Origin of the sequence: Sphaerisporangium album (assembly GCF_003323745.1) — a bacterium.
Classification (GTDB): domain Bacteria; phylum Actinomycetota; class Actinomycetes; order Streptosporangiales; family Streptosporangiaceae; genus Sphaerisporangium; species Sphaerisporangium album.
In genome coordinates, this window is record NZ_QOIL01000013.1 from 106794 (window position 1) to 286968 (window position 180175).

Annotated in this window: 147 protein-coding genes and 5 pseudogenes; 82 read left to right on the plus strand and 70 right to left on the minus strand. The window is 70.5% G+C overall.

Annotated features, from left to right (window positions below; genetic code table 11):
• Positions 1–273: 273 nt before the first annotated feature.
• Positions 274–741 carry a universal stress protein gene (locus tag DQ384_RS22955; RefSeq protein WP_181871351.1) on the minus strand — a complete coding sequence of 156 codons (468 nt, stop codon included), beginning with the start codon at positions 739–741 and terminating at the stop codon, positions 274–276.
• A 408-nt stretch (positions 742–1149) separates the two neighbouring features.
• On the opposite strand from DQ384_RS22955, the gene DQ384_RS22960 reads away from it, so the two are divergent.
• Entirely contained in the window at positions 1150–1947 is a 798-nt protein-coding gene (locus tag DQ384_RS22960; protein WP_220183092.1) for a pentapeptide repeat-containing protein, read from the plus strand.
• A 215-nt stretch (positions 1948–2162) separates the two neighbouring features.
• Here DQ384_RS22960 and DQ384_RS22965 read toward each other — a convergent pair whose 3' ends face one another.
• Complete coding sequence (locus tag DQ384_RS22965) at positions 2163–2474, minus strand: hypothetical protein (RefSeq protein ID WP_114030941.1); 312 nt, start codon at positions 2472–2474, stop codon at positions 2163–2165.
• A gap of 321 nt (positions 2475–2795) precedes the next feature.
• Here DQ384_RS22965 and DQ384_RS22970 point away from each other — a divergent pair, with 321 nt between their 5' ends.
• Positions 2796–3584 (plus strand): methyltransferase domain-containing protein, encoded by a 789-nt coding sequence (locus DQ384_RS22970; protein WP_114030942.1) that lies wholly within the window; start codon positions 2796–2798, stop codon positions 3582–3584.
• Between the two features lie 61 nt (positions 3585–3645).
• Here the strand turns inward: DQ384_RS22970 and DQ384_RS22975 are convergent, their stop codons facing one another.
• From DQ384_RS22975 to DQ384_RS22995, 5 genes are all read right to left on the minus strand, one after another.
• Positions 3646–4089 carry a cupin domain-containing protein gene (locus DQ384_RS22975; protein WP_114030943.1) on the minus strand — a complete coding sequence of 148 codons (444 nt, stop codon included), beginning with the start codon at positions 4087–4089 and terminating at the stop codon, positions 3646–3648.
• 85 nt (positions 4090–4174) lie between these two features.
• Positions 4175–5323, minus strand: coding sequence for an oxalate decarboxylase family bicupin (locus DQ384_RS22980; RefSeq protein WP_114030944.1), 1149 nt, complete (start codon positions 5321–5323; stop codon positions 4175–4177).
• A 76-nt stretch (positions 5324–5399) separates the two neighbouring features.
• Positions 5400–6689 carry an Nramp family divalent metal transporter gene (locus DQ384_RS22985; RefSeq protein WP_220183076.1) on the minus strand — a complete coding sequence of 430 codons (1290 nt, stop codon included), beginning with the start codon at positions 6687–6689 and terminating at the stop codon, positions 5400–5402.
• Between the two features lie 237 nt (positions 6690–6926).
• Positions 6927–7934 (minus strand): sensor histidine kinase, encoded by a 1008-nt coding sequence (locus DQ384_RS22990; protein WP_181871352.1) that lies wholly within the window; start codon positions 7932–7934, stop codon positions 6927–6929.
• Positions 7921–8586, minus strand: coding sequence for a response regulator transcription factor (locus DQ384_RS22995; RefSeq protein WP_114030947.1), 666 nt, complete (start codon positions 8584–8586; stop codon positions 7921–7923). Before DQ384_RS22995 ends, DQ384_RS22990 begins: the two co-directional genes overlap by 14 nt.
• A gap of 244 nt (positions 8587–8830) precedes the next feature.
• Here DQ384_RS22995 and DQ384_RS23000 point away from each other — a divergent pair, with 244 nt between their 5' ends.
• The 8 genes from DQ384_RS23000 to DQ384_RS41425 all read left to right on the plus strand — a co-directional run bounded on the left by DQ384_RS23000 (position 8831) and on the right by DQ384_RS41425 (position 21778).
• Positions 8831–13993, plus strand: coding sequence for an IPT/TIG domain-containing protein (locus DQ384_RS23000; RefSeq protein ID WP_114030948.1), 5163 nt, complete (start codon positions 8831–8833; stop codon positions 13991–13993).
• A 6-nt stretch (positions 13994–13999) separates the two neighbouring features.
• Entirely contained in the window at positions 14000–15268 is a 1269-nt protein-coding gene (locus tag DQ384_RS23005) for a multicopper oxidase domain-containing protein (RefSeq protein ID WP_114030949.1), read from the plus strand.
• A gap of 15 nt (positions 15269–15283) precedes the next feature.
• Complete coding sequence (locus DQ384_RS23010) at positions 15284–16534, plus strand: multicopper oxidase domain-containing protein (protein WP_114030950.1); 1251 nt, start codon at positions 15284–15286, stop codon at positions 16532–16534.
• The gene (locus DQ384_RS23015; RefSeq protein WP_147268868.1) at positions 16534–17634 is read left to right on the plus strand and encodes a multicopper oxidase domain-containing protein; all 1101 of its coding nucleotides are present in this window, start codon (positions 16534–16536) and stop codon (positions 17632–17634) included. The genes DQ384_RS23010 and DQ384_RS23015 overlap by 1 nt, the downstream gene beginning before the upstream one ends.
• A gap of 212 nt (positions 17635–17846) precedes the next feature.
• Positions 17847–18278, plus strand: coding sequence for a hypothetical protein (locus DQ384_RS23020; protein WP_147268869.1), 432 nt, complete (start codon positions 17847–17849; stop codon positions 18276–18278).
• A 76-nt stretch (positions 18279–18354) separates the two neighbouring features.
• Positions 18355–20244: a copper resistance CopC/CopD family protein gene (locus tag DQ384_RS41420; protein ID WP_181871353.1), complete on the plus strand. Its 1890-nt coding sequence runs from the start codon at positions 18355–18357 to the stop codon at positions 20242–20244.
• Positions 20162–21577, plus strand: coding sequence for a S8 family serine peptidase (locus tag DQ384_RS23040; protein WP_114030953.1), 1416 nt, complete (start codon positions 20162–20164; stop codon positions 21575–21577). Before DQ384_RS41420 ends, DQ384_RS23040 begins: the two co-directional genes overlap by 83 nt.
• A gap of 36 nt (positions 21578–21613) precedes the next feature.
• Positions 21614–21778 carry a hypothetical protein gene (locus DQ384_RS41425; protein WP_181871354.1) on the plus strand — a complete coding sequence of 55 codons (165 nt, stop codon included), beginning with the start codon at positions 21614–21616 and terminating at the stop codon, positions 21776–21778.
• A 101-nt stretch (positions 21779–21879) separates the two neighbouring features.
• Here DQ384_RS41425 and DQ384_RS23045 read toward each other — a convergent pair whose 3' ends face one another.
• From DQ384_RS23045 to DQ384_RS23060, 4 genes are read right to left on the minus strand one after another with little or no spacing between them, the layout of a single operon-like run.
• On the minus strand, positions 21880–24645 hold the full coding sequence (locus DQ384_RS23045) for a glycosyl hydrolase family 95 catalytic domain-containing protein (RefSeq protein ID WP_114030954.1): 2766 nt from the start codon (positions 24643–24645) through the stop codon (positions 21880–21882).
• Positions 24646–24675: 30 nt separating this feature from the next.
• Positions 24676–25509, minus strand: a complete 834-nt coding sequence (locus tag DQ384_RS23050) for a carbohydrate ABC transporter permease (protein WP_220183077.1) — start codon at positions 25507–25509, stop codon at positions 24676–24678.
• The gene (locus DQ384_RS23055; protein ID WP_220183078.1) at positions 25506–26582 is read right to left on the minus strand and encodes a carbohydrate ABC transporter permease; all 1077 of its coding nucleotides are present in this window, start codon (positions 26580–26582) and stop codon (positions 25506–25508) included. The genes DQ384_RS23050 and DQ384_RS23055 overlap by 4 nt, the downstream gene beginning before the upstream one ends.
• 16 nt (positions 26583–26598) lie before the next feature.
• Positions 26599–27888, minus strand: coding sequence for an ABC transporter substrate-binding protein (locus DQ384_RS23060; RefSeq protein WP_220183079.1), 1290 nt, complete (start codon positions 27886–27888; stop codon positions 26599–26601).
• 172 nt (positions 27889–28060) lie between these two features.
• Between DQ384_RS23060 and DQ384_RS23065 the strand changes: the two genes are divergently transcribed.
• From DQ384_RS23065 to DQ384_RS23095, 7 genes are all read left to right on the plus strand, one after another.
• On the plus strand, positions 28061–29092 hold the full coding sequence (locus tag DQ384_RS23065; protein WP_220183080.1) for a LacI family DNA-binding transcriptional regulator: 1032 nt from the start codon (positions 28061–28063) through the stop codon (positions 29090–29092).
• Between the two features lie 445 nt (positions 29093–29537).
• Entirely contained in the window at positions 29538–30377 is an 840-nt protein-coding gene (locus DQ384_RS23070; RefSeq protein WP_114030956.1) for an IclR family transcriptional regulator, read from the plus strand.
• Positions 30378–30443: 66 nt separating this feature from the next.
• The gene (locus tag DQ384_RS23075; RefSeq protein WP_114030957.1) at positions 30444–31865 is read left to right on the plus strand and encodes an aldehyde dehydrogenase family protein; all 1422 of its coding nucleotides are present in this window, start codon (positions 30444–30446) and stop codon (positions 31863–31865) included.
• On the plus strand, positions 31862–33352 hold the full coding sequence (locus tag DQ384_RS23080; protein ID WP_114030958.1) for a sugar ABC transporter ATP-binding protein: 1491 nt from the start codon (positions 31862–31864) through the stop codon (positions 33350–33352). The genes DQ384_RS23075 and DQ384_RS23080 overlap by 4 nt, the downstream gene beginning before the upstream one ends.
• Complete coding sequence (locus DQ384_RS23085; protein WP_114030959.1) at positions 33349–34350, plus strand: ABC transporter permease; 1002 nt, start codon at positions 33349–33351, stop codon at positions 34348–34350. Before DQ384_RS23080 ends, DQ384_RS23085 begins: the two co-directional genes overlap by 4 nt.
• Before the next feature lie 52 nt (positions 34351–34402).
• Positions 34403–35395, plus strand: coding sequence for a substrate-binding domain-containing protein (locus tag DQ384_RS23090; protein WP_114030960.1), 993 nt, complete (start codon positions 34403–34405; stop codon positions 35393–35395).
• 105 nt (positions 35396–35500) lie between these two features.
• A complete protein-coding gene (locus DQ384_RS23095) occupies positions 35501–37390 on the plus strand; it encodes a discoidin domain-containing protein (RefSeq protein WP_114030961.1) in 1890 nt (629 codons plus the stop codon).
• 82 nt (positions 37391–37472) lie between these two features.
• Here the strand turns inward: DQ384_RS23095 and DQ384_RS23100 are convergent, their stop codons facing one another.
• From DQ384_RS23100 to DQ384_RS23130, 7 genes are all read right to left on the minus strand, one after another.
• Positions 37473–38822 carry an MFS transporter gene (locus tag DQ384_RS23100; RefSeq protein WP_114030962.1) on the minus strand — a complete coding sequence of 450 codons (1350 nt, stop codon included), beginning with the start codon at positions 38820–38822 and terminating at the stop codon, positions 37473–37475.
• Positions 38823–39019: 197 nt separating this feature from the next.
• Positions 39020–39859, minus strand: coding sequence for an NAD-dependent protein deacetylase (locus DQ384_RS23105; RefSeq protein ID WP_114031068.1), 840 nt, complete (start codon positions 39857–39859; stop codon positions 39020–39022).
• Positions 39860–39960: 101 nt separating this feature from the next.
• On the minus strand, positions 39961–41727 hold the full coding sequence (locus tag DQ384_RS23110; protein WP_114030963.1) for a thiamine pyrophosphate-dependent enzyme: 1767 nt from the start codon (positions 41725–41727) through the stop codon (positions 39961–39963).
• Positions 41724–41981 carry a hypothetical protein gene (locus DQ384_RS23115; RefSeq protein ID WP_114030964.1) on the minus strand — a complete coding sequence of 86 codons (258 nt, stop codon included), beginning with the start codon at positions 41979–41981 and terminating at the stop codon, positions 41724–41726. Before DQ384_RS23115 ends, DQ384_RS23110 begins: the two co-directional genes overlap by 4 nt.
• Positions 41982–42233: 252 nt before the next feature.
• Positions 42234–43445 (minus strand): ROK family protein, encoded by a 1212-nt coding sequence (locus DQ384_RS23120; protein ID WP_114030965.1) that lies wholly within the window; start codon positions 43443–43445, stop codon positions 42234–42236.
• Positions 43446–43668: 223 nt separating this feature from the next.
• Positions 43669–45030, minus strand: coding sequence for a chitinase (locus DQ384_RS43030; RefSeq protein WP_114030966.1), 1362 nt, complete (start codon positions 45028–45030; stop codon positions 43669–43671).
• Between the two features lie 197 nt (positions 45031–45227).
• Positions 45228–47069, minus strand: a complete 1842-nt coding sequence (locus DQ384_RS23130) for a ricin-type beta-trefoil lectin domain protein (protein WP_114030967.1) — start codon at positions 47067–47069, stop codon at positions 45228–45230.
• A 220-nt stretch (positions 47070–47289) separates the two neighbouring features.
• Here DQ384_RS23130 and DQ384_RS41430 point away from each other — a divergent pair, with 220 nt between their 5' ends.
• Positions 47290–47442 carry a hypothetical protein gene (locus tag DQ384_RS41430; RefSeq protein WP_181871355.1) on the plus strand — a complete coding sequence of 51 codons (153 nt, stop codon included), beginning with the start codon at positions 47290–47292 and terminating at the stop codon, positions 47440–47442.
• A gap of 134 nt (positions 47443–47576) precedes the next feature.
• Here the strand turns inward: DQ384_RS41430 and DQ384_RS23135 are convergent, their stop codons facing one another.
• Both DQ384_RS23135 and DQ384_RS23140 read right to left on the minus strand, forming a co-directional pair.
• Positions 47577–48113: an NUDIX hydrolase family protein gene (locus DQ384_RS23135; protein WP_114030968.1), complete on the minus strand. Its 537-nt coding sequence runs from the start codon at positions 48111–48113 to the stop codon at positions 47577–47579.
• A 23-nt stretch (positions 48114–48136) separates the two neighbouring features.
• Positions 48137–49261, minus strand: coding sequence for a TetR/AcrR family transcriptional regulator (locus DQ384_RS23140; RefSeq protein WP_114030969.1), 1125 nt, complete (start codon positions 49259–49261; stop codon positions 48137–48139).
• Between the two features lie 145 nt (positions 49262–49406).
• On the opposite strand from DQ384_RS23140, the gene clpX reads away from it, so the two are divergent.
• The 3 genes from clpX (at position 49407) to DQ384_RS23155 (ending at position 55422) form a co-directional block, all read left to right on the plus strand.
• Positions 49407–50699: an ATP-dependent Clp protease ATP-binding subunit ClpX gene (gene clpX / locus DQ384_RS23145; protein WP_114030970.1), complete on the plus strand. Its 1293-nt coding sequence runs from the start codon at positions 49407–49409 to the stop codon at positions 50697–50699.
• A 733-nt stretch (positions 50700–51432) separates the two neighbouring features.
• Complete coding sequence (locus DQ384_RS23150; protein WP_147268870.1) at positions 51433–53880, plus strand: M14 family zinc carboxypeptidase; 2448 nt, start codon at positions 51433–51435, stop codon at positions 53878–53880.
• 333 nt (positions 53881–54213) lie between these two features.
• On the plus strand, positions 54214–55422 hold the full coding sequence (locus tag DQ384_RS23155; RefSeq protein WP_114030972.1) for a beta-ketoacyl-[acyl-carrier-protein] synthase family protein: 1209 nt from the start codon (positions 54214–54216) through the stop codon (positions 55420–55422).
• Between the two features lie 31 nt (positions 55423–55453).
• Here DQ384_RS23155 and DQ384_RS23160 read toward each other — a convergent pair whose 3' ends face one another.
• Positions 55454–56032: a TetR/AcrR family transcriptional regulator gene (locus tag DQ384_RS23160; RefSeq protein ID WP_114030973.1), complete on the minus strand. Its 579-nt coding sequence runs from the start codon at positions 56030–56032 to the stop codon at positions 55454–55456.
• Between the two features lie 78 nt (positions 56033–56110).
• On the opposite strand from DQ384_RS23160, the gene DQ384_RS23165 reads away from it, so the two are divergent.
• The 5 genes from DQ384_RS23165 to DQ384_RS41435 all read left to right on the plus strand — a co-directional run bounded on the left by DQ384_RS23165 (position 56111) and on the right by DQ384_RS41435 (position 59207).
• The gene (locus DQ384_RS23165; protein ID WP_114030974.1) at positions 56111–56950 is read left to right on the plus strand and encodes an NAD(P)H-binding protein; all 840 of its coding nucleotides are present in this window, start codon (positions 56111–56113) and stop codon (positions 56948–56950) included.
• A 172-nt stretch (positions 56951–57122) separates the two neighbouring features.
• Positions 57123–57392 carry a hypothetical protein gene (locus tag DQ384_RS43035; RefSeq protein WP_245966707.1) on the plus strand — a complete coding sequence of 90 codons (270 nt, stop codon included), beginning with the start codon at positions 57123–57125 and terminating at the stop codon, positions 57390–57392.
• Entirely contained in the window at positions 57392–57661 is a 270-nt protein-coding gene (locus DQ384_RS43040; protein ID WP_245966708.1) for a tryptophan synthase subunit alpha, read from the plus strand. Before DQ384_RS43035 ends, DQ384_RS43040 begins: the two co-directional genes overlap by 1 nt.
• Positions 57658–58413, plus strand: a complete 756-nt coding sequence (locus tag DQ384_RS23175; RefSeq protein ID WP_114030976.1) for a GntR family transcriptional regulator — start codon at positions 57658–57660, stop codon at positions 58411–58413. The genes DQ384_RS43040 and DQ384_RS23175 overlap by 4 nt, the downstream gene beginning before the upstream one ends.
• Before the next feature lie 641 nt (positions 58414–59054).
• The gene (locus tag DQ384_RS41435) at positions 59055–59207 is read left to right on the plus strand and encodes a hypothetical protein (RefSeq protein ID WP_181871356.1); all 153 of its coding nucleotides are present in this window, start codon (positions 59055–59057) and stop codon (positions 59205–59207) included.
• 124 nt (positions 59208–59331) lie between these two features.
• Here DQ384_RS41435 and DQ384_RS23185 read toward each other — a convergent pair whose 3' ends face one another.
• Positions 59332–59922 (minus strand): helix-turn-helix domain-containing protein, encoded by a 591-nt coding sequence (locus DQ384_RS23185; RefSeq protein ID WP_114030977.1) that lies wholly within the window; start codon positions 59920–59922, stop codon positions 59332–59334.
• Between the two features lie 121 nt (positions 59923–60043).
• Here DQ384_RS23185 and DQ384_RS43685 point away from each other — a divergent pair, with 121 nt between their 5' ends.
• Together DQ384_RS43685 and DQ384_RS40510 are read left to right on the plus strand one after the other, a co-directional pair.
• Complete coding sequence (locus tag DQ384_RS43685) at positions 60044–60679, plus strand: class I SAM-dependent methyltransferase (protein ID WP_114030978.1); 636 nt, start codon at positions 60044–60046, stop codon at positions 60677–60679.
• 153 nt (positions 60680–60832) lie between these two features.
• On the plus strand, positions 60833–61138 hold the full coding sequence (locus DQ384_RS40510; protein WP_147268871.1) for a hypothetical protein: 306 nt from the start codon (positions 60833–60835) through the stop codon (positions 61136–61138).
• 14 nt (positions 61139–61152) lie between these two features.
• On the opposite strand, the gene DQ384_RS23195 is transcribed toward DQ384_RS40510, so the two are convergent.
• The 3 genes from DQ384_RS23195 to DQ384_RS42285 all read right to left on the minus strand — a co-directional run bounded on the left by DQ384_RS23195 (position 61153) and on the right by DQ384_RS42285 (position 65788).
• Positions 61153–63129, minus strand: a complete 1977-nt coding sequence (locus DQ384_RS23195; RefSeq protein ID WP_114030979.1) for an elongation factor G — start codon at positions 63127–63129, stop codon at positions 61153–61155.
• 316 nt (positions 63130–63445) lie between these two features.
• Positions 63446–65119: a carbohydrate-binding protein gene (locus DQ384_RS43690; RefSeq protein WP_114030980.1), complete on the minus strand. Its 1674-nt coding sequence runs from the start codon at positions 65117–65119 to the stop codon at positions 63446–63448.
• Between the two features lie 345 nt (positions 65120–65464).
• Positions 65465–65788: a helix-turn-helix domain-containing protein gene (locus DQ384_RS42285; RefSeq protein WP_114030981.1), complete on the minus strand. Its 324-nt coding sequence runs from the start codon at positions 65786–65788 to the stop codon at positions 65465–65467.
• 26 nt (positions 65789–65814) lie between these two features.
• On the opposite strand from DQ384_RS42285, the gene DQ384_RS23210 reads away from it, so the two are divergent.
• Complete coding sequence (locus DQ384_RS23210; protein ID WP_245966709.1) at positions 65815–66375, plus strand: GNAT family N-acetyltransferase; 561 nt, start codon at positions 65815–65817, stop codon at positions 66373–66375.
• A gap of 81 nt (positions 66376–66456) precedes the next feature.
• Here the strand turns inward: DQ384_RS23210 and DQ384_RS23215 are convergent, their stop codons facing one another.
• Positions 66457–67470 carry a tyrosine-type recombinase/integrase gene (locus DQ384_RS23215; protein ID WP_114030982.1) on the minus strand — a complete coding sequence of 338 codons (1014 nt, stop codon included), beginning with the start codon at positions 67468–67470 and terminating at the stop codon, positions 66457–66459.
• A 154-nt stretch (positions 67471–67624) separates the two neighbouring features.
• Here DQ384_RS23215 and DQ384_RS23220 point away from each other — a divergent pair, with 154 nt between their 5' ends.
• Positions 67625–68299 carry a DUF5994 family protein gene (locus tag DQ384_RS23220; RefSeq protein ID WP_114030983.1) on the plus strand — a complete coding sequence of 225 codons (675 nt, stop codon included), beginning with the start codon at positions 67625–67627 and terminating at the stop codon, positions 68297–68299.
• Complete coding sequence (locus DQ384_RS23225) at positions 68286–68609, plus strand: STAS domain-containing protein (RefSeq protein WP_114030984.1); 324 nt, start codon at positions 68286–68288, stop codon at positions 68607–68609. The genes DQ384_RS23220 and DQ384_RS23225 overlap by 14 nt, the downstream gene beginning before the upstream one ends.
• 199 nt (positions 68610–68808) lie before the next feature.
• On the opposite strand, the gene DQ384_RS23230 is transcribed toward DQ384_RS23225, so the two are convergent.
• The 4 genes from DQ384_RS23230 to DQ384_RS23250 form a co-directional block, all read right to left on the minus strand.
• Positions 68809–70122 carry an MFS transporter gene (locus DQ384_RS23230; RefSeq protein ID WP_114030985.1) on the minus strand — a complete coding sequence of 438 codons (1314 nt, stop codon included), beginning with the start codon at positions 70120–70122 and terminating at the stop codon, positions 68809–68811.
• On the minus strand, positions 70119–70727 hold the full coding sequence (locus tag DQ384_RS23235) for an ArsR/SmtB family transcription factor (RefSeq protein WP_114030986.1): 609 nt from the start codon (positions 70725–70727) through the stop codon (positions 70119–70121). The genes DQ384_RS23230 and DQ384_RS23235 overlap by 4 nt, the downstream gene beginning before the upstream one ends.
• Before the next feature lie 313 nt (positions 70728–71040).
• Positions 71041–72525 carry an Ig-like domain-containing protein gene (locus DQ384_RS23240; protein WP_114030987.1) on the minus strand — a complete coding sequence of 495 codons (1485 nt, stop codon included), beginning with the start codon at positions 72523–72525 and terminating at the stop codon, positions 71041–71043.
• Between the two features lie 1007 nt (positions 72526–73532).
• Positions 73533–74333 (minus strand): SAM-dependent methyltransferase, encoded by an 801-nt coding sequence (locus tag DQ384_RS23250; RefSeq protein WP_114030988.1) that lies wholly within the window; start codon positions 74331–74333, stop codon positions 73533–73535.
• Between the two features lie 337 nt (positions 74334–74670).
• On the opposite strand from DQ384_RS23250, the gene DQ384_RS23255 reads away from it, so the two are divergent.
• From DQ384_RS23255 to DQ384_RS23275, 5 genes are all read left to right on the plus strand, one after another.
• Positions 74671–75312 (plus strand): GOLPH3/VPS74 family protein, encoded by a 642-nt coding sequence (locus tag DQ384_RS23255; protein WP_114030989.1) that lies wholly within the window; start codon positions 74671–74673, stop codon positions 75310–75312.
• Between the two features lie 30 nt (positions 75313–75342).
• Positions 75343–76815, plus strand: coding sequence for an APC family permease (locus DQ384_RS23260; RefSeq protein WP_114030990.1), 1473 nt, complete (start codon positions 75343–75345; stop codon positions 76813–76815).
• A complete protein-coding gene (locus tag DQ384_RS23265) occupies positions 76812–77396 on the plus strand; it encodes a GNAT family N-acetyltransferase (protein WP_114030991.1) in 585 nt (194 codons plus the stop codon). Before DQ384_RS23260 ends, DQ384_RS23265 begins: the two co-directional genes overlap by 4 nt.
• Before the next feature lie 738 nt (positions 77397–78134).
• On the plus strand, positions 78135–80681 hold the full coding sequence (locus DQ384_RS23270; RefSeq protein ID WP_114030992.1) for a discoidin domain-containing protein: 2547 nt from the start codon (positions 78135–78137) through the stop codon (positions 80679–80681).
• A 450-nt stretch (positions 80682–81131) separates the two neighbouring features.
• A complete protein-coding gene (locus DQ384_RS23275) occupies positions 81132–81554 on the plus strand; it encodes a hypothetical protein (RefSeq protein ID WP_114030993.1) in 423 nt (140 codons plus the stop codon).
• On the opposite strand, the gene DQ384_RS23280 is transcribed toward DQ384_RS23275, so the two are convergent.
• From DQ384_RS23280 to DQ384_RS23295, 4 genes are all read right to left on the minus strand, one after another.
• Entirely contained in the window at positions 81539–82888 is a 1350-nt protein-coding gene (locus tag DQ384_RS23280; protein WP_114030994.1) for a DUF1996 domain-containing protein, read from the minus strand. The two genes, DQ384_RS23275 and DQ384_RS23280, sit on opposite strands and share 16 nt — an antisense overlap.
• Before the next feature lie 517 nt (positions 82889–83405).
• A complete protein-coding gene (locus DQ384_RS23285) occupies positions 83406–84122 on the minus strand; it encodes a hypothetical protein (protein ID WP_114030995.1) in 717 nt (238 codons plus the stop codon).
• Positions 84123–84236: 114 nt separating this feature from the next.
• Entirely contained in the window at positions 84237–85838 is a 1602-nt protein-coding gene (locus DQ384_RS23290; RefSeq protein ID WP_220183081.1) for a cupredoxin domain-containing protein, read from the minus strand.
• A gap of 213 nt (positions 85839–86051) precedes the next feature.
• On the minus strand, positions 86052–90038 hold the full coding sequence (locus tag DQ384_RS23295; protein WP_114030996.1) for a ThuA domain-containing protein: 3987 nt from the start codon (positions 90036–90038) through the stop codon (positions 86052–86054).
• Positions 90039–90798: 760 nt separating this feature from the next.
• Between DQ384_RS23295 and DQ384_RS23300 the strand changes: the two genes are divergently transcribed.
• From DQ384_RS23300 to DQ384_RS23310, 3 genes are all read left to right on the plus strand, one after another.
• Positions 90799–91803, plus strand: coding sequence for a multicopper oxidase domain-containing protein (locus tag DQ384_RS23300; protein WP_114030997.1), 1005 nt, complete (start codon positions 90799–90801; stop codon positions 91801–91803).
• Positions 91804–92260: 457 nt separating this feature from the next.
• Positions 92261–94129: a glycoside hydrolase family 76 protein gene (locus tag DQ384_RS23305; protein WP_220183082.1), complete on the plus strand. Its 1869-nt coding sequence runs from the start codon at positions 92261–92263 to the stop codon at positions 94127–94129.
• Between the two features lie 79 nt (positions 94130–94208).
• Positions 94209–95117, plus strand: a complete 909-nt coding sequence (locus tag DQ384_RS23310; RefSeq protein WP_114030999.1) for an SPFH domain-containing protein — start codon at positions 94209–94211, stop codon at positions 95115–95117.
• A gap of 90 nt (positions 95118–95207) precedes the next feature.
• Here the strand turns inward: DQ384_RS23310 and aceE are convergent, their stop codons facing one another.
• Entirely contained in the window at positions 95208–97877 is a 2670-nt protein-coding gene (gene aceE / locus DQ384_RS23315; RefSeq protein ID WP_114031000.1) for a pyruvate dehydrogenase (acetyl-transferring), homodimeric type, read from the minus strand.
• Positions 97878–98106: 229 nt separating this feature from the next.
• Positions 98107–98745, minus strand: coding sequence for a GntR family transcriptional regulator (locus DQ384_RS23320; protein ID WP_114031071.1), 639 nt, complete (start codon positions 98743–98745; stop codon positions 98107–98109).
• A 369-nt stretch (positions 98746–99114) separates the two neighbouring features.
• On the opposite strand from DQ384_RS23320, the gene DQ384_RS23325 reads away from it, so the two are divergent.
• The gene (locus DQ384_RS23325) at positions 99115–100416 is read left to right on the plus strand and encodes a serine hydrolase domain-containing protein (RefSeq protein ID WP_114031072.1); all 1302 of its coding nucleotides are present in this window, start codon (positions 99115–99117) and stop codon (positions 100414–100416) included.
• Positions 100417–100519: 103 nt separating this feature from the next.
• Here DQ384_RS23325 and DQ384_RS23330 read toward each other — a convergent pair whose 3' ends face one another.
• Positions 100520–100855: an SCO4225 family membrane protein gene (locus DQ384_RS23330; RefSeq protein WP_114031001.1), complete on the minus strand. Its 336-nt coding sequence runs from the start codon at positions 100853–100855 to the stop codon at positions 100520–100522.
• Positions 100856–101869: 1014 nt separating this feature from the next.
• Between DQ384_RS23330 and DQ384_RS23335 the strand changes: the two genes are divergently transcribed.
• The 5 genes from DQ384_RS23335 (at position 101870) to DQ384_RS43695 (ending at position 105324) form a co-directional block, all read left to right on the plus strand.
• Positions 101870–102403 carry a YlcI/YnfO family protein gene (locus DQ384_RS23335; RefSeq protein WP_114031002.1) on the plus strand — a complete coding sequence of 178 codons (534 nt, stop codon included), beginning with the start codon at positions 101870–101872 and terminating at the stop codon, positions 102401–102403.
• Positions 102404–102479: 76 nt separating this feature from the next.
• Positions 102480–103325: a DUF4097 family beta strand repeat-containing protein gene (locus DQ384_RS23340; RefSeq protein ID WP_114031003.1), complete on the plus strand. Its 846-nt coding sequence runs from the start codon at positions 102480–102482 to the stop codon at positions 103323–103325.
• Between the two features lie 30 nt (positions 103326–103355).
• Positions 103356–104315, plus strand: coding sequence for an ATP-binding cassette domain-containing protein (locus DQ384_RS23345; RefSeq protein WP_114031004.1), 960 nt, complete (start codon positions 103356–103358; stop codon positions 104313–104315).
• Positions 104312–105151, plus strand: a complete 840-nt coding sequence (locus DQ384_RS23350) for an ABC transporter permease (RefSeq protein WP_114031005.1) — start codon at positions 104312–104314, stop codon at positions 105149–105151. Before DQ384_RS23345 ends, DQ384_RS23350 begins: the two co-directional genes overlap by 4 nt.
• A gap of 47 nt (positions 105152–105198) precedes the next feature.
• Positions 105199–105324, plus strand: coding sequence for a hypothetical protein (locus DQ384_RS43695; RefSeq protein WP_281274089.1), 126 nt, complete (start codon positions 105199–105201; stop codon positions 105322–105324).
• Here the strand turns inward: DQ384_RS43695 and DQ384_RS23355 are convergent.
• The 6 genes from DQ384_RS23355 to DQ384_RS23375 form a co-directional block, all read right to left on the minus strand.
• Complete coding sequence (locus tag DQ384_RS23355) at positions 105321–107591, minus strand: ATP-binding protein (protein ID WP_181871357.1); 2271 nt, start codon at positions 107589–107591, stop codon at positions 105321–105323. The two genes, DQ384_RS43695 and DQ384_RS23355, sit on opposite strands and share 4 nt — an antisense overlap.
• A 7-nt stretch (positions 107592–107598) precedes the next feature.
• Positions 107599–107742 carry a hypothetical protein gene (locus DQ384_RS41445; RefSeq protein WP_181871358.1) on the minus strand — a complete coding sequence of 48 codons (144 nt, stop codon included), beginning with the start codon at positions 107740–107742 and terminating at the stop codon, positions 107599–107601.
• A 91-nt stretch (positions 107743–107833) separates the two neighbouring features.
• Positions 107834–110548 (minus strand): helix-turn-helix transcriptional regulator, encoded by a 2715-nt coding sequence (locus tag DQ384_RS23360; protein WP_220183083.1) that lies wholly within the window; start codon positions 110546–110548, stop codon positions 107834–107836.
• A gap of 109 nt (positions 110549–110657) precedes the next feature.
• Positions 110658–112208: an acyl-CoA synthetase gene (locus DQ384_RS23365; protein WP_114031008.1), complete on the minus strand. Its 1551-nt coding sequence runs from the start codon at positions 112206–112208 to the stop codon at positions 110658–110660.
• A gap of 302 nt (positions 112209–112510) precedes the next feature.
• Positions 112511–113335, minus strand: a complete 825-nt coding sequence (locus DQ384_RS23370; protein ID WP_114031009.1) for an alpha/beta fold hydrolase — start codon at positions 113333–113335, stop codon at positions 112511–112513.
• Positions 113336–113513: 178 nt separating this feature from the next.
• Positions 113514–114194: an alpha/beta fold hydrolase gene (locus DQ384_RS23375; RefSeq protein ID WP_114031010.1), complete on the minus strand. Its 681-nt coding sequence runs from the start codon at positions 114192–114194 to the stop codon at positions 113514–113516.
• 275 nt (positions 114195–114469) lie between these two features.
• Between DQ384_RS23375 and DQ384_RS23380 the strand changes: the two are divergent.
• Positions 114470–115033 (plus strand): annotated as a pseudogene (locus DQ384_RS23380) (transposase).
• A gap of 67 nt (positions 115034–115100) precedes the next feature.
• Here the strand turns inward: DQ384_RS23380 and DQ384_RS23385 are convergent.
• On the minus strand, positions 115101–115868 hold the full coding sequence (locus DQ384_RS23385) for an ArsR/SmtB family transcription factor (protein ID WP_245966710.1): 768 nt from the start codon (positions 115866–115868) through the stop codon (positions 115101–115103).
• Between the two features lie 213 nt (positions 115869–116081).
• On the opposite strand from DQ384_RS23385, the gene DQ384_RS23390 reads away from it, so the two are divergent.
• The 3 genes from DQ384_RS23390 to DQ384_RS23400 all read left to right on the plus strand — a co-directional run bounded on the left by DQ384_RS23390 (position 116082) and on the right by DQ384_RS23400 (position 118016).
• On the plus strand, positions 116082–116723 hold the full coding sequence (locus DQ384_RS23390; RefSeq protein WP_114031011.1) for a protoglobin domain-containing protein: 642 nt from the start codon (positions 116082–116084) through the stop codon (positions 116721–116723).
• A gap of 53 nt (positions 116724–116776) precedes the next feature.
• Positions 116777–117520, plus strand: a complete 744-nt coding sequence (locus DQ384_RS23395; protein WP_220183084.1) for a haloacid dehalogenase type II — start codon at positions 116777–116779, stop codon at positions 117518–117520.
• A 100-nt stretch (positions 117521–117620) separates the two neighbouring features.
• Positions 117621–118016, plus strand: coding sequence for a RidA family protein (locus tag DQ384_RS23400; RefSeq protein ID WP_114031012.1), 396 nt, complete (start codon positions 117621–117623; stop codon positions 118014–118016).
• Here DQ384_RS23400 and DQ384_RS23405 read toward each other — a convergent pair.
• Together DQ384_RS23405 and DQ384_RS23410 are read right to left on the minus strand one after the other, a co-directional pair.
• On the minus strand, positions 117920–118621 hold the full coding sequence (locus DQ384_RS23405) for a DUF4158 domain-containing protein (protein WP_147268872.1): 702 nt from the start codon (positions 118619–118621) through the stop codon (positions 117920–117922). The genes DQ384_RS23400 and DQ384_RS23405 overlap by 97 nt on opposite strands.
• Positions 118622–118912: 291 nt before the next feature.
• Positions 118913–120040 (minus strand): FAD-dependent oxidoreductase, encoded by a 1128-nt coding sequence (locus DQ384_RS23410; RefSeq protein WP_114031014.1) that lies wholly within the window; start codon positions 120038–120040, stop codon positions 118913–118915.
• Positions 120041–120177: 137 nt separating this feature from the next.
• On the opposite strand from DQ384_RS23410, the gene DQ384_RS23415 reads away from it, so the two are divergent.
• From DQ384_RS23415 to DQ384_RS23445, 6 genes are all read left to right on the plus strand, one after another.
• Positions 120178–120921 (plus strand): TetR/AcrR family transcriptional regulator, encoded by a 744-nt coding sequence (locus DQ384_RS23415; RefSeq protein ID WP_114031015.1) that lies wholly within the window; start codon positions 120178–120180, stop codon positions 120919–120921.
• 365 nt (positions 120922–121286) lie between these two features.
• Positions 121287–121616: a PadR family transcriptional regulator gene (locus tag DQ384_RS23420; RefSeq protein WP_114031016.1), complete on the plus strand. Its 330-nt coding sequence runs from the start codon at positions 121287–121289 to the stop codon at positions 121614–121616.
• Positions 121613–122008, plus strand: a complete 396-nt coding sequence (locus DQ384_RS23425) for a DUF1048 domain-containing protein (RefSeq protein ID WP_245966711.1) — start codon at positions 121613–121615, stop codon at positions 122006–122008. Before DQ384_RS23420 ends, DQ384_RS23425 begins: the two co-directional genes overlap by 4 nt.
• Positions 122008–122802 carry an ABC transporter ATP-binding protein gene (locus tag DQ384_RS23430; RefSeq protein WP_114031018.1) on the plus strand — a complete coding sequence of 265 codons (795 nt, stop codon included), beginning with the start codon at positions 122008–122010 and terminating at the stop codon, positions 122800–122802. The genes DQ384_RS23425 and DQ384_RS23430 overlap by 1 nt, the downstream gene beginning before the upstream one ends.
• Before the next feature lie 9 nt (positions 122803–122811).
• Complete coding sequence (locus DQ384_RS23435) at positions 122812–123573, plus strand: ABC transporter permease (RefSeq protein WP_114031019.1); 762 nt, start codon at positions 122812–122814, stop codon at positions 123571–123573.
• A 282-nt stretch (positions 123574–123855) separates the two neighbouring features.
• Positions 123856–125055: a cytochrome P450 gene (locus DQ384_RS23445; RefSeq protein ID WP_181871359.1), complete on the plus strand. Its 1200-nt coding sequence runs from the start codon at positions 123856–123858 to the stop codon at positions 125053–125055.
• 223 nt (positions 125056–125278) lie between these two features.
• On the opposite strand, the gene DQ384_RS23455 is transcribed toward DQ384_RS23445, so the two are convergent.
• Both DQ384_RS23455 and DQ384_RS23460 read right to left on the minus strand, forming a co-directional pair.
• Entirely contained in the window at positions 125279–127678 is a 2400-nt protein-coding gene (locus tag DQ384_RS23455; RefSeq protein WP_114031022.1) for an ATP-binding cassette domain-containing protein, read from the minus strand.
• 224 nt (positions 127679–127902) lie between these two features.
• The gene (locus tag DQ384_RS23460) at positions 127903–128256 is read right to left on the minus strand and encodes a VOC family protein (RefSeq protein WP_114031023.1); all 354 of its coding nucleotides are present in this window, start codon (positions 128254–128256) and stop codon (positions 127903–127905) included.
• Between DQ384_RS23460 and DQ384_RS44225 the strand changes: the two genes are divergently transcribed.
• Entirely contained in the window at positions 128243–128548 is a 306-nt protein-coding gene (locus DQ384_RS44225; RefSeq protein ID WP_181871360.1) for a hypothetical protein, read from the plus strand. The two genes, DQ384_RS23460 and DQ384_RS44225, sit on opposite strands and share 14 nt — an antisense overlap.
• Before the next feature lie 231 nt (positions 128549–128779).
• On the opposite strand, the gene DQ384_RS23475 is transcribed toward DQ384_RS44225, so the two are convergent.
• Positions 128780–129406: a TetR/AcrR family transcriptional regulator gene (locus DQ384_RS23475; RefSeq protein ID WP_114031024.1), complete on the minus strand. Its 627-nt coding sequence runs from the start codon at positions 129404–129406 to the stop codon at positions 128780–128782.
• Between the two features lie 87 nt (positions 129407–129493).
• On the opposite strand from DQ384_RS23475, the gene DQ384_RS23480 reads away from it, so the two are divergent.
• Positions 129494–130669 carry an FAD-dependent monooxygenase gene (locus DQ384_RS23480; RefSeq protein ID WP_114031025.1) on the plus strand — a complete coding sequence of 392 codons (1176 nt, stop codon included), beginning with the start codon at positions 129494–129496 and terminating at the stop codon, positions 130667–130669.
• Between the two features lie 404 nt (positions 130670–131073).
• On the opposite strand, the gene DQ384_RS23485 is transcribed toward DQ384_RS23480, so the two are convergent.
• From DQ384_RS23485 to DQ384_RS23495, 3 genes are read right to left on the minus strand one after another with little or no spacing between them, the layout of a single operon-like run.
• Positions 131074–131739, minus strand: a complete 666-nt coding sequence (locus tag DQ384_RS23485; RefSeq protein WP_114031026.1) for a dihydrofolate reductase family protein — start codon at positions 131737–131739, stop codon at positions 131074–131076.
• A complete protein-coding gene (locus DQ384_RS23490) occupies positions 131739–132260 on the minus strand; it encodes an SRPBCC family protein (RefSeq protein ID WP_114031027.1) in 522 nt (173 codons plus the stop codon). Before DQ384_RS23490 ends, DQ384_RS23485 begins: the two co-directional genes overlap by 1 nt.
• Positions 132244–132606 (minus strand): ArsR/SmtB family transcription factor, encoded by a 363-nt coding sequence (locus DQ384_RS23495; RefSeq protein ID WP_114031028.1) that lies wholly within the window; start codon positions 132604–132606, stop codon positions 132244–132246. The genes DQ384_RS23490 and DQ384_RS23495 overlap by 17 nt, the downstream gene beginning before the upstream one ends.
• Before the next feature lie 41 nt (positions 132607–132647).
• Here DQ384_RS23495 and DQ384_RS40515 point away from each other — a divergent pair, with 41 nt between their 5' ends.
• The 3 genes from DQ384_RS40515 (at position 132648) to DQ384_RS23505 (ending at position 134739) form a co-directional block, all read left to right on the plus strand.
• A complete protein-coding gene (locus DQ384_RS40515; protein WP_147268873.1) occupies positions 132648–132923 on the plus strand; it encodes a hypothetical protein in 276 nt (91 codons plus the stop codon).
• On the plus strand, positions 132920–133240 hold the full coding sequence (locus DQ384_RS23500) for a MarR family winged helix-turn-helix transcriptional regulator (RefSeq protein ID WP_114031029.1): 321 nt from the start codon (positions 132920–132922) through the stop codon (positions 133238–133240). Before DQ384_RS40515 ends, DQ384_RS23500 begins: the two co-directional genes overlap by 4 nt.
• A gap of 203 nt (positions 133241–133443) precedes the next feature.
• Entirely contained in the window at positions 133444–134739 is a 1296-nt protein-coding gene (locus DQ384_RS23505) for an epoxide hydrolase family protein (protein WP_114031030.1), read from the plus strand.
• Positions 134740–135185: 446 nt separating this feature from the next.
• Here DQ384_RS23505 and DQ384_RS23515 read toward each other — a convergent pair whose 3' ends face one another.
• A complete protein-coding gene (locus tag DQ384_RS23515; RefSeq protein ID WP_114031031.1) occupies positions 135186–135842 on the minus strand; it encodes an alpha/beta fold hydrolase in 657 nt (218 codons plus the stop codon).
• A gap of 246 nt (positions 135843–136088) precedes the next feature.
• Between DQ384_RS23515 and DQ384_RS23520 the strand changes: the two genes are divergently transcribed.
• From DQ384_RS23520 to DQ384_RS23535, 4 genes are all read left to right on the plus strand, one after another.
• Positions 136089–137006, plus strand: coding sequence for an alpha/beta hydrolase (locus tag DQ384_RS23520; protein WP_114031032.1), 918 nt, complete (start codon positions 136089–136091; stop codon positions 137004–137006).
• Between the two features lie 770 nt (positions 137007–137776).
• A complete protein-coding gene (locus DQ384_RS23525; protein WP_220183096.1) occupies positions 137777–138202 on the plus strand; it encodes a VOC family protein in 426 nt (141 codons plus the stop codon).
• Positions 138203–138420: 218 nt separating this feature from the next.
• Positions 138421–138828 (plus strand): YciI family protein, encoded by a 408-nt coding sequence (locus DQ384_RS23530; protein ID WP_114031034.1) that lies wholly within the window; start codon positions 138421–138423, stop codon positions 138826–138828.
• Complete coding sequence (locus tag DQ384_RS23535) at positions 138825–139970, plus strand: RNA polymerase sigma factor (RefSeq protein WP_114031035.1); 1146 nt, start codon at positions 138825–138827, stop codon at positions 139968–139970. The genes DQ384_RS23530 and DQ384_RS23535 overlap by 4 nt, the downstream gene beginning before the upstream one ends.
• Here the strand turns inward: DQ384_RS23535 and DQ384_RS23540 are convergent.
• Together DQ384_RS23540 and DQ384_RS23545 are read right to left on the minus strand one after the other, a co-directional pair.
• A complete protein-coding gene (locus DQ384_RS23540; RefSeq protein ID WP_147268874.1) occupies positions 139948–140184 on the minus strand; it encodes a hypothetical protein in 237 nt (78 codons plus the stop codon). The two genes, DQ384_RS23535 and DQ384_RS23540, sit on opposite strands and share 23 nt — an antisense overlap.
• Positions 140185–140210: 26 nt before the next feature.
• On the minus strand, positions 140211–141530 hold the full coding sequence (locus DQ384_RS23545) for an alpha/beta hydrolase family protein (protein WP_245966712.1): 1320 nt from the start codon (positions 141528–141530) through the stop codon (positions 140211–140213).
• A 159-nt stretch (positions 141531–141689) separates the two neighbouring features.
• On the opposite strand from DQ384_RS23545, the gene DQ384_RS23550 reads away from it, so the two are divergent.
• From DQ384_RS23550 to DQ384_RS23565, 3 genes are all read left to right on the plus strand, one after another.
• On the plus strand, positions 141690–142901 hold the full coding sequence (locus tag DQ384_RS23550) for a sensor histidine kinase (RefSeq protein ID WP_245966713.1): 1212 nt from the start codon (positions 141690–141692) through the stop codon (positions 142899–142901).
• Positions 142898–143617, plus strand: a complete 720-nt coding sequence (locus DQ384_RS23555; RefSeq protein ID WP_114031038.1) for a response regulator transcription factor — start codon at positions 142898–142900, stop codon at positions 143615–143617. The genes DQ384_RS23550 and DQ384_RS23555 overlap by 4 nt, the downstream gene beginning before the upstream one ends.
• Before the next feature lie 372 nt (positions 143618–143989).
• Positions 143990–144700: a VOC family protein gene (locus DQ384_RS23565; protein ID WP_220183085.1), complete on the plus strand. Its 711-nt coding sequence runs from the start codon at positions 143990–143992 to the stop codon at positions 144698–144700.
• 55 nt (positions 144701–144755) lie between these two features.
• Here the strand turns inward: DQ384_RS23565 and DQ384_RS23570 are convergent, their stop codons facing one another.
• A complete protein-coding gene (locus tag DQ384_RS23570) occupies positions 144756–145295 on the minus strand; it encodes a DUF1062 domain-containing protein (protein WP_245966714.1) in 540 nt (179 codons plus the stop codon).
• Between the two features lie 552 nt (positions 145296–145847).
• Here DQ384_RS23570 and DQ384_RS23575 point away from each other — a divergent pair.
• The 3 genes from DQ384_RS23575 to DQ384_RS23585 all read left to right on the plus strand — a co-directional run bounded on the left by DQ384_RS23575 (position 145848) and on the right by DQ384_RS23585 (position 149403).
• Positions 145848–146771: a tyrosine-type recombinase/integrase gene (locus DQ384_RS23575; protein ID WP_114031041.1), complete on the plus strand. Its 924-nt coding sequence runs from the start codon at positions 145848–145850 to the stop codon at positions 146769–146771.
• 174 nt (positions 146772–146945) lie between these two features.
• Positions 146946–148019: a MerR family transcriptional regulator gene (locus DQ384_RS23580; protein WP_114031042.1), complete on the plus strand. Its 1074-nt coding sequence runs from the start codon at positions 146946–146948 to the stop codon at positions 148017–148019.
• A 49-nt stretch (positions 148020–148068) separates the two neighbouring features.
• Positions 148069–149403, plus strand: coding sequence for an MFS transporter (locus tag DQ384_RS23585; protein WP_114031043.1), 1335 nt, complete (start codon positions 148069–148071; stop codon positions 149401–149403).
• Between the two features lie 79 nt (positions 149404–149482).
• Here the strand turns inward: DQ384_RS23585 and DQ384_RS43700 are convergent, their stop codons facing one another.
• A complete protein-coding gene (locus DQ384_RS43700) occupies positions 149483–149617 on the minus strand; it encodes a hypothetical protein (protein ID WP_281274090.1) in 135 nt (44 codons plus the stop codon).
• On the opposite strand from DQ384_RS43700, the gene DQ384_RS23590 reads away from it, so the two are divergent.
• The 4 genes from DQ384_RS23590 to DQ384_RS23605 all read left to right on the plus strand — a co-directional run bounded on the left by DQ384_RS23590 (position 149616) and on the right by DQ384_RS23605 (position 152737).
• Positions 149616–149993: a hypothetical protein gene (locus tag DQ384_RS23590; RefSeq protein ID WP_147268875.1), complete on the plus strand. Its 378-nt coding sequence runs from the start codon at positions 149616–149618 to the stop codon at positions 149991–149993. The two genes, DQ384_RS43700 and DQ384_RS23590, sit on opposite strands and share 2 nt — an antisense overlap.
• Complete coding sequence (locus DQ384_RS43705; protein WP_281274091.1) at positions 149990–150112, plus strand: hypothetical protein; 123 nt, start codon at positions 149990–149992, stop codon at positions 150110–150112. Before DQ384_RS23590 ends, DQ384_RS43705 begins: the two co-directional genes overlap by 4 nt.
• Positions 150113–150262: 150 nt before the next feature.
• The gene (locus DQ384_RS23595; protein WP_114031045.1) at positions 150263–151141 is read left to right on the plus strand and encodes an alpha/beta hydrolase; all 879 of its coding nucleotides are present in this window, start codon (positions 150263–150265) and stop codon (positions 151139–151141) included.
• A 588-nt stretch (positions 151142–151729) separates the two neighbouring features.
• Positions 151730–152737 carry an RNA polymerase subunit sigma-70 gene (locus tag DQ384_RS23605; protein ID WP_114031046.1) on the plus strand — a complete coding sequence of 336 codons (1008 nt, stop codon included), beginning with the start codon at positions 151730–151732 and terminating at the stop codon, positions 152735–152737.
• A gap of 251 nt (positions 152738–152988) precedes the next feature.
• On the opposite strand, the gene DQ384_RS23610 is transcribed toward DQ384_RS23605, so the two are convergent.
• Positions 152989–153498 (minus strand): dihydrofolate reductase family protein, encoded by a 510-nt coding sequence (locus DQ384_RS23610; RefSeq protein ID WP_114031076.1) that lies wholly within the window; start codon positions 153496–153498, stop codon positions 152989–152991.
• Between the two features lie 931 nt (positions 153499–154429).
• Here DQ384_RS23610 and DQ384_RS23615 point away from each other — a divergent pair.
• A complete protein-coding gene (locus DQ384_RS23615) occupies positions 154430–161068 on the plus strand; it encodes a LamG-like jellyroll fold domain-containing protein (protein WP_114031047.1) in 6639 nt (2212 codons plus the stop codon).
• Positions 161069–161260: 192 nt separating this feature from the next.
• Positions 161261–161455 (plus strand): Tn3 family transposase, encoded by a 195-nt coding sequence (locus DQ384_RS23620; RefSeq protein WP_181871361.1) that lies wholly within the window; start codon positions 161261–161263, stop codon positions 161453–161455.
• Positions 161456–161630: 175 nt separating this feature from the next.
• Here the strand turns inward: DQ384_RS23620 and DQ384_RS23625 are convergent, their stop codons facing one another.
• The 4 genes and pseudogenes from DQ384_RS23625 to DQ384_RS23635 all read right to left on the minus strand — a co-directional run bounded on the left by DQ384_RS23625 (position 161631) and on the right by DQ384_RS23635 (position 165297).
• Positions 161631–163661, minus strand: a complete 2031-nt coding sequence (locus DQ384_RS23625) for a pentapeptide repeat-containing protein (RefSeq protein WP_181871362.1) — start codon at positions 163659–163661, stop codon at positions 161631–161633.
• 157 nt (positions 163662–163818) lie between these two features.
• Positions 163819–164595 (minus strand): pentapeptide repeat-containing protein, encoded by a 777-nt coding sequence (locus tag DQ384_RS23630; RefSeq protein WP_181871363.1) that lies wholly within the window; start codon positions 164593–164595, stop codon positions 163819–163821.
• Between the two features lie 33 nt (positions 164596–164628).
• Positions 164629–164808 (minus strand): annotated as a pseudogene (locus DQ384_RS44230) (pentapeptide repeat-containing protein); the annotation flags it as partial.
• A 150-nt stretch (positions 164809–164958) separates the two neighbouring features.
• A complete protein-coding gene (locus DQ384_RS23635; RefSeq protein WP_114031051.1) occupies positions 164959–165297 on the minus strand; it encodes a hypothetical protein in 339 nt (112 codons plus the stop codon).
• A gap of 563 nt (positions 165298–165860) precedes the next feature.
• On the opposite strand from DQ384_RS23635, the pseudogene DQ384_RS23640 reads away from it, so the two are divergent.
• Positions 165861–166615, plus strand: a pseudogene (locus DQ384_RS23640) (Tn3 family transposase); the annotation flags it as partial.
• A 32-nt stretch (positions 166616–166647) separates the two neighbouring features.
• Here DQ384_RS23640 and DQ384_RS23650 read toward each other — a convergent pair.
• The 5 genes and pseudogenes from DQ384_RS23650 to DQ384_RS23670 all read right to left on the minus strand — a co-directional run.
• Positions 166648–167196 carry a GNAT family N-acetyltransferase gene (locus DQ384_RS23650; protein WP_114031077.1) on the minus strand — a complete coding sequence of 183 codons (549 nt, stop codon included), beginning with the start codon at positions 167194–167196 and terminating at the stop codon, positions 166648–166650.
• A gap of 293 nt (positions 167197–167489) precedes the next feature.
• A complete protein-coding gene (locus tag DQ384_RS23655) occupies positions 167490–167864 on the minus strand; it encodes a hypothetical protein (RefSeq protein WP_114031052.1) in 375 nt (124 codons plus the stop codon).
• Between the two features lie 469 nt (positions 167865–168333).
• Positions 168334–168915: a dihydrofolate reductase family protein gene (locus tag DQ384_RS23660; RefSeq protein WP_114031053.1), complete on the minus strand. Its 582-nt coding sequence runs from the start codon at positions 168913–168915 to the stop codon at positions 168334–168336.
• Positions 168916–168980: 65 nt separating this feature from the next.
• Complete coding sequence (locus DQ384_RS23665; protein WP_220183087.1) at positions 168981–169820, minus strand: helix-turn-helix domain-containing protein; 840 nt, start codon at positions 169818–169820, stop codon at positions 168981–168983.
• A gap of 79 nt (positions 169821–169899) precedes the next feature.
• Positions 169900–170304 (minus strand): annotated as a pseudogene (locus tag DQ384_RS23670) (Tn3 family transposase); the annotation flags it as partial.
• Positions 170305–170430: 126 nt separating this feature from the next.
• On the opposite strand from DQ384_RS23670, the gene DQ384_RS23675 reads away from it, so the two are divergent.
• Positions 170431–171319 (plus strand): IS5 family transposase gene (locus tag DQ384_RS23675; protein ID WP_220183098.1). Its coding sequence is split into 2 segments (ribosomal slippage): positions 170431–171009 and positions 171011–171319, totalling 888 coding nucleotides; the frame shifts between segments, so codons are not numbered across the junction.
• Between the two features lie 11 nt (positions 171320–171330).
• Here the strand turns inward: DQ384_RS23675 and DQ384_RS23680 are convergent.
• Positions 171331–172086 (minus strand): annotated as a pseudogene (locus DQ384_RS23680) (Tn3 family transposase); the annotation flags it as partial.
• Positions 172087–172643: 557 nt separating this feature from the next.
• Positions 172644–173411, minus strand: coding sequence for an SDR family oxidoreductase (locus tag DQ384_RS23685; RefSeq protein WP_114031054.1), 768 nt, complete (start codon positions 173409–173411; stop codon positions 172644–172646).
• A 67-nt stretch (positions 173412–173478) separates the two neighbouring features.
• Between DQ384_RS23685 and DQ384_RS23690 the strand changes: the two genes are divergently transcribed.
• Both DQ384_RS23690 and DQ384_RS23695 read left to right on the plus strand, forming a co-directional pair.
• Positions 173479–173811: an ArsR/SmtB family transcription factor gene (locus DQ384_RS23690; RefSeq protein ID WP_114031055.1), complete on the plus strand. Its 333-nt coding sequence runs from the start codon at positions 173479–173481 to the stop codon at positions 173809–173811.
• Between the two features lie 250 nt (positions 173812–174061).
• Positions 174062–174403, plus strand: coding sequence for a transposase (locus DQ384_RS23695; RefSeq protein WP_245966723.1), 342 nt, complete (start codon positions 174062–174064; stop codon positions 174401–174403).
• On the opposite strand, the gene DQ384_RS23700 is transcribed toward DQ384_RS23695, so the two are convergent.
• A complete protein-coding gene (locus tag DQ384_RS23700) occupies positions 174393–175901 on the minus strand; it encodes a hypothetical protein (protein WP_114031056.1) in 1509 nt (502 codons plus the stop codon). The genes DQ384_RS23695 and DQ384_RS23700 overlap by 11 nt on opposite strands.
• Before the next feature lie 344 nt (positions 175902–176245).
• Here DQ384_RS23700 and DQ384_RS23705 point away from each other — a divergent pair, with 344 nt between their 5' ends.
• Positions 176246–177526, plus strand: a complete 1281-nt coding sequence (locus DQ384_RS23705; RefSeq protein ID WP_245966716.1) for a coiled-coil domain-containing protein — start codon at positions 176246–176248, stop codon at positions 177524–177526.
• 503 nt (positions 177527–178029) lie between these two features.
• On the plus strand, positions 178030–180175 hold a 2146-nt coding region (rpoB, locus tag DQ384_RS23710; RefSeq protein WP_114031079.1), incomplete at its 3' end, for a DNA-directed RNA polymerase subunit beta.

The following is a 180175-nucleotide window of genomic DNA, read 5'->3' on the forward strand; positions in this document are numbered from 1 at the left end:
TCTGGGCACGCGGAACGGGATTCACAGCACCTGCCTTCGGGGTCGTGGGACGTGAGGAAGGGCACGGCGAACGCCGGTGGTGCGGTGCGGTGCGGTGGGACGGGCTCGCGGGCGTGGGGGAGTCCGGGACAGCCATCCGAGTGGCTTACACGCTTTGTTGTACTGCGTCGATTCATCACCGTAACTAGTCGGCTACGCTACGTTCTGCTAACCGTCGCCCCTTTCATGAGGCGAGGACGGGCCGCATGACCCGTCCTCGGCGAACGAAAATGCTCACCCGCGGGCGGCCGAAAGCGTCCGACGCGGAGGGACGCCCGCGCCGCCGTTCACCACGACCACCGGGCACCGGGCGTGGCGCAGGCAGGCCAGCAGCAGCGGGCCGAGATGCGCCTCGGCGCCGGGAGCCGACGACCCCAGGACGAGCAGGTCGGCGGCCTCGGTATGGCGCAGCAGGTCCTTGACCGGGCTTTCCAGGCTCGTGTACCGGCGGACGGCGAGGTCCGGATACTCCTCCTCGACGACCGAGATCGCCCGGTCCAGCGCCGCGCGCTCGCTCAGGCGCCGCCGCTCGGCCTCGGCTCGCCGGAAGACCGGCGCGTACGGCGCGGGGCTCGGCGTGTCCGAGGCGTGGACGACCACCAGGTCCGCCCCCCGCCGGTTCGCCTCCGCGGCGGCCCAGCCCAGGGCGACACGGGACTCCGACCGGTGGTCCATTCCGACGACGATCCGCTCTGTGCTCATCTCCGCGCTCATCTCCGCCTTCTCCGCTCGTCACGGCGCCACGCGCCTCCGCCGGGCCACCGGCGAGGTCCTGTTCTCGGTGTCCGGGCCCCCTTGGGTGCCTACCCGAGCCGGCCGCGTTCGTTCCTCGTCCACCCCATCCTGAATCGCGGACGGTCCGATCGTCGCCCGACGGGGTTCCGGTCAGGAAGCGAGCGGGGAAAGCTCAGGTGTTCTTCGTCAGTCGTTCACCTGGACGCGGTCGTGTCGCGGGTGGCCCGCGTCCGCCCGTACCCTTCGGAGTGCCGCGCGGGATACGCACGGCCGCCGTGCGAGAGGAGATCGAAGGCGTTGTCGGAGAAGCCGTCCAGCGGGACCTCCTCGGGGGCGCCGGCGAAGGGCACGCGGCCGGGCGCCGGCCGTCCCGGCCTGCGGGCCGACTGCGGAAGCTGTTTCGCGCTGTGCTGCGTCGCGCTGCCCTTCTCGGCCTCGGCGGACTTCGCCATCGACAAGGAGGCCGGGCGGCCCTGCCCCAACCTGGGCGCGGACCTCCGCTGCGGCATCCACGCGCGCCTGCGTAACGAGGGCTTCGCCGGCTGCACGGTCTACGACTGCTTCGGCGCGGGTCAGAAGGTCTCCCAGGTCACCTTCGGCGGACGGGACTGGCGGGGCGACCCACAAAGCGCGAAGCGGATGTTCGCGGTCTTCCCGGTCATGCGGCAGCTCCACGAACTGCTCTGGTACCTCGACGACGCGTTGTCGCTGCCACGGGCCCGTCCCCTCCACGACGAGATCCGCGCCGCGTTCGCCGCGATCGAGCGCCTCACCCTGGGCGACCCCGGCGCCCTCGTGCGGCTGGACGTGGGGGCGCACCGGCGTGAGGCCGGCGACCTGCTGGCGCGCGTGAGCGAGCTGGTCCGCGCGGGAACCCGGAAGCCCGACCGCAGGGGAGCCGACCTCATCGGCGCCCGCCTGGCAAAGGCCGGCCTGCGGGGGGCGAGCCTGCGCGGGGCCCGCCTGATCGGCGCCGACCTCAAGGGGGCGGACCTGAGGTCGGCGGACCTGCTCGGCGCGGACCTGCGCGGCGCGGACCTCGGCGGCGCCGACCTCACCGGGGCCTTCTTCCTCACCCAGGCCCAGCTCGACGCGGCCAAGGGCGACGCCGCCACCAGGCTGCCGCCGTCCTTCACCCGCCCGGCGCACTGGCGCGCCGCGCCGGGCCGCTGACGGGACGTGACCATGGCCGGACGCCGGACCCGCTCAGCGGCCGGCGAGGCGGTCAGCGGTGCGGGACCCGCCGCGGCGCGAACCGCGGGTCGAACTTCTCGGCGGGCGGGCGGAAGAGCCGCGCCGTACGCCGTACGGCCGCGCCCGTCCGATGACGAGCGCGGCCGCAGGTTCTCGGGACCGCCGGGGAGCGCCTGGGCGCCGCGAACGCGGCCTCAGCGCGTCTCGACCCGGATGTCGACGATCGTGTGCGGAGGGATGCGGGTGTAGGAGGTCTCCCCGGCGGGGACCCACGGGCCGTAGACCGGGATGTATCCGACCTCGGCCAGGAAGTGCTTCTCCAGCACCCAGATGCGGTGCTCGCCGGTGCCGCCGGAGCAGTAGCTGCTGGCCCAGCGCTCCACGGTGTCGAGCTGGTAGCTGCACCCGGTCGGGGCGGCGTAGGCGCCGGACGCGGTCGCGGTGACCAGCCCGGCGGTCGCCAGGACGGTGGCGCAGGCGGTCGCGGCCCATCTCTTCGCGTTCATGCATGACTCCTGGGGGTGTCGGCGGTGTCGTGCGTGTCGTCCGCCGTGGAGCTCAGAGCCGCGGCGGCGAGGTCTGTGCGGCAGGCCAGCGCTTTTTGGGATAGGAAAGTTTCTTAAAAGAAAGATAGTGTGGGCTCGCGGGGGCCGTCAATATCCCCCCGCGGCCCCCCGATGTCCATTTCCGGACACCCGGGAGACCCGGAAAAACCTACGCCCATATATCCATCTTTAGCCTGATATTTCCGGGCAAACGTCGCGCAGCCGGGCCGCCCGGCCGGGCCAATTTGACGCCGGACCGGCGCGACCGCACATGCTGGAGACATGTCCCTCCATGCCCCGGGCGCGAGCAGCGACCCCGACAAGAACCCCCACCCCGTCGAGACCCTCATCAAGCGCCTCGACGTCCTCGACGAACTGCCCTCGGCGGTCGAGGTGCGCCGGCGCTCGTACGAGCTTCTGGGCCTCGCCCCGGGCTCCCGCGTGGTCGACGTCGGCTGCGGGCCCGGACGGGCGGTGGCCGAGATGACCGAAGCCGGCCTCAAGGCGATCGGAGTCGACGTGAGCGAGCGGATGGTGGACGTCGCCCGGTGGCGCCGCCCGGACGTCGACGTCCGCCTCGGTGACGCCTGCGACCTCCCGCTCGGCGACGGGGAGGTGGCCGGGTACCGGGCCGAGAAGGTGTTCCACGAGCTGGCCGACCCGGCGCGGGCGCTCCGCGAGGCCGCGCGCGTGCTCGCGCCCGGCGGGCGCATCGTCCTGGTCGGCCAGGACTGGGACACCTTCGTCATCGACTCCGACGAGCCCGCGCTCACCCGCGTCATCGTCCACACCAGGGCCGACGCGGTGACCAGCCCGCGCGCCGCCCGTGCCTACCGCAACCTGCTGCTCGACGCGGGATTCACGTCACCCTCGGTGGAGGTGCGCACCGCCGTGTTCACCGACGGGCTGATGCTGCCGATGCTGTCCGGCATCGCCGCGCACGCCCGCGAGACCGGCGCGATCGGCGAGGAGGAGGCCGGGCGCTGGATCGCCGAGCAGGAGGCACGTGGCAGGGCCGGGCGGATGTTCCTCGCCCTGCCGCTGTTCCTGGCCTCGGCGCGCCGGCCCTGAACGCCCGCGCGCACGGTGCCCCCGGCGCCTTCGGCCACACGCGCGGTCCCACGTGTGGCCGTCACGTCCAGCGCAGCGCGTCGAGGTTGACGACGATCGCCTCCTGGGTGCTGCGGGCGATCACGACCACCGCCTCGGCCTCCGGGTCCGGGTTCTCCTCGCGGTGCGGCACGAACGGCGGCACGAAGATGTAGTCCCCGGGCTTGGCGTCGATGCGCACCTCGCGTGGCTCGTCGCCCTCCACGTCGAGGAACACGAACGACGGGTTGCCGCTGACCACGTAGATCGCCGTCTCGGAGTCGCCGTGGTGGTGGTTGGCCGAGACGGTCGCGGGCGCGACGTGCGTCTGCCCCATCCACAGCCGCTCCGCCCCGACGCTCGCCCCGCTGACGGCCGCGCGCCGCCGCATGCCGCCGGTCTGCGCGGTCTCGGAAGTGAGGCCCGAGGGGGCGATGTGGTGGAGCCGGCGATGGAACGGGTCGCCGGGGATGTCGCTCGCCGTCATGCTTCAGCCTCGTCTCGGGTGCGGTGATCGGACGGCGACCATCATGGCGCATCGGCGGCCGCGGGCCGTGGCGTGTGCGGGGCCGTCAGCGGACGACGCTGTGCTTGTCCTTGGGCAGCGCCTCGACCCACTCCCGGGGCACGTTCAGCGTGTCCGCGCTGACCTGCGGCGGGAGGTTGGCCATCCACTGCATCGCCGAGACGTCCTCGAAGCGCGGGTCACGGAACATCTCCAGGAACACCAGCGGCTCGTTGCCGAGGTTCTCGATGTAGTGGCCGTAGGCGAAGGGCACGTACCCGACATCGCCCGCGTGGAAGTCGAACGTCCGGGCCAGCCCGGATCCCGCGAACACGCCCATGCGCCCGAAACCGGAGATGTAGTACTGCCACTCGTCATTGGTCGGATGCCAGTGCAGCTCACGCAGGCCGCCCGGCTCCAGCTCCACGAGCGCGGCGGAGATCGTGGTGGCCGCGGCGAAGTTCGTGGAGTCGGTGACGCGGACACTGCCGCCCTCGAACCGCACGGGCTCCTGGGCCAGCATCCGGTGCTTGAACGAGCGCGGCACGTCGCCCGTGGGGCTGACGACCTGGTCGGGCTCCAGCGGGGGAGGCACCTGCCCCGGGAAGATGTACTTCTCCTTCTCGGGCAGCATGCCGAGCTGCTCGGGCCGCCAGCCCAAGTTCTTGGCGAGGACGCTCTTCGGCGTGTGCGCGAAGAAGTCGCTGAGCATGAAGGTCGAGTTCTCCGAGAAGTTCCCGTCGTCGAAGACCAGCAGGAACTCCACGCCCTCCTCCAGCGCCTGGATGTAGTGGGGAATCCCCTTGGGGAAGAACCACAGGTCGCCCCGGCGCACGTCGTCCAGGAAATTGCGTCCCTCCTGGTCGACCGCGCCGATGCGGCAGCTCCCCTCCAGGACGTAGGCCCACTCCGCCTCCTTGTGCCAGTGCAGCTCGCGGTAGGCGCCGGGGTTGAGGTGCATGTCCACCCCGGCCAGCGTGGTGGCGACCGGCAGCTCCCTGGCGGTCACCTCCCGCGTCCAGCCGCCGTCCTCGATGCGGGTGTGCGCCATGGAGAAGGGGAATTTCATGTTCGGCAGCGTGCCGTGGTCGGTCTCGGGCGGGGTGAGCAGGTCGGGATTCTGGCGGTCCAGCTCGATGTTCCTCGGCCCGGTGTCGATTCCGCCCTTTCCGTCGCGCTGCGGCTGGGGAATGGCCTGGGACGCCGAACGGTCCATGGCATTGTCCTTCCTATGTGTACGGCCCTATGTGTACGGCGGGCGGGCGCGAATTCCGCCGCGTCCGGGAAATGATTCACGACAGCATGGTGAACGGCAGGACGCAGCCGAGCAGGGCGACGACGGCCCCGGCGGCGCCCGCGACGCGGGTGGTGAGCGGCGCGTTGACGAGCGGCCCCATCACCGACCGGTCACGGCAGAACAGCACCAGCAGGAACAGCGCGACCGGCACCCCGAGCGAGATGACCACCTGGCTGACGATGAGCAGGCCGGTCAGCGAGACGCCGAGCAGCAGGGCGGCCACCGCCGGGATCATCGTGACGAGCCTTCGCAGGTGGACCGGCACCCGCCGGCCGAGGAAGCCGTGCATGACGACGTCTCCGGCGAGCGTGCCGACCCCGGCGGAGGACACCCCCGAGGAGAGCAGGGCGACGGCGAACGCCAGGGCCGCGCCGCCCCCGATCCGGCTCGCCAGCTCCGCGTGCGCCTCCAGCAGGTCGCCCGCCCAGGCGCCGCCCGTCGCGGCGCCGAGGCCCGCGCCGAGCGCGACCATGGAGATGTTGACGACGGTGGCGACGCCGAGGGCGAGCGCGCAGTCCAGGCGCAGCGCCCGGCGGATGAGCGCGGGCTGCCGCCAGGCGATGTCGGCCGAGCCGCCGTGTCCCGGCGCCAGCGCGGAGTGCAGGTAGACGGCGTGGGGCATGACCGTGGCGCCGACGATTCCCATGGCCAGGACCAGCGAGGACTGCCCGTGCAGCGCGGGGACGAGCCCCGCGGCCAGTCCGGACGCGGACTGGTGCCCGGTGACCAGGATGTCGTATCCGACCCCCGTGCCCACCAGCAGCAGCGCGGCGGCGCTCATGAGCTCGAACGGGCGCGTACGGCCCCGCCGCCGAAGTTCGAGCAGCAGCATGGACGCCAGCGCGGTCAGCGCGGCCGACAGGGCGACGGGCACGCCGAACAGCAGGCGCATCCCGATCGCGGCGCCGACGAACTCCGCCAGGTCGGTGGCCAGCACCACCACCTCGGCCTGGAGCCACAGCAGCCGGGCGCCCCAGCGCGGGAAGCGCTCCCGGCACAGCCGGGGCAGGCTCTTGCCGGTGGCCATGCCGAGCTTGGCGGCCTGGAACTGGACGAGCATCGCCACGAGGCTGGCCGCGACGACCACCCACACGAGCAGGTAGCCGAAGGTCGCGCCGGCGGTGAGGTTGGTGGCGACGTTCCCGGGGTCGACGTAGGCGATCGCGGCCACGAACGCCGGTCCGATGATCTGGCCGGCACGTGAGACGCCGGGTGCCGGGCGCGCGGCGCGGGCCTTCCTCCCGGCCGGCCGGAGTGGATCTGTCGTTCTGCTGGGGATCGTCACGGTTTGCCTCATATCGCTTTGCATGCGTGGCTCGCGATTTCCGCGGCACATCTCGACGATGTCAACGCGAACGAGGAATACCCGCACACGGCATGCGCGATACGCGGGAGATCCCACAATAATGCAAATGAAGGACGGTGCCCGGGAAAAAGGTCCGAATCAGCGCATCCTAAAGCGGAGTAAATTCGCTTAATCCCGCCGATGTGGAATTCGCCGGACGAGTCCGGATTCACATCGCTATTCCGGCCGAAGGCGGGGCAGGTGGATGGTGGCCTTGAGGCCGCCGGAAGGGGCGCGGGTCAGGGCGATGCGCCCGGAGTGGGCCTCCACGATGCCCTGGGCGATCATCAGTCCCAGGCCGGACCGGGGCGAGTAGGGAGAGTCGGATCCGCGCAGGAGCTCCCGGGCGCGGGCGGGCGCGATGCCCGGCCCGTGGTCCTCCACCTCGACGACCGCGGCCGAGGCGTCCTGCCTCACCCGGAGGGCGATCGGGGCCCGGCCGTGCCGTATCGCGTTCTCCACGAGGCAGTCGAGCGCGGTCTCCATCCGCTCCTCGTCGCCCGCGACCGGCGTCGGGGCCGACTCGACGCGGATCGTCCCGTCCACCACGGGGGCCCACCGCCGGGCGACCCTCTGCACCAGGGCTCCGAGGTCGAGGACCAGGGCGCCGTCCCGGGCGTCCTGGTGCGCCCAGGCCAGCGCGGCCAGGCGCCCGGTGATGCGGGACAGCTTGCCGAGCTCGTCCACGACGACGCTCACGTCGGACGCCTGTCCGGGATCGGAGCTGTCGAGCTGGAGCATCTCGGCGTAGCCCCGGGCGACGGTGATCGGCGTGCGCAGCTCGTGGGTCGCGATCCGGACGAACCTCTCGGTCATCTCGTGCGCCACGCGCTCGCGCGAGGCGGCCAGCCGCGCCTCCGCCACCGCCGCCGTGCGCCGGCGCACGTGCCAGACCATCACGAGGAAGAGCAGGCACATGAGCGGGATCTCGGCCGTCTCCTCGAACGCGATCACCTTGGAGTGGGCGTGCTGCCAGAGGGGCGCGCCGGTGGCCACGGCCACGCCCAGGCACACCGCGAGGGTGGCGGGCACCGGCCACGGCCGCACGCCGTACACGAGGGCGAGCGAGATCCAGACGAGGTGGAACGGGATGGTCTCGGCTCCGGGCACCACCCACATGAGCGCCGAGTTCCCGATGGCGAACACCGCCCACAGCGGGACCGCCCAGCGCTCAGCCGGTGACAAAGCTGTAGCCCACGTTGCGGATCGTCTCGATGGAGTCGGCGCCGAGCTTGGTGCGCAGTCGCCGCACGTACACATCGACCACGTTGCTGGCCGCGTCGAAGGCGTGCCCCCACACGTCGGTGAGCAACTCCTCGCGCCCGCACACCTGGTCGGCGCGCCGCATGAGATGGCTGAGCAGCACGAACTCCCGCTGGGTGAGCTGGACGCTTCGGCCGTCCAGGTCCGCCGTGCGGCGGTGCAGGTCGAGCGCCACGTGCCCGGCGCGGATCCAGCGCCGGGACGGCGGCCGCGCCGGCTCCGCCGCCCTGATGCGCACCCGGGCCACCAGTTCGGCCAGCGCGAACGGCTTGGACAGGTAGTCGACGGCCCCGGAGGCGAAGCACTCGACCTTGGCCGCGACGTCCCCGATGGCGGACAGGACGAGCACGCGCTGGCCGGGACGTCGTTCGAGCATCTGGCGCAGCACGTCGATGCCGCTGAGCTGGGGGAGCATCAGGTCGAGGACGACCAGCGCGAACTCCTCCGTGTCGGCGAGGCGCAGTGCCTGCTCACCGGTGCCCACCCATTGGACGACGTGACCGTCGCGTTCCAGGGCACGCGAGACGAACCGGCAGATCCTCGGTTCGTCGTCCACGACCATGATCCGGGGCATGAGGGCGCTCCACGCGGCTAAGCGGCGCCCCACCCGACGACGCCCATCTGTGCCTACCTCTCGTGTGTACCTGCCGAGATCACGACCGGCAAGCGCCCCGCTATGCCGGAAATGGACATCGTGTGATGATCTGCGGCGATGTGACGCCGATCTGACAGTCACATGACGGACTCGTCATCTACGGCGTCCGCCGGGCGCGGCTCGCGCACCGTTGCCGGGACGGATCACGGCAGGAAGGGCAGCCATGCGCGCTCGTCGTATGCTCACCGCTCTCACGCTGTTGACGGCGGCGCTGACGGCCTTGGCGACGGGCATCGTGCCCGCCACCGTGGTGACGGCCCAGGGCCAGGCCGGCGCGGAGGTGAGGCTCCGCGTCGTGTCGGCGCGTACCGGGGATCCGGTCACGTCGTACAAGTTCCTCGTCACCAAGGACGACACGGGCGACCCCGCGCACCCGCGCGACGCCGCGTGCCTGCCGGGGAGCGGCGCCCCGGAGACGTCCTATCCCAAGACCTGCGACTGGCCTTCCACGCACACCTTCACCGGCGGCGCCGGCGGGGCGGGCAACCTGGTCACCCAGGGCACCGAGGCGGAGTTCTCGGAGACCACGGGGCTGAACCTGCCCGAGGGCAAGTACATGGTCTCGGTGGTCGCCGACGGCTTCAAGATCGACGGCGGGTGGGTCACCGTCCCCTCGCCCGAGCGGGGCCCACTGACGGTGCGGCTCCAGCCCGACCCCCTGCCTCTGGCGCAGATCAGGGTCACGGTGTTCGAGGACAACGCCACCAACGGCCAGTTCGACCCCGCGGTCGAGCACGGCCTGGAAGGCTGGGTCGCGCACATCTCCGACGTGGTCGGCGAGGTCACCACCGACTGGTACGGCAACCCGCTGTGCACGCGGTACGACGCCGCCCACGAGCCGATCGAGGGCACGGGCGGCGAGTGCGTCAGCGACGCGAGCGGCGCCATCGTGATCCCGAACCTGGGCTCCAACCGCTACAGCCTTCAGGTGGTCCCGCCGGACGGCCAGGAGTGGATCCAGACCTCCTCCCTCGAAGGCGGCCACGACTGGGACACGTGGGTGGAGGAGGGGCACAAGGGCTTCGACACCGAGCTGATCGTCAACGGCGCGCCGATCCCCGAGGCCCAGTTCGGCTACGTCAAGCCCACCTCCCTGGACTCCGCCCACTCGGGAAACGCCACGGTCAAGGGCCGTGTCGTCAGCGTGAAGTCCTACCTCCCGCCCGCCGGTGGCGACACCGTGGAGGGGCCCGTCGCCAAGCCGTGGATCGCCGTCACCGACCTGCTCGACAACGACACGCTGGTGTACGCCGCCCCCGGCAACGCCGACGGCACCTTCTCGGTGCCGGACCTCAAGCCGGGCGACTACCAGGTCGCCTACTGGGACTACGACCAGAACCTGCTGCTCCAGCTGATCAACGTCACGGTCGCGGACGGGCAGACGGCCGACCTCGGCGACCTGACGCTGTCGCACTGGTTCAGCCAGTTGCATGGCTCGGTGTTCCTGGACACCGACAAGGACGGCAGGCGCGACCCCGGGGAGCCGGGGCTGCGCTCGCAGCCGGTGGTGCTCAAGTCACGGGACAACTCGGTCGTCGACGCGGGCAGCAAGTCCGCCACGACCGACGTCCAGGGGAACTGGACGCTGCGGCAGGTCTACCCGTACGGCTACTGGACCGTGCTCGAGGTCTACAACGACCGCTTCTACACCACCGGCTTCACCTACCAGACCGACAACCAGCCGGACGAGACGACGGTCCTCGGCAGCGGGGTCGACGTCGCGACGCTCAACCAGGACGGCCTCAACACGCGCGTCGACATCGGCGTGCAGCCGTACGCCCGCGGCACCAACGGTGGCATCGTCGGCACGGCGGTCTACAACCTGACCCGCAACGAGCTCGACCCCCGCCTGGCGGCGACCGAGGACTACGAGCCCGGCGTCCCCGGCCTCACCGTGGACCTGTACGCCCCCGTGACCGGCCCCGACGGCGAGTACGTCACCGAGGCCGACGGGTCGTACAAGCTGGGCCGCAAGCTGAACACCTACCTCACCGAGACCTTCGAACGCCCCACCGACTGCCAGGCGCGCGACGCCGGCGGTTCGCCGCTGAACCTGCGGTTCGCGCCCCCGGCGTCCGGCGGCTACGAGTGCGTCGAGTCGCCGCTGATGGGCAACCAGGTGCAGAGGGGCTTCTCCACGGTCAACGGCAACTACGGCTTCACGACCGTGTGGCGGTACGGCCCCGACGGCGAGGTGGTCAAGGACGCCGACGGCGACGCGGTCGAGGACCCCATGCCCAAGGGCGACTACCTCGTCAAGGTCGTGATCCCCGAGGACGCCTTCGGCAGGCCGAAGTACACGGTGACGCGGGAGGAGGACGTCAACGTCTTCGACGGGGACGACTACCAGCCGCAGGTGCCCCCGCCGCCGTGCGCGGGCGCCCTGCACACCGTGGACGTCAAGGGGATCGCCCCCGACGGGCCGGACGCCGTGGACAATCCGACCTTCGCGGACGCGGGCGGCAGCCCGTACGAGGGCGAGCAGCGGCCGCTGTGCGACGTCAAGCTCGTCACCGTCAACGACCAGCGGTCCATCGCGCCGCCGTTCCACCTGTTCACCGACGTGCCGCAGCCGGGCAGGCTGTTCGGCGCGGTCGTCGAGGACCTGGCGCTCGGCACCGACCCCAACGAGTTCTACTACGGCGAGAAGGCCGGCCTCCCCAACGTCCCCGTCGGCATCTACGACTTCACCGGCCGGCTGGTCCACACGATCACCAGCGACCCCAACGGCTTCTTCGAGGTGCTGCTGCCCTCCACGAAGACGATGAACTGCCCGCTCCCCGCGGGCCCCTGCCCGAACGTCTACCGCCTGGTCGGCAACGACCCGGGGGCGCCGGGCCATCCGAACCCGAACTACAACCCCGCCTACCGCACGCTCGCCTCCCAGTGGCAGATCTGGCCGGGCCTCACCCTGCTCGCCGACGTGGCGCTGTTGCCGACGACCCCGGCCATGGAGTTCCCCGGCTCGCAGACCCCGCACCCGCCGAGGTGCCTGCTCCCCGACGGGACCCCGGAACTGTTCGCGGTGTCGAGGCCCTACGTGAACGGCACCGGTTCGTTCACCATCTCCGGGCAGGGCTTCGGCGCCACCACGGGCAAGGTCCTCCTCGACGGCACGCAGCTCCCGGCGACCGGCTGGACCGACCGGGCGATCACGGCGACCGTGCCGCTGCTGACGCCGCCGGGGCCGCACCGCCTGCGCATCGTGCGGTCCGACGGCAGGGAGGCGCGCAACACGCTCACCTTCCACGTCCTCGGCGGGACCTACACGCCGGCCGTGATCGAGGTCGGCCCCGGGAAGGCGCACGCGAAGATCCAGGACGGCCTGGAGGCCGCCGCCGGGGTGCCCCGCGCGCTCGTGGTCGTCTACCCCGGCACGCCGTCCCCGTTCGCCCCGCTCGGTGACTACTTCGAGAGCGTCGTCGTCCACTCGCCCGTGAAGCTCCAGGGCGTCGGACCCGGCGGCGTCCGCGCGGACGGCAGCTCGGTGCCCGGCTCGATCATCAACGGCCTCGGGTTCTCGGCCGAAGGCGCGGCGCGGTGGAGCACCCTGGTCGAGGGGATCAAGGCGTCGCCCGGCTGGAGCGGCAACCAGCAGATCTCCGAGGGACAGGTCGTCTACGTCGTCGCCAGGGACGGGACGTTCACCCCGCAGTACAAGGCCGGGATCGACGGCTTCACGATCCAGGGCGGAGACGAGTTCGGCCTGGAGGGCACGTTCGTCACGCCCTTCTACCCGGTCCAGGGCGGCGGCGTCTACGTCAACGGCTACGCCCGCGACCTGCAGATCACCAACAACGTGATCAGGAGCAACGGCGGCGCGTACGGCGGCGGCATCCGGCTCGGCACCCCGGACATCGGCAGCAACCACAACGACCGCGTCCACGTCGGCTACAACCGGATCCTGCACAACGGCGGCTCCAACCTGGCGGGCGGCGTCGCGGTGTTCAACGGCGCCGACGGCTACGAGATCGACCACAACGAGATCTGCGGCAACTTCTCCGCCGAGTACGGCGGCGGCATCACCCACTACGGCCTGTCGGGCGCGTCGGGCGGCCCCAACTCGATCCACCACAACCTGATCTGGGCGAACGGCTCCTACGACGAGGGCGGCGGGGTCATGTTGGCCGGTGAGGCGCCGCCCGCGGTGCCCGGCGGCCCGCCCTCGCCCGGGTCCGGCCCGGTCGCCGTCCACGCCAACATCATCCAGTCCAACCTGGCCTCCGACGACGGCGGCGGCGTCCGCCTGCTCCAGGCGGGGAACTGGCCGATCGACATCTACAACGACATGATCGTCAACAATGTCTCCGCCCACGAGGGCGGCGGTATCGCCATCGACGACGCCACCCGCGTGCGCGTCTACAACACCACCGTCATGAAGAACATCACCACCGCGACCGCCGCGACCGGCAACGGCGACCCGGCCCCCGCGGGCCTGTCCACGGCGGCCAACAGCGCGCCGCTCCAGGCGACGCTGCCCCCGGGGTCGCCCACGTTCAGCGACCCGCTGCTGTTCAACGACGTCTTCCACGACAACAGGGCGGGCGCGTGGGACGGTACGAACGCCCGGCTCACCGGCCTCGGGCAGCCCGGAGACGCCACGCCCGTGAACGTGTGGGACCTCGGCGCGGCGGACCTCAGCGGCAGGCTCTCTCCGACCAACACCTTACTCACCAAGGACCATCCGGCCTATGTCAACGCGGCGCCGTCCAACGTGGTGGGCAGGGACCCGAAGGTGCTGCGGCCCTACGACACGGTCGTGCAGGCCCTGGCCTGGCGCGGCGCGCCGCAGTTCGTCCAGAGCGTCATCATCTCGATGGACCAGCCCGCCCAGCTCGCAGGGGACTACCACCTGCAGCCGAGGGCGAACGGATCGCCCGCGCTGGACGTGGGGGCCATCGGCAAGGCGGGCGTCCTCGCGCCGCTCGTCGACATCGACGACCAGCTCCGGCAACTGCTCCGGTACGACCTCGGCGCCGACGAGGAGCGGTCGGACGCGCCGCTGCCCCTGATGACCGGCCTGACGGCCCTGCCCGGCGCGGTGAGGGCGGGGACCAAGGTCGCGCTAGGCGCGCTCACGAGCCACACGCTCACCGGAAGTTCCCCCATCGCGGCGGCGGAGTGGTTCACCGGCGCCGACCCCGGGGCGGGCCGCGGCACGGCGATGCGCGCCGTGGACGGCAGGTTCGACGCCGCCACCGAACTGGTCAGCGCCTCGGTGGACACCACCGGCTGGCCGAAGGGCCCGCGGACGGTGTCCGCGCGCGCCAGGGACGGCAACGGTAACTGGACCCTGCTCAAGACCACGACCATCACGATCAGGTAGGACGGGATGAGCGGAAACCAGATCAGCCGGCGCGGCCTGCTGCGGGCCGCCACCACGGCGGCCGCCGGCGCCGCCACGGGCGGATGGCTGCTGCGCGACGCGACGGCGGGCGCGGCCGCCGTCCGGGGGACGGCCCTGCCCCCGACCGTCCACCTCGCCGCGACCGACGGGTGGATCTCCCTGCCCGGGCAGGTGGCGGGCGTCCACCCCGACCCGATGGCCCCGGCGCCGTTCACCACGTGGGGCTTCGGGTTCCGCGACGTGACCACGCTCACCGCGACCCAGGTGAAGGCGCAGAAGGGCAGGTTCCAGGCGCCCGCGCCGATGTGGTGGGTGGACGAGCTGCAGGACACGCGCGTGCAGCTCACCAACCTCGGCATGGTCGTCAGGCCCGACCTGAGCGACTCGCACACCGTTCACTGGCACGGCTTCCGGAACGCCGTCCCGCTGTTCGACGGGGTGCCGGAGCTGTCCGTCGCGGTGCCGATCGGCCGGGCGTTCACCTACTTCTACCGGCCGCGCGACCCGGGCACGTACATGTACCACTGCCACTTCGAGGACGTCGAGCACGTCTCGATGGGCATGACCGGCATCGTCTTCGTGCGCCCGCGCCAGAACGCGGGCGCGCCGGGGATCCCGCCCGGCAAGTACGTCTACAACGACGGCGACCGGTCGACCGCCTACGACCGCGAGTGGGGCATGTTCCTGTCCGAGGCCTGGACGCGGGAGCGCTTCGAGGGCGCGCACATCCAGGAGCACGACTGGAGCGAGTACGACGCCGACGTGTGGATGCTCAACGGCCGTTCGTACCCGGACACGCTCGCTCCCGGCGGGGGAGGTACCGGGGCCGGCGGGGACCTCATCGCTCCCGCCGGATATCCGAAGCTGAAATATCAGCCCATCTCATCTCTTGTCCGCTGCATGTCCGGCGAGAAGGTCCTGCTGCGCCTGGTCAACCTCGGGTTCCAGCAGCACACGATGACGCTCGCCGGCATCCCGATGCGCGTGGTGGGCAGGGACGCCACCCTGTCGCGCGGCCGCGACGGCACCGACCGGTCCTTCCTCACCAACGCCGTCCACATCGGCCCGGGCGAGAGCGTCGACGCGATCTTCACGGCCCCGGCCGTGAGCGCCCCGGCCGTCCACCTGCTCTACAACCGCGCGTACGCCACGCTCGGCAATCCGGGCGTCGCCGGGCTCGGAGGCCAGGTGACCGAGGTGCGCGTGCTGCCCGCGGGAAGCGGCCTGCCGCCGCAGACCGCGCCCAACACCTGAACGGCGGAGGACCTCATGCTCGTACGCAAGGCACTGCGCGCGGTCACGGCCGCCGCGGCGCTCGTGCTCCTGCCGGCCCCGCAGGCGCACGCCGCACCGCCCGAATCGGGTGTCTCCTGCACGACCGGCCCGTCCTTCGACCTGGCCGCCGCCGACGGCGCCGCCGGGTTCCCGGACGGCAACACGGTCCACATGTGGAGCTACACCGTCGACGGGAACGCGTTCCAGCTCCCCGGGCCGGTGCTGTGCGTCACCGAGGGCGACGTCGTCACCGTCACCCTCCGCAACACCCTCCCCGAGCCCGTCTCGCTGTTCGTCCCGGGAATGACCGGCGTGACCGCCGACGGGTCGCCCGCGCAGCCGCAGTTCACCGGCGGCACGCTCACCTCGCTCGTGCAGGCCGCGCCGCCCGGCGGCACCGTGACCTACCGGTTCACGGCCTCGGCCCCCGGCACCTACCTGTACGCCAGCGGCACCGACCCCGCCAAACAGGTGCAGATGGGCCTCTACGGCGCGCTGATCGTGCGCCCGGCGGGCCACCCCGACCGCGCGTACGGCACGGACGCGAGCCGCTTCAACCCGGCGGCCGAGTACATCTCGCTGCTGTCGGAGGTCGACCCCGACCTGCACGCCGCGGTCGAGAACGGCAGGCCCTACGACGTGACCAAGCTCCACCCGCGGTACTGGCTGATCAACGGCCGGAGCTTCCCCGACACGATCGCGCCCAACGGGGCCGGGTGGCTGCCGAGCCAGCCCTACGGGTCGCTGATCCACATCCGGCCGAAGGACCCGGTGACCAACCCGCACCCGGCGCTCGTGCGCTACCTCAACGCCGGAGACCGCATCCACCCCTTCCACCCCCACGGCAACCACGGCCGGGTGATCGGACGGGACGCCCACACGCTCGTGGACGGCGCCGACCTGTCGGCCGAGAACTTCCTCGCCGACATCGGGCCCGGCCAGACCTGGGACGTCACCTACGACTGGACCGACGTGGAGAAATGGCGGCCCGGCACCAACCCGATCCCGGTGCCGCTGCCCCAGCAGCAGAACCTCGTCTACAAGGACGACGCCACCTGGTACGGCGGCAGCCCGTACCTCGGCGTCACCGACGGCCTGCCCGTCGGCGTCACGTCCTACAACGAGTGCGGCGAGTACTACCAGATGTGGCACAGCCACGCGCTCAACGAGGCCGCCAACTACGAGGCGGGCTTCGGCGGCATGATGACGCTCGAGCGCGTCGACCCCCCGGGAGGGTGTTCCTGATGCGCGCGCCCCACGCGTCCGCCCGCCGATTCGCCCTCGCCTGCGGTGCCCTCACGACGGCCACCGTCCTCCTGACCCAGCCCCCCGCCACGGCCCAGCCGTCCCTCACCACCCGGTCGTCCGCCACGGCCAAGTCGGCGGTGACCGCCCTACCGGCCGCGACCGCCGGGTCCGGCGCCGCGGCCGAGCGCACCCGCGCTTCCACGGCCGCCGCCCTGCCGTCCTCGCCGTGCACGCCGAACGCGGGCGTGCGCGCATGCGAGCTCTGGGCCAAGACGGGCACGCTCGCGCTGCCCGGCGGGGTCACCGTGCCGATCTGGGGCTACGCGGCCGCCGCCGGCGACCCGCCGTCGCTGCCGGGGCCGCTGCTGCTGGCCACCGCGGGCGAGACCGTGCGGGTCACGGTGCACAACATGCTCGGCGAGGCGACGAGCCTCGGCCTGCCCGAACAGGACGTGCCCCCCGACACGACGGGCGCCGCCCCCGGGGCGTCGAGGACCTACGAGTTCACGGCGACCCGGCCCGGGACGTTCCGGTACGAGGCCGGGCTGACCGGCGGCGGGCCCCGGCAGGTCGCCATGGGCCTGGCCGGCGCGCTCGTCGTCCGGCCGGCCTCCGGAGGCGGCGCCTACGGCACGCCCACGACGGCCTTCGACGACGAGGCGCTGGTGGTGCTGCAGGGGATCGACCCGGCGTTCAACGCCGCGCCGTCCACCTACCCCATGTCCCGCTACCGTCCCCGGTACTGGCTCATCAACGGGGCGGCGTACCCGGACACGGCGCCGATCCCCACCGCCCAGGGGCACCGGCTGCTCCTGCGGTACGTCAACGCGGGACTCGAAGACCACCCGATGTCGCTGGCAGGGGCGTACCAGAGCGTCGTCGGCGCGGACGGCCGGGAGGCCGGGCATCCGTACACGGTGTTGTCGGAGACCGTGATCGCGGGCGGGACGATGGACGCCGTCGTCGCCGTCCCCCCGGGGGCGCCGCCGCTCATCCCGCTCTTCGAGGCCGCCCGCCACATCGACAACGCCGGCCACGTCACCGCCGGGACCGTCGACCTCGGCGGCATGCTCACCTTCATCGCGGTGACCCCATGACCGACCCGCCCCACGACGAGCCCACGACCGATTCACCTGACCACGGGCTCGCGAACGGCTCGGCCGGCGACGGGGTCGTGGCCGGTTCACCTCACGAAGGGTTCGTGGCCGGTTCGGCTCACGAGGGGACTGCGACCGCCTCCCCCCAGGACCGGACCGTCACCGGCTCACCCCACCACGGGACCGCGACGGGGTCGCCTCGCCGTCGGATCGTGGCATGGTGGCTGACGGCCGGGGCGGTGGCGGCCGTGGCGGCGCTGGTCGTCGTGCTCGCCCTGCCCCACGGCGGCGGGACCGCGCGGGCCGGGATGCCCGCCGCCCCCGACGTCGAGCAGCGGTACGGCGTGCGCTTCACGATGGTCGGCGTGACGGCCGACCACGGCCTGCTCGACGTGCGGTTCATCGTCCTGGACCCGGACCGGGCGGCGGCCATGCTCTCCGACGCGCGACGGCTGCCGCGCGTCATCGTGGACACCGCGGGCAGGGCCCTTCCGTCGCCCGCGCTCATGCCGATGATCCACGATCCGGTCGCAGGGCGGACGTACTACGTGCTCTACCGCAACTCCGGCGGGGTGATCCGCCGGGGCGACACCGTGACCCTGGCCTTCGACCAGGCGAGCGTGCCCCATGTCCCGGTTCTCTAGGCCCGCGTCGGCCACCCGGCGCGGGCCGGCGGCTGTCTCGCCCAGGGCGGCCATTCCGTCCAAGGTGGCGGGCCTCATGCCCAGAGTGGCCGGCCTCAGGCCCAGAGTGGCGTCCATCCTGCTCAGGCTCGCGGCGGCCACCCTGCTGTGGGTCGTGGTCATGGCCGGGACGGCCTCGGCGCATCCGATCCTGGTCGGTTCCGAGCCGGCCGACGGGCAGGTGCTGTCCAGCGCTCCCGCACGGCTGCGGCTGGAGTTCACCGAACCGGTCCTGCTCTCCTCCGTCCGCCTGTCGTTGCACCCATCGGCCGGCACGGTGCGTTCCCTCACCCCGTCGGCGGAGGCGGCGGGCCGCGTGGTGGCCTCGCTCCCTCCACTGGCCGAGGACATCTACGCGGTCCGCTGGGCGGCGACGTCCAGCGAGGACGGCCACCGCCTCGGCGGAAGCCTCGTGTTCGGCGTCCGGCGCGCGGTGACCGCGGCGGGGCAGGCGGTCCGCGAGGGCCCGCGACCCTGGGACTCCGTGCTCGCCGCGATCCGCACCGTCGGCCTCTCGACGGCCGTTGGCGGCTTCCTCACGGCGGCGCTCCTCGTGCCGCTCGCACGCCGCCGTCACCCCGTCGGCCCGTGGGCGCGCGTCACCCGGCACGCCCTGCGTGCCGGGTCGGCGGGGACCGGTGCGGCACTCGCGGCGGTGACCGTCGTCGCCGCCCAGTCCGTCTGGCTGATCATCGACACGGCCCACGGCCGCCGGATGATCGAACAACTCGTGCTCCTGCTCGCCGCGTTCTTCCTCGCACGCCGCGCGACGATGCGGGACGACCGCCCAGCCGCGCTCGGGGCCGTGTGCGCCGGGCTCGCGGTCGTGGTGGGGGCGCTCGACGGGCACGCCGCCGCGGCGGGGGAGGCGTTGCCCGCCGCCGTGCACGCGCTCGGCGCCGCCGTCTGGATCGGCGGGGTGATCGCGCTCGCGGTCGCCGGCCTGCCGATGCTCGCCGACCGTGCCCAGCGCGCGGCCGTCCGCGCCCTGCTCCGCGGGTTCGCGTGGCCCGCCGCGGCGGCCGTCGTGGCCCTCGGCGTGACCGGGCCGCTGCTCGCCGGAGGTCAGATCGCCACACCGTACGCCGGCCTGGTCACCCCCTACGGGCTCATCCTCGCGATCAAGCTGGTGTTCCTGCTCGGGGTGGCGGCCGTCGCGATCCGCGTCGCGCGGGGCCGGACGGGAGGCAGGCTGCTGGTCGTGGAGGCGGTGCTGCTCGCCGAGGTCGCCTGCTGCGCGGCGGTGCTGACCGTCACGCCGCCCGCCAGAGGGCCGGGCCTGGACCCGGTGCCCGCCGCCGCGCCGCTCCAGCGCAGCGTGAGGCTGGACGACCTGGTGCTGGCCGTCTCGGTCCGGCCGGGCACGCCGGGCAGGAACCTCGTCACCGTCGACGTGTACGACACGCGCCGCCCGGCGCCCGGACGCCTGAGCGCGGTGCGGCTCGGCGTGGGGAACGCCCCGCTGGCGGCCGTGGCGGTGGCCGAGCGGCGGTGGGAGGCCGTCGCCGACCTTCCCCCGGCGGGACAGGTGCCCGTCCAGGTCGGCGTCCAGCGGGACGGCCTTCCGGACGCGGGGGTGAGGCTGGACTGGGCCGTCCGGGGAGACGCTCCCCGGGGCTTCCTGGCCGAGCGGTCCCTGGCGTCCGTCACCGGCGTCATGGCGTGGACGATCGCCGCCCTCGGAGCGGTGGCGGCGGCCGTGGCCCTCCTGAGCTCTGTGAGGAGGCGCCGAGAAGAGGGCTCTGTGCCGAAGCGCCGTGAAGACGGCTCTGTGAGGGTGGGCCGTGAAGACGGCTCTGTGAGGGTGGGCCGTGAAGACGGCTCTGTGAGAAGGAAGCGCCGCCATGACGATCCGAGCCCTCGCCCTGATATTGCTGGTGAGCCTGACGACCGTGCCCACGTATCCCGCGAGCGTGCCGGAGCCTGAGCGGACCGCCGTCGTCGTCTACCTCAAGGACCGGGCGGACCTCGGCCGTCTGCCGCCGGAGGCCCTGCCCGCGCACCGGCGCAGGGTCGTGGAGGAGCTTCGCCGGGTCGCGGACCGCGCTCAGGCGCCGCTGCTGCGCGCCATCGAGGCCGAACGGCGACGGGGCGCCGTCACCGGCGTTCACCGGCTCTGGAACGTCAACGCGATCGCGCTGACGGCGACACCGGACTTCGCCGCGTCGATGGCCCGGCGTCCGGAGGTGGCGTCCGTGGTCCCCGACACCACCGCTTTCGCCCTCGCGACGGGCACCGGCCGGGTGACGGGGGCCACCGCCACGACCGCACCCCACGCCGCGGCCATGGTCGCCGCCGCCTCGCAGGGCGTCGTTCCCCGGACGGGCACTCGCGAGATCGGCGCGCGACTGGCGGGGGTCGAGGCGAACCTGGCGCAGTCGGGTGCGCCCTCGCTCTGGTCGCTCGGGCTTCTCGGCGAGGGGGTCGTCGTGGCGAGCGTCGACACCGGGGCGGACGTGACGCATCCCGACCTGGCGCCCCGGTGGCGGGGCGGTCCGGGCTCGTGGTTCGACCCGTACGGCGAGCACGCGACGCCCTTCGACGCCTCCGGGCACGGCACCTGGACCATGGGCGTCATGGTCGGCGGCGACGCGGGCGGCACGGCCATCGGCGTCGCGCCCGGCGCCCGGTGGATCGCGGCCAAGGCCTTCGACGACGGCGGCGTCGCGACGACCTCCGGGCTGCACGCGATCTTCCAGTGGCTGCTCGACCCCGACGGCGACCCGGCCACCGACGACGCCCCTGACGTGGTCAACAACTCCTGGACCTTCGCCGCCAAGGGGTGCAACCTGGCCTTCGAGCCCGACCTGGCCGCGTTGCGGGCGATCGGCGTGCTACCGGTCTTCGCGGCGGGCAACGGCGGGCCGTACGCGAGCAGTTCCTACAGCCCGTCCAACAACCCGTCCGCGTTCTCCGCCGGGGTGGTGAACGGCTCCGACGTGATCCTCTCCATGTCCAGCAGGGGCCCGTCGGCGTGCGGCGGGCGTACGGGCGTGTTCCCGGACGTGGTCGCACCCGGCAAGGACACCTGGACCAGCGACCTGTACGGCATGTGGACCAGCGCGACGGGCACGTCGATGGCCGCGCCGCACGTCAGCGGTCTGCTGGCGCTGGTGCTATCCGGCCGGCCGGGACTGACGGCGGCCCAGCAGGCGGCGGCGGTCACCACGGGCGCCCGCGACCTCGGCGTCCCCGGCCCCGACAACACCTACGGCAAGGGCCGCCTCGACGCCCTCGCGACATGGAACGCCCTGCCCTGACCGGACCCCTGACTGACCGGCCCTGATCGACCGGCCATGACCGGACCGCCGTCACCGGACGGGCCTGACCTGCGGCCGTTCCTGCGGGCACGGCGCCTTCAGGGCGCGCTGTGGATGCTCGCCAAGCTGCGGGACTTCCCCGGCGAGTCCGCCCGCGTGGAGGCCGCCCTCGCCGAATGGCGCGAGGGCAGGAACGACTGACCGCGCCGGGGCCGTGTGCGGGCGGCTCCGCGGTTCCCTGGGGGGCCGCGGAGCCGTCCGCTACCCGTTCGTCACGTGGCCTCGCCGGAGGCCGCGCGACGTCAGGACGGGGTGATGGTGTAGGTCGCTCCCGCCTGGGTCGGGAAGGTGACGACGTCGTTGGCCACGGTGTGGCCGACCGTGCCGCCGCCTGCCCGTGTCACCACGACCGCGCGGCCGGGCCACGGGTTGCCGACGCTCGCGGTGCGGCCCGCGTCGCTGGTGATGTCGACGTACGAGACCGTGCCGCCGACGCGGGCGCTGGAGACGAGGAACCCGTTCTTGGCCCGGAGCTTGACGAAGGAGGCGTTCCTGCCCGCGGGCCACACCGGGTACAGGCGCATGACGCCGCCGTCGCTCTGGAGCAGCACGTCGTTGACGGCCTCGATCGCGCCCGCCTTCTCCAGCCCGTGGTTGGGGTCGGTGATCCGCAGGTTGGGGGCGATCTTGGAGGTGATCTGGCCCTTGAGCTTGTCGATCAGGCTCTGGGCCGGGTAGCCGACGCGGGCGGCCTGGGTGAACACCTTGGGGAAGCTGTTCTCCTGGCCCCAGGAGTTCATCACGTCGATCGTGGCGATGGCGACCTGCCTGTCGGCGGCGGGGGAGTTGATGCCGAGCGCGTCGCCCGGGTGGATGAACTCCAGGTTGACGGTGTTGTCGCCCGGCCGGATGGGCCGGTTGTCGGACAGCGTGCCGGGGTCGGCCAGCGCGTACACCGTCTGCCCGTTGTAGGTCGTCCTCGGGATGTCCGGCAGGCGCGAGGCGATGTTCTGCCAGGTGGCCCGGTCGCCGGCGTCCACGTTGAGCTCGGTGCTCGCACTGACCAGCGAGGAGAACAGCCGCTTGAGCATGCCCCCGTCGGGGCTTGAGTTGCGCCCCCACGTGCCCTCGTGCGGCCCGCTCCACAGCCGGTAGCGCCCTGCGGCCGAGTCGTACTCCAGGTAGCTCTGGAAGAACGCCGCGACCTCCTTCATGAAGGGGTAGGCCGTGCCGGACAGGAAGGCGCGGTCCTGGGTGTACTCCCAGTACGAGATGTACTGCGTGACCGTGAACAGCGAGTTGGCCACCTGCTGGTGGTAGACGTCGCCGACGGTGGAGCCGAACGGGCCGATCCCGACCGGGAACAGCACGCCCGCGGGCACGCCGCCGCTCGGGAAGCGCGCGCTGACGTAGTCGGGCTTGACCCGGTTCAGGTCCTGCCGTGCGCGCCGCCTGGCCTCGGGCAGGTAGGCCTGCACCAGGTCGTACAGCGGCAGGGCCAGCTCCGGCCGGTTGCTGGAGTAGACGCCGTAGAAGTTGGCCACCCAGTTGTAGTTGAGGTGCATGTCGCCACCCCACTGCGGGAAGTCGGAGGTGGCCCAGATGCCGTACAGCCCGGGCGCCGTCTTGCCGGCGCGGATCGACGAGCCGAGCAGGTACAGCGAGCCGTAGTAGAACCTCTCCAGCGTGTCGTCGTCGAGGTCCACGTACGACTTGAGCCAGTACTGCTTCCACCAGTCGAGGTGCGCGTTGTAGAGCGCGTCGATCGAGCCGGCGTTCTGCCCGTCGGCGAGGCCGCGGGCGGCCGGGGCCGGGTCGGCGGGGTTGGGCCCGCCCCCGGCGACGCCGGTGACGACGGTCACGGTCTGGCCCGGTGGCAGGTCGAAGACGATGTTCCCGGCGGCTCCGCCCGCCGTCGGCGCGCCGACCTGCGTCCCTCCGATGACGCGGGTGGCGAGGGACGCGCGGGAGACCCAGCGTGAACCGGACGGCGTCTGGCGCGTCGCCCACACGGTGTTGCCCGAGACCCCCGAGGTGCTGGTGAAGCCGCCGCGCGCGTCCGGCGACCCCGTGGCGGTCTGCGCCTGGAGGCGTACGGTGGACGACCCGGTGGAGCGGATCCGCGTCACCACGAGGTCGCTGGAGGCCGCCGTCCAGGTCTTCATGACCACGGGGGTGCCGCCGATGGTCATCGTGGTGTCCACGTCGCCCTGGAGGATGTTCTGCTCCTCGGTGAACGGGCCGGACGGCGGCTGCGGCCCTCCTCCCGCGCCGTACAGCTCGAACTGGCCGATGCGCGCCCGCGGGTTGGCTGTCGAGTCGGGCGTGGTGCTCTGTGTGGGTTCGGTGATGGTGAGGCGCAGGTAGCGGGCGGTGGTCGAGGCGAACGTCCGGTCGGTGACGTTGGCCGTGTTGCCCGTGACCGTGTCGGCCGTCGTCCAGGTGGAGTTGTTCGTGCTGGTGGCCAGGGTCCAGTTCCTGGTGTTGTTGGCGGTCTCGGCGGGGCGGGCCGCGGCGTCGTGGCGGAGGATGTAGCGGTTGAAGGTCTTGGCCGTGCCGAGGTCCAGGGTGAGGGTTTGCGGTTTGCCGATGTCGGAGACCCAGCCCTCGTACCCCGCGCCCCACTGGCCGTTGACGGCCCTGTTCGGCGGGAAGGACGGGTGGGAGCTGGAGGCCGTGGCGCCGGCGCCGAGGGCCAGGTTGGACGAGCCGCCCCCGGCGACCGGGCTGATCGAGACCGAGCCCAGCGCGACCAGGGACACGTCCGGGTTGCCGGTCCAGAAGTCGCCCTTGGAGATGTAGAACGTCTTGTACCCGTCACCTCCGCCGGAGGTGACTCCGATGTCGCCGTTGCCGAGCAGCGCGGTGTTCGGCATGGTGCGGGTCACCGAGCCGGAGTAGGCCTGGTCGGTCCAGCGCCCCTTGACGGGGCCCACGAGCTGCTGCACCTGGGCCCATTGCTGGTCGGGTGTGGGCGCGGCGGACGCGGCCGTGGGCGCGGCCACCAGCGTCATGGTCAGGGCGGCGGCCAGTGCGGCGGGCAGCAGCCGGCGTCGTGGTCTGTACACGCGGTTCCCTTCTTGGCGGGTATCCCCGGATCACCCCTTGACCGCGCCGCCGGTCAGCCCCTTGACGAAGTTCTTCTGCAGGGCGAGGTAGAAGACGAGGATGGGCAGTGTGGCGAGGAACATGAAGGCGAACACCGCGCCGAAGTCGGACTGGTGCTGTCCGATGGCCCGGTAGACGCCCACCGTGACAGTGGTGCCACTGTCAGGTCCGAGGATGACGAGCGGGGTCAGGAAGTCGTTCCAGATCCACACTCCGAGGAAGATGAGCACGCTGGCCGAGGCCGGGCGCAGCAGCGGGAAGACCACCTGCCAGAACACCCGCAGGCGGCTCGCGCCGTCGAGCTCGGCGGCCTCCTCCAGCTCCAGCGGGACGCCCTTCACGAACCCCATGAAGAGCAGCACCCCGAACGGGACGTAGTAGCCGATGTTGACCAGGATGAGCCCCTGCAGCGTGGTCATCAGGCCCAGCGTCTTGAGCACCGAGGTGATGGGCGCCAGGATCACCGGCACCGGTATCATCAGCCCGCACAGCAGCGTCACCATCACGACCTTGGCGAGCACGTGCCGTGACCTGGCCAGGTAGTGGCCGAGCATCGCCGACAGCACCGTCAGGATCGTGATGGACAGCGCGGTGACCGCGACGCTGTTGACGAGCCCGTAGGTGAACAGGCTGTCGGGGCGCGACAGCACCGCGCCGATGTTCTCCATGGTCGGCGGCACGGGCGGCGCCGCCGGGTGGGGGACGATGTCGGTGCTCGGCTTGAAGACGTTAACCAGCATCAGGTACAGCGGCAGGAAGAACACCGCGCCGGCGAACGTCGCGGCCAGCGGCCGCAGCCAGGCGTGCGTCCGGGCGTCGATCACCGCGTCACCTCGCGTCGCTGGAGCACCCGCAGCACGATCACCGAGACGGTCCCCACCAGGGCCAGCATGACCGCCGCCATCGCCGAGGAGTAGCCGATGTGGTTGCCGGTGAAGGCCGTCTGGACGACCTGGAAGGCCATGGTGGCGGTCGTGCCCGTCCCCGGGCCGCCGTTGGTGATGACCTGGATCTGGTCGTAGGCCTTGAACCCCGTGATCAGCAGCATCACCGTGTTGATCGTCAGGGCGGGGGCCAGCATGGGCCAGGTGACGTTGCGGAACCGCGCCAGCGGCCCGCACCCGTCGATGGCCGCGGCCTCGCGCAGCTCACGCGGCACGCCCTGCAGGCCCGCCAGGTACACCACGACGCAGAAGCCGAGCATCTGCCAGGTGAGGATCCAGGCGATGGAGTAGAGCGCGATCTCCGGGTCCGACAGCCACCCGGGCGGGTCCGCCACGCCGAGGCCCCGCAGCACCGAGTTCAGCAGGCCCTCGTCGGTGAGCACCGCCTGCCAGATGACGCTGATCACCACCGAGCTGAGCACGACGGGCGTGAAGAAGACGCCGCGCAGCGCCAGGTACAGCTTGGTGGGCCGGTCCAGCAGCATCGCGATGAGCAGGCCGCCGGCGTTGGCCAGCAGCGTCACGATCACGGTGATCACGACGGTGTTGGCCAGCGCCTGGTGGAACTCGGGGTCGCCGAGCAGGTCGGCGTAGTTGCGCAGGCCCACCCAGCGGGTGGGCGGGTTGAACGGGTTGCGGTTGGTGAAGCTGTAGTACGCGGTCATGCCGATCGGCACCAGGACGAACAGCACGTACGCCAGCAGGCCGGGGAGGGCGAACAGGGCGAAGCGTCCCAGGCTCTGGCCGGTGCGGTACCGCCAGGCCGGGGGTCTGCGCCGGCGCGGCGGCTCCGCCGGGGGCCGCCGGACGCCGGAGGGGGCGGCCGCGGCGCGTGCGGTGGCCGCGCGGGTCGTCTGCGCCTTGTTCGCTTGGGCACTGTTCGCTCGGGCACTGTTCGCCTGCTCCATAGGGGCCGAGGAGGCCGCGAGGGCCGCGTGGTCGATGTCTGTCATCTACTGGTGTCCGGTCCTACCGGGTGGCCTTGGCCCACTGGTCGTCGAGGTAGGCCGCGAAGTCCGCCGCCGACTTCTTGCCGGTGATCAGGTCCTGGACGCCGAGCGCCGCCTTGTCGGCCAGGCCGGGCGGCAGCGAGCCGTCCCCGGCCTCCTGCGAGAAGGCGTTGACGATCGAGCCGTCGGCCATGCCCTTCTGGTAGATGTCGACGGTCGCCCTGTAGACCGGGCCCATGTCGGAGGGCGGCGTGTAGCCCTTGATCGCCGGGATCGAGCCGTCGGCCTTGACGAAGGCGTCGTTGTTCTGCTTGTCCTCGTCGAAGGCCAGCGCCCACTTCTTGGCCAGGCCGACGTTGGGCGCCGAGGAGCTGACGAGCGTCCCGCCGCCGGTGAAGGTCGGGGTGACGGGGGAGCCGTCGTCGGAGGGCCAGGGGAACGCGCCGATCTCGAAGCCGGGCTTGGTGTTGTCGGCGGAGGTGGCGAACCACGACCCCATGGGGTACATGGCGCCCTTGCCGTCGCGGAACGCCTGCTCGGTGTCGGCGTACGACCTGCTCAGGCCCGCCGGGTCGATGTAGCCCTTCTGCGCCAGGTCGGCGACCTTCTGCGCGGCCTTGGTGAAGTCGGGGCCCGCGAACTTGACCGAGCCGGTGGCCCGCTGCGTCAGCCAGTCGGGCGTCTTGTGGTAGACGTCGGTGGCCACCGTGGCGGTCAGCGGGTACATGTCGGCCCAGGTGTCGGCGCCGCCGCCTCCGACCACGAACGGGGTGATCCCCTTGTCCTTGAGCTTGGCCGACACGTCCAGCAGCTCGGGGTACGTCCTGGGCGTCCCGGTGATCCCCGCCTTGGCGAAGGCGTCCTTGTTGTAGTAGACCACCGGGATGACCTGCGTGTTGTACGGCAACTGGTAGACCTTGCCGGCGATGGCGCCGGCCTTGGGCGCGATGAAGTTCCTCAGCTCCTCGTCGGTGAACGGCGCGAGCTTGCCCGCCTGGGCGAACCCGGCCGGGTTGACCGACTGCAGGATGTCGGGCAGGTTGCCCGAGGCGTCGAGCTGCTTGGCGTAGCCGGTTCGGTCGACGTTGGGCGATACGAGCTTCTTGATGGTCACGCCGGGGACCTTGGCGGAAGCCCGGGCGATCGCGGCGTCCCAGAACGCCGCGTCGAGGTTCGGCGTCTCGAAGACCAGGAAGGTCAGCGTGACATCGCCGCCGGAGGCGGACGTCTCGGACGGCTTCTCGCCGCCCACGCCGCACCCGGCCGCCGCGAGGGTCGCGGCGAGGCACCAGACCATGGATCTGCGCACTGCGCAGCCCTCCTTTCCCTGTGATCGGCTCCCCGCGGCCGGTTGAGATAACGTTATCCCGAAAGGTAGGTTGTTACCGAGAGGTTTCAAAGAGCAAGGGCGGCAACGAATTGGTCACGGCACTCCGGGCTTCACGATGGCCAAGAACGGCGATCATGAAGAAGATGTCCTCATGCGGGGACGGGAAGAAGAGGTGAGCGCCGGCCGCCGAAACCGGCGTCCGACGATGGTCGACGTCGCCCGGGAGGCCGGGGTCGCGCTGCGTACCGTGTCACGCGTCGTCAACGGCGACTCCACCGTCGGGCCCGGGCTCGCCGCGCGCGTGCACGCCGCCATCGCCGCGCTGGACTACCGCCCCGACGAGCGCGCCCGCCAGCTGCGCTCCGGCGTCACCGGCACGCTCGGCGCGGCCGTCCGTCAGCTCTCGCACGTCAACCCGGTGCTGAGGGCGGTCGAGCGCGCCGCCAGGGACGCCGGGCTGATGGTGCTGGCCGCCTCGACCGAGGACGATGAGGAGCTGGAGCGCCGGGTCGTCGAGTCGATGTGCCGGCGCCGCTTCGACGGCATCATCCTGGAGCCGATAGGAACCGACCACGGCTACCTGATCCCCGAGCTGGCGGCGGGCCTGTCCCTGGTGGCCGTCGACCGTCCCGTGCTCGGGCTCGACGTCGACTGCGTGCTGTCCGACAACGTCGCGGGGATCCAGGCCGCCTACTCCCACCTCGCCGAGCGCGGGCACCGCCGCATCGCCTACATCGGCGACGACGAACGCATATACACCGCGCAGGAACGTGCCACCGCCTTCCGCGCGTGCGCGGCCGCGAGCGGCCGCGCCGTTGACAGCATGGCGCACACCGGGCCGATCGAGCGGGGCCGCATCCGCGCGGCCATCGCCGCGGTGCTGGACGGCGACTCCCCGGCGAGCGCGATCATCACGGGCAACGCCACCATCAGCGTCGAGGTGCTGCGCGAGCTGGGCGCCGCCGCGGGGAAGGTCGCCGTCATCGGCTTCGACGACTCCGAGCTCGCCACCCTGCTGCGCCCGGACCTCACCGTCATCGCGCAGGACGACCGGACGATAGGCGGCACGGCCGTCGACATGCTCCGCGCCCGCATCGCCGAGCCGGACCGTCCCGTGCGACGGGTGACGGTGCCGGTGGAGCTGGTCGCCCGGGGCTCGGGGGAGATCCCTCCCGCCTGGTGACCCCGGCCCGTGCCCGCTTCGCGACAGTGACCTCGTCCTGCCGTCCTTGCCCGAGACCTCCTATCGGTTGTCCGGCGTGGCCGTGGTGACGAAGTAGCCGCCCTTGTCGAAGTCGGCGAGCAGGCCGACACTTCGGTTGCCGCCGCTCGGGCCGCAAAAATCTCACGATATCGAGCAAATGGCAACCGCCAATCGCGCCGCCGTTCGTACGCGCTGACGAGGCGGTATGTCGGCGCTTCCGTCCGGGGTGGATCACCTCCTACCAATCGCCGGGCCGGTCACTCATGCCCGCCCCCTCCCATGTGCGACAGGCGGCCTCAAAGTCGAAATAGAGGCATGAATGGGACATTAATTTATGTGGCACAAAAATCTTGACACCGCTCACGTCCGATGTAACTATCGCAAAAAATTACAGGATTGTGAAAACAGATTCGAGTAACTCGAAATGCAAGGCGGGCGCAAATCGTCAAGCGTCGACAAGGCGTTTGAACTCATCCAGACGGTCTCCGAGACGGGCCGTGCCGGCATCACGCTCGGTGAGCTCGCCGGTCACGCGGGCATCGCCGTCAGCACGGCGCACCGGTACGTCACCTCGCTGCTCGAACTCGGCGTGCTCGACCGGGACGCGGCCGGCTCCTACCACCTCGGCGTCACGCTGGTCGCCCTGGCAGGGCAGTACCTGGAGGAGGACGGCCTGCGCGCCGCGGCCCGCCCCTACCTGGCCGAGCTGGTCGAGCTCAGCGGCGAGACCGTCCACCTGGGCATCCTCGCCGGCAACCACATCGTCTACATCGACAAGGTCGAGAGCGCCAAGTCGGTGCGGCTGGTGTCCCGGATCGGCCACCGCGTCCCCCTGCACTGCACGGCGATGGGCAAGGCGGTCCTGTCCCTGCTGGACGACCGGCGCAGGGACGAGCTCCTCGCCGGCCCGCTCGACCGCCGCACCCCGGGCACCCTCACCGGAGAGGCCCTGCTGGACGAGCTGGCCGTCGTCCGCGACCGCGGCTTCGCGATCGACGACGAGGAGAACGAGGAAGGCGTCCGCTGCGTGGGCCTGGCGATCGTCAACGCCTCCGGCCAGCCCGCCGCCGCCTTCAGCGTCTCGGCCCCCGCCAACCGCTTCAGCGTCGAGGACTGCCATCGCCTGGCGCCCTCCGCCCTGGCGATGGCGGCCGAGATCAGCCGCCGGATCGGCTACGTCACCAAGAACGGCGCCTCCGGGACGCACCGCCCGCGCAGGCGGGCGCCCGGCCGCCCGCCGCTCAGCGGGGCCAGGGATCCCTGACCGTCCCGGTCTGTGCCCGCCGCGCGGCGCCGATCGAGAAGCCGATCCATCTGAGGAGTGAAACGGATGTCCACCGATATATCGCCCGCATCATCGAAGAACGTCATCGTCGTCCGCAACCCCGGCACGGGCGAGGTCCTCGGGGAAGTGGAGGCCATGGACGCGGGGCGCGTCGCCGAGGTGGTCGCCGACGCGCGCGACGGCCTGCGGGTGATGACGGCCATGCCCGCCCACGAGCGGGCCGCGCTGCTGCGCCGGGTCGCCGGCCTCATGGAGGACGAGAGCGAGAGCCTCGCCCTCCTGCTCGCGGCCGAGAACGGCAAGCCGCTGCCGCAGACCCGCGGCGAGGTCGAGGCCGCCATCCGCATCTTCCGCGGCTACGCCGGGGAGGCCACCCGGCTGTTCGGCCGGCAGATCCCCCTGGACGCCGTGCCGGGCCTGGAGAAGAACCTCGCGGTCACGATGCGCGAGCCGCTCGGCGTGGTCGCCGCGCTCGTGCCGTTCAACTACCCGGTCGAGCTGTACGCCCACAAGGCCGCCGCCGCGCTGGCCGGGGGCAACAGCGTCGTCGTGCAGCCCCCCGCCCGCTGCCCGCTCACGCTGCTGCGGGTCGCCGAGCTGGTCGACCAGGCGGGCGCGCCCCTGCACGCCCACCAGCTCGTCACCGGCGGGGTGGAGGTCTCGCAGGCGCTGGCCTCCTCGCCGGGCGTCGCGGCGATCGGCCTCACCGGCAGCACGGCCGCCGGGCGCGAGATCGCCCGCCGCGCCGCCGACACCCTCAAGAAGGTCTTCCTGGAGCTCGGCGGCAACGACGCGCTCATCGTGTGCGACGACGCCGACGTCGAGGCCGCCGCCCAGGCGGTGGTGCTCGGCCGCCTCGCGCGCGGCAACGGCCAGATCTGCTGCGCGGTCAAGCGGGTCTACGTCCAGGACCGCGTGCACGACGCGTTCGTCGAGTCGCTGCTCGCCCAGACCGCCAAGCTCACCGTCGGCGACCAGCTCCTGGAGTCCACCGACGTGGGCCCGCTGATCTCCGAGGAGGCCGCCGAGCGCGTCGAGGCCGCCGTCGGCACGCTCGTCCGGGACGGCGCCCGGCTCGCCGCCGGTGGAGCCAGGCGCGGCTCGTTCCTCGACCCCGCCGTCCTGGTCGACGTCCCGGTGACCAGCGCCGCGTTCGCCGAGGAGATCTTCGGCCCGGTGGCGCCGGTCGCCCGGTTCTCCGACCCGCTGGAGGCCGTGCGGATGGCCAACGAGTCCCCCTACGGCCTGCACGCCGCCGTCTTCACCCGCGACATCTCGCGGGCGTTCACCCTCTCCCGGCTGCTGGACACCGGCGGCGTCATCGTCAACGGCTCGACGGCCCTGCGCGCCGAGAACCTGCCGTTCGGCGGCACCAAGGACACCGGAGGCCACCGCGAGGGCCTGCACGACACCGTCCTCGAGTACACCAAGGAGAAGACGGTCATCGTGATGGGGGCCTTCGGATGATCCTGGAGCTCCGGGGCGTGCGCAAGGACTACGCGGGGGTCCAGGTGCTCCACGGCGTCGACCTCGCCGGCAGGGGCGGCGAGGTCCTCGCCGTGGTAGGCGCGAACGGGGCCGGCAAGTCCACCCTCATCAAGATCCTCGCCGGGGCGCAGGCCATGAGCGAGGGCGAGATGCGCATCGACGGCGAGCGGGTCGAGCTGCGCTCGCCGCACGACGCCCACGCGCGCGGCATCAGGACCGTCTACCAGGAGCTCACGCTGGTGCCCCAGCTCTCAGTCACCGAGAACCTGCTGATGGGCAACTACCCCCGGCGGCGCGGCGGCCTCATCGACTGGCCCGCCGCGCACGCGCGGGCCAAGGAACTGCTCGTGGGCATCGGCTTCGGCGCGATCGACCCGCGCACCCCGGCGGGCCGCCTGCCGGTGGCCCGGCAGCAGATGGTCGAGATCGCCAAGGCCCTGGTGGACGAGCCGCGCGTGCTGGTGCTGGACGAGCCGTCCGCGGTGCTCGCCGGCACCGACCTGGAGGCCCTGTTCTCGCTCATCGCGCGGCTGCGCGAGCGCGGCGTCCTGGTCGTCTACGTCTCCCACCGGCTCGCCGAGGTGCTCGACATCGCCACCACGATCGTCGTCATCAAGGACGGCCTGGTCATCGGCACCACCGAGCCGTCGCGCACCGACGAGGGCGAGCTGATCGGCCTCATGGCCGGACGCCGCCCGGCGCAGATCTACCCCGACCGGCGTGCCGGCCGCGGCGAGCCCGCGCTCACCGTCTCGGCGCTCGGCCGGGCCGGGGAGTTCGACGGCGTCTCCTTCACCCTGCACGCCGGGGAGATCGTCGGCCTGTTCGGCCTGGTCGGATCCGGCCGCAGCGAGATGGCCCGGTGCGTCTTCGGCGCCGAGCCCGCGACCTCCGGCCAGGTGCGGGTCCCCGGCGGCGGGGGCGGCTTCCGCACCCCGGCCGAGGCCATCGCCGCCGGGCTCGCCCTGGTGACCGAGGACCGCAAGGGCAGCGGGCTGGTGCTCGGCATGAGCGTCGCGGACAACATCATGCTCGCCACCCTGCGCTCCACCCTGCGCGGCCCGCTGATCGACATGGCCCGCCGCCGGCGCACGGTGGCCGAGATGATCGAGAGGCTGGACATCCGGCCGCCGCACTGCGCCACCATGGCCGCGGGCCACCTCAGCGGCGGCAACCAGCAGAAGGCCGTCCTCGCCAAGTGGCTGCTCGCCGGGCCTCGCGTGCTGATCCTGGACGAGCCGACCCGCGGCGTCGACATGGCCACCCGGGTCGAGATCTACCGGATGATCGACGGCCTCGCCCGCGAGGGCCTCAGCGTCCTGCTCATCTCCTCCGACCTGACCGAGGTGCTCGGCGCCACCGACCGCGTCCTGGTGATGAACCAGGGACGGATCACCGGCGAGGCCCGCTCGGACCGCGCCACCGAGGACGAGCTGCTCACCTACGCGATCGGGAGCGCCGCATGACCGGCCGGCTCATCGAGCCCGCCCCGCCCACCTCGTCCGCCGCGCCGCGCCGCGGGCTTCCCCGGCTGGTCGTGGGCGGCCGCGACCTCACCGTGCAGGCGGCGTTCGTCGCCCTGATCGTGCTGCTCGCCGGGACGGCGGCGCTGACCTCCGACACCTTCCTCACCCAGGCGAACATCACCAACCTGCTCAAGCAGATGGTCACCACCGGGCTGCTGTCGTTCGGCATGCTCGTGGTCATCCTCACCGGCGGCATCGACCTGTCGGTCGGCTCGGTGGTCGCCTTCTCCGGCATCATCACCGCGGGCCTGGTCTCGGGGCTGCCGATCCCGGTGGCGATGCTGGTCGGCCTGGCAGCGGGCATCGGCGTCGGGCTGGTCAACGGCACGCTCGTCGCCCGCTTCGGGCTGGCGCCGTTCGTGGTGACGCTGGCCGCGCTCACCACCGTCCGCGGCCTGGCGTTCGTCTACTCCGAGGTGCCGATCGCCCCCGAGGACCCCGGGTTCCTGACCCTGGGCACGGCCATGGCGGGCCCGCTGCCCTTGAGCACCCTCATCATGCTGGCGGTGTTCCTCGCCGGCGGCGTGTTCCTGTCCCGCACCCCCGCGGGCCGGTCGATCGTCGCGATCGGCGGCAACGCCGAGACCGTGCGCCTGGCGGGCATCAACGTGCGCCGGCACGTCGTGCTCGCCTACACCGTCAGCGGCGCCTGCGCGGGCCTGGCCGGGATCATCCTCACCAGCCGCGTCGGCATCGCCCAGCCCAGCGTGGGCGTGGCGTTCGAGCTGGACGCCATCGCCGCGTGCGTCATCGGCGGCGCCAGCCTGGCGGGCGGGCGCGGCTCGGCGCGGGCCACGTTCGGGGGCGTGGTCGTCCTCGCGCTGATCAACAACCTCCTCAACCTCTACGGCGTGCAGGCCTTCTGGCAGCAGGTGCTCAAGGGATTGATCATCATCGCCGTGATCCTCGTCCAGCGCACCAACCGAGTGCGTTCCTGACCTCCCTCCTCCCTCCACAACCCCCCTTCGGAAGCCATCGGAGGCCCCCGACATGAAATTCACGAGGCTGCTCGGCGTGCTGGTCACCGGCGTTCTCGCCGCCGGCCTGGCCGCATGCTCCTCCGGATCGAACGAGCCGGCCGCGAGCGGCGGCGCCACCACCGGCGGCAAAGGCCCCTACACCATCGGCGTCGCCAACTTCATGCTGAGCGGCCCCTACTTCAGCGGCATGGACAAGGCGATCGCCGCCCAGGCCAAGAAGAAGGGCAACGTCACGATCATCAGCACCGACGCGGGCGGCGACGCCGCCAAGCTGGCCGCCAACGTCGAGGACCTGCTGAGCAAGAACGTCGACGCCGTCATCATCTCCGGCGGCCCGCTGGAGTCCGCGCCCGCCGCGCTGAACTCCATCAAGGCCGCAGGCAAGCCGGTGGTGCTGGTCGACCGCAAGTTCCAGACCGGCGAGTACACCAGCTGGATCGGCCCGGACAACGAGGCGATCGGCAAGCAGGACGGCGAGTTCATCGCCTCCAGGCTGCCGGACGGCGGCGAGGTCGCCATCATCAAGGGCGGCCCCGCCGACAATAGCATCGGCCTGGCCCGCACCAACGGCGTCAAGTCCGTGCTGGGGAGCAAGCCGGGCATCAAGCTGGTCGAGGCCCCCGCCTTCGGCGAGTGGGGCTCGGACGGCGGCCTGTCGGTCATGGAGAACCTGCTGGCGACCAACCCCAAGCTCGCGGCGGTCTTCTGCGAGAACGACGCGATGTGCCTGGGCGCGCAGCGGGCCATCGCGAGCGCCGGCAAGGACGAGCAGATCATCATCGCGGGCGTCGACGGCCAGGCCGAGGCGCTCAAGGCGATCCTCGACGGCACCAACTACGTGGTCACGGGCCTGAACGACGCCGACGTCATCGGCGGCAAGGGCCTGGACCGGGCGGTGGAGATCCTCCAGGGCGCCCAGGTCGAGAAGGACACCGTCGTCCCCTCGCCCATGGTCACCAAGGACAACGCGGCACAGTACTACGACCCCGACGGGGCCTTCTGAGGAAGCTCCAGCACCAGATCGGCCGGGACGGCGGGCGGCGACGCCACCCGGCCACCGCGCGGCGCCGTCCGCGCCGCGCGACAGAACACCCCCGGAGGACAACGTATGCGACACACGGCACGACGAGCGGCTCGCGGGGCGGCCTTCGCCGCGGTCACCTCGGCCCTCGTCATCCTGAACACCGCCACGGCCGGATCGGCCACGGCGGGTCCGGCGAAGCCCGGACCGTCGGCCGGCTCCCGGACGGCGGGCGCCGCGGCGCCCGCCGTCGCGGCCGACGACCCGACCCGTCCCGGCTGGACCCTGCTCTACAACGAGAACTTCTCCACGCCGATCAACGCGTCGGGCACCCCGTGGGTGAGGGAGACCTACGCCCAGCCGTTCGACACGATCAGCGACGACGCCGGCCAGTGGTACCGCAACGACTACGGCCCGGCCTGGACCACCCAGTTCAACTCCTTCTCGACCTACCGCAAGGACATCCGGGTCGGCCAGGACGGGTGGCTGACGGCCTCGCTGTCGGCGCGCGACTTCAACAACGACGGCGTCCTGGAGTCGCCGCCGTCGATCAGCACGCAGGCACTCGGCGGCGAGCACGTCGCGGTGCTCAACGTCCCGGAGTCGACCGGCGGCGCCATCTTCCGGCCCACCAACAAGCTGCCGGACCAGTACCGCGTCGAGTACAAGCTGAAGACCCTCGACTTCGGCGGCAAGCGCAACGGCGCGATCAACTACAACAACCGGATCAACGGCTACAGCACGGCGGGCTGCAAGACCCAGCACCCCTGGGGTGAGGGATCGCGCTCTCCCGGCTGGACCGGCGACGCGTCGGTGCCCTACTGCCAGTGGCAGGACGTGCGCCAGGGCCCGTACGGGTACAACGGCTTCCACTTCATGTCGATCGTCGACTTCGCCAACCCGGCGCCCCGCAACAACCACTTCTGGCACTACCACCGCAAGGTGCTGATGGACGCGTTCTCGCAGCACCCCGACCGGGTGGGCTCCGGCACCGGCGGCCGGGTGTGCAACTCGGCCGACAACACCTACTACAACTACCGCGACAGCAGCTTCAACACCGTCAACATGTGGATCAGCGGGATGCCGAACTGGAACCCCGGCCCCGGCGGCCTGCCCGGCAACTCGCAGTGGTTCATGACGAGCTGCTCCGGCGGCGTCGCCGAGCAGCAGCTCTCGTCGGCCGCCGAGCTGCAGCCCGAGCTGATGCCGAACACCTACTACACCTTCGCGATCGAGCGCGACGCCACCGGCTACACCCTGGAGGCCAGCGGCAACTTCGCCCGCGCCGGCCAGAGGACCCTGCGCTTCCACCGGAACTTCGTCGTCGGCAACGACCCGATCTGGCACTACAACGTCAAGGCGTCCGAGTACGACGGCCGGTTCAACGGGACGCTGACGCAGAACGACGCGAACGGCAGCGCCTCCTGGCCGAACCAGTGGCCGAACGGCTCCGCCTACCCCGACTACTTCGTCATCGGCGACCTCTACACCAACGTGTACGAGGGCAGCGCGAGCCTGACCGACATCCGCCTGTACGTCCCCGGCCAGCAGACCGGGACGAATCTGCTGCTCAACAAGCCCGCCACCGCCGACAGCCAGTGCGCGGCGACCGAGGGGCCGGCCAAGGCCGTCAACGGCACCTGGAACGGCGGCAACGCGGACAAGTGGTGCTCCCTCGGGGCGAGCAAGTGGCTGCGCGTCGACCTCGGGGCCTCCACCGCGATCAAGCGCTTCGTCGTCCGCCACGCCGGGGCGGGCGGGGAGAAGCAGAGCTTCAACACCCGCGACTTCGACATCCAGGTGAGCAACGACGGCAACATCTGGACGAACGCCGTCCAGGCGCGGGGCAACACCGCCGACGTCACCACGCACGCCGTCAACGTCTCCGGACGGTATGTACGCGTCAACGTGATCAAACCGACGAACGACACCGACACCGCCGCGCGAATCTACGAGCTGGAGGCCTACTCCTCCTGACCGGTCCTTCCCGGCCCGATGCGCGGGGCGGGCCTCGCACGCCGAGGCCCGCCCGGCTTCGTCGCCTCCGGCCGGGCCCGCTTCAGGCCGGTTCGCCCTCCAGGCCCTCCGGCCGCGCCCGGCGGATCGGCGTCAGCACGGCCGACAGGGCGATCAGCGTGCAGGCGACGCCGGCGAGCAGGAAGACGGACGTGACGCCGTAGCGGGACGCCGCGGCGGTCAGGACGGCGGCGCCCACCGGGCCGAGGGTGTTGTGGATGGTCCAGAAGGCCGAGGTGACGCGGCCGAGCAGATGGCTCGGCGTGACCTCCTGGCGCAGCGACATCGAGCAGATCCCGGCGACGCCCGTGCAGAGCAGGCAGAGCGTGGCCAGCACGCCGACGGCCAGGGCTCCCGGGGACGCCCCGAGCAGCGCGATCGTCACGCCGCACAGCGCCCAGGCGCCGATCCAGCACGCCCCGAACCCGAGCCTTTCGCGCAGGGGGGCCACGAGGGTGGCCGCGAGCAGGGAGCCCCCGGTGGCGGCGGCGAGGATGTAGCCGACGGTGCTGTCGGACCGGCCGAGGTCGTGCTTGAGGTAGTAGATGATCAGGTCCGTCAGGCCGAACGTGAGGAACAGGAGCAGGGTGAGCATGATCGTCAGCCGCCGCAGCACCGGGTGACGCCAGAGGAACCCCGCCCCTGCCATGAAGTCCCTGGTCACGGCGCGGCGCCGGGACGGCTTGGCATCGGTGGCCCCGGGCTCGGCCTCGTCGGCTCGGACACCGGCCCCCGGGCCGGACGCGGGATCGGGCCGGGGGGCGGGTTCGGCGGGGCGCGGGCGGACCAGGAGAAGGCCGGCCGCCGAGACGGCGAAGCTCGCCGCGTCGATCGCGATGGCCGCGGCCGGCCCGGCCAGGCCGGAGACGACGCCCGCCAGCGTCGGCCCCGCCACGCCCGCCACCGAGTACGCCGCGTACAGGTGGCCGTTGGCCTTGGTGATCTGGCCGGCGGGGACGAGGGCGGGCACGATGGTCACATAGGTGACCTGGAACTGCATCGCGAAGGCCCCCGCGAGGGGGACGACGGCGTACAGCAGCCACACCTGCGGCGACACCAGCCACACCACCGGGATCAGCCCGTACAGGACGCACCGCGCCACGTCGCAGACGATCAGCAGCGCCTTGCGGTCCACCCGATCGGCCAGATATCCGGCGAACAGCCCCGTGACGATCGAGGCGACGCCCACCAGGCCCGTGACCACCCCCATCTGGACCACCGAACCGGTCGCCCGGAGCACGAGCAGCGGGATCGCCACGTACGAGAACGAATCACCGAGCGCGGACAACGCCTGCACGGTGAGAAACCAGCGGAAGTTCCGGTTCCGCCACAGGGACGGCGCCGATCCGGCCGGGCCCGCGGACTCACGGGACGCGGCCTCCCCGTCTGGCATCGACACCCCCGCGGTCAGGTTCCGGCCCGGCGACCCGGACAGTGCAACAAGATCCCAGCCACGTGTCAAGCGCGCCCCCTGCCCGGACACCAGGGCCGCCACGCGAGCGCCATGTTCGGAACCGGTCCTGATGGTCGCGGGTGGCGCTGTCCGAATCCTGGCGGAGGTGTCGCCCCCACGCCGGCCGGCCCGGCAGGTTACAGGGACCGCGCCGGCGCCGGCAGGAGAGGGCGGGCGGCCCGCGCGTCGACGAGGCGCACCGTGTCGGACAGCACCTCGCCCAGCCGGGCGTCCACGGTGAGCGTCGCGTAGTCGTCCCCGCGCGTCGGGCCCTGGTTGACGATCGCCACCGGGATGTCCAGCTTCGCGGCCCGCAGCACGAACCGGCGGCCCGACATCACCGTCAGCGACGACCCGAGCACCAGCAGGACGCGCGCCCGCTCGACCATGGCGTAGCACGCGCCGACCCGGTCCGGTGGGACGGTCTCGCCGAAGAACACGACGTCGGGCTTGAGGACGCCGCCGTCGCAGGCGCGGCACCCGACCGTCAGGAACCTCTCGGCCTCCTCGTCGGACAGGTCGACGTCGCCGTCGGGGTTCACCGCGTCCGCCTGGGCGTCGAACCGGGGATTGGCCTCGCCGAGGCGGTGGTGCAGCTCCTCGCGGGAGCTGAGGTCGCCGCAGCCCAGGCAGACCACCTGGTCCAGGCTGCCGTGCAGCTCGACGACCCCGCGCGCGCCGCCGGCCTGGTGCAGGCCGTCGACGTTCTGGGTGATGATGCCGCTCACCAGCCCCCGCTCCTGGAGACCGGCGACCGCGCGGTGCCCGGCGTTCGGCGCGGCCCGGGCGATAGTCCGCCAGCCGACGTGGCTGCGCGCCCAGTAGCGCCGGCGCGCGGAGGCGTCCCCGGTGAAGGTCTGGTAGGTCATGGGGGTGTGCCGGACCAGCGCCCCGCTCGGCCCCCGGTAGTCGGGAATGCCCGACTCCGTGGACAGTCCCGCCCCGCTCAGCACGACAACGCCGCCCGCGCCCAGCATGTCCGCCAGCGCGCTCGTCCCATCGATCACCCCTCCATGCTGCCCCACGGCACACCGTGCCCGGGCACGCGCCCGGGTGACCGGCCCGGCCGGGGGCGCCGTCACGACCGCAGTTCGTTGATCTTGTCGCGGGCGACGGTGACGAGGATCTCCCTCTTGTGCGGCTGGCCGCGCAGGAAGGCCTCGGTGAACGCCTTGGCCTGCTCGTAGGTCACCTTGCCCGGCATCGGAGGCTCGTTGGGGTTGACGTCGCAGTCCACCAGCGCGGGCCCGTCATGAGCCAGCGCGGCGCGAATGGCGCGCGGGAGCTCGTGCGGAGAGTCCACCTTCGCCCCGTAGGCGCCGCAGGCGCGCGCCCAGGCGGAGAAGTCGGCCTCCGGCTGCCGGTGGCGGACGGAGTACTCGGGGTAGCCCAGCACGATCTGCTCCCAGAGGATCTGCGCATAGGCGTTGTTGTTGCAGATCACCACCTTGATCGGAAGCTGGTTCCGCACGGCCGTGAGGAACTCGGCCATCAGCATGGCGAAGCCGCCGTCGCCGACGAAGGCGATCACCTGGCGGCCGGGGAAGGCGTGCTGCATGCCGATCGCGTACGGCAGGCCGGGCGCCATGGTGGCCAGGTTCCCGGACAGGTAGAAGTCGCGGCCGCCGCGGATCGTCCAGTGCCGCGCCGCCCAGGTGGCGATCGTCCCGGAGTCGCAGGTCAGGATGGCGTCGCCGGTGGCCGCCTGGTCGACGCAGCCCATGAGGTACTGCGGGGCGATCGGGTGCCGGGAGGGGTCCTCCAGCGCCTTCATGTCCGCCCGCCAGGCCTGGGCCTTGCGCTGGTACTTGCGCAGGAACGACGGGTCGGCGCCGCCCTTCAGCCGGGGGAGGAGCCGCTCCAGCGCCAGCCGCGCGTCGCCCGCGACGGGGGCCTCCACGGGCAGTCGCAGGCCGATCAGGCTCGGGTCGGCGTCGATCTGCACGACCCGGGCGGCGCCGGGCTCGGGCAGGAACGTGGCGTACGGGAAGGACGCGCCGACCATGAGCAGGGTGTCGCACTCGCGCATGATCTCCTCGCTCGGCTTGGTGCCGAGCAGCCCGAGAACGCCGGTGGTCATCGGATGGTCGTCCGGCACGACGGGCTTGCCGGGCAGGGTCTTCACGATCGGGCTCGCCAGCCGCTCGGCCACGGCCAGCACCTCGGCGCGGGCGTCGCGGGCGCCCGCCCCGGCGAAGACGGCGACCTTGCGGCCCGCGTTGAGCGTGTCCGCCGCGCGGTCGAGGTCCTCCTCCGCCGGGGGCAGCGGCGGTCTGGAGTAGACGGGGACGCTGCGGGACGGGGCCCCCGGGCCGACGTGCCGGTAGGGATCCTCGGTGACGGGCGCGACCTGGATGTCGTTGGGGAAGCTCAGGTGGGCGACGGTGCGCTTGGACAGGGCGTCCCGCACGGCCAGGTCCACCACCCCCGGCACCTGCTGGGGGTTGGTGACCATCAGGTTGTAGGAGGCCAGGTCCTGGAAGAGCCGATCGAGGTGGACCTCCTGCTGGTAGTACGTGCCGAGTACCGAGGTCTCCTGCATGCCCGTGAGCGCCAGCACCGGCGCGTGGTCGAGCTTGGCGTCGTACAGCCCGTTCATCAGGTGGATCGCCCCCGGACCCGAGGTGGCCGCGCACACGCCGAGCCGCCCGGTGGCCTTGGCGTACCCGGTGGCCATGAACGCGGCGGCCTCCTCGTGGTGCACCAGCACGAAGCGCAGGCGCGCGCGGTGACGCCGGAAGCCCTCCATGAGGCCGTTGATGCCGTCGCCCGGCAGGCCGAAGATCGTGTCGACCCCCCACTCGACCAGCCGCCTGGCGACGCTCTCGCCCACGATCTCCGTCATCGGTCTCCTCCGATCCGTGCGCGCGCCGGACGGTCGCCGGAGCGGGCCGCGTCCCGCGCGCGGCGGGCGTGGCTGCGTCCGGCCAGGTAACCGGCCGCGAGCAGCGCCGCCAGGGCGAGCGGCCTGGCGGGGGAGACCCGGGACCTCAGCCGCGCCGCGGCCTCCTTGGGATCGGCCACGGACCCCGCGAGGGTGCCCAGCGCCGACGCCACGACGTCGCGCGGGTCACCGCATGTCAGGAGGTGTGTCGTCATGTCCGGCTCCCGCTCTCCGCAGGCGATCCGCCCTCGACGGGGGCTCAGCGCCCGGGTGCGGTCCATGATCGGCGCACCCGATCGGTTGTGAACCCGTACCCGCGTCGCCCTTCCCGGCGGTCCTCGGCGCAAAACCCCAGATGGGACGGCATGCCCGCATCTCTTGCGAGATACGTGCCGGGCCATTAACCGATATTTCCGGACTTCAACCGAGTGTGGCCCGCCGCGCTCCGATCCCCGGCCGATGCGCCCTCAGCCGGACAGGCGCGTCACGTTCGCCGGGGAACCGTCGCCCGCCGCCGGGATCGCCCCCAGCAGGAACTCGTCCACCACCAGGGTGGCCGCGCCGAGCGCCACCGCGTCCGCGCCCAGCCTGCCGGGCACGATCGAGACGGTCTGGTACGGCTGGGTCAGCGAGTTCTCGGCGACCGCCGCCTTGATCCTCACCAGCTCGTGCCGGGCCAGCAGCAGCCCGGCCCAGCCGCCGATGACGATGCGCTCGGGGTTGAACAGGTTGATCAGGTTCGCCAGCCCCGCGCCCAGGTACTCGATCGTCTCCAGGACGACGGGCGCCCCCGACCGCACCAGCTCGCCCAGCGCGGCCTGCTCGCGCTCGATCTCGGCCGACAGCCCGGCACGTTCCAGAATGCTCTGCGCCCCGATGTAGGCCTCCAGGCAGCCGCGCGCGCCGCAGCGGCACGTCCGTCCCCCCACCGCGATCTTGGTGTGGCCCCACTCGCCGGCGCTGCTGTTGGCCCCGCGGTAGGTCAGCCCGCCGGTGATGATGCTCGCTCCCACGCCCGAGCCGATCAGCACGACGATGGCGTGCCGGAACCCCCGCCCGGAGCCGAACCACAGCTCGGCCTGGCCCATGGTCTTGGCCCCGTTGTCGACGTACAGGGGCAGCGAGGTGCCGGCGCGGACCTTCGCGCCGAGAGGCACCCCGTCCCAGCCGAAGGTCTGGGCGTGGACGAGCGCGTCCGGGCCGCTCTCGACGATGCCCGGCACGCCGATGCCCACGCCGAGGACCTGCGCGGGCGTGGCCTCGGCGGAGGCGAGCACGGCGTCGATGCCGGCCAGGACGTGGCGGACGACCAGGTCGGCGTCGTGCTGGGCCGCCCGCAGGGTGAACTCGGCCTTGGCGTGCATGTTCATGTCGAGGTCGAACAACTCGACGTGCACGTGGGTCTCGCCGACGTCGACGCCGATCGCGTACCCGTACTCGCGGTTGACGCGCAGCAGGGTGCGGGGACGGCCGCCGTCGGAGTCCACCATGCCGGCCTCGACGATGATGTTCTCCGCGAGCAGGTCGCCGGTCACGTTGCTCACAGAGGCGGCGCTCAGGCCGGTGAGGCGGCTGAGCTCCTGGCGGCTGGCCGGGCCCGCGAAGTACAGATTGCGCAGCAACACCGCCCGGTTTCCGCGCCGAAGGTCGCGCACCGTCCGGCGCTCGGGGCTGGCCATTGCTTCGTGCGTTCCTTTCGGGGGCCGTGGGCCGCGGCCGGATCGTGCGCGCCGGCCACGTCACCGGGGTGCGGTGCCGTGGCCGGCGTGGTGATCACACTCTGACCAAGTCTGACGGAAAGGGTACGCCTTCCGCCTCGAAGTGGTCGGCCGCAGGCGACGAAGTACGCCGCCCTCCGGCGGGGAGGGGACGGGCGCCGTGCCCCGCCCCCTCCCGGGGCCGTCAGAAGCCCGCGGTGATGCGGGTGAACTCCCACTCGCCGGAGGGCACGCCGGCGCCGTTGGCGCGGTCGCGGTTGACCGACCAGTAGGCGAACCGGGTCAGGCCCTTGGACTTGGCCCAGTCGCGGATCTGCGTCCAGGTGGCCGGGGAGGTGACCTCGGACTGGTCGGACAGGCCGTTCATGCCCGAGATGCCCATGTGCGCGTACGCCTGGGCGTCGGTCCAGCCCCACGCGCTCTTCAGGGCGTTCTTGAGCCCTTCGGAGGCGTTGACCGTGCTCTGGTACATGTTGGCGCCGCCGCCGAAGTCGAACGGCATGATCGTGTAGTTGTCGATCGGCACGTTCAGCGCCCGGGACTGGTTGATCAGCCGCAGGCCGTCACCGGTCGGGCCGGTGGTGCTCGTGCCGAAGGTCACGGCGATCTTGACGTTCGGGTTGTTCTGCTTGACGATCTTCAGGCCGTTCAGGATGCGGTCCTGGACGGTGTAGTTGGAGAACTCGTCGGTGTTCTCGATGTCGAAGTCCACGACCGCGGGGCCGAGCGCGTTGATGACCTGCTGCACCGCGTTCGCGTAGGCCTGCGGGGTCGAGCAGTTGGGGCCGAGCTTGTTGCCGCTCCAGCCGCCGAAGGAGATCTGGACGCTGCCGCCCTTGGACTTGATGGTGTTGATGGCCTGCTGGTCGGTGCCGCCGGTCAGCGCGCGCTGGCCGTCCCAGGCGGGGGTGCAGCCGCCGCTGGAGAGGATGAAGGCCATCGTGAAGGACTTGATGCCGGTGGCGTCCATGACGGTGCCCGGGTTGGGCGGGTTGCCCCAGCCCATGTACAGGTACGGCGCGCCCGGCATCTTGCCGGGGGCGGGCGGCGGGGTGCCGCCGCCGCTGGGCAGCGTCCAGCGCTGGTTCGCGCCGGCGAAGCAGTCCCAGATCTGGAGGGGGGTGCCGTCGGCGGAGCTGTTGCCGGTGGCGTCCAGGCACTTGCCGAGGGCGCGCAGGGTGCCGTCGGAGCCGGCGGTCCAGACCTGGGCGGCGCTGCCGTTGCAGTCCCAGATCTGCACCTTGGTGCCGTTGGCGTTGCTGGCGGCGTTGACGTCCAGGCACTTGCCGAGGGCGCGGATCGTGCCGTCGGAGCCGGTGGTCCACTGCTGGGCGCCGGTGCCGTTGCAGGTGTAGAGCTGGACCTGAGTGCCGTTGGCGTTGCTGGCGGCGGCGACGTCGACGCACTTGCCGGCGATGCCGGTGATCTGGCCGGTGGCGGCGTAGGCGGGGGAGAGGCCGAGACCGGCCGCGAGAAGGGTCAGGATCGCCACGAAGGCGCCTGAGAGCAGCCAGGCGCGGCTGCGTGCGGGGTGTTGGCGTTTCATGGGGGGTGTTCGCGTCCTTCTAGATCAGTGCTTCAAATAAGCAATGGAAAAAGCGCTCGGGAAGCCTCCGTTCAGCGGGGCCCTCCTGTCGGCCTGAGTGGGCAGCCTCAATTGACAAGAAGGTTTCTTATCAGTTCGTTGCCTGGGATTTAACGCTCCCTGGTGCGTGCGGTCAAGAGACCGGGTGAAGCGGCAGGTCAGACGATGGACCATCGCTGGTTGTCGCCCGCGAAGCAGTCCCAGATCTGCAGGGGAGTGCCGTCGGCGGAGCTCGGACCCGTGGCGTCCAGGCACTTGCCGAGGGCGCGGATCGTGCCGTCGGAGTTCACCGTCCACGACTGCGCGGCGCTGCCGTTGCAGTCGTAGATCTGCACCTTGGTGCCGTTGGCGTTGCTGCCGGCGTTGACGTCCAGGCACTTGCCGAGCGCGCGGATCGTCCCGTCGGTGCCCACGGTCCACTGCTGGGCCGTGCTGCCGTTGCAGGTGTAGAGCTGGACCTGCGTGCCGTTGGCGCTGTTCGCGCCGGCCACGTCCACGCACTTGCCGCCGTAGCCGACGATGGACCGGCCGCCGCCACCGCCGCCCTGCGTGCCCGCCCAGGTGAAGGTGGCCGAGGTCTTGGCGGGCAGCGTGTAGGTGAACGACTGGCCGCCCCAGTTGACCTTGACCGACTGAGAGCCGCCGGTCGTGTTGTAGGCGATCAGCGCCTTGGAGCCGTCGGGGTTCTTCCAGGCGACGTTCTTCACCGCGCCGTTGGCGGTCGAGTCGACGCGGTAGGCCCCGGGCTTCACGAACTTCGTGAGGTGGCCCATCGTGTAGTACTCGATGGTGTAGTCGACCTGGCCGTGGCGAGCGTCGCCGTTGTGGACGGTGATCAGGCCGGTGCAGGTGCCGCAGCCGCCGTTGTGCGGGCCGTAGTTCTGGTCCACGGCGAGGCTCCACTTGATCCAGCTACGAGCCCAGTTGCGGGTGTAGTCGATCAGGTTGTTCATGTCCTCGGCCTGCTGGTCGCCGATCCACGTGCCGCCCGAGTGCTCGGTCTGGTACGCGTTGACCTGCGGGTACTGGTTGTGCACGGTGGTCTGCTTGGTGACGTCGCCGCCGTATCCGTGCCAGGCGATCCCGCCGAACAACGGGTCGTTGCGGATCGCGGCGTCGTTGACCAGCAGGGCCGCGTACTCGTCGTACTTGTCCCAGTTCCAGTCGTGGACCAGCGTCTTGGTGGTGATCCCCGCGGCGCGGAAGGCCGGCCACAGGCCGTTCTTGACGAAGGTCTGGAGGCCGGAGGCGTTCCAGTTCATCGACGGGTAGCCGGCGCAGCAGGTGGGCTCGTTCTGCGGGGTGACGTAGTCGACGCGGATGCCCTGCTGCTGGTAGGCCTGGATGTACCGCGCGAAGTACTGCCCGTACAGGCCGTAGTACTGCGACTGCAGCCAGCCCTGGCTGTAGGAGTTGTTGTCCTTCATCCACGGCGGCGCGCTCCATGGCGACGCCATGACCTTCAGGGCCGGGTTGAGCTGCTTGGCCTGCTTGGTCAGCGGCACGATGTCGGCGAGGTCGTGGCTGATCGAGAAGTCGTTCAGGTCGCAGCAGGTGTTGTCGAACGAGAAGCTGTTGCGGGCCAGGTCGGAGGACCCGAGCGGGTTGCGGAGGAAGTCGACCCCGATGCCGTTGACCGGGTCGAACAGCTTCTGCATGACCGAGTTGCGTGTCGCGGCGGTGAGCGCGCCGCTGCTGTTCATCAGCCACGCGGCGGTGTCGGTGAAGGACGCGCCCGCGCCCTCGAACTGCTGGTACGTCGTGTTCTCGTTGACGGTGATCGTCTGCTGCGCGCCGGGGCTGGTGGCCGCGAACGCGATGGGCGCCTGCTGCTGGAGCCCCCTGGTCACGTTGCGGCCGCCGGCGTCGGAGGTCGTGGTGAGCCAGATGTTGACGGTCTCGCCGGCCGCCTGCGCGGCCGGGGCTCCGGCGACGCCGAACGCGGTGCCGCCGAGGAGCAGGACGGCGGTCGCGGCGAGCCGGAATCTTCGCAAGGACATGAGCGGGTCTCCCTCTGGGGGTGAGTGGGGAACCTGCCCGCACGGCCCTGCCCGGCATCGCACTGGCAGTAGAAGAGGTAACACGTTCCCGAACAAGCCTGCAATCGCTTCGGACAAGATATTTCACAACTTGTATCTCGCCATGGAAAAAGAGCCTGGTCAGGACCGCTCTCGCCCCCCGCGGACCGCTCGCGCGGGTCGGTCCAGCCTGCCGCCCCGCATGATCGCGATCACCGGGCAGCCCAGGAGGCTGACCGACCGCTACCTCTACCTGAACATCGACACGCCGAACGAGACCGACCGCCTGCAAGGCGAGCACCGCGCGATCTACGAGGCGGTGCGCGCGGCGACCGAGACCTCGCCCCAGAGCTGACGCGCCGGCACATCGCGAGACCGCACGAGTTCCTTCTGCGCCACATGCCGGGCCTGGCCGGCGGCCCGCCGGGATCCGGCCGGACCACCGGCGGCGACCCGTCCCGAGCAGGGCCCGGCGGCCGCGTCAGCGCTTCACGGAAGCCGGCCCACGTGGGCCAGGGCCTGCTTCAGCAGCAGACCCTGCCCGCCGGTCATCTCCTGCTGCACCTGCGGGGACGCGGCCTCCTCCGGCGTGAACCAGATCAGGTCCAGCGCGTCCTGCCGGGGACGGCAGTCGCCCGCCACGGGGACGATGTAGGCCAGGGATACGGCGTGCTGCCGCGGGTCGTGGTACGGCGTGACGCCGGGGGTCGGGAAGTACTCGGCGATGGTGAACGGCTGCGGCGAGACCGGCACGTGGGGCAGTGCCACGGGCCCGAGATCCTTCTCGAGGTGACGCACGAGCGCGTCGCGCACCCGCTCGTACAGAAGGACGCGGCCGGAGACCAGCGCGCGGCTGATGGTGCCGTCGGAGCCGATGCGCAGCAGCAGGCCGATGTGGGTCACCACGCCGGCCTCGTCCACCCGCACGGGCACGGCGTCGACGTAGAGGATCGGCATCCGGCCCCGCACCGTCTCGAGCTCCTCAGGAGCGAGCCAGCCAGGTGCGGTTTCGGTTGTTTCGGTCACGCACCGATGGTACTTCGCCAGGGCTAGCCATGACGTCGCGCCTCGGATCGGCCGGGCGGCGTGGCGACGGTGGCCGAGGCGGCGGCGTGGCAGGCGCCCCGGCCGTCGGCGCGGGCGACGACCCGGCCGCCGGCGACGCGCACGGCCGTCTCGGTGTCGTCCCCGACCGCGGGCACGCCCGCCGCCGCGGCGACGGCGCCGGACTCGTCGTGCACCACCTGAAGGCGCGGCCACGCCCCCGGCGGGAAGGACTCGCGCAGGCAGCCGCACAGGTCGGCCACGACCAGCCGCGCCAGCGGCGCCAGCTCGCCCGGGTCGCCGGTGACCAGGACGGCGGTGACCTCGGCGCCCGGCGGCGCCGCGCGCACGGCCTCCTCGACGGCCTCCAGCCGGTGCAGCCCGAGGACCGCCACCACGCCGTCGTCGCCGAGCCGCGCGGGCTCGCCGCGCACCACGTCGATCAACCCTCCCGCGTCCGGCGCCATGGGAGACCACGGCTCGTCGGCGGGCCGCGCCGGGGGGACGGGCGGAACGAGCGGCCACCCGCCACCGAGCTCCAGGCCCACGAGCCGCTCGCAGACGCTGACGACGTCGAAGGGCTCGATGAAGCCGGGCGCGGCGGTGGCCATCTGCGTGGCGCCGTGCAGGGTCGTGAGCGCGGCCTCGGCCACGCGCACCTGGCGGACCGGCGGCGCGCCGGGCGGGCCCAGCCGTTCGAGCGCGAGCCCGAGCAGGATCGCGTCGAGCTTCATGAGCTGCGCGAACGGGCGGCGGGTGCGCTCGTCGGCGAGGATCTCGGGCATCAGGTCCATGGCGAGGCGGGCCGCGCCGGGACCGTCGTCGGTGGCGAGGGGGAGACGACCGACCCAGGCGCGGGCGAACGCGCCGAGCGCCGTGCGGGCGTCGCGGCCCGCCTCGGGACGCGGGGCGTCAGGACCGCGCTCGGCCGACTCGGCGAGGACGGCGAAGTAGAGCGCCCGCTTGCCGGGGAAGTTGGAGTACACCGCGCCGCGGGTGAGCCCGGCGCGCTCCGCGATGCGGTCGATCTTGGCGTCGCGGAAGCCCAGCTCCGAGAACTCCTCCCGGGCGGCGGACAGCACCCTGGCGCGGTTGCGCTCCTGTGACTCCGCCCTGGTCAGCCTGGCCATCGGTCGTCCTCGCCCTTCCTCGTCCTCGGGTTTGCCGTCCGGCGGGATCCAAGATACCGTCGGCATCCAGATGGTATGACCATATGATCGAATCATGTGAAGCGCCGGGTCTGACGTCCGCACGCTCACCGAGGGGGTTTTCCGAGTGGCACGCATCGGCGACGGCGACCTGCTGTGCTCGTTCTGCGGCAAGGGCCGCAAGCGGGTCCGCAGGCTCATCGCGGGCCCGGCGGGCGTCTTCATCTGCGACGAGTGCGTCGAGGTCTGCAACGAGCTGATCGAGGACGAGCTCGTCGAGACGGCCGGGGGCGCGCCGCCGGAGGCGCCGAAGCCGCGAGAGATCGACGCGTTCCTGGGGCGGTACGTCGTCGGCCAGGAGACGGCGAGGATGTCGCTGTCGGTGGCGGTCTACAACCACTACAAACGCGTCCGCCCGGCCACCGGCCGCGCCCGGCGGCCCGCCGGCGACGACGAGGACGTCGAGCTCGGCAAGTCCAACATCCTCATGATCGGCCCGACCGGCTCCGGCAAGACCCACCTCGCCCGCACCCTCGCCCGCCTGCTGGACGTCCCCTTCGCGATCGCCGACGCCACCGCGCTCACCGAGGCCGGGTACGTCGGGGAGGACGTCGAGAACATCCTGCTCAGGTTGATCGAGGCCGCCGGCCACGACATCAGGAGGGCCGAGACGGGCATTCTCTACATCGACGAGATCGACAAGATCGCCCGAAAGGGCGAGAACCCGTCGATCACCCGCGACGTGTCCGGCGAGGGCGTCCAGCAGGCACTCTTGAAGATCATCGAGGGGGCGACGGTGAGCGTGCCGCCCCAGGGCGGTCGCAAGCACCCGCATCAGGAGTTCATCCAGATCGACACCAGCCACGTGCTGTTCATCGCCGGCGGGGCGTTCGACGGCCTGGAGACGATCATCGAGCGGCGGACGGGGCGCGGCCGCGCCGGGTTCGGCGCCGGGATCCGCCCCGCGCCCGCGAAGGGCGAGGGGCACGTCTTCGCCCAGGTGACCTCGCAGGACCTGCTGGAGTTCGGACTGATCCCGGAGCTGGTGGGGCGGCTGCCGGTGCTGTCGACGCTCCGGTCGCCGGACCGCGAGGCGCTGACGCGCATCCTCACCGAGCCGCACGACGCGCTGATCAAGCAGTACCAGAAGCTGTTCGCCCTGGACGGCGTCGAGCTGGAGTTCACCGAGGACGCTCTGGGCGCGATCGCCGACCAGGCCCTGCTACGCCGAACCGGCGCCCGGGCGGCCCGCGCGATCCTCGAAGAGGTGCTGCTCAACGTCATGTACGAGGTGCCGAGCCGGGACGACGTCGCCCGCGTCGTGATCGACCGCGACACCGTTCTGCACAACGTCAACCCGACCCTCATCGCCCGTGAGCGGCCGGGACGCGGCCATGAGCGCCACGAGAAGACGGCCTGACGGGGGCGCCCGCGTCGGCCGCGGCGGGGGGTGACCCCGGAGGAAGGTACGGGTGACGGAAAGAATCGGGGGCGGAATCGATTCCGCCGGGAGATATGCGACCGGCTGATTATCGGGGAATGGGGTACCGCCTCTGAGGCGTCGATGAGGCGCCGGGGAGGCGCCGTCCGTTCGTTCTCCGTCTGGTCGGCGAATGCCGCACGCGCGTTTCCGAAGCGGAGTTCGCGTCGCGAGCGCGGTCCGCGAAGACGGCCGCGTCGCTGCCGCGAGTGGAGTTACCTGCCGCACCCGTGAGCCGAGACGCGACTCCAAGGGAGCGCGGGAGGCGGCTCCAAGAGAGTACGCGAGGCGGCTCCAAGAGAGGGCATGAGGCGACTCCGGGGGAGTGTCCGCCAGGTTCCGCGACTCCGCAGACCGCAGACCGCAGTCCGGTGCCGCAGGCCGTCCGTCGACCGGTGCCGCAAGCCGTCCCGTGCCGCCGTCCGGTCCTGTCGATGCCGTCAGCGCTTCCCTTGCGTCCGGTGTCGTGTCCGTATGGAGCGAGCGCGCCGTGCCGCTTTATCAGAAGCCGGCAAACAAGTACATAAATTTCCTATAAAGATTCAATGCCAGCGAATGTGAGTATTTGAAACCTTGACGATGATCCTCCCTTTGGCAACAATTCTTGCCGAATGCGTACTTCGTGCCGGGATGACCCCCTACCCCGGTGTCGTGCGCCTACTGGAGGAATCTCGTGAGGACTTCTCTCAAACGCGGGAGGGCCGGCCTCATCATGCTGGCCGTCGCCCTGCCCGTAGCCTTCTCTCTGAGCGCGATCCCGGTTCTCGCCCAGCCGTCCCCGCCCACCAGTGAGGTCGTGCCGGACCGGCAGCCGAGCACCGAGCAGAACGGCGTCGCGCTGCTGCGCGTCGTCGTCCCGGACCAGGACGCCCTCGACCGCCTCAACTCCATGGGCCTCGACCTCGCGGAGTACAAGAAGTCCGTCGCCGACGGCATCGAGGTGCACGCCGTCCTGAGCCCGCAGGAGGCCCAGGACCTGCGCGCCCTCGGCATCGACGTGCGCGGCGCCATCTCCGACCAGACCGACGCCGCCGCCAACATGGCCCAGCGGCGCTCGGCGATCGCGGAGTCGAAGGAGGCGCAGGCGGAGGTCGACAAGCTGACCGTCCTGCGCGCCGAGTGGTTCACCAGCCTCGACGACCAGCGCTTCCTGTCCGTCGAAGTGAAGTCGAGCGCCACCGACGCCGAGACCGTGCTCACCGCGACCTGGGACAGCGGCAGGGGAACGGCCCCGGACTCCGGCGGCACCGCCACGATGTCGCGTTTCACCGACGCCGGCCAGTACATGTACCACCGGTTCAACACGCCGCTGAACATCGACCAGACCCCCACCAAGGTCACGATCACCAGCAATCGCGGCGGCACGGTCACCGTCCCGGTGTCCAAGTGGCTGGGCGAGCGCCGCAAGGCGCCGGGCAAGCACTACATCTCCGACTTCGTGGACCACTACATGGACCCCACCGAGGTCACCTACCGGATGACGACGCTGGCCCGGGAGTTCCCGAAGGTCGCCGAGATCGTCGACCTGCCGTACAAGACGAACGGCTACCGCCGTCTCGCGCAGGCGCAGTTCGGCACCGTCGCCGCGAGCACGTTCTACGTCAGCTCGAAGGTCTACGGCCACGAGGGCGGTAACGACATCAGCGTCGCCCTGGTGAAGCCCGGGACGCCGAACGCCGCGCTCGGCGTGTCGGTGACCGGCAAGGACGTCGTGGTCAGCCTGGCCACGGACGCCTCCGGCGCCGTCAGCAGCACCGCCCGCCAGGTCGCGGACGCGCTCAATGCCCACGCCTCCGCGTCCGCCCTGCTGACCGCCGCCACCTACCGGGGCAACGCCGGAGCCGGCCTGGTCGCCGCGGCCCCCGCCACCCGGCTGACCGACAACCTCAAGGCCCCGCAGTCGATCGCGCGCGCCCCCTTCCAGATGAAGGCGCTGCGCGTCGGCAAGAAGCGCGACGGATCCAAGACCGGCGTCTTCCTGTACTGCCAGGAGCACGCCCGCGAGTGGGTGACCCCGGTGACCTGCGTCGAGACCGCCGAGCGGCTCCTGCGCAACTACGCCAGGGACAACGCCACCAAGAAGCTGGTCGACGACCTGGACATCTTCATCCTGCCGGTGGTCAACCCCGACGGCGCGCACTACAGCATGTACGACTACAACTTCCAGCGCCGCAACATGACCGACCACTGCGGACCCGAGCGCTCGGACCCGGCGGCCCGCAACGGCTGGGGCGTGGACATCAACCGCAACTTCTCGGTCGGCTCGTACTACGACGGGTACAGCGGCGCCTCCGCGAGCTGCTCCAGTGACACCTTCGCCGGCCCGGCCGAGCTGTCGGAGCCGGAGTCCCGCAACGAGGTGTGGCTCACCCACCAGTACCCGAACATCAAGTTCGCGATGAACACCCACTCCTACGGCGGCTACTTCATGTGGCCCCCCGGCGCCTACAAGGCCGCGGGCCGCGAGCTGCTGCCCCGGGTCGACTTCGGCACCGAGGAGTACTTCTGGCAGGCCTCCAGCCACATCCTGTCCGCCGTGCAGTCCTGGCGCGGCACGGCGATCTGGCCCGGCCGCACCGGCCCGGTCCCGGACGTGCTGTACTCGGCGGCGGGCAACAGCGCCGACGAGCACTGGTTCAACCGGGACATCATCGGCTGGGACTTCGAGGTCGGCGCCGACGTCTACAACCCGGCGACCAAGCAGTTCGAGCCGGTCGGCTTCCAGCCGCCGTTCGCCGAGGGTCACGAGGAGGCGATGGAGTTCTCCTCCGGGCAGATCGCCATCCTGGAGGTCGCCCGCTCCTTCGCCGACGACGACGACCGTCCCCGGTCGGACCTGAAGGTGACCGCCAAGGCGCCCGGTTCGACGTCGTTCACCTTCACGATCGACGAGCCCGCCAACGTGTACTACACGCTGGACGGCAGCCGTCCGACGCTGAGCTCTCCCAAGCTCACCGCCGCGGCGATGCGTGAGGGGGCGCAGCAGCTCACCGTCGACAGGACGACCGAGGTCCGCTGGTTCGCCGTGGACATCGCCGGCAACGTCGAGCGCGGCTACCGGCCGGACGGCCACGCCGACAACTACCGCAAGGAAAGGGTGGAGGTCCGCAAGGCCCCCTGACCCTCTCCCCGGGCACGTGAGGCGGCCGCCGGTCATCCGACCGGCGGCCGTTTCGCGCGGTCGGCCCCCTTACGGACGCCGCGTGAGGGAGACGGCCGACTCTCCGGCTGGAACGCCACCGCTGTGCTACGGAATGAATCTACAAAGTAAAGGCGTCCGGTCGGTGGCCACCAACGATCGTGACATCGGCGACAAAGGTCACGTCACTTTTTCGTCGGTCAGGCCACCTGCCGAAACCGGCCCGCCTTGAGACCGTAGACCTCGAGTGTTCGGGACGTATCGCCGCGCGGCGGGGTCCGCGGGGACGGAGGGGTCGTGTCGAGGGGAGACGGGATGAAAGAGGGTGCCTCGGTCACCGGGCTCGGTGCCACCACGCCGCTGGGCGGGGACGTCACCTCCACGTGGGCCGGCATGCTGGAGGGACGGTCCGGGGTGGTCGCGATCGAGGAGGACTGGGCGCGGGACCTGCCCGTCCGCATCGCCGGGCGCATGAAGACCGATCCCGCCGAGGTGCTGGGCCGGGTGAAGGCCCGGCGGCTGGACCGCTGCCAGCAGGCCGCCCTGGTCGCGGCGCGGGAGGCCTGGCAGGACGCCGGGGCTCCGGACGTCGAGCCCGAGCGGCTCGCGGTCGTCATCGGCACGGGGGTCGGCGGGGTGCTGACGACCCTCGCCCAGAACGCGCTGCTGGAGGAGTCGGGCGCCCGGAAGGTGTCGCCGTACACGGTTCCGATGCTGATGCCCAACGGCCCGGCGGCGGTGGTGAGCATCGAGCTCGGCGCCCGGGGCGGCGCGCACACGCCGGTGAGCGCCTGCGCCTCCGGCGCCGAGGCGATCGCGATGGGGCTGGACCTGATCAGGCTCGGTCGCGCCGACGTGGTGGTCGCGGGTGGCGCGGAGGCGTGCGTGCACCCGCTCACGCTGGCCGGGTTCGCCCAGGCCAGGGCCTTGTCCACGCGCAACGACGCGCCCGGGGAGGCGTCCCGGCCGTTCGACGGGGGACGGGACGGCTTCGTCCTGGGGGAGGGGGCGGCCATCGTGGTGCTGGAGCGCGAGGGGTTCGCCGCGGCCCGGGGAGCCCGGGCGCACGCGACGCTGGCCGGGGCGGGCACCACGTCCGACGCTCATCACATCACCGCCGGCGACGTGAGCGGTCAGGTCCGTGCGATGCGGCTCGCGCTGGCGTCGGCGGGCCTGGAGGCGCTGGACGTGGGGCATGTGGGCGCGCACGCCACCTCGACCCCGACCGGCGACCTGACGGAGGCGGGGTCGATCACCGAGGCGATCGGGACGCATCCCGTGGTCACCGCGGTCAAGTCGATGACCGGGCATCTGTGCGGGGCGGCCGGGGCGATGGGCGCCCTGGCGACGGTCCTCGCCCTGCGGGACGGGGTGGTCCCGGCCATCCGCAACCTGGACGATCTCGACGCGCAGGTGAAGCTGGACGTCGTCACCGGTACCCCCCGGCGGGGCGGCTGGACGGCGGCGATCGCCAATTCGTTCGGCTTCGGCGGACACAACGCCTCCCTGGCCTTCACCAGGTAGCCCCTCACCGGCATCCGGGAACGAGCCGCTGTCAGGCGAGCGAGTCGATCCAGCCTTCCAGGCGCCGGCCTTCGGTCGCCATGAGTGCCGGGTCGCGGAAGGTGTTGGTGAGCAGGGAGATCCCCTGGTAGGCGGCGACCAGGGCCACGGCCAGCTCCCGGGAGTCGGTCCGCCCCATCTGCCGGAACTGCTGGTCGACCCAGTCGAGCAGCGCCCCCATGACCTTGGCGATCGCGCGGTCGAGGCCGTCGGCGCGCTTGTCGAGCTCCGAGGCCAGCGTTCCGGTGGGGCATCCGTACCGGGCCGCGACCTCGCGCTGGTCGGCCCAGCCTCGCACGAGCGCCTTCAGCCGGTCCTGCGGCGCCGGGAGCCGTTCGAGCGCGGCGATGAGCGTCTTGAGACCGTCGGCGTGGGACTCGATCGCGGCTTCGACGAGTTCGTCCTTCGTCTTGAAGTAGTAGTAGACGTTTCCGACGGGGACGCCGGCCGCTCGCGCGATGTCGGCGAGCGTGGTCTTCTCGACGCCCTGTTCGTGCAGCACGCGGGCGGCGGCGGACGCCAGGCGCTCCCGCTTGCCGGCCCCGCGCCGGACCCTCGTTGAGTCAGTCACCTGACTCACTATAGACACGCGAGGCCGCGACGGGCTACGGTCGGTTCTTAGTCAGCCAACTAACTAAGGAGACGATCCATGATCGTGGTAACCGGTGCGACCGGGAACATCGGGCGGCATCTGGTGCGGACGCTCGCCTCGGCCGGCGAGCGGGTGACGGCCGTGTCGCGGCGGGCGGCGGACCTGCCCGACGGCGTACGGCATCGCCAGGCCGACTTGGGCCGATCCGAGAGCCTTCGCCCCGTGCTCGAAGGCGCCGCCGCGCTCTTCCTCCTGATCGCCGGAGAACAGCTCGTCACCGGCGCGAGCCCCCATGCGATCCTCGACGACGCGAAGGCCGCCGGGGTCGGGCGGGTCGTCCTGCTGTCCTCGCAGGCCGTGGCGACGCGCCCGGAGTTCGTCTCGCACGCCAGGCTCCGGGAGTTCGAGGACGCGCTGCGGCAGGCCGGTCCGGACTGGACGATCCTGCGGCCGGGAGGGTTCGCCTCCAACGCCTTCGCCTGGTGCGAGCCGATCCGCGCGCACCGGACGGCCGCGGCGCCGTTCGGCGACGTGGGACTGCCGATCGTCGACCCGGCCGACATCGCGGAGGTCGCGGCCGCCGCCCTGCGTGAGCCGGGCCACGCGGGGCGCACCTACGAGCTCACCGGGCCCGTCGCCGTGACACCGCGCGAGCGCGCCACGGCGATCGGCGAGGCGCTGGGCGAGCCGGTGCGGTTCGTCGAGCAGAGCAGGGAGGAGGCGCGTGCGCAGATGTCCCGGTTCATGCCCGAGGTGGTGGTGGAGGGCACCCTGGCCATCCTCGGCGAGCCGACGGACGGCGAACGGCGGGTGAGCCCCGACGTCGAGCGCGTCCTCGGCCGCGCGCCCCGCACCTTCGCCGAGTGGGCAGGCCGCAACATCGCCGCCTTCAGGTGACGCTCCCACGACGGCCGTCATCGCCACTGATCCGCACGCTCGTGCTGCGATTCGCGGCCGAAGGACCTCCTGGCTGCCGTGCCGAGCATCGGTGGTGGCGCGTCCACACCGGCCGTGCCACACTCACTGTTCTATAACTCATCATAGAGTTATAGAACGATCGGAGCATGGCATGCGAGATGTGTTGGCCTGGCGTGAGCCGGTCCCGCCGGACGGGACGATGGGCGAGCCCCGAGCGCGGGGCCGATTCGGCGAGTACGGCGGACGGTACGCGCCGGAGTCCCTGGTGGAGGCGTGCCGCGAGGTGGACGAGGCGTTCCGGGAGGCCTGGGCGGATCCGGGGTTCCGCGGCGCCCTGGCGCGGCTGCTCGCCGTGCACGCCGGGCGGCCGACCCCGCTCACACCGGCCCGCCGGCTGTCTTCGTCTATGCGGTGTCGCTGATGGGCACCACCGGTGAGCGGGCCGCCCTCGCCGCTTCGGCGGCGGAGCTCACCGAGCGGATCAGGCGCGTCACCGACCGGCCGGTCTTGCTAGGATTTGGCATTTCCACCCCGGACCAGGCACGCGAAGCCCGCCGGCACGCCGACGGCGTGGTGGTCGGCGCCGCGGTCATGCGGCGGGTGCTCGACGGGGCTGGTCCGGAGGACCTGCGGGCCTTCCTCGCGACCCTGCGGCAAGCCCTCGACCAGGAGTGTGACCGACCACGATGACCCCCGACGCCGGGCACGAGGCGAGATACCGCGCCATCGCCGCCGACCTCGCCGCGAAGATCCGGTCGGGACACTACGCCCCCGGTGAGGTCCTGCCGCCGCAACGGGAGCTGAGCGCCTCCTACGGGGTGACCCTCATGACGCTGCGCCAGGCGTTGCGGGAGCTCAGCGACCAGAGACTGATCGTGCAGCAGCCCGGCAGGGGCACGTTCGTCGCCCCGCCCCACCTGGCGTACCAGCTCGACTCCCTCCGCAGCCTGGTCGACGACCTGCGCAAACAGGGCCACGACGTGCGCACCGCGGTGGCCGGGCGGGCGGTGCGCCGGGCGCCCGCCCGGATCGCCGCGGAGCTGCGGCTGCGTCCCGGCGACACCGCCCTGCGGCTGGAGCGGGTCCGCGAGTTCGCGGGACGTCCCGCCGTACACCAGGTGTCCTGGGTCCGCCGGCCGGTGGCCGACCAGATCCGCGACCGCGACTTCACGGCCGTGTCCCTCTACACGGCCCTCGCCGACGCGGGAGTGACGGTCGCCCGGGCGTCCGAGGTGGTTCGGCCCGGTTTGCTCGACCCCGCCGCCGCCCGCCACCTCCACGAGCCGCAGGGCAGCCCGGTGCTCGTCAGCACCCGGATCACCTACACGCTCGACGCCACGCCCGTGGTGTCCGACCATGCCACCATCCTCGGCAGCATGATGGAGATCCGCACCGAACGCGCCGCCACCGGCCTCTCTCTCACCTGGGGCGCCACCAGCTGACAACCGGTCTGCGGTCCGTCCCACCGTGGCGACGAGGCCGGCCGCCGGCCGCGCTGACTCGTAGAGATCGACGGGTGCAGCTAGAAATCTACAATGTAAAGGCGTTGGCTTCGCTCAGAAAACAGCTGAGCAACCCCCGACAATCTCCAGCTGCGCCCTGACGGCAGTCCGTCAGCGGGTCCGACGGGGTCCTTGGCCGATCAGGTCCAGGGCTGTGAGCAGGAGTGGCAGTGCGGTCAGCCAGGCGAGGTGGACCGGTTCCCAGGTCGGTTCGCTTGGTAGAGCCAGGGCCAGTACGGGCCGCGCAGTCTTCGTACAGCCACCAGCTGCTGGTGGATTGCTTGACGGTCGGGATGTGCTCCCGTTGTGCCGGGGGCAGGGCTTGGACGACGGGGTCGATCGCCGCGGCCCAGAGCGGGATCCAGGACTGGTAGTCGGGGAAGGCGCAGTAGGTGACGGTGCGGTGTTCGCGGCAGGTTCGGGCGTGGGGTGACAGGTAGCGGTCGCGGATCTGGGCGGGGAGGCGTTCGGGGTGGCCGGTTCCTGGGGCGCCAGATGGCGACGAAGGTGTCCTGGATGACTTCGTCGACGAGGTCGGGGTCGGCGCAGCGGCGGGTGAGGCGTAGGCGTAGCCAGGGTGCGTGGCGGTGGTGGAGGGTTTTCAGCGCGCCGGTGTGCTGGGCGGCGATGGCGGTGAGGAGTGTGGCGTCGTCGCCGCCGAGGTCGGTGGGGGGTGGTTGTGCGCGGCGTCGGAGGTGTCGGTGCACATCTTGTCTATCGCGCTGTGGGGGTGATCCGGTTCCGGGTCGGGGCTTTTGGCCGCGAGCGGGATCCGCCCGCTGGCCGGCGGGGCCACCCGGGAGACTTGGGTGCTCCGATCGGCCGGGCCGTTCGTTCCCGCGTCGGCCCTGTGTGGGGTCACTTGGTGGTGGGGCGGGCGCGGACGTGCATGCGTTCGCCTTGGGGGCCGAAGATGATGAGCATTTCGACGGGGTGGGGGTCGGCGCTGGCGAAGGCGTGGGGGAGGTGGGTGTCGAATTCGGCGGCTTCGCCGGTGGTGAGGACGACGTCGTGTTCGCCGAGGACCATGCGCAGGCGGCCGGACAGGACGTAGAGCCACTCGTACCCCTCGTGGACCCGGGGGTCGAGGGGGGCGCCGGGGTCCGGTGACGGGGGGATGATCACTTTGTAGGCGTGCAGGCCGCCGAGATGGCGGGCCAGGGGGATGAAGGTTCTGCCGTGCCGGGTGAAGGGGCGCAGGTGGACGCGGGGGTCGCCGGTGGCGGGGGCGCCGACGAGTTCGTCCAGGCGCACGCCGTGGGCCTTGGCGAGGGGGAGCAGGAGTTCGAGGGTGGGTTTGCGCTGGCCGGATTCCAGGCGTGACAGGGTGCTGAGGGAGATGCCGGTCGCCTGGCTGAGCTGGGCGAGGGTTACGTCGCGTTCGCGGCGCAGGGCCCGCAGTCGCGGGCCGACGGCGTCGAGGACGCCGGTGAGGTCTTCGTCGGCCATCTCTATATTGCCACTCCGGCAAGAAGGTTTGTCAAACGAGCGGGGGTGGGCGGACCATCTCGGTGAACGCGGGGAGTGCGCGGTGTGTGCTTTCCGGTCTGCGGGACGAGAGGGATGGCCGATGGGTGAGGATCTGGGCGTGGCGGCGCGGCACTGGGACGCGCGGTACGCGGAGCGGGATCGGGTCTGGAGTGGTGAGCCCAACGTGATGCTGGTCCGCCAGGTGGCGGCGTTGCCGGCGGGGACGGCTCTGGATCTGGGGTGTGGCGAGGGGGCGGACGCGATCTGGCTGGCCGGGCGGGGGTGGCGGGTGACGGCGGTGGACGTGTCGGGGGTGGCCCTGGAGAGGGCGGCGGCGCGGGCCGCGGAGGCGGGGGTCGCGGGTCTGGTGGACTGGCAGCGGCGTGATCTGGGGGTGTCGTTCCCGCGGGGGGTGTTCGATCTGGTGTCGGCGCATTTCCTGCATTCGCATGCGGAGCTGCCGCGTGAGCGGATCCTGCGGTGGGGTGCGGCGGCCGTGGCGCCGGGCGGGGTGCTGCTGGTGGCGGGGCATGCCGGGCCGGCGCCGTGGGAGGCGGACGCGCATCCGGGGCTGACCCTTCCCACGCCGCGGGAGGTGCTGGAGGCGCTGGACCTGCCTCCCGGCGGGTGGGAGGTGGAGGTGTGCGAGGAGTACGAGCGCGTCCAGGACACCCCGGACGGCCGGCCGGTCGCGCGTACCGACAACGTGCTGAAGGTGCGCCGCCTGCCGGGATGAGAGCGGCCGGCCGGTGGGACGGGCCGGCGTGGACTCCGTGGACGGTCTGCCCGGCGCGGTCCGCCCGGTGGGGTCGGTGCGGTCTGCGCGGCTTCCCGGGCGCTTTCCTCGCCCCACAGGCGCCGCATCTCGGGGCAGGTGCGCAGCGGTTCGGTGAGGGTGCCGCGGCCGGCGACGCGGCCGGCGGTCCAGGACGGTGATCTGGTCGGCACGCTGGAGTGCGGCCGGGCGGTGGGAGACGACGAGCACGGTGGCGCAGCCGGTGCCGTCGCGGGCGGCGCGGGCGACGCGTTCCCGCAGCGGTGTCTCGGTCATGGCGTCGTCGGCGAACCGGCCGGCGAGCGGGGGCAGCACGGTGGTGGTGGCGGCGATGGCGGCGGCGGGGGCTGGTGCGGAGCGGCGGCGGGGGCGGGGCAGCCGCCGGACCTCCCGCCGCGCCGCCGTGGTGGTGTGGGGTGAGGTGGTGGTCGGGGCTACACCCGCTTCCGCAGGTGCAGCAGGTACTGCTCGCGGTTGAGCGGGTCGGGGCCGGTCGGCCGCCGGGTGGGGGGCGCGCCGCGTACCGGTTCGTGGTGGCCGAAGGCCAGCTCCAGGACGCCTTCGCCGTGGGTGAGCGCGCTCAGCCGCCGGCGCAGGTCGTGGGCGCGGGCGGCGCGGATGTCGCCCTCCAGCGTGGTGACCTGGCCGGATGTCGCGGTGGTCTGGGTGGTCGCGCCCAGGCGGGCGAGGACGGGCAGGACCGTGGCGGTGGTGGCTGAGGGGATCTCCAGGTGGAAGCGGTGGACCGGCTCGCACACCACCGTCCCGGCCCGGCGCAGGGCGCTCATCAGGACCAGCGGCGTGAGCAGGCGCAGGTCGCGCGCGGTGGTCTCGGGGGAGGCGTAGCCGCAGTCGGTCATGGTGACGGCGCAGTCGAGGACCTGCCAGCCGCGCAGGCCCTGGCGCAGCGTCTGGCGGACGGTGTCCTGGACGGCCTGGTGGAACTCCTCGACGGACTTGTAGATGTACAGCGGGATGGATTCGACCTTCAGGTCCAGTTCCACGCGCACGCCCGAGCCGGGGGCGGCGGGCTCGACGCGCAGGCCGGCCGTGGCGAGGAACGGGTTGGCCGGTTCGCCGATGCGCTCGACGGCGACGCCGGTGCCGGCGGGGCGTTCCACGCAGATGGTCGTGGTCTCGCGGAAGTCGGCCCGCAGGCCGTAGTCGGCGGCGAGGGTCTGCTGGATGACCTCTTTCTGCACCTCCCCGTACAGGGAGAGGAACAGTTCCTGGCGGACGTCGTCCTGGCGCAGGTTGATGAGCGGGTCCTGTTCGGCGAGCTGGGTGAGTGCGGTGTGCAGGGCGCCCTTGTCCTCGGGGTGGTGGGGGACGACGGCCGTCTCCAGCGCGGGCGGGGGGAAATGCCGCTCGTGCGGGGGTGTGGTCGGTGTGGCGCCGATCGGGTCGCCGATCCGGACGCCGGTCAGGCCCCACACCTTGCCGATCTGCCCGGCGTGGACCGAGGCGCGGCGGACGGCCGTCCCGCGGTCGAAGACCTGGACGGCGGTCACCTTGGCCGGGGTGCCGCGCTCGCCGAGGGGAGGCCGGTCGCGGGTGCGCAGGGTGCCGGAGAACATGCGCACGTAGGCGATCTTCTCTCCGGCGGGGCCGCGTTCGACCTTGAAGACGCGGCCGGACACCGGTGCGGCGGCGTCGCCCGCGGCGGCGGGCAGCAGTTCGACGAGGCCGGCGGTCAGCGCGTCGACGCCGGCGCCGGTGACGGCCGACCCGGCGAACACCGGGTGGGCCAGGGCGCGGCGGGTCTGGTCGGCGAGCGCGGCGCGCAGCCGCGCGTAGGGGACGGCCGCCGGGTCCTTCAGCCAGGAGGCGAGGAGTGCGTCGTCGTGGCGGGCGAGCAGGTCGGCCAGCGCGGTGGTGAACGCGCCGTCGCCTGGGCCGCGGGTGGTGAAGCGGGCGGCGGGGGTGCCGAGGTCGTGGGCCGCCCCCATCGCGACCACGTCCGGGGTCAGCGTGTCGCGGATCTGGTCCAGGACGCGTCCGGGGTGCGCGCCGCGACGGTCGATCTTGTTGATGAAGATCAGCGTCGGGATGCGCAGCCGCCGCAGCGCGCGGGCCAGCACGCGGGTCTGCGCCTGCACGCCCTCGACGGCCGAGACGACCAGGACGGCGCCGTCGAGCACGCTCAGCACCCGTTCCACCTCGGCGATGAAGTCGGGGTGGCCGGGGGTGTCGATCAGGTTGACCGTGACGCCGGCGATGGCGAAGGACACCACCGCGGACTTGATGGTGATGCCGCGCGCGCGTTCCAGGTCGAGGGTGTCGGTCTGGGTGTCGCCGTCGTCGACGCTGCCGGCGCGGTCGATGACACCGGCGGCGAACAGCAGCTGCTCGGTGAGGCTGGTCTTACCGGCGTCTACATGCGCGAGGATTCCTAGGTTGAGCGTGGGCACGGAGCGTCATGTCCTCTGGGTAGGCGAAAGGTGTCTGCGAGGTGGACATGAACGCTTGCCGCATGGCTCCGTCTCCTGGCTCCGAGGACTGTTCGCCGCGAGTACAACAGACCCCGCCCGGCCGGGACAACCCGATTTCCGGCCCGGCGCGGCAAAGTGATGGTCATCGGGCCGTCCTGGCGTGGCGGGTGAGGACGGCGGCGCCGGCGCAGGACGTGAGAGAGCGGGCGGCCGGGCTCGCGTACGCCTGGCCGCCCGCTCGTGATCGACCGGTGGAACCGTGGGGGACGGGCGCCGGCCCGTCCCCCACGCGCGGTCAGAAGCCCGCGGTGATGCGGGTGAACTCCCACTCGCCGGAGGGGACCCCGGCGCCGTTGGCGCGGTCGCGGTTGACCGACCAGTAGGCGAACCGGGTCAGGCCCTTGGACTTGGCCCAGTCGCGGATCTGCGTCCAGGTGGCCGGGGAGGTGACCTCGGACTGGTCGGACAGGCCGTTCATGCCCGAGATGCCCATGTGCGCGTACGCCTGGGCGTCGGTCCAGCCCCACGCGCTCTTCAGCGCGTTCTTCAGGCCCTCGGAGGCGTTGACGGTGTCGTTGTACATGTTGCTGCCGCCGAAGTCGAACGGCATGATCGTGTAGTTGTCGATCGGCACGTTCAGCGCCTTGGACTGGTTGATCAGCCGCACGCCCGGCGCCGTCGGGCCGGTGGTGGAGGTGCCGAAGGTCAGGACGATCTTGACGTTCGGGTTGTTCTGCTTGACGATCTTCAACCCGTTGAGGATGCGGTCCTGGACGGTGTAGTTCTCGAACTCGTCGGTGTTCTCGATGTCGAAGTCCACCACGGCCGGCCCGACCGCGTTGATCACTGACTGCACCGCGTTCGCGTAGGCCTGCGGGGTCGAGCAGTTGGGGCCGAGCTTGTTGCCGCTCCAGCCGCCGAAGGAGATCTGGACGCTGCCGCCCTTGGACTTGATGGTGTTGATGGCCTGCTGGTCGGTGCCGCCGGTCAGCGCGCGCTGGCCGTCCCAGGCGGGGGTGCAGCCGCCGCTGGAGAGGATGAAGGCCATCGTGAAGGACTTGATGCCGGTGGCGTCCATGACGGTGCCCGGGTTGGGCGGGTTGCCCCAGCCCATGTACAGGTACGGCGCGCCCGGCATCTTGCCGGGGCCGGGGTTGGTGCAGCCGGTGGTGGTGGCGGTGACGTCACGGCCGGCCGACTCGCCCGAGGCGTTGTAGGCCTTGACGGTGTAGGTGTGGGTCTCGCAGGTGCCGAGGCCCGAGACGGTCGCGCTGGTCCCGGAGACCTGGACCTTCTGCGTGGCGCCCTCGTAGACGCGGTAGCCGGTGACCGTGCCGCTGGAGGCGCCCCAGCTCAGCGCGATGCTGTTGCCGGAGGGGGTGGCGGTGACGGTGCCGGGCTGGCCGGGCGCGCCGGTGCCGCCCTGCGTGGTCGCGGTGACCGCGGCGCCGGCGGCCGAGCGGTTGCCCGCGGCGTCACGCGCGCGGACGGTGTAGCTGTAGCTGGTGGAGGCGGCCAGGCCCGAGTCGGTGTAGGTGGTGCCGGTGGCCGTGGTCACCAGGGTCGTGCCGCGGTACACCTCGTAGCCGGTCACCCCGACGTTGTCGGTCGAGGCGTTCCAGGCCAGCGAGACGCTGCTGGAGGTGGTGGCGGTGACGCGCAGGTTCGAGGGCACCGAGGGCGCCGTGGTGTCGGTGCCGCCGCCGGTGACGGCCTTCCACAGGGCCGGGACGCGGTCGGGCTCCCAGCCGGGCAGCGAGGTGTGGCTCTGCAGGCATTCGTACTCGACGCCGTTGTAGCTGACGCGGGCGCCCACGGTGTAGGCGGTGTACGGGGCCCAGGCGGCGGCGGCCAGCGTGCTGGAGGCGGCGCTCGTCTGCTGCGCGGCGCCGGCGCCGGCGAGCGAGGGGATGCCCAGGCCCGTCATCAGGACGGTCAGGACCGCGAGGAACAGGACGCGGAGTCTCACGTGACACTTCCAGGGGGGTGGGGGGTGTGGAGTGTGCCTAAGGCTCGCCCGCGACCGTGCCGGGGGGCGGAACGGCTGCGGGCCGGGGTGCGCGGCCGTCGGCCGGGCTGCGCCGAGAGATGGCGTCGGCGTCGCTTCGGCCGGCGGGCGAGGTCATCCTCTGCGCGGGGTGATCGAGGAGCGGCCTCGCTGAGGGCGTAACTGGGGGGCGGAACCGAGGCGAAGGGCAGGTGACGTCCCTGTACCTCCCTTTTCATTAGGAAACTTTCCTAATAGTTCCGGATTGTAGCCCGCCCCCTCGACCCCCGCAAGGGTCCCCGGCCGCCTGCCCGCAGGCCGGTTCGGTCAGGCCAGGCCGGCGTCGTGCGCCAGCGGCGCGATCTGCGTGCGGTTGCCCAGGCCGAGCTTGGCGAGGACGCTGGACACGTGCGCCCGCGTGGCGATCGGCACCCTGAACGGCAGGACGGTCGCGGTCTCGGGCGGGGACGACAGCACGGTGCGGGTGTGCGACCTGACCGTCAAGCCGCTGGTCGACCGCCCGCCGACCGGGCACACCGCGGCCGTCGAGACCGTCGCGCTCGGCGTCCAGAACGGCCAGGCCGTGGCCGTCTCGGGCGCCTTCGACGGCGTGCTGATGAGGGGGGACCTACGACCGTCATTGCCGGTCACAGCCGCCGGTTGTCTAGTATGTCCGGATGATCGTGCCCGCCGTGAGCGTGACCGGCGAGATCCAGATGCGTCCCCTCACGCAGGCCGACGCCGAGCCCCTGGCGCGGGCGTACGTGCGCAACCGCGACCACCTGCGTCCCTGGGAGCCAGAGCGCCCCGAGGACTTCTTCACCCCCGCCGGGCAGGCCGCCCGGGTGGGCGACCGGCTGCGGGAACAGCGGGAAGGCCGGGTGCTCGCCCTGGTCCTGGCGGGAGCCGGCCGGATCGTCGGCACCATGACCCTGGCCAACATCGTGATGGGCCCGTTCCGCAGCACCGACCTCGGCTACTGGGTCGACGCCGAGCACAACGGCCGCGGCCTGGCCACCAAGGCCGTGGAGCTGGTGTGCGAGCTGGCCGGGGAGCATCTCGGGCTGCACCGGATCCAGGCCAGCACGCTGGTCGGGAACCTCGCGTCCCAGCGGGTCCTCGGCAAGGCCGGGTTCACCCCGATCGGCATGGCGCCGACCTACCTGCACATCGACGGCGCCTGGCGCGACTGCCTGCTGTTCCAGCGCATCCTCAACGACCGCCGCCCGCCCCTGTGAGGCACGCCCGTGAAAGGCGGACGCCGGGCTCGCGGTTCGCCTGACCGGGGACGCCGCTGCCTGGTGCGCCGGGAGCGGTGGTCAGTGACCGGTGGTGAGCGCGCCGAGGGCGGCGGCGCGGTCGGCGGGGGCCGGCGGGATGTACTGGCGGGTCGTGTCCAGGCGCTTGTGGCCCATGAGTTCGGCGACCAGGACCAGGTCCGTGCCGGCTCGTACCAGTTGGGCGCCGAAGGTGTGGCGCAGGATGTGCGGGGCGAACGGCCGGCCGGGCTCCTCGCCGAGACCGGCGTCGCGGCCGAGACGGGTGATGATGTGGCGGGCGGCGCGGTCGGTGAGTCGGCCGCCGCGCGCGTTCAGCAGCAGTGCGCCGGTGTCGGCGCCGGGCCAGGTGAGGCGCTCGCTCAGCCAGGTCCGCACGGCGTGGCGCAGGTCGGGGTGCAGGGCGACGGTGCGGGTCTTCTCGCCGTCGCGGCCGTTGCCGCGCACGCGCAGGTCGCCCTCGTGGGCGGAGACGCGCACGTCGGCGACGTCGAGGGCGACGACCTCGCCGATGCGCAGGCCCGCCAGATAGGGCAGCAGGGCGATGACGGTGTCGCGGGGGGAGGCGGCGGCTTCCACTCGGCGCAGGTAGCGGCGGATCTCATCCTCGTCCAGGGCTTTGGGCGCGGTGCGCCGCCGCGCGCGCTCACGGCCGGCCTGGACGGCGGCCAGGCCCCGGCGTGCGTGGAAGTCGTCGGCGGCGGCGAGCACGTTGTCGATGGTGGTGGCGGCACGGCGGCCGTTCTTCAGGTGACGGCGGTAGTCGCGCACCGCCGCTGTGGCCGCGGCCGGGTCGGCGAGCGGGTCGCCCTCCAGGAGGCCGTAGGCGGCGGCCTCGCTCATCCAGGCGAGGTAGCCGCGTACGCGGGAGATGTACTTGGTCTTGCTGGAGTCGGCCAGCGGGGAGCGGCGTAGCCTGCGGCTGTAGTCGGCCAGCACCGCGGCGTAGGGCTCCGGGAGCGGGGTCGGCCGGCGGCCGCGCCGGACCGGTGGCGTGGCTCCGGAAGCGGTCGCATCGGCCCGCGATGCCTCGCTCCGCGCGTTTCCGGAAGTCATAGCGGCCACTTTACTTCCGGAAACGCGTGATTCCGGAAACGGGTGTAGCCTGGAACGCACCGAGGATACTTCGTGCGTTGGCACTCAGGTCGGCGTCACCCGCGGCGATAGACCGCTATCGGCCCTTCGAGGGGCCTGGACAGGCCAGGCGATCATGACGCCGACCGTTCTCTCCCATCTGACACCGCTGAGCGCCGTCGCCGGCGCGCCCCCCGCGATCGACTCCGCGGTCCGGCTCAGGCTGGATCCCGTCCTCGGCCGGCGGGGCACCGTGGACGGGGCGTGGTGGCCTCGCTCCCGTAACGCCGCCGCCGAGCTGCCCGATCTCATCGCCGCCGTCGACCAGCGGCTGGACCGGATCACGCTACGCGTGGGCCTGCACGTGGACGCCTGGGACGATATCCCGCACCGTATCCCCGCCCGCGGGCGGCAGGTCCGGGTCGGCTGGTTCCGCTACACCGATCCCCGCCTGATCACCCTGATCCTCATGGGGAGCGAGCCCCTGATCCTGCTGGTCGTCCCGCCCGGCACCGCGGACGGCACGGCCACGGCCGCGCTCACGCTCGCCGCCCGAGGTGTCCGCCTGCGCCCGGCCGACATCATCACCGCCGCTCACCGATCCGCCGCGGCCGGCATCGGCGCGCTCGATGCGGACGAAGCGGACACCTGGGAGAACGAGGGCGGGCACACCACCGCGCAGCCTGCCACCACCTGTGCGCACGCGCTGTCCACCGGCCTGCTCGAGCCGCGCCGGCACCGCCGACCGGCCACCGGCCGTCACCCCGCTCTCACCGTTTCTCCGATCGGAGCCTTCTATGACCGTGCTTGACGCCTACCCGCACGGCAGGGCGGGCCCGTCCGGCCCGACCAGCCTGTATCTGACCGGCACGATCGACATCTTCACCAGTCAGGCGCTGCGCGAGCGTCTGCTGGGCGCCCTGCGCTCGAGCACGAGCCTGCTCATCCTCGAGTTGTCCGGCGTGTCGTTCATCGACGCCTCCGGCCTGGCCGTCCTGGTCGGCATCCAGCACCGCGCCAAGTCGATGGGCATCACCCTCGCCCTGGCCTCGCCGCCCCCGTACATGTCCAGGCTGCTGCGCGTCACCGGCCTGGACCGCAGCCTGCGGATGGCGGTGTGACCGGGTGCGCGAGCAGATCACGGGCGAGGACCACATCCAGGACCACGTTCACGGCTACGACGGGCGATCACCGTTCCCGGACACCGCAGGCGCCCCGCGCCCAAGCACTATCCGCGCTGGGGACCGCGGCCCGGCATGTATGTGCCGGCCGTTGGGTTCGGGAAGTGTCCCCTCGTGACCCGGGTGGTTCCGCGGCGGGTCAGCAAGGCAATGGTCGCGCGTTCGCGTCCGTGCCGCTGTCTGGAGCTACCGGATTGTCGGCTGTCAGGGAGTGGATGCGTGGTATCGGCGAGGGCAGCAGCCAGAGCAGCGACAGCGCTCCGCCGACGGCAGCGATGAGGAGGGTCACCCGGAGGCCGATGAGGGTGGCGAGGAGGCCGCCGAGGACGGCGCCCACGGGGCGTAAGCCGTAATTGATCGTGCTGTACGCGCCGGCCACTCGACTGCGCATGCCATCGGGGATCACGTCCGCCTGAAGGGAGTTGAGGTTGACGTCGAACAGCATGACGCCGACGCCGGAGAGGAACTCGGCCAGGGCCAAGGCTCCGGCGCGAGCCCAGAGGGGGCCGCCCGCGGCAGCGGCGATGGCGATCGGTGCCGGGAACAACACAGCGCCCACGACGATGCTGCGGCCCACGCCGAGCCTTCGCGAGACCTTCGGGGCGATCACCGCGCCAAGAAGCGAGCCGATGGCGCCGATCCCGAACGCCATGCCGATGACCCCCGCGGTCAGTCCGAGGTTCCGGCTGGCGAACAGCACGATCAGTCCACTGCCCGCGACAAAGGTGAAGAAGTTGACGGTCGCCGCGCACCCGAGGCTCGCCTGCAGCACCGGGTGACGCACGACGAACACCAGTCCCTCCCTGGCACGCCGCAGCAGCGGGGGCGCCGCTTGGTCATGGGCGGCCGGCGGTTCGTCGATCCAAACCCGACCGACCAGAACCGCAGACGCCAGGAACGTCAGGGCGTCGAGGACGACGGCAACGGGAGCGGTCAACGCCTGGACCAGAGCACCACCGATCGCCGGTCCGGCGACATACGACGCGGAACGGCTGGCACTGAGCTTGCTGTTCGCGTCGACGTAGGACGACCGAGGCACCAGGTGGGCGAAGAACGGCGGATAGGCGGTGTTGAACAGCACCCCGGCCGCGCCCGTCAGCAAGGCCACGACGTACAACTGGCCAAGCGTCACCGCCCCCAAGAGATGGGCGGCCGGGAGAGACAGCAGCACTGCCGCCCGCACCAAGTCGGCGAGAACCATCAGGCGCCGCTTGTGGACGCGCTGGTCGACCCAGGCACCGAGGACGATCGCGAGCAGGTTCGGGATCCAGATGAGCGCGGTCAGCCACGCCACCTGATTGGCCGACGCGTGCAGCGTCCCCACCGCGATCAGTGGCAGCGCCAGTTCGGTGATCCGGTCGCCGAACTGCGAGATCGACTGGCCGGCCCAGAAACGACGGAACCGCTGATCCCGCCACAGAGACACGGGTAATGCCTGGTCCGTGGCGCTCATGACGACCCGCCGGTCTGCTCCTCGGCACCCTCCGGCAGGACGTAACGCAGCAGCCGGACGCCACGGCCGTCGGCCGGACGCGCGGCCTGGTCACGCGTCACGTAGGGCGCGAGAACACGCTCGATCGCGTCCTCGATGGCGGCGAGTTCATGGGCGGAGACGACGACGCGGGTGTTGGCCAGACCCGCAAGCCGCCGCCACGCAGGATCGAGCGTGGGCTCGACCTCGGCAGCCCACCGGTTCGGCAGGTCTGCGGAGCGCAGGAACATCTCCCGGGACAGGACCCGCGCAGCCGCCCTGCCCTCCTCATCGTCCGGATCCTCCGGCACCTCGAACCGGAAGCCCCGCGCCACCGCCTCCCACCGCCGCTGGCGACGGTCCGGGCCGGGCTCGGCATCGCGGACCAGACCGAAGCCCGCCAGATGCCGCAGATGCCAGCTCGTCACCGACGGGGTCGCTCCCACATCGGGCGAGAGTTGCGTCGCCGTCGCCGGCCCGTGCCGCTGAAGGCGTTCGAGGATCGCCAGCCGCACCGGATGCGCCAGAGCCCGCATCGCCAGCGGATCAGTGATCTCGATATCACCCAGACGATTACCAGAATCCATGATGTGAGAGTTTCCTCTCACATATTGTGAGAGTCAAGTCTCACGTCTCCGGACACCGGGCAGCCGCTCGTCCCTGGGTGACGAAAAGGCCGTGCCCCCGGGTGGCCGTACTCCTTGTCGGCCGCACCCGCCACCGTACGGCGGCCGGTGCGGCCGACCGGCGCCGACGCCGGGCTTGAGCGCAACGGAACGGCCGGGGAGCGCGAAGGCTCTGGCGGCCGCGGTCGAGACGGTGACCCGCCTTCGTGCCGTCACCGGTGACGGCACGGGCGGCTGAGCAAGAACCGGCCTCGGGCCGGCCCTCGGCGGTCGGTCAGTTCGCGGCGTGCGCGCCCGCGGTTCGGCCCGGCTTCGCCAGGCTCTTGGTGGTGTCCGGGCAGGGCGGCGTGCTGAACACCACGCCGTCCAGGAAGTTGCCGATAGAGGGGTTACCGCCCGCGGCCGACACCGATTCGAAGGAGAAGCGTGTGGTGGTCTGTCCCGGAGGTACGACGTACACCCCGGTGTAGTGGCCCCAGGCGGTATTGCCGTCGGAGATGTCCGGGGAAGAGGCCCCGGACGGGACTTGAGCCACGGTCGCGCCCGGTGCGCCGATGAGCACGCGCATCACGTCGGTGCCCAGGCGGCCTCGGTGGTACAGCGACCAGGTCAGCGGGGTTCCCGGAACGGTGGGCAGGTCTTGGTAGAGCGTGGAGGCCTGACTGGCATTGAGTTCGGCGAACTGCTGGCCGTCGGCCGCCGGGACAACGATCCCGCCTGCGGTCTGGCCGCCGCGCCAGAACTCCAGCCGGTGGTCGGTGGCGGTGGTGTGCCAGCCGACGCCGGGGTTGGTGGAGGCGTCGGGGATGGTGTAGTCGACCGTGGCCACCGGCGGGGACTCGAAGCTGCCGTTGACCAGGTTGACCGGTTTGTAGGCACAGGTGACGGCGACGGTCACCGTGGCGGTGCTGGTTCCGCAGGCGGTGGTGACGGTGTAGGTGAAGGTGTCGGTGCCGGCGAACCCCGCGGCGGGGGTGTAGGTCACGTTGCCGCCGGAGATCGTCGCGGTGCCGTTCCGGGGCTGGGTGACGCTGCTGATCACCGGTGAGCTCCCGGTGTCGTTGGCCAGGACGGGCACGCTGACGGCCCTGCCCTGCGTGGTGGTGGCGCTGTCGTCGGCGGCCTTGGTGGGCGAGATGGACTGCCCGCCGACGATCTGGATCGCAGGGGCGGGTGTGTTGTTTCCGAGCTGGCCGGGAGCGGCGATGACGCTGCTGATCCCGGTCGGCCGGATGGTCATGGCGCCCCCGATGGTGCCCTGCCTGACCCGGAAGGTGATGACCTTCGGGGACGGGTCGGTCTTGGTGCCCGCCGAGGTGATCGACAGGCTGTTGCCGCTGATGGTGCCGGTCCCCGACTGGCCGACGACATCAGCGTAGGCCAGCAGGGACGACAGGTCCCAGGTGGTGGTGTAGCGGCTGACCAGCAGCGGCCACTGGGCCGTGCGGTGCGCCAGGGTGAGGGTGAAGATGCCGCCCGGTGCGATCTGCCCGCCCCACAAAGACGGCGAGGTGTCGACCGAGACCGACCCGCTGCCCAGCCTCATGCCGAACGCGTTCTTCCAGTAGTAACTGACGGGGTAGGTCGTCTGCCCCTGCCGGACACAGGGCGTGGCGGCGGCTCGCGTGACGGTCTGCCGCACCGTGGTGGCGGCGTGCGCACCGGTGGTACCGGCCGCCACCTGCGTCCCCGGCACGGCCAGCAGCGCCAGGGAAGCGCGGGCCAGTGCGGTGAGCGCGGACCTGGATCGTTGTGACATCTACTTGAGCTCCCACTCTGTCGTGAGGGATGTCCTCGAAGATCAACTTCACCGCGAACATTACTCTGCGGAGTCGGCTCGTCACGTCAGGTGTGCGCGTGTTCCCTGTGTCGCATCCCGGGCGTGCCACGCGTTCGCCGCGGAAAGGCGGGACGCGCACCTGAAGCGCATCGCCAGGGAGGCCGGGGTGGGCTCCGGCACCCTCTGCCGGAACCTCCCGACCCGGGAGGTCCTCGTCGAGGCCGCCCACCGCAACGAGCCGGCCATGCCGTGCGACGCCGCCCCCGGCCTGCCGGCCATGATGCGGGACGGCCTGAGCGCCGACCGGCGTCGACGCGCAGCGATTTCTGCACGCGGGCCGCCGATGGTGTCCTTTCGGCGCGCGCACCGTGTTCAGGTCGTTGACGTCTCGCGTGGGGGCATCGTGGGCGGGGCCGATCCAGGGGGACGCTCCGCGTGGTCGAGTTCACCGACGAGATCCCCAAGGCCGGCGTCGGTGAGTTCCCCACGAAGATCCGCGCGGATGCTTCGGCGCCCGCCGCGTCACCGGTCTTGTCGCCGGACCTCGGGCGGGCCCGTTCACGGCCGCCTGCGGCGGCAGAGACGTCGGTGACGGCTTCGCGCCCGCGCCGGGGGCGACGACGGCGCACATTTCTCAGGGGATTTCCACCCCTATCTGCCGTTTTTTCTATATGGCCTCATTGGAAAATTGTCCATTTTTGCGAATTCTGACGTTTTTCCTTGTGGTCGCGCGGCGCCGAGCCGGGGGTCATCGAGGGCACGGGCCACGGCCTGCCTCGCGAGTTGTGGCCAAGGCTCACCTCGCTGATGGCCGGACTAGTCCAGCGCGTCGAGGCGGTCCCGGTCGGCGACTGACCGGCGGACCGGGTGCGGCGCCACCCCCACCTGATACCCCCCCGCGCGCGGCCGAGCACGGACGGCCGAGTTCCCGCGTACCGCGGGCGTGCGTGGTCCTCCGGCGGGGGTGGCGCGTACCCCCGGCGGGTCTATGGCTTGACGGCGACGCCGCAGAACGCCGTGACCTCGTCGGGCAGTCCCCAGAGCGTCTCTTCGGGGCGCCAGCGCGACACCGACACCACGCCCGGCTCCAGCAGGCGCAGGCCGTCGAAGTACGCGGCGATCTGCTGGGGCGTGCGCAGCTTGTAGGGGTCGCCCGCTTCGGCGCGGGTCTTCTCCGCCTCGGCGGCGGCCTCGGGGTCGACGGCGTTGGTGCCGTCCTCCAGGGCCAGATGGCTGCCCGGCGGGAGCGCCGCCACCAGATGGTCGCGGATCGCCGTCGCCTCGGCGTCGTCCCAGACGTTGCCGAGGATGCCCAGCATCATCAACGCGATCGGCCGCGTGAAGTCCAGAGTGCGGGCCGCTTCCCGCAGGATGTACGCGGGATCGCGGACGTCGGCGTCGACGTAGTCGCACACCCCCTCCGGCGTGCTGGACAGCAGCGCGCGGGCGTGGACCAGCACCAACGGGTCGTTGTCCACATAGACGATCTTGCAGGCCGGGTTGACCCGCTGGGCGACCTCGTGGGTGTTGTCCACCGTGGGCAGCCCGGTGCCCAGGTCCAGGAACTGCGTGATCCCGGCCTCGCCGGCCAGGTGGCGCACGGCCCGGCCCAGGAAGGCCCGCGAGTGGCGGGCGACGTCCACGATTCCCGGGTACACCCGGCGGACCTGCTCGCCGACCTCGCGGTCGGCCTGGTAATTGTCCTTGCCACCCAGCCAGTAGTTCCACACCCTCGCCGAATGCGGGGTGGTGGTGTCGATGGAGGCGGGGGTCCGTTCGTCTGTCATCGCAACACTTTTCGTCGTGGGGATCGGGACGCCACCGGCGCGCGGACGCCGGCGACATATGGTCGGGTTTGATCATTTCAGGCCGGGCCGGGACGTCGCACGGTCAGCGTGGGCCGATCGGCGTGAGCCCTTCCCGGGCCGCGTCAGCCGCCTGGGATCAGAGCGCACCCCACTTCCAGGCACCGTTACCCCCAAACGGGATATATGGGTTTAAACCGGGAAAGGGAACGCTTCAGTACATATCTGCCCACTGCGGATCGAGGATCCGGTTGTTCCTATAGCGAGCCGATCATTCGCCGATGACAGATTTAACAAATCGCCTATATCATCACGGCTCGTGGCTGAGGGTGATCTTAAGAGCCCGTCGCTGGCCGACGACCTGTTCTTTGTCATGCACGACAACGCGACGGGGCGTACGCGACTGCATCTGCGTCTCGCGAGCCTGGGGCTGGCGGGCGCCGTCCTCGGTGAGCTGATGCTCGCCGAGCGCCTCACCATGGACGTCGCGTCGGGCCAGGACCGCCTGTACGTGACCACCAGGGACGCCACCGGCGATCCGGTCACCCAGAACGTGCTCGACCAGGTCGCCGCCGAGCCGCAACACCCGGTGCTCACCTGGCTCCTCTTCTTCGCCCGCACGGTGTACGCCGACGTCGCGACCAGGATGATCGCCGCGAACCTCCTCAAACCGGCGACACGGAACCTGCTGAAACAGCAGCGACCGGTCCCCGTGGACCCGAACGTGGCCGCGTGGCCGCAGGCCCGCCTGAACCTCGCCGTCCAGCGGCGCGAACCGCCCGTGACCAGGGACTGCGTCCTGTACGGGCTCTTCGTCGCCACCGGCGGCGCCCAGCGGGTCCTGTGGGAGCACGATCCCGCGTTCGTGGCCACCACGCTCGCCATGCTTCCCGCGCCACTGCAAAGACTGATCGTCCAGACCGAGGTCGCCGTCGGCCAGGCCGTCATCAGCCGCCGGTGACCCACCACCCCCCATCTCACGGAGTTCCGGATGTCCCTCACAGAGCAACGGTCCAGCGCCGTTTCCGCCGCACTGGCCAAGGACCGGCTCGGTGTCCCCTCGGTCGTGTTCTTCGTCATCTCCGCGGCGGCGCCGCTGATGGTCGTCGCGGGTTCGGTCCCGACGGCGTACGCGGTGACGGGCGTCCTCGGTGTGCCGTTCGCGTTCCTGCTGCTGGGCGCGGTCTTCGCGCTCTTCGCCGTCGGGTACGTGACGATGGCCAGGCACGTCGTCAACGCGGGCGCGTTCTACGCCTACGCCGCCCAGGGGCTCGGCCGGACGCAGGGGGTGGCGACGGCGTGGGTGGCACTGCTGGCCTACAACGCGCTGCAGCTCGGCCTCTACGGCATCATCGGGTCGGCGGCCGAGCCGCTGCTGCTGGACTGGTTCGGCGGCTCGCCCGCCTGGTGGGTGATCGCGCTGCTGGCGTGGGCGCTGACCGGCCTGCTCGGCCTGCTGCGCGTGGACGTCAACGGCAAGATCCTCTCGGTCCTGCTGGTCAGCGAGATCGCCGTCGTGCTGGTCTTCGACATCGGTGACCTGCTCAACGCAGCCCCGGGCGGCATCGACTTCGAGGGGTTCACCCCGGGCTCGCTGTTCGTGCCCGGCGTGGGGGCCGCGCTGGCGACCGTCGTCGCGGGGTTCGCCGGCATCGAGTCGTCGGTGGTCTTCGCCGAGGAGTCCAAGGACCGCGACAGGACCGTGCCCATCGCCACCTACCTGGGCATCACGATCATCGCGGTCCTGTACGCGATCTCCGCCTGGGCGCAGACCGTGCCGACCGGGCCGGACGGAATCGTCAAGGCCGCCGCCCAGCAGGGCCCCACGCTGGTGTTCAACCAGGCGGCCACCCACCTGGGCTCCACCGTCTCGACGATCGGCTCCGTGCTGTTCGTGACCAGCAGCATCGCCTGCATGATCGCCTTCCACAACACCACGGCCCGCTACATCTTCGCCCTGGGCCGTGAGAACGTGCTCCCCTCGGTCTTCGGGCGCACCTCGGCGCGCACCGCCGCCCCGGTGGCGGGCTCGGTGCTCCAGACGACGCTCGGGCTCATCGTGATCACCGTCTACGCGGTCTCCGGCCTCGACCCGGTGACCAAGCTGTTCTTCACCTTCGGCGCCTTCGGCGGCCTCGGGCTGCTGACCCTGCTCACGATCACCTCGATCGCGGTGATCGTGTACTTCTCCCGCAACCCCTCGGGGGAGACGGCGTGGCGCACGCGCGTCGCCCCGGCGCTGGCGATCCTGGCGCTCTGCGTGATCATCGGGATGACGCTGATCAACTTCGACACGGTCCTCGGGGTCGCGCCCGGCTCGGCGATCCGGTGGATCCTGCCGGGCATCTTCATCGTCGCGATCGTCTTCGGGCTCGTGTGGGGGCGCGTGCTGAAGGCGACCAGGCCCGAGGTGTACGCCAACATCGGCCTCGGCGCGCAGGCCGTCGGCGGAGGCTCCAAGTGACGGCCCAGATCACCCGCCTGACGGACGCCGCCGCGGCCGGCGAGATCATCGCCGGCACGTTCGGCCACGACGCGATCAGCAGCTGGCTCATCCCGCCGCCGGAGGAGCGGGTGGCGATCCAGCGGCGGTTCTTCACGATGCACGCCGCGCACGCGCTCGACCACGGCCACGTCTACGGGATCCACGAGTCCGGCGAGCTCGCCGGGGTCGCGGTCTGGTTCACCGCGCCATTCCCGGAGGTCCCCGGCGAGGAGGAGGCGATCGCCTCCTTCGCCGGGCGGCACGCCGAACGCTACGGCATCCTCGGCCGGCAGATGGAGAAGCTCCACCCGCACGAGCCGCACCACTACCTGGCGTTCATCGCCCTGGAGCTGGGAAGGACCGGCCGCGGCCTCGGCAGCCTGCTGCTGGAGGAGCACCACCGCCGGCTCGACGCCGAGGGAATGCCCGCCTACCTGGAGGCCAGCAGCGAGGCGAGCCGCCGCCTCTACCTGCGCCACGGCTACGTGGACATGCCCGAACTCCTCGAACTCCCAGGCGGCCCGGTCATGTACCCGATGTGGCGCGCCCCGTCCCCGTGACCGCCCGGCCCGGGGCGTCGCAGGGCGCGCCGCCCCGCCGTGGGGAGTCGGGGAACGCAGTACGGCCGGAAGGCGGCTGTCCGTGGTCGTTCGCGATGGCTTCGCGGACGGCCGGGGCCATCTCGCGGGACCAGCGGCACGGCCCGCACCATCGGCACCGCCGGCACGCACGGTGACCGCCCCCGCTGCGGGGTGAGGCCGTGCTCGCGGCCCGGCTCGGCGTTAGACGGCGTTCGCCGGGAACGAGGCCGACGTGAGGGGAGAGCGCTCTCCATGAGAGTCCCTTTCTTACGGGCGGATGTCAAGGCGAAGGCGTGGGCGATTCTCGCGCCGGCCGTCCGAGCTCGGGGGAGCGGGCGTGTGACGCGCGCACCGCATGGCCGCCTGACCAGGTGAGATGACGCTGGCGATCCCTCGTGGCAGCGGTTCGCCGAGGACGGTCTCCGGCCGGGGGAGGTTTCCGCTCGGTTAGCTCCACGTTTCTCCTCCATGAAACCTGAGCCTTGACATGGCTGGCCCGCGCGGGCAATCTCAAGTCGGAGAGCGCTCTCCCACACCCATCCCACATCGACGGTCATCCCGCGCCACCCCCGTACGCGTTGCGGCGTCTCCCGCCCCTGGGACATGCCGCCGTCTTCTCCTCGGAGGCGACCCGCGCACCGGTGGCGCATCCGCAGGCAGGCGGCTCGCCCCCTGCCTTCCACCCCCCCTTCCCCGCGAGCTGTGGACGGAAATGACATGAAACTCAGACCCATCGGGACCGCCCTGGCGCTCCTGGGTGGCCTGCTGGCCGTGCCGGCGGTGCTCACCCCGGCGCATGCCGCCGAGACGCTGCTCTCCCAAGGCAAGACCGTGACGGCCTCGTCCACGGAGAACGCCGGCACCCCGGCGGCCTACGCGGTGGACGGCAACACCGGCACCCGCTGGTCCAGCGCGGCCAGTGACCCGCAGTGGCTCCAGGTGGACCTGGGCGCCGCGTCCCCCCTCAGCAAGGTCGTGCTGAACTGGGAGGCCGCCTACGCCACCGGGTACAAGGTCCAGTCCTCGCTGGACGGCGCCACCTGGACCGACCTGAAGACGGTCACCGGCGGCGACGGCGGCGTCGACACCTGGACGGTGACCGGCAACGGCCGTTACGTCCGGATGCTCGGCAGCACCCGCGCCACCGGCTACGGATACTCCCTGTGGGAGTTCCAGGTGTACGGCGACACCGGCACGGCCCCGTCCTGCGACACCGGCAACGCCGCGCTCAACAAGCCCGCGACCGCGTCGTCGGAGCAGGGCGCCGGCAACGCCGCGAAGTACGCCTTCGACGGCAACACCGGAACGCGCTGGTCCAGCCTGTCCAGCGACCCCCAGTGGGTGCGGGTGGACCTCAGCTCGGTCCAGGACATCTGCAAGATCGACCTGAACTGGGAGGCCGCCTACGGCAAGGACTTCGCGCTCCAGGCCTCGGCCGACGGCACCACCTGGACCGACCTGAAGAAGGTCACCGGCGCCACCGGCGGGGTCGCGACCTACGACGTGACGGGCTCGGGCCGCTACGTCCGCGTCTACGGCACGGCTCGCGGGACCGGCTACGGCTACTCGCTGTGGGAGGTCGCCGTCCACACCAAGACCGGGGGCGGCGGGCCGCAGCTGCCGGGCGGAGGTGACCTCGGCCCGAACGTGAAGGTCTTCGACCCGTCGATGACGGCCGCCACGATCCAGGGCCAGATCAACCAGATCTTCACCGAGCAGGAGGCGGCGCAGTTCGGCAACGGACGCTACGCGCTGATGTTCAAGCCGGGCAGCTACGACGTCAACGTCAACGTCGGCTTCTACACCTCGGTGTACGGCCTCGGCCGCAACCCCGACGACGTCACGGTGAAGGGCGTCAGCGTCGACGCGGGCTGGTTCAACGGCAACGCCACCCAGAACTTCTGGCGCTCGACCGAGAACCTGTCCGTCGCCCCCTACGACGGCACCAACCGCTGGGCGGTCGCCCAGGCCGCGCCGTTCCGCCGCATGCACATCAAGGGCGGGCTGAACCTGGCGCCGTCCGGGTACGGCTGGGCCAGCGGCGGCTACATCGCGGACAGCAAGATCGACGGCACGGTCGGGCCGTACTCCCAGCAGCAGTGGTACACCCGCGACAGCACCATCGGCGGCTGGACCAACGGCGTCTGGAACATGGTCTTCTCCGGCGTCGAGGGCGCCCCGGCCAACAGCTTCCCCGAGCCGCGGTACACGACGCTGAACAACACCCCGATCAGCCGCGAGAAGCCGTACCTGTACCTGGAGGGCAACGCCTACAAGGTGTTCGTCCCGAGCAAGCGCGTCAACGCGCGTGGCACCACCTGGGCGGGCGGCGCCACGCCGGGCACCTCCATCGGGCTCGAGCAGTTCTACGTCGCCAAGCCGGGCGTCACCGCCGCGACCCTCAACCAGGCGCTCGCCCAGGGACTGCACCTGCTGTTCACCCCGGGCATCTACCACCTGGACCAGACGCTCAACGTGACCAGGGCGGACACCATCGTCATGGGTCTCGGGCTGGCGACGCTGATCCCCGACAACGGCGTCACGGCGATGAAGGTCGCCGACGTCGACGGGGTGAAGCTGGCCGGCTTCCTCATCGACGCCGGAACGGTCAACTCGCCGACGCTGCTGGAGATCGGGCGGCAGGGCGTGCACACGGACCACTCCGTCAACCCGGCGACGGTGCAGGACGTGTTCGTCCGCATCGGCGGCCAGTTCGCCGGGAAGGCGACGACGAGCGTGGCCATCTACAGCGACGACGTGATCGTCGACCACACCTGGATCTGGCGCGCCGACCACGGCAGCGGCGTGGGCTGGGACGTCAACACCGCCGACTACGGCATGCGGGTCTACGGCGACGACGTGCTGGCCACGGGCCTGTTCGTCGAGCACTTCAAGAAGTACAACGTCGAGTGGTTCGGCGAGCGCGGCCGCACCATCTTCTTCCAGAACGAGCTCCCCTACGACCCGCCGAACCAGGCCGCGTACATGAACGGCGCCATCAAGGGCTGGGCGGCGTACAAGGTGGACAACGCGGTCAACGTCCACGAGGGCTGGGGCCTGGGCAGCTACTGCGTCTTCACCAGTGACCCCACCATCGAGGTGGACCACGGCTTCGAGGTCCCGGTGAAGGCGGGCGTGAAGTTCCACAGCCTGCTCGTGGTGTCCCTCGGCGGAAAGGGCCGCTACAACCACGTCGTCAACGACACCGGCGCCCCGGCGTTCGGCACCGACACGATCCCCTCGACGGTGACCTCCTACCCGTGACCCCGGTGGCAGACCCGTCTCCCCGGTGAGACACCCGCGCCCCAGGCCGACCCGGCCTGGGGCGCGGTCGTGTCATGAGACGCCCGTGCCCGCGACCCCGCCGCCAATTCTTCCCCGGCCGTGAGCCGCCGCGGTCGACGCGCACGTAGGGTGACGTGCCGGCGTGCTCTCAGCAGGAATCCGATTCTTTTCCGGGGGAGCGGTAATCGAAGGGCGCTGAACGGGACTACTGGGTGTGAACGATCCCCAAGAACGCTTCACCGACCTCTACGACCGGCACTATCGGAGCGTGCTGGGGTACGCCCTGCTGCGCGCCGAGCGTGGCGTGGCGGAGGACGGTCCAGTGACACGTTCCTGGTCGCCTGGCGGCGCCTCAAGGAGGCGCTGGAGCGGCGGCTGCGGAGCCTGGAGGCGGCGCGGCCGGCCGCGTCCGGCGGGGAGAGGGGACCGGTGAACGCCTACAGGTGGCAGACGGGCGCGGACCTGCTCACCGCGCCGATCACCCCGGCGACCCGCGCCGCGCTGTTCCGCGTGCTCGCCGAGCAGCCTGAGTTCACTTCGAAGGGCCAGGTCACCGATGCGCTGGGGCGCACGGGGGTCGCCCTGAGCACGACCGCGCCCGGTGACGAGTCCACCCGGGGCGACGTCGAGTACCGGATGATCATCGACGGGAAGACCGCCGAGCTGCTCCAGATCGAGGTCAGGGACCAGCGTCCGCAGCCCCTCCTGACCCAGTCCTACGAGCGGATGGGCTGGGTCAGGAGGGGCTGGGGGACCGGCCGTAGCGCCGGCCTGCGGCAGGGGGACCGCGGAGATCCCGGCAGGGGTCTCCGCGGTCCCCGTAGGGGTTCGCGCCGTCAGGGAAGCTGGTAGTCCGGGGTCAGGGCGGCTCCGCGGTGCGGTTTGTACAGGTCGTAGCCGCGGGGGTTGCACTGGAGGCCACCGTTGATGCAGTGGGTCACCAGCGCGTTGAGGATGGCGGGGTCGTCCCAGGCGTTGAAGAAGTCGTAGTGCCAGGTGTAGCCGCGTCCGCTGGCCAGCCGCGCCTGCGACAGGTCACCGTCCGCGGGGAAGGCGATCTTGAACTCCAGCATCGGCACGGCCACGGGGTGGGTGGACGGGCAGTAGCCGCCGACGGGGTAGGCCATGTGGCTCTTGTGGTCGGCGCTGTCGAGGTGGACGCCGTCCCAGCAGCTCGGGGCCTGGTAGCGGACGTTCACCTGGCTGCCCGCCGGGCACGAGGCCGGGATGTCCCAGACCTTGGAGATGTTCCCGCACTCGAAGCCCTCGACGGCGCCCGGAGAGGTGCGGAACTGGTCCATCGTCGCGGTCGGGCTGCCGGCGACGTAGCGCAGGCCCTGCGGGAAGGGCTCGACGCGCCAGTACTCGAGGATGCCGGACTTGTAGTAGATGACCTGGTCGCCGACCGGCTGGATCAGCTGGCTGCCCTTGTAGAAGCTCGGGAACCAGTAGGCCGACTTGTCGTGCGGGTTGGTGCACGAGGTGCCGCCGGCGAGAAGGGAGGACAGGGTGCTGTTCGCGTTGGTCGTCCTGTTGCCGACGAAGGTGTGCATGTGCGAGGCGCCCGGCATGCCGGGGAAGACGATCGGGTCGTCCGGCTTGTTCGCCGTCCACGAGCAGTTCGCCTGGAACTCGTGGTGCGTCACCTCGTCGGTGAAGGTCGGCTTGGGCCGCGGGGTGGTGCCGGAGCCGCCGGTGCCGTACACCTTGAACTCCCACAGCGAGTAGCCGTAGCCGGTGCCGCGGGCGGTGCCGTACATGCGGACGTAGCGGCCGCTCCCGGTGACGTTGAGGGTCTGGGTGCCTCCGGCGCCGGTCGTGGTCGAGTACACGTCGGTCCAGCCGGTGCCGTCCGGCGACGTCTGGATCTTGAACGCCTTGCCGTACGCGCCCTCCCAGGAGAGGACGACCTGGGAGATCGTCGCCGTGCCGCCGAGGTCGACCTGGAGCCACTGCGGGTCGGCGGCGGCGCTGGACCAGCGGGTGCCGGGGTCGCCGTCGACGGCGGCGCCGGCGCCGTAGCCTCCTCCCTCGACGGAGGAGGCGCTGGCGGCCCTGCCCTGCGAGAGCAGGGAGTCCACCGCGCTGACGGGGGTGATGAGGGCCAGGCTGGCCACGACCATCGCGACCAGCGTGGACGCGATCAGTCCCAGGCGCACCATGGACGGACTTCGGGAGGGTTGCATGATCTCTCCTGTGGTGGGGGGTATCGCCGCGGACGGCAACGTAAGGAGAGCGCTCTCCAATGAGCTTGGGCGTTCCGGCCGAGCCTTGTCAAGTGGTCATGACTTCGGCTTGAAACGTGCAGTTCACGTACCCGATACGAGCGCATGCGGCTCGGCCGGCCCTCACGGCGGGGTGGCGGGGCCGGCGGTTCCCCCTGCTCGGCCCGTCCCGGACGAGCGCTCATCGCTCGCGTCGTGTGTCCTCGCCGATGAGCAGCGAGTTTCCGATTTGTATGGATCTGGCCCTTGACGCGGCATGCCTCTTCCGGGCAGGCTCAGATGGGAGAGCGCTCTCCCTCTCCCTTCCCGCCAACGCGGCCGGGCGTGCCCGCGCGCCCCTCACCACCGGTACGCCCACGTCATCGATCCGACCACGAGCGTGCGGGAGGCCCATCTCCACCTGGACGGACGGTGTGCCCGCCGCTTCCGTTCGCCGGCACGACCGGCCCGGCCGGGCCGAACCCGTCACACGGTTGTGTCAGGTCGTCCAGACCTGGAGGGGGCCGATCGGGACGAAGCCCTGCCGAGCCGGGGGAGCCAGGTCGTCGCCGTGTTCGTACCCCGTGATGGGGCGGCCCGGGAAGAGGTGGGCGGCCAGGGCGACGCTGCCCTCCCAGGGCGCGTCGGGGTCGCAGCCGTAGGCGAAGACGTTCGACAGGCCGACCACCTCGCCGCCGGTGGTCAGCACCGAGCCGCAGACCAGGTCACCGTCGACGCGGCCCGCCACCAGGGTGACGGCCGGATCGGTGAGCAGCGCGGGGCGGAACCACCCGCCGTCGTGGCCGCCGTGCAGGCCCGTCTCCCAGTCGCGCAGCTCGGAGGCGGTGGTGACCTCGCTCCAGGTGACGCGGTCTCCGGTGGCGGTGCGCAGGTCGTCCAGAGGAGTGCCGGGGCCGGGCGGCCGCGCGATCCACTGCGCCTCGAACAGGACGCCGAAGCCGGCGTCGCGCAGGTCCAGGCGGGCGAAGCTGTCCTTGACCGTGGCCCCCGGGGACCGCAGGTCGATGGCCGCCAGCACCTCACCGCGGGTCGCCTGCGGGGTGAGGGTCACCGCGTCCGGGTACAGGGGCGGTGTCCTGCGAGGGTTGGACCACAGGGATGCGGTGAACGTGCCGGGCAGGTTGTACGCCCGGCACATCGCGTCACACCACTCGGCGTTGTCGCGCACCGCTGCCAGGAGCCGCTTATCGGTCATAACCGGAATCATCTCGCGTGGACGCCGCGGGCATGCACGCCGTCCACAAGCCGGACGGGCGGGCGGCCTCGGTCCGCCGATGGTCCGAGGTCGCCCGCCCGCCGAATCGATCCGCTAGTCCTTGCAGCCGTGGCCCTTACCCGGTTTCGGGCAGTCGGGGGCGGCCTTCACGACCATGAACTTCGCCGTGCCCACGGCCGAGGTGTTCCCGGCCTTGTCGCTCGCCCGGTAGCTCACGTTGTGCGCTCCCGGCTGGTCGACGGCGAGCGGCTTGGTGTAGACCGCGTACGGCTGCCCGTCGAGGGAGTACTCCACCTTGTCGACCCCGGAGTCGGCGTCGGTGGCGGAGATCGTCAGCGTGGCGGAGCCCACGTAGTTCCAGGCCCAGTCCTGGTTGCCGGTGAGCTGCGCCGACACCTGCGGCGGGGTGGTGTCCTTCTGGTCCGGGGCCACCACGGTGAAGGCCACCGATCCCACGGGGGAGGTGTTCCCGGCCTTGTCGGTGGCCCGGTAGCGGACCGTGTGGGAGCCGGCCTGGTTGACCGACACCGGAGCGGAGTACGCCGCGAACGCGCCGTTGTCCAGCGAGTACTCCACCTTGTCCACCCCGGACTCGGTGTCGCTCGCCGACACCGTCACGGTGGCGGAGCCGATGTAGTTGCCGTTGGCGTCCTTGTCGCCCGTCACCTGCGCCGACACCTGCGGCGGGGTGGTGTCCTTCTGGTCCGGGGCCGCCACCGTGAACGTGGCCGTGCTCACGGCCGAGGTGTTCCCGGCCTTGTCGCTCGCCCGGTAGCTCACGTTGTGCGGGCCCGGCTGGCCGACGACCAGCGGCCGCGCGTAGACCGCGTACGGCTGCCCGTCGAGGGAGTACTCGACCTTGTCGACCCCGGACTCGGTGTCGGTCGCCGTGATGGTCACGGTGGCGGAGCCGACGTAGGCGCCGTTGGCGTCCTTGTCGCCCGTCACCTGCGCCGACACCTGTGGCGGGGTGGTGTCCCTCTGCTGCGGGGGCACGACCGTGAAGGCCACCGATCCCACGGGGGAGGTGTTCCCGGCCTTGTCGGTGGCCCGGTAGCGGACCGTGTGGGAGCCGGCCTGGTTGACCGACACCGGAGCGGAGTACGCCGCGAACGCGCCGTTGTCCAGCGAGTACTCCACCTTGTCCACCCCGGACTCGGTGTCGCTCGCCGACACCGTCACCGTGGCGGAGCCGATGTAGGCGCCGTTGGCGTCCCGGTCCCCCGACACCGCCGCCGACACCTGCGGAGCCGTCGTGTCCGTGCCGCCGCCGTCGGTGACCACCAGCTCGCCGACCATCTGGTGGCCGGGTATCGCGCAGAAGAAGCGGTACTTGCCGGGAGTGAGGTTCACCTGGACCTCGTGCCGGCCTCCGCCGGCGTCGAAGGGGCTGGCGATGATGTTGAGGCTGACGTCGTGGTTGTAGCCTGCGGTGGAGGTGTCGAAGGTCAGGGTGTGCGTCATCCCGGTGGTGTTGCCGGTCGCCGCGCTGTTCTCGAAGACGATCGTCGCGGGCCCCGCCGTCGCGGTGGCCGGCGTGGACTTGTACGCGGTCATGCTGTCGTTGGCGGTCCAGGTGAGCACCTGCGCCGCCGCCTGACCGGGTTGCGCCTGGGCCGCCTGGGGCTTGGCCGCGGCCTCGGCCGACCACAGCCACAGCGCCGGAAGCGTCAGGCCCACCATCACCACGGCCACACGTCGCGCCGTGGCGGGGGCCTTGAAGACTCGCCGTAACCTACTGATCAAGAGGGCGGGAAGAGATCGGACCTGCATGTGTCGTTGCACCTCTAACAATCTGCGCGTGGGCCGGCGGACGACGGGCTCCGGCCGGGCTGTACCGGGCCGGGGCGCCGGGCGGGGACGCTGACCCCGCCCGGCACCGGCCGCCCGCCGACGTCGGGCGTGTCCCTAGAGCTCGCGCACCCGGATGTTGCGGAACTCGATCAGGTCGTTGTTGCTGTGGTTCTGCAAGCCGATGAACCCGCTGATGAACTGGCGCAGGTCCGTGGACGGGTCGCCCTTGCGGGACGACTCCTTGCCGGGCGTGTTGTCGAACTCGTTGATCACCACGCCGTTGCGGATGATCGTGTAGTGCTGGCCGACCACCCGGACCTCGTAGTCGTTCCACTGGCCCTTCGGCGTCGCCCCGGCCTTGTCCAGGCCGTTGGAGGCGAAGTTGTAGACCGAGCCCGTCTTCTGCGGCTCGCCCGTCTCACCGTCGTAGATCTGGATCTCGTGGCCGCAGTAGATGGCCACCCACGCCGGGGACGTGCGGGCCGACCCGACCGTCCCGCAGCTTCCGGTGGGACGCTGGTCCAGCGGGGTGCGCGGGTCGGGGAAGCGCGTGAACACTCCACTGTTGGCGCGGAACCCGTCGGGCGCGACGTCGCGGAACTGGAGCCTCACCGAGAAGTCGGCGTAGGCCTTGTCGGAGTACCACAGCATTCCGAGACCGCCGGAGGCGCGGATCGTCCCGTCCCGCTGCAGGTCGAACCTTCCGGACGGAGCCTGCGACCAGCCCTGGAAGGACCGCGCCGTCCCGTCGAAGATCGGCTCGTACCCGTTGGTCTTGCCGATGTCGGACTGGGCTCCGGCCTTGCTGAGCGTGGAGGCCTCGCCGTTGTCGATGACGCCGTCCTTGCGCAACTGCTTCACCACGTCGTTGAGGTGGCTCACGAACTCGCCGTGGTTCTTCCACTCGCGCTCGTCGTCGATCAGGTCGTTGATCGTGCAGCCTCCGCCGGCCACGCGGTTGGCCACCCCGGTGTCGGTGTCCAGCAGCCGGACCGTCGCCCGGGCGTCGGGCGCCGGGCATCCGATCACGACGTCGATCTCCCCGGTCACGACCTCGCCGTTGGCGTAGGTCACCTTCAGCGTCGCCTTGTAGGTGCCGAAGTTCGCGTAGGTGTGCGTCGGGTCGGCCTCACTCGACGGCTTGCTGCCGTCACCGAAGTTCCACTCCCACGACACACCGCCGGCCTTGGTGCTGGAGAAGACGACCGTCTTCGGCGTGCTCTGCAGGACGGGCCGGACCGTGGCCAGGTTGGGGTTCGGCGTCGCCATCCCACCCTGGTAGCTGACGCGGATCAGCTTCTGGTTCGGGTGGAGGCTGAAGAAGCCGCCGGCGTAGTCCAGCATGTAGAGCGCGCCGTCCGGGCCGAACTTGGCGTCCATCCAGGACTGGAGCTGGGTGGCGCCACCGCCGCCCGGGATGATGCTCCGCAGGTCCTCGGCGAAGGCCGGCGGCTTCTGGTCCTTGACGTTCTTCGGGTCGACGGTCACGGCGACGCGGTTGTTGGCGTTGGACTCGTCACCGATGAACCACTTGTCCTCCCAGTACGCGGGCCACGCGACGCCGCTCGTGGTGTCGACCTCGGAACGGTGATAGGTCGGTCCGGACATGACCGCCTGGCCGCCGCCCCTGAGGTAGGGCTGGGTGAGGGTCTCCTCGCCAAGCTTGTACGTCGGCAGCCCGCTGCCGTCGCTCCGCTTGGGGTAGACCGGGCCGCCGCCCTGCGGGGAGTACCAGATCATGTTGTCGCGCGCCGGCGGGATGTCGACGAGGCCGGTGTTGCGCGGCGAGGTGTTCTTCAGGTTGCCGCAGTCGTACCAGTCGGCGGGCTTGGTGGCGTCGACGTTGCTGCGGTCGCGGTAGGGCTGCCTGTTCCCCATGCAGTACGGCCAGCCCTGGTTGCCCGCGGAGGTGATGATGGTCGCGGTCTCGTACTTGGCCGGACCCCACGTCTCGCTCGGGCCGCCGGCGTCGGGACCGACCCATCCGGTGGTCAGCCAGTTGTTCTGCTTGTCCCAGGCGATCCGCGCGATGTTGCGGACACCCATCACGTAGATCTCCGGGCGGGCCTTGCCGCCGCCGCCCTCCTGCCCGGTGAACAGGTTGCCCTTGGGGATCGTGTACGTGCCATCGGCCTCCGGGTGGATACGGATGATCTTGCCGTTGAGGTCGTTGGTGTTGCCGGAGGTACGGCGGGCGTCCTGGAAGGAGACACCCTTGTAGTCCGCGGTCCAGTTGTTGCCGGAGTAGCCCTCCGAGCCGCCGGAGGAGTTGCTGTCACCCGAGCCGACGTAGAGGTTGCCGTCCTTGTCGAAGGCCATGCCTCCGCCCGCGTGGCAGCAGCTGTGGATCTGGGTGTCCCACTGCAGCAGGTCCTTGCGGGTGGCCTGGTCGATGGTCTGGGCGGCGAGGTCGTAGGTGAACCGTGAGACGGTCCGCTTGCCGATCCGCTTGTCCCTGTCGATCGACTCGTGCGGCATCCAGTAGACGTAGAACCAGCCGTTCTGCTGGAACTTGGGGTCCAGCGCGATGCCGAGGAGCCCTTCCTCGTTCTTGACGAGCTCGTCACCGCTGCCGCGGTTGCCCATGACGGCGAGGGTGGTGAGCAGCTTGGGCTGCTTGGTCTTGGGGTCCCACTGGTGGATGGTGCCGCAGCCGAGGCCGACCTTGGGGTCGTTCCAGCTGGCGACGGGGCCGGTGGGGCAGGCGGCCTTGCCGACGTAGAAGACCTTGCCGTCGGGGGCGATGGTCAGGCCGTGGGGCTCGCCGATCTGGTCGAGCTGGCCTGACTTGTTCTGCGCGGTCAACCGCTCGACCTTGTAGTTCGCGGCGATGGTGGCCTGGCAGTCACCGCGGACCAGGCCGGTGGCCCACTGGATCGCGCCGCCCAGGTGGCCCTGGAACTGCGCGTCGTAGCCCGCCTCGGTGCCGCCCATGCCGGTGTAGAACGACCGGCCGCCGTCGTAGTCGCGGCACCACGAGATCGGGTGGAACGGTCCGTTGCCGTTCAGGCCGGGGGTGTAGGTCCGCTCCTCGACCTGCGCGACCGTGTGGACCTTGCCCACCGGGGTGGGGGCCCAGTTCATCCACTTGTCGGACCGCGTCCAGGTGAGCGGGAGCCCCTTGTTCGCCGGGTGGTGGCGGTCCAGGAGGTCGACCGTGGCCTCCTGCACCTTGGTCTCCGGAGGAGGCCCGGCGTCCGGGCCGAACAGGCGCAGCTCGGCCAGCTGGATCAGGGGGTCACCGCTGTTCGCCGTGATGTCCAGCCGGTAGTACTGGTACACCTTGGTGTTGGCGAACTTGTACTCCTTGGTCTGGAACCGCTGGGCGAAGGTCTCGCCGGTCCGCTTGTCCAGGTCGGTCCAGGTCGTACCGTCCTGCGAGCCCTTGAGCGTCCAGTCCTTCGGGTCACGGCCGGGGAAGTCGTTGGCCGACGTCAGCGCGTAGTGCGCCAGCGCGAGCGGCTTCTCCAGCTTCACCTGGGCCCACCCGGTCGGCGAGAAGGTCAGCCACTTGGTCTCGTTCTTCCCGTCGACCAGCTTGTCCTTGCCCTCGTTCGGCGGGTTCTCCGCGCTCGCCGTCACCTCCGCCACCTTCTCGGGGTTGGGGAGACTTCCGGCGGGGCGGGTGCCGATGAGCTCGGTGAACCAGGACGAGTCCGCCTGGGCGCGCGCGGCGTCGTGGACGCCGACGAACCCGCCGCCGTCCTTGACGTACGCGCGGAAGGCGGCCTCCTGGCCGTCGCTCAGCGTCGCGCCCTTGGCGGACAGGAAGACCACGCCGCGGTAGCGCTCCAGGTTGTCGGCGGTGAAGACCGCCGGGTCCTGGGACACGTCGACGGAGAAGTGGTTCTCCTTGCCGAGCTCCTTGACCGTCGCCGCGGCCTTCGCGACCGGGTCGTCCTGCTGCGCGGCCGGGCCGTGGAAGACGAGCACCTTGACCGAAGTGTCCTTGTTGCCCGGCGCGTGGTCGCCGGGGTCGGCCTGCGCCGGCATGGCGATCGGAGTCGCCAGTCCCAGCGTCAGGGCGGCGCTCGACACCATGATCAGTGTGCGGTGCCAGGCGGGTGGTCGGGGCCGTACGAAGAGGTTTCTTCGCCCCATTGTTCGCTCCTTCGGGTCGGGGGGTTCAGCAGGGCCTTGTGGAAGCGCTACGTGGCCAGCCGTGGTGGTGACCGCGGGCTTGCCGATGGCGGACGTGACAGCGGCCCGGTGATCGCTCGCGATCACTGTTGGGGCGGGCGGCCTCGTCGCGACGTCCCTCACGTGGTCGCGGACCATGCCGTGGTCGCTTTCGAGGCGTCAGCGGCGTTCCCGGGGCATGCCGGAGCCGTGCGTCCTCGACGTGGATCGTCGCCGGGCCGGCCACCGCCTGGCGGGCGCGGCGACGACGTGGTGCGCGGAAAGTTGGGGGTGGGAGTTGCCGGGATTGCCTGACGGAGTCGTGGGTCCAGTCGTGGGTCCAGGAGAGCATCGGCGGAGCTCATGGCCACTGAGTGCCGCCGGGATGTCCCTCAGGGGGGTGGCATCTGACCAGATTTGCCCGAATACATCCGGTTTTGCGCGCTGTGGATCACCGTAGCACTCACACAGCACTTCATCCAGATGTGCGAGAAACTTCTGTGAGTTCTGGTCAAACTTATTGACTTTTCAGCAGAAGTGGCGCCTACTTCATCGAAAGTCCCTCATCGCCACCTACAGCATCACTGACTTCGTGCTGTTGCTCCAGCCCGGCCTCCGCCCGGAACGCACCACGCTTCCGCGGGCCGTGAGCCACCACGCCCCTCAGGCCGACTCACCGTCGGCGTCACGAGCAGCTGCGGCCCACCTCACGCAGGCGGGCGCCATCACGAATTGGGGAACCATGACCGACGAAGGCACAGGTACGACCCGAGGCCTGTTCTCCCGCCGGGTCTTCACCGCGTCCGCGGCCGCCGCCACGGCGGCCGCCGCGCTCGCGCCGTTCGTCCCATCCACTCAGGCCAGCGCGGCGCCGGCCGACAAGCCCGAGGGCAAGCCCGACGGCGGCGTCCGCCGCATGACCCTCTACGCCGAGAAACTGCCCGACGGCCAGCTGGCCTACGGCCTGGAGCCCGGCAAGGCCACGATCCCCGGACCCCTCATCGAGATGGTCGAGGGGGAGACCCTCGAGATCGAGATGGTCAACAACGCCGACGTGGCCGCCAGCCTGCACGTGCACGGGGTGGACTACGACACCGCCAGCGACGGCACGCGGATGAACGACGGCGTCGTGGAGCCGGGCGCCCGGCGCACCTACACCTGGCGCACCCACGCCCAGGGCCGCCGCCGGGGCGGCACCATCGAGCCCGGCAGCGCGGGCTACTGGCACTACCACGACCACGTCGTGGGGACCGACCACGGCACGGGGGGCATCCGCAGGGGGCTCTACGGGGCGCTGGTGGTCCGCCGCAAGGGCGATGTGCTCCCCGACAAGCAGTTCACCGTCGTCTTCAACGACATGACGATCAACAACCGCCCCGCACATCAGGCGCCCCACTTCATGGCGAAGCTCGGCGAGCGGGTGGAGTTCATCGTGATCACCCACGGGGACTTCTTCCACACGTTCCACATCCATGGGCACCGCTGGGCCGACAACCGCACGGGCCTGCTCGAGGGCCCCAACGACGTGAGCCGCATCATCGACACCAAGATCACGGGACCGGCCGAGTCGTTCGGCTTCCAGGTGATCGCCGGCGAGCGCGTGGGCCCCGGGATGTGGATGTACCACTGCCATGTCCAGAACCACTCCGACATGGGGATGGCCGGGATCTTCATGGTGGCCGACGCCAACGGCAACGTGCCGGGCCACCCGATGGAGCCGGGCCAGCCGATGAACATGCAGCACTGACAGCGATGATGTGGACGAGCACCTCCCGGCGGGGTCTGCCGCCCCAAGCCCCGGCTGACTTCGGGCCTCGAACCGGACCTGTCGGCCTTGGCCGGGAGGTGCTCGTGTGCACTCACCCGCCCCGGCGCCCGGCAGAGGGGACCATGTCGCCGGGCGTGACGCGCAGGTCGCCGTCCACCCCCGCCGTCAGGAACCGGACGTTCCCCCGCCGTCCGGGCGGACCTGACCATCCGGTAAGAATCTTGTGAGGTGCCGCCCATGGCCCGCCGAGGTCTTCTCAATCGGGACGGCCGGGCGTAGCTTTGGCGCAACCGTCCGTATCGATCTTCGACCATGGCCTTCGGCGCGTGATGACAACGTTGTCACCGCCGGCTCTCCGTCCGACCGAAGGCGGAGGCGGGCCGTGTGGTGCAGTCCTCCAGACCCACCCCCCACCTGGAGCCGGACCATGTTCCCCATGCGATCAGCCGCGGCCGGCGGCCCGTCACGTCAGGACGCTCGCCGCGCCGGCGTCCCCATGCTCGGGGCGGTGGCCCTCGCCCTGGTCCTGCTCGGAGCCTCGACCGGGGTGCTTCCCGCCGCGGCCGCCCACGCGGCCGCCGAGCCCGTCGTGTGCATGTTGTCGTGTGACAGGCTGGACCCCTCGAAGGCCAGGCAGGAGACCTTCCCGGTACCGGAGAAGCGGATCAACGGCCGGCGTCTGGTGCTGCACGTCTCGGATCCGGACGGAATGGCCTGGGGCAGCATCGACGACGGCACCAGCGGGGACGCCGTCTGGCTCGACCGGTCCTGGGACGGCGGCGCCACCTGGGAGGGACTGCTGGGCAAGGCGAGCATCCCCGCCACCTGGACCGGGACCAGGACGCTGATGTACAACATCACCGACCCGAGCAGGCATCGGCGTGGAATGATCCGTGCGTGCGGGGATGCGCAGGCGGTCGCGTGCACCGACTGGGTGTATCCGACGGTGTGCGACCTCCGGTGCGATCGGACCGACCCCGCGCAGGCGGACGGCGACACCCAGCCCGTTCCTCCCACCACCTTGTTCGGCCGCACCATCAGGTTGCACATCGACCGTAACGGGATGGCGTGGGGCGGCATCGAGGCCGGCGGCCAGGGCGACGAGGTCTGGCTCGACCGCTCCTGGGACTCCGGCGCGACGTGGCCGGGAGGGTCGTCGCTCGGCCGCACCTCGGTCGGGGCCGGCGCGAGCGGTACGCGGACCGCGATGTTCGCCACCCGCGACCCCCGCGGCCGCCTCTACGGGGGCGCCGTCCGCGCGTGCGGCCGGGAGGCCACGCACCAGGAAGGCAGTTGCACCTCCTGGGCACGGCCGGCGGTGGCCCGGGTGCAGGCGGCGGCCGACGCGCTCATGTACTCCTACGATCCCTCCGCCGCGTGGTGGCCGGGCAGTTGGTGGAACTCCGCCGTCGTGCTGACGACGGTGATCGACACGGCCGACCGCCAGTACGACTGGGTCATCGCCCGGACCTTCGACGTGAACCGCGGGCGCTTCGACGCCGGGCAGCGCGGGACCGACCCCATCGAAGGCGACTTCATCAGCCGCGCGATCGATGACAGCGCGTGGTGGGGGCTGGCATGGGTCGCCGCCTACGACCGCACCGGCGACCCCCGTTACCTCGGCATGGCCGCCACCATCGGTGAATACGTCCACCGGTACTGGGACCCGAACTCGTGCGGGGGAGGCGTGTGGTGGGATCGCGAGCGGACCTACAAGAACGCCGTCACCAGCGGCCTGTACCTGCGATTGGCGGCCTCGCTGCACCGGCGCGTCACCGGCGACACCGTGTGGCTCCAGCGGGCCCGGACGGCCGCCGACTGGTACCTCGCCAGCGGGCTGGTCAACGCCGACGGGCTGGTCAACGACGGCCTGACCGCCGACTGCCGCAACAACGGCCAGACGGTCTGGACGTACAACCAGGGCCTGGCGATCGGCGGTCTCGTCGAGGTGTGGCGCGCGACGGGCGAGACCCGCCTGCTCGACACCGCCAAGCGCCTGGCCGACGCCGCCGTCACCCGCCTGAGCCGCAACGGGGTGCTGACCGAGTCCTGCGACATCGGCCAGAGCTCCTGCGACGACAACCAGAAGCAGTTCAAAGGCATCTTCGCCCGCTACTTCACCGACCTCGTCCGGGTCACGGGATCGGCCGCCTACCGCGGGTACGCACAACGGCAGGCCGACTCCATCTGGAGCGCCGACCGCGATTCCCTCAACAGGATCGGCCAGCGCTGGGCCGGAGGCGGCCCCGGCCAGACCGACTGGCGAACCCAGGCCAGCGGCCTGAGCGGCCTCATCACCGGCTGACCTCCTGAGGACCCTTAGACTGTGTATGTGTCGTCGGCCTGACGCATCGCCAGGGCCGATGCACATGCGGGGGTGCGAAATGACCATTTATAGCGTGGTTCTCGCGGCCTTGATCCTCGGCGCGGCATGGCTGTCGACGAGCGTGCGCATCATCCGGCAGTACGAACGGGGCGTCGTCTACAGGTTCGGGCGTGTGCGACCGGCGGTCCATGGCCCCGGGATCGCGCTGCTCCTGCCGGTCGCCGACCGTCTGCAGAAGGTCAACCTGCAGATCATCACGATGCCGGTGCCCGGCCAGGACGGCATCACCCGCGACAACGTGACGGTTCGCGTGGACGCCGTCGTCTACTTCAAGGTCGTCGACCCGATGCGGGTGGCCGTTGACGTCCAGGACTACGTGTCCGCGATCGGCCAGGTCGCGCAGACCTCGCTGCGGTCGATCATCGGCAAGAGCGAGCTGGACGACCTGCTGTCCAACCGGGAACAGCTCAACCAGGGCCTGGAGCTGATGATCGACAGTCCGGCGCTGGGCTGGGGCGTGCACATCGACCGCGTGGAGATCAAGGACGTGGCGCTGCCGGAGACGATGAAACGGTCGATCGCCCGCCAGGCCGAAGCCGAGCGCGAGCGGCGGGCGCGCGTCATCACCGCCGACGGCGAGCTGCAGGCCTCGGCCAAGCTGAGCCAGGCCGCCGAGACGATGGCACGGCACCCGGCCGCGCTGCAACTGCGCCTGCTCCAGACCGTGGTCGAGGTCGCCGCCGAGAAGAACTCGACGCTCGTGCTGCCCTTCCCCGTGGAGCTGCTCAGGTTCCTGGAAAGAGCGGCAGCCGCCGAGGAGGACGGCCGGTCGGACGCCGCCGCGGTCGTACCGTCCGACACGGCGCCCGCCACGGACAACGGCCCGTCGATCTCGCGCGCGCCGCATGTCCCGGATGCCCGCCAAGCCGGGCAGGCCACGCCCGTCGCCGGACGATCGACCCGCTAGATCGTCCGGCCCGGCCTGGTCGTCACCGTGGCCCGCTCCGACGGTCCGCGGCGGTGGCGGGGGAGGCGGCCTCGTGCCGTCGTGCCTCCCTTACAGCCCGTACAGCGCCCGGGCCTTCTGGACGACGTCCGGCTTGACCTCGCCGCGCCGGGCCAGGGCCGCGAGCGCCGCGACCACGATGGACTCCGGGTCCACCCCGAAGTGGCGGCGGGCCGCCTCCCGGGTGTCGGAGAGGCCGAAGCCGTCCGTGCCGATCGAGTGCCAGGACTGCGGCACCCATTGGCTGATCTGGTCCGGGACCGCCCGCATCCAGTCACTGACGGCGAGCACCGGCCCGGGCGCGCCTTCCAGGACACGGGTGACGTACGGGACGCGGTCCTCGCCCTTCAGCTGAGCCTCGTCGCAGGCCAGGGCGTCGCGGCGCAGCTCGCTCCACGAGGTGGCGGACCACAGGTCGGCGGCCACGCCCCAGTCGCGGGCGAGGAGCCGCCGGGCTTCGATGATCCAGTGGATGGCGGTGCCGGAGGCGAGGAGCTGCAGGCGCGGGGCGTCCTCGGGCAGGCCTTCGGCCTCCTGGAAGCGGTAGAGGCCCTTGACGATGCCCTCCTCCACCCCGTGCGGCATGGCGGGCTGGACCTTGGGCTCGTTGTAGACCGTGAGGTAGTAGAAGACGTCCTCGGCGTCCGGCCCGTACATCCGGCGCAGACCGTCGCGGACGATCACGCCGACCTCGTACGCGAACGCCGGGTCGTAGGCGAGCGCCGCCGGGTTGGTGGAGGCGATCAGGTGTGAGTGGCCGTCCGCGTGCTGCAGGCCCTCGCCCGTCATCGTCGTGCGTCCCGCGGTCGCTCCGATGAGGAAGCCGCGGCCGAGCTGGTCGGCGAGCGCCCACATCTGGTCGGCCGTCCGCTGCCAGCCGAACATCGAGTAGAAGATGTAGAAGGGGATCATCGGCTCGCCGTGCGTGGCGTACGACGTGGCGGCCGCGGTGAAGTCGGCCATGGAACCGGCCTCGGTGATCCCCTCGTTGAGGATCTGGCCGTCCGTGGCCTCCTTGTAGTACAGGAGCATGTCGCGGTCGACCGGATCGTAGGTCTGGCCCAGCGGCGAGTAGATCCCGGCACTGGGGAAGAGCGACTCCATGCCGAAGGTGCGGGCCTCGTCCGGGACGATCGGCACCCAGCGCCGGCCGGTCTCCTCCTCCCGCATCAGGTCCTTGACCAGGCGGACGAAGGCCATCGTCGTCGCGATCTCCTGGCTGCCCGACCCCTTGGCCAGGGTCTCGAACGGCTTGGCCGGCGGCTCGGGCAGCGCCACCGGGTGGACCGTGCGGGCCGGGGCGGGGCCGCCCAGCGCGGCCCGGCGCTCCCGCAGGTAGCGCACCTCGGGCGACCCGGCGCCCGGGTGGACGTACGGCACGACGTCCTCGTCCAGCCTGCTGTCGGGGATGGGCAGCTCCAGCAGGTCGCGCATCGCGCGGAACTGCTTGCCCGTCAGCTTCTTCATCTGGTGGTTGGCGTTGCGCGACTCGAAGCCGGGGCCGAGCGTGTAGCCCTTGACCGTCTGGGCCAGCACCACGGTCGGCGCGCCGCGGTGCTCGACCGCGGCCCGGTACGCCGCGTACACCTTGCGGGGCTCGTGGCCCGCCCGCGAGGTGTGGAAGCACTCGACGATCTTCGCGTCGGTCAGCGCCTCGGCCATCTCGGCGAGCGCCGGGTCGGCGCCGAAGAAGTGCTCGCGGATGTAGCCGGCGTCGCGGGTGGCGTAGGTCTGGAACTGCCCGTCGGGGACCTCGCTCAGCCGTCGTACGAGCGCCCCCGTGGTGTCGAGCGCGAACAGCTCGTCCCAGGCCGAGCCCCACAGCGCCTTGATCACGTTCCAGCCCGCCGCCCGGAACCGGGCCTCCAGCTCCTGGACGATCTTGAAGTTGGCACGGACCGGACCGTCGAGCCGCTGCAGGTTGCAGTTGATCACGAAGGTCAGGTTGTCCAGGCCTTCGCGACCGGCGAGGGCGAGCGCCGCGGTCGATTCCGGCTCGTCCATCTCGCCGTCACCGAGGAACGCCCATACGCGCGACCCCGAGGTGTCCTTGATGCCCCGGTGCAGCAGATAGCGGTTGAAACGCGCCTGGTAGATCGCCGCCAGCGGGCCGAGGCCCATCGACACGGTCGGGAACTCCCAGAGCCACGGCAGCCGGCGCGGGTGCGGGTAGGAAGGCAGGCCGTCGCCGCCCACCTCCCGGCGGAAGCGGTCGAGGTGCTCCTCGGTCAGCCGCCCGTCGAGGAAGGCCCGGGCGTAGATGCCGGGGGAGGCGTGGCCCTGGATGAAGAGCTGGTCGCCTGAGCCGTCGGCCTCCTTGCCGCGGAAGAAGTGCTGGAAACCGATCTCGTAGAGCCAGGCGGCGGAGGCGAAGGTGGCGATGTGGCCGCCGAGGCCCTGGCGGCTGCCCCGGGTCACCATGGCCGCGGCGTTCCAGCGGTTCCACGCGGTGATGCGCCGCTCCATCTCCTCGTCGCCGGGGAACTCCGGCTCGGCGGCGGTGGGGATGGTGTTGACGTAGTCGGTCTCCAGCAGCTTCGGCAGCGCGAGACCGGCGTCCTCGGCGTGTTCGAGGGTGCGGCGCATGAGGTAGGCGGCGCGGTTCGGCCCGGCGGCCTCGGTCACCGCGTCCAGTGAGGCCGCCCACTCGGCGGTCTCCTCCGGGTCGCGGTCGGGGAGCTGGTCGAGGGCGCTCGGCTGGGTGCGCATGGCGTCGCTCATGGGGGTCGCCTTCCAGGTGGCCCGCACCTCGTGGGGAGGACGAGACGGTGAGAAAGGTGCCCTGCCATCCGGACAGGGCGGGCGGGGCCGGTAGGCCCGTCGACCACTGTACGTCTGATCGATGATCGATCAAAATACTCCCGGCAAGTTTCGCCATCGGCAAGGATGGCGATATTTTCCCCCATCCGCCCGGCCCGCGGTGCCGGGCGTCAGGCCGATCGCGCGCCGCTCAGGCCCCGGCGGCCGGGCGCCGAGGCGCGCAGTCCAGCACATGCTGCTTGACCAGCTCGCCCACGCGCGGATCCCGCCGCCGGAAGGCCTCGACCACAGCCTCGTGCTCCTCCGCGTACGACTGCTGGTGGGTGCCCAGCCAGCGGATGGACAGCGCCGTCCACACCTCGATGCCGAGCGACTCCCAGGTGTGCAGCAGCACGGCGTTCCCCGACGCGCGCACCAGCTCCCGGTGGAAGGCGACCGTGTGGCGCACCTGGGCCTCGGCATCGCTCGTGCGGTCGGCCTCGTACAGCGCGGCTACCTCGGGCTCCAGGACCGAGACGTCCTCGCCCAGCCGGGGCGCGGCCAGCTCGGCCGCGATCTGCTCCAGCCCCGCCCGCACCGGATAGATCTCCTCCAGGTCGGCCACGGTGAGACCCCGCACCCGGACGCCCTTGTTCGGCGCCGACTCGATCAGCCGCAGGGCCTCCAGCTCCCGCAGCGCCTCCCGGACCGGCGTCTGGCTGACCTCCAGTTCCACGGCGATCCGCCGCTCCACGATGCGCTCGCCCGGCTTCCAGCGCCCGCTGACGATCCCCTCCACGATGTACTCGCGGATCTGCTCGCGCAGCGAATGGACGACGGGCGAGGCCATGGGCGCTCCTCGGAAGATCTGCTCCTGCCCGGCCCACGCGGCCGGTCCCCGCGCCGCGACGCCGGCGTCCGCACCGGCGGACCCGGCGAGGACGTTCGGTGAGCGGTCATCTGACATCGAGCCTAGTACCACCCGCTCGCTCGTCCCGGCGCGTGGACACGGCGTCCCCGGCCGGACCGCACGGCCGTCAGGGCCCTCCGCTCCCGAAGCTGACCCCAGCCCCAAAGTAGGTTCGGGGCCCGCTAAGGGTGTCGGCGAAGTGGCGGGTGAGGATGGCGCTGATCGCGTCCAGGGCGGTGCGCAGGGCGTACCGGTCGGCAGTGGTCAGGTCGGACAGGTCCAGCGCGGGGGCGGGCTAGTGTGGGGTGGATGTATGAGACCGGTGAGATCGGGGGGTGGCTGCGGGAGCGGCTGCCGGGGCTGGCGTACGAGCACGGGGTGCCAGGGGTCGTGGTGGCCGTCGACGCCGGCGGGGAACTGGTCCAGGAGGCGGCCGGGGTTCTGAGCACCGGGACCGGGGTCGAAGCGACGGTCGACTCGGTGTTCCAGATCGGGTCGATCACCAAGGTGCTGACCGCGACTTTGGTGGTGCGGCTGGCGGGGGAGGGGAAGGTCGACCTCGACGCCCCGGTGGGTGAGTACCTGCCCGGGTTTCGGGCGGGGTTCCCGGAGGTGACCGTCCGGCAGCTGCTGTGCCACACCGCGGGGTTCGAGGGAGACGTCTTCACCGACACCGGCAAGGGCGACGAGTGCCTGGCCAGGTACGTCGACCTGCTGGCCGCGGTGCCGCAGATCTTCAAGCCGGGCGAGATGTTCTCCTACAACAACGCCGGCTTCTGCGTGCTGGGGCGGATCGCCGAGGTCGTGCACGGCCGGCCGTTCGACGCGTGCCTGAGAGACCACCTGTTCACACCGCTGGGCATGACGCACGCGGCGAACGACCCGTACGAGGCGATCCTGCACCGGGCGGCCGTGGGGCACGTCGGAGGCCGGCCGAGCCCGATATGGGCGATGGCGCGGTCGAACGCCCCTGCCGGGTCGATGCTGGCGATGACGGCACGGGACCTGCTGGCCTTCGCCCGGATGCACCTGGCCGACCCGAGCCTGCGCGCCATGCTCGAACCGCAGGTCACGCTGCCGGACATCGAGTGGGGGACGGCGTGGGGCCTCGGCTGGGCGCTCAACGACCTGCCCGGCGGTCTCGTCTTCGGCCATGACGGCAACACGATCGGTCAGTCGGCGATCCTGCGGGTCGACCCCGGACGCGACGTGACCCTGGCGATCCTCACCAACGGGGGGAACCCGAAACCGTTGATGAGGGAGATCACCGGCCGGGTGCTGGAGCTGCCCAGGGAACCCGTCCCGAATCCGGCGGCGCGCGTGAACCCCGGACGCCAGGCCGGCACCTACCTGTCGGCCACGAGCCGGACCACGGTCACCGGGGACGAGCAAGGACGGCTGTGGCTGGAGCGGGTCCCGCTGGGGATCGCGGCGGAAATCGGCGACCAGCCGTTCCGGACCGAATTGGCCGGCTGGCGCGACGACGTGCTGCTGCCCGTCGAACCCGGGCACGGTCCGGTGGCGTTCCTGGGCGACGACGGGACCGGTAAGGCGCTCTACCTGCACACGGGGCGGGCGGACGTTCGTGCGGCGGGACGAACCGGGGCCTGAACATTCGCCGGGCCGGACGAACACCGTGGGAAGCGGCGCCCCACTATGTTATTTGCCTTCTGTCTGGGCGCTCGGCTACATCGCGCTGTTCCCTTTGCGGCCGTCAGTTCGAGGTGGGCTCTTCCTGGTGGGTTACAGCCGCACTCGTTCTGCGTCCGCGTGCGATCAACCAGAGGAGCCACGCTTGGAACAGCCCTGCGGCCGGGAACAGCCAATAGGCCACCTGGGGGAGCGCGGTGAGTGGCAGCAGCATGAGGAGCTGCGAGGTCGGCAAGGTGACCGCGAACATCACAATGGCCTCCAGGCCTTGGCTGCCTGGTTGGCGGGTACTGATTTCGACGTAGAGGGTCGCGGCGATGACGACCAGTGCATAGGAGCCAGCGATGGCCAAGGCGAAGGTGCCCCGGTCGTAGCGGCCAACAGCCTGAATAAAACGCATGGACCTGAGTTTGCGGCATATCCCGTCTTCGCGTTCAGTCCTGAACAGATCTTTCTCCCTCGCTGGCTACAGCAAGGGGGGACAGGTACATCGCCGTTCTCGCCGAGCATCCCTTTGACCAGGGTGTTGCCTCTTTCCAGGCATACTTCTCCCCCCCGGGCCGCCCGTGCTTAACATGCCAGCCGGAACGACGGTTTAGGTCCTGCCATTTCGGTCGGGCGTCATGCAGGGCCGGTCACGGGCATCCGCAGACGGGGCGTAATGCCTAGATGGCCTTGCACCGGCCCCGCACATACCTGGCGTAGCCAGGCGGCGCGATGTACGTGGTTTCCACGATGGCCGAGCTCGGATGCTAGTGATAAAGAGCCATGAATCCTTTCGCTTTTCCCTTTCCGCGTCTCGCTCAAACCTATGGAATCAGCCTTTTAGCAGGGGTTTCGAAGGTGCTGTGATCTAGGACACATAAAGGCCGTTCTCATGTCGCCGCGCACAGTGATCTTGCCTAATCAAACGCTCGATAGGCCGCGATCAGTTCCTCCGGCTCCCACTCTCGACGCATACCCACCGCTCCCTCCGCCCGACCGACCCCCGAGAACAGGGCAACACGATCAAACGGGAAACACCCCCTACGCCCCGGTACACGCGATTCGTGACGACCACGAACCGCAACCGTGATCTAGCTCATCGCTACTTTGGGGCTGGGGTCAGCTTCGGGAGCGGAGGGCCGTCAGGGACGGGGGCGGCGGACGATGGGGACGGCCTGGCCGCGGCGCCCGGCCTCGGCGCGCAGGCGCTTGCGGAGCTGCCTGTCATGCCCGAGGAACAACCGGCGCCTCTAACGGCCCGGGGAGGGTCCAGTCGTTCAGTGCCCGCTCGACCCGTACGCGCAGCAGCGTCAGCCACTCACGCTTGACCTGCGCTCTTTCCTCCGGACACGCCAGGTGGTGCCAAGCATGGCACCATGCTGAGCCAACATGGCTTGTGTATGTGCCATCGATGTGCCACAGTGGCACCATGGACTTGACCACGTATGTGAGCAACCTCGGACGTGAGTTCGCCACGCTTGCCGAAGCCGGCGGTGAGGAGGCGCGTGCGCTGGTCGAGCGCCTGACCGGGTCGCTCGAGTCGGCGATCCGGATGACGCTGCTGGACGCGCTGTCGGCCGCCGCCGACGAGATCACTCGGGACCTGGCTCCGGGTTCGGTGGAACTGCGCCTGCGCGGACGCGATCCGAACTTCGTCGTGACCTCGCCACCCGCCGAGCCGCTCCAGCTTGCGGCCGAGGACGCTGCGGCGACCGTTGACGGCACGCCGGACAGCGAGCTGCTGATCGCCGAAGACGGCCCTGTCGCGCGGATCAACGTACGCCTGCCCGAGCAGCTCAAGGCCGCGATCGAGGAGGCCGCGGCCAAGGAGGGGCGCTCGGTCAACGCCTGGCTGGTCCGGGCGGCCGCCGCCGCCCTGCAGCGATCCGATCGCGATCAGCGTCTCGAGCAACGCGGCAGCGGCAAACGGGCCAAGCAGGGCTTCACCGGCTGGGTGCGCTAGCCGCACCGCACGCCTTCCTCATACCACGTCCCCGACCTGCGGGGACGGCTCACCTACCCACGATGCGGGGACGACCATGCCAAATTACGAGACGCCCGAACCGATTTCCGTCACCCTCGAACTCGGCGTCGGCGAGGTGCGGATCGCCGCGAGCGACCGGACCGACACCGTCGTCGAGGTCCGCCCGAGCGACGAAGCGGACGAGTCCGACGTGAAAGCCGCTCAGCAGGTCCGTGTCGACTACGCCAACGGCATGCTCCGGGTCACCGGTCCGAAGGCGCGCGCTTTCGACTTCTCCCGCAAGACCAGGTCGGTCGACGTGTCCATAGAACTGCCCAGCGGCTCCCAGGTGTCCGCCGAGACGCAGGCGGGCGACTTCCGCTGTGCCGGTCGGCTCGGGGAGTGCAGGCTCAAGACCTCCGCCGGGAACTTCTGGCTCGAACGAACCGGCCCGCTGCGCCTGGACACGTCGGCCGGTCACGTCACCGCCGACGGCATCACGGGCAACGCCGAGATCTCCACCGGCTCCGGCAAGGTCCGGATCGGCGAGGTCCAGGGCACCGCGGTGGTCAAGAACTCCAACGGCGCCACCACGATCGACGCGGTCACCGGCGACGTGCGGGTGCGCGCGGCCAACGGCGACATCCACGTCGAGCGGGCCGGCGCCGGCGTTGACGCGAAGACGTCCAACGGCAGCATCCGCCTCGGCGAGGTGGTCCGCGGTTCGGTCGTCCTCGGGACCGGCACGGGCGACCTGGAGATCGGCATCGCCGAGGGCACCGCCGCCTGGCTGGCGGTGGACACCGGATTCGGGCACGTGCGCAACCTGCTGGAGAACGCCACCCGGCCCGAAGAGGCCGATGAGACCGTCGAGGTGCGCGGCCACACCTCCTACGGCGACATCACCATCCACCGCTCCTGATCCACTTCTGGCCCTGGAGAAAGGCAAACCATGACCATCAAGCAATCCCGACCGGCGATCGCCGCGACCGGGCTGCGGAAGTCGTTCGGCGACCAGGTCGTGCTCGACGGTCTCGATCTGAACGTGCAACCGGGGACGGTCTTCTCGCTGCTCGGCGCGAACGGCGCCGGGAAGACCACCACGGTCAAGATCCTGTCCACTTTGATCAGTGCCGACGCCGGTGACGTCCAGGTCGCCGGGCACGACCTCGCCCGCGAACCGGACGCGGTGCGCGCCGCGATCGGTGTCACCGGTCAGTTCTCCGCGGTGGACAACCTGCTCACCGGCGAGGAGAACCTGCTGCTGATGGCGGATCTGCACCACCTCGCCCGGGACGAAGGCCGGCGGCGCGCCACCCGGCTGCTCGAACAGTTCGACCTGACCGAGGCGGGCGGGAAGCCGGCATCGACCTACTCCGGGGGCATGCGGCGGCGGCTCGACCTGGCGATGACCCTGGTCGGCAGCCCCCGAGTGATCTTCCTCGACGAGCCGACCACCGGACTGGACCCGCGCAGCCGCCGGAACATGTGGCAGATCGTCCGGGACCTGGTGGCCGGCGGCGTCACCATCTTCCTGACCACGCAGTACCTGGAGGAAGCCGACGAACTGGCCGACCGGATCGCGGTCCTCGACCATGGCCGGGTGGTCGCCGAGGGAACCGCGGAGGAACTGAAGCGCCGCATCCCCGGTGGACACGTTCGCCTGCGGTTCGCCGACCCGCAGGGCCTCGACGCGGCCATGCGCGTGCTGGGCCAGGCCTCGCGCGACAACGACGCGCTCGCCCTGCGCGTGCCCAGCGATGGCAGCCTGCGCTCGCTGAAGACCCTGATCGGCCGGCTCGACGACCTGGCCATCGAGGTCGACGAGCTGTCCGTGCACACCCCCGATCTCGACGACGTCTTCCTCGCCCTCACCGGCGACTCCACCAACGAGAAGGTGACCCCTCGATGAGCACCCGCGCCCTCACCGGCCCGGCTCCGGCCGGCCTCCGTTTCCATCCGCTACGCGACTCGGCGACGATGCTGCGCCGCAACCTCAAGCGCATGCTGCGCTACCCGTCGATGACCGTGACGCTCGTCGGGATGCCCGTCGTCTTCCTGCTGCTGTTCGTCTACGTGCTCGGCGGCACGCTGGGCGCCGGGCTCGGCGGGCCGGTCCCCGGCGGCGGGGCGGGCGGGCGCGCCGCGTACGCCAACTACGTGGCGCCCGCGATCATCCTGATGACCGTGACGGCCACGGTCCAGGGGACCGCGATCTCGATCGCCATGGACATGACCGAAGGCATCATCACCCGGTTTCGCACCATGCACATCGCCCGCGTCTCGGTACTGACCGGACACGTCCTGGGCAGCCTGATCCAGGCGGTGTTCAGCCTGGCGGTCGTGATCGGCGTGGCGTTGCTGGTCGGCTTCCGGCCCACCGCCGGGCTGGGCGCGTGGCTGGCCACGGCCGGTTTCCTGGTGGCGGTGACCTTCGCACTCATCTGGTTGTCGGTCGCGCTCGGCCAGGTGAGCAAGAGCGTCGAGACCGCGAGCAACCTGCCCATGCCGCTTGTCCTGCTGCCCTTCCTCGGCAGCGGGTTCGTCCCCACCGACTCCATGCCGGCCGGTCTGCGCTGGTTCGCCGAGTACCAGCCGTTCACGCCGATCATCGAAACCCTGCGCGGCCTGCTGACGGACAAGCCGATCGGGAACAACGCGTGGATCGCGCTCGCCTGGTGCGCCGTCATCGCGCTGGGAGGATACCTCTGGTCGAAACGACTGTTCAACCGCGAATCCTCCCACTGAGAGGAGCTTGTGACGTCGCTCGAATCGCCGACCCGCCGGGTGCTCGCGTGACGGAGCCGCCCCTGGCGCGTCCCGCGGGCGTGACCGACGATCATGCACTGCTGCGTCAGGAATCCCGGATGTCAGAGGTCTTCGACGGCATCGGCCACCTGCGCGTCCAGGCTGGTCATTAAGAGAGTCCCCCCTTATCGGCGGCGGTCTCCCGCTCGCGGCAGCGCCCGCCCGCCTCGGCGTCACCGATCGCCTCGAAGACCTCGGCCGCGCGCGCGTACGCCTGACGGCTCTCCTCGGTACGCCCCTCCTCGGCCAGGGCGGCCGCGAGGTTCTCCAGCGCGAGGGCCTGGAGATAGTTGGACAACTGGAGCTTCTCCATGAGGTCCACCGCCCCGGTGAGCTCGGTGATCGCCTCTGCTCGGCGGCCGAGCGAGCGCAGGCACATGCCGAGGCGGAACCGCGCGTGTGTCCGGCCGATGTCCGCGATGCTCGGCGTCATCCCCGACCGGTCGTCGTCCAGCAGGGCGCACAGGCCGAGGTACTCCTCCAGCGCCTCCTCGAGGCGGCCCTGGTCGTAGAGGCAGTCGCCGAGTCCGCTGAGGGCCTGGCTGTAGCCGTCGATGTCGCCGGCGGACTTGAAGATCCCCGCCGAGCGGGCGAACGACTCGGCCGCCTCGCCGTGCCGTCCGAGCCGTCGGAGCGCGGCTCCCGCGTTGTTGTGGGCCCACGCGACCTGTGCCGTGGCGCCGCCGCGGGTGGCCAGGTCCAGCGCCTGGGCCGCGTGCAGCTGCGCGGTTTCCGGGTCGGGAGGCGGCACCAGATGAACCCACGCCAGGTAGTTGAGCTGAGTGGCCTGCTGCGCCGGATCGCCCAGGGCGGCGGCGGCCGCGGCGCCGAGCGTGAACACCTCCTTCAGGTGCGGCCCGTGGATCCACCGGGCGGAGAACCAGTGCATCGACTCGGCGCAGTCCAGGACCTCGGCGTGCCGGGAGCTGCTCGCCGCGTGCCGCAACGCTCCCATCCAGTTGTCGACGTTCACGCGCAGCCACCGCTCGGCCTCCTCCGGGGAGGACAGGTCGGTGCCCGCCCGGTCAGGAAGGCCGTAGGCGGGTTCGAACCATCGCCCGGCGATGGTGGCCACCCGCAGCAGCCACGACGTCATCCGCCCGGTGATCTCGGCGCGTTCGGAGGCGGCGTCCTCGGCCTGCAGCCTGTCCCGGGCGAAGAGCCGGACGAGGTCGTGGAAGCGGTAGCGGCCGGAGGTGCTGTCATGCAGCAGGCCGAGGTCCACGAGCTCGTCGAGGGCGTCCCAGGCGTCCTCGATCGACGTGCCGCCGGCCACCGCGGCGAGCGCGGCGTCGAAGTCCCGGCCGGGCACCAGAGCGAGCCGGCGGAAGACTCGCCGCGCCAGGTCCGCGAGCTGTTCGTACGACATGGCGAACGCGTTGGCGATCTTGAGGTCCCCGGCTCTGAGCTGGTCGAGGCGGCGCTGCTCATCGGCCAGCCGGGTGACCAGGTCGGAGGCCTGCCAGCCGGGCCGGCTGACCAGCCGGTTCCCGACGATGCGCAGGGCCAGGGGGAGGCCGCCGCACAGGTGGGCCAGCTCGGTGATCGCCGCGCCGTGGTCCGCGGAACCGCGCGCTCCCATGATCGCGGCCAGCAGCTCCGCGGCCTCCGCCTCCGGCAGGGGACCGAGACCCAGCCGGTGGACGCCCTCCAGGCCCGGCAGCAGCCGCCGGCTCGTGGCGAGCGTTCTGCTCAGGCCGTCGCCGGGCAGGAGCGGACGGATCTGCTCCTCAGACGCGGCGTTGTCGAGCACGACCAGAACGCGCCTTTCCCGCAGCAGCGACCGGTACAGCGAGGCGCGTGCGGAGGTGTCGTGCGGCATCTGCCGGTCCGTGGTGCCGAGCGCGCGAAGCAACTGCGTCAAGGCGTCGTCGACGGCGAGCGGCTGGGGGGACATGCCGAACAGGTCGGTGAAGAACACCCCGTCAGGAAAGTGCGGCCGCAGGGCGTGGGCGGCGCGGACGGCGAGCGTGGTCTTGCCCAGCCCGGCCGAGCCGGTGATGAGGGCCACCCCTGCCGCGCCGGGCGTGTGACCGGCGTGCAAGAAGTCGTTCGTCCAGGCCAGCTCGGCCGCGCGGCCGGTGAAGTCGTCAACGGATCGGGGCAGCTCGCACAGGCCGGTCGGGCGCGTCCAGTGATCGCGCAGACGGCCGTCCCTGGCCTGGTCGATGAGCTGCGTGCGGTCGGCCTCGCCCAGGTCGAGCGCCTCGGCGAGGGCGGTGACGGTGCGGTGCTGGGGCCCCTTGCTGCGTCCGCGCTCCATGTCCGACAGCGTCCGGGCGCTGACCCCCGACGCTTCGGCGAGTTGTTCGAGGGTCATGCGGGCCGCGTGCCGGTGGCGACGCAGCAGTTCCCCGAAGCCGGGTGCGGTGGTGGACACGGGTCGCTCAGGGACGGTTCGCGGCGGCGGCCCGGGCGATGACGGCGGCGACCACGGCCGGGTCGGCGACATGGACGCCCTGCCGGCCGGACCCGTCCACGAACCCGCAGTGGACCAGGACGATGCTCGGGGGCGCCGATTGCGCGCTCATGCTGTGCTCCTTCGCCGATGGGAAGGCCTTTCACGCTAGGTCGCCGGGCGAAGGGCTCGATTGAGTCATTTGACTTGGATCCACCGGTGATTCAGCCCGGCGGCTCCTGCGGCGTGGTCGTCAGCGCGTCGCGGAGGGCGGCCCGCGAGGCCACGCCGAGCTTCGGGAACAGCTGGTACAGGTGGTTCGCGACGGTGCGCGGAGACAGGAACAGCCGCTCGCCGATCTGCTTGTTGCTCAGCCCCGCCGCTGCCAGCCTGGCGATCTCCTGCTGCTGGGGAGTGAGCGAGGCCATCCCCGTCGCCTCGCCGTGGCGGATGGACCGTCCCGTCGCCCGCAGTTCGGTGCCTGCTCTGGCCACCCACGGCCGGGCGTCGAGGCTGCGGAAGGTGTCGAGCGCGGCGGCCAGCTGGGCGCGGGCCTCGGTGGTGGCCCGGTCGCGGCGCAGCCGCTCGCCGTAGACGAGCTGCAGGCGGGCCCGCTCGAACGGCCAGCGCTCCGCGCCGGCGGTGGACAGCGCGGCCTCGAACAACCGCTCGTACCGCCCGACGGGGGCGACCATGGCCGCCGAGGCGCCGGTGGCCATCGCCAGCCGCGGCGAGATCACGGCCAGCCCGGCCTGTCCGACGGCGGCGGCATGAGCGGCCGCCTCGGCCTGACGGCCGGTCCGCACGGCGGCCTCGACCAGGTCGGTGATGTTCCGCAGCGCGTGCGGGACGTGCGAGGCGAGCACACCCGCCGGGCTGATGGCGGCGGACTGCCGGTAAGCCTCCTCGAAGTCGGCCCTGGCCAGCGCCACCAGCGTCCTGACGTGCCAGGCGTAGCACTGGATCGCGCGGGCCCTTCGCGGCGTCGCCCATCGGGTCATCTGGTCGGCCAGCGTCGTGGCGGTGTCGTCCTGCCCGCGCGCGGCGGCCAGCATCGCCTTCAGGTAGACCCCGGACCAGGCCAGCAGCCGGTAGCCGTGCTTGTCGCACAGCATCAGACCCTCTTCGACGACCTGCTCCATCTCCTCCCATTCGCCTACGAGGAAGGCGTCGTTGCCCAGCAGGAACAGCGCCTCGATCGCCGCGGTGACGGCTCCGCCGTCGCGGCCGTGGCCGACGACCCGCCACAACCCGTCGCGGCACTGCCCCAGCCGGTCGACGTAGGAACCGGCGATGCCGATGCGGCAGATACGCGCCGGGACGATCTCCTTGTTCAGTCCCGCGATGACGGCGTCCAGCCGATCGAGCACCGGCGGCGCCAGGCGGGCCGGGTCGGAGAAGGTCTTGCCGAGGATGTCCAGCAGTTCGGGAGGCCCCGGCCGGAGACGGGCGATCGCCCTGTGGAAGGCTTCCCACAGCTCGGCACGCCCGCCGAAGAAGCACACCATGAGCAGGGTGTACAACCCCTCGATGAGGGGCTTGTTGTGGGCGTCACCGGGATCGGCCAGCATCTCGATCGCGCCGGCCATCAGCCGGTGCGCGCTGTCCACGTCACCGTCGCCGTGGAGCAAGTGGTAGGTGCCGCCGACCGCGGTGGCCAGCGACTCGCCACGCGAGTCCGCGCGGCGGGCACGTTCCAGCAGATGCGGAGCATCGCGCAGGTCACCGTTCACGATCGAGCCAAGGTAGGCGGCTTCCCCCAGCCGTCCGGCCCGGTCGATGCCGGCCGGGCTCAGCTCGGCGGCGCGCAGGAGTTGGGCGATGGCGGCGACACCGTCCCCACGCCGGAGGTTGGCGTGCGCGACCGACTGAAGGAGCCCGGCGACCTTCTCGTCAGGTCCCTCCGCCGCCTCGGCCAGGTGCCAGGCTCGCCGTTCACGCTGACCGGCGAGCCGTACGGCCAGCAACCGGTGGGCCCGGCGGCGCTGTTCATTCGTGGACAGCTCCACCACCGCCGAGCCGATCAGCGGATGGCGGAAGACCAGTTTCTGCTCGATCCTGATCAGCCGCGCCCGTTCCGCGGGGGCCAGCGCGTCCGTGTTCCCCAGGACGTCCAGGTCGCTGGTCCCGTCGAGTACGGCAAGCAGCAGCAGGTCGTACGTCGCGGCGGGTAGATCCTTGATCCGTGCGGCGAACACCGCCTGCAGGCGCCCGCTGAGCGGCAGAACCGGAGGCAGCGTGTTTCCCGAGACCCGCTGGAAGTCGCTGAGTGCCACCGGCAACTCCAGCAGGGCCAGCGGGTTGCCCTGAGCGTCGGCCAGCAGCCGCTGGCGGGCCCTGGGCGCCAGCGCCGGGAAATGCGCTTTCAACAGGTCTGCCGCGCCCCGCTCGTCCAGCGGCTGGAGCTCATAGCCGGGCAGCCCGCCGTACTCGAAGAAGCTCTCCTCACCCGAGCGGGACGCCGCGAGCAGTCCGACCCGGCTGCCGGTGAGGCGGCGCGCCACAAAGCCCAGAACGACGGCGCTGGCCCGATCCAGCCACGCGATGTCATCGACGATCACCAGCAGCGGGCGCGGGACGGCGGCCTGGCGAAGTAGCAGCAGCGCCGCGTTGGCCACGAGGAGCTGGCCTGGCGGGGCTCCTTCGCCCAGCCCCAGTGCGACGCTCAACGCCCGCTCGTGCGCCGGACTGAGGGCCGGCAGGCTCGCGAAGAGCGGACTGAGAACCTGGTGGAGGCCGGCGAAGCTCACCTCGGCCTCGAACTGCGCGCCGGAGGCGCGTAACACCCTGTGGCCGGCGGCCGTCGCCCGTGCCGCGGCGACGTCCAGCAGCGCGGACTTGCCGACACCGGCTTCGCCCAGCAGCATGAACGCGCCGCCCTGGAAGGCGGCTTGGTCGGCGAAGTCGCCGATCCGGGCGAGATCCCGTTCGCGGCCCATCAGCGATCCCGCCGGATCACCGCCGGAGGAAGGTCTCCCACCCATAGTCGAGCCCACGGGTCGACCCTACGCTCAGCCTTGGGGACATCGATACGCCGTCCCGCGGGGCTCAGCCCCCTGAACGGTCGGCGTCGGCCCAGTACGGCTTGCGCAGCTCTCTCTTAAGGATCTTGCCGGCTCCGGATACGGGCAAGGCCTCGCGGAACTCGCACGATCGCGGCGCCTTGTAGCCGGCGATGTGGTCCTTGACGTGGGCCCGGATGTCCTCGGCGGTGGCGGTCGCGCCGGCGCGCAGGACGATGACGGCGTGAACACGCTCCCCCCACCGTGCGTCCGGTATGCCGATGACGGCGCACGAGGCCACCGCGGGATGCTGGGCGACGATGTTCTCGACCTCGGCGGAGTAGACGTTCTCGCCCCCGGTGATGATCATGTCTTTGATCCGGTCGACGATGTAGAGGTAGCCGTTCTCGTCGAGGTAGCCGCCGTCGCCGGTGTGCATCCATCCATCGCGCACCGCCTCGGCACTTTCCTCGGGCATGCCCCAGTAGCCGAGCATCACGTTGGCGCCCCTGACCGTGACTTCGCCGACGGTGCCCGCCGGTGCCGGCCGGCCGCCTTCGGCGATGACGCGGACCTCGACCTGGGGGACGGCTCGCCCCGCCGAGCGCAGCGGCGCACCACCGGCGAGGTGCTCCTGCGCGGTGAGCAGGGTGGCCGCGGGGGCGAGCTCCGTCATGCCGTACGCCTGGGTGAAGCCGGCTTCGGGAAACGCCTTCATGGCTCGGGTCAGCACTGCCTCGGAGATCGGGGCGGCGCCATAGGTGATGGAGGTCAGGCTGGAGACGTCGTAGTCCTGCAGCCGGGGGTGGTCGGCCAGGACCTGGATTATCGTCGGTACCAGGAAGGTGGAGGTGGCGCCGTGCTCCTGGATGGCGGCCAGGACGCGAACGGGGTCGAAGGCGGGGACCATGATGTGGGTGCCGCCGACCATGCTCTGCGCGGTCCAGGAGGCCAGCCCGGCCAGGTGATACAGCGGGGCGACGTGAAGGAAGCGCCCGCCGGGATGGGCCAGGGCGCGCATCGAGAGGATGCCGAGCGCCGCGGTGATCAGGTTGGTGTGGCTGAGCATGACCCCCTTGGGGCGGCCGGTGGTGCCGCCGGTGTAGAACACCCCGGCAAGGGCATCGCCACCCCGGCGTACGTCCGGCACCGGCGGCGCGTCGGCCACGAGTTCCTCGTAGGAGAGCGTCTCGTCAGGGGTTGGGCCGTCACCGCAGTGGATCACGGTGGTCACCGTGGGAGCGGCCGCGCGCAGGGCCGGAACCTGGGCGGCGAAGGCATCGTCCACCAGCAGCACCGAAGTCTGCGAGTCCCGAAGCGCATAGCCCGTCTCGGCGGGGGTCCAGCGGGTGTTGATCGGGTTCACCGCGGCGCCCCGCCACCACGTGGCCAGCAGGTATTCGTGGTAGCGGTCGGAGTTGAGGGCCACGATGGCGACCCGGTCACCTTCACCGACTCCCAGCTCACATAGCGCTCCGGCCAGGCGCTCGACGCGTGCGGCGACGTCGCGGTGGGTTCGGACCCGATCGCCGAGGATGGTGGCGGGCAGGCCGGGAGTCTGCTGGAGCGCGCGGTGCAGGGGCTGGGTCAGGTGCATGGGCTCTCCTGCACGAATCCGGTGATCGCGGCGACGAAGTCGTGGGACTGTTCTATATGTCCCATATGCCCGCTGTCTTGTAGTAGGACGAACCGGGAGTCGGGATGCCTTCGTGCAGCATCCCCGGTGAGCGGTCAGGTGTCGAACAGGATCCGGCCCAGCAGGCTGCCGCGTTCGTGGCTCACGGCGTAATGCTGAGCCACGAACCCGCCGTGGGAGTGTCCGAGCAGGAACACGCGCGGCGCGCTCAAGGGGGGAGCGGCACGCGTCCACGCGCCGTCTCCACCCCGGATCAGGCCGGATCAGTCGACGGCATGCGCGGCGTCCTGGATGATGCGGGTCACCAGGCCGGGCTGGCTGATCATCGGCACGTGCGAGGCGGCCGTCTCGTAGACCTTGGACTTGGCGCGCTTGTACATGTACCGCTCCAGTTGCGGCGGGATGGCCTTGTCCTGGGTGGCCACCAGCGCCCACGAGGGGATGGTGCGCCAGGCGACGCCCGTGGTCTTGTCGGTGAAGGACGAGGCACTGAAGGGCCGCTGCCCTGCCTGCATCACGCGGGTGGTGGAGACGGGCAGGTCCGCGGCGAACGCGGCCCGGAACTTGTCGGCCCGCAGGTACAGGTCCACGCCGGTGCTGCCGTCCGGGTTCGGATAGGGCACCTCCTGGACGGCGGCGGGGATCTGGGTACCGGGGTACTTGTTGATCAGGACACCGAGTTGCTCGCCCTCATCGGGGACGAATGCGGCGACATAGACCAGCGCCTTGACGTTGGGTGCGTCGGCGGCGGCATTGGTGATGACGGCGCCGCCGTAGGAGTGTCCGACCAGCACGATCGGACCGTCGATCGACTTCAGGACACTGGCGATGTACGGCGCGTCGACGGGCAGGCCGCGCAGCGGGTTGGCCGGGGCCATGACCGGATAGCCCTTCGCCTGGAGCCGGCTGATCACGCCGTTCCAGTTGGACGCGTCGGCGAAGCCGCCGTGCACCAGGACGATCGTGGGTTTGGTGTCACTGCTCGCGGTGGCGGCGGACGCGGCCGGCACGGTGAGCAGCGCGGCGGCCAGGCCGCTGACGGCGACGGCGAGCACCATACGGCGCGGCAATGCGGTGGGACGGTTCATGGCGGTCTCCAATGGAGCGGGTGAAGCGATATAGGGGAGATCCGGGAGCGGCGCGCACCCAACGATCAGGGCTGCGCCGCGCCGGAAGTCGATGGCAACGCGGTGGCGGTCCGGGCGCAACGGCGCCACCCAGACCGGAGGGATTCGCCCGCCCTTGGCCAGGGCCGGCGCGGCGTTGTCAGGCGGCGGCCTGGCGGATGAGGTCGGCGACCGCAGCGGGCTGCGAAACGTAGACGGCGTGGCTGCCAATGGCCTCGACGACGGTCGCACCGGAGCGCTCGGCCATGGCCCGCTGAGCCGGTGGCGGGATCATCCGGTCCTCGGTGGCCACCAGGTACCAGGACGGCTTGTGTCGCCAGGCCGGTTCGGTGACCGCCCCGCCGAGAGCGTCCACGCCCCAGGGGACCTGCGCGTCGGCCATGAACTCGGCCGTCCGGGCGGGCAGGTCGGCGGCGAACGCGCCGTGGAACTTGTCCCGGTCGAGGAACAGGAAGCCGTCGCGCGGCGGCAGGATCGGCGGGACCGGCGCCCCGGGCGGCGGATCGGCGATGAGCGTGCTGACCGACTCGCCCTTGTCGGGCGCGAACGCCGCGATGTAGGCCAGCGCCGCCACGTTCGGGTGGGTGCCGGCCTCGCTGATGACGACCCCGCCATAGGAGTGGCCGACCAGCACCGCCGGGCCGTCGAGCGAGTCGAGGACCTGGCGGGTCGCGGCGACATCACCCTCCAGCGACAGCGTCGGGTTCTGCACGATCCGAATCTGGAATCCGTCCTTGGCCAGGTCGTCGTAGACGCCCTGCCACCCGGACCCGTCCACGAAGCCGCCGTGCACGAGCACGATGTTCGTGATGCTTGTCATGGTCGCTCCTGCGATGACTGAACAGGCCCGATGCCTGTCCGGCGCACTCCATCCAAGCCACGGCGAAGATCACGAACCACGCAGAACAGCACGCAGAAGTACGCCACAACGGGTCCCCGGCGGCTCGGCGAGCGGTTACCCGTGCGGCGCCGGACTCGGCGTTGTCACACGCCCTGACCGTGGGGGCCGTCCGCAGGTCCTGTCCCAGGGAAGGGATTACTGCTCAGGCGCGGAAAAATCTGGACACAAGTGATCTACATCGTAAAGGCGATCAGATGTTAAACCTCCAACTAAAGAGAATCAAAACCAACCCATCGCCGAAGCCAGCATCGCACTGGGCGGTCATCGAGCCGCTGCTGCCCAAGCATGAGCGGCGGTATCGCCATCCGGGCCGCAGGCGGCTGGATGACCGGTTGGCGTTGCAGGGCATCTTGTTCGTGCTGCACACCGGGATCGCCTAGGAGCATCTGCCGCAGGAACTGGGCTATGGCTCGGGCATGACCTGCTGGCGGCGCCTGGCGGAGTGGAACAAGGTTCGCGGCAAGCGCGGCCGTCCCTGCCAGCGCCCCGATGTGGTGCTGGCCGATCGCGGCTACGACCACGACAAGTACCGCCGGTTGGTCCGTGAGTTGCAGATCCGGCCTCTGATCGCTCGCCGCGGCACCGAGCACGGCTCCGGCCTGGGCAAACACCGATACGTCGTCGAGCAGACCTTCGCCTTGCTGCACGCCTTCCGCCGTCTGCGCATCCGCTGGGAGATCCGCGCCGACATCCACCAAGCCTTCCTCAGCCTGGCCTGCGCCCTCATCTGCTGGCGCCGCCTCACTTCATTGCGTTAGGACCTCTTAGGCGTGACGGTCGAAGACCGGATCGAGCAAGGGAGCACCGCTCGTTCACAGTGACGCCTCACGGTGATGGGGGGTCGATGCCGAAGACGTCGTGCAGCCCTTCCCGTCCGGTGTCGGTGATGTGGACGGCGCGGGTGGCCTCGGCCCGGCGCAGCCAGCCGGTCTCGGTGAGCCGCTCCAGCAGGCCGCGGCCGAGAGCCCCGGCGAGGTGGTGTCGCTGCTCGCTCCAGTCGACGCAGTAGCGGATGAGCGGCCGGTGTGGAGGCAGGCGCACGCCGAAGCCGGTCAGGAGGGTGTGCCCGGATTCGGTCAGCGCGTAGCCGATGTCGTGGCCGTAGCCGGTGGGCTTGTCGTGCCGGGCGCGGTCGGGATCGAAGGTGCCGTCGCCGCCGCTCAGCTGGCCACGGTCGATCATCGCGGCCATGATGTCGACGCCCAGACGTCCGGCCAGATGGTCGTAGCAGGTACGGGCCTCGCGCAGCGCCTGGGCCCGGGTGTGCTGGCGCAGCGAATGGATCGGCATGGGCGGCGCGAGTTGTTGCAGAGCCTCGATCAGCTGGGCGACGGCGGGCCCGGCCAGGCGGTAGTAGCGGTGGCGGCCACGGGCCTGCACAGCCAGCAGCCCGCCCTCGGTCAGCTTGCCCAGGTGGCTGCTGGCCGTGGCCGGGCTGACCCCGGCCTCGGCGGCCAGGCGGCTGGCGGGCAGCACCCGGCCGTCGTCGAGAGCGAGCAGGATCCGGCACCGGGCCGCATCGGCGACCAGCGCGCCGATCACGGCGATGTTGGTGTCCCCACCAGCCCGCAGCCCAGACGTCATCTGTCCCATATGACCAGGCTAAACCCGGATCAATTCGGCCGCTATCGAAGCGTTCGGCGATTAGCGTCGGGTAGGACCCCCGGCGAGGGCTGAGCGGCCGGCCGGAGGAGAAACGCGCGAGTTCACAGCGGCGTCGACACCAGTGCCGGCGGGCGCGGCGCGCGTGCGGTGAACCATCCAGGTGCGATCCGCATTGCCATACCGACCAAGGGAGCCTCTGCCATGAGTGACCACGCGACCAGCGATCACACGCCGACACCGAAACTGGTCACCGAGCATGCCGACGAGATCCCGGGCTACACCTACGGCACCGAGCAGGCCGCCACCTCGCCGTTGACCCTGCAGGACCTGGAACGGCTCAAGGCCGTGGTGGGGCTCACTCCCGACGACGAGCAGGCTCTACTCGAAGCCGCGCGCGTCCTGGCCGATCAGGCCGACGACATGGTCACGGCCTATCGCAAGCGGCTCGGCGAACTGCCGTTCATGCGGGCCTACTCGGGTTACCCCGACGGCACGCCCAATCCGGGGTACGGCGCGGCGTCCAAGCCGCGCTTCGACCGGTTCATCATCGACGCCTGCACCCGCCCGCTCGATCAAGACTGGCTGAACTACCAGCAGGAGATCGGGCTGCGCCACACTCGGGCCAAGAAGAACGCCACCGACCACGCCGACTCCCTCGACCACATCCCGATGCGTTATCTGCTCGCCTTCACCGCCGTGGTCATCGCCACCGCGCGCGAGTATCTGGCCGCCACGGGCGCCCCGGCCGAGCTGGTGGATCGCATGCACGCCGCGTTCACCAAGTCGGTCATGCTGCACGTCACCGTCTGGACCCGGCCGTATGTGGCCGCCGACGACTGGTGACCACAGCCCAGCCCAGGCACGGACCATCGAATAAGCCTTGAGGGTGGACGACAATGATGAACCACCACAACCTGACCACGCCCGCCGGCTCAGGCGGCGAGTGGATCGGCGGCGAGCCCCGCGTGCTCGTCTTCGACGTGAACGAGACGCTGATCGACTTCGAGTCGATGAACCCGATCTTCGAGCGGATCTTCGGCGACAAGCGCGTCCTGCGCGAGTGGCTCGGCCACCTGATCATGTACTCGATGACCATCACCCTGTCCGGCCTGTACGAGGGGTACTTCACCCTGGGCCAGGGGCTGCTGAAGATGGTCGGCGAAATCCACGGCGTCCACGTCACCGACGGCGACGTGAAGGAGATCGGCCAGGCCATGCTGACCATGCCCGCCCACCCCGACGTCGAACAGGGCCTGACCCGGCTCAAGGACGCGGGTTTTCGCCTGGTCACCCTGACCAACTCACCGGCCAACCCGGGCGGGCCGAGCCCGCTGGAGCACGCCGGACTCGCGCCGTTCTTCGAGCGGCAGTTCACCATCGAGACCGTCCGCGCCTACAAACCGGCCCCGCAGGTCTACCACCTGGTCGCCCAGGAGCTGGCCGTACCACCGTCCACCTGCTGCATGATCGCCTGCCACGTCTGGGACACAGTAGGAGCCCAGAGCGCCGGCTACACCGCCGGGCTGATCACCCGGCCCGGCAACGCGCCACTGCCGGTGGACTCGCTGCCGCGACCCAACCTCATCGCACCGGACCTTCCCGGCCTGGCCGACCAACTCATCCGGCGCCGGCGCCCGTAGCCGATGACAGCACAGGTCGTGACATTTCGAGCGGCTCGAAGTGCACATGACGCCAGCGTGCTCGTACCGCAGGGCCGTGCGCGGTGAAAGGAGATCATTGATGGGAAGAGAGACCATCCGCGTCGAACCCCTGTCGACCTACCTGGAACGCTGGAAGGCGCCGACCTCGGCCGTCACCCGAAGCGGCGAGACCCTGTACGTATCGGGTTTCCCGCCGTTCGACCCCGACACCGGCCAGGTCATCGAGGGCGCCTCGATCGAACGACAGACCGAAATCGTCCTGGAGCAGATGAAACTCTGCCTGGAGACGGCCGGCTCCTCCCTGGGCAACGTTCTCAAATGCACCGTGTACTGCACATCGATCGAGAAATTCGCTGCTGTCAACGCGGTCTACGCCCGTTACTTCCCCAGCGATCCACCCGCCCGGATCTTCGTGAACGTCCCGGCCTGGCCGGGGACCTTCGACATCGAAATAGACTGCGTCGCCACCTCCTGACGCATCGCCCGCCACCACAACCGCCCGCGCGGCTCCGGGGCGGCGCGCTCGGCCAGCGTGCGATACAGCCGCGCGTGCTCGGCCCGGCGCACCTCGCTGATCAGCCGCGTCAGCGTGGTGATCCCCGCAGGCAGCAGAATGCCCTCGCGCAGCATGTGCACCACGGCGCGGTCGAACAGCGCCCGCGGCCCCTCGATCGTCGACCACACCCGGGCTGCCAGATAGTCGCGGACCTCCTGCTCACGTTTGGAGAACTCCGACAGCTCCATCAGGTCCCGGATCTCCCAGGCGTGCTCGTAGGCGGTCTTCGGCCAAATAAGGTACTCCGGCGCGCACACCGGGTCGATGCCCAGCTGCTCGGCGACGAACTCCAGAACCTGCCCCGGCACGTCCAGGGGGTCTTCGGCCAGGAAGGCGCCGAGCATCCGCACGGTCCCCCACTGCACCGCCCACCCCAGCTTCGTCGCCGGGCGGCGCTTACTCGCCAGTGCTTCCAGCGCCTTGGCGTCCAGCCGGAAGAACTGCTCCAGCTCGGCCACCGACACCTCGGGCCGGAACCGGAGATAGCGGGCTACTTGCTCATCTGAGAGGAAATCCACAGGCATGAGCAGGCACGCTAGGACGCTCGACCAGGGCAAACAGCCCTCGTCACCGAATCGTCGTCAAGATCGACTCTCTAGCGCCAAAATCCGGACCGATCCTCCCCGGAGGCCAGTTGCCGCCCGTCGTCGGGCCGGCGGGGGAGCCCTGGGCGGCACGCACTGCCGCTGGCCGGCGAGCTGCGTGGCCAGGGCTGTGACGTCCCCGGCGAACTCCTGCCCTCGATCGCGCCGGACCACCGCCAGAACATCAGCTTCCGATTCTTCGCCGCTCCCCAGGCCTGCGCCGGGAGTGGCTCATTGGTCCTGCTGGTGTCCGGGGATCAAAGCGAGCAGGCTTTCGGGGATGTCGCCGAACATCTCCTCAAGGTGCCGGGCCGCTTCGGCGTCGGCTTGGCTGTTGCGGGTGAACATGGCCTGCTCGTATTCGGTGAGGGCGGCCTCGATGTCGTCGGGGTGTGCGGCGAGGGCTTTGCCTAGTTCGGCGCCGTCGTACATCGCCAGGTTGGCGCCTTCGCCGTTGGGGGCCTGTAGGTGTGCGGCGTCGCCGACCAGGGTCACCCCCGGCACCCGATCCCACCGGTGCCCGGCCGGCAGGGTGTAGTGCGGGCGCAGGACGGGTGGGGTGTCGCCGTCGGTGATCAGCGCGGTGAGCTCGGGGGCCCAGCCGTCGAACTCCTGCGCGATCCGCGCGGTGGCCACGGCGGCATCGGTGAAATCGATGGCGTCGAACCAGTCCTGCGGCTTGGTGAGCTCCACGTAGGTGTGCAGGGTGTCGCCGCGTTCCCGGTGAGCGTGGATCGCCCTGTCGGGTGCGGGTGCCATCAGAGACCCGCCGCCGACCGCTCGCGCGGCGGCCGGGTGTCGGGTGTCGGCGTCGAACAGGTAGGTCTCGACGAACGACGTGCCGGCGTACACAGGTGTCGCCTCCGACAGCAGCGGCCGGACCCGTGACCACGCGCCGTCCGCGCCGACCAGCAGGTCGGCGGTGACGGTGCTGCCGTCGGCGAAGGTCACCTCGTGGCGGCCCCCGCCAAGGGCGCGGGCGCCGCTGACCCTGCGCCTCCACCGCACGGTGCCCGCCGGGAGCGCGTCGAGCAGCATCTGCCGCAGGTCGGCGCGCTGCGCCTCCGGGCGACCGCCCGTGCCGTCGTCGGCCTTCTCGACCAGGACGGCGCCGTCTGGGCCCAGGATCCGCATCGCCTGGCGGCCCTCCAGGACCAGGCCGCGGAACTCCTCCATCAGACCGGCCGCCTCGATGGCGAGCTGCCCGTTGTAGTCGTGGATGTCGAGCATCCCGCCCTGCGCGCGCGCCGTCGGCGAGGCCTCCGCCTCATAGACCACGACCGGAATCTGGTGGACGTGCAGGACGCGGGCCAACGTGAGTCCGCCGAGCCCGGCGCCGATGATCGTGACGGTGTGCATCGTGGCTCCTTCGAATCAAAGCCGCCCGGCGAGGCGGGCCGGCATCTCTGATGCGGCGTTCCAATAGTGGAACGACACTCCATGTTGGAACAGTACTCCATGTTGGAACACTGCTCCAGACGTGGCAGAATCAGACCATGGCCATTCGGACGCGTCAGTCGCAGCGGCGCAGACAGGCGCTCTCCCGTGAGCGCATCATCGAGGCCGCCGTCGAGCTGCTCGACGCGGCCGGCGAGGGCGGGCTGACGGTGCGGGCACTGACCGAGCGCCTGGCGACCGGGTCCGGGGCGATCTACTGGCACGTGGGCACCAGGGGCGAGCTGCTGGACGCCGCGACCGACACCGTCATCGCCGCCGCTCTGGCCGCCGAGCCCGCCCGGGCTCCGGACACGCCCCAAGACGAGATCCGCGTCGTCGCGCTCGGCCTGTTCGACGCGATCGCCGAACACCAGTGGCTCGCCACGCAGCTGGCCATTCAGCTCACCCGCAGCCCATGGGGGCCGGTGACGCTGGGAATCTTCGAAAGCATCGGCCGGCAGGTCCGCGCCCTGGGCGTGCCGCAGGGCAACTGGTTCACCGCGACCTCGGCGCTGGTGCACTACATCCTTGGCGCCACCATCCAGAACGCCCAGATCGGCGAAGACACCTCCGTTGCCGAGCCCGACGCGGACCGCGCCGACGCGGACCGGGCCGAGTTCCTCGACGCCGCGTCCAGGGCCTGGCAAGAACTCGACCCCGGCGACTACCCGTTCATGCGGGCCATCGCGGACCAGATGCGCGAGCACAACGACCGCGAGCAGTTCCTCGCCGGGATCGATCTCGTCCTCACCGGGATCACCCACCTCCAGCCACCCACCGGACAGGCGCACATCGCCGAGTGAGCGTCAGGCGCAGCCCATCGTGGCGTTACGGCCGGCTACGCCCGCACCTCCGCGACGACAGGCACGACTCACCCTCAACGCCACTCAAGGCGAGATGGTCGAAACCGGACGATCGCGTCGATCGCCTCGCCCAGATCTGAGCCGGCCGCAGCTCCTCGCCGTACTCGGTGACCTCGGCGGTCATCGGCGGCCTTCACTGATGCGGTTTCGCGTGGGTCGTTCTGGAGCCGCTGATGGCCTAGCGGTTGCCGCCGTTCGAGTCTTCAGGTGGCAAGAGTCGAATTCTGCCGCCACGCTTGTGCCACCACTATTCAGTGTTACTATGTACCAGTAGCTAGCGACATTGAGTAGATGAAGGGTGTCCCATGGGCAAGCAGGTGACGGAGATGCTCAAGGGAACGCTTGAGGGCATCGTCCTGGCGATCCTGTCCGGCCGGCCCGCGTACGGCTACGAGATCACGGCGTGGCTGCGGGATCAGGGCTTCTCCGACATCGCCGAGGGAACCGTCTACGCGCTGCTCATCAGGATCGAGCAGCGCGGCTTTGTCGACGTGGAGAAGGTCCCGTCCGAGAAGGGGCCGCCGCGCAAGGTGTATTCCCTCAACGCTCAGGGACGGGAGTACCTCGAAGAGTTCTGGAGGACCTGGAGCTTCCTCGCAGAACGGCTGGAACAGCTCCGCAAAGGAGGCAGATGACCATGTCTGATGCTGAAAAGGGCGGCTTCATCTCAAAGGTGATCGGCCCCAAGCGGCGGTGGTGGCAGTACAAGGCGCGCGTGGGACAACTTCCGCCGAACTACCGCACGGCGGTCGAAGCGATCGAGCGGTACCTGATGCACTACGTGCCGAGGGACCGGGACAGCGCGGAGTCGCAGTTCGAGGATCTTGTGGATCTGTTCGAACAGGCCGCGGCGGATGGAACGCCGATCCGCAAGATCGTCGGGGACAACCCGGTCGAGTTCGTGGAGACGTTCGTCGCGAACTACTCGGATGGCGGCTATGTCCCCGCCCGGGCGCGGGAGCGGCTGATCAGTGCTGTCGAACGCGCTGAGGGAGAAGAGACCGGAAAGAAGGGAGGGACGGTCTGATGCCGACACGGCCGCAAGCCCCGGCGATCCAAGTGCAGGGCCTGGAGAAGTCGTACGGGAAGCTGCGCGTGCTGCGCGGCGTGGAGTTCGGCGTGGCGCGGGGCAGCATCTTCGCCCTGCTCGGCTCCAACGGCGCCGGCAAGACCACGGTCGTGAGAATCCTGTCCACGCTGCTCAAGGCAGACGCGGGGACCGCCGGCGTCAACGGCTTCGACGTCGCCACGCAGGCTGCGGACGTGCGGGAGTCCATCAGCCTCACCGGACAGTTCGCCGCCGTCGACGAGATCCTCAGCGGGCGGGAGAACCTCGTGCTGGTCGCCCGGTTGCGGCACCTCAAGGGTCCGGGCAAGATCGCGGATGACCTGCTCGAGCGCTTCTCGTTGGCCGACGCGGGCGCCCGGAAGGTGTCGACGTATTCGGGTGGCATGCGCCGCCGCCTGGACATCGCGATGAGCCTCATCGGGAATCCGCCGGTGATCTTCCTGGACGAGCCGACGACCGGGCTCGACCCCCAGGCGCGCCTCGAGGTGTGGCAGGCCGTCAGGGAACTCGCCGGGCAGGGCACGACGGTGCTGCTCACGACGCAGTATCTGGACGAGGCCGAACACCTCGCCGACCGGATCGCGATCCTCCACGAGGGCCGGATCATCGTGAACGGCACCCTCACCGAGCTCAAGCAGCTGCTCCCGCCCGCCAAAGTCGAGTACGTCGAAAAGCAGCCGACCCTCGAGGACGTCTTCCTCGCGCTCGTCGGTGCCGACAGCAAGGACCGCAACGTCGGCACGAACGCATAAGGAACAACGATGACCAAGCATGTCTTCGGCGACACCGCCGTCCTGCTGGGACGATCCCTGCGCCACATCACGCGTAGCGTGGACACCGTCATCACGACCACGATCACGCCGATCGCCATGATGCTGCTGTTCGTCTACGTGTTCGGCGGCGCGATCAAGTCAGGGTCGGTGTCGTATGTGAACTATCTGCTGCCCGGTATTCTGCTCATCACGGTGGCCTCGGGCATCGCCTATACCGCGTTCCGGCTGTTCCTGGATATGAAGAGCGGTATCTTCGAGCGGTTCCAGTCCATGCCGATCGCGCGGTCGTCGGTGCCGTGGGCGCATGTGCTGACCTCGCTGGTCGCCAATCTGATCTCGCTGGTGGTGGTCGTGCTGGTCGCCCTGCTCATGGGCTTCCGGTCGGGGGCGGGAGTGGCGGCGTGGCTCGCGGTCGCCGGCATCCTGATCCTGTTCACCCTGGCGCTGACGTGGCTCGCCGTCATCCCCGGCCTGTCCGCCAAGACCGCGGACGGCGCCGGCGCCTTCTCCTACCCGCTCATCTTCCTGCCGTTCGTCAGCTCGGCATTCGTGCCCACCGACACCATGCCCGGCCCGGTCCGCGCCTTCGCCGAACACCAGCCGGTGACCTCCATCGTCAACGCCATCCGCGACCTGTTCACACAGCAACCGGTCGGCACCGACATCTGGACCGCCCTCACCTGGTGCCTCGGCCTCCTCATCGCCGCGTACGCCCTCGCCATGGCCACCTATCGCCGCAAAATCGCCTAGGCCGTGTTGATCGAGTCTGTCTTGATCCAGATCAGCGTGGCGGAGAGGCAGATCACGGCGCGGTAGTCGCGTGCGATCTGGTCGGTGCGCATCGCGATTCCGCGCCATTGCTTAAGACAGTTGAAGCACCGTTCAAGCGGCTTTCCACAGTGCACCTATAGCTGTTAGGGCCTGGAGCTGCGGTGATTTGCTTTGACGGAAACTCTGAATTCAACGCGGCCGCCGAGCCGCCTAAGACACGTAATATCGCGACTAGATCCTAGGTCGATGAGAGGAATGACCATGGAACACACCGTCACCACGCTGCCGACCGCGCGTCAGCCGGGCTGTCCCTTCGACCCGCCCAAGGAGCTGGTCCAGGCCCGCGAGCACGGCCCGATCAGCCGATACCCCTTCCCCGACGGACACCAGGGCTGGCTGATCACCGGCTACGACCTGGTCCGGTCGGTCCTCGCCGACTCGCGGTTCAGCTCCCGCAAGGAGCTCATGCGCCACCACCCGACCATCGATCTAGGCGACATCGAGGTCCCTCCGGCGCCGCCCGGCGAGTTCCTGCTCATGGACGAGCCGCAGCACAGCCGATACAGGAAGCCGCTGGTGGGCAAGTTCACCGTACGGCGAATGCGGCTGCTAACCGAGCGCGTCGAGCAGATCACCGCCGACCACCTCGACGCCATGGAGAAGGCCGGGCCGCCGGCGGACCTGGTGACCGCGTTCGCCAAGCCCATCCCCGCCATCGTGATCTGTGAGCTGCTGGGGGTGCCGTACCAGGACCGGGGCTCCTTCCAGCAGCAGGTCGACTCGTTCCTCAGCGGGGAGACGAGCGACGAGGAGCTGATGGCGGCCTACACCGCGACCCAGCACTACCTCGCCGAACTGGTGGCCGCCAAGCGGGCCAACCCCACCGACGACGTGCTCAGCGACCTCACCGAGAGCGACCTGACCGACGAGGAGCTGAGGGGTGTCGCCCTGATCCTGCTGGCGGCCGGGCTCGACACCACCGCGAACATGCTGGCGCTGGGCACTTTCGCCCTGCTGCGCAACCCGGCGCAGCTGGCCGCGCTGCGCGCCGACTCCGCGCTCGCCGACCAGGCCGTGGAGGAGCTGCTGCGGTATCTGAGCGTGGCCAAGACGTTCATGAGGACGGCGCTGGAGGACGTCGAGCTGGGCGGCCGGACCATCGAGGCCGGTACGACGGTCATCCTGTCCTACCACACGGCCAACCGCGACCCCGAGCGCTTCGCCGATCCCCACGTGCTCGACCTGCGCAGGCAGGACGGCGGGCACCTGGCCTTCGGCCACGGCATCCACCAATGCCTGGGCCAGCAGCTGGCCCGCGTCGAGATGCGGGTCGCCTTCCCCGCGCTGATCAACCGCTTCCCCACGCTGCGCCTGGCCGTACCGGCTGAAGAGGTAGCCCTGCGCCCGGAGACCGCCGACATCTTCGGGGTCAAGAGCCTGCCGGTCGCCTGGGACGTGTGACCGCGAGCCGGTAACGGTGAGGGCGCGTCCGGCCGCCGCCGCCAGGGCATGCTCGCCCGCGAACTCCGGCGGACCGTTGCGCGCGTCACCGGGATCGAACTCGACGCGCCCAGCCTCGACCAGGCCCGTGAGCACCCGGACGATGCGACTACATCCTCGGCGATTTCCTCAGCCACCCCTTCGAGCCCGCCTCGTTCGAGCTGTGCTGCTCCACCACGCTCGGTCAGGCGCCGACGTAGGCCGCGAGGTGCTCGCCCGTGAGGGTGGAGCGGGCGGCGACGAGGTCGGCCGGTGTGCCCTCGAAGACGATCCGGCCGCCGTCGTGGCCGGCGCCGGGGCCGAGGTCGACGATCCAGTCGGCGTGCGCCATGACCGCCTGGTGGTGCTCGATGACGATGACCGACTTGCCGGAGTCGACGAGCCGGTCGAGCAGGCCGAGCAGGCCGAGCAGATGCTCGACGTCGGCGAGGTGCAGGCCGGTGGTCGGCTCGTCGAGGACGTAGACGCCGCCCTTCTCGGCCATGTGGGTGGCCAGTTTGAGCCGCTGCCGCTCGCCTCCGGACAGCGTGGTGAGCGGCTGGCCGAGGCTGAGATAGCCGAGCCCGACGTCGGCGAGTCGGCGGAGGATGGCGTGCGCGGCGGGCGTGCGCGCCTCGCCGGCGCCGAAGAACTCCTCGGCGTCGGTCACCGACATCGCGAGCACCTCGCTGATGTCGCGACCGCCGAGGTGGTGTTCCAGCACCGATGCCTCGAACCGCTTGCCTTCGCACTCCTCGCAGGTGGTGGCGACGCCGGCCATCATCGCCAGGTCGATGTAGATGACACCGGCGCCGTTGCAGCCGGGACAGGCGCCCTCGGAGTTGGCGCTGAACAGCGCCGGCTTCACGCCGTTGGCCTTCGCGAACGCCTTGCGGATCGGGTCGAGCAGCCCGGTGTACGTCGCCGGGTTGCTCCGCCGCGATCCGCGGATCGCGGCCTGGTCGACCGACACCACACCCGCGCCGGCCGGGATCGACCCGTGCACGAGCGAGCTCTTGCCGGACCCGGCGACGCCGGTCACGACGACGAGCACCCCGAGCGGGATGTCGACGTCGACGTCGTGCAGGTTGTGCCTCGTCGCGCCGCGGATCTGCAGCGTGCCGGTGGGCGTCCGCACCTTCTCCTTCAGGGCGGCTCGGTCGTCGAGATGACGGCCGGTGAGGGTGCCGCCGGCCCGCAGCCCCTCGACGGTGCCCTCGTAGCAGACGGTGCCGCCCCCCGTACCGGCCCCGGGGCCGAGGTCGACCACGTGGTCGGCGATGGCGATCGTCTCCGGCTTGTGCTCCACGACCAGCACCGTGTTGCCCTTGTCCCGCAGCCGCAGCAGCAGGCCGTTCATCCGCTGGATGTCGTGCGGGTGCAGGCCGATGGTGGGCTCGTCGAAGACGTAGGTGACGTCGGTGAGCGAGGAGCCGAGGTGGCGGATCATCTTGACGCGCTGCGCCTCGCCGCCCGACAGCGTGCCGGAGGACCGGTCGAGCGAGAGGTAGCCCAGCCCGATCTCCACGAACGAGTCGAGTGTCTCCTGCAGCCTGGCCAGCAACGGTGCGACGGACGGCTCCTCCAGCGCGCGCACCCACTCGGCGAGGTCGCTGATCTGCATCGCACAGGCGTCGGCGATGCTGATCCCCATGATCTTGGAGGACCGGGCCGCCTCGCCGAGACGGGTGCCGTGACACTCCGGACAGGTGGTGAACGTCACCGCCCGCTCCACGAAGGCACGGATGTGCGGCTGCATCGCCTCCTTGTCCTTGGAGAGCATCGACTTCCGGATTCGCGGTACCAACCCCTCGTAGGTCATGTTGATGCCCTCGATCTTCATCCGGGTCGGCTCCCGGTGGAGGAAGTCGTGGAGCTCCTTCTTCGTGTACTTGCGGATCGGCTTGTCCGGGTCGACGAAGCCCGAGGACGCGTAGAGGCGGAAGTTCCAGCCGCCCGCGTTGTAACCCGGGATGGTGAGCGCGCCTTCGGCGAGCGACTTCGTGTCGTCGTAGAGCTGAGTGAGATCGATGTCGGTCACCGAGCCGCGGCCCTCGCAGCGCGGGCACATGCCGCCGGTGATGCTGAAGCTGCGACGCTCCTTCACGGTCTGTCCGGCGCGTTCCAAGGTGACCGCGCCCGCTCCACTGATCGAGGCGACGTTGAAGGAGAACGCCTTGGGCGACCCGATGTGCGGCTGCCCGAGCCGGCTGAAGAGGATGCGCAGCAGCGCGTTGGCGTCGGTGGCGGTGCCGACCGTGGACCGGGGGTCGGCGCCCATGCGCTGCTGGTCGACGATGATCGCGGTCGTCAGCCCTTCGAGTACGTCGACCTCGGGCCGCGCCAGGGTCGGCATGAAGCCCTGCACGAAGGCGCTGTAGGTCTCGTTGATCAGCCGCTGCGACTCCGCGGCGATCGTGCCGAACACCAGCGAGCTCTTGCCCGAGCCGGAGACGCCGGTGAACACCGTCAGCCGGCGCTTCGGGATCTCGATGCTGACGTCCTTGAGGTTGTTCTCGCGCGCGCCGTGCACGCGGATCAGATCGTGGCCGTCGGCAAGGTGCAGCGCAGGCGACCGCGTATCCGTCCTCGTGGCCATGCTCATCGTGTCTCCATATGTTGGGCGGGGCCGCCTTCGCGGTCTCCGTCGGCGTCGCCTGGCTTGATATGACCGGCTTCGAGCAGTATGTCTGGTTTCCTTCGCCGGTGCGGTCGCGGCAACGGTCCGTTGTCCACCTGATCGGCGACGCCGGCCGGGAGCGCGGGGAGACGTCGTGGGCGAGCCGGTGCCCGGTGTCGCGACGACGCTGAGCGGGGGGGGGGCGGCGCTCAGCGGTCCTGAAGCAGCCCGAGGACGTTGCCGTCGGGGTCGGTGACGGTGGCCACCAGGCGGCCGCCACCGACGTCGTGCGCGGGCTCCTTCACCTTGGCGCCCGCGGCGGTCACCTCGGCCAGCTTCGCCTCGATGTCCGGCACGTGCCAGTAGGCCACCGGTGAGGTCATGCCCTGCGGTCCACCGCCCGGCACCAGCCCGATGTGCTGGCCCTCGGCCTCGAAGCCGACATAGTAGGAATCGTCGACCTGCGGCGGCACGCCGAGCAGGGCGGCGTACACCGCCTTGGCCGCCGCCAGGTCGGACACGGGATGCAGCACGGTCTTGATTCCCTGGGTGGAAGAGCTCATGGTCACTCCTGAAGTGGTGGGTCACATCGACCCGGTGGGATGGTCGGGCGTGAAGACGAACGGGAAACCCGGAAATCGCCTTGGCGTCATTTCGGTGATGGGTGCGGCGCTCGTGGTCGGTGACGCCGTGCTCGGCGGCCGGCGGCTCCAGGACGATGGACGTGCCGGGCCGGTCGGCGTGATCCAGCGCGTCCCGCCGTATCCGACGTCGTCGCGGACCTCGAAGCCGAGGGTATCGCGGTGGAAGGCCAGGGAGGCGTCCGGGTCGTCATGCGGGAGGAAGGTTCAGTGAATCGTGATGTCCATGGCGGTCAGACTAGATGCGGCTCGCTGACCAGCGCTTCTCCATTTCTGATCGGTCTGGTCACCTGTTCCGCCACGGACGACGACATCCCCTCCGTCACCCGCGCCGGGAGCCTTGGGTGCGGTCATGGCGCAAAGCCGTCGCCACGAACACGAGCCACTCAAAAGAGGCGTGCTGCTTGGAGATCGCGTGGACGCGTGGGACGTTCCGACAAGGTGACTAGCGATCTTCGGGGAGTGCGTCGTTCAGGTCGGGGAGCGCGCCCCGCACGATGGCGTTGACGACGTCGCGGACGACGTCCTCGCTGACGCTCTCGGGTGGCGCGGTCACCAGGGTGAACAGCGCGCCGCCGTAGAGGGTGATCAGGGCGGGGATCCGCTCGCGGGGAATGGGGAGGCCGAGCTCGGCGTGGTGACCGGCGGTGAACCGTATCGACCCCTCCTGCAGGCCTGCGAGGGCCGAGGCCAGCACCGGCCGTCGCGCCGCCTCCAGCCGGAGTTCGAAGATCGCCAGATAGCGGGTACGGAGAGATGTCGCCGCCGTGAGCAATGATCCGGCCAGCAGGTCGACGACCTGCCTGCCGACGTCGTCCGGGGTGTGCGGGGCGGTGGTCTTGTGGTGCCGGGCGGCCTGGTCCATGTCGGCGTGGTGCAGCTCGACGATGCGCTCGGCGGCCGCCACCAGGAGCGCCTCTCGGCTGCGGAAGTAGTTCGAGGCCGTTCCCTGCGGGACTCCGGCGGCCTTCTCGACCGCGCGATGGGTCAGGCCGTGCACTCCGGAGGCCGCCAGCAGGTCGATGGCGGCGTCGGCCAGGGCCCGGCGGCGGGCTGCATTGGTCGGCGGCACACGGCCATGGTATGACAGTACCCGTACTAGGACGATCGTAGTGAATCGGATCCCGCCCAGTGCTGCCGGACAAAGTGGAGGTGCGTCATGCGGGTCGTGGTGGTAGGGGCGGGACTGGGCGGGGTGTCGGCCGCGGTGGGGCTGCACCGGCAGGGGCACGAGGTGACGCTGTACGAACGCGGCCCGGAGCTCCGGGAGGCGGGCACGGCCGTCGTGGTCACGCCCAACGGTGTCCGGGCCCTGGACGAGCTGGGGTTGAGTGAGTACGTTCGCGGCCAGGCCATGCCCGGCGTCACCACCGGCGGCCTGCGGGACTGGCGCGGACGGCCGTTGCTGGTCACCGACGCGGCCCAGGCGCGGCGGACGGTCGGGATGGTGGTGACCGTGAGCCGGGCGGACCTGCACCGGGCACTGCGCGCCCCGCTGCCCGCCGATCTGGTGCGCACCGCGACGCCGGTGCGGCGGCTGGAGCCCGGCCACGGCGCCGTGACGGTGATCGGCGACGACGGGCCCCTGACCAGGGCCGATGCGGTGATCGTGGCCGACGGCATCGGGAGCGCGCTGCGCGGCCGGCTGTTCCCCGACCACCCCGGACTGCGGCGGACCGGCCGGATAGACCTGCGCGGCATGCTGCCTGCACCCGCGGGCCTCGAGGTGGCCGAGCTCCTGGGAAGCATCATGATCGACCGGCGCAGCGGGGCGATGTTCGGCCTGTTCCCTGTCGGCGAGCACGATCTGTACTGGTTCACCGACTCCGCGCTGCACGGAACACTGGACGGAACGCCACACGGAACGCCGCCGGGCGCCGTCGAGGCCCGCCGGCAGGTGCTGTCCCTGATGGCCGACTGGCACCCGGCGGTCCCGGCGCTGATCGAGGCCACACCGCCCACCGACATCTACGTCGACGCGATCGCCTGCCTGGCCCGGCCGCTCCCGTCGTTCGCGACCGGCCGGATCGCGCTGCTCGGCGACGCCGCGCATGCCATGACCCCCGACCTCGGCCAGGGCACCAGCCAGGCGTTCGAGGACGCGGCCGCGGTGACCCGGCACCTCGCCGGCGCCCGCCCGGCGGATGTCGAGCAGCGGCTGCTCGGCTACGACGCCGAGCGCCGGCCCCGCGCCAACCGCCTGCTGCTGGCGGCGTCCCGGCAGTCGCGGCTGATGTCGCGGACCGGCGGCTCCGCGTGGCTGCGCGACGCGCTGCTCCGCGCGATACCACGCCGGCTCGCCACGCGGCAGCTCGCTGCCCGATGGCACGTATGACGGTTCCGGACAGGCTCACCGCCGCGGTGTCTGCTTTGGTCCCCTCTAATGGAGACAGTCGCCGAAGAAGCAGGTGCAAGCACGTGCAACGGCGACATCTGGTGGAAGTATTCGAGCTGACACGCGAAACAGTTCTTGACCAGGCACTCGCGGCAGGAGATCCGGGGGATCGCCTCGCCGGCGTCACTGTCGTCACCGCGGCCGGGCGGCTGTTTCCTCAGCAGCCGCTCCCGCCACGCGACGGCGACCTCCGTCGCCAGGTGCAGCGAGCCGATGCCCCGAGGGATCAGCTCGGCGACACCCGAGTCGCGTGAGCGCCCTCGCTTTCCTCGTTGGCGGCCTCTGCCGACCGGTGGCGCGCCGGTGGAGGTGAGCGTGCGCGAGCCCCGCATGTGGTGCGCCGGCTACCGCTTCCCGACGGTGTAGGTCAGGTGGGTCACCCGGGATGACGCGTCCGTGCGGGTCTGGTCGAGGGCGAGGCGGGCCGGGTCCACGCGGTCGAACAGGCGGATGCCGGTGCCGAACAGCACGGGCGCGAGGGTAATCGAGAACTCGTCGATCAGGCCGCCGTCCAGGTACTCCTGGATCGTCTCGGCGCCGCCGGCGATGCGGACGTCGCGGTCGCCGGCGGCCTCGCGGGCCTGGTCCAGTGCGCTGGAGATGCCGTCGTTGACGAAGTGGAAGGTCGTGCCGCCCGGCCGCTCCCACGGGTCACGCTTGGTGTGGGTCACGACGAACACCGGTGTGTGGAACGGCGCCTCCTCCGGCCATGCCAGCTCGCCGGCGTCGAACATCCGCTTGCCCATGACGCTCACGCCGGTGCGCTCGTACGTCGCCCGAGCGATGTCGTTGTCGAGTCCTTCCTCACCGCCCTCGCCGAGCTTGAGGTTCTCCCGGAACCACCGCTGCGGGAACGCCCACGCCTGCAGCTCCGACCACTTCGTCATCCAGCGCTGGACCCTCGGGTCGTTCCGACCTTCGGGCGAGAAGACGTCCTCGACGGGCACGGCCTCAGGCGCCATGAAGCCGTCGAGCGACATCGTCACGCTGAAGAACACCTTCCCGGCCATCAGCCCTCCGATCCCTTCGGTGTGGTCTCGTTCCAGGTGAGTTCGGCGACGTAGGCCGCCAGGTTGCGCAGGGTCTGCTCGCCGCCCTCGATCGCGTGGTATTTCTCCACCGCCTCGTCGCGCAGTTCCTTTGTGGGGAACACCGTGCGCATCACGATCCGGGTCTCCTCGCCGGCCGGCTCGAAGGTCAGGACCGACTCGAAGGCGTTGGGGTCGTCGCGGGACTCGCCGTGCACCAGCGCGATCCGCTCCGGCGGGACGATCTCGGTCCAGGTGATCCACTCCTGGTAGTCGGTCCCGTCCGGCCCGTGCATCACGAAGTCCCAGGCCCCGCCCGCGCGGAACTCGAAGGACCGCGTCGTGGTCGTGAACCTGTCCGGTCCCCACCACCGCGACAGGTGCCGGACCTGCGTGAACGCCTCGAACACCAGCTCCCGTGGGGCGCCGATGGCCCGGGAGACCACGATCTCGCGGTCCGCGGCCGTGTGGTCAGGCTCGCCGCCGCTACTGGTCGTCGTCATCGGGTGGTTCCTCCTGTCTTGCCTGTTTCAGATCTCGCACGTACTCGTCCAGCCGGTCGAAGGTCTCGTTCCAGAATCTCTCGAAGCCGCCCACCCACTCGTGGACCGGCCGCAGCCCGCGGGCGTCCAGGCCGTACAGCCGCTGCTTGCCCGCCCCGCGGACCCGCACCAGCCCGACCTCGCGGAGCACCCGCAGGTGCTTGGACGCCTGCGGCTGGCTCATCCCCAGGTCCCGCGCCAGCTCGGTCACGGGCCGCTCGCCGCCCTGCAGCAGCACAAGGATCTCCCGCCGCTGCGGCTCGGCGATCGCATTGAACGCGTCCGAGGTCGTCGCCGCTCGTGCCATGGCGCCATCATATGCCTATATCGGAATGTGTAAACGACTGTGTGATCAACGACCGGCTCGGGCTGGTCCGGCTTGCCAGCCTGACATCTGCGGCGGTTGGCTGTGACCTCGGTCGATCGCACGGCGTATCCACGGTTGGCCGCGTGGTGTCGGGGCGGGAGCCGGCTGAGGCGTTCACGCCGACGGATGCCGAGGTGGAGTGGGCGCGGACCAGGACGCAGGATCAGCAGCAGCTGCGCGACGCCGGCGACCTCAGCTATGTCCAGTTCCAGCTCTTGGCCGGACGCGGGGACAGGCAGACGGCAGCCAGCGCATGACCGAGCTGGCAGACGGGGTTGTGTACAGCCGCAGCGGCCTGACCTACCAGGTGGGCCTGCTCTCCCACGTCGTCGGCCGGCTCGAACGGCAGGGGTGGATCACCCGCGTGCCCGACCCCGAGAACCGGCGCTTCGTCCGCGCGACGCTGACCGACGCCGGTTGGGCCAAGCTGGTCGACAGCGCGCCCGGGCACGTCGAGGCGGTCCAGCGACACGTCTTCGACCAGCTGACCGCGCCGCAGGTGGCACACCTCACCTCGATCGCCCGCAAGATCAGAAGCGTCGTCGCACCGGACGGCGAACCCGGCGACGGATGACCGCGGCTCCGGCCGAACCGCCGGCGCCGCCGCCCGTTGGCCGCCGGCTGGGGGCACGGTGCTGTAGGCAGAGTGATAGGGGGTGCCCCAGAGCCGATCGGCAACTCTTGATTCTTCAATTGTGCCTTCCTAACGTCCTTTTCGACGCGTCGAACACAGGTCTCTCGTCGTCGGTCTCGACCGGCGCGCGCAAGGGAGTGCACATGTCGAAAGAAGAGCACGCCACGTCACGGCGTGGAGTGCTGAAGGGTCTTGTGGCGGCGACGGTGGCCGCACCGCCGGCCTGGGCGTTGTCCAGCGCCTCACCGGCGCTCGCCGAGGCCGCCACGGTGACGGCCAGGGGGCTGGAACTGCCGCCCGCCACCGAGGCGATCACTCCGCTACGCCTGTACGTCCCCCCGTCGGCCCTGACCGACCTTCGCTATCGGCTGGGGAACATCCGCTGGCCCGTCGAGGAACTCGTGACCGACTGGACGCAGGGCGCGCCGCTGCGTCGCATGCAGAGGCTGGTCGAGTACTGGCGCACCCGCTACGACTGGCGGCGCCTGGAGAACCGGCTCAACGCCATCGGCCAGTACCGCACGCTGATCGACGGCGTGAGCGTCCACTTCCTGCACGTGCGGTCCCCGCATCGCGACGCCACGCCGATCATCCTCACCCACGGCTGGCCGGGTTCCGTCGTCGAGTTCCTGGACGTCATCGGACCGCTCACCGACCCGACCCGCCACGGCGGGCGGGCCGAGGACGCGTTCCACGTCGTCGTGCCGTCCATGCCCGGGTTCGGCTTCTCCAGCAAGCCCACCGTGACCGGCTGGAACTCCGCCCGCATCGCCGCGGCCTGGATCACCCTCATGCGCCGGCTCGGCTACCAGGGCTACATCGCCCAGGGCGGCGACTGGGGCGGCCCGATCACCACCTTCATGGGCAAGCTCCGGCCGAGGGAACTCGCCGCGGTTCACCTGAACTTCCCGATGCTGATGGGTGCTCCGGTGTCGCCCGTGCCGACGCCGGAGGAGCAGGAGGCCCTGGCGCAGATGGCGGAGCACGGGAACAACGGCGCGGCCTTCTCCCAGGCGATGCGGACCGAGCCGCAGACCTTCGCCTACGGCCTGACCGACTCTCCGGTCGGTCAGGCGAGCTGGATCTACGAGAAGCTCGCCATCTGGAGCGACAGCGGTAAGAATCCCGAGAGCATCTGGAGCTACGACCAGATCATCGACACCATCATGATGTACTGGGTGCCCGACAACGCCGCCTCCGCCGCGCGGCTGTACTGGGAGGGTCTCGCCACGGACTACATCACCCAGGAGCTCGACCTGCCCGTCGGCGTCAGCGTGTTCCCCAAGGAGCTGTACCGGCCTCCGAGGATCTGGGGCGAGCGCGTGTACCGCGACCTGCGGTACTGGAACACGCCCGAACGCGGCGGTCACTTCGCCGCCTTCGAGCAGCCGGAACTGTTCACGGAGGAGCTGCGCAGGTTCGCGCGCACCGTGCGCTGACCGCCTGACTACCCGGCGGAGTGCGACATCGTCGGACAGCCGCATGCCGGGCCCGGACCACGCCGGGCCCGGCGACCGCCCGCCCAGGCCGGCGCCACCAGCCGCCGCGCCGGCCACGGAGAGCCGAGGAATGGAGACGGTACACCGAGGGGACACCGTATCGAAACACCTGCGGCACCGCATCATCACGCCGTGCCAGCCGGCCACTCCACCACCGCAGCCTCGCCGACCAGGTCCGCGACCTCGGCATCCCCAGCCGAGCCGCCCGCACCGCCGCTCTCCGGCAACTGGTTCTTCAAGCACCCGCTCCCGTTATCGCACAGGCCCTCGGCTTCCACGACAAGACCACCACCCGACTCGCATCCGAAGCGGGCAGGACATGGAGCCGCTACGCCCAAACGATCACGCTCAGTGAACAGAAGCAGAGACAGGAACAGGAACTCAGATCACACAAGGACCTGCACCAAGTAGTCGGCCAGCTCACCCGGCCGTGACAACATCACCATATGGCTACCGGGCATCTCATCCGGGGTGATGCCGAGCCGCTCCTTCACGTGGCGGCGCACGAATTCGGGGGTGAAGAGACGGTCGTCGCGGCAGAGCAGGTATCTCGTCGGAATGTCCGGCCAGGCGGACAACGGCCAGGGCTCTCGCCCCGCCCGGTCCATGCTGATCTTCTCGGCCAGTGCGCCGTCGTGGGCCAGTACCCGCTGGGCCAGTCGGCGGGGGACGTCGTGCAGGTACAGCTCGTAGTCGTCGTCGCTGCCGGACGAGGGGCGGCCGCTGCGTTCCCACCAGTCGTCCGGCGTCTCGCCTGGACTCGGGATCATGGCGGTCACCAGGACGAGCACGGCGGCTCTCCCACGCACGCAGACGAGGGGGCCGACGAAGCCGCCCCAGGAGTGCGCCACCACCACGAGAGGCCGGCGCTCGCCGGCTGCCTGGACGACGGCGTCGGCGTAGTCCCAGAGCCCCGCCTGGGGGTCGGACATCGGCAGGTCCACCGCGACCGTGTCGTGCCCGCGGCTGCGGAGTTCCGCTTCGAGCAGGTGCCAGTCGAAAGCGCTCCCGCCGGCACCGTGGATAAGAGCGAAGGTTGTCATGACGGTTATGACCGTCGACGGCGCGGAAACTCATCGGGGGACGCTGAGTTGGCGCCGTCCGCGGCTGTAGCGCGGGGTGGTGACGGGGGAGGCGTTGTTCGTCGGTGGAGCAGCGCGCTTAGCCGGCCCGGGCTCCGTTCACACCCTCAAGTGTTCCGGAACCGCGCAACGCACGCTCGGGCTGAGCAGCGCCGGACGCGCCTGCAATAGCGTGGGGACAAGACCCCCGAGTGATGAGGAGGGCGCGTGCGATTCGCGCTGAACGATCTGTTCGCTGACCTACCGACGGAGCAGGTCGATGAAGCTCGGGGCTTCTACAGTTCGAGGGCAGCTGGTCGTGGCCCCAGCACTCCGGAGGAGTTGAAGGAAGTACGCGCGAAGCGGGCTGCGCCTCCACTGGCCGATCCACCGGGCATCGAAGAGATGGTCGAAGCCACGGGAGCGCGTGTCCCGGTGCGGATCTTCACTCCCTCCGACGAGCGAGCGCGAGGCGTCTATCTGGACATACACGGAGGCGGCTTCTACATGGACTCCGCAGCGCGAGGAGACGTGCGCAACCGTCGGCTCGCAGACGCCTTGCACCTCGCGGTCGTGAGTGTCGACTATCGGCTGGCCCCTGAGCATCCCTGGCCGGCCGCACCTGACGACTGTGAAGCGGCGGCACTCTGGCTCGTCGAACAAGCTCGTGACCGTTTCGGAACGGCCCGACTGGTGATCGGCGGGACCTCGGCCGGAGCGACACTCGCGCTGGCGACCCTGCTCCGGCTGAGGGACAGAGGGGCCGTCGACGGCTTCGTAGGTGCCGTGCTCCAATTCGGCACCTACGACTTGAGCGGACAGACGCCGGCCGGACGCCAGATCGCAGACGAGTACTTCATCCAGGCCTACGCCGGTCATGTCGCAGACCGCACTCTTCCGGACATCTCTCCCATCTACGGCGACCTCCGCGGCCTTCCCCCGGCGCTACTGGTCGTCGGAAGTGCGGACGTGCTGTTGGAAGACAACCTCGCCATGGCAGGTCGGCTTTCCGCCGCCGGGAATCGCGTCGAACTCCGGGTCTACCCGGAGGCACCCCACGGCTTCACAGGGCACCCTACGGCAATGGCTCGGACGGCGCTCGATGGTATCGAGTCCTGGCTGCTCGACCACATTGCTCAACCGTGAAGGGCCTCCACTCGGGTCCGCGTCACCAACCGCAAGGCAGGGGGCGATCTTGCCAGGGGCGCCAACGGGCGGAAACGGGATGTGAGTGGGACAGCTGCTGGTCAGCGTCGCGCGAGCGGCACAGCAGGCCGGCGATCAGCAGGGACGCGGGCGACAACACGCCGGAGACGCTGCACGTCCGCTGGGGGGGCCGAATGCGGCACGGTCAGCTCGCCACCCGATGGCAAGCGCCGCGCCGGTGACGCGGCGGACCAGGCGGAGGTGCGAACCCCGCGATTCGCCGGCGAAGGCCGTCGTAGTCGGGGTTGGCCTCGGCCATGCTGCGGCGGAGGCCACGCGACGAACCGGTGACGAACCGAACCTTGCTCATGATGTCTTTCCGTTCTTTCTGCAGTGGCGATTCCATGGCGCAACACCTTGTTGCGGTTGTCGGTCGTGTGCCGCGCGGATCGTCCGCGCGGCGTTTCGACGGACATGAGGCGCCGGCGACCCGAACTTTGTGACAGACCGGTCATGTGACGTACGCCACCGGTCATGGCTGTCACACAGCGGTGGGCGCCGGCGCCTTGTGCGTGGCAGCACAGTCGGGAGCGAACAGCTAGAAGCCAGTCATGAACGAGCGCAGCGAGCCGGCGACGGGCCCGGCCGGGCCGCTCTGACTCAGCTCGTTTCCGGGTGTCGAGAATGTGGCGCCGGCTCCGTCCTAGGCACACCAGTGGCCACCACGGGCCGCGCGACGAAGAAGGAGATCCACCATGACGATTCAGCGGATGGACAACGTCGGCATCGTCGTCGACGACCTTGAGGCCGCGATTGCGTTCTTCGTAGAACTCGGCATGGAGCTGGAAGGCAAGGCGCAGATCGAAGGCCTTTGGGCGGACCGCACCGTCGGACTCGACGGCGTCCGGAGCGACATCGCGATGATGCGGACCCCGGACGGCCACAGCAAGCTGGAGCTGGCGAAGTACCACACCCCTGCGGTGGTCAGCGCCGAGCCGCAGAACCCGCCGCCCAACACGCTGGGCCTGCATCGTGTCATGTTCGCCGTCGACGACATCGACGACGTCGTCGCCCGCCTGCGCGCCCACGGCGCCGAACTCCTCGGCGAGCTGGCGCAGTACGAGGACAGCTACCGGCTCTGCTACGTCCGCGGCCCCGAGGGCATCGTCGTCGCACTGGCCGAGGAGCTCGGCTGAGGAGCTGGTCCGGCAGCGGGAGGGGCGTCAGCGCGGCTGAGCGGCGGGAGGTCGCTCGCATGGGGTGGATCCGCCCACACCTCGACCCCACCGCGGTACGCGGAGTCTGTGAAGTCCGCCGGGAAATGCCGCGAAGGGATGTCGAGAACCCGCGCGCGGCTCCGTCCCCGGAGTGAACACGGCCACAATGGGCCCACACCACACCAAGGAGAAACACGATGGCCAAGTACCTGCTGCTCAAGCACTACCGGGGCGCGCCGGCATCGGTCAACGACGTGCCGATGGAGCAGTGGACGCCGGAGGAGCTCTCGGCCCACGTGCAGTACATGCGTGACTTCGCCGCTCGCCTCGAGGGCACCGGCGAGTTCGTCGACACCCAGGCGCTCTCCCCGGAGGGCACGTTCGTCCGCTACGACGGCGAGGGGCGGCCGCCGGTCACCGACGGCCCGTTCGCGGAGACCAAGGACCTGATCGCCGGCTGGATGGTGATCGACGTCGAGACCTACGAGCGGGCGCTCGAGCTGGCCGGTGAACTGTCCGCGGCTCCGGGTGCGGGTGGGAAGCCGATCCACGAGTGGCTCGAGGTGCGCCCCTTCCTGGCCGAGCCGCCCACGGTGACCGAGTGAACGAGTCGCTGCTGCGGGAGCTGGTGCCCGCGGTGATCGGTGTCCTCGTCCGTCGCGGAGCCGACTTCGCGGCGGCCGAGGACGCCGTGCAGGACGCCCTGGTCGAGGCCGTGCGTGTGTGGCCGGAGGGCCCGCCGCGGGACCCCAAGGGCTGGCTGGTCACCGTGGCCTGGCGTAAGTTCCTCGACGCCGCCCGCGCCGATACCTCCCGACGGCACCGCGAGGTACGCGTCGAGACCGAGCCCGTGCCCGGCCCGGGTGAGGCGGTGGACGACACGCTCCGGCTGTACTTCCTGTGCGCGCACCCGTCCCTGACACCGGCCTCGGCCGTCGCGCTCACGCTGCGCGCGGTCGGCGGCCTGACCACGCGACAGATCGCGCGGGCCTACCTCGTGCCGGAGGCGACCATGGCCCAGCGGATCAGCAGGGCCAAGCGGACCGTCTCGGGCGTCCGGTTCAACGAGCCCGGAGACGTCGCCACCGTGCTGCGCGTGCTCTACCTGGTCTTCAACGAGGGCTACTCCGGCGACGTCGACCTCGCCGCCGAGGCGATCCGGCTCACTCGCCAACTGGCGGCCAAGACCAAGCACGAGGAGGTCGCGGGCCTGCTCGCGCTCATGCTGCTGCACCACGCCCGGCGCCCGGCACGGACCGGCCCCGACGGCCGGCTCGTGCCCCTCGCCGAGCAGGACCGCGGCCTGTGGAACACCCGCCTGATCGCCGAGGGCGTCGACGTGCTCCAGGCTGCCCTCGCCCGCGACCGCCTGGGCGAGTTCCAGGCCCAAGCCGCCATCGCCGCGCTGCACGCCGACGCCCGCACGGCCGAGGAGACCGACTGGGTGCAGATCGTCGAGTGGTACGACGAACTGGTGCGCCTCACCGACAACCCGGTGGCCCGCCTCAACCGGGCCGTCGCGGTCGGCGAGGCCGACGGCCCGCGGGCCGGCCTGGCCGCCCTGGCGGAACTCGACCCCGCCCTGCCCCGCCACACCGCCGCCGCGGCGTACCTGCACCAGCGTGACGGTGACCCGGTGACTGCGGCACGGCTCTACGCCGAAGCCGCCCGATCAGCGCCCAGCCTCCCCGAACGCGACCACCTCACGCGACAGGCCGCGCGGCTCAACGCGCAACTGCGCAGTTGAGCGACGGGCGCCAGGCATTCACCGCCACACCATCGCCGATCTCGCCGAGGTGTTCGCCGTGGCGGGTCAGGGAGGGGGTGAGCCCCTGCCAGGGCGGCCAAGCCGCTCGCTCACCCTGGCCGACCCTCTCCGCCGCGTCGTCATCGTCGAGGACCGGCTCCTTCCACCGACTCCAGCCCACCTGTTCCTTGGCCGCGCCGGTCTGCTCGGTCACCGCCGCCCACCACGCCGCCGTGACGATCACGCGACCGGAGGCGGCTGTAATGCATGGCCACGAAAGGGGATGAGGGAGACCTCGGGGAAGCGAGTGTTGGGGCCCTCGAACAGGTGGGTCGGCTTGCCTCGCAGGTGCAGGTCGAAGAAGGCCCCGACATAGGCGCGCTGGGCCGCCACCGAACGGCCGGGATCGATCGTGCCCACGTAGTCCGCGAGCGGCACCGTGGGGAGCTTGGCCGCGATCTGCGGCAGCAGCGGCTGCAGGTCTGTGAACGAGCCGTGGGCCGCGCCCTTGAAGCGCAGTTCCCGCTTCCATCCGGTCGAGGCCCGCCAGAACGACTTCCAGCTCGGCTCGCTGTCACGCGTGTGGGTCTCGGCCGCCAGTTGCAGGAACGGCCTGGTCACACCGCGTGTGGCCACCGGGCCGACATAGGCGCCGTCGAGGTTGACGCCGGCGTCCACGCGGGCGTCGTCGCGGGTCAGTTGCGCGGCGACCGACCCGCCCAGCGACTGTCCCAGCGCCCCCACCCGCGAGGCGTCGGGCGCGCCGAGCATCCCTTCGGGCAGCTTGCCGCCGATCGGGCGGCCGTGGGCCAGGGCGGTGACCTGGTCGAGGACGTGGCGCATGTCCGCCAGGCGCGCCCGTGCGTGCTCGGCCAGCAGTTTGGCGATGACCTTCGGCGTCAACTTCGCGGGCAGGGGCAGGGCGCGCACCAGGCGTCGGCCGGGGAACTCCACCTGGTCGGCCTCGTAGGTGTGGTCGACGGTGACGACCAGGTAGCCGCGCGAGGCCAGGTCCTCGACCAGGGTGGTGCCCAGCGTGCGCGGCCCGCCGTCCCCCGAACCGAACAGCACCACCGGCAGCTTGCCCGCACGCGGCTCGACCGGCGCGCCCACGCGGGCATGGGTGCGCGTGGCGGCCCAGGCGACGGCGCCCTTGGCGATGCCCAGGGGCGGCGCCGAGTGCCGATCCCAGTCGGCGGCGGCCAGCGGCGCCATGTGCGGCGCGAGCGGCCCGCCCCCCGTCGCCGGGTACCACAGGCTGATCATCAGTTCCCGGTACGGCTTGGCCGTCACCAGCGGATCGGGCCGCGAGCGGTCGACCAGCCGCATGGCCACGGTCCCGACCGGAAACGGGCCGCCGGGCGCGGGCAGGCTCACGCTGATCGGGCTCCCGGCCTCGGCGCCGGCCGCGGGCAGGGAGACCGCCAGCACCAGCACGGCCAGCCCCGCGACCTTGCCCGCGGCTTTCGAGACGGCGGGCGCGGGGCTCTTGAAGACAGCGAACGAACCGGCGGCCCTGGCACCCATGGCCAGATCCGTATTTCTCGTGACGAAGGACATGCGAAAGCTCCTCGAACGGAAAGGATGTTCGACGAGGCTGGCAGCCCGGCACGCCCACGGGCCAGCGGCGGAGGTCGCACGCGCGCATGCGACTTTCGGATGGCGGTCGTCCCCGAGGACGAGCAGGAGCGAACCCGCAGCACTACTAGGGTGAAGCGCATGAAACCAGCCGACCGTCTGGCGGCTCGCCTCACCGCGCTCGGCCGATGGTCGACCGTGCCCGCCGACGCGCTGCTGGCCGCCGCGCTGTTCCTGGCCACGCTCGGACCCGGCCAGGTGCTGTCCGGCCCTCCATGGCTGCTCGCGCTGCAGACGGCGCTGGTGGCGCCGCTGGCCTGGAGACGGCGCGCCCCGATGACGGTCCTGGGCGCGATCGGCCTCGCCGCCGCCGTCCAGTGGGCGCTGGACGTGCAGCTTCCCGCCGACGCCGCCCTCCTGGCGGCCCTGTACACGGTCGCCGCGCGCCGCCCGTGGCGCCACGCCCTGTCGGCGGCGCTCGCGCTACAGGCCGGGGTGCTGCTGGCCGCCGCCCGCTGGGCGCCGCCCGGCCAGTTCCCCTTCACCGCGGCCGCGCTGAGCGCGATGGCGGCCGCCGCCCTCATGACCGGCCTGTGGACGCGGACGCAGGGGGCGTACGTGACCTCCCTGGAACGCGACCGCGAGCACCGGGCACGGCTCGCCGTCGCCCAGGAACGCGCGCGGATGACCCGCGACATGCACGACATCGTCACCCACAACCTGTCGGTCATGGTGGCGCTCGCCGACAGCGCCACCTACGTCCGCCATAGCGCGCCTGACCGGGCCGCCGCGGCGATGGAGCACATCGCGGCGACAGGACGCCAGGCCCTGCAGGACATGCGCCGCTCCCTGAGCACCGGCCGCGGCCGCGCCACCTCGGACGAGGAGGGCCGCGACGAGATGCTTCAGCCCGCGCCGGGGATCGCCGAGCTCGGCCCCCTGGCCCAGCGGATGCGCGCGGCCGGGCTGGCGACGTGTGTCCGCGTGGCCGGTGACACCGAGGCCGTTCCCGCCGCCGCCCAGCTGACGATCTACCGGCTGGTTCAGGAGGCGCTGACGAACACACTGCGGCACGCGCCCAGGGCCCGCGCCGATGTACGGGTCGAAGTATCGTCGCGCCGTGCCGAGGTGGAGGTCACCGATGTTCGCGACCCGGCTGTGCCTGGCGACCCTTGGCCCCTCGACGCGGAGACCCGGGTGGCCGGGCCCCGCTCTGGGCCCCGGGGCGATGGACGCGGGATCGCGGGCATGCGGGAACGGGTGGCCGCATACGGCGGGACCCTGGACGCCGGGCCGCTGACGGGCGGCGGATGGCGGGTGCTGGCCGTGCTGGACCTGGGAGCGCCACGATGATCCGGCTGCTGATCGCCGACGACGAGTCGCTGCTGCGGATGGCCTTCCGCATGGTCTTCGAGGCCGAGCCGGACATGGAGGTGGCCGGCGAAGCGGACGACGGCGAGCAGGCGGCCCGGCTGGCGCGGCACCTGCGTCCGGACGTGGTGCTGATGGACGTGCGCATGCCCGGCCTGGACGGCATCGAGGCCACCCGCCGGATCGTACGCGACAGCCCGCGCTCGCGCGTGCTCATCCTGACGACCTTCGATCTGGACGAGTACGCCTTCGCCGGGCTGAAGGCCGGAGCGGCCGGGTTCCTGCCGAAGAACACGCGGCCACAGGAGCTGCTGAGCGCGATCCGCAACGTCGCGGCGGGAGAGGCGGCGCTGTCGCCGCGCGTCACCCGCCGCGTGCTGGAGAGGTTCGCGCCGCAGATGACAGCGGGGCCGGACGAGCGGGACGAGCGGCTGGGGCAGCTGACCGCGCGCGAGCACGAGGTGCTGATGCAGGTGGCGCGCGGGCTGTCCAACGCCGAGGTCGCCGCGGCGTTGCATCTGGCCGAGGCGACGGTCAAGACGCATCTGAGCCGCGTGCTGGTCAAGCTCGGGCTGCGCGATCGCGCCCAGGTGGTGGTCTTCGCCTACGACAGCGGCCTCGTCCGCCCCGCCCCACCGTTATCGGCACCGCCGGACTCGCCACTCTGCGCCGGCTCGTCAACAACGGCGTCTCCGTGACCGAAGCCGCACGAACCCTCGAGATCGGCCGATCCATCGCCTGCGCGGCACGCGCTCGGCCTGGTCGTCAACGCTGTCGCGCTGTGGAACACCCGCTACCTGTCAGCGGCCGTCGACCAGCTCCGCGCCCAGGGCGTCCCGGCCGAGACGAGGACGTCGCCCGCCTCGGTCCACCCGGCCAGGCCCACATCAACTTCCTGTGCCGCTACGCCAGCACCGCCTCCGCGCCCGCCCAAGGCCTTCGGCAGTTCGGCGAAGTCCCCGACCTGCCCGGTACCGCCGGTTGAGCCGAAGGCGTGCGGTTCCTCGCGGTTCCTCATCCGCGCGGGGCATAAGATCGGCGGCATGGCGACGCGGCTTGTTCAGATTGCGATGAATGCTCGGGATGACTCCGCACTCGGCCGGTTCTGGGCGGAGGCGCTCGGCTGGACCATTTCCAGCGAGGAACCGGGCGTGACCAACCTCGAACCCGAGGGCTTCGCCTATCCCGACCCCATCGCCGTCTGCATCGACATCATCGCCGTCCCGGAACCCAAGACGGTGAAGAACCGCGTGCACGTCGACCTCGCCACCACCTCAGCGGCCCATCAGGCGGACCTGATCGCGCGCCTCCAGGCTCTCGGTGCGACGCCCGCCGACGTCGGCCAGGGCGACGTGTCGTGGACGGTCCTCGCCGACCCGGAGGGCAACGAGTTCTGCGTGCTGGAGCCTCGATCGATCTACCAGGACACCGGGCCGATGGCCGCGGTGGTGGCCGACTGCGCCGATCCGCGGGCCATGGCCCGGTTCTGGGGTGAGGCGATGGACTGGACCGTGCACGAGGTGACCGACGATCACGCGGTGCTGCGCTCCGCCAAGGGCGCTGGCCCGTATCTGGAGTTCCTCCGAACGCCCGACGTCAAGGCCGTGAAGAACCGCGTCCATCTCGACCTCCGGCCTTACCCTGGTGACGATCAGGCGGCGGAGGTGGCCCGGCTGAGGGCTCTGGGCGCCAGCGACATCGACCTCGGCCAGGGCGACGTCCCGTGGACGTGCCTCGTCGACCCGGAGGGCAACGAGTTCTGCGTCCTCACCCCGCGCTGACGCGGACCCTCCTCATCCGCTGCTTGATGAGACCGCGCGCGCGGCTACATGCCCGCTAGTCCCCGGCCATCACGGTAAAGGTGAACCCGGCGCTCGTCGGACGGCGCAGCGGAATGTCGCACTTGATCCGGCGCAGCACCTCGTTCCTGCTGAGCCCGAGCCCCTGCGCGATGAGCCGATCCGGGCGTACCGGCACCGGGTCCTTGAAGACGACCTCCACCTGGACCGGCCACGCCTCGTCGGGCCATGCCGACGGGGTGTCCAGCCGCCAGGCCCCATTCCAGTCCAGGGTGAAGCGGTTGCGCCGGGCGAGCAGCGGATCCAACAGCCTGGACGCCACCAGCTCCGGATCGCCGGCGTGGTAGCCGTCGAGCTCGGCTGGATCGAAGGATCCGACCGGTGCTCGCTCGTGCACGGTGAGCTTGGTCGTCCGATCGCAGGACACGCAGCGGACCAGCAGCCACACGTCCAGTAGCTTGCCGTTGGCGTTGACGCGGAACCTGCCCTCGCCGGTGCTGGCCGACTCCGACCGGCAGTCCACGCACCGCAACGACAGCAGAGGCAGCCTGGTCCGTCGAACGACCCAGGGCAGCACAGTATGAGGTTGTGAAGACATGATCTCTCTGGACCTGACACGAGGCCGATTGCGCGCGGCCTCAAACGCTGTATGACCGGGCGCACACAGGCAGCCCGGCAGAGCCGACGGGAGGGTCGGCTTGAAGGTGAGCGGAAGCAGGTGTCAGGTCTAAAGAGCAGGCGGGGTCACGCGGTTTGTCCTCTGTCCTCACTGCGACGGGGCCGCAGGCAACCTACGGGAACGCGGAAGGAAGGCTCAACCGGTTTTGCGGCGGCGGTGGGTCGGCAGTGCCGTCTTGACATGCCGGGCCGGTTGCCGGGCCTGAGCCTGGCCCATGGCCGCCGGGGGGCGGGGCGATACGGGGTCTGAGGAACATCGGAACCGGATCGTGCGCTAAGCCCTCTCAGAGCAGGTCAGCGCTGTACAGCTCCTCGCCGGACCCCTTGGAGAGCGGGCTAGCCGCAGATACTTAACGATTATCTGCGATACCGTCGGTGCCGTCCTGGAGAAACACCTCCGCCTGGCGGGGGCAGTCTCCATGGTTATCTGCGATAGTGCGCGGAGGCGGTCATGGGAGTGGTCCATAGGATCGGGGCCGATCTGCAGGCACCGGCGCTCAAGGACGCGATCGAGGGTTTTCTGACCGGGGTGTCCAACCCCAACACCGCCAGGGCCTACGCTGCGGCGCTGCGCGCCCTGGCCGAGAAATTCGGCCCCTACACGTCGGTGACCGCGGTGGAGGGAGAGGCGGCGGCTGACCGGATTGCCGCCTGGTTCATCGAACGTTGGGGATCGCGCTCGGCCGCCACGGTCAACGCCCGGCTCAACGCGCTTGCTTCGGCCTGTGGCTGGTGGCGGGATCAGGGCTGGATCACCGAGGACCCATTGCGCCGGCTCAAGCGCCGCCCGGTCGAAGTCGACCGTACCCGGTCCCTGGATCGCGCCGAGGTAGCTGAGCTGCTTGGCAGGGAGGGGATCGCGCTGCGTGAGCGGACCTTGTGGCGACTGCTGTATGAGTCCGCGGCGCGGGCCTCGGAAGTTTTGGGCCTGGATGTCGATGAGCTGGATCTGCGCAACCGGCGGGCCAAGGTGCGGCGTAAGGGTGGCGCGGTCGACGTCATCGTGTGGCGCACCGGCACCGCCCGGCTGCTGCCCCGTCTGCTGGACGGGCGCCGGACGGGGCCGGTGTTCACCACCAACCGGCGTGCCCGGGTGGAGTTGCCGCCGGCTGACATCGAGGCGGGCAGCGGGAAGGCGCGGCTGTCGTATCGGCGTGCGGCCGAGCTGTTCGAGGCCGCCACCGGCGGCTGGACGCTGCACCAACTGCGGCATTCGGCGCTGACCCACGCGGCCGAGGACGGCGCCAACACCTCCACCCTGCTGGCCTACTCCGGGTACACCTCGGTCGCCTCGCTGGCCCGCTACGCCCGGGTTTCGAGCGAAGCACTCGCGCGTTGGCAGGCCGGACGTGATCCTGCTGCACGTAAGGCCTGAGGGACCGACGCGCGGCTCGCTCGCTATGACCAGTGGTCAACATGGTGGCGTTTGGGACCGGTGACACATTGCTTCGTTCGTGGCTCGGCCGACGGTGAGGTGTGGACCTTGCCCTTGGGTGAAGGCACAGCATCGTGGTGCCGGTCGTCCCGGCCGGCGCGAGGAGGGTTAGGCGTGGGGCTGTTGACGATCGGGGCGTTCGCTCGGGCTGCGCGATTGTCGCCAAAGGCGTTACGGCTGTACGACGAGCTCGGGTTGCTCCGGCCGGCTGCGGTGGACGGAGAGTCGGGGTACCGCTTCTACGATCCAGCGCAGCTTGAGCGGGCCCGGTTGATCGCGTGGTTGCGACGGTTGGGCATGCCGCTGGCCCGAATCCGCCAAGTATGCGACCTGGAGCCGAAGGCGGCGGCCGAGCAGGTCGCCGACTACTGGGCCCAGGTTGTGGCCGACATCGCCGTACGCGAACAGCTGGCCACCTTCCTCGTCGATTACCTGTCAGGAAGGGGTAGCGCCGTGGAAGACACAGAAACCATGATCGGAATCCGTTACGCGGCCCGGTCGGAGTCGGGGCTGGTTCGCACGAGCAACGAGGACATCGCCTACGCCGGCACTCGGCTGCTGGCGGTGGCCGACGGAGTGCGCGGGCCAGCGGGGAATCTCGCAAGCACGGCGGCCATCGACGCGCTCAAACCGTTGGAGACGAAGACCCTACCTGCCGGCGATCTTCTTGGTGCGCTTGCCGATGCGATCACTCAGGCCGACCGGGCGATTCAGGGCATCGCCGAGTCGACACCATCAGGTGAGGCGGTCACGACGCTGACCGCGATGCTATGGTCGGGCTCCCAGCTGGCGCTGGTACACATCGGTGACACGCGGGCATATCTGCTGCGCGACGGCGAGATCTTCCAGATCACCCACGACCACACCTACGTGCAGTCGCTGCTCGACGAAGGCCGCCTCAGTCCGGAGGAGGCCATCTCGCATCCGCAGCGCTCGCTGCTGGTCCGTGCGCTCACGGGCAGGGGCGGGTTCCAGCCGGACCTGTCACTGCACACGGCCGCAGCCGGTGACCGCTACCTGTTGTGCTCCGACGGGCTGTCCGCTGTTGTTTCGGCAGCGTCCCTGCGCGGCGTATTGAGCGGTACGGGGACTCCTGAGCAGGTCCTCGATGAGCTGATCAGGCTGGCGTACGCCGCGGGCGCACCGGACAACGTCGCCTGCGTGGTGGCTGATGTGGTGACACTGTGACGGGGTCTTATCCGGCCGGCCGAGCCCACCGCTGTAACGGCGGTGGAAGGTGAGCGCATCGGTTGTGCGTTCTTTCGGCGCGTACACGCTCGACCGGCGCCCCTTGGCGATCCCCGCCTACCGGCGGTTGTGGGTCGCCTCGGCTGCCTGCGCCATCGGTGGCTCGTTCAGCGTGGTCACGGTGCCGACGCAGCTATTCACGCTGACTGGCTCGTCTGCGACCGTCGGTGCCGCGGCCGTGGTGTCATTCGGTGCCTTGGTCGTCGCGTCGCTGTGGGCCGGAGCCCTCGCCGACATTGTGGACCGGCGGTGGCTGCTGCTGGCCGCTCACTGTGGCCTTGCGCTGACCTATGTGGCGCTGTGGGCTCAGGCGGCACTGGGGGGCCGCTCTATCGCCGTCCTGCTGGTTTTGGTGGCGTGCCAGGGGCTGACCTTCGGATCGATCATGGTAACGATGGGTGCTGCGGTGCCCCGCCTCGTCCCCGCCGAACTGCTGCCAGCGGCGAACAGCCTCAGTTCCCTTGCCCGGTACACCGGGACGATCACGGGTCCGTTACTGGCAGGTGTACTGATTCCGGTGGTCGGGCTCGGCACGCTCTACCTGTTCGACGCCATCGCGTTGCTGGCCGTCGTGTGGGCGGTCGTCAAGTTGCCGCCAATCGTGCCCAGCCCTCACCCGGCGCCACATGACGGATCGCCGGCCAGGCTCTCGGAAACACCATCGGATGCTGCGGCGGCACGGCGTGACCGGCGTCAGTCCACGCCGGGAAAGGTACTCGCCGGGTTTCGCTACCTGCTCACCAGCCGGGTGCTCGTAGCCGTGCTGGCGGTCGACCTCGCCGCGATGGTCTTCGGGATGCCGATAGCGCTTCTTCCGGAACTGGCGCAACGCACCTACGGCGGGCCCGCGGGAGGAGGCTTGGAGCTGGGTCTGCTTTACGCCGCCTACCCGGCCGGTGTCTTAGCCGCCGGGCTGATGTCGGGGACGTTCACGCGCGCACGCCGTCACGGTGCTCTGATGGCATCGGCTGCCGTCGCCTGGGGAGGCACCGTCGTGGTCCTCGGGTTGACTCCGCAACTGTGGCTCGCGTTGGCGGCGCTCATGCTCGGCGGCGCGGTGAACTTCGTGCTCAGTACCTTCCGCAACGCCATCTCACAGGCGTATACCGACGACGCCATGCGCGGCCGGATTCAGGGATCACTCACCATCGTCCTCATCGGGGGCCCACAGATCGCCAACCTGCTGCACGGGACCGCGGCGGCGGTATATGGCCCCCAGGTGACGATCTGCGTCGGCGGGCTGCTCACCGCTATAACCGTCGCGCTGATCGTGCGGCTAGCACCTCAGCTATGGCACAACGTCGCCCTAAGGATAGATCGCTGATGCAGACCGGCCCGGACGCTGTCAGCCGGTGAGCACCGGGCCGGTACCGCCGAAGGCCAGGCCGCAGATGGTGACCGTCTCAGTTACCGATTCCCTCGCCCGGGTAGGTGTCGCCTGGCTCATCCAGCGGCCGTATTCCTCCGGGCAGGTCGGGCAGGGCGAAGGAGTAGCGGCCCAGCATGGGCATGGTGGTGCGCCGCACGCTGCCCGCCATGGCCCTCACGCTGGCCGTCTTCGCCGCGATCCAGCTGGCTTTGCCGACGCTGGTCCGTCCCCATCTGGTGGCCCCGGTGACCGCGACCTTCGAGCTCGGCATGGCGAACATTGAGAGCCTCAGCATCCCCCGGGAGGGAGGCGAATCCCCGCGGCTGTTCCTGAGGGAGGCCGTTCCCGGCCACCCGGGTTCCTGGGTCCTGGCCAACGAACTGCTCGCCCCATCCGGACAGGTGATCTCCGGCGGCGACGGCGGCACCGGAGCCGTCATCAACGTCTCCTCGACGTCGGGGCCCTGCGCACCGGGGAGTGCGGCGGCGGGCGCCGGGGACGGCTGCCTGGGCGAGGTCAACCGTCTCGCTACCGGCAGCAGGTGACCTACCAGCCCCTTGAGCACTTCTGGATCTTCCAGTGGATCGAGACCGGGATCTACGCCCTGCTCACTGTGGGCCTCGCGTGGTCGTCGTTCTGGTGGATCCGCAGGCGCCTGTCATGACCGTGATCAGGGCCGCGACCGCCGGGCTCGCCCTCCTGCTGGCGGCGGCCTGTACGGCGCCGGCGGCGCCGCGCAGCGAGACGAGTTCGGCGGCCGGCACAGCTTCGAGATCGCCGACGGTTTGATCACCAAGGCAACCCTGGAGTATGCATGAGCAAGATCACCTTCGACGCCGACGGCGTGACCCTCACCGGAAACCTTTACCTGCCCGAGGGAGTGGAGCAGGCTCCGGGCGTCGTGGTCACGGGCACCTGGACCAGCGTCAAGGAGTTGATGGCCGACCGCTACGCCCAGCGCCTGGCCGAACGCGGCTATGCGGCCCTGTCCTTCGACTTCACCGGCTTCGGCGAGTCCGAGGGCGAGCCAAGGGAAGTGGAGTCGCCGGCGCAGAAGGTGCGCGACATCCACCATGCGCTGACCTTCCTGGCCGGTCACCCGGCGGTGGACGGTGACCGGCTGGGCGCGCTGGGCATCTGCGCGGCGGCGATGTACATGGCCGGCAACACCGCCCACGACCCCCGCGTCAAGGCGCTCGCCCTGGTCGCCCCGTGGCTGCACGACGCCACGATCTGCGAGGCGGCCTACGGCGGTGCCGACGAGGTCGCCGAGAAGATCAAGATCGGCCGGGAGGCCCGGTCGCGGTATGACGAGACCGGCGAGATCGACTATGTGCCGGTCGTCTCCGCCACCGACCCGCGTGCGGCCATGCCGTTCGACATCGACTTCTACCTCAACCCCGCCCGCGGCGGTATCCCCGCCTGGCCCAACCATTTCGCCGTCATGGCCTGGCCCGGCTGGCTCACCTACGACTCCATCGCCCTGGCTCCGCAGATCAACCAGCCCACGATGATCGTGCACAGCGAGGACGCCGCCATTCCGGAGGGCGCCCAACGCTTCCACGCCGGGCTGGCCGGCCCCAAGGACATCTACTGGACGCAGGGCACCCAGTTCGACTTCTATGACACCGAACCCCAGGTCACCGTCGCCGTCGACACCGCCGCGGCGCATTTCGGCAGGACGCTGGGATGATCCTCGTCACCGGGCCCACCGGCGATGTCGGCGGCGAGGTCGTGCAGGCGCTCGTGCGCGCCGTGAACGGGCGTGAGTAGTTTGAGGTACAGGAAATCCCGGTGGGATTGATCTTGCTGGGGTCTACGCCGTAGGGGCTTCGAGCTGGCGGGGAACGGTGCCGGCGCGCAGTTCCTTCAGGTCCGGGATGTAGTTGTAGAGGGTGCCCGGGGGAGACGCCCAGCAGCTTGGCGATCGAGGTGATGGAGTGGCCGGGGTCAGGAAGCAAGTCGCGGGCAGCGCGGATGACTTCCTCGGTGGCCACCGTGGGGCGCCCGCCGCCCCGGCCGCGGGCGCGGGCCGCAGTCAGGGCCTCGTTGGTCCCGATGACGATGAGTTCGCGGATGAACTCCGCCAGGGCGGCGAAGACATGGAAGACGAGCCGGCCGCCGGGGGCGAGGGTGTGCCCGACCCGAACACGTCCCCTGGATCGACCCGACCCATCCGGCCTGACGAACGGCCCGGTGTCAGCGGCTTCACCGCTCAGAAATCCTCCGCCACGTCGTCAGTTCTGGTAGCCCCTCGCCACCCGCGGAAGGATTGACGACCATGACCGACGCCAGACAGCTGGGCGACGACGAGGCCGCGTTCATCGCGGCGGCCCGCTCAAATGACGCAGCACAGTTCGGGCTCATCACGGAGCGCTACCGGCGTGAGCTGCAGGTGCACTGCTACCGGATGCTCGCGAACTACGAGGACGCCCAGGACATGACGCAGGAGACGTTTCTGCGGGCGTGGAACAAGCGGGAGTCGTTCAAGGGCCACGCCGCGCTGCGGACCTGGCTGTACCGGATCGCGACGAACGCCTGCCTCGACTTCCTGGAGAAGCGCAACGACCGCACACCCGTGCCTGCCGAGCTGCCGGGCGCGGGCTCGGAAGTGCGCTACCTGCAGCCCTACCCGGACCGGATGCTCCCGGAGGACCCGCAGGAATCGGTGGTGGCGCGGGAGACGATCGAGCTGGCGTTCATCGTCGCCGTCCAGCACCTGCCGTCGCGGCAGCGGGCGGTGTTCATCTTGCGCGACGTCCTCGGCTGGCCGGCGTCGAAGGCCGCCAAAGCCCTCGAGCTGACCGTCGCATCGGTGACCAGCGCACTGCAGCGGGCGCGCGTGACGATGCGCGAGCAGCTGCCCGGCCGCCGCCTCGACTGGCGGAGCCCTGCCACGCACGAGCTGTCGGATGACGAGCGCGGCGTGGTGAAGTCGTATATGGACGCCCATGAGCGCAACGACCTCAACGGGCTGATGGCCCTGCTGCGCGACGACCTGCGCTTCGCGATGCTGCCCGAGCCGGGCACCTTGATCGTCACGGCCAAGGACGCGGTGGACGGCTGGGTCTCCGGTGGGCTCTTCCAGCGCGGCTACGACGACTGGCGCTGCATCGCCACGACGGTCAACCGCATGCCTGCCGCCGTGCTGTACCTCCGCACCCCCGACGACCCGGAATACCGTTTGTTGAACATCGCGGTCTTGCACATCGTCGACGGGAAGATCGCCGAGCTCACCGGATTCGACGCCACCGACAAACCATGGCTGAGCCTGCCCGCGACGCTGTGATCAGACAAGTCCCCATCATCGACGAGTCCAGCGCACGGGCCGGCGTCACCGTCGTCCTCATCTTCAGCGAGTCGGTCAACAGCTCACTCGGAACGCAAGGAAGGGCCGGGGAAAGGTTCCCTCATCGCCGAGGGTCACGGTGAGCAGGCAAGGAAGGATTTCGACCTGGCCTTACGAGCCGAGCATTTGGCCCGTACTCATCGCCTCGTCTCGTACCTGGTCAGCAACACGCCGTCGGGAAACGTCCGGGTCTACGCCAGGCTCAGGTTCACCCAGTTGTCCAGGGCTGTGAAGAACGGCGTGCCGCCGCCCACCAGGACCGGATGGGTGACGATCACGTACTCGTCGATCAGCCCGGCCCGCATGGCCGCTGCGGCGAGTGTGGCACCGCTGATGTCCATGGGGCCGCCGTCGTCGGCCTTGAGCCTGGTGATCTCGGTGACCGCGTCGCCGGTGACCAGACGGGTGTTCCAGTCGACCGTGCTGGTCGTAGAGGAGAACACCACCTTCGGCATGTCCCGCCAGCGGCCGGCGAACTCGATCGCCGCCGGTGTGGCACCCGGCTGCTTGTCGGCGGTCGGCCAGTGGGAGCTCATCGCCTCCCACAGCTTGCGCCCGTACAGCGCCAGGCCCGTCGCGTCCACCCGGTCGGACCACCACTGGAACAGCTCGTCGCTCGGCACGCTCCAGCCGAGGTCGTCGCCGGGCGCGGCGATGTAGCCGTCCAGGCTCATGTTCATGGCGAAGGTCAGTTTCCGCATCGTGCCAGCCTCTCGTGAGTCGATCTCACACGTACAGACGGGCGCGGCGCGGAAACCTAATCGGTGCGCGATCTGCGTCCGCGGGTAGTCCTCGCGTTCCGGACTCAGCACGGCGTACTCGGCGGGCTCGAGCACCACCGACCGGATCTCGATTTCACCCTCGCAAACGCCTGGTCACACAGCTACAGCGCCGGGCCCTCTCACCGCGCTGGAGATCGCCAAGCAGTTCCCGACGCTGGGCATCTCGCTCGGCGACCAGCGGCCGCACATGCGCCGCAAGATCCGCGAGTACCTACCTCTCTACCAGCGCCGACGCAGCTAAGCGTTGTTTCAGCGCCTGCTACTGAAGGGCCAGTGGGGTCCAGCACCTTGCGTGGGGCCGCTACTGGGCCGCCGCGTAGTCCGGCCCGGTCATCGCCGGCCCCCAGCTCTGCGCCCGCCGGTTTGCGGTGTCCAGGCTGGCACGTTCAGCAGCAGTACCTCCTCGGCGCGGGCGGCGGACTCGTACAGCAGCGTCCACAGCGGCGCGTCCGGCGGCGCCGGCCTTGTTGAAGCTCGAAGCTCTAATCGCAGCGGGACATCGCCCGAGCAGCCCTTGTCCTGACTCATTTTGAGCACAACTGGCTACCTGCAATTCGCTGAGATCACCTCATTGTCATCTTCCGCGTCCTGTGATGATTTGGTAGATGGTTCGCGTCGGATCGGCGGCTCCGACGGGAATCGCGGCAAGTCGCTCGACGCGATTTCGGTCCACCCACGCGAGGCGATCAACGGAAAGGTTTGTCGCCCAGATGGGAGGGTGATCAGGGGGACCGGTGTGATGCGTCGCGAATCGAATTTCTTACTTGCGTGATACGTGTTTGCCTGAATTCAATACGGCCTCACCATTTCCGGCCGGTGAGTCGGACGTAATCGGCAAGGAGTTCATTTCGTGTACGATAAGACTCTGATCAAGGTCTACAAGGACCGCGAGTACATCTCCACTACAATGGTCCGGCACAACGGCACCGTGGTCGGCTTCGCCCTCGGCGCCGACCGGCGCGTCTACTACAGCGTGCTCAGCCTGGACCAGGCCGACCGGGCGCGCGGCGCACTCGACGCGGCCTACTGGAACGCCGACCCGGCCGTGCTGGTGTTCCCCACCGAGATCGTCGACGTGGGCGCCGAGACGCCCCAGGTGGCGGTCATGCCGATCGTCAAGAAGCTGGGCTCGGCAGAGGTGCCGCCCTCGGAGAAGCTGCTGCCCGGCGAGGAGGACCCGTTCCTGTCCACGACCGCCCGGCTGACCTCCGAGTTCCCCATCCAGGTGGTTTCCGACGGCCGCTACCTGCTGGTGTTCCGCCAGTCGGTGGCGGCGGGCGCGGCCGGCTCGGTCTACGAGACGACCACCGGGCGGCTGACCGGCGACGCCACCGGAGGCAAGGCGGCCAAGGCCGACGCCGCGCTGCTGTGCGACCGCTTCGTCCTGGTGGGCGCCGAGCTGAAGCCGGTGGTGGACGTGCGCTACCAGCGCAGCCGCAGCCGGATCCTGCCCGCCTCCGGCGGTGACACGCTGGGCACCCGGGACATGGAGGGCCGGCTGTTCTACGAGCCGACCATGAAACTGTCGTTCGCCGGACGGCTCACCGGCGGCCTGTTCACCGCGCTGACGCTGCCCACGGCCGTCACCGGGCACACCCGCTGGCAGGTCTTCACCGCCGACGCGTCCGGCACCGTGCACGGCCACAACCTGGAGCAGACCCCCGACGGGCTGTTCAACCCCGCCGGAACCCAACTGTGGACCAGCCCCGACCCCAAGTACGCCGCCTCGGTGCTGGAACGGTCCCCTGGGATCGACTCGCACACCCGCAAGCTGCTGGTTCCGGTCAAGCCGCCGCAAGACCGGGCCGGAACGGCGCTGCGCTTCGACGGCACCGGCGCCGCGGTGATCGCGGGCGTGGACGTCACGGCCGCGCCGGCGGGGCCGTACACGCTGGAGGCCTGGATCAAGCCCGCCGCCGCCACCGGGACCGGGCTGATCATCGGGCGCACCCAGCGCACCAGCATGGACAGCCCTGTGCACGTGAGCCTCCAGGCCGACGGCAAACTGCGGTTCGGCCACGGCACGCAGACCCTGACCTCGACGACGGTGGCGCCGATGGGTGTCTGGGCGCACGTGGCGGCCGTCTTCGACGGAGCGGCGCTGCGGCTGTATCTGAACGGCGCGGCGGCGGGCACGCTCACCACGTCCGAGAAGGTCGACGTCAGCGCCCGGATCGTGGTCGGTGGGCGCGGCCCTGGTCAGACCTCCGCCGACGTGTTCACCGGCCAGATCGACGAGGTGCGGATCTGGACGATCGCGCGCACCGACTTCACCACCCGGGGCCAGCGCCTGTCGGGCGGCGAGAGCGGCCTGTACGCCTACTTCCCCCTCGACGAGGGCGCCGGCGTGGAAGTCCGCGACCGGAGCGCCAACAAGTTCTCCGGCCGCTTCGACCCCGGCCCCGTGTGGGCCGACTCCGACGCCCCCGTCTACGACGGCCCCGGCATCACCCGCCAGTCGTTCACAGTCACCGGCCGAAAGGCTGTCGCCGGCCTGACCGCGACGCTGTACTACCAGCAGCAGTCCTCGGTGACGGGCTACGGCCAAGCGCCGGTGCCCGAGCGCAGGCAGGCGCGCGTGCTGCTGGCCTTCGCCACCTCCGGGCCGCCGCCCAAGAGCGAACCGGCCGACCGCTCCTACGTCGCCACCCTGGACTTCGCCGTCTCCAAGGACGGCCGGCTGGCCAGGCTGCCCGGCGTCGTCGACCTGGCCTGGATCGGCACACCCGACCCGACCAAGGACACCGAGCGACTCCGTCAGGCGGAGGACGCGGTGACCGCGGCGCGCGGCAAGCTCTATACCGACCAGCAGCTCACCGACTGGATGCCGAGCACCGTGGCCCGGCTGAAGCAGCTCGAGGAGGAGTTGCACAGCGGCGGCATCGTCAGCATGTACAACCTCAACCGGAACATCGCCGGCCCGGCCAGGAACGCGGGGCGGCAGCGGGAGGCCGAGATCATGGCCGAGGCGGTGCCGCTAGTGCAGAAGTACCTGCAGCAGCTGGAGGCCTCCGGCCGGCTCGGCGCCGACAAGGCGGCCCTGGACACCGCGCTCAACACCCTGGCCACGCTGACCGGCGCGCAGGCGGGCGCGGCCGAGGCGGTGCTGCCGATGCCCACGCTGCACACCGACCGTGCCGGGCTCACCACACTCGGCGCGCTGCTGTCCTTCGCCTGGACGGCCAACGCCCCCGCGCTGCTGGACAGCTCGACCGGCGAGGTGGTGCTGTACTTCCGCGGCGGCGCCGGCCAGTATTTCGCCGCCTACTACGCCGCCACGATCGCCCCTGCCGTCAAGCAGTTCACCGTCGCCGACGGCACGTTGCGGCTGTCGGCCCGCGACATGGCCCTGCGCTCGGCCGACTTCGCGGTCAAGGTGACCGCCACCGGGACGGACCTGTGCACGGTCGAGATTAGCCGCGGCACGACCAAGGAGACGTTCCCCTCGGTGCCCGACCGGGCCGACCGGCTGGCCTCGGTGCTGAACGGCACCGCCAACGGAGCCGAGCTGGGCACGGTGCTGTCGATCCAGGACAAGGTGGTGACGCTGATAGAGCCGCTGGCGACCGCGCTGACCGCCGGCTCGGCCGTGACGGTCGGCGCCGACAACCGTACGGCCGAGGTGGCCCCGGCCGGTTCGGCGCAGATCACGCTGACCAGCGGCGGCCTGACCGCTGGTACGGGCGCCAAGGTGCGCACCCCCGCCTACGACTACACCAAGGCCACCTGCAGCGCCCCCGGCGTGTCGGTGGCCTCCGGTTCGCTGATCGTCAGCGCGCACGCCCAGAGCGCCACCGGGCCGGTCCCCGCCGGGACCGCCGCCGACGTCAGCCAGCCGCTCGGCCCGCGCTGGCACGGCGACGCCCCCGGCCGGGCGTTCTCCTTCGACCGCGACGCCAAGAACCGTCTGCACCTGGCGAACACCGCCAACATCGCGGCCCTGGCCGCCTCCGGCGACCTGACGCTGGAGGCGTGGATCAGGCCGACCGTGGTCAACAACGGAGACCTGATCCTGGCCACCGACGCCGGCCCCACCCGGTACGCGCTGAGCCTGACGCAGCTCATGAAGGGCGACGGCTCCTTCGCCTACCAGATCGACGCGACCGTCAACGAGCAGAGCGTGCGCAGCGTCGACCAGTTCCCGCCGGGGGAATGGGCCCACCTGGCCGTCGCGTTCACCCAGGACTGGGCGATGCGGATGGACGGCGCCGGCTACCTGGACGCCGGCGGCCCCGGCGGCCTGGACATCGTGGAGAACCTGACCATCGAGGCGTTCGTGCAGATCGAGTCCAGCGGCCGGCACGGGCTCGTCGGCAAGGGCGTGCTCGGCGACGGCGGTCAGACGGCCGTGCCCTACTGCCTGTACGTCGACAACGACAACCGCCTCGCCTTCGCCTTCGAGGCCGGATCCGGTACGGCCGCGCCCGTCGTGCACAAATCCACCACGGCCCTGACGACCGGCAGGTTCCACAAGGTCGCCGTCGTGCGCAAGAACCCGACGGGCATCGAGACGGGGGTGGAGATCCGCTTCTACGTCGACGGCGCCGACGCCGGGGCGCAGCGCTACAAGGGCGCCAAGCCCGTGGGCAACGACGCGCCCGCCGAGCTGGGCCGCATGGTCGAGGGCAAGACCGTGTCCGGCCTGAAGGGCATCCTGTCGGAGGTACGGATCTGGAACGTGGCCAGGGACGCCGACCAGATCGGCGTGCCCATCAGTCCCAAGGCGCAGGGGCTGGTCGCCTGGTGGAGGTTCCCGGAGTCCAAGGGCTCCACCACGCAGGACATGTGCGGCTCCTATCCCGCCACGCTGCGCGCCGTGACGCGGGTGCGCACCCCCGACCCGGCGGGCAACAGGTTCACCCTGTACCGCAACGGCAGTCCCGTGGCGACGGTGCCGATGACGCAGCCGGCCGTCGGCCGGTCCGCCGCGCCACGCTCGGTGGTGGGCGAGGGGTTCACCGGCGACCTGGACGAGATCCGGGTCTGGCGGACCGTCCGAACGCAGGAGCAGATCCTGGACAACATGTTCGGCCGCATCAAGGGCGACCGGCAGCACCTGCTCGCCTACTACCCGTTCGAGGCCGACGACACGGTGGCCGGGGCGCTGGTCAAAGACTCCGGGCTGAGTGGCCAGCACCTGACTCAGTCGGCGCCCGGTCCGAAGATCGTGCTGTCCACGGCGCCGATCTCCACCGACGCCGCCCGGGTCCGCTCGGCGCTGACCGGCATCAAGACCTCCTTCCACGGCACGATCGCGACCACCCCGGCCGCCACCGAGTACGGCGACGTGCAGCGGCTCCCGGACGACTCGATCATCGGAGTGCTCAAGCGGGCCTACGGCTACCTCCAGGACGACAAGTCGTGGGCGCTGAGCACCGGCTTCAAGGTCGGCGAACTGGCCACCACCTGGGTCGGCCAGGTGCAGTTCGACCCCCAGCTCATCGGCTACATCGAGGGCGCGCCGCCGGTCCCGTCGGAGAACATGATCGACGAGAAGAAGGACTACGCGGGCGCCTCGTCGGTCTCCTTCGTGCAGGCCGACAACGTCGTCAACACCATGTCGTCGCAGCGGGACGTCAGCGTCGACACCGCGATGAAGATCTCCTTCGACCAGGCGCTCGGCGACGAGGTCTGGGCCGTCGCCGCGCCGCTGGGCGCCGGCACCGCCAAGCCGATAAGCGCGGTCAAGCAGGAGTGGGGCTTCTACCTGTCCCTCGACTTCTCCAACAGCTGGAGCAACACCACGGAGGTGTCCCAGGGCGCCAACACCACCCGCGCCAGCAAGGTCACCCTCGCCGGCGGCTGGGAGGACGCCGACGGCACCAAGCATGTCAACCCCACCGTCGGACGCCGCTGGGTGCCCGCCAACACCGGCTTCGCCGTCGTGCAGTCCGAGACCGCCGACATGTACGCATTGCGCTTGACGCACACCGGCGCCGTCGTCGCCTACCGGATGCTGCCCAGCCCCGACATCCCCCGCGACTGGAACCTGATCCCGTTCCCGATCAACCCCCGCTATACCAAGCAGGGCACCCTGGACGGGATCGTCGGCTTCCACGAGTACGGCCAGGTCCCCGGCCTGCGTCCGTTCCCCGACCCGCACTTCCCCAACGCCGCCGACGGGGTGAGCGGCGAGTACAGCTACTACCGCCCCGCCGAGGCATACCGGATCAAGAAGCGCATCCAGCGCGAGCAGCAGCAGTTACAGGGTTTCTACGACTCGGTATCCATCCAAACCCACACCTGGGACCCCACCCACGGCCAGGCGGCCAAGGTGCTGAACGGGATGACGGGCGGCACCGACGCCACCACCGAGGCCGGTTCCGGCGGCGACCCCGAGGCCAAACGCGCGGCCACCAGGTCGGCCTCGCGCCGCAACATCGTCAACACGTACGTGTGGACCGCCGCTGGGGGGTTCTTCGCCGAGACGACGGCCACGACCGACCAGGTCACCGAGACCACCTCGGGGGCGTTCTCCTTCAAGTCCTCCTTCGGCGGCAACTACGCCATCAGCTTCGAAATCATGGACTTCGGCAACAAGTTCGGCGTGGAGGCGTCCGTAAGCGCCGGGTACAGCGTCACCCGCAAGAAGTCCAAACAGGCCACCCGCACGTTCAGCCTCGATGTGAGCTGCGGGCCCGGCGCCGAGCTGCAGAAGTTCGTCAGTGACAAGCCGCAGTTCGATGCCGAGGGCAAGCCGATCCTGGTGCCCGGCCGGGTCGACGCCTACCGGTTCATGACGCTCTACCTGGACACCACCACCGACAACTTCGAGGACTTCTACGGCAAGGTGATCGACCCCGAGTGGCTGGACCGGGGCACCGACCCGAACGCGCTGGCGCTCAAGCGGGCCCAGCAGACCGAGACCAAGCCGCCGTGCTGGCGGATCATGCACCGGGTCACGTTCGTCAGCCGGGTGCTGGACACCGGTGTGAGCACACCGTCGCTGGCCCAGGCGATGGGCTCGCTCGGCATCGCCAGCGACTACGCGCTCATCACCAAGCTCCAGCCGCACCTGACCGGCGCGACGAAGGACTTCGCCGCGCTCAACAAGGCGGCCAGGGCCGCGCTGGTGGGCAACTTCGCCCGGCTGGCCCCGTACGCCGACACGATCGTGGGCCGCCTGGCGGCCTACTACAACCTGCAACCGGACGACGCCCCGCTCACCTCCGCGCTGCCCGCCGCGGCGGCGGCTCCCGACGGCAAGCTCACCCTGGGCGCGACGTCGGTCCCCAAGGGCACGAGCCTGACCTTCACCTACTCCACGCTGCCCGCCACGGTCAGCGCGAAGAACTGGATCGGCCTCTACCCGGCCACCATGGCCCCCAAGGACGGCGCGTCCATCGACTGGCGCTACACCCCCGGCGCGGACGGCACGCTCGTGATGCCGACCGACAAACTCCCCGGCCCGGGCGCGTACGCGGCGTACTACCTCCACAACGACGGCTACACGGTTCTGGCGGGACCCATCCGCTTCACTGTGACCTGACGTACCGGGCGACGCCGACCGGCATCGGTCGGCGTCGCCGACCGGGCGGGAGCAGAAGCTGCAGTCGCTGCCGAGGCTCCGCAAGGCCGCCGCTGACCTGACCGCGGCGGTCGCGGTCGTCTATGAGACGCCGCTGGAGGCCGAGAAGGGGCCGGCGCGCGGGCGGCGGATCTGGTCGGCCGGATCGAGAAGGTGATCTCAAAGGAGCGACTAACTCTGCAGGCAGACGGGCAGCTGTCGATTGGCCCGGAGATCCGGGCCCGGCTGTCCCCGCTGATCTGGGAGCACATCAACTTCTACGGCAGCTACCCGTTCACCCGGCCCGGGGCACCGGGGAACCTGCGGCCGCTGCGCGATGCGACGGCCGAAGACGACGAACAGGACTGACCACGATAAGGACCGGTGCCCCTCCGCCGGCCGACAAGGGAGGAGGTGTAGCGGCCGGCCAGCGGTCGTCTTCGTCGTCGTGGGCCTCATTCTTGTCCGCGGTTGATTGAGCCCGGCGGTCGAAGAAGAAATTTGGTCGGCTATACCTTTTAACTGCACTGATGCAGCGCGAGGCTCAGCGTTTGACGCGTCCGCGGACGGCGAGGATGGCCAGGCCGAGGAGCAGAGGGCCGAGGAGCCGCAGGATGATTTCGATGGCTTGGCCGTAGGGGGTGAGGGGTTCGGCTCCAGGGGTGTGCAGGAGCGAGGTAGAGCTGTCGATGGCGTGGTAGAACGCGGTTCCCCAGCCAGGCCGGGGGGCCTGGATGTCGATCTGCTGGTAGATCGCGGTCCTCCCGGGGGCCGGGGGGAGCAGCTGGTAGGCGGTGGTGGAGGAGTGGGAGAACCCGACAGTGGCGAATCCGAGGGTGGCCAAGCCGATCATGACCAGCAGCGCCGTCACGGCGCGGGAGGCCCGCAGCCCGTACCCCGACAGCAGCCAGTAGGCGGTCAAAACGAGCCGCTCGAGGCCACGTGCGGGGTAGGTGGGGTCCCGGTGGCTGAGGCGGCGCATCTCCATCTCCCCGTAGTAGAAGTCCGCCGCCCCCGGTTCGTTCTTGGAGTTCTCCAACGCCGTGCGTAACTGCCGATACAGCACCTCCAGCCGCTTTGAACTCACCACGCCGACCCCTTCGGGAGCCGACGTCCACCCGCGCCACGCCCGCCAGGCGGTCCTGGCCAGTGCGGCGCGCGAGGCTCGCCAGTGGTGTTCCTCGGCCAGGACCTGACGGCGACCCCGCGGGTCGAAGGCGAAGGCGCACCAGCCGTCCAGCCGCACCTGATCGACCCGGTGCATCCCGGCGAACAGGCACCGGCTCAGATCCACGTCGGTCAGCACCAGATGCTGGGCATCGGTGCCGCGCAGCGAGGTCACTGCCGCCAGTTGGCCGGGATGCGCCGGATACGGCAGCCCGCTCTCATCGACGCCCTGGATCGGCTCTCGGAGTCCCTGCACGGTGAACGAGCCGGTTATCGCCGCCTCACTGGCATCCACCTGCGCGGCCCGCACCCGTAACGTCACCCGCCCCGCCCCCCGTATCCGCGTAGCGGCCACGGTCTCAGCCGCCACCTCCACCACCAGGTCCCCGTCCACCTCCATCCCCTCAAGAAACAATCGGGGCACCCGGCCACGCATCTCCACCGCCCCGGGCACCCTGGCATGGCTGAAATCGGCGTAGTCAGAGAACATCACGTCGTTGAAGCCGGTGGCCGTGAGGTTCATGTTGCGGGAACGTTGTCTCCCGGAGAACGTCGCGCCGCGGAACAAGGCGTACGAGAACGTGACGCGGTCGAAGTTGGCGTGCGCGGTGAACGTCGCGCCGTCGAAGCCGACGCCGTCGGAGAACGTCGCGCCATAGAACATGACGCCCACGGTGAATGTCACGCCGGCGAACCGGGCGCCCTTGGTGAATGTCACATGGCTGAAGTCGGTGCCCCCGGGGAATATCGCGCCGCCGGAGCCGGGGACCTCGGGAAACGTCGCCTTGTCGAAGTCGGCGCGCTCGGTGAACGTTGCCTCGCCGAAGGAGGCGCCCCCGACGAAGGTCGCGTCACTGAAGTCGACGCGCCCGGTGAACGTCGCCTTGTAGCAGACGGCGCCCATGGCGAATGTCACGCCGCTGCAGTCGACGTCCCCGGCGAATGTCGCCTCGCGGAAGTCGGCGAGCCCGGTGAACGTCGCGCCGCGGAAGTCGACGTTCCCGGTGAACGTCGCGCCGCGGAAGTCGAACGTCACGTCACGGAAGTTGAGATTCACGTCACGGACGTCGGCGTCCTTAGTGAACGTCGCCTTGTTGACATTGACGCGCCCGGTGAAAATCGCGCCGCGGAAGTCGGCGTTGCCCAACTTTGCTTTAGCTCCGGTGACGGGGCGGCCGCGGCGGCGGCGGGTCAGCGCTGTCAGCAACTGTTGGAGCAGTTCATAGCTGAAGGTGACGCCACGCATATCGATGTCGGCGCCAGGGGTGAGCGCTGCCAGGTAGGTGGCCCGCTGCTCGGGATTCAGGTGGGCCAGGCAACGCCCGTCCACGGCGCCGGTGGCCCCGCACAAGACAGCCGGGTCGCCGGGGTCGGCCTGCTGGCAGCCGCTCACATCAGGTGTAGCCACCATGCCAGGACACGTCATCCTCTCCCGCGAGCCCCCGAGCTATGTGGCTCAAATCCTTTCAGGAAACGGCCCTTCCGTGAAGGAATCCGGCGGCATGCCGTCCCCCAGCTCCAGTTCGGCCTCGCCTCGGACGAGCCAGGATCGCACGCAAATCACTTCACGAAAGGTGGTTGGCCTGCTCGAGCAGGCCGATCCGGCAAACGGCAGCCTGGCCGCGTGGACGCAGCGCTACCTTGCTGCCAAGACCGACCAATCCACCGCTCGCTGGATCCTGCAGTGCCTCACCTGGCGGCTCCGCAGCACCGCGGCCTTCGAGCGTGAACGCGACGGACTGATCATGATGTGCGGCGTACCAGCGGAGTTCGTGGCATCGAGGCGGTAGATCGATGTCACCGCGTGCGGCGGGCGTGGAGGAGGTAGGGTCCGGCGGGGTCGTCTGGGTTGGGTTTGGCTCGCCACGGGGGGGCCATGCGTGGGCCCGTTTCGGATCAGTGACGCGTGCCCCTTCGAAGCTGAGGGTGCCGTCGAAGCGGGCAGCGGGAACGTGGGCTTGGCCGGCAGAGACGAATGCGGTGGTCCTGGCGCCTGCAAGACGGGTCTCCGCATCGACTCCAGCGACCCTGATGTTGATCGCCTCGCCAAACCAGGCGTCCTCGGCGAAGGTCGCCCCGTCGAAGTGCGCCTCCCGGGAGAAGACCGTCCCGGAGAATTCGGCATCGCCGCTGAAGGTAGCCTCGCGGAACGAGGCGTTCCTGGTGAAGACAGCCGCCTCGAACCCAGCCCCGTGGGCGAAGGTGGCACCGGTGAACCAGGCGTCCCCGGCGAAGGTCGCTTCCCAGAAGATGGCGGGGCCGGAGAAGGACGCGTCGTTGAACGCGGCGACTCCAAGTTTCGCTTGGCCGAACAGGGCGGCCCCCACGAAGCTGGCCTCCAAGAAACTGACGGTCTCGGTGACGGTCGCCCCGCTGAAGTCGGCTTCCCCGGTGAAGGTTGCGCCGAGGAAGATGGCTTGCTCGAACCTGGTCTTCTGGAAACGGGCGTATCTGTGAAGTCGAGCGTCGCGGAGGTCGGCGCTGGCTACCCGGCAGTGGTCAAGGTTGAGTTCGACCAGAGTGGCGTCACGCAGATCGAGGTTGATCCCGCCCAGAAGATCGCAGGTCGTTCAGAACTGTCAGCGGGCCAGTGCAGGTGGCGGGTGAGGATTTGCTGGGCGGTGCGGCGTACGTCCAGTTCCAGGCGGCGGGCGGCGGCCTCTTCTGGAGTGAGAGCCTCGGTGTCAGCCGTGGCCGGCTGTTGATCAGGGTCTTTCCGCCGGAAAGCGATCCGGTCGGGTGGAGGCTGGAAGGGGGGCGCGCAGGTAGGCGCAGATGCGGTCAACGACGGTCTGACGAAGCTCGGGATGGGCTTGGGCGAGCCGTTCCAGGTCGGTGAGCCCGCCGATCCGAACAGCGGCTTTGTCGCTCCCGAGTTGTTCGCTGGCCTTGGCGGACAGGTCGGTGATCTGGCGGGCGATGACATCGCGTTGCGTGAGATGGTCGACGACGAGTTGCCGGTGGTGTTCGCGTTGGCTGAGGCGGAACCGGTCGACACTGATGAAGGCGGCCAGATCGCCAGTACGGCGGCGGAACTCTTCCATCCGTGCCGAAAGCATCTCTGTGTTCGGCGGTGGTCTCGCCCCACAGCAGATACCCCACCGTCATCCCAGCCAGAACGGCCACGGTGAGCGCCAGCCACACCCAGCCCAGGGGAACACCTGCGCCACGGGTGGGGGGAGCGCGGGGTCGCTCGCCTGGTCCTTCGCGCCGATGTCCATAGGCGTATTCCACCGCAGATCAGGGTGCTCACACGCCGAAGTCCGCGGGGTTATCAGCCCGCATCTGGCCGCCTGGCTGCCACCGCGCACTATCGCTATCGCGTTTCGGCAGGTCAAGTGCCGACTTCGTCGCAGCGCCGTCGCTGGCAGGCGTAGGACGCCCAGGAGATTCCCGCGGCGGTGGCGTGGCCTTCGGTGCACTCGGCGGCGGTGGATTCCCGATCCACCAGTCCCAACCCCGAGACAGCAACGCCCCGTCCCGCCGCGAAGCACGGAGGCGGGACGTTCCACCCCACGATCAGTGCAAAGGACTACGGGAACCGACAGAGGCCGGCGACGAGGCGAAGGTGGAGATCGTCGTCCCCGAGGGCGGCGGACGCGCCTGCGTCGCGACCGACAACGCCTCGTACTCCGACATGGCCTTCGGCCTGTACAAGATGCTCGGCTTCCGCTTCGCCCTGCGCTTCCGCGACCTGGATGACCAGCGGTTCTGGCGTGCGGACCTGCCCGACGGGGACGGCCCGGTCGCCGGGTATGGGCCGCTGGAGGCCGCCGCCTGCAACAAGGTCAGCCTGGGGCGGATCGCCACACTGGCCGGACATGCTCCGCGTCGCCGGATCGCTCATCACCAACCAGGTCCGCGCCTACGACCTGCTGCGGCTGTTCGGCCGCGAGGGGCACCCCACCCCGCTCGGCGCCGCGTTGGCCGAGCAGGCCGGATCGACAAGACCATGCACCCGCTCGCCCTGGTCGATCCTGTCGACGACACCTACCGTCGACTGATGAACCGGCAGCCGACCGTGCAGGAGTCCCGCCACCGCCTGGCCCGCGCGATCTGCCACGGCGGCCGGGGCCAGATCCGCCAGGCATACCGCGAGGGCCAGGAGGACCAGTTGGCCAGTCTGGGTCTCGTCCTCAACGCTGTGGTCCTGTGGGACACCCGCTACCTCGATGCCGCCTTCGCCCAGCTCCGCCCCGAGGGCCACGACATCAAGACGAGGACGTGGCCCGACTCTCCCCGCTCAAGGACAGGCACATCAACTTCCTGGGCCTCTACCTGTTCAACATTAAGGCCAGCGGCCCCGGCCAGGGCCTGCGCCCCTTCCGCGACCCGGACGCCGTCGAGGACGACGAGGACTGACGGCCGGCACACCACCCCTTCCGAGCACGAGCTCAATCAGACGGCGTGACCGAGGACCACACGCCGAACCACTGCTCGGCGCCGTACTCCTCAAATCGCTCCACCTCGGTGAACCGCAGCTTCGCCGCGAGGCGCATCGAGCGGTCGTTGGCGGTCTGGGTGCAGAGCACTACCGGCTCGCTCGGAAGCGTGGCGGCGAACCAGTCCAGTGCCGCCGCGCACGCCTCGGCGGCGTACCCGCATCCCCACGCCTCCGGCAGGAACATGTAGCCGAGCTCGGCCTCACCGCCGTCCGGTCGGACGTGACCTGGACGCTCCGCGTCGCGCCGGTCGAGCGTGATGATGCCGATCATCGCTCCGTCCAGATCGACCACGAAAAGGCCGGGGCGCCGCGTGGGGACCTCAGGCACCGCACGCTCGAACTCATCACGCGGTCGAGGGCCACCAATGTAGGTGCCCACCTCCGGCGAGGTGAACAGCTCGATGAGCGCCGCACGGTCCCGGGCCTCGGGCTCACGGAGCACGAGCCGCTCGGTCCGTATCGGGGCAGGTGGCCAGGCAACGGGTCCAAGCTCAGTCATGGCGGGCAACCTATAGCACGCCCGCCGAGCGACACGCGCTCTCACAACTCACGAACAAAGCCACGGCTCCTCAAGAAGGCATGAGGGATATCGAGGGGCCCAGCAAGAAGCACCCTGGTCCCTCGGTGTGTGATCCTCCGGTGGCCTACGGCACGTCCGCGACCACATCCACCTCGTGGCCACCCTTGCCCGCCAGGACGGACGAATCCCAGAGATGCACGGCAACTGGCACCGGATGCGGAACAACTGCGATCAGATCGAAGCCGAACTCGGGTGAGCGATCACCGGGAACGTCACCAATAGGGCATGACACTGCGTGACCTCGGGCTCAAGGTACGGCGGCCCGTTTTTGCCGTATTCCGGTGGCACCCGACCTTGCCTTTGCGCGCCGAGAGCGGGACGTCGTCGTCCAGAGCGACGAGCTCGGCGATCCGGACGCCGGAGTAGAACAGCAGCCGGCCGATGGCGCGGTCGCCGGCGAGGGGGCGGCGTTCGACGGCGCGCAGGTAGCGCTTCTGCTGGCGGGCGTCCAGGGCGCGGGGCGCGAGCTTGGGGGCGTCGTCGCGGCGGACGACGGCGGGGCCGAGTCCGAGCTGGGTGAAGAAGTGGTCCAACGCGGTGAGGTGGGCGTTGACGGTATTCGAGGCGCGGTGCAGCACGGTCTTCATGTGGGTCTTGTAGTCGCGGATGGCGAAGTCGCGGTCGTGGGCGTCGGTGAGCGGGTCGTCGTCGAGGCCGCTGGCCTCCAGCCAGGCGAGGAAGGTCCGGACCCGGGAGTCGTAGGCGCGGCGGGTGTCGCCGTCCAGCGGGGCCCGCTTCAGCGCTGCGGCGTAGGCGGCGTGGATCGTGGTGAACGCCTCGGGTAGATATCAGAAGCTCTGATGGGGAGGGCGGCGTCGGCGCGTTGATCGGGCCTGAAGTCCCGAGGCCACGCTCAGGCCAAGTCTGTTCGGGGGTCGGCCAAGATACGACGGAAACCGGCAACCAGTGATCTTGAGTTGAACTTGCCGCAGGTGAGGTGCTGGGGCGGATCGGCGTCGGCTGCCCGACCAGGGACAGCGATGCGCAAACGCAGCCGGAGGCCCGATCTTGTGTCACCGTTCGCAGTGGACTTCTTCGCGTACCCGCTCAGATCGGTCAACGGCGCACCCGATAGCGCAGGTGAAGCACCCGGTTGCCCTGAATCACCACGTCAGGATCCTCCAACAGGTGCTGCGCGTGGACCGACCCGAAGTAGCGCTTGCCGGACCCGAACACCACGGGTACGACGTCCATGCGCACCTCGTCGACCAGACCCGCGGCAAGCGCCTGGCCACCGACGTCGCCAGCGGCGACCTCGACCATGCGGTCACCCGCAAGCTCCTGCGCCTTGGCCACGGCTGCCTCGACGCCGTCGACGAAGTGAAACGGCGCCTCGGGGTCCCAGCCCTCGGGCTCCGGCCGGTGCGTCACGACGACCACGTGGTCGATCCCGCCCGGAGGCTTCCCGTCCCAGCCGTCCGTCATGTCGAAGACGTGGCGGCCGACGATTGTCACCCCGATCTCGTCCCAGTACCGCCGGGTGTAGTCGTAGGACGTCTGCGATACCTTCAGCTCGCCGCTCTCGTCCAACGGGACGTCACCGCTGGACAACCAGTCGAACAGCGGTCCGGGCTGGTCATTCTCGTCCGCGACGAAGCCGTCCACCGACACCGAGCTGTACATGACCACCTTGCCCACGGGCTCTCCTCTGCTTCGGGGTGCCCTCAAATTAGCGTGTCGTGAGCTGTCGCTCTTGTAAGAAATCAATCGGCCGGCAGCGGCCAGCCGTCCAGCGCGTGGCCGGGATGTTCGCGCAGGAACCGCCGCCGGACTTCGACGTACCGGGTCGGCGTGAGCCCGGTGAACGCCCTGAACTCGTGGCCGAAGTGGGCCTGGTCGAAGTAGCCTGCGCCACCGGCGAGGTCGCCCCAGTCGATCGTTCCGGCGGGGTTGATCGCGAACACGGTGGCGGTGAAGCGGTAGGTGCGGGCCAGCCGCTTCGGCGTGACGCCGATGAGCTTCTTGAACCGCTGCGCCAGATGAGTGCTGCTGACACCGGCTGCCACGCTCAGGTCGCCGATCGCCACCGCCCCGCTGGTCGCCGCGATGACGCTGCTCGTATGGCGGACCAGCCCCAGGCCGGCGGTCTCGCACAGCCGTCGCATCAGCTCCTCCTCGAGCAGCGTCAGCATCTCGTACGGCCCGGCCGCCGTGGCCAGCCGGTCCCGCAGCTCAGCAATGGCGGGCCGGCCCCAAACCTGCTCCACCGTCACCGGCCGGTCACACAGCTCGGCCGCGGGCATCGGCAGGAACGGCGCCAGCCCCCACGGCTTGAAGTGCACGCCGACGGACCGGGTCCCCGGCGGATAGCCGAACTCGAAGGCGCGGCTGGGCACGGTGACCACGCAGCCGTCGGCGTACTCGGCCGTCTCGATGTCGGTGCCGGCGCGGATGCGGAACGGCGCCCCGAGGTTGACGATGAGCAACGCCGACGGCATCGGCGGCAGCGTCAGCCGGGCGTACGGCGGCGCACCCTCCAGGTAGTAAAGGTCGTCGATCAGCCCGTCCAGCGGCGGTCGCGGCACTCTGGACACGTACTCCACGCCCACAGTATCGCCGACGCCCCGCCGGCATCATGCGTAGTCCAGCCGCGCTGCCGCCGGAACGGGCGAGCGTCCGGCGTTACGCAGTCGGCAGGTCGGTGAGGTCCAGGCGCCGGTCGGTGCGCAGCTGGATCTCACCGTAGGGGGTCATGTTGGTGTGGAACAGCGGCGTGAGCCCGCGCCGGTCGGCGTCGGTGAGGACGTTCTCCCACTCGGGTAGGGCGAGGGTGTCCTGGATCATCAGCGTGTTGATCAGACCGAGGGCCGACTGGGGAATGTGCAGGCACGACTTCCCCGGTTCCTGTTCTTCGCGCCGGTTGGAGGCGAGTTCTCCGCGCTTGCCGAACTTGATGTAGTCGTTGACGCCGTTGTAGTTCTCCACCACGTTCGGCCCGGATTCGGTCTCCCGCTGAAGATCGCGGTCGCGAAGCCAGCGGGCCAGGAAGACGGTGCGCTGGGCGCGGCCGACCTCCAGCATCGCGGCCTAGGGCCTGTTTCGAAGTCCGTTGGGTGTTGGCGTGTCGTGTCCGGACATGCAGTGAGGTCTCCGGTAAAGGGTTGATCGACCAAGAAAAACCTTTACACCGGAGACCTCGTGGCCACCTTAGCGGTGACGAGGCGGTTTGACCTGACCGATGCACAGTGGGCGCGGCTGGAACCGCTGCTGCCTGCGGCAAGGAGACCAGGACGGCCGTCGAAGTGGACCAAACGGCAGCTCATCGATGGGATCCGGTGGCGGGCGCGGGTGGGGGCGCCGTGGCGGGACGTGCCGCCGTGCTACGGCTCCTGGCAGGCGGTGTACGGGCTGTTTCGCCGATGGCAGCGTGCCGGCGCCTGGCAGAAGATCACCACCGGGCTGCAGGCACTTGCCGATGATGCCGGTCTGATCGGCTGGCAGGTCGGTGTGGATTCCACGATCGTGCGGGCGCACCAGCACGCGGCCGGCGCTGCGCGGCGCCCGCAGGCGCAGGCCGAGTCGCCCGGCGGAGTGCGCACCGAGCCGGCCGATCACGCTCTGGGACGTTCACGGGGTGGGTGGACGACCAAGCTGCATCTGGCGTGTGAGCAGGGCCGGCGGATGTTGTCGCTGGTGGTGACCGGCGGGCAGCGTGGCGATGCGCCGCAGTTCGAGGCGGTCATGGCCGGGATCGGCGTGCCCAGACCGGGACCGGGACGGCCCCGTACCCGACCCTGAGGTGGTGCTGGCCGATAAGGCGTACTCATCGCGGGCGATCCGTGCTCACCTGCGCAGGCGCCGGATCGGGTGCACCATTCCCGAGCCGGCCGACCGGATCGCCGCCCGTCTGCGGCGCGGCAGCCGCGGTGGCCGTCCCCCGAAGTTCGACCTTGCCGGCTACCGCACCCGGCACGCGGTGGAATGTGGCATCAACCTGCTCAAACGCAACCGCGCCGTCGCAACCAGATACGACAAGCTCGCCGTCCGCTACGAAGCCACCATCCATATCGCCGCCATCAACGACTGGCTCACCTGTCTTTGAAACAGGCCCTAGGCGGGGTGGATGGTCTCGCTGGTGAACCGGCGCAGCAGGGCCTCGGTGGAGGCGGTCCGCAGCCGGATCGCGGTGGCGTACTTCATCATGATGTCGTAGTTCTGGGTGATGATGTCCGACCGGATCGGCCTGGTCAGCGCGGGTCCGAGCAACGGGTAGGAGAAGTCCTCGCCCCGGCCGGGCACATACAGCTTCATCTTGTTGATCTGCTTGAACCGGGCGACCAGGTCGGAGTCCAGCAGCCGGGTGATCCAGAACCCGACGAACGAGGCGCCGTGGGAGTCGACGAAGTTCTGCTCGATCTCCATGTCGGTGTCGTGCCGCATCGCGCCCTCGACCATGGCGTGCACCTCGGACGCCGAGCAGGAGATCAGCTGGGAGTGGACGGCCATGGACCCGCCGGTTTCGACCGTCCAGTAGATCAGCACGCCGCGCTTGGCCCTGCGGTAGCGGGAGTGCCACTCGGTGAAGATGTTCTGATCGAAGGCCGAGAAGTGAGTGGAGTCCGAGGCGACCGCGGTCGTGCCCTCGCCCCACAGGGCGGCCTGCCGGACGGCGAAGGTCGCGTTGCGATCATCCGGGCGACCTCGCGGCAGGCCTCGACGGTCAGGTAGCGGCGGTCAGGTAGCGGCGGCGCGCGTACCGAAGGTCGTCCTCGGTGTGGGATGGTCGCCGGCGGCGACCGCGCGAATCCCGGTCCCCGTCCCGTAGGCGTAGATCAGCAGCAGGAGCCATTCAAACAGCACCGCCGCGTCCACGAAGCTCTTGGGGGTACTTCCTCGGGGCTGGCATCGTGTCGTACTTCTCCCTTCCGCCGGCAGATGACGCTGGCTTCAGGGCTCCACGAAAGTCGGAGTGGTTCGGTTTTGGTCAACCGATGTCCCCAGTCACCCGCGACGGACAGGGAACAGCCTCCACCTATGACGTCCCAGCTCCTAGGTCAGCGGTCATCGACTCACGACGGCGTCGAACTGGGGGAGCAGGGATGCTGCGGGGCAAAACCATGGCCGCATCGGACATCGCGTGACCAACTCGCGGACAGGGATGACGAAATGCCTGGTCAACTACGTGACCATTCTCGACTACTCACGCCCGGATGGGAACCGGCGCTTGCCGGCCCTCCGCTCCCGAACATGTCCCTAGCCGCCAGGTAGCGGGTGAGAGATCACGATTGCGGTTGTCGTTGAGGAAGCTGTCACCATCGTCGACGAATCGGCCGCTCGCGCCGCGGTCAACGAAGTCATCGCCACGGAGTAGACCAGCCCGGCGGCGGATGATGACCGCACTCGAACGGGGCCTGCTGTCCTGACCCCTACCACTCTTTGCGCAGGCCACCGTCGATGACGAGGTCGGAGCCGTTGATGTTGGGCGCTTTCCCGGAGGCCAGGAACACGACCAGGGCAGCGATCTCCGCCGGTTCGGTGATGTGCCCGGTGGACATCCCGAGGGCGGCGGGCAGGGAGTCAAGCAGCTCTTCGCGCGAGATGCCGGCCTTCTTCGCGAGCGCGTCCCCGGTGCTGCCCGGTTCGGTCCACACCGCGGTACGTACTGGTCCCGGCGAGATGGTGTTGACTCTGACACCCTGAGGGCCGAACTCCTCGGCGAGGGCCTTGCCCAGGCTGGCCAGAGCCGCTTTGGCAGCGGAGATGTCCACCAGATTGGCCACCGGGCGGCGGGCGTTGACCGAACCGATGTTGATGATGTGGCCCTTGCGCTCGACGATGCTGGGCAGCGCGGCCCTGCTGGCTCGTACGGCACTGAACAGGGTCAGGTCGAGGGCGTGCCGCCAGTCGTCGTCGGAGATGGACAGGAACCCGCCCGGGTGCGGGCCGGTGGTGCCGGCGACGTTGTTGACCAGCAGATCGATGCCGCCGAGTTCGGCCATGGCGGTGTCGATGAGGTGAGGGGGCCCGCCGGGAGTGCGGAGGTCCACAGGGACAGCGAACGGGGTGACCTGCCTGAGTTCGGAACTGATCGTCCGTGCTCCCGCCACGACCCGGTATCCCTCGTCGCGTAACGCGGTGACGATGGCCAGCCCGATGCCCTTGCTGGCACCTGTGACGACGGCATTCCTGACCATGGCCTGCCTTCCCGTACAGATACATCACTGATCACTGATATGTAGCGGAAGGTATCATCTGACACTGATGGATAGCAACGACCGGCTCTCCGCGATCGGGCGTGCGTTGAGCTGCACGGTCCGGCTCGCCGTGTTGCAGACGCTTGCCGAGGGAGACGCGTCCGTGGGCGAGTTGACCGGCCGCATGGGCGTCACCCAGCCGAACATGTCGAACCATCTGGCCGTACTGCGTTCGGCCGGACTGGTGACCTCCCACCGTTTCGGACGCGTCGTCCGTTACCGGCTCGCCTCCCCCGAGGCCGCCGGCCTCGTCACCAGCCTGACCCTGCTCGCCAACACCGACCCCGGCTCCCCATCACGGCCCTCCGCTCTCGAACGTGACCTACCGCCAGGCAGCTGATCTATAGGTCGGCTTCGACCTCGAAGGGTGTCCGGATTAGACGGTTTCCCGACAGGCCGCCGAAGTGGTGCTCGACGGCCCGGAAAATCGGACATCAGCGGATCAATCACTGCCCTGCGCCGCGGATTGGGAGGCTGAATTGACGACAGGATTTCCTGACAGCTAGAAGAGGGCTATCCCCCTTCAGAGGAGCCTTCGGTCGCGGCTGCTCGGGTTCGACCTGCTCCCCAGGATCCGGAACTGGCACGACCTGAGTTTCTACCGGCCCACGGCTAGCACGATGTACATGCACATCGACTCGCTGTTCGGCGACAACATCATCGACTGGGAGCCGATCGAGAAGCACTGGCCGGACCTGCTACGGGCGGGCATCTCGATCCGGGAGGGCCGACTGTCCTCGGTGACGCTGCTGCGTCGCCTGGGCAACCACTCCCGGCGAAACCGCTCTACAAGGCGCTGCGCGAGTTGGGGCGGGTCATCCGGACGATCACGCTGCTGCGGCCGCGGCCACCCGCTTGGACCTGGAGTCCCGTGTCGTGTTCCGCGTGAGCTGAGCCGCGCGCCCGCACAGGCCATCTGGATCAGGGAATAAGCTCTCGCATCGCGGCGAGCGGCAACGACGGGTTAGCGGCCGCCGCCTCTACTACCTGCCAGTCTTCGTCGTGGAGTAGTTCGACCATCGCCGAGAGCGGCAAGGCGGGGTGGCGGGCGGCCAAGGGTCTGGCCTGGCGATCGTCGAGGCAGGCCAGCAGCGCCACGGCCGTGGCGCTGGGATGCCGAGCGATCTCGCGGAACGCCTTCTGCACCGGCGGCCGGTGCTGAGCAAGGTCCTCCAGCAACTGGGCCGTGGCGTCCGGGTTGACGGCCACTTTCGCCAGCACCCGCGCACCGTGGCGCGTGACCATCGCACGGAGCTGCGCCTCGGACAGGCCCGGGTGCGGCGCGACGGATTTGACCACCTTCGCATCGGGATCGTCGGCGAGCGCGTTACGGATCTCGGGTAACAGGTCGCGCCGCTGGGCGAGCAGCATGCGTACCGCCGGGATCGCTGACGCGGCCAGTGCCGTGACTTCGGCCCCAGAGGCAGATGCGATACGCGGCAGGAGTACCGGGCCGATCCGGGTGTTGCCTGCGACGTCGGACAGAACGTCGAGCGGCAGCTCGGGATTGTGGGCAAGTCGACGCTGGACGTCGTGGCCGCGATCGGTGGCCAGGGTGCGGATCAGGTTCTCGCTGATCGAGGGGTTGTCCGCGAGCGTTGCGCGTACCCACGGGATGGGATCCTCGGCAAGCTGCGCGTACACCTGTGCGGGCAGATCGGTGCGGGCCGCCAACTCGACGCGCATCAGAGTCGAAGGATGGCTGACGAAGCCCACAACGGCGTCCACCGGCGCAGCCGGGTTCCGAAGCGCCATCTGCTGAATCTCCTGCGCAGCCGACTCATGGGAGCCATCGCAGGAAGCGCCTGGCGGCAGTGAGCAGTCAGATCGTTCGCAGCTCGGATCGTGAACGAACGGGACCGGTTCTCGATCACAGACCACGCAGGACCGCGCCGACGGCAGCCCGTCACCGGTCAGCAACGACGCCAGTACAGTTGCCGGCGTCGCTTCGTTGGCCGCCACCGAACGACGAACATCGGCATGCGAATGCGCCGCAAGCTCGCCAGCGATGTCCGCGGGCGCCCACAGCGCGAGCTCAGCGACCACCCGGACATCGGGGTCGGAGCCGAGTGTCTGCATCACATCGTGTGGCAGGCCGGGGCAGGCCGCCAGCTTCTCCCGCGTCTCCGCCAGAGGATCGGCAGCGAGAAGTCTCGCCCACTCCGGCCTGCCGGAACGTTCTTCGAGGAGGGCGAGTGCGACACGTGGCTGGGCTACCGGATCGACGTCGTCGGCCGTGAGTCGCCCTTCGTGGGCGAGTCGTATGGCGGCTCCCTCGAAGCGTGACAGCGCGGCTACCTGCACGCGGCTGAGATCCGACCGGCAGGCCACGGCCTCGGCGACGTCCCCGTCCGCAGTCGCGATGAGCTGATCGATCAGTTCGGACGGTAACGCCGTGTTCTCGGCCAGCCCGAGGAGAGCATGTCGCACAGGAGGGATCCTGCCCGAGCAGGAAGCGAACGGCCATCCGAATACGACGCTTGCGCGGACGTTCCGCAGTGCGAGCCACATTCACCGCTCCGAAACGATCAGGAACCGGAATCGTGATCTCTCACCGCTACCTGGCGGCTGGGGGCAGGTTCGGGAGCGGAGGGCCTTGCTGATGGTGCGCGCCGGTGGAGGGCTTTGACGCTCTGATGTCGGTCGCCGTGTGGTGCGCTACATAGCTTGCGGGAACTGCACTTCTCGTGAGTGATGCGCTGGGATGACGCACGCAACGGATCTGCTTTTCTGAATACGAATTTCTAGAAATCAGAAAATGCTAGGGTCGGCGTGTGACGGTGGAGAGGGTGGACGAGGGGCACACGGCTCGGGGCTCGGAGCGGGACGCTTCGGGGGAGGGGGCCTCGGGCGGGGTGCGGCTGTGCAGGCACTGCGGGGCGGTGGTCGAGCAGCGCGGGGGACGCGGCAGGCCCAAGGAGTACTGCGCGCAGGGCGACTGCCAGGCCGCGGCCAAGCGCGAGCGCGAGATGCGGCGCGCCACCCCGGGGCTGGAGGGCGCGCTGGCGCGGGCGGAGGAACTGTACGAGCGCATGGAGAAGGGGCTGGCGGCCGCGGTCAGTCCTTTGGCGCAGGTCCTGGCCGACGAGCTCAGCCCGGCGGGGGTGGAGGCCCGCATCAGCGCCATGCAGGCCGAGGCCCACACCCGCGTGGCCATCGCCCGCACCGAGCGCGAGCAGGCCTTCGAGCAGGTACGCCTCGCGCGCGAGGCCACCGAGCACGCCCGCAGGGAACGCGAGCAGATGCGCCGCCAGGCCGAGGAGGCCCACGCCGAACGCGACACCGCCCTGTCGGACGCCGAGAACGCCCGCGAACAGGCCCTCGCCGCGCTGCGCGAGGCCGCCACCACCGAACGTCTGGCCAAGCAGGCCGCCGAGCAGGCCACCCGGCGCGCCACCCGCGCCGAAGCCGCGCGTGACCAGGCCGTACGCGAGATGGAAGAGCGCGTCGAGACCGCGAGCGCCGAGGCCGCCACGGCCCGCGCCGACGCCGCGCGCACGGCGCAGCTGGCCGAACAGGCCGGCGCCGAACGTGACGCCGCGCGCACCGAGGTCCGCCAGGCCCGCCGGGCGCGCACCGAGGCCGAGCAGTCCGCCGCCGCCGCAGCCGCCCGCGCCCAGGCCGCGGAGGCCGAGCGCGACCGGGCACAGGCCCGCGCCGAGGAGGCCGAACGGGCCCGCGCCGAGGCCGTGGGCCAGGCAGCGCGCGCCGCGGCCGACGCCGACCAGGCCTCCACCAGGGCGTCCGCCGCCGAACGGGAGGCCGCCGCGCGGGTGCGGGCGGCGGGACGCGAGGCGACCGCGCGCGTCGAGGCGGCGGAGGCTCAGGCGTCGGCGCGTGTGCGCGCGGCCGAGGAACAGGCCGCCTCGGCGCGCGAGCTCGAACGCGCCGCCGCCGCCGAACGAGACCGCCTGTCCGGGCTGCTGGAGATCGAACGCGCCCGCGTCCAGGACCTGCGCGCCCAGGTGGAGTCCCTGCGCGCCGAGTCCGCCCAGCTCCGCGAACGCGCCGTCACCGCCGAACTCAACGCCTCACCCCGCCCTCCCGCCGCGTGATCCCGATGCTCCGGCGCGCTACGTGGCTCAGCGAGCGCGGCTACCGCGTGGACGCGATCGCCTTGATCGGCATCTGCTCAGCGCGATGCAGCCGGCGGATCTCCGCCCGGTCCTCCACCTTGATCACCCTCCAGGGTCATCCAGCCACCCGGCGGATCCACCCTGCCGCGAGGGACTTCCGCACCTGGCCTGATCACAACCGGCGTGGCCCGGATCTCCGCGTTCCCGGACTCCGCGCGCCGGGCAGGACGCGTGAGCGCCCGCGCACCCAGGCGTGCGACGGCACGACTCAACGCGTACAGCGGCCTCGAGAGTTGACGAGCCCACCCGGCTGTGGGATGCTGAACGCGGCACCGAGGTTGACGCTTATAGTAGCTGTGGACACGCGTTTGTAATTTGCGTTATGCTGCTCCCTCGCGCTGCCACTCGACGCCCCGAATTCCGTCGGGGCGTTTGGCGTGCGCGCAGTTCGATTCCATCCGAGCCCTCCGGAAGGACATCTGTTGGCAGCCTCGCGCAACGCCTCCGCCATACCCCCTGGTCCCCGTCGCGCCTCCTTTTCGCGTATCCAGGAGCCTTTGGAGGTTCCTGACCTTCTTGCCCTGCAGACCGAGTCTTTCGATTGGCTCCTCGGCAACGAGAAGTGGAAGGCCCGGGTGGAGGCGGCTCGTCGGGCCGGGCGCAAGGACGTTCCGGCCCAGTCGGGCCTCGAAGAGATCTTCGAGGAGATCAGTCCCATCGAGGACTTCTCGGGGACCATGTCCTTGTCGTTCCGCGACCACCGGTTCGAGCCGCCGAAGTACTCGGTCGACGAGTGCAAAGACAAGGACATGACCTTCTCCGCCCCGATGTTCGTGACGGCGGAGTTCATCAACAACACCACGGGTGAGATCAAGAGCCAGACGGTGTTCATGGGCGACTTCCCGCTCATGACCTCGAAGGGCACCTTCATCATCAACGGCACCGAGCGTGTCGTGGTCTCGCAGTTGGTCCGTTCGCCGGGCGTCTACTTCGAACGCACCGCCGACAAGACCTCCGACAAGGACCTCTACGGCTGCAAGGTCATCCCGTCCCGGGGCGCCTGGCTGGAATTCGAGATCGACAAGCGCGACAGCGTCGGTGTGCGCATCGACCGCAAGCGCAAGCAGGCCGTCACCGTGCTTCTCAAGGCCCTGGGATGGACCGGCGAGCAGATCCTCGAGCGTTTCGGCCGGTACGAGTCGATGCGGGCGACCCTGGAGAAGGACCACACCTCCGGCCAGGACGACGCACTGCTCGACATCTACCGCAAGCTGCGGCCGGGCGAGCCGCCGACCAAGGAGTCGGCGCAGACCCTGCTGGAGAACCTGTACTTCAACCCCAAGCGGTACGACCTGGCCAAGGTCGGCCGGTACAAGATCAACAAGAAGCTCGGGTCGGAGACGGACATCAACGTCACCGTCCTGGCCGAGGACGACATCGTCGCGATGGTCGAGTACCTGGTGCGGTTGCACGCCGGTGAGGAGTCGGCAGGCCTGCCGCTGGAGGTCGACGACATCGACCACTTCGGCAACCGGCGGGTGCGCAACGTCGGCGAGCTCATCCAGAACCAGGTCCGCCTGGGCCTGGCCCGCATGGAGCGCGTCGTCCGCGAGCGCATGACCACGCAGGACGTCGAGGCGATCACGCCGCAGACCCTGATCAACATCCGCCCCGTCGTGGCGTCGATCAAGGAGTTCTTCGGCACCTCACAGCTCTCGCAGTTCATGGACCAGACCAACCCGCTGGCCGGCCTGACGCACAAGCGGCGTCTGAACGCGCTCGGCCCCGGCGGTCTGTCCCGTGAGCGGGCCGGCTTCGAGGTCCGCGACGTGCACCCGTCCCACTACGGCCGCATGTGCCCGATCGAGACGCCTGAAGGTCCGAACATCGGCCTCATCGGCTACCTCGCCTGTTTCGCCCGGCTCAACGCCTTCGGCTTCGTCGAGACTCCTTACCGCAAGGTCGTGGACGGGAAGGTGACCGACCAGATCGACTACCTGACCGCCGACGAGGAGGACCGCTACGTCAAGGCGCAGGCCAACACGGCGCTCAACCCCGACGGGTCGTTCGCCGAGTCCCGCGTCCTGGTCCGCACCAAGGGCGGTGAGACCGAGCTCGCCCGGGCCGAGGAGGTCGACTACATCGACGTGTCGCCGCGCCAGATGGTGTCGGTGGCCACCGCGATGATCCCGTTCCTGGAGCACGACGACGCCAACCGGGCGCTCATGGGCGCGAACATGATGCGCCAGTCGGTACCGCTGCTCAGGAGCGAGGCGCCGCTGGTCGGCACCGGAATGGAATACCGGGCGGCCACCGACACGGGCGACATGGTCAGCGCCGAGAAGGCGGGCGTGGTCGAGGAGGTCTCGGCCGACTACATCACGGTCATGAACGACGACGGCACGCGGACGACGTACCGCGTGGCGAAGTTCAAGCGCTCCAACCAGGGCACCTCCTTCAACCAGAGGCCCATCGTCGCCGAGGGCGACCGGGTGGAGGTCAACCAGGTCGTCGCCGACGGGCCGTGCACCGACCAGGGCGAGATGGCGCTGGGCAAGAACCTGCTCGTGGCGTTCATGCCGTGGGAGGGCCACAACTACGAGGACGCGATCATCCTGTCCCAGCGCC

Coding starts and splice junctions, on each gene's coding strand:
- DQ384_RS23140 (WP_114030969.1), bottom strand. CDS start 49,261: ATGGCCAGGCTGACCAGGGCGGAGTCACAGGAGCGCAACCGCGCCAGG.
- DQ384_RS23130 (WP_114030967.1), bottom strand. CDS start 47,069: ATGTCCTTGCGAAGATTCCGGCTCGCCGCGACCGCCGTCCTGCTCCTC.
- DQ384_RS22970 (WP_114030942.1), top strand. CDS start 2,796: ATGTCCCTCCATGCCCCGGGCGCGAGCAGCGACCCCGACAAGAACCCC.
- DQ384_RS23220 (WP_114030983.1), top strand. CDS start 67,625: ATGACGCCGACCGTTCTCTCCCATCTGACACCGCTGAGCGCCGTCGCC.
- DQ384_RS23500 (WP_114031029.1), top strand. CDS start 132,920: ATGACCGAGCTGGCAGACGGGGTTGTGTACAGCCGCAGCGGCCTGACC.
- DQ384_RS23515 (WP_114031031.1), bottom strand. CDS start 135,842: ATGACAACCTTCGCTCTTATCCACGGTGCCGGCGGGAGCGCTTTCGAC.
- DQ384_RS23230 (WP_114030985.1), bottom strand. CDS start 70,122: ATGAGCGCCACGGACCAGGCATTACCCGTGTCTCTGTGGCGGGATCAG.
- DQ384_RS23685 (WP_114031054.1), bottom strand. CDS start 173,411: ATGGTCAGGAATGCCGTCGTCACAGGTGCCAGCAAGGGCATCGGGCTG.
- DQ384_RS23005 (WP_114030949.1), top strand. CDS start 14,000: ATGAGCGGAAACCAGATCAGCCGGCGCGGCCTGCTGCGGGCCGCCACC.
- DQ384_RS23400 (WP_114031012.1), top strand. CDS start 117,621: ATGGGAAGAGAGACCATCCGCGTCGAACCCCTGTCGACCTACCTGGAA.
- DQ384_RS23405 (WP_147268872.1), bottom strand. CDS start 118,621: ATGCCTGTGGATTTCCTCTCAGATGAGCAAGTAGCCCGCTATCTCCGG.
- DQ384_RS23335 (WP_114031002.1), top strand. CDS start 101,870: ATGGACTTGACCACGTATGTGAGCAACCTCGGACGTGAGTTCGCCACG.
- DQ384_RS23495 (WP_114031028.1), bottom strand. CDS start 132,606: ATGGCACGAGCGGCGACGACCTCGGACGCGTTCAATGCGATCGCCGAG.
- DQ384_RS22980 (WP_114030944.1), bottom strand. CDS start 5,323: ATGGACCGTTCGGCGTCCCAGGCCATTCCCCAGCCGCAGCGCGACGGA.
- DQ384_RS23410 (WP_114031014.1), bottom strand. CDS start 120,040: ATGCACACCGTCACGATCATCGGCGCCGGGCTCGGCGGACTCACGTTG.
- DQ384_RS23330 (WP_114031001.1), bottom strand. CDS start 100,855: ATGCGTTTTATTCAGGCTGTTGGCCGCTACGACCGGGGCACCTTCGCC.
- DQ384_RS23270 (WP_114030992.1), top strand. CDS start 78,135: ATGAAACTCAGACCCATCGGGACCGCCCTGGCGCTCCTGGGTGGCCTG.
- DQ384_RS23655 (WP_114031052.1), bottom strand. CDS start 167,864: ATGAAGACCGTGCTGCACCGCGCCTCGAATACCGTCAACGCCCACCTC.
- DQ384_RS22975 (WP_114030943.1), bottom strand. CDS start 4,089: ATGACGGCGAGCGACATCCCCGGCGACCCGTTCCATCGCCGGCTCCAC.
- DQ384_RS23010 (WP_114030950.1), top strand. CDS start 15,284: ATGCTCGTACGCAAGGCACTGCGCGCGGTCACGGCCGCCGCGGCGCTC.
- DQ384_RS23340 (WP_114031003.1), top strand. CDS start 102,480: ATGCCAAATTACGAGACGCCCGAACCGATTTCCGTCACCCTCGAACTC.
- DQ384_RS22965 (WP_114030941.1), bottom strand. CDS start 2,474: ATGAACGCGAAGAGATGGGCCGCGACCGCCTGCGCCACCGTCCTGGCG.
- DQ384_RS23155 (WP_114030972.1), top strand. CDS start 54,214: ATGAAAGAGGGTGCCTCGGTCACCGGGCTCGGTGCCACCACGCCGCTG.
- DQ384_RS23080 (WP_114030958.1), top strand. CDS start 31,862: ATGATCCTGGAGCTCCGGGGCGTGCGCAAGGACTACGCGGGGGTCCAG.
- DQ384_RS23300 (WP_114030997.1), top strand. CDS start 90,799: ATGACCGACGAAGGCACAGGTACGACCCGAGGCCTGTTCTCCCGCCGG.
- DQ384_RS23105 (WP_114031068.1), bottom strand. CDS start 39,859: ATGCTGGGCGCGGGCGGCGTTGTCGTGCTGAGCGGGGCGGGACTGTCC.
- DQ384_RS22955 (WP_181871351.1), bottom strand. CDS start 741: ATGAGCACAGAGCGGATCGTCGTCGGAATGGACCACCGGTCGGAGTCC.
- DQ384_RS23425 (WP_245966711.1), top strand. CDS start 121,613: ATGACCATGTCTGATGCTGAAAAGGGCGGCTTCATCTCAAAGGTGATC.
- DQ384_RS23320 (WP_114031071.1), bottom strand. CDS start 98,745: ATGGCCTCGCCCGTCGTCCATTCGCTGCGCGAGCAGATCCGCGAGTAC.
- DQ384_RS23095 (WP_114030961.1), top strand. CDS start 35,501: ATGCGACACACGGCACGACGAGCGGCTCGCGGGGCGGCCTTCGCCGCG.
- DQ384_RS41425 (WP_181871354.1), top strand. CDS start 21,614: ATGACCGGACCGCCGTCACCGGACGGGCCTGACCTGCGGCCGTTCCTG.
- DQ384_RS23365 (WP_114031008.1), bottom strand. CDS start 112,208: ATGCACCTGACCCAGCCCCTGCACCGCGCGCTCCAGCAGACTCCCGGC.
- DQ384_RS23375 (WP_114031010.1), bottom strand. CDS start 114,194: ATGACAAGCATCACGAACATCGTGCTCGTGCACGGCGGCTTCGTGGAC.
- DQ384_RS23085 (WP_114030959.1), top strand. CDS start 33,349: ATGACCGGCCGGCTCATCGAGCCCGCCCCGCCCACCTCGTCCGCCGCG.
- DQ384_RS43030 (WP_114030966.1), bottom strand. CDS start 45,030: ATGAAACGCCAACACCCCGCACGCAGCCGCGCCTGGCTGCTCTCAGGC.
- DQ384_RS23565 (WP_220183085.1), top strand. CDS start 143,990: ATGAATGCTCGGGATGACTCCGCACTCGGCCGGTTCTGGGCGGAGGCG.
- DQ384_RS23605 (WP_114031046.1), top strand. CDS start 151,730: ATGACCGACGCCAGACAGCTGGGCGACGACGAGGCCGCGTTCATCGCG.
- DQ384_RS23000 (WP_114030948.1), top strand. CDS start 8,831: ATGCGCGCTCGTCGTATGCTCACCGCTCTCACGCTGTTGACGGCGGCG.
- DQ384_RS23305 (WP_220183082.1), top strand. CDS start 92,261: ATGCGATCAGCCGCGGCCGGCGGCCCGTCACGTCAGGACGCTCGCCGC.
- DQ384_RS23280 (WP_114030994.1), bottom strand. CDS start 82,888: ATGCAACCCTCCCGAAGTCCGTCCATGGTGCGCCTGGGACTGATCGCG.
- DQ384_RS23110 (WP_114030963.1), bottom strand. CDS start 41,727: ATGACGGAGATCGTGGGCGAGAGCGTCGCCAGGCGGCTGGTCGAGTGG.
- DQ384_RS23040 (WP_114030953.1), top strand. CDS start 20,162: ATGACGATCCGAGCCCTCGCCCTGATATTGCTGGTGAGCCTGACGACC.
- DQ384_RS43700 (WP_281274090.1), bottom strand. CDS start 149,617: ATGGCGGGCAGCGTGCGGCGCACCACCATGCCCATGCTGGGCCGCTAC.
- DQ384_RS23120 (WP_114030965.1), bottom strand. CDS start 43,445: ATGGCCAGCCCCGAGCGCCGGACGGTGCGCGACCTTCGGCGCGGAAAC.
- DQ384_RS23310 (WP_114030999.1), top strand. CDS start 94,209: ATGACCATTTATAGCGTGGTTCTCGCGGCCTTGATCCTCGGCGCGGCA.
- DQ384_RS23490 (WP_114031027.1), bottom strand. CDS start 132,260: ATGACGACGACCAGTAGCGGCGGCGAGCCTGACCACACGGCCGCGGAC.
- DQ384_RS23235 (WP_114030986.1), bottom strand. CDS start 70,727: ATGGATTCTGGTAATCGTCTGGGTGATATCGAGATCACTGATCCGCTG.
- DQ384_RS23590 (WP_147268875.1), top strand. CDS start 149,616: ATGGCCCTCACGCTGGCCGTCTTCGCCGCGATCCAGCTGGCTTTGCCG.
- DQ384_RS23525 (WP_220183096.1), top strand. CDS start 137,777: ATGGACAACGTCGGCATCGTCGTCGACGACCTTGAGGCCGCGATTGCG.
- DQ384_RS23390 (WP_114031011.1), top strand. CDS start 116,082: ATGAGTGACCACGCGACCAGCGATCACACGCCGACACCGAAACTGGTC.
- DQ384_RS23240 (WP_114030987.1), bottom strand. CDS start 72,525: ATGTCACAACGATCCAGGTCCGCGCTCACCGCACTGGCCCGCGCTTCC.
- DQ384_RS23065 (WP_220183080.1), top strand. CDS start 28,061: ATGCGGGGACGGGAAGAAGAGGTGAGCGCCGGCCGCCGAAACCGGCGT.
- DQ384_RS23555 (WP_114031038.1), top strand. CDS start 142,898: ATGATCCGGCTGCTGATCGCCGACGACGAGTCGCTGCTGCGGATGGCC.
- DQ384_RS23360 (WP_220183083.1), bottom strand. CDS start 110,548: ATGGGCCGCGAACGGGATCTCGCCCGGATCGGCGACTTCGCCGACCAA.
- DQ384_RS23650 (WP_114031077.1), bottom strand. CDS start 167,196: ATGACTGAGCTTGGACCCGTTGCCTGGCCACCTGCCCCGATACGGACC.
- DQ384_RS23295 (WP_114030996.1), bottom strand. CDS start 90,038: ATGGGGCGAAGAAACCTCTTCGTACGGCCCCGACCACCCGCCTGGCAC.
- DQ384_RS23430 (WP_114031018.1), top strand. CDS start 122,008: ATGCCGACACGGCCGCAAGCCCCGGCGATCCAAGTGCAGGGCCTGGAG.
- DQ384_RS41445 (WP_181871358.1), bottom strand. CDS start 107,742: ATGAGCGCGCAATCGGCGCCCCCGAGCATCGTCCTGGTCCACTGCGGG.
- DQ384_RS23530 (WP_114031034.1), top strand. CDS start 138,421: ATGGCCAAGTACCTGCTGCTCAAGCACTACCGGGGCGCGCCGGCATCG.
- DQ384_RS23385 (WP_245966710.1), bottom strand. CDS start 115,868: ATGGGACAGATGACGTCTGGGCTGCGGGCTGGTGGGGACACCAACATC.
- DQ384_RS23545 (WP_245966712.1), bottom strand. CDS start 141,530: ATGTCCTTCGTCACGAGAAATACGGATCTGGCCATGGGTGCCAGGGCC.
- DQ384_RS23435 (WP_114031019.1), top strand. CDS start 122,812: ATGACCAAGCATGTCTTCGGCGACACCGCCGTCCTGCTGGGACGATCC.
- DQ384_RS23445 (WP_181871359.1), top strand. CDS start 123,856: ATGGAACACACCGTCACCACGCTGCCGACCGCGCGTCAGCCGGGCTGT.
- DQ384_RS23210 (WP_245966709.1), top strand. CDS start 65,815: ATGATCGTGCCCGCCGTGAGCGTGACCGGCGAGATCCAGATGCGTCCC.
- DQ384_RS23075 (WP_114030957.1), top strand. CDS start 30,444: ATGTCCACCGATATATCGCCCGCATCATCGAAGAACGTCATCGTCGTC.
- DQ384_RS23100 (WP_114030962.1), bottom strand. CDS start 38,822: ATGCCAGACGGGGAGGCCGCGTCCCGTGAGTCCGCGGGCCCGGCCGGA.
- aceE (WP_114031000.1), bottom strand. CDS start 97,877: ATGAGCGACGCCATGCGCACCCAGCCGAGCGCCCTCGACCAGCTCCCC.
- DQ384_RS22995 (WP_114030947.1), bottom strand. CDS start 8,586: ATGCCCCGGATCATGGTCGTGGACGACGAACCGAGGATCTGCCGGTTC.
- DQ384_RS23395 (WP_220183084.1), top strand. CDS start 116,777: ATGATGAACCACCACAACCTGACCACGCCCGCCGGCTCAGGCGGCGAG.
- DQ384_RS23420 (WP_114031016.1), top strand. CDS start 121,287: ATGGGCAAGCAGGTGACGGAGATGCTCAAGGGAACGCTTGAGGGCATC.
- DQ384_RS23175 (WP_114030976.1), top strand. CDS start 57,658: ATGACCCCCGACGCCGGGCACGAGGCGAGATACCGCGCCATCGCCGCC.
- DQ384_RS23575 (WP_114031041.1), top strand. CDS start 145,848: ATGGGAGTGGTCCATAGGATCGGGGCCGATCTGCAGGCACCGGCGCTC.
- DQ384_RS23115 (WP_114030964.1), bottom strand. CDS start 41,981: ATGACGACACACCTCCTGACATGCGGTGACCCGCGCGACGTCGTGGCG.
- DQ384_RS23550 (WP_245966713.1), top strand. CDS start 141,690: ATGAAACCAGCCGACCGTCTGGCGGCTCGCCTCACCGCGCTCGGCCGA.
- DQ384_RS41420 (WP_181871353.1), top strand. CDS start 18,355: ATGCCCAGAGTGGCCGGCCTCAGGCCCAGAGTGGCGTCCATCCTGCTC.
- DQ384_RS23370 (WP_114031009.1), bottom strand. CDS start 113,335: ATGAACCGTCCCACCGCATTGCCGCGCCGTATGGTGCTCGCCGTCGCC.
- DQ384_RS23345 (WP_114031004.1), top strand. CDS start 103,356: ATGACCATCAAGCAATCCCGACCGGCGATCGCCGCGACCGGGCTGCGG.
- DQ384_RS23595 (WP_114031045.1), top strand. CDS start 150,263: ATGAGCAAGATCACCTTCGACGCCGACGGCGTGACCCTCACCGGAAAC.
- DQ384_RS23015 (WP_147268868.1), top strand. CDS start 16,534: ATGCGCGCGCCCCACGCGTCCGCCCGCCGATTCGCCCTCGCCTGCGGT.
- DQ384_RS23415 (WP_114031015.1), top strand. CDS start 120,178: ATGGCCATTCGGACGCGTCAGTCGCAGCGGCGCAGACAGGCGCTCTCC.
- DQ384_RS23480 (WP_114031025.1), top strand. CDS start 129,494: ATGCGGGTCGTGGTGGTAGGGGCGGGACTGGGCGGGGTGTCGGCCGCG.
- DQ384_RS23325 (WP_114031072.1), top strand. CDS start 99,115: ATGTATGAGACCGGTGAGATCGGGGGGTGGCTGCGGGAGCGGCTGCCG.
- DQ384_RS23505 (WP_114031030.1), top strand. CDS start 133,444: ATGTCGAAAGAAGAGCACGCCACGTCACGGCGTGGAGTGCTGAAGGGT.
- DQ384_RS43040 (WP_245966708.1), top strand. CDS start 57,392: ATGGGCACCACCGGTGAGCGGGCCGCCCTCGCCGCTTCGGCGGCGGAG.
- DQ384_RS23635 (WP_114031051.1), bottom strand. CDS start 165,297: ATGGAAGAGTTCCGCCGCCGTACTGGCGATCTGGCCGCCTTCATCAGT.
- DQ384_RS23055 (WP_220183078.1), bottom strand. CDS start 26,582: ATGACAGACATCGACCACGCGGCCCTCGCGGCCTCCTCGGCCCCTATG.
- DQ384_RS23260 (WP_114030990.1), top strand. CDS start 75,343: ATGTCCCTCACAGAGCAACGGTCCAGCGCCGTTTCCGCCGCACTGGCC.
- DQ384_RS23090 (WP_114030960.1), top strand. CDS start 34,403: ATGAAATTCACGAGGCTGCTCGGCGTGCTGGTCACCGGCGTTCTCGCC.
- DQ384_RS23610 (WP_114031076.1), bottom strand. CDS start 153,498: ATGCGGAAACTGACCTTCGCCATGAACATGAGCCTGGACGGCTACATC.
- DQ384_RS23070 (WP_114030956.1), top strand. CDS start 29,538: ATGCAAGGCGGGCGCAAATCGTCAAGCGTCGACAAGGCGTTTGAACTC.
- DQ384_RS23350 (WP_114031005.1), top strand. CDS start 104,312: ATGAGCACCCGCGCCCTCACCGGCCCGGCTCCGGCCGGCCTCCGTTTC.
- DQ384_RS23215 (WP_114030982.1), bottom strand. CDS start 67,470: ATGACTTCCGGAAACGCGCGGAGCGAGGCATCGCGGGCCGATGCGACC.
- DQ384_RS23690 (WP_114031055.1), top strand. CDS start 173,479: ATGGATAGCAACGACCGGCTCTCCGCGATCGGGCGTGCGTTGAGCTGC.
- DQ384_RS43035 (WP_245966707.1), top strand. CDS start 57,123: ATGCGAGATGTGTTGGCCTGGCGTGAGCCGGTCCCGCCGGACGGGACG.
- DQ384_RS23485 (WP_114031026.1), bottom strand. CDS start 131,739: ATGGCCGGGAAGGTGTTCTTCAGCGTGACGATGTCGCTCGACGGCTTC.
- DQ384_RS23165 (WP_114030974.1), top strand. CDS start 56,111: ATGATCGTGGTAACCGGTGCGACCGGGAACATCGGGCGGCATCTGGTG.
- DQ384_RS23185 (WP_114030977.1), bottom strand. CDS start 59,922: ATGGCCGACGAAGACCTCACCGGCGTCCTCGACGCCGTCGGCCCGCGA.
- DQ384_RS23285 (WP_114030995.1), bottom strand. CDS start 84,122: ATGACCGATAAGCGGCTCCTGGCAGCGGTGCGCGACAACGCCGAGTGG.
- DQ384_RS41430 (WP_181871355.1), top strand. CDS start 47,290: ATGATCGCGATCACCGGGCAGCCCAGGAGGCTGACCGACCGCTACCTC.
- DQ384_RS23460 (WP_114031023.1), bottom strand. CDS start 128,256: ATGAGCTCTTCCACCCAGGGAATCAAGACCGTGCTGCATCCCGTGTCC.
- DQ384_RS43685 (WP_114030978.1), top strand. CDS start 60,044: ATGGGTGAGGATCTGGGCGTGGCGGCGCGGCACTGGGACGCGCGGTAC.
- DQ384_RS23455 (WP_114031022.1), bottom strand. CDS start 127,678: ATGAGCATGGCCACGAGGACGGATACGCGGTCGCCTGCGCTGCACCTT.
- DQ384_RS23250 (WP_114030988.1), bottom strand. CDS start 74,333: ATGACAGACGAACGGACCCCCGCCTCCATCGACACCACCACCCCGCAT.
- DQ384_RS23225 (WP_114030984.1), top strand. CDS start 68,286: ATGACCGTGCTTGACGCCTACCCGCACGGCAGGGCGGGCCCGTCCGGC.